Source organism: Microbacterium bovistercoris (assembly GCF_003387575.1).
Classification (GTDB): domain Bacteria; phylum Actinomycetota; class Actinomycetes; order Actinomycetales; family Microbacteriaceae; genus Microbacterium; species Microbacterium bovistercoris.
Window position 1 is genome coordinate 1 of sequence record NZ_QUAB01000043.1, and the last position, 169,831, is coordinate 169,831.

Genomic DNA, 169,831 nt, shown 5'->3' on the forward strand with positions numbered 1-169,831 from the left:
GGTCCGGGGCGCCGCGTCGGCTCGCGGCGCCCCGGCGAGGTCGGTGCGGCCGTCCGGACTCCCCGCTGTCCGGTCTCCCTGTCGGCTGCTCCTCTGCTCCGCCTCTCTCCCCAGATTCGGCGGACCGGCGAGGGCACCTTCCGAAGAACAGGAGCGTCGTGCGCCGGTCCTGATACACGGATCCCGGAAAAGATCTCAGAAGCCGTCGCCGTGGCTGTGCAGCGGCACCCGGATGCCGGTGTCGGCGGCGGCCTCCGACAGTGCGACCGCGGGCGTCCGACCCGCCGCGATCCGCTCGTGCACGGCGGGCAGCAGGTCCGCCGCGGCGGCGTCGGGGATGAGCACCGGCGAGGCGATCACGCAGCGCGCACCGGCGTGCAGCCACACCCGGGTCATGCCGATCGCCTCGTCGCGCCAGCGCACGGCCGACCGTCCCAGCTCGCAGGCGGAGAGCACGACGGTGTCGGGAACCGTGCCGATCAGGTCGACGTCGTAGCCGAACAGCACCCCGTCGGTCAGTTCGAGTCCCGAGAACATCGGGTTGTCGGCGCTGTGCCGGCCGTGCGCGGCGACGTGCAGCAGGTCCACCTGCCCGGCGGCCGTGATCGCGGCGCCGACGGTCGCCTCGGCACCCGTCATCACGAGGGCGTCGCCGTGCGCCTGCGCGACGGCATGCGCCTCGTCACCGGCGCGCGCGACACGGGGGCCGGCGACCACCGCCGCGTGACGCAGCGGGCGCGGCGCCGATGCGAGCCACCGGGTCGCCGAGGTCGCGAGCGTGAACGGCACGTCCGCGAGACTCGGCAGCAGCGCCCACGGGATTCCGGAGAGGATGCCGGGCACGCTGAGCACCAGGCGCCGCGCGCCCGGCACCTGACCCAGCAGCGGCATCAGCAGCTCATCGTCGAGCCGCGACATCCGCCCGGCGAGCGAGCGCTCGACCACCGCGGCCATCCTTGTGCCGTGGGCCAGTGCTGTGGCATCGAGGTCGGCGCGCAGGCCGTCCAGCAGGGGCCGCACCCGCTCCCAGGACAGGTGCACGATCCTCGCGGCGTCACGGGTGGCGACGACCGCGTGCAGCGCCGCACCGGTGTACACCCAGGTGAGCACCGCGACGTCCGGCGCGAGTCCACCCTGCAGCGCGGCGAGCGTCACCTGTTCCCGGGCGCCGGCGCCGGCGGTCGCGCTCCACTGCCGCTCCCGCACGCGGTCGCGCACGGCGCGCACCCGCGCATCGGTCGCCCAATCCGCCCCGAGTTCGGTGCGCAGCATCCGCAGTTCCGCGAGATCGGATGCGGCATCCGCGTCGTGCGGTGGGCGCACCGGAACCACCTGCAGACCGATGTTCCGGGCCCGCTCTCCCCACTCGAAAAGAACACCGGGATCGTCGGAGCGCTCGGCCGCCATGAGGCCGGCGGAGAGCAGCCCGGCGCCGTGCATCGTCATCGACGCCTGCAGGTCGAGGGCGCCGAACGCCCCCTGCCAGCCCGTGAACAGGTCGAGCCCCGCGGCCGCCAGCCGTCGGGCGTCGGCCGGTCGCCCGGCATCCAGCGCGTGCGCGGAACGCGCCTCGAAGGATCGCAGCTGCACCGCCGTCGGCGCGTCGGCGGAGACGCGCATCGTCTTCCGCCGCGGGTCGGCGAGTCGCGCGCTCAGGGCGGTCGCCGCGGCCTCGCCCGCCAGCCCGAGCCCGCGCAGGCGGGAGGCCACCGCGTCGTACTCCGCCGCTGACGGCGCGCGCCCGGCGAGCCGGCGGGCCTCCAACTCGACGGATGCCGCGCGCGCGGCCCAGCCCTCGCTGCCCAGTGCCTCGAACCGGCGGCGCGCCTGCGCCGCCGTCCTCCGGGCCGCGACGGGATCGTGGTGCAGCTGCGACCGGGCCAGCTGGAACTCCGCCTCACCGCGGGTCTGCCGCATCCGCTGGGCGCCGAAGCGCACCGCGACCTCGGCGAGCAGCTCCTCGGCCTCGTCGGTGAGCCCCGCCTCGCGCAGCACCTCGGCGCGGTCCAGATCGGCGATCGCGGTCGCCAGATCGCTGGTCTCGACGAACACCGGCCGTGAACGGGTCATCAGCCCCAGGGCGGTCACCAGGTCGCCGCGGAGCAGCGCGGCGTAGCCGAGGTTGTGCTGCGCCTCGGCGCCGGCTTCGTGGTCGCCGAGCTCGTCGTAGAGCGCGACGGCCTCCTCGAGATCGGCGGCGGCTCCGGACAGGTCGTGGCGCTGCATGCGGACGACCGAGCGGTTCATCAGACAGGAGGCGCGTTCGCCCGGAGCATCGGCCATGCCGTCTATCGCCTCGGTGAGCCAGCGCTCCGCCTCGTCTGCGCCTCCGGAGTGCATCACGAGAGTGCCGAGCTGGCCGGCCAGCACGACACGCGTCGATGCGCTGATGCCCACGGCCTCCAGCGCATCGCGGCACATCCGTTCCGCGGCATCCGGCTCACCGGTCTGTGCGAGCACGTACGACAGGGTGCCCGCGATGCGGGCGCCCAGATCGGGGTCGTCGGTGCGTGCCTGCGCGGCGGTGAGCGCGCGACGGGATGCCGCGAACCGGCGATGGTTCGCGGCATCCTTGCCCCGCTCATGGAGTTCTGCTGCCGTCAGACGCATATCTCAAGGATGCCGGGTCCTGCGGCTCCTGTCGCGCCTGCCCGTCTCGCCCCTGCTGCGGTCTCAACGGATGCGGGTGTCTCGGTTGAAACACCCGCAACGGGTGAGACCGGAGCAGGGGGGAGCTCGACTCGGTCAGCGCACCGGGTTCGGCAGCCCGGCGAGCACCTCGTCGACGGTCCTGCGCAGCGACTTCCGGGTCGGGCTGCCGCCCTTCGCGAGTTCCGGCCCCAGCGCGGCGGCGATCCGGCCGGCCACGAACGGCGCCGCGAAGGAGGTGCCGCTCCAGACCGAGAAGCCGCCGCGGTAGTCGTCGGGATCGACGGTCTCGCGGGGCAGCTCGTCGAAGTCGGACCGCGTGCCGGCCTGCGCCCCGCCCGTGAACGGCGGCGTCGTGCTCACCACCAGCGCCCCAGGGGCGTAGACGCGCACCCACGGGCCCACGTTCGAGAACAGGGCGACCGAGCGGCCGGACGGGTTGAGCGCTCCCACCGACACCAGCGGAGCGAGATCGTCGGGGAGGATGCCGTTGTCGGCACCCTCCCACGCCCACAGCGACGCCGGGAACGAGGGGCGGTCGATCGCATCGTTGCCCGCCGAGCACACCACCACGATGCCCAGCTCCCGCGCCGTGCGCAGCAGCGAGTACAGCGTGAGCGAGAACTGACCGTCGACCGGTGTCTCGTGGTAGTACCCGAGGGACAGGCTGATGACGTCGATCGGCCGGCCGGCCTTCGGATCGCGGACGTTGCGTCGCTTCAGCTCGATCACGTCGGCCAGCGCGCGCAGGAACACACTCTCGTCGACGACGCCCAGCGAGCCCGCCACCCGGATCGCGAGGATGTCGGCGTCGGGAGCGGTCTGCCGGATCAGGCCCGCGATGAAGGTGCCGTGCCCGGCGACCGCGTCGATCTCACCGTCCAACTGTCCGTACAGGTCGGGGAAGCGCTCCGGGTCGTCGTCGCCGGTCAGCCCGATCGGTGCGCCATCGAGCTCTGCGCCCCGGGTGACGATGTCGCCCGGCAGCCAGGGATGCTCACCGCATCCGGTGTCGAGCACGGCGACGACGGGTCGCCGGCCCCGCTTCGGGGCGGTGCTGCGGATCGGCGCGGCTCCGATCCATGCGACCGGCTGCCGCGCGCCGCGGCCGGGCTCGAGATAGTCATCGCTGCCGATCGGACCGGCGCCGCGCACGGGATTCGTGCGCGTGAACGGATTGGTGCGGGTGAACGGGTTCGTGCGAGTGAAGGGATTCAGCCCCACCGGATCCACCGAGAGCACGTGCTCGAGCCCCGCGCGGGGCATCGACGACCGCGAGATGCGCCGTGCACGCTGCAGCACCCGCCACGCGTCCGGCGGAGCCGGCGACTCACCGCGGCCGGCGACGTCGGGTGTGCTCAGCCGCACCCGCAGCAGGCCGGGCACGCCCGGTCCGAGTTCGCGCACCGGCCGGGCGGTGCGCGACGCGGCATCCGCCTGCGCCGTGGCATCCGCAGGCCCGACCTCGATCTGCCAGCCGAACGACTCCGCCGCCTCGGCGATGTACGTCAGGTCGGGATCCACCGCCCTGCGGCGCCGGTCCCCCGACTCGATCAGCAGCAGCCGATCCGGCAGGTACGCGGTCGGATAGGCGCGCACGCCGTCGACCGGGTCGACACTCGGATCCAATGCCGACCCGCGCGGGATCGATCCCTCCGCACGGTCCTGCCAGGTCCATCCTGGGGGTTGCTCCATCGCCCATCCTCCCGTTCGGTGCCGCGAGTGCGGCATCCCTCATCCGGCCACCCCTCCGGCGACCGGGCCCTGCGTCACGACTCAGATCTCGAAACGAGGCGTGGAGAAGACGCGCTCCCCGGCGTCCTCCCGCACGGTCAGGCGCAGCCGGTACAGACCCGGCGGCACCCTGTCGAAGGCGAACCGGCCGTGCTCGGCCGGCTCGGCGGTCCACGACTTCTGGCCCTGCTCCAGCACCACCGCGGGCGATTCCGCATCCACCCAGCCGTCCACTCGGCGTCCGCCGCCCTCGGCGTCGGCGACGTGCAGCATCACCCCGACACGGCCGTCGCTGAACTGCAGGGTCGTGGTGCCGGTGTCGCCGCGCACGGCGGCAGTGGCATCCTCGACGAGGGTCAGCAGCGCGTACTCGCGCGACAGGTCGTCGGATGCCACGGCTGCGACCATACGCTCGGCCAGATCGGCCGGCACCGGATCGTTCTCCTGCCAGAGGGCGCGCAGCGCCGCCATCAGCTCGTCGTCGGTCGTGCTCATGTCGCCGCCTGCGCTCCGCCGACCTCGTCGCCCAGCAGCACCCGCAGCTTCGTCAGGCAGCGGGAGCGGGTCGGCCCGATGCTGCCGACCGGCATGCCGAGGTCGTCCGCGATGCTCTTGTAGTCCGGCCGCTCCTCGAAGGCGACCACGCGGATCAGGCGCCGGCAGCGCTCGTCCAGCCTCTGCACGGCCGCCCACAGCCGGTTCGCGCCGTCGGCGACGGTCGCCTCGTCCTCCGCGGATGCCGCGACGGGCAGCATCGCCTCCAGATCGGCGTCCTCCGTGGCATCCGCCCGGTTCTGAGCCTTGCCGGCCCGCCAGGCCTCGCGCCGGGCGGTGGTGGTGAGCCAGGCCGACACGGCCGCGGCATCCGTGATCTGGTCCTGCCCGCGCACCAGACGCAACCAGGTGGTCTGCACGACGTCCTCGGCGAGCGCGCGGTCCACGCCGTAGGCGCGGACGACGTGCCAGAGCACCGGGGTCATCAGACGCACCAGGTCGTCCATCGCCCGCGCGTCGCCGTCGCGCCAGGCGCGGAAATGCTCCGCCGCACGGCGCCACCGGCTCGTGGCGGGGGGCGGGTCGGCGGTGCCCTCGGGGACGGCATCGCTCATGATGCTCATTGTGGCCATATCCACCAGGAGCGGGCAACCGCCGCGCTGATACATGGCGGCGATGCCGGATGCCGGATGCGTCAGGCCAGTTCGGCCGCCAGCACCTGGGCCGCGGCACCGCGCAGCACGGCATCCTCGGTCTGCCCGCACCGCACCTCGACATGCGCGTTGCGCAGACGTGCGGCGGACAGTGCCGATTCGGCGGCGCTGCACAGCTCGGGGCCCATCAGCGGCGAGGCGCCGCTGAGCACCACCTGGGGCAGATCGAGGGCCGAGACGATCGCCGCGAGCGGTGTGCCGAGCTTCTCGCCCGCCTCGACGCGCACGGCCTCACGGGTCTGCTCGTCCTCTGCGGCATCCATCCGCTCCTCGAGAACCGTGAGCCAGGCGTGCACGCACCCGCTGTTGCCGCAGCGGCACTCGCGGCCCGCATCGCCGCCGACGTCGAGGTGTGCCAGCTCGCGAGCCGTGTCCGATCCCGCCGTGTACCCGGTGACGAGCGCGGTGCTCACGGTTCCGCCGAGGCGCACCAGCAGGAACTCCGCATCACCGAAGCCGGCCTCCGCGCGGGCGGCGAGATCGGCCTCAGCCGCAACGTAGGCGGGCAGCAGGGCGGTGTCGGGCCGAGTCGAGAGGGCGCCGATGAACGCAGCGGCATCCCCCGATGCGGCGTCCATCGGCACCCCGAACCCGACGCCGAGCACCGGGCATCCGGCCTGCGCGGCGAGCCGTGCGACGAGCGCGGCCACAGCGACGGGCAGGTCGGACGTGGAATCCCGTGCGATCTCCTGTCGCACGAGGATGCGACCGTCGGGCGTGCACACGGCGCCGACGATCCAATCCGGAGAGGTGAGGTCGATCGCGATCGTCTGGACCGCGTCGCCGTCCACCTCGAGCAGCACCGAGGGCTTGCCCACGCGCGTCTCCTGGCTCTGGCCGGTCTCGATCACGACGCCGTCGGCGAGCAGGTCCCGCACGACCTCTGTGATCGTGGGCCTGGCGAGGCCGGTGAGGCGGGCGAGGTCGGCACGGCTGGCGGATGATTCGCGCAGCAGCGCCTGCAGCACGACACCTCTGTTGTGTCGGCGCGCTCCCTGCACCGGGATGTGCGTCGCAGTGACCATCGTGCTCCTTTGCCGGGTGGTGGTCCGTCGATTTACTTAGTTCATCGACTAAACTTACGAAAGCGAGCGTAGGCTCGGGCTCGGTCGTTGTCAACAGGCCCGAGGCCGGGATGCGAAAAGGAACGGTGGATGCTGTACGCCGAGGATGAGCTCGATGGTCAGGCATTGGTCCGCCGAGGCAATCTCCGGCGGGCGCTTCAGCTGGTCTTCGACAACTCGGGAAGCGAAACCCGCGCAGGCATCGCCCGGGCCACCGGACTCACCGCCGCGACGGCGTCGTCCCTGGTGGCCGAACTGATCGACCAGCGCCTGGTCGCCGAGGTCGGGCAGGCGGCCAGCACCGGTGGAAAGCGCGCGACGGTGCTCGCGATCGATGCGACGCACCATCTCTTCCTCGTGGTCGTACTGAGGTACGCCGATGCTCACGCCGCGCTGATCGCCCTGGACGGATCCTCGATCTACGAGGAGCGCATCGTGTACACGTCCGAGGATCGTGACCAGGTGATCCGCACGATGCTCGGCAGGATCGCGAACCGGTTCGGAGCGCGCCTGCTGGCCGCCGCCGTGCAACTGCCCGGGGCGACCGACGGCCGCGTGGTGCTCGAGAGCGTGCAGCTCGAGTGGGTGGATCTGCCGCTCGCCGACGAGCTGTCGGAACTGCTCGGCGCACCCGTGCTGCTGGTCAACGACGTCGATGCCGAGGCCGTCGCCGAGACGATCGCGAGCGGTTCGTCGGGCGGGCGCCGACTGTTCCTGCACATGGGTATCGGGGTCGGCGCGACCGTCACGCTCGACGGCGAGCCGGAGGCCGGGCCGCACGCCCGGATGGGAGAGATCGGGCACGTGCGGGTGGTGTTCGGCGACGAGGCGCGCGCGTGTCCGTGCGGACGGCGCGGATGCCTGGAGTCCGCGGCGTCGATGCCGGCGATGCTCGGCCCCGGGTTCGACGAGGGGATGGATGCCGCGCAGGTGCGCGCCCTCATCGAGTCGGCCGATCCTGCACTTCTCGCCGGCGGGGCGATCGCCCTCGGCCGCGTGATCACGATGCTCACCGCGATGCTCGACCCCGGCGAAGTGGTGATCGGCGGCTCGGCTGCCGGGCTGGGCGAGGAGTTCCTCGATCTCGTGCGGGCAGAGACCGAGCTGCCGCCGAGTGGAACGGTGCGGGTGTCGGTGCGCGGCGCGACCGGGGGGATCGTGTCTTTCGCCGGAGCGGCGCAGTTCGCGCTGAGGACTGCGCTGGGCGTGCGCTGGAGTGCTGCGCAGCTTGCGGAGTAGGACTGTCCGATCTCGGTTGGGTGCAGTATCATGAGCGTAACTTGTGAAAAACGATCATAAAACTGCACGCTCTGCGGAAGCGGATCGTTGCTGAGGAGGCAGACATGACCGAGACCCCCGCTGCCGGTGCGCACATGCGCGCCGAGCTGTTCTCCCAGCCCGAGACCTGGGCCCGCGCGGCCGCGATGCGCGACGAGCAGGCCCTGCTGCCGGCATCCGGTGCGCGGGTGGCCGTCGTCGGCTGCGGCACCAGCTGGTTCATGGCGCAGTCCTACGCCGCGCTGCGCGAGGCTGCGGGCCACGGCGAGACGGATGCGTTCACCGCACCCGAGTTCCCGTTCGCGCGCGACTACGACGCGATCGTCGCGCTCACCCGCTCCGGTACGACGACCGAGGTGCTCGGGCTGACCTCGCAGGTGAAGGGCAGGACGCCGGTGATCGCCGTGGTCGGTGACACGACCTCGCCGCTGGTCGACCTCGCCGACACCGTGATCGGGCTGCCCTTCGCGGATGAGAAGTCGGTCGTGCAGACCCGGTTCGCGACGACCGCGCTCGCGCTGTTCCGTGCCTCGTTGGGCGAGTCGCTCGACGGTGCGATCGCCGACGCCGCCGGCGTGCTGTCCGACCCGGCGACGACCGACCCCGCGCTCGGCGAGGCCGAGCAGTACAGCTTCCTCGGCATGGGCTGGACCATCGGCCTGGCACACGAGGCCGGTCTGAAGATGCGCGAGTCGTCGCAGTCCTGGACCGAGTCGTACTCCGCGATGGAGTACCGCCACGGCCCCATCGCGATCGCCGCCCCCGGCCGCATCGCGTGGGCGTTCGGCCAGGTGCCGGACGGTCTCGAGGCGCAGGTCCGAGCCACGGGCGCCCGCTTCGTGCAGCATCCGATCGACCCGATGGCCGACCTGGTGCGCCTGCACAACGTCGCTCTGGAGCGTGCAGTCGCGAAGGGCCTCGACCCCGACCAGCCGCGCAACCTGACCCGCTCCGTCATCCTCGACGACTGATCATGACCGCTGCAGCCGGCGCCGCTGACGCGGGCGCACCTTCGGAGCCGGGCGAGGGCGCCGCAGCTGCGCAGTTCGGCTCCGGCATCCCCGACGTCGTCACCGACGCATCGGGCGAGCGGCTCGCCCGTGCCGCATCGATCGGCGCCGGCACACCCGTGCTCGCCTTCGACGTCGGCGGCACCGACATCAAGTCGGCCCTGTTCGACGCGTCCGGCGCGGCCGTCGGGCTGCGCCGGACACCCACGCCCGAAGCCGGCCCCGACATGCCGGCGCGCCTGGTCGAGCGCATCGGCGAACTCGGCGACGCGCTGCGCGCGCAGCATCCGGAGATCGTGCCGCAGGCCGTCGGTTTCGTCGTCCCGGGTATCGTCGACGCGGATGCCGGGGTCGCGGTGTTCTCCAGCAACCTCGGCCTGCGCAGCGCCCCGCTGCGGATGCTGGCCGAGCAGCGCTTCGGACTCCCGGTGGCCTTCGACCACGACGTGGGCACGGCGAGCTGGGCCGAGTACATGCTGGGCGCCGCGCGCGACTACCCCAACTCGGTGGCGATCATCATCGGCACGGGCATCGCGGGCACGATCCTCGTCGACGGCGTGCCGTACACCGGCGGAGGGTATGCGGGCGAGATCGGACATTCCCCCATCGGCGAATGGCCCTGCCCGTGCGGAGCGCGCGGATGCCTCGAGGCCGTCGCTTCGGCCGGCGCGATCGCCCGGCGGTACGAGGCGGCGACGGGGGTGGAGGTCGACGGGGCCAAGGAGGTCATCGCCCGAGCCGCCGACGGCGACGCGGTCGCGGGACAGATCTGGAACGAGGCGCTCGACGCACTCACCCTGTCGATCGCGCAGCTGACCGCGGTCATCGCGCCCGAGGCCGTGGTGATCGGGGGCGGACTCTCGCGGGCCGGCGGCGCGCTGTTCGACGAGTTGCGCACTCGGCTGGCCGCACGTCTGAGCTTCCACCGCATCCCGGTGCTGATCCCCGCGCAGCTCTCCGGCAACGCCGGGATCCTCGGTTCGGCGCTGCGCGCGCGGCGGGTGGTCGCATGATCGTCACCGTCACTCCGAACCCCGCGCTGGACCTCACCTGGCACGTCGAGAAGATCGTGCCCGGCGGCACGCACCGGGCGGATGCCGGCGCCGTGCGCGCCGGCGGCAAGGGGCTGAACGTCGCCCGGGTGGCGCACACCACCGGGGCTTCCGTCGTCGCCGTTTCCACGGTGGGCGGTGCGACGGGCGAGGAGCTCGAGGCCGAGCTGACCGCTGCCGGTGTGCCCGCCTTGCTGGTGCCGGTCGCCGCCCCGACGCGGCGCAGCATCGCCCTGGTCGACGAGGCGCTCGGCGACACGACGATCGTGAACGAGCGCGGCATCGCCCCGACGGATGCCGAATGGGATGCCCTGCGCGACGCGGTTCGCCGGTCGCTGTCTCCGCGGTCGCTGAGCGAGGAGCGCAGCGACGAGACGAAGGGCGCGGGGCGACCGGGCGAGCGCTCCGTCCTGGTCATCTCCGGCAGCGTGCCGCCGGGCACCCCCGACGACCTGCTGCCGTCGCTGATCGCCCTGGGCCGCGCGGCCGGCGCGATCGTGATCGCCGACACGTCAGGCCCGGCGCTGCTGCGCGCGGCGGATGCCGGTGCCGACGTGCTCAAGCCGAACGCGGCCGAGCTGGCGGAGGCGACCGGCATCGCCGATCCGATCGAGGGCGCACGCGAGCTGCTGCGCCGCGGCGCTTCGCTGATCCTGCTCTCCCGTGGAGCCGAAGGCATGCTCGCCGTGTCAGCGGATGCCGCCGCTGCTGTCGGAAACGACGGACCATCCGGTCTGCCGACGGCGGGTCGCGGGGCGGCGCGCCGTGCTGTGGCCGTCTCGTCTGTTGATTCCGGCAGGTCCGATGACGCAAGCGTCGACGCTGGGGGCGCCGCCCGGGTCGGAGATGACGGACCATCCGGCCCGTCGACGGCGGGTCGGGGGGCGGCGCGCCACGCAGAAGACATCTCGTCTGCGGCATCCGACGGCCTCCAGGTGATCTCCGCACGCCTCCCCGAGGCCCTCGCCGGGAACCCGACCGGGGCCGGTGACGCGGCGGTGTCCGCGGCCGCAGCGCTCCTGGCATCCGGCAACCACGACCCCGAGGCGATCCTGCGCCGCGCGACCGCGTGGTCGGCAGCCGCCGTCCTGATGCCGCTCGCCGGCGACATCCACCCCTCCTGGCCCGAGCTCGAGGCCGCCGTCATCATCACCCGCGAGAAGAGGCTCCCGGCCCGTCTCTCGCCCGAAGCGAAGGATGCCTCATGACCCTCGTCTCCGCCCGCGACCTCGTGACGGATGCCGCCTGGAACGGCAACGGCATCGGGGCCTTCAACGTGATCCACCTCGAGACCGCCGAGGCGCTGGTCGAGGCGTCCGCACGTGCCGGGCTGCCCGTGATCCTGCAGATCTCGCAGAACTGCGCCGACTACCACGGCGGACTCGAGCCGATCGCGCTGGCGACGCTCGCGGTCGCCCGCCGTGCCGAGACCCCCGTCGCCGTGCACCTCGACCACGCCGAGCGCCCCGAGCTCGTGCACGAGGCGATCGACCTCGGCTTCGGCTCGGTGATGTTCGACGGCGGCAAGCTCGAGTACGCCGATAACGTCGCGCTGACCGCCGCCGTCGTCGATCGCGCGCACGCCGCCGGAGTCTACGTCGAGGGCGAGCTGGGCGAGGTCGGAGGCAAGGACGGCGCGCACGCCCCCGGAGTGCGCACCGACCCCGACGAGGCCCGCGCGTTCGTCGCCGAGACCGGCGTCGACGCGCTCGCCGTGGCGGTCGGTTCGTCGCACGCGATGCTCGACCGTTCGGCATCCCTCGACCTCGACCTCATCATGCGCCTGCGCGAGGCGCTGCGCGGATGCGGGCGCGACGCGACCGACGTGCCGCTGGTGCTGCACGGCTCGTCAGGTGTTCCCGATGACGTGATCACCGACGCGGTGCGGGCCGGCATGACGAAGATCAACGTGTCCACGCATCTGAACGGCTTCTTCACCCGCGCGGTGCGCGACCGGCTCGCCGCCGACGAGAAGCTCGTAGACTCGCGCAAGTACATCTCGCCGGCGCGGGATGCCGTGGCTGCGGAAGCGGCGAGGATGCTGCGGCTGTTCGCGCTGGAACCGGACACCGAGGGCACCCCATGAACCGCGCATCCCGTCTCAACGCGATCCTCGAGCTGCTCGGCGAGCAGGGCGAGGTCGGCGTCGACGAGCTCGTGGAGCGGTTCGGCGCATCCGCCGCCACCACAAGACGTGATCTGGACAGCCTCGCCGAGCGGCGGCTTCTCACACGCACCCACGGCGGGGCGGTCGCCCAGTCCGTCGCGTACGAGCTGCCGATCCGCTACAAGAGCCACCTGCGCACCGACGAGAAGGAGCGCATCGCCGCTGCGGCATCCGCCCTTGTGACCCCAGGATCGGTCGTCGGCCTCTCCGGCGGCACGACGACCACAGCGATCGCCGCGGCGCTCGCCGCGCGCGACGACCTGGGCGACCACGGACTCACGGTGGTGACCAACGCGGTGAACATCGGGGCGCAGCTCGCGATGCGGCCCGAGATCAAGGTCGTCGTCACCGGCGGTGTCATCCGCTCGCGCAGCTACGAACTGGTGGGCCCCTTCGTCGAGCAGCTCCTCGAGGGGCTCTGGCTCGACATCTCGTTCATCGGCATCAACGGCCTGTCGCCCGACGGCGTCGCCACCACGCACGACGAGGCCGAGGCCGACGTGAACCGCATCATGGCGGAGCGTTCCCGCCGTGCCGCGATCGTCGCCGACTCGTCGAAGATCGGCGTGCAGACCTTCGCCGCCGTCGGCGACGCAGAGCTGTTCGCCACGATCATCACGGATGCCGGGGTGCCCGAGTCCGCACGCGCAGACCTGGAAGCCCTGGGCTACGAGGTCCGCATCGCGGACTGAGCGTGAGCGCCTGCGCTCAGGTCGCACTTCGTCGCGCTCTGGCGCGGTCTTTCCGGGGCGAACTGCGACCCGACCGGGCGTTCCCCGCGCTACAGCCCGCGCTTGCCGGCGGCCTGCGCGAAGATGAGGGACGTGCTCGTCGACGCCACCTCGGGCTGCAGGCTGAGGGTGTCCGAGACCAGCTCGCGCAGCGCCGGGGCATCCGCCACCGCGACATGCACCATGAAGTCGCGGTCGCCGGCGAGGAAGTACACCCGCTGCGTGGCGGGCAGATCCTCCAGATAGGACTGGAACCGGCGCAGATCACCGCGGGCGTGGGCATGCAGCCGGATAGTGATCAGCGCTTCGAGGTGCAGTCCCATCGCCACCGGTGAGATCTCGGCGTGGAAGCCGACGATCACGCCGCGAGCCTGCAGTGCGCGTACCCGTTTCAGGCACGTCGACTCGGCGATGCCGGCCCGCGCGGCGAGCTCGGTGTTCGAGATGCGGCCGTTACGACTGAGCTCCGAGAGCAGGGTGCGGTCGATGGCATCCAGGGGGCCCGAGGATTCGATCTCCGGCATGGGCAGTTCCTCGCTCCGACGCGCAGTTTCCGACAGCTTCATCAGCATCCTACGAAGAATCTTCGGTCGTGACCCCAGGGCGCCCTCGTAATCCTCATAATCTCTGGTGAGAGAAGGAGCACGCAATGTCGCGGTCGATCGTCATCGGAGCGGGCATGGTGGGTCTCGCCACCGCCTGGCACCTGCAGGAGCGCGGAGTCGAGGTCACGGTCATCGACCGGGTCGGCGTCGCCGCAGGGTCGTCGTGGGGGAACGCCGGCTGGCTCACGCCCGGCAAGACGATCCCGCTCGCCGATCCTTCGCTCTGGACCTACGGGCCGAAGGCTCTGCTCGACCCGGATGCCGCGCTGCACGTGCCGTTCCGGGTGGATGCCGGGCTGTGGAGCTTCCTCGCCCAGTTCGCCGCGCACGGCACGAGCAAGGCCTGGGACAGGACCATGGCCGACCTCACGCCGATCGACAAGATCGCGCTCGCCGGATTCGACGAGCTGCAGGCCGGCGGCGTCGACTCGTGGACCCGAGAGGGTCCGTTCGTGATCGGCTTCAAGGAGGAGGCGCATTCCAAGGGCTTCCTGCACGAGGTCGCGGGCGTCGTGCGGCACGGGCAGGACGTGCCGATGGAGCGCCTGGACACTCCGACCGAGCTCGCTCCGGTGCTGTCGGATGCCGTGAAGGTCGTCTACCGCCTCGCAGGCCAGCGCTTCCTCGAGCCGGCGCCCTACGTCGAGGCGCTCGGCGCGGCCGTGGTCGCCCGCGGTGCGCAGTTGATCACCGGCATCGAGGTCATGGACGTGGCATCCACCCGCAAGCCGGTCGTGCTGCTCTCCAATGGCGAGCGCATGGAGGCCGACTCGGTCGTCATCGCCACCGGCGCATGGATGCCGAAGCTCGCGCGGAAGCTCGGCGTGCGCACCCGCGTGCAGGCCGGCCGCGGATACTCCTTCACCGTCGAGACCGAGAAGCCGCAGGAGCATCCGGTGTACCTGCCGTACCAGCGCATCGCGTGCACGCCGTACCAGGGCCGGTTCCGCATCGCCGGCACCATGGAGTTCCGCCGCCCCGACGAGCCGTTCCAGCACCGCCGCATTCAGGCGATCATCGAGCAGGCGCGCGAGATGTTCACCGGCGTCGACCTCGATGACCGCCAGGACGAGTGGGTCGGTTCGCGCCCCGTAACGCCCGACGGGCTGCCGCTGGTCGGCGCGACCAAGGCTCCGAACGTGTACGTCGGCGGCGGCCACGGCATGTGGGGCATCGTGCTCGGCCCGGTGACCGGCAAGCTGCTCGCCGAGCAGATCGTGACCGGCCGCGTCGACCCCGCGATCAAGCCCTTCGACCCGCTGCGGTAGTCGACCCGGCGGAACCCTCTTCTTCCGGCATCCGCGTCCCTTGCAGGTGGCGGACCGATCTGCGTCCGGCGGACGACCCGCCGGGCTCCGGTCCGCCGTCCGTCAATCCGTCCGCCATCTGCAGATGGTTCGCCTCGGTAGGCGGCCGGAGCGGAGAGAACCGTCAAGTATCGGGGGCGATCGGCGTGCGGATGGCGGATCGATTCGCGGATGGCGGGAGAAACGCCGTGCGTTCCCCCGCCATCCGTCGGATCGTCCGCCGCCTGCAGGAAGTCGAGGGTCAGCCCAGCACGACCCGCTTCGCGTGACCGTGCCCGTCGAGGGCGAACTCCAGAGTCAGCGGAGAGGACGCGACGACGGTGACACCGTCGTCGGCCTCCACCACGTCGCCGGTCACGCCTGCGAGCTCGATCCGGGCGGTCTTCTGGGTGCGGCTCGGGTCGGAGACGGCGACTGTCGTGCGACCGGCATCCGTGCGCACGGCGACCGAGCACGGCCCGCTCGCCGTGACCCCGGCGGCCGAGCCGGCGGCGAAGAAGTTGCCCAGCGTGAGTCCCTGCTCGGCCACGCCGATCACCTGCGCGGTGGCGTTGTTCGCCAGAACGGCCACGGTCGGGGCGTCCGACTCGGTGAACGTGACCGAGTGCTCGACGTTCGGCAGCACCATGTACGCGTACCCGCCTGCCGTCGGGGTCGCGCCGTGACCGTGGGTGATCGTGACGTAGTCACGGGTCCTGGCGACGTCGTCTCCGCCGGTGTCCGAACCCGAGTTGATGGTCTGCCAGTCGCCCGTGCGCCGCACGATCCGCACGTCGATGTCGCCGCTCACGTTCTCGCCCTGCAGGAACACGTATCCGCCGTGACCGGGGATGTGCACGTTGCGTCGCACCTTCACCGCCGGACCGTCGGCGGCCATCTCGCGGTTGCGGTTGTCGGTGCGCAGGGCGGTCACCGCCCCCGGCGCGAACGAGCGGTTCTCGACCGTGGTGAACACGTCGAAGGTGGTGGTGGATGCGATCGCCGCGCCGAGGCAGACCACCTTGTCGTCGAGGAAGAACCACGACTTCCGCGCGCTGAGCGAGCGGTTGTGATTGAGGTGATCCATGCCCTGGACGCCCCAGCGGCCGTCCAGCGCGAGTCCGCCGGCGAACGCCTGGTACGCGCGCGGGATGCCGGTGCCGTCGGCGGCTCCGTTCGCCCGCGGCTCCGCCGTGACCGTCGTGCCGGGCAGGCGGTACGGGTCGACCGTCGGCCAGAAATTGGCACTGTACTGGCCGGGATCGGCCGGCGTGTAGAAGAACGTCAGGCCGTCGCCCTGGTACCAGCCGACGTTGTTCTCCTTGTTGCCCCACTCGTAGCGGCCGATCCGCTTCGACGAGATGTTGACCACCGAGCTGAACCCCGGGCGGTGGTGCACCAGGCGGTCCTGGTCGCCGAACGCCTTCGTGTACACCGGTGCGGGCGCCGGCTCGATCGAGGCATCCGCCAGCGCGGAGGTGACCAGCAGCGACTTCGCGACGGTCTGCGACGGCAGGCCGAACAGCGTCTCGTCGCAGCGCTGCAGCCAGCCCTTCACGAGCGACAGGTAGCGGGTGCGGTATGGCTCGCCCGCGCCGGGCGCCAGCAGCAGGATCGCGGTGAGGGCCGCTGCGCCGTCGACGTAGTCCGGTGCCTTCTGGCGCGACACCGCGCGGCCGCGCACCGTGTCCATCATCCGGCCGTTCCAGATGAACGGGGCGTACGCCGCCTCGACCGCGTCGAGGATGACCGACTTGTTCGGGTCGGTGACGTCCCAGGGGCTGCCGCCGAGCAGGCCGAAGATCTCGGCGATGCCGCCCAGCGTGACCACGCCGTAGGTGCCGACGTAGGGCAGGTAGGTGTGCTGCACGAACGAGCCGTCGGTGTAGAAGCCGTCGCCGCCGGTCACGTAGCCGAACACGCTGCGCCGCCCGCCGCCGACCGTGTCGCTGAGCGCGTCGCGCGCCAGTTCGATCTCGTCGGGACGCCCGTCGAGCGCGCCGCGGAGGATGCAGGAGAGCGCCTTGTCGGTGCGGTTCGCACCCGTCTCGGCGAAGCTCGTGCCGCGACCGCGCCAGTTCGGGTTCGGCGTGAAGTAGCGCGCGGCTGCCATCAACGCCGTGCGCACCTCAGCAGGCACCGCGTCGTACATGAGCACCAGGATGTCGGCGGCCTTGCGCGGCACGCCGATCTCCCAGAACCACCAGTTGCCCACCGGCGACTTGCCCGGTGCGTACACGTTGACGCTCAGCCAGGCGAGGGCGTCGGAGATGTCGGATGCGAGTGCTGCGTCGCGGTACTGGTCGACTCCGGCGGTGGCGTGTGCGAGTGCGAGGCCGAACAGCCGGTCGAAGGTGACGCCCATGTTGCCCGAGCGGGCCGTGCCTGTGACGGTGGTCAGCGGCAGGTCGGCCCAGATGCCGGGTGCGGTCGCGGGCCGAACCATGCTCTGCCAGTTGGCCGCGGCCGCCGTGCTCATGTCCTTCAGCACGCCCGCGAGAGCGGGGATGGATGCCGCGCTGCCGTCGCCGGCGAGCATGATGCGGCGCCGTTCGATGAGCGCGGCGAGCGGGTCGGCGCTCGCCGCAGTGAACAGGCGGCCGTGGCCGGTGCTCGCCGCGGCGGACTGCGTACCGGCCGCGACCAGGGCGCCTGCGCCGAGGAGGGCGAGGAACGAGCGGCGGGGGAGTTCAAGGGGGGACATCATCGGCCTCCTGAGGGGGAATGGGCTTTCCCGCAGTGTAAGCGTGATCGTTAGTGATCTCAACAAATCAATTCACGCACATTCAATCACTTGATCCGGAGGGTCTATCCTGACCTCGGGACAGGAGGCATCGGATGCCGGACTACCGCGTTCTTGCAGAGGGCCAGCGCTGCGAGGTCAAGATCCACGACCTGGATGCTGCGGAGTCGCGCACTGTCGCGACATCCGACAAGGTCCTGTTCGAAGCGCCCAACTGGGGGCGGGACGGCTCGCTGTACCTGAACGGCGAGGGGATGCTGTGGCGGCTGAGGCCCGGTGTTGAAACCGGTGCCGAGCCGCATCCGATCGCCTTCGCCGGGCTTCCTCCGGTCAACAACGACCATGTCCTCGACCCGGCGGGACCGGCCGTGTACCTCTCCGCCGAGGACGGCCACATCTACCGCGGCCTGCTCGGCGGCGGCCAGGTCTCGCGCATCACAGGCGAGGACGGCGTTCGGCACTATCTGCACGGGATCTCGCCCGACGGCGAGCTGCTCGCCTTCGTGCGGATGGACGGTTCAGGACCGGGGCGGCTCGCGCTGATTCCGGCATCCGGCGGCCGCGTAACCGTCGTCGACACCGGGCCGGGGCACGTCGACGGCCCGGAGTGGTCGCCGGACGGGCACTGGCTGTACTTCAACACCGAGCGGTGGGGGCACGCGCAGCTCGCGCGCATCGCGCGCGGCGAAGTCGAGCGCGTGCACCGCAGCGGCACCGTGGACTGGTTCCCGCACCTCTCGCCCGACGGCCGACGCGCGGTCTACCTCGAGTACCCCGCCGGCACGGAGGGGCACCCGGCCGACCTGCCGGTGTCGCTCGTCGTCGTCGACACCGCGCGCTGGAGCGCACCGCTCGCCCGCATTCCGCTGCTCGGCGGGCAGGGGACGATCAACGTGAACAGCTGGGCGCCGGACTCGCGCTCGTTCGCGTATGTCACGTATCCGAAGGGCTGAGTCTGGGCTGCTCCGGTCTCACTGGATGCGGGCGCCGTCGAGCGCACCCGCATCCAGTGAGACCGGAACCCGGGGAGAGCCGTCCCGCGCCTCAGGCGTAGAAGCCGTCGCGCAGGTTGATGCCGTGCTCGATCCACGCCTTCAGCGCCGCGAGCATGCCGGTCCAGCCCTCGCAGTTGCCGAAGGCGCTCTTGGCGCCGGCATCCGTCGCGCTCCACGACTCCTCGGTGATCGTGACGAGCGTGCGCGCGCCGTTGTCGATCGGCGCGAACGCGAACGTGGTGCGGGTGCGCCCACTGGGGTTCGAGCCGGGTGCGGCGGCCCATTCGATGACGATCCGCTCGTGCGGCACCGACTCGACGACCTCGACGGGAAACCGGCCGGGGAAGTCGGCGAAGTCCCACGTGACATCGGCGCCGGCCTCGAGGCGGCCGCGGGCGCCGCCAGTGGTGAAGTACCGCGACAGCTGCGCGGGATCGGCCACCGCCTCGCACACCTCGGCGGCGGGTCTCGCGATGCGGCCCGACACGGTGAACGAGAGAGCGTTCAGGGGTGTTTCGTTCTCAGACATGTTATAAGATTACAACGTGTCATCCGATTCCGACAGTGACGATCTCGTCTTCAAGGCACTCGCCGCTCCGGTCAGGCGGCGGATGCTGGATCGGCTGCGGGAGTCGCCACGGACCACTGGCGAGCTGTGCGCCTGCTTCCCGGAGCTCGACCGCACGACCGTGCTGCAGCACCTGAGGGTGCTCGAGCGCGCGGACCTCGTCATCGGAGAGAAGCGCGGCCGCGAGCGGCGGCTCATCCTCGCCCCGCTGCCGATCAAGCGCATCCACGACCGGTGGATCGGCGAGTACGCGCGCGCGGCGGTGGAACTGCTCGACGAGCTGGGCTGACGTCGGTTGCATCTGCAGGCGGATGCCACGGATGCAGGCGGATCCGCTGCATCCGGGTCCACGGCCGTGAATCGTGCCTGCAGGTGTGACGGACCGGTCAGCGGACGGATGCCGGGGCGCCGGCATTCGTGAACTGCGCGGCGTGCGCGGTCCAGCCGGCCTCGGCCGGCAGGGAGCGCAGCGGGCGGTTCGTCAGCGCCATGGCGGCGGCGATCACGCACAGCACGACGCCGATGGTGATCGTGCCGGCTCGCCCGAGGTAGGACAGTCCGAAGCCGGCGATCAGCGGGGCCAGCGGCATCGCGCCCATGCCGAACACGGCGGAGGCGCTGGCGGCACGACCTATCACCTCCGACGGTGTCGCGACCATGAAGTAGCCCCCGAGACCGGCGTTCAGCGGTGCGAGCAGCAGGCTCGGCAAGGCCATGACCAGCACGATTCCCCACGGGTCACGGATGAGGATGGTCGCCGCGGCGCCGATCGTCAGCAGCACCAGGCCCGCGATCATCAGCTTGCCGGCGCCGATCCGGCTCACCACCGGCGTCGCCATCAGCGCACCGGCGAGCATCATCACTCCCAAACCGGCGCTGAACCAGCCGATCGTCGTGGGCGACTGGCCGTCCTGCTGCAGCGAGTAGACGATCGTCGTCATCACGGTGTTGATGCCGAGGTTGATGACTGTGGTGATCAGCAGCACGCCGCGCAGATCGGGGCGGGAGAACAGCCAGGTGAACCCTTCGCGGATCTCGCGGAGCGCGTTGGGCTTGGGGCCGCCGGCGGATGCTGCAGCAGCAGGCTCCGCGGCCGCGGAACTCTCGACCTCGTCGGTGTCGGTCGCGGTATCCGCCTTCTCTGCCGCGCGCAGCCGCGGGATGAGAGCGGCGGCGATCGTCGAGACCAGTTGGCACACGGCCATGACCGCGCCGACCAGCCAGCCGCCGACGACGAGCAGGGCGCCGCCGATCGGGCCTCCGGCGAGCTGCAGCGCAGCATCCCGGGCCTGGTTCGCGGCCTGCGCGCGGCCCATCGTGTCGGCCGCGACGAGGTCTTTCAATGCCGCTTCGCCGGAGGGGTCGAACAGGCCGGCGCGGGCGGCGAGGAGCACCTGAAGGGCGAGCAGGGTGCCGAACGTCAGCGAGTCGCCGAGCGCGAGCAGCGTGAAGGCGATGGACAGCGCGACGCCGATCGACGCGCCGAGGACCATCAGCGTGATGCGGCGGTGCCGGTCGGCGAGCACGCCGCCGAACATCGTGAGCGAGACGCTCACTGCCACGCCGACGCCGCCGATGATGCCGGCCTGCGCGGGGTCGTCCGTGACGAACAGTGCGATCAGCGGGACGGCGAACCGGAAGAGCGTGGCGGCGAGTCCCTTGCTCGTGTCGCTGACGAGCCACGAGACGTACTGCAGATTGCGCCAGAGGGAGGTCATGTCGATGAATCTAGACCCGCAAACAAACTTGCGCAAGTAGAATCGCGCAATTTTCTCTGAGTAGACTGCGGGCATGACCGAGCAGGAGGAACGCACGTCGCGGACCATGACGACGGCGATGCTCAAGGTGTTCGCCAACCCGCTGCGTCGCGACATGATGCGGGTCTTCGCGAAGAAGGAGTTCCTGCGCGCCGCCGACATCGCCGAGGAACTCGGTCAGCCCGCGAACAAGATCAGCTTCCATCTGCGGGTGATGGCGGATGCCGGACTGATCGTCGAAGCTCCGGAGCAGGCGCGCGACGGTCGCGATCGGGTGTGGACGCCCATCAAGGAGTCCCTCAACATCGGCGCGGCGGTCAGCGACGAGGACATCGCGCTCGGCAACGCCGTCGTCGCCGCTCTCGCTGAGGACCACGCCGCACTGACGCAGCGCGTGGTCGCGCATGCCGTCGCGACCCTTTCCGACGAGGAGCACGGTCAGCACGGCACGCTCATGGTCAACAACCTGCGCCTCACGCAGTCGGAGTTCACCGCGCTCGCCGAGCGGCTGTCGCAGGAGATCCGTGCTGCCGAAGAGGCGCACGACCGCTCCGACCCGGACGGCCGGGCCTGGCAGCTCGATATCGTCGCGGCAGACGAGACGATCTGATCGCCCACCCCGGGACTCGTCGCCCTTCGTCGCGCTTCGCTCGCTCAGGGTCCGCCCCTTCGTCGCGCTTCGCTCGCTCAGGGTCCGGTCCTTCGTCTCGCTTCGCTCGCTCAGGATCCGGGGGTGTGCGTTCCGGCTCCTGAGCGAGGAGCGCCAGCGACGAGACGAAGGACGCCCTTCACCGCGGAGACGGGGTGCGCACCGTCTCACGCATCCGGCGCCATCTCGAAGTCGTAGAGCGCGGGAACCGGTCGTCCCGGGAACGCCTCGCGCCACAGCGCGGACATGCTCAACTCGCCCTCGCGCAGGTCCGGCACTTCGAAGCCGGCCTCGAGGATGCGCCCCGCCTCGGCACGCTCGCCGGATGCCAGCGCGGCCTGCACGGCGAGCACACGGAAGCGCCCGCGTGCAGTGACCTCAGGCGGCAGGTCTGCGAGCAGCGCGCCCAGGCGCTCACTCCGCCCCGCTGCCAGCAGTGCGGCACCGAACTCGAGAGCGAGCGGGATGCTGCCGGGCGCCAGCCCGTACGCCCGCTCGAATGCGTCGAACGGGTCGTCGCCTCGAGCGAGCAGTGCCTGAGCGGCACCGCGCGCGGCCCAGGCCGTCGGATGCTGCGCGTCGGACTCCGCGTACAGGGATAGCGCGCGGTCGAGCTCGCCCGCCGCGTGCGCGATCACCGCGCGATGGTACGAGGTCAGCCATGACGGAGCGGATACCTGAAGCAGCCGGTCCCAGGTGGCACCGGCGACATACGAGGCCGGCGGAGTCGACGGATCATCCGTTCCCACCTCGGCGTGTTCCTCGCCGGCGCGCCGTGTGGCATCCGTTTCGTCTGTGGTGCCCGACGCAGGATCGGCACCGGGCGTCGGTGCGTCGGTCGGCCTCGACGGATCATCGGGGTTGGCGCCGGCATGTTCCTCGCCGGCGCGCCGCGCGACCTCCGTCTCATCCGTGACTTCCGAGGCCGCATCGAGCAGGTCCGCCCAATAGGCGCCTTCCGCACCCTCGCGCGAGAACCGCACCCCGGGCAGCCCGGCGAATGCCTCGCCGGCCCAAGCGGACAGCTCCTGCTCGAGCGCGCCCCACGGCGATCCTGATGAGAGCAGCTCGCCGGGCTCAGCATCGGCCACCGCCGAGAGACGGTCGAGACCGGCCGATCCGAGCGTCCCGTACGCCGAGCGCACAGCCCGGCCGACGGCCGCGGTCGCCTCCGCCCATTCGTCCTGGAACCCGGCGTCGACCTGCAGCGGCAGGAACGTCTCGGTCCACCCCCACGTCGCCCCGCCGGGCATCGGCAGGTGCTCGTACTGCGTGGTCGCGAGGCCGGCCTGGATCTCGAAGTACTCCCCGGACGCGCCGCCCAGCCAGTCGCACCAGCGCCGGCCGCCGGTGGTATCGCCCCACACGAACAGCTTGCGCCCGGTCAGCGGAGCGGTCGAGATGTGCGCGAGCCCGGCGCCACCGGCGTCCAGGGCAGCGATCCACGGCGTCTCGCCCTCGGGGACGTCGAAGAAGTAGTCGGCCGCGGCTGGTGCCGATGCGGGGCGGGAGGCATCCGTCTCTGTGAAATCCACGGCGGTGAGAGACCCGTCGTAGTCGGTCTTGTAGGCGATCGTCGCCGGAGCGAACACCCGGCTGCCCGATGTCTGGGCGACGGCGATGTTGGTCCACCAGTACATTCCGGTCTCGGCATCCTTCGGATTGCGCACCCGAACACGCACGTGCAGCGCCGGTGCATCCGAGTCCAGGGTCGCGTCGATCTGCACGATCAGCCCGCGCACGCGCTCGTACTCCCACATCCGCAGCACGGGCTCGCCGCCCGGCCCCATCACGATTGCGGCATACATCGGGTCGCAGGTCAGCGGCCAATGCCCGCGCATGCCGATGTTCCACTCCGCGCCGCCTGAGAACCAGGCGTTGCGCAGCGCGAGGTTCGCGGGCTGCAGCATCTCGTTGCGGTACACGAGGTCGCGGCCGGTGGCCTTGTCGAGCAGGCCGATCAGCCTGCCGCCGAGGTCGAGCGCGAACTCCGCGCGTAGGTGCTCGTTCTCGAGCACCGCGAGCCGCATCGGCTCGTCGGATCGCTCGCGGCCGTACGAGTCCTGCAGCAGGTACGGGTGGATGCTCGTCACCTGTCCGTACCGGATGCCGCGGGCGATCCGCTCCGGCAGCCCGTCGATGGACGCTTCATACGGCGCCTGCGGCATGGCGGCCACAGCGGGAAGCGGGTTCACCGCCCCGACCGGAGCAGTGGGCAGAGTGTGCTGGGCGATCGTCAGCGAGGCGGCCATGCGCTCAAGTATCCGGCATCCCGGTCGAGCGCTGTTCCCGTGCTCCGGTCTCAGCGGTTGTGGGTGCTCAAGGTGCACACCCGCAACGAGTGGAACCGGAACTGTGGGAGGGATCGGTCGTCCCGAAGCGACGCACCCGGAGCGCTGTTTCCCGTGCTCCGGTCTCGATGGTTGCGGGTGTTCGGGGTGGGGCACCCGCAACGAGTGAGACCGGAGCAAGGGGAAGGTGAGGGAGGGCGCGGCTACGCTGGGCGGGTGCCCGAGTTCGACTTCACCCGGCTGCGCCGCGCGCCCGACGTCGAGGCGCCGAACCTGCAGGCCTGGGACGCCACCGACGAACTGCTCGTGCGCGACGCCCTCGCCTCCGGCATCCCGGGCGACGAGATCGCCGTCATCGGCGACGAGTACGGTGCGATCACTCTCGCCCTCGCGGATGCCGGGATCCGCGGCATCCGGGTGCACCAGGACCTCGTGACCGGACGGCGTGCGCTGGCGCGCAACGCCGCCGCGCTGGGAATGGCAGACGGAACGGATGCCGGGCGGAGCATCGCGCCGCACCGTGGCGGTGACGGCGTGGACGGTCGGCGCAATCCGGCGTTCACGGAGCACGAACTCGACGAAACGCTGCTCACCGGCATCCGGCTCGTGCTGCTGCAGCTGCCGAAGTCGCTCGCCGAGCTGGACGAGATCGCCGATGCGATCGCCCGCTGGGCGGAGCCCGATGCGATGCTGATCGCCGGCGGGAGGGTCAAGCACATGACCCTCGGCCAGAACGACGTGCTCGCACGGCACTTCGCCGACGTGCAGCCGCAGCGCGCCGAACGGAAGTCGCGCCTGCTCGTCGCGCGCACCCTTCGCCGTCCCGACGGCCCGCCGCCGTTCCCGGTCTCGACGCGTCATGCCCTCGGCCGCGAGACCTCGAATTCCGCACGAAACCCTCGTGCTGAACATGGGACTCACGCAGAAGTCGAAGTCTCGCCGGGATCTCGCGCGAAAGTCGGGAGCTCGCCGGCGACGGAGCTCACCCTCTGCGCCTACGGCGGGGCGTTCGCCGGTGACCGCATCGACATCGGCACGAGAGTCCTGCTGGACGTCATGCCGGACATCGCCGAGCGCCCGGTCGTCATCGACCTCGGCTGCGGCACCGGGGCGCTCGCCGCGGCCTATGCGCTGGCTCATCCGGCATCCCGTGTGATCGCGACTGATCGCTCGGCTGCGGCCGTCCGCTCGGCGCGCGCGACCAGGGCCGCGAACGGCATCGCGAACGTCGAGGTCACCCTCGACGACGCCGGCTCCGAGCTGCCCGACAACACCGCGGACCTCGTGCTGCTCAACCCGCCGTTCCACCTCGGGAACGCCGTCGACGAGGCCGCCGGCCGCCGCTTGATCCAGGCTGCCGCTCGCCTCACGAAGCCCGGCGGCGAAGTGTGGACCGTGTTCAATTCGCACCTCGATCACCACCGCGCCCTGCAGCGCGAAGTCGGCCCCACGGAGCAGGTCGAACGCACCCCGAAATTCACGGTCACAGTGTCGAAAAGGCGTTGACCAGGTCACGATCGGGTGACAGAATTTGCCACCCGATCAGCCACTCGTTACGTTGGAATGCGGGCCTGACGGCCCGAAGACCAGTCCGCGACCGCGTCTTTCTTCGAACTTTGTGCTTATTACTGGTGTGAGATGCGGGCGTATGGTCGGTGATCTCTGCCCGGATCCGAAATCCGGTGCCAGTGCCGCCAGCACGACGCAGTCGAACGGCCTTGTGATCACCACCCGGGCGTAACCGAAGTGGGCTCATCCCACCCGAGGTGAGCCACGGGGGAAGCGTGTCTGAAACCGCTCTTGAAGCGCGCCATCTGTACAAGGTGTTCGGAAAGAATCCGAACCAGGCCGTCAAACGGCTGAAGGCCGGGGAGACCCGCGACGATGTGAAGGATGCCGGAACGGCAGCCGTCATCGACGCGAGCTTCACGGTCAACAGAGGCGAGATCTTCGTCATCATGGGACTGTCCGGATCGGGCAAGTCCACACTCATCCGCATGCTCAACGGCCTGCACGACATCACCGACGGCGAGGTGATCATCGGCGACGACGACATCGCCACCGCCTCGCCCGCCCGACTGCGCGAGATCCGGCGCGAGCGCGTCTCGATGGTGTTCCAGCACTTCGCGCTGCTGCCGCACCGCACGGTGGCCGCGAACGTCGCGTACCCGCTCGAGCTGCGCGGCGTCGGGAAGGCCGAGCGCCTGCAGAAGGCCGAAGAGATCCTCGCCCTGGTGGGTCTCGGCGGCTGGGGCGACAAGCTGCCCGGCGAGCTCTCCGGAGGCATGCAGCAGCGCGTCGGCATCGCCCGTGCGCTCGCCGCCGACACCGACATCCTGCTCATGGACGAGGCGTTCAGCGCCCTGGATCCGCTGATCCGCCGTGAGATGCAGGAGCAGCTGGTCGACCTGCAGGCCAAGTTGCAGAAGACCATCGTCTTCATCACGCACGACCTGAACGAGGCGATGTTCCTCGGCGACCGGATCGCGGTCATGCGCGACGGTCGCATCGTGCAGATCGGCACTCCGGAGGACATCCTCACCGACCCGGCGAACGACTACGTCGAGCAGTTCGTGCAGGACGTCGACCGCGCCCGCGTGCTCACCGCCGCGAACGTCATGGAGCGCCCGCGCCCGGTGATCTCCGAGACCGCAGGACCCCGCACCGCGCTGCGCCAGATGCGCGACGCCTACATGTCGGCGACGTACGTCGTCGGTCGCGACCGCACGCTGCTCGGCATCGTCACCGACCGGGATGCCGTGAAGCTGGTGCGCAAGGGGTCGAATGACCTCCGGACGGTGCTGAAGCCCGCGCCGCAGAGCGTGAACGAGGACTCCGTGCTGATGGACCTGTTCGTGCCCGCGGTCGAGTCGGTGCTGCCGCTGGCGGTCACCGATGCCGAGGGGCGCCTGGTCGGCGTGATCCCGCGCATCACGCTGCTCGCCGCCCTGGGCCCCGGCACCACCGCGACCGAGGAGCTCACCCTGCCGCTGCAGCCGATGCCGCAGGCGATCATCAACGAGGTGCTCGGCGAACCCGCCGACACCGTCGGCACTCCGGTCGTGGGCGGCGGTGCCGCCTTCTTCGACGCTTCGACGGGCTCAGCGACCCAGAAGGGGGAGGTGCTCTGATGGACGGTTTCCGCATTCCGATCGGCGACTGGGTCGAGAACGTCATCGACTGGGTCAAGGACAACCTCGAGGGCCTGCTCGATGCGATCGCCTTCGTCGTCCGCTTCCTGGTCGACGGCCTGACCGACATCCTGGTGAACACGCCGGTGCCGATCATGATCCTGATCTTCGCCCTGATCGCTTGGCTGGTGCGCTCGTGGCAGCTCGCCGTGGGCACCATCATCTCGTTCGTGCTGATCGTCGGCATGGGCGCCTGGGAGTCTGCGATGCAGACCCTCGCCCTGGTGCTGGTGTCGACGATCGTCGCAATCGCCATCGCGATCCCGCTCGGCATCTGGTCGGCGCGAAGCTCGGCAGTCCGTGCGGTGCTGAAGCCCGTGCTCGACTTCATGCAGACCATGCCCGCCATGGTGTACCTGATCCCGGCGATCGTGTTCTTCAGCATCGGCGTCGTGCCGGGTCTCGTCGCCACCGTGATCTTCTCGCTTCCGCCGGGAGTTCGGCTCACCGAGCTGGGCATCCGCGGCGTCGACTCCGAGACGGTCGAGGCCGGGCACGCCTTCGGCGCGACGAAGGGGCAGATCCTGCGCGGCATCCAGCTTCCGCTCGCGATGCCGACGATCATGGCCGGCGTCAACCAGGTCATCATGCTGGCCCTGTCGATGGCCGTCATCGCCGGAATGGCCGGGGCCAACGGTCTCGGCAAGGACGTCGTGCAGGCCATCTCGACCGTCGACATCCCGCTGGGTGTCGAGGCCGGCCTGGGCGTCGTGCTGATCGCGGTCTACCTCGACCGCGTCACCGCCGCGCTGGGCACGCCCGGCGAGTACCCCTCCTCCCTGCTCGGAACCCTCGCGCGCCGCCGCGCGGCGCAGCGGGCCCAGCGCGCGGATGCCGCGGCCGAGGCCGCACGCGTCCACGAGGCGGCCGAGCGCGAGAAAGCGCGCCGCACGTCGGCGATCTGATCCACCCGAACCCATACGGAACACAGCAGAAGAAACATACGGAAGGACCCACATCATGAAGTACGGACGCATCACAGCCGTCGCCGCTCTCGGAGTCACCGCAGCACTCGCCCTCGCGGGCTGTGCCGGCAACTCCGGCGACTCGGATGCCGGCGGCTCCGGCGACGGCGCCAAGGGCACCATCACCCTCGGCTACATCCCGTCCTGGACCGACGGCCTCAGCATGGCCTACCTGTTGCAGGACCAGTACGAGAAGCTCGGCTACGACGTCGAGATGACCACGCTCACCGAGGCGGGGCCGCTCTACGCCGGCCTGGCGCAGGGCGACGTCGACATGTACACCTCGGCCTGGCCCGAGGTCACGCACGCCGAGTACATGAAGAAGTACGGCGACGACCTCGAGGACCTCGGCGCCTACTACGAGAACGCCGTGCTGACCATCGCGGTGCCCACGTACACGAAGATCGACTCGATCGACGAGCTCAAGGGCAATGCCGACATGTTCGACGGCAAGATCATCGGCATCGAGCCGGGCGCCGGCCTCACCGGCGTCACGCAGGACAAGATGATCCCGGAGTACGGCCTCGACGGCGAGTACACCCTCGAGACCTCGTCGACGGCGGCCATGCTGACCGTGCTCGGCGAGGCGATCGACAGCAAGAAGGACGTCGTCGTCACGCTGTGGAAGCCGTTCTGGGCGAACACCGCCTACGACGTCAAGACGCTCGAGGACCCGAAGGGCGCCATGGGCACTCCCGAGACCCTGAACTTCATGGGTCACAAGGGCTTCGCCGAGGAGTTCCCCGAGGCGGCCGAGCTGGCCGGCAAGATCAAGCTCGATGACGACCAGTATGGCTCGCTCGAGGACATGGTCGTGAACGAGTACGGCAAGGGCAAGGAGGCCGAGGCAGTGGATGCCTGGCTGAAGGAGAACGGCGACCAGTTCGACTGGGTCGTCAAGGGCTGACCCCCTCCCGCCTCTTCACCGGCGCCCCGGTCCGCTTCGTGCGGGTCGGGGCGCCGGTGCGTCAGTACTCGGCCGTGACGAGAGGATCGGGTTCCCGGCGGGTGATGACGCCGTCCGCCTCGGTCGGGAATCCGTTGCGCGCCCAGTACTCGTACCCGCCGAACAGCTCGCGGGTGTCCAGCCCCGCCGCGAGCAGGACGCGGGCCGTCGCGGTCGCGCCGTTGCATCCGGGACCCCAGCCGTACACGATCAGCGTGCGGTCGCGGGGCAGGCCTTCGATCCCCAGTGCCACCAGGTGCAGCGCCCCCGCGATGTGGCCGTGATCCCACGACTCCTGCCGGCGGGTGTCGACGAGCACGGCCTCGCCCCGCGCCACCGCCCCTGCGGCGGCGACCACGTCGATCTCGTAGGCGAGGCGTGCGTCGACGTGCGCGAGCCGGGCGGCGATGCTGTCATCCATCCCGGTCATGCCCGCGTGCGCGCCTCGTCGAGGTACGCGTAGGCGGTCACCCGCGAGATGCCCAGCCGCTTGGCGATCGACTCGGTGGACTTGCGCATCTGCGTCGCGCCGCGCTGGTCGAGGCGTTCGAGCACGGTGATCTTGTCGTCGCGCGACATCTGCTCGACCGGGCGGCCGATCTCGGCGATCGCCTCGGTGATCATCGCATCCATCACCGACACCAGATCGGTGCCGAAGTGCTCGCGGGGGCCGGCATCGCCGCTGGTCGCCGCGGGCAGCAGCGCCTCGAGCATGTTCCTGGCCTGCTGGATCGGGCTGAGGTCGACGTTGATGCAGAACGAGGCGATGATGTCGCCCGCCGCATTGCGGAAGTACACCGACGAGCAGCGCAGTTCGCGGCCGTCGCTCGTGGTTCCGCGGTACCCGAAGGCGTCGTGGTCCTTCTGCCGGTCCTTCATGACGTCGAGGCCCAGCGAGGTCGACGGACCGCCGACGGAACGCCCGGTCACGTGCCCGTTCTCGATGGCCATGATCGTGTGGCCGAGGTCGACGTCGGCGCCGTCGAGGTTGTGCAGGACGACCTCGACCGAGGGCCCTGCGGCGGTGGCGAGGGCTCGCATCACGGGACGGTAGAGCCGCAGCACCTCCTCGGCGTTCTCGTAGGTCTGGCGCTCGGCAGCATCCGCCAGTGCGCTCGCCGTCGCGTCCATCGTCGCCTGTGTCACCATCGTCCACCTCAGCTTTACAAAAAATCTTCCTACTGGACAGATTGTCTATGTCGGGCTAGTTTAGCCAGCACAGCCCTCCAGGTCGAGGGCAGGATCCGCTTCACCCGAACTCTCTCCCGTGTTCCCGAGCAAGGAGGCTCCCATGTCCACAGTCGCACAGAAGGGCGGGCTGACGCCCCATCAGCGCAAGACGGTCGCCGGTGGTGCCATCGGCACGCTGATCGAGTACTACGACTACTACCTGTACGGTCTGGCGTCGGCTGCGGTGTTCCCCGCCGTGTTCTTCTCGTCGAACGACCCGGTGATCGCGCAGCTGGCGTCGTTCGCGACTTTCGCGGTCGGATTCTTCCTCCGCCCGGTCGGTGGTGTCATCTGGGGCATCGTCGGTGACCGCGTCGGCCGCAAGGTCGTACTGATGACCACTGTGGTCGGCATGGGTATCGCCACGACCGGCATCGGACTCATCCCCTCCGACCAGGTGATCGGCATCGCGGCACCGCTGCTGCTGCTGCTGTGCCGGCTCTTCCAGGGGTTCTTCGTCGGCGGTGAGATGGGCGGTGCCGCGACCATGGTCGTCGAGGCCGCGCCCATCGGCAAGAAGGGCCTGTACGGCGCCTTCCTGATCAGCGGCGCCGGCGTCGCGAACGTCGTCTCCGGCGGTCTGATGGCGGGGCTGGGGCTCGCGCCCGAGTCGTGGTTCCTGCAGTGGGGCTGGCGCATCCCGTTCGTGTTCTCGATCGTGCTCGCCATCGCCGCGGTGCTGCTGCGCCGCCAGCTCGAGGAGTCCGAGGAGTTCACCGCGACCCAGGCGCTGCAGATCGAGGCCGCCGGCAAGAAGGCCAACCCGCTCGTCGAGGCCTTCCGGCACCCGAAGAACGCGATCATGGGCATCCTGATCGGCCTTCCGCAGTCGATCGCCGGCTACGTCGTCCTCACCTACGGCCTGGGTTTCATGGTGTCGAACAAGCACCTGCCCGCTTGGATGGGCTTCGCCGGCACGATGATCGTCGGTCTGCTGCAGATCGTCGTCGCGCCCCTGTGGGGCCACATCTCGGACCGCATCGGCCGCCGCACCGTGTACATCATCGGATGCCTCGGCTTCGCCGCCATGGTCTACCCCGCGTTCGCGCTGTTCAGCACCGGCAACATGTGGCTGATCTGGCTCGGTCAGATCCTCGGCTTCGTGGTGTTCGGCGTCGCGATGCAGGCGACCCTCGCGACGATGCTCGCGGAGATGTTCGACGCCGAGGCGCGCACGACCGGCGTGAACATCGGGTACCAGATCTCGAACACCCTCGGCGGCGGCCTCGCCCCGTTCATCTGCACCGCGCTGGTCGCGTGGGCCGGCGGTTCGTTCTGGCCGGTCGTCGTCTACGCCGCCGTCATCTCGATCGTCGGCGTGATCGCGACCCTGAAGGCCTCGATCATCCCCGACGTCGAGGGCGCAGGCCGCCTGCACGAACTCGCCGCAACGAGCGCGGTGAAGACCACGGTCTGAGCGAGCGGATGCTGCGACAGCGCGGAGCAGCCCCGGATGCGGAATCGCATCCGGGGCTGCTCCCGTGCCCGGCTTCGGACGGTCGCCGCGACACGCGGGTCGTAGTCGCGGATGCGGCGGCGTGTCGTCTCCGGCATCCGAAGTTGAGCACGAAGCCGGGGAATAGTCGGTCGCACCGCGTGTGCCCGACTGCGGACGGGCGCCGCGACATGCCGGCTGTGGCTGTGGATGCGGCGGCGTGTCGTGTGCGGCGTCCGCAGTTGAGTACGCGGGTGGCCGCCGCAGGGTCGGCGCGTGGTCGATCGCGCTCTGTGTGCCGAACTTCGGACGGTCGCCGCGACACGCGGGTCGTGACGCCGGATGCTGCGGCGAGTCGTCTCCGGCATCCGCAGCTGAGCACGCAGCCGGGGCGTATCGCCCGTCAGTCGAGCAGCGCGGCCAGCGCAGGCAGCTGCGACTCGTCCTCCAGCGCAGAGCCGACGGCGACGACCCGCACGCCGGCGTCCAGGTACGCCCGGGCGTTCCCGGAGTCCATGCCGCCCGTGGCGACGAACTTCGCCTGCGGGAACGGTCCGCGCATCGCGGGGAACCAGCCCGTGCCGAGCAGCGATGCCGGGAACGCCTTGAGCCAGGTCAGCCCCTCGCCCAGTGCGTGCTGCACCTCGGTTGCGGTGGAGACGCCGGGCAGTGCGGGCAGCCCGGCCTCGTGCGAGGCGCGCACGACATCGACGTCGAAGCCCGGGCTCACGGTGAACGCGGCGCCCGCCTCGGCGGCCTGGCGCACGTGCTCGCGCGACACCACCGTGCCGGCCCCGACGGTCAGCCCGCGCTCGCGGGCGGCCTCGGCGAGTACCCGCAGGGCCTCGACGTCGGTCGGCGTCTGCACGGGCACCTCGACGGCCGTGATGCCGAGGTCCCAAGCGCGGGTGGCGGTGGCGAGGGTGCGCTCGACGCCCATGCCGCGCAGGATCGCCATCAGCGGGACGTCGCGGAAGATCTCGTCGAATGCGGAGTTGTCGGTCATGGTCTATGGCCTTTCGCTTGGCTCAGTCGGGCAGAAGGTCGCCGGTGGACTGCAGCACGAGGTGCGCACGGCGGTGGCCGGCGGTCAGCCGCTCTGCGGCATCCGCGCCGTTCAGCCGGGCCACCAGGTAGCCCGCGGCGAAGGCGTCGCCGGCGCCGACCGCCTCGACCACCTCGGTCCTGATCGCCGGGACGAAGGTGCGCGCGTCGCCGCCCTCGCCGAGGTGGAACTCGGTCGCGCCGATGTCGCCGTCCTTGACGACGAGCAGCTCCGGCTCGGGGAGCAGTGCGCGCACGGCATCCGCATCGGCGGTGCCCCACAGGCCGTCGGCCTCGTCGAGGCCGACGAAGACGATGTCCGCCCGTCGCGCGAGCGCGAGCAGCGCGGGAGCGGCGGCGCCGGGCTCCCAGAGGGCGGCCCGGTGGTTCACATCGAAGCTCAGGATGCCGGATCCGCTGCCGACGCGGTCGATGACGGCGTCGATGAGAGCGGCGCAGGAAGCGGAGAGCGCCGGGGTGATGCCCGAGACGTGCACGATCTCGGCCTGCTCGAGAGGCACGTCGGCGACGGTCGCCGGGCTCATCTTCGAGGCCGCGGACCCGCGGCGGTAGTAGAGCACGCCGTGCCCGGGGTCTTTGAAGTAGACGCCGGTAGGCGCATTCGGGTCGTCGCTGACCCTGCTCACGTCGACGCCGTGGCGGGCGACCTCGTCGCGCACGCGCACGCCGAGCGCGTCGTCGCCGACAGCGCTGACCCACGCGGTCGGCACGCCGAGCTGCGCGGCGTGGATGGCGACGTTCGACTCGGCGCCGCCGATGAGCAGGCGCACCTCCTGGGCGGTGGACAGCGGCTCCGCATGGGCAGGGGCGACGAGGGCCATGGTCTCGCCGATGGCGATGAGGCGTGGTGCGGATGCGTCGGACATGGTTACCATGATGAGACCGGGTGTGCGCACATTGCAACCACTGTTGCAGCATATGCACACGTAGAGGAAGGTGTGAGATGAGCGATCTGAATGACGAGCTGCTGACGGAGCGCGACAAGGGCATCCCGGAGCGTGCGATCGGCATGACGGCATCCGCCTTCCTCGCGACGAAGCCGCGCCTCGACGAGTTCTGGACCCCGCTGATCGTGCTCGACGATGCGGCCATGCGGGCGAACGTGGCGACCATGGCCGCGTGGTGCGCGGAGCGCGGGCTGGAGATCATGCCGCACGGCAAGACCACGATGGCCCCGGAGCTGTGGCAGCGTCAGCTGGACGCCGGTGCCCTCGGCGTCACTCTCGCGACCATGGGACAGGTGCGCACCGGCCGCGACCTCGGCCTCGACTCGATCATGCTCGCCAACTCGGCGGTCGACGCACGTTCGCTCGGCTGGCTCGCCGGCGAGCTGGCCGACCCCGGGTTCCGGTTCGTGTGCTGGGCCGACTCGGTCGCCACGGTGGATGCGATGGAGCGTGGCCTGCGCGCGGTCGACCTGCCGCGGCCGGTCGACGTGTGCGTCGAGCTCGGCGCAGAGGGTGGCCGCACCGGTGCACGGTCGCACGACGAGGCCGTGGCGGTGGCGGAGCGGATCGCGGCATCCGACGTCCTTCGCCTCGCCGGCGTCGCCGGCTACGAGGGCAGCCTCGCGCACGACCGCTCCGAGGCGGGGATCGCGGCCGTGCGCTCCTACCTCGAGGCGCAGCTCGCGCTGCACCGCGCGATCTCGCCGCTCTACGGCGACGGAGACGTCTACGTCACCGCCGGGGGCAGCGCCTACTTCGAGATCGTCGCCGACGTGTGGGCTGGCGCCGAGCGCGACGGACGTACCCGCTTCGTGCTGCGCTCCGGCGCCTACATCGTGCACGACGACGGGTTCTACCGCGGCATCTCGCCGTTCGACGAGGGCGGCAGCGGCGAGGGCCCGCACTTCGTGAACGCGATGCACGGCATCGCCCGCATCGTCTCGAGTCCCGAGCCGGGTCTCGCACTGGCGGATGCCGGCAAGCGCGACTTCCCCTACGACGAGGGCCTGCCCATCCCGCGCGCTGCGGCCGGCGATCTCGCAGGTCCCTGGCATCCGCTCCACGCGAGCGTCTCCGCCATGAACGATCAGCATTCGTACGTGCGCCCCGCCGAGCCGCTCGAGATCGGGTCCGTGGTGCGGTTCGGCCTCTCGCATCCGTGCACCGCCTTCGACAAGTGGCGCGTGCTGCCCGTGATCGACTCCCACGACTCCGGCGTGGTCACCGGCCTCGTCCGCACGTACTTCTGAGGAGCATGATGTCCGGTCGTACAGTTCTCCGCGGTGGTTCGGTGGTCACGCCATCCGGCCCGGTGCGCGCCGACGTCGCTATCGTCGGTGCGACGATCGCCGAGGTCGGCGACGTCTCCGCGCTGCCCGATGACGTCGTGGTCGACGCGACGGGCAGGCTGATCCTGCCCGGGTTCATCGATGCGCACTCCCACGCCGACGGTCTGCTCCGCGACGCCGACGTGACGACCGCGCTGCTGCGACAGGGCGTCACCACCATCATCGGCGGGCAGGACGGCATCTCGTACGCACCCGGCGACGGCGCCTACGCGAGCGAGTACTTCGCCGCGATCAACGGACCGCACCCGGCCTACCGCGGCGGCGGAGTCGCCGCGCTGCTGGCTTCCGTCGACGGGGCATCCCCGCTGAACGCCGGCTACCTGGTGCCGGCGGGCACCGTGCGCTTCGAGGTCTGCGGTCGTCGCAGCGGCCCGGCATCCGCCGACGAGCGCGCGCAGATGGCCGATCTCGTGGCGCAGGGAATGTCGGAGGGCGCGCTGGGCCTGTCGACCGGCCTCGACTACGTGCCGGGCATCTTCCAGGACGCCGACGAGATCGCCGCGCTCTGCGTGCCCGTCGCCGCAGCCGGCGGCGTGTACGTGAGTCACATGCGCGGCGGGTACGAGAACAACACCGCCGCGGGCATCACCGAGATGGCTGAGATCTCACGGCTCGCCGCAGCGGATGCCGGCGCTCCGCTGCCCGTGCACGTCTCGCACCTGCACGCCGACGCCGACATCGTGCTCACCCAGGTGGACACGCTCGCCGCCGAGGGCGTCGACGCGACCTTCGACGCGTACCCCTACATCCGCGGCTGCACGCTGCTGGGTATGCCGCTGCTGCCGCCCGAGGTGTCGGCTCTGACCGTCGACGAGGCCGTCGCCCGCCTCACCGATGCCGCCGGCCGCGAGGCGCTGCGCGCGATGTGCGTCCAGCGCGCGTCGAACAGCCCCAGCCTCGGCCCCGACTGGCCCGACATGATCACGCTTGCGCACATCGCGGCATCCGAGCACGACTGGGCGCACGGACTGACCCTGCGCGAGGCATCCGCCCGCGCCGGCGCCGACCCGATGGACTTCGCGCTCGACCTGCTCGCGGCGTCGCGCATGGAGAGCAGCGCCGTCATGGCGGTGCACAACCCGCGCCCGGCGACCGAACTGGCGCGCATCTTCGCCCACCCCGGTCACCTCGGCGGGTCGGACGGCATCTTCATCGGCAAGCATCCGCATCCGCGTGCGGCGGGCTCGTTCGCCCGGTACCTGCGCGAGTTCGTGCGCGAACTCGGCACCTGGTCATGGGCGGATGCCGTGGCGCACCTGTCCGCGCGACCGGCGCAGCGCTTCGGCCTCGGCCGGCGCGGCGTGATCGAGGCGGGCGCGGTCGCCGACGTGCTGCTCGTCGATCCCGAGACCGTGGCCGACGGAGCCACCTACGAGAATCCGCGCGAGCTCGCGACCGGCATCGACGACGTGTTCGTCGCCGGCGTCCGCGTGCTCGCCGGCGGCGAGCCGACCGGGGCGGCTCCCGGCAGGGGCCTGCGCCGGGGAGGTGACTGACCGATGTCGCAGAGCGTCACCCGTGCCGCCGCCGTTCTGGCGTCCCTCGCCGCCGAGCCCTCTTCGGCGGCGGAACTGGCCGCCGAGTTCGGCATCCACCGCACCACGATGTTCCGCGAGCTGCAGAGCCTGGAGCAGGTCGGATTCGTGCGCAAGCAGGCCGACGGCCGCTACGCCGTCGGCATGCAGCTCGCCGTGCTGGGCGGCGCCGCGCTCGAGCAGCTCGACCTGCGCGGTGCGGCCTTCGCGCAGGTGCGCCGGCTGCACCGCATCGTCGGCAACACCGTGCACGTGGGCGCGTTGATCGGCGACGAGATCGTCTACGTCGACAAGGTCGAGGATGCCGCGGGTGTGCGGATGTACTCCCGGGTCGGCGCCGCCGTGCTTCCCTACTGCAGCGGCATCGGCAAGGCCGTACTGGCCGAGCTTCCCGTGGATCGCCGTGACGCACTGCTCGCGGACTGCGACTGGCACCCGCACACGGCGAACACCCTGACCAGCCGCGCAGCCCTCGACGCCGACCTCGCGCTCACCGCCCGCCGCGGATATGCATTCGACGACGCGGAGTTCGAGGACTTCGTGGGATGCGTGGCGGTACCCATCGTGACGTCGGCCGGCGTCGTCGGAGCGCTGTCGCTCACGGCGCTGCGCGTCGCCCAGAGCCGTGAGCAGCTCGAGCAGCGCGTGCCCGTGCTGCGCGAGGCCGCCGCAGAGATCTCCCACCAGCTGGGATGAACCGAACCCACCGAACCGAGAAGAAGGAGAACACCATGCCGAACAAGACCGGTTTCTACGCCGAAGGCGCCCCCACCCCCGCAGGCCCCTACAGCCACGGGGTCGTCGCGAACGGATTCCTGTACACCGCAGGCTTCGGCCCGCAGGACGCCGCGAACGACCACGCCATCGCCGACAACGTGGGTGACCAGACCCGCCAGGTGCTGCGCAACATCCAGAAGGTGCTCGCCGTGCACGGCCTGACCATGGACGACGTGGTCAAGTCGACCGTGCACCTGCAGGACCTCGCCGACTTCGCCGAGTTCAACGCCGCGTACGAGGAGTTCTTCACGGCTCCGTACCCCGTGCGCACCACGGTGGGCTCGCAGCTGGCGAACATCCTCGTCGAGATCGACGTGGTCGCGGCGCTGCCCCAGGCCTGACGCTCAGCCGACGGCGCCCCGGACCGCGTGATGCGGGCCGGGGCGCCGTGCGCGGGTCCTGAGCGAGCGGAGCGAGACGAAGGGCGCCCTCCGTCACTTCGACTCGCTGCGCTCGCTCAGTACGGCGCTCGCTCGTACCTCGCTCGCTCAGGACCCGTGGGGTGAACTCCGGCGTAGCCTGAAGGCATGGACGGGTTCGCGGCCCCCGACTTCTGGCTCGCGCGCGAGGTGCTGCAGCGCGGCATCGCGGCGCTGTACCTCGTCGCGTTCATCTCGACGCTGAACCAGTTCCGCCCGCTGCTCGGCGAGCGCGGGCTGCTGCCGGCGCCCGAACTGCTGCGCTGGGCGCGGTCGTCGAAGGGCCGCCGGCGGATGCTGCGCCCCACGCTGTTCCGCTACGTGGAGTACACGGATCGGCGTCTCGTCGCACTGTGCTGGACGGGCATCGTGCTCGCGGTGCTCCTCGTCGCGGGCATTCCGCAGCTCGGCCCGCCGTGGGTGCCCATGATCGCCTTCCTGCTGCTCTGGCTCGGGTACATGTCGATCGTCAGCATCGGGCAGACCTTCTACGGCTTCGGCTGGGAGATGCTGCTGCTCGAGGCCGGATTCCTCGCCGCGTTCCTGGGCTCGGGCGACCAGCCGCCGCCGACGGTGGTGATCGTGCTGTTCTGGTGGCTGGTGTTCCGGCTCGAGTTCGGCGCGGGGATGATCAAGATCCGCGGCGGGCGCGAGTGGCGCGACCTCACCGCGCTCACCTTCCACCACGAGACCCAGCCGATGCCCGGTCCGCTGAGCAGACAGGCGCACCTGCTGCCGCGCTGGTTCCACAAGGGCGAGGTGCTCGGCAACCACTTCGCGCAGCTGGTGGTGCCGTTCTTCCTGTTCGCGCCGATTCTGTCGCTGTGGGTGCCCGGACCCTGGCCGCTCATCGTCGGGACGGTCGCCGCGGCGATCGTCATCGCCACGCAGTGCTGGCTGGTGATCACAGGCAACTTCGCCTGGCTGAACTGGGCGACGATCGTGCTGGCGTTCTCCGCCGTCGGGATCCCTCGCGCGTGGGTCCCTGAGCTTGTCGACGGGTCGCTCCCGCTCTACTGGCTGGTGATCACCTCGGCCGTCGGCATCCTCTACGTCGCCGTCAGCTGGCCGTCGCTGCACAACCTGTTCGCGCGGCGGCAGCTGATGAACGCGAGCTTCAACCGCTGGCAGCTCGCGAACGCCTACGGGGCGTTCGGCACCGTCACGAAGCAGCGCATCGAGATCGTCGTCGAGGGCACGCTCGACGAGGATCCGGATGCCGCGGAGTGGGTCGAGTACCCCTTCAAGGGCAAGCCGGGTGAGCTGGGCCGCGTGCCGCGGCAGTTCGCGCCGTACCACCTGCGGCTGGACTGGCTGATGTGGTTCCTGCCGCTCGGCTACTCGCTGGACGACTGGTTCACGGTATTCCTGGTCCGGCTCCTCGAGGCGGATGCGCCGACGCTGCGCCTGCTCGCCCGCGATCCGTTCAACGGACAGAGGCCACGCTGGGTGCGGGCGGTCTCGTACCGGTACCGCTTCACCACGCGAGCCGAGCACCGCGAGAGCGGTGACGTCTGGATGCGTGATCAGCGCCGCATCGTGGTGCACCCGATCGGGCACTGAGAACCGTCGGTCCGCGCGGCCCTGTTCGGTCGCGCGGTCGTCGATCAGTCCGGTCGGCAGCAGTCGTCGTCGCAGTGGTCGGCCTCGCGCTCGCCGGTGAGCACGGCGACGGGCGCCGCGCAGCAGGCGTCGCCGCGCCACGCCTCGATCCCCTCGCGGATCGCGAAGCCGGCGATGACGAGCGCGGCGAGCGAGTCGGCCCACGCCCATCCGAGCAGGCTGTTGAGGACGAGGCCGACGAGAAGAGCAGCCGACAGGTAGGTGCAGATCAGGGTCTGTTTGGAGTCCGCGACCGCGGACGCCGAACCGAGTTCGCGGCCGGTGCGGCGCTCGAACCAGGACAGGAACGGCATCACCAGCAGGCTCAGTGCGGCGATCGCGATGCCGACCGGGGAGTGCTCCGGTTCGCGCAGCCCGGCGAGCGACAGGATCGCGTCGACCGAGACATAGGCGGCGAGTCCGAAGAACGAGATCGCGATCACGCGCAGGGCGGTCTTCTCGCGCCGCTCGGGATCCGGCGCGGAGAACTGCCAGGCGACCGCCGCGGCGGAGAGCACCTCCACGACGGAGTCCAGCCCGAACCCGATCAGTGCGGCCGAGGAGGCGGCGCCTCCCGCGACGAGGGCGACGATCGCCTCGATGACGTTCCACGAGATCGTGATCGCGACGACGACCCGGATCCGCCGTCGCAGCACCGCGGTCCTCGCCGGGGTCCGCACCGCAGTCGTCATGACGCCTGCTCCGCGTCGCAGCATCCGGGCACCGTGCACGCGGGGTCGATGCACGGGATGCTCTCGTCCACGGCGAGCGTCACCTCGACCAGGGCGGTCAGCGCCGCGGCGAGGTGCGGGTCGGCGATCTCGTAGCGGGTCTGCCGGCCTTCGGTTTCCGCCACCACGATGCCGCACCCGCGCAGGCAGGCTAGGTGGTTCGACACGTTCGTGCGCGTGAGCCCGAGTTCGCGGGCGAGCTTCGCGGGGTATCCCGGTCCGTCGAGCAGGGACAGCAGGACGCGGGAGCGGGTCGGGTCGGACATGGCCCGCCCGAGCCGGTTCATCGCATCCGTTCGCGAAGCAATGGTCAGCATGTAGTGACCATACAGCAGATACTGACCCTTCCTGGGGGTGCCGATCCGGCCGCCGCTGAGTGCCCGGCTGCGTAGCGGTCGGCCGACGCGCCGGGGCGGTCGGCGTTTCTCCGGCGCGCCGCCTGCCGGCATCCGAAGGTGGGGACGGATGCCGGGGAGCCAGCCCCCGACCGGGACGTCGGATCCTGGCGTCCCGGTCGGGTACGCGGGCCGCGAGTCAGGCGGCGACCACCTCCGCGGCATCCGCCTCGGCCAGCGCCTTCTCCTCGGCGAGGTGCGCGCGCACCGCGCGCACGCCGGGCAGCAGCAGGCTCGCGATGGCCGCGATGGCCAGGCCGGTCAGCGCGACCGCGACCGAGGCGCCCAGCGCGTCGACCATGGAGGCGCGGCTCCAGTCGTCGCCGATCCGGGCGAAGAAGATCGTGGTCGAAACCGCGATGCCGGCGGCCGCGCCGATCTGCTGGAACGTGCTGTACGTGCCGGATGCTGCGCCCGCATCCGCCACCGGCACGGTCGCGAGCGCGACGTCGACGAGCGGGATGATGATCAGTGACAGGCCGATGCCGGCCGTGAGCATGCCGCCGACAGCCGCCCAGCCGGTGAAGTCGGCGCCGGCGGCGACGAGCACCGTGTAGGTCCACCAGATGCCGACGCCCATCAGCACGCAGCCCGCGGCGATCAGCGCCTTGCCGAGCTTGGCGGTGAGGGGCACCGCCAGACCGGTGCCGAGCATCGCTCCGACGCTGAAGGCCAGCAGGTTCAGACCGGCGCCCAGGGCGTCGAAGCCCAGCGCGAGCTGCAGGTAGAGCAGGAACGGCAGCGTGAACGCGTTCATCGCGCCCTGGAACATCGCCTGCGTGACGAGTCCGGCGGAGAAGCCGCGGTTGCGGAACAGCGGCAGCGGCAGCAGAGCGGAGCCGTCGTGCGCCATCCGACGGCGGGAGTGTGCGATGAACACGAGCAGCAGCACGACCCCGGCGCCGACGACCGCCCACAGCCACGCCGGCCAGCCGAGCGAGCGTCCCTCGATGAGCGGGATCATCAGGCACAGCAGCGTGCCCGTGAGCAGCGCCACGCCCCAGAAGTCGGTGCGCAGCGGGTGCTCGGATCGCGTCTCGGGCACGAAGCGCGCCGCGAGGACCGCGATGACGATGCCGACGGGCAGGTTGATGAAGAAGATCGAGCGCCAGCCGAGACCGGCGATGTCCGCGTCGACGAGCCAGCCGCCGAGAAGCGGCCCGATGACGGCGGCCAGACCGGTGACCGCGCCGACCAGGCCGTAGATCGGCGCGCGTTCACGCGGCGAGTACAGAGCCTGGATGGTCGCGAGCAGCGGCGGCACCATGAGAGCAGCGAACAGTCCCTGGATGATGCGGGAGGCGACGAGCGCCTCGCCCGACCACGCCGAGGCGGCCAGAGCCGAGGCGGCGGTGAAGCCGATGATGCCGATGAGGAACAGCCTCTTACGGCCGAAGATGTCGCCCAGCCGGCCGCCCGTGATGAGGGCGACGGCGAACGCGAGGATGTAGCCCGAGACGATCCATTCGAGGGCGGTGGGGCCCGCGCTCAGTCCGGCGCCGATCGCCGGGAGCGCGACCTGAACGATCGTCACGTCGAGCAGGTCCATGAATGAGGCGAACAGGAGGATGCCGATGGCAAGCCCTCGTCGCGTGGTGGTGCCCATGAGGTGTCCTTCCTTAGACTGGGGATGTCTCCTTCATGGAATATTTCCGAATCGGGATAATTCCACAACGGAGAGAATAGGCAGGGGAGGACGCGATGTCAAGCAGGTCCGAGGTGATCGGTCGCCTCAACGGTGAGATGCAGGTGCTGATCGCGGACGCCGTGCTGCGGAACGAGCGCATCGCCCGCACTCTGGGCCTGAACGTCGTCGACCTGCAGGCCTTCGGTGTGCTCGCCCGGGCGGGACGCCCTCTCACCGCCGGCGAGCTCGGCCAGCGCACCGAGCTGCCGAGCAGCACGACCACCCGGGTCATCGATCGGCTCGAGAAGCAGGGGCTGGTGAGCCGGATCTCCGATCCCGCGGACCGCCGCCGGGTGGTGGTGCAGGTCGATCATGAGCAGCTCGCCCGGATCAGTTCGCCCGCCGAGGGATCGCCGTACGCGGAAGTGTCGGCGCACATGGATCGGGTGTACGCGGGATTCACTCTCGACGAGCTCGAGGTCGTCGCACGGTACTTCGCCGCGATGAATGCGCCGACCTCGGCCGACGCGTCAGCCGAGGACTGAGGGCGGCCATGTCCAGGCAGCTGTCGACCGCTGAGCAGCAGCAGCGCCGAAAGGCGCGGCAGATCCGCCGCCGCGACCGCGAGGAGCGCGAGCGTGAACAGGCTCGATGGAAGATGTCGGCCGGGACGGCCGCCGTGATCCTGGTCGCCGCGGCGCTTCTCAGCGCCGGCATCGGCTGGGTGATGACGCCGACGCTGATGCCGGATGCCGATCCGGTGACGGCCATCGTGACAGGTGCGCTCACCGGCGGGATCTCCGCGCTGCTCGCCGCCGCCGGGATCGTCGGCATGCTCGGCGTCAAGCCCCGGTGGGTGTTCATCAGTTCATCGCTGGCGGTCGGCGGCGTGATGTACTTCGCCGTTCTCGACGCAGCCGGTGCGGTGCCGTTCACGCGGATCGGATGGATGGTGTGCGCGGTCGTGCTCACCGCCGGATTCCTGGGGATCGGTGTCTTCGGCGTCAGTGTCGAGAAGTCCGGCACGCGGCCGATCGTCACTCTCGCTGTCAGCGCGGTGATCACGGCGACCGGTGCGGTGCTCCTCGGCGGAGGGCTGGGCGCATCGGGCCCGATCTTCGTCGGGCTGTGGACGGTCGGCGGGCGTACCGTCGATGCCAGCCCGGCGGACGGGCTGGCACCCGTCGCGTTCGCGCTCTTCGGCATGATCGTCACGACGCTCGGAGTCTTCGCGCTCGCCGGCTGTGGCTGGGCTTCGATCCAGCGGCGCAGGAAAGGTCGACCCGTCGTCCGCTGACCGGCGCCTCGGCTGGTTCCGGATGCGTGACGCGTCGTTGCCGGTTACGATACCCAGGTGGGGTACTCAATGCGGATAGGACGGCTGATCGCCGTCATCGTCCTGCTCGCGGGTCTGCTCGGCATGCATGTGCTCGGGCTGCACGGCACCGCCGAGCATCACGGCATGTCCGAGACCACGGTCGCCCACGCGCTGACGACGGATGCTGCGCAGCCGACAGTTGCCGCGGAAGCCGGGGTTCTGCACGCAGAGGCCGGTCACAGCGCTGCATCATCCGCCGTCCTGCAGACCCCCACCGGGCACGGCTTCGGAGCCGACGGCATGATGGCCGCGATGTGCGTGCTCGCACTGCTCGCCGGCATCCTGCTGCTGCGTGCACCCTCCCTTCGCGGCGGACTGCCGACGCCCGGCACCCTGCTGCGCGTGCTCGCCGTGGTGCCCGCCTCCCCGCAGCCTCCCTCTCTCGACGTTCTCTGCATCAGTCGCAGATGACCTGTGCCCTGGCGCGCCCGCGCGCCGAAGCACCGTCATCGAACACTGAAGGAGAACCATGAACACCATTCGCCGCGCCCTGATCACGGGCGCAGTCGTCCTGTCGCTCGGCACCCTCGTCGCGTGCACTCCGACGCCGTCGGGACACGAGAACATGCCGGGGATGTCGCAGTCGCCGGCATCCGACGCCGTCGCGAACGACGCCGATGCGATGTTCGCGAGCATGATGATCGTCCACCACGAGCAGGCGATCGAGATGAGCGATCTCGTGCTCGCCAAGGAGGGCCTCGACCCCGACGTCGCGGACCTCGCCACGCGCATCAAGGAGGCGCAGGGCCCCGAGATCGAACAGCTCAACGGCTGGCTCGACGACTGGGACGTGCCGGCCGCCGACGACTCGATGGATCACGACGACGGCATGATGAGCGCCGACGACATGGCCGCGCTGGAGGCGGCGTCCGGAGCGGATGCCGGGAAGCTGTTCCTCGAGCAGATGATCGTGCACCACGAGGGCGCCGTCAACATGGCGGAGGACGAGGTGGAGAACGGGAAGAACCCGGACGCCACTGCCCTCGCGCAGAAGATCATCGACGCGCAGACCGACGAGATCGCCGAGATGAGGGGGCTGCTCGCGGGCTGAGGCTCGGGAGCGCCCGCACGCCACGGGAACGGATGCGCGACGCGTCCGGGCATCCAGTCGTGCGGGCGTTCCCCGGCCCGTGCAGGTGACGGGTCAGAAGAGGCCGAGCTTCAGCAGCAGTGCGCGATCCAACGCCGCGATCTCCGCGCTCTCGAGCCCACCGCGAAACGTGCCGAGCCGGCCGGCGTCGATCGAGTAGATCTGATCCGTCAGGATGCGGGTGCGGACTCCGTCCACGTCTATCTCGGGGCGATAAACGGCACTTCCGGCCGAGGTCGATGTCATGGCGACGGTCACGGTGCTCGAGGCGAACGCGTCGGACTGGATGATGACGGCCAGACGCGCACCCTGCTGTTCCCGACCGCGGGCGCCGGGCAGCGCTTTGATCTCGTAGATCGCGCCGCGGAAGATCACTCCGCGACGCCCATGAACCGTTGGATCGCGAGCATCTCGGCCTGGTCGTCCGCGTCGGTCGCGAGCCGCTCGGCGTCGTCTTGCGCGCGACGCAGCAGCAGTTCGCGGTAGGTGTGCAGTACGGCGAACCGCACTCCGTCGGAGCGGCTGCCGTGTTCGGCTGCCAGCTCGCTGAGGGCGGTCTCGAGTGCGCTGTCCGTCCGGACGTTGAGGGTGGCCATGGTTCCAGTGTAATACGAACCGTATTACACTGGGCGGCTCCTGATGGATCCGGAAGGCGGCCCGGAGTCCACGGTCCTAAGTCCGATCCAAGAGCGGGCGGCTCTCAGGGATTCAGCGAGGCGGCCGCGACCTGCGCCTGCAACAGCGGCAGCGTGCGCGACGGTTCGGGCCGGATGCCGAGCACCTTCGCCAGCTCCAGGGCGAGGAGTGCGTGGCCGGCCGCGTTCGGGTGGAAGGGGTCGTTCATCAGCCCCCATGGCACACCGCCGTGGCCGATCTCGGCGAAGCGGGCGTGCTGGTCGACGAGCAGCACGTCGTCGCGCGCGGCGACATCGCGGATCGCCTGCGCAAACGCGCCGATGCGCGCCCGCTCGGGCGCGGCGGCCACGTCGACCGAGGGCGGCGTCAGCAGCACGGGCACCGCGCCCAGAGCGCGCACACGGGCGACGAACTCGGCGATGGAGGCGCCGAACTTCGCCGGTTCCAGCGTCGCCACCGCGGTGGAGCAGTCGTTGGTGCCGATCATCAGGGTGACGACGTCGGGGTTCCAGGACGCCACACGGCGGTCGAAGTCGGCGAGGATCTGCACGATCTTGTGTCCACTGATCGCCGAGTTGATCAGGATGTCGCGGGTGCGGGCCAGCTCGCCGCGGATCAGCTCGTGCAGGTGCTCGGGGTAGGTGCGCCCGCCCTGCGTGTGCACGAGTCCGTGGGTGATCGAGTCGCCGGTGATCACCCAGTTCAGGGGCTCGTCGGCGGTGAGTGCGGCCTGCAGTCGAGAGTTCTCGGCGGTGGTCATGTGGCTATTCTTCCGGGTCGGTGAGAAACGTCTGTGGTCATGGGAAACGCTGCGTCACGGTGTTTCTCGCGACGGGAGGCGTTTCTCGGAGGCATCCGGCGGAGGTTCAGAGGGGGACGGGCGCGCGTGTGGCCAGCGACCGGTAGGCGGCATCGACGACGGTGACGGCGTCGACTGCGTCCGCGGGCAGGATGCGGGCATCCGTCCCGTCCTCCAGCGCGGTCAGGAAGTCGCGCAGCTGGGTCAGGTACGGACTCTCGCCGGCGTCCGCAGGCGGAAGGTAACCGTCGGGCGGGGCCTCGGCACTGTCGTGCCGGAGCCGACCCGTCGAGCCGATCACCTCGATGGTGGTGCGGAAGGGCGTGCCGGGCCCGAGCCAGCCACCGTGGATGCGGCTGACCGCGCCGCTGCGGTGCGTGAGCACGACGTCGGCGGTGACGACGCGCGGCAGGACGCCCGCAGAGGACGGCGGATCCTGGACTGCTGATACGGATGCCACAGGTCCGGCGAGCCAGATCGCCTGATCGATGTCGTGGATCATCAGGTCTCGGATGAGGCCGCCTCCGGCGTTCTCGTCGAAGAACCAGGCCGCGTCCGGTCCCGCTCCGACGCGGCTCAGCACCAGTTCGGTGACGTCGCCGATCATCCCGTCGCCGACCCACTGCTTGATCCCACGGTAGTCCGGGAAGTAGCGCACCACGTGCGCGGGAAACAGCCGCACGCCGGCATCCGCCGCCGCGCGCACGATCACGGCGGCATCCTCGGCCGTCGCAGCGAGCGGCTTCTCGCAGATCACGTGCCGGCCGCGCGCGATCGCGCGCAGGGCGAGTTCCGGATGCGTGGCCGTGGGACTGATGATGTCGACGACGTCGGATGCGTCGATCAGCGCGTCGAGATCGTCGACGATCTCGACGTCGTACATCTCTGCCAGCGCCGTCGCAGCTGTGCGTCGCAGGATCCGGACCTCGGCGCTCAGCGCCAGCAGCGCCTCGACATGCGGCGCGGCGATGCCGCCCGCACCGATCAGTCCGACCCGCAGCTTCGTCGTCATGGTCTCATCCTGCCCGGCGCCCGCGTTCAGGTCGCAATTCTGGTCGCCTCGGACCCGGGGATGTGCTGAGCAGCTCCCATGCGTGGACGGCGATCTCCCGCGGAGTGGCGCCGGCACAGAGGGTGACGCGACGAGCTGCGATCGCAGCAGCGCCGGCGGCACGTACACGTCTCTCCGACGCCCACGATCTGACGTATTCTGCGACCTGAACGAGGGAGGGCGCGGATGCCGCAGACGGAGACGCTGCTGGTCGGCGCCGCCGTCCGCTCCGTGGCCGTGCCCGCCGGCACCGCGATGTCCGGCTACGCCGCCCGCACCTCGGGCAGTACCGGCACCCACGACCCGCTCACCGTCCGCGCCCTGGTGCTCGGGCGGATCGCACTGGTCGCGGTGGACTGCTGCGTGCTGCACGAGGACACCTGCGCCGTCGCCCGCGCCGCGGCGATCGCCACCGGGACCGCCGACGAGGTCGTGGTGCATGCGACGCACACGCACTCCGGCCCCTGCGTCGGGTGGGGACGTGCGGGCGCCGACCAGCCGGAGGTGCGCGCCGCCGTCACCGCTGCGATCCCGGATGCCGTCGTCGCTGCCGCCGCTCGGAGACTGCCGTGCGCGGCCCGCTTCTCGGAGGCGTTCGGCGCGGATGTCGCCCGCGATCGCCGGCATCCGGAGCGCCGCATCGACCCGCCAGTGCAGACCGTCGGCTTCGACCACGACGGTCGTCGCGTCGCCACACTCGTCACCTACGCGTGCCATCCGGTGGTGCTGGATGCGGCGAACACACTGATCAGCGGTGACTTCGTCGCGTCGCTGCGCGAACAGGTCGAGCAGGCCTTCCCCGGCAGCGTGTGCGTCTACGTCACGGGTGCCGCGGGCGATGTGAACCCCGGCGACTTCAGCCCGGAGTCGTCGTACGTGCCCGGCGGCGAGGGGCACTCTTTCGCCGACGCGGAGCGCATCGGCAGGACCCTGGCTCGGACGGCGCTGGACGCGCCGGTGTGCCGGATCGAAGCGCAGGATGCCGCGTTCGCGACCGCCGCCGTCGCACTCGAGACGGAGTCCGAGGGCGACATCGCAGCAGAGGCCCGCGTCTGGCGCGACGAGCTCGCCCGCGGAACCGACCGGGCGGCATTGCTCGAGGAATGGCTGCGGTGGGCGGAGGACCGCCCGCACGGCACCGGATGGACCGGACGCGTGTCGGTGATCTCGGTCGGCGCCCTGCGGATCGTGGGCCTGCCCGGCGAGCCGTTCCTCGCGGCATCCGATCGTCTGCGCGCCGCGCACGACGGACCGGTCCTCGTGCTCGGCTACTGTGACGGCGTCGCCGGCTATCTGCCCGACGAGGCGGAGTACGTGCACGGCGGCTACGAGGTCGCGGACGCGCACCGCTACTACGGCATGCCGGCGCCCTTCGCGCGCGGGTCGCTGGAACGCGTCATCGCCGCGGCGGGCGAGCTGCTCCAATAGTCCGGGTCGCAGAGACCCACGGGCCGACACGACGTCGCGCTGAGTTCTGCCGCGTCCGGGGTGATCATTGCTCTGCAGACGGTCGTGCACGACGATGGAGTCGGACGTGAGCGACACGAGGGAGAGACCATGCAACTCGGAATGATCGGACTGGGCCGGATGGGCGCCAACATCGTGCGCCGGCTGATGCGCGACGGGCACGACTGCGTCGTCTACGACGTCAGCGCGGATGCGGTCTCCGCGCTCGCCGCGGAGGGCGCGACCGGAGCATCCGATCTCGCCGACTTCGCCGCGAAGCTGCAGACGCCGCGCGTGGTCTGGCTGATGGTTCCCGCCTCGCTCACCGGCAAGGTCGTCGACGACGTCGCGGCCGTGCTCGAACCCGGCGACATCATCATCGACGGCGGCAACTCGAACTACCGCGACGACGTGCGCCGCGCCAAGGCGCTGCGCGAGCGCGGCATCGAGTACGTGGATGCCGGCACCAGCGGCGGCGTGTTCGGACTGGAGCGCGGGTACTGTCTGATGGTCGGCGGCTCGGAGGCCGCGGTGAACCACATCGAGCCGCTGCTGAAGACGATCGCACCGGGCGCGGGCGACATCGAGCGCACGCCGGGACGCACCGGCGAGCTCGCGCCCGAGGAGCAGGGCTACCTGCACTGCGGCCCGTCGGGTGCCGGCCACTTCGTGAAGATGGTGCACAACGGCATCGAGTACGGCATCATGGCCGCGCTCGCCGAGGGCCTCAATCTGCTCGAGAACGCGGATGCCGGAGTGCGCGAGGCCGAGCACTCCGCAGAGGTCGCCCCGCTGGAGGAGCCGGAGTTCTACCAGTTCCCGATCGACACCGCGAAGGTCACCGAGCTGTGGCGCCGCGGATCCGTGGTGTCGTCGTGGCTGCTCGACCTGACCGCCGCCGCGCTGAACGAGAACCCGACGCTGACGGGCCTGGCCGGGCGGGTGTCCGACTCGGGTGAGGGCCGGTGGACGGTGAAGGCCGCGGTCGACGTGGGCGTGCCGGTTCCGGTGCTCGCCGCGTCGCTGTTCGAGCGGTTCGCCTCGCGTGACGAGGACCACTTCGCCAACCAGGTGCTCTCGGCGATGCGCCTGCAGTTCGGCGGTCACAAGGAGCTGCCCGCCGGCGACGTGCTCGAGGCCGGCGGACGGAAGTCGGATTCCCCGCCGGCTCGTTGACCCTTCCGCACCCTGAGCGAGCGGAGCGAGACGAAGGGCGCCCTTCGTCTCGCTTCGCTCGCTCAGGGCCCGGGGGCGGCACGCTCCTCGCTCAGGACCCGGAGGACCCGGTGGTTCCCGGCGTCACCAGACCCGTCTCGTAGGCGAGCACGACGAGCGCTGCCCGGTCGCGGGCGCCCAGACGCGCGAGCAGCCGGCTGGCGTACGTGCGCGCGGTCGCGGGGCTGAGGTACAGCTCGGCCGCGATCTCGTCGTTGGTGTGGCCGCGTCCGATCAGCGTGAGCACCTCGATCTCGCGCTCGGTGAGCCCGTGCAACAGGCTGTCGTCGGTCCGTGTCCCGGAGGTGACGGCACGCATCACTGTCGCGGTCACCGCGGGATCGAGAAGGGAATCCCCCGCGGACACGGTGCGGATCGCGGCGCGCAGGTCCTCGGGTGAGACATCCTTCAACAGATATCCGGCCGCACCCGAACGGATCGCCTCGTAGACGTGCTCGTCCTCGTCGAAGGTCGTGAGCACGAGTACCCGGGTGCCGTCGAGCGCCGGGTCGGCGACGATCTCGCGGGTCGCCTGCAGACCGTCCATCACCGGCATCCGGATGTCCATCAGGACGACATCGGGACGCAGTTCGCGTACGCGGGACAGCCCTGCCCTCCCGTCCTGCGCCTCGCCGGTCACGACGATGTCGCCGTCGCGCTCCGCGAGCGGGCGCAGTCCCGCGCGGACGAGTTCCTGGTCGTCCACGAGGACCACGCTGATCTGCCCGGTCATGCGATCTCCTCCTCGCCGCTCAGCGGCAGCCGCGCGTCCACGACGAACCCGGTCGCGGAGCGTCCCGCGGCCAGAGTGCCTCCGAGCATCTCGGCGCGCTCGCGCATCCCGCGGATGCCTGCACCCCCTTCGCCGGTGGCGCTCGATCCCCGACCGCCGCCGTCGTCCGTGATGCTCAGTTCCAGGACGTCACCGTCCGCCGTGGCCGAGACCGCGATCTGCGTGGCGTCGGCGTGGCGGAGCACGTTCGTCAGCGACTCCTGCACGATGCGGTACGCCGCGGCATCCACCGCCTTCGGCAGGTCCGCGACCGCGATCACGGCGTCCACGCGCAACCCTGCTCCGCGTGCGGCGGCGAACAGCGGCTCCGTCGACGCCAGGCCCAATACGGGTTCCGGCTCTGTCTGCCGGTCATCGCGCAGCACCTTCACCGTGCGGCGCAGCTCGCGCAGCGCCTCGGACGTCGCGGCCCGCACCTCGTCGAGCGCGGCGCGCGTGGCTTCGGGATCGTCGGCTTCCGCCGCCACGCCGGCGTGAAGCGACGCGACCGACAGGGTGTGGCCGATCGTGTCGTGCAGGTCGCGGGCCATGCGCATGCGCTCCTCGTGCAGGCGCGCGTCGGCGGCGTGCGCCTCTTCGGCGGCGGTGAGCCGGGCGATCAGCCGGGTGCGCTCCCGCGCCTCGCGCGTGAGCCGCACCGCCGTGCCGAGCGCGATCGCCGCGGCGGCGAGGGCCACCTCGGTCATGAACGTGTAGCCGTTCAGCGCGGAATCGGGCTCGGTGCCGTCCATGCGATAGACGGATGCCACGGCGATGAGCACTGCGGCCCCGATGGCGGCCCACCACGGACGCCTCATCTCGGCCGTCGAGTACAGCGCGCCCACCGCGGGCAGCACCATGCCGATCGGAGGAAGGTCGATCGTGTAATAGCCGAAGATCCCGAGGATCGACACCGCCAGCACGGCCAGCGGGAACCGGCGCCGCAGCAGCAGGATCGCCCCGAAGCCGGCCGCAGCCAGGTATGCGCCCCACGACGTGCGGCCGTCCGGATCGGCGGCGATCACCACGGCGATCACCAGTGCGACGGCGAGCGCCAGCGCCACGTCGCCGAGACGCGCGTCGACCCCGGTCCTGCCGGCAGCGGTTTCGGTCACGCCCTCAGGATACGAATCGATGCCCCTTCTGCGCAGTCGCCGCCGGGCGATGCGGGATGTCGCCTCAAGGCGACATCCCGGGGAAGACCGCGCGACTGCAGGCGATGCGAGAAGACGACCGCGGGCCGATGTGCCGTCGGTCGCCGTCGGGGAGCGTGGATGTCATGACGAACAACACCACTCGCACAACCCCTGCACTGCCCTGGATGCTCATCCTCGGCCTGGCCTCGCTCTCGCTGTTGTGGCCGCTGACCACCCTGCTCGGAGTGGGCAACGGCGCACCGCGGGCACTGATGATCCTCGGCGTCACCGCGGCCGTGTGGGTCGGCATGGTCGGGTTCGGCCGCGTGCGCCGCCCCGTGCTGACGCTCACGATCACCGGCCTCGTCTACGGCTTCATCGCCCTCGTCCTCGCCGGCATCACTCCCGGCGGCGGCGGGCCGTTCGGCGACACCGCCAGCCTGTGGGGGCTCATCCCGGGCCTGATCATGAATGCCGGCGTGGGTGCACTGGTCGGGCTGCTCGCGCTCGCCGTGCAGAAGATGATCGGTCCCCGGAAGGAGGCGTGATGCGGCGATCATCGAAGGCCGCGGCTGTCGTGGCGCTGCTGCTCGCGGCATCCGGTCTCACCGCCTGCGGCATCTCGACGTCGCCGGTCACCGAGCACGAGTTCGTCAACGAACTGGCCGTGCCGCCGCTGGCGGAATCGACCGTCGAAAGCGGCGTGCGCACCTTTCAGCTCACGGCGCAGAAGGGCATCACCGACTTCCCCGGCATCGGCGAATCGGAGACATGGGGCTTCAACGGCGCGTTCCTCGGGCCCACCCTCCGCGCCACGCGCGGCGAGAAGGTGGCCGTGCAGGTCGACAACGAGCTCGGCCGTCCGACCAGCGTGCACTGGCACGGGATGCATCTGCCGGCCGCGATGGATGGCGGTCCGCACCAGATGGTCGAACCCGGCGCGACCTGGACGCCGTCATGGACGGTCGACCAGCCGGCGTCGACGCTCTGGTACCACCCGCATCCGCACGGCGAGACCGAGGAGCACGTCTACCGGGGCCTGGCGGGGATGTTCATCCTCGACGACGACGCGAGCGCTGCGGCATCCCTGCCGAACGAGTACGGCGTCGACGACCTGCCGCTGATCGTGCAGGACAAGAAGTTCGACGACGGCGAGCTGGAGTACGACCGCAACGGTTCGGAGCCGGGCATCCTCGGCGACACCGTGCTCGTCAACGGCACGGTCGGGCCGTACGCCGACGTCTCCACCGAGCGCGTGCGCCTGCGGCTGCTGAACGGGTCGACCGCGCGCACCTACACGTTCGCCTTCGAGGATCGCCCGATGACCTTGATCGCCACCGACGGAGGGTTCCTGGACGCACCGCTGTCGCAGGAGCGGGTGCGACTCGCGCCGGGCGAACGGGCCGAGGTCGTCGTGACGTTCGAACCGGGCGAGACCGTCCGGCTGCGCTCGCTCAAGACCGACCTCGGCGGGATCGTGGTGCCCCAGACCGCGGGCGGCAACGACGAGTTCGACGTGATCGAATTCCGTGCCGCCGAGAAGCTGACCCCGTCGCCCGAGCCGTCCTGGCCGGCGGCGAAGGATGCTGCGGCCGACGAGGTGCACGAGTCCGAGGCATCCGTCACCCGCGAGTTCGTGCTGAACACGCGCGAGATCAACGGGGAGGAGATGGACATGTCGCGCATCGACGAGGTCGCGTACGTCGGCGACACCGAGGTGTGGAACGTGAAGAGCACCCAGCCGATCCCGCACAGCTTCCACATCCACGACGTGCAGTTCCGCATCCTGTCCATCGACGGCAAGGCCCCGCCGCCCGAGCTCGCGGGGCCGAAGGACACGATCTACCTGCAGCCGAACGTCGACTACCGGCTGCTGATGCGGTTCGAGGACTACGCCGATCCGGCCATCCCGTACATGTACCACTGCCACATGCTGATGCACGAGGACGAGGGCATGATGGGCCAGTTCGTCGTGATCGAGCGAGGGCAGGAGGGCGAGGTGGGCATGCCGGAGATGGAGGGCCATCACCACTGACCTCCGTTGATTTGCCCCGGCCTCGCAGATGGCGGACGGATCTGCATATGGCGGGCGAAACGCCGTCAGGTCGGCAGCCATGCGCGATTTCGTCCGCCATCCGCGGGCCGCATCCGCGTCCGGATGCGCGGATGCCGAGGTCAGGGCGTCTCGGGGTCGCGCAGCGGCATCCGGTCGGCCGGCGGGGCCGGCTTCGGCTGCGACACCGGGATGCGCTCCGGCTCAGGCTCCGGGCCCGACTCCGGCTGCGGCGTCGGGGTAGCCTCCGCCTTCGGCGCCGCCTGCGGAGTGGCATCCGGCTGCGCGGGCAGCTCGCGCGCGACCTGCTTCTCGAGCACGGTGACGGCCTGCTCCGAGAGCACGATCAGCCCGTCGAGCTCCTCGCGCACGCGCTTGTAGGCGACGTTGCGCTCGGCCTGCGTGGCCGACTCGTCGACGGCGACCTTCAGCAGCTGCTGCGCGCGGTCGAGGCGCTTGCGCTCGTCCTCGGTGAAGGTCGAGTTACGCAGGCGCCGGGCCTCCTTCTCGGCGATCTCGAAGGCGACGGAGTAATTGCCGACCGCGTCGAGATACTCGGTGACCTGCTGCTCGCTCACCTTCGCATCGGCGGATGCCGGGCGCAGGGCGTCTGCGGTCTTCTTGGCCCTCAGGAACGCGGCGGTCAGCGGTTGCCGTCCGTCGCTCATGGCGGGGAAGGCGATGAGCTTGGCGACGTCGAGCTCGTAGTCCAGCCAGCGCGCGGTGATCTCGTCGTGCTCGGCGAACAGGCGGGTGAGCAGGTCGGCGTGACTCTCGGCCTGCTTCTTCTCCTGCTGCCTCTTCGTCGGCACCGGACCGGTCTTGCCGCCGCGCGCGGCGATCTGTGCCGCCTTGATCTCGCCCTTCAGCCGCAGGGTCTCCAGGCGGCGCTCATGCCGGCGCTTGGCGCTGCGCTCCCACGCCTTGCTGATGCCGCCGGCCACACCCATGAGCGGGAAGACGAGCCACCAGTAGTTGCCCGCCCAATCCCAGAACCCCTGCCAGAACTCCATGATGCGTTCAGCCTAATGCGGTCGGCATGCCGTGTGTCCGGCCTTGTCGCCTGTTGCTCCGGTCTCACCGGCTGCGGGTGTGGGGCCGTGCGGACCCGCAACGGATGAGACCGGAGCCGATCGAGCAGGGCCTTCAAGCGGCACACGCCACGCACTGGTCCGCGAACGGACGCACCTCGAGCCGCGCGGCGGGGATCGGATTCCCGCATCCGGTGCAGATGCCGTAAGTGCCGGCCTCCAGCCGCGCCAGTGCGTCGTCGACCTGCCGCAGTTCGGCCGCGGCCGCGTCGGCGAGGCCGGACAGTCGCGACCATTCCGACGACAGCGTCACACCCTCGGGGTCGTGTTCGTCGTCGTCGTTCGAGCCCTCGCGATCGTGCACGAGCGCCTGCAGGGCGGATGCCGCGGACGCGGCGCGCGCTGCGGCCTCGGCACGCAGGCGCCGCAGATTCTCGCGCTGATCAGGCATCCCGTCATCCTAGTGCTGGCGGGGTGTCCTGGCGCGGCGGCAACGCTCCGGATCTCTGCAGAATCTCGGAGCGGCTGGTCGAGACCTCTCCGCGATTCCGCAGATCTCCGAGAAGGCGCGGCCGATCCCGGCGCCTACTCCAGCCACTCCGTGATGAAACGGTCGTTCGCGTGGATGTGGGTCGCCTCGTAGATGCCGCCGTCGAGCACCTCGAAGCGGTGCGCGATCAGTGCCGGGACGACGAGGACCTGCCCGCCGACACCGACGAGCTGCTCGTCACCGACGGTGAACAGCGCTCTGCCGCGGTGGATGACGAACGTCTCGGCGTACGGATGACGGTGCAGGCGGGGACCCGCGCCCGCGGACGCGTACTCCCGGATGATGCTGACCGGCGATCCGATCAGGTGGCCCTCGATGTTCGCGTCGCGCGCGACGTCGAACGGCTGGATGGTCATGGCATGCCTCCCGGTGCGCTTTCCGGCCGAGGCTACGCCGAGTCCCGGCCCGGCGCGAGGCCCTCTGCGACTGCGCAAGGATGATCAAGCGCGGCGGCCCGCAGAGGAGCACGATGGGGACATGAGCAGCCCCGCGGACACCTTCGCGACCTTCGTCGACCGGCTCGCCGACGCGCTGCGCGACGACGAGGCCGGCACGATCGACGGTGCGGAGCTGGCCGCTCGGGTCGGGTTCTCGCGCTTCCACCTCGACCGGATCATCCGGTCGGTGGCGGGCGAGAACCCCGGGGCGTTCCGCCGCCGCATCCTGCTGGAGCGCGCCGCGTTCCGCATGCTGACGACGCGGATGCCGCTGCTCGATGTCGCCGTCGATGCCGGCTATTCGTCGCACGAGGCCTTCACCCGCGCGTTCACGCGCGAGTTCGGAGAGCCTCCGGCGCAGTGGCGGCACACCGCGGCGACGTTCCGACTGCCGGCCGGCAACGGAGTGCATTTCCACCCGCCGGGGAGCATCCGGCTTCCCATGAGAGACAAGGAGAGCGAGATGGAACTTCTGGAGCGCATGACCGCGCATCACATCTGGCTGACCGGGGAGATGATCCGGGTGGCCGGCGAGCTCGGCAGCGACGAGCTGAACCGGCCGATCGAGGTCGACGTCGATGACGACGAGCAGAGCGTCAGGTCACTGCTGGCCCGGCTGGTCGGGCAGCTGGCGATGTGGAACGCCGTGATGGCCGGCCGGCCCTACGACCTGCAGATCGAGCAGCACCAATCGCTCGGCGACCTGCGAGACATCCTCGCCGTTGAGGGGCCGGCGTTCCACGAGCACGTCCGCGAGGTCACCGCAGGGGAGCGCCTCGACGAGACGTTCGTCGACGCATCCGGCGAGCCGGTCGAGGTGATCAGCTACGGCGGCAACCTCGCGCACATCCTCACCTTCGCCGCCTACCGCCGGGTGCTCGTGCTGCTGGCGCTGAACGCCGCCGGGCACGGCGAGCTGGGCTGGGGAGACCCGCGGTTCTGGGTCGCAGAGCCCGCCGGCTGATCCCGGATGCAGAGGCGCCCGCCGCCCCTCGTGAGGGCGCCGGGCGCTTCCGTGCCGGGTCAGCCGACGGTGGCGGCGACGTCGGGCTGGTCGCTGAAGATGCCGTCCATGCCCGCGTTCAGGTAGACCTGGATCTCGCCCGCGAGGTCACCGGGCGCGATCGGGTCGGACGAGGAGCGGAACTCCACCGGCAGGTACTGGTTCTCCAGGCGGAAGGTCCAGCCGTGCACGTCGAGACCGGCAGCGTGCGCGTCGGCGATCACCGGTGACGGTGCCGCGAGGCGGCCCTCGGAGGTCCGCGGGATCAGTACCGACTTCTCGGCGCCGATGCCGTCGGCGTACTCCGCGATCCCGGCGAGGCCGGCCGGCTTCACCAGATCGGCGTAGGTGCGCGCGTCACCGGCGAGCGTGAAGTCGTACGGCCGACCGGACGAACTGATCAACTGCGCGAGCTTCACGTTCGTGAGGCCGTTCAGCTCCAGCAGATTCGAGACCTCGAAGCTCTGCACGATCACCGGGGCGTCGGCGGAGTCCACGCCGTTCGCCTTCAGCTGCGCGACCAGCGGCTCCTCGAGCGACAGGCCGATCGAGTCGAAGTAGGACGGATGTTTGGTCTCGGGGTAGACGCCGACCTGGCGGCCGTCGCAGCTGACCGAGTGGCGGGCCAGGTCGATGACCTCGTCCAGCGTCGGGATCACGTAGAGCCCGTCGAAGGCGGTGTTCGCGGGTCGCGTCTGCGGCATCCGCTCCTTGGCACGCAGCGTACGCAGCTCGGCGAAGGTGAAGTCCTCCGTGAACCAGCCGGTGACCTTCGCGCCGTCGATCGTCTTCGTCGCCTTCCGCGAGGCGAACTCGGGGCGAGCCGCGACATCCGTCGTGCCGCTGATCTCGTTCTCGTGGCGGGCGACGAGCACGCCGTCCTTCGTGGAGACGACGTCGGGCTCGATGTAGTCCGCGCACTGCACGATCGCCTGCTCGTAAGCGGCGAGGGTGTGCTCCGGGCGGTAACCGCTCGCACCGCGGTGCCCGATCACGGTCACCAGCTCCTTCGCGACCTTGGTGCGATCGAGGTCGATCACGGCGAACTCGGTGTCGTCGGGAGTGCCGGGCACGCGGGCGTCGTTGCCGGGGTAGTTGTTGTCGTTGGCGATCAGCAGGTCGCCGTTGCGCAGCTGCACGATCGTCTCGAACGACTGCACCGGCAGCGAGAAGACCTCGCCCGTGCCGTAGCCCTCACCGGCGGCGAGGCCGTCGGGGTTGGCGATGCGCAGCGCGTCGAGGACGAGGTTCTTCTCGACGTAGCCCTCGTGGTCCGCCTTCTTCAGGTCGATCTCGTAGACCCGCTTGGTGACCGCCTGCGCACCCTCGAAGTCGTCACGCTCGACGACCAGCAGCACGTCGTTCTTGACCGTGAAGGCATCGCCGATCACGTTCGGCTCCTGATCGGTCTGGTAGTTCCAGGTGCGCCCGGTGTACGCGCCCTTCTTCGTGTCGAACTCGCGGATCTCGCGGCGGCGCTGATCCGGGTCGTCGGCGTAGGCGCCCTCCAGGATCGGGTACAGGTAGCGCCCGTTCTTCGAGCCGGCCAGGGCCTCGAAGCCGCGGCTCGCGCGCACGCGCGGGGTCTCGTCGGTCTTCAGGTACGGGTTCTGCGGCGACTTCGCGCCCTCGAGCGAGAACGGCTTCTCGAGCAGAGTGCCCTCGGCGTCGAAGTGCAGCAGGAACGGCCCGAACTCCTCGCCGACCCAGAACGTGCCGTCCTTCGCGCGCACGACCGACTCGATGTCGAAGTCGGCGCCGGTGAGCAGCCGCTCGTCGGTTCCTTCGTTCACGATCGGGAAGTCGAGCAGCCCGTTTCGGTCGTTGTACGAGAGGAAGCGCTCGACCTTGATCTCCCCCGAGCCGCCGGCGGCGGTCTGCCAGTCGGGGCGCACCAGGTAACTGCGCAGCAGGAAGTCGGCGGAGTTGCCCTTGGCACCGAAGCCGTTGTCGGGCTGCGCCCAGAAGGTGCCGTCACCGTTGTCGATCACGGCCGAGAACCCGGGGATGACCTGGCCGTCCCAGGGTCCCTGGCGTCCGTTGCCCGGGCTCGCCTGAGCGCCCGAGGCAGGGCCCTCGGCGAGGAAGTCGGCCGAGAGCTGCGCCCACGACACCAGCGTCGGCTGGAACGCGTGGTTCGGCGAGGTGGGCGTGGTCTGGTTTCCGGCCGCGTTCGCCGGTGCGGTGAGGAACAGAGTTGCTGCGGTCGCCACCACGGTGGCGGCGGCAAGCGCACGGGGGAGTCGTCTCATGCCCGCGAGTCAATCGGCGCACGTTGGAGCATCCGTGACGCGGCTGTGACCCGCCGATGACGTGACGATGAACGGATGCCGATGAGCCCGGCATCCGCTCACCGGACTCAGTTGAGGATGAGGCCGATCACCGTGGCACCGCCGCCGACCAGGATGAGCGAGACGATGGTCACCCAGGCGACGACGCGGATGCGCTTCTGGCGGCGCTCGCTGTAGACGGAGAGGTCTTCGGCTTCTTCGTGCTGGTTCATGAGGTTCCTCAGGCGGCGGGCTCGGTGACCGTCGGGCCGAAGGCCGCGGGAAGGGTGGCGCGGGAGGTCTCGCGGATCTCGTCGACGGTGAGGGTGAACACGTCCTGCACCTCGAGGGCGGGCTCGCTGTCGGTGACGCCGATGCGCAGCACCGGGTAGTCGCGACCCTCGCAGAGGCCGCGGAACTTCACGTCGTCCTCGCGGGGCACGGTCACGATGACGCGTCCGGTCGACTCCGAGAACAGCGCGGATGCGGCATCCACTCCGTCGCGTTCCATCAGCTCGGTGAGCCAGACGCGCGCGCCGACGCCGAAGCGCGAGACGGCCTCGGCGAGCGAGACGGCCAGGCCACCCTCGGAGAGGTCGTGCGCCGACGAGATCAGCCACTCGTCGCGGGCGGCGGCGAGCAGGCCGGCGAGGCGGCGTTCGGCCTCGAGGTCGACCTGCGGCGGCAGGCCGCCGAGGTGGTCATGCACGACGTCGGCCCAGGCCGAGCCGGACAGCTCGGTCGAGGTGACGCCGAGCAGGTAGATGTTCTGCCCCTCGTCCTGCCAGCCCGACGGGATGCGGCGCGAGACGTCCTCGATGATGCCCATCACGCCCACCAGCGGGGTGGGGTGGATCGGCACGTCGCCGGTCTGGTTGTAGAACGACACGTTGCCGCCGGTGACCGGGGTGCCCAGCGCGTAGCATCCGTCGGCGAGGCCGTCGACGGTCTGGCCGAACTGCCACATGACCTCGGGGTTCTCCGGCGAGCCGAAGTTCAGGCAGTCGGTGATCGCGGTGGGCGTGGCGCCGGTGACGGCGACGTTGCGGTACGCCTCGGCGAGGGCGAGCTGCGCGCCGCGGTACGGGTCGAGCTGGCTGTAGCGGCCGTTCGCGTCGGTGGCGATGGCGAAGCCGAGACCGGACTCCTCATCGACGCGGATCATGCCGGCGTCGTCGGGGAAGGCCAGGGCGGTGTTGCCGCCGACGTAGTAGTCGTACTGGTTGGTGATCCAGCTGACGTCGGCCAGGTTCGGCGATGCGATCAGCTTCAGGAACTGCTCGCGCAGCTCGGCCGGGTCGTTCGAGCGGGGCAGCTGCTCCGCAGCATCCGCCTGCAGCGCGTCGATCCACGTCGGGTAGGCGACCGGACGGTCGTAGACCGGGCCGTCGACGGCGACGGTCGACGGGTCGACGTCGACGATGCGCTCGCCCTGCCAGTCGATGATGAGGCGGCCGTCACCGGTGACCTCGCCGAGCACGGAGGTCTCGACCTCCCACTTGTTCACGACGGCCATGAAGGCGTCGAGCTTCTCAGGAGCGACGATCGCCATCATGCGCTCCTGCGACTCCGACATGAGGATCTCCTCAGCGGTCAGGGTGGGGTCGCGCAGCAGCACGTTGTCGAGCGAGACGTGCATGCCGGAGTTGCCGTTGGCGGCCAGTTCGCTGGTCGCGCACGAGATGCCGGCCGCGCCGAGGTCCTGGATGGCCTCGACGAGCTCGTCGCGGTACAGCTCGAGGCAGCACTCGATGAGCACCTTCTCGGCGAACGGGTCGCCGACCTGCACGGCGGGCCGCTTGGTGGGGCCGCCGTCGTCGAACGAGTCGGATGCCAGGATGCTGGCGCCGCCGATGCCGTCGCCGCCGGTGCGGGCGCCGAACAGGACGACCTTGTTGCCGGTGCCCGTGGCGTTGGCGAGCTTCAGGTCCTCGTGGCGCAGCACGCCGACCGCGAGGGCGTTCACGAGCGGATTGGCCTGGTAGACCGAGTCGAACACGGTCTCGCCGCCGATGTTCGGCAGGCCGAGGCAGTTGCCGTAGAAGCTGATGCCGGCGGTGACGCCGTGCACCACCCGGGCGGTGTCGGGGTGGTCGATGGCGCCGAAGCGCAGCGCGTCCATGACGGCCACCGGGCGGGCGCCCATCGAGATGATGTCGCGCACGATGCCGCCGACGCCGGTCGCGGCACCCTGGAACGGCTCGATGTAGGAGGGGTGGTTGTGCGACTCGGCCTTGAAGGTGACGGCCCAGCCCTCGCCCACGTCGACGACGCCGGCGTTCTGGCCCATGCCGACCATGAGTCGCTGCTTCATCTCGTCGGAGACCTTCTGGCCGAAGCGGCGCAGGTAGTTCTTGGAGCTCTTGTACGAGCAGTGCTCCGACCACATCACGGAGTACATCGCGAGTTCACCGGAGGTGGGGCGGCGGCCCAGGATCTCCTTGATGCGCGCGTACTCGTCGTCCTTGAGGCCGAGCGCCGCGTACGGCTGCTCCTTCTCAGGAGTCGCTTCGGCGTTGGCGACGGAATCGGGGACGTGCTGAGTGGTCACGCGGGCTCCAGGAGAGAAGGGAGAAGCGGGGCGTGTCCAGTCTAGTTCCCCGACGCGCGGTCCATCTCTGCTGCCGGATCACCGGCTGAGCGTGCGGCCCGCCGATACCGGCGGTTCCGGGCGCCCAGCAGCATCGTCGCCGCGAGGGCGGCGATGACGGACGCCGTCAGCACGGCGACCTTCCCGTGATCGGCCTGCCCGCTGCCGGCGGCGAAGCTGAGCTCGGTGACCAGCAGCGAGACGGTGAAGCCGATGCCCGCGAGCACGCCGACGCCGGCGATGTCGATCCAGCGCAGCGCGGGGTCGAGGTCGATGCGCCGGATGCGGGTCACGAGCCAGGTCGCTGCAGTGATGCCCAACGGCTTGCCCAGCACCAGCCCGACGACAATGCCGACGAGCACCGGATCGGCGGCGGCCGAGGCGAGCCCGTCGACGCCGCCGATGGCGACGCCGGCCGAGAAGAACGCGAACACCGGCACCGCGAACCCGGCCGAGAGCGGACGGAACCGGTGCTCGAAGAGTTCGGCCAGTCCGGGGCCGGCGTCATCCGCACGATCCGCCCTCTTGTGCAGCACCGGGATCGTGAAGCCGAGCAGCACCCCGGCGATCGTGGCGTGGATGCCCGAGGCGTGCATGAGCGCCCAGGCGACGAAGCCGATCGGCAGCAGGATCAGCCAGGCGGCGGCGGGCCTGGCGTGGAACAGCCGGCGCGACAGCTGCGCGATCACGCCGTAGACCGCGATCGTCAGCAGCGCGAGCAGCAGCGGCACCAGGTCGATCGAGTCGGTGTAGAACACCGCGATGATGGCGATGGCGATGAGGTCGTCGACGACGGCCAGGGTCAGCAGGAAGATCCGCAGCGCGCCCGGCAGGTGCGACCCGACCAGGGCGAGCACGGCGACGGCGAAGGCGATGTCGGTGGCCGTCGGGATCGCCCAGCCGCTCGCCTCGTCGGCGGAGGCGCCGACGACGGCCAGGTACAGCAGTGCGGGCACCGCCACGCCGCCGATCGCGGCGACGACGGGCACGACGGCCGTGCGCGCGGAGCGCAGGTCGCCGGCGACGAACTCGCGTTTCAGTTCGAGGCCGACGAGGAAGAAGAAGATCGCCAGCAGGCCGTCCGCCGCCCAGTCGCCGAGCGGAAGCTTCAGGTGCCACGGCTCGTAGCCGATCTCGGTGTCACGGAGCGCGAAGTAACTGTCGGCCCAGGGGGAGTTGGCCCACACCAGCGCGACGGCGGCGAAGGTCACCAGCAGGATTCCGCCGATGGTCTCTTTGCGCAGGATCTCACCGATCCTGCGGGCCTCGGCGCGGGAGGCGACGGGGAAGACCGCACGGAGGCGGGGCGGACGGGAGGGGGCAGGCGACATGGCGGCCTTTCGGTCGACGGACAACGACGTCGACCAGGCTTCCCGACTCTCCGTGGACGAGCTTACCGGTGGGGGTTGCGTGGTCGCTGATCGCGAGTCAGGTGCGACCGCTCGACGATCCGCTCCAGCACGCTCACGGCCTCGCCGGTGCCGTCCTCCTGCGACATCCGCTCGGCGATCTCGGGTGCCCGGCGGCGGTGCTCCGCCGAGTCGACGAGCTCGCGCAGCCGGGCGGACAGTCCGTCGGCAGTGATCCGCTTCTGCGGTAGCGGTTCCGGGCCGGCGCCGAGGAGGTGCACGCGCTTGCCCCAGAACGGCTGATCGCCGAGCACGGGGCAGGTCAGCGTGGGGCGGCCGGCGCGCAGTCCTGCGGCGGTGGTGCCCGAGCCGCCGTGGTGCACGACGGCGGCGACCAGCGGGAACAGCTCGGCGTGCGGGGCGTCGTCGATCACGTGCACGTGCTCGTCGTCCGACACATCGATGCCGCCCCAGCCGCGCGAGACGACCAGGCGCACGCCCGCCGCCCGCGCCGCCTGCTGCACGGCGAGGCCGCGCGCCGCGGCATCCGTGCGGAATCCCATGCTCCCGAAGCCGAGGTACACCGGCGGTTCCCCGTCGTCGAGGAACGCGCGCAGCGCGGGCGGCGGGGTCCACGCGACGGGCGGCTCCGGGCGGAACCACGGTCCCGTGATGTGCGCCGAGTCCGGGTAGTCGGCCGGGCGCGGCACGATGTGCCGGCTGAACGGGTAGAGCACCGGCACCTGCTCACCGTCGCGGTGCAGGTAGTCGCTGAGACGGCTCGCGCGACGGATGCCGAGCTCGGTGCGGCGGAACCGGTTGATCATGCCGCCGTAGGCGATCGCCGTGAACCTGTTGAACTGGTAGGTCGCGCGGTTCAGGGGGCCGGGGAGGTCCGCGGTGAGGAACGGGATCGGGAAGGCGCGGGTCGGGGTGAGGAACGGCAGCGGCAGGGATGCCACGAACGGCACTCCGAGGCGTTCCGCGATGTGCGGTCCGGCCAGCGCCTTCGGGTGCGAGATGACCACCTCCGGTTCGGTGCGCTGAGCGGCGCGCCACTGGTCGTCCAGGGACTCGCGCATCGCGTCGGTCATGCGGCGCATGGTGCGCACGGCATCCGTCGGCTTGATCACCGTGGTCATCTGCTCGCGGACAAGTTCGTGCATCCGCGTGGCGCCCGGCTCGAAGCCGACGCCCGCGGCCTCGGCGTCGGCGCGGTAGGGCTCGGGGGCGCACAGCACCGGATCGTGGCCCTCGGCCCGCAGGCGCTCGGCAAGCGCCAGATAGGGCTCGACGTCGCCGCGGGTGCCGAAGGTGGAGATGAGTGCGCGCATGGTCTGCTCCTGGCTCGTTCGAACGAACTGCCGACCAGACTTCCCGGCGCACCATCGGCGAGACTACGCCCTTCATCGGCGGAACGACAGCCCTGGCGTCGAGGTGTCGTCGGTGGCGCGGCGCACCGCCGTGGTCTACCGCAGCGCCGCCCGCGCGAACAGCCGCACGTCATCGCTCGTGCCGCGATCGGACTGCCGCTTCCAGTACTCGTCGGCGACATACATCAGCACCTGGTCCGCGTGGAAGGTGGCGTGACGGATGTCGCGCTCGGTGAACGCGCATCCGGTCGATGACGCCCAGCCGCTCATCTCCATGCCGAACGCCACCGTCTCCCAGCTCCGGGTCTTCGGCGTGCCATCGGCGATGGAGAGGAGTTGCAGCACGGCAGCATCCGTCTCCGCCTCGCCGAGCTTGCGATACAGCCCGCCGGCGACCAGGCGCAACTGCTGGAGAGGGTCGCCGAGCGCCTTCTTCGCCGCGGCGCTCAGCAGCAGCCGACCCTTGGCGACGCGGACCAGTCCGATGCGCTGAGCGGTCTCTCGCAACACGAGGATCGGCGGCGTGACGTCTTCGCGGTTGCCCTTGCCCATCCCTTTCCACTCCTTCATCCAGCCGAGCTGCGTCATGCCGTCGAGCACGGTGGCAGGGGGCATCCACCCGGCTGCGGTCAGCGCGAGCCCGCCTGTGCCGACGGCGTCCATCAGCCACCCGAACGGGCGGATGATGCGCGCGGCATCCTCCGGCGCGATGTCGACGGGGTCGAGGATGCCGGTGGCGTGCAGGTGCCGGCGCAGCTCGGAGCGGATCGGCGGAGGCAGCTGAGACAGGAAGACCGCGAGCGGCGACGCATCATTGAAGTCGCCTGCCCGGCGATGCCGATCGGCCTTGACGATCCCCGACATGTCGTCCGCCGCATAGCCGGACGACTCCGCAGTGAACCGCAGGTTCAGTTCGGACTGCATGCCGACCAGGTCGAACGCTCCGGGTCCGGTTCCGGCCCATGGGCCGACAGTCGCACGCATCCAGCTGACGATCTCATCGTGCTCCGGATGCCGCGGATCGGCGGCGATCTCGAGCTTCTCGGTGTACCCGCGGAGGCCGCCGGAGTCCTCGAAAGGGCCCCGTCGGGCACCGTCGAGTAGCACGACCGGCGCGAACACCGGATCGCTCTGGTGCCGACCGGTCACGTCGGTGCGCACCGTCCAGCCGTCACCGAAGTCGTATTCGTACCAGAGCGCGTCCATCGTTCTGAGGACGTCCTCGACGCGGTATTCGATCTCGGAGAGGGCATCGTCCTCGGCGTCCGGGGCGTAGGGCGACTCCCAGCGGCGTCCCGCGCCGCCGGGGACATCCGGATCGGCATCCGTGAACTGGTGCAGGTGCATCTCGCGCCAGCCGAACAGCAGCTGCAGGGCGTCGTGCAGGTCGGCGAGGCGCAGCGAGCCGTCGATCTCGAGCTCGCGCCAGATCTCGGGGGCGCTGCCGACGAGAGTCGCGCGCAGGCGGTATCGGGTCATCGTTCCTCTTCCGGAAGCCAGGGATTCACCACTCGGGCGCCGGTGCCCTCGAAGTCGCGCACGTTCCGGGTCGCGATGACGGCATCGGCGCGGACGGCGATCGCGGCGATCTGTGCATCGCCGATGCTGATCGGACGTCCGGCTGCGCGTCGTCCGGCGACGATTCGGCCGTACTCGATCGCATCCGGGGTGGCGAAAGGCAGGATGCGTTCGCGGAACCCGTCGAGCACGCGTGCGAAGTTCTCCGTCAGCAGTCTGCGCTTCGCGCCGACGGGCAGGAGAGCGATTCCGAGCGACAGCTCCGCAACGACGGGGGCTGCGGTCCACACCTCCTGGGTTCGAAGCTCATCGAGCCACGCGTGAACTCGGCCGTCCGGGTCGGGTTGCATGAACTCCGACACGACGTTCGTGTCGAGCACGATCACGGCAGATCCATGGGTTCGGGGAACTCGTCCCGTGGCGGAATGGGTGGGGCCCCGACGCCACCGAAGGTCTCGACGAGGAACGTGCCGAAGCCCCGTTCATCGTCGTCCACTGCTACCGCGGAGGTCAGGATGCTCCGTGCTTCTGCTTCCATGGAGCGGCCTTCACGCGCCGCGCGCACCTTCAACGCCGTCACGGTGCCCTCGTCGAGCCCGCGCACTGTGATGGTGGCCATGGCGTCGCCTCCTGACTGCAATGCTGGCATTGCAGTCACACGATACGCCCTGAGGTTCGTCATGTCACCAGGCTGTCGGGACCCACCGACGCCGCAGCGGGCGGATGCCGCGAATGTGGACAGCGCACGCTCTCCGCCGGCTGTGCAGGGTGATTGACGCCCGGGTCGCTGTCCGATACTGTCTCCGAGGTTACCTAATCGAATCGAGACCGGATGACATCGGGCACCCCGCGCACGCTCCGCACCCTCAACGAGGGCGCGGTCCTCGATGCGCTGTTCCGGCACGGCCCGCTGACCAGGCCCGAGATCGAACAGCTCACGGGGCTGTCCAAGCCCGCCGCCGCGCGGCTGCTGCTGCGCGTCGAGGAGGCGGGCGTGGTGGTGCGCGACGGCGAGCGGGCCAGCAGGTCGGGCCCGCCGGCCCAGGTGTGGCGGGCGAACCCGCGGGCGGCGCTGGTCGCGGGCATCACGGTGACCGCCGAGCGGATCGCCGCCGAGGTGTGCGATCTCGACGGCTCACCCCTGGGTGAGGCCTCTGCAGACAACACGGTGACGGATGCCGCGCAGATCGCGCCCGCGCTGCGGGCGCTGCTCGAGGCGGCGCTGACCGACTGCGGTGCGGATGTCGCGCAGGTGCGCGACGTCACGATCGGCGTTCCCGGTGTGATCGACCCGATCCCCGGTGTGCTGCGGCACAGCGGACGACTGCCCGCATGGGTGGGCGTCGACGTGATCGGCCTCGTCGCCGCGGAACTGCCGGGGACCACCGTGTACACCGCGAACGACGTCGGCCTGGTGCTGATCGCCGAGGCCGAGTTCGGCGCCGCGCGCGATGCGGCATCCGTCGTGCTGGTGTGGGTGGGCTCGGGCATCAAGGCCGCGTTCCTGCGCGACGGCGAGCTGATGCTCGGCCCGCACGGCTCGGCCGGCGAGATCGGCAGCGTGATCGTGCCGGCGTTCGACGTCGTGCCCGACCGGTCCAGCGAGCGGAGCAGGGCGGTGCCCGGTGGCGGCGTGCTGCTGGAGCAGCTGCTGCAGCCGTCCGCGCTGCAGGCCCTGGAGCTGCCCGCGATCGCCGACCGGCTCGCGGTCGCGGTCTCCTCGGCGGCGGCGCTGCTCGACCCAGAGCGGGTCGTGATCGCCGGCTCGCTGTCGGACGCGTACGGCACGGCGCTCGCCGACGCGGTTCAGGAGCGTCTGGGCTTCCTGCCGCACGACCGCCCGGATGTGCGGTGCGGCGAGCTGGGCGCGCGGGCGCAGGTCCGCGGCGCAGTGTGCCTGTCGCAGCGCAGCGCCCGGGCCCGGTTGGTGGGCGCCGGCAGCCTTGCCGACGTCGTCCTGCCGGTCTCGGCTCGCTGAGGCATCCCGCTCTCCGCATCCATCATCCGGATGCCGGCATCCGGCATCCCTGTCGAAAGGCACCCATGAAGAAGCATCTGAAGGTTCTGGTCGTCGTCGCGCACCCCGACGAGGCCGAGGAGTACGCGTCGGGCACGCTGGCGCTGCTGGCCGATGCCGGGCACCACGTGAAGGTGCTCTCGACCACCAACGGCGACGCCGGGCACATGGAGCTCGGCCCCGAAGACCTGGTGCGCCGGCGCGTGAGCGAGGCGCACGCCGCCGCCGAGATCATCGGCCTGGCCGACTACGAGGTCTGGGACGAGCACGACGGCGACATGGTCGACACGCAGGCGCTGCGGCAGCGGATGCTGCGGGCGATCCGCCAGTGGCGCACCGACCTGATCATCACGTTCACCGACGAGGGCGACGGGCACAACGACAACCGGCTGGCGGGGCGCCTGGTGCGCAACGTCATGGGGCTGACCACCCTGCCGAACCCGTGCCGCGACATCCCGCCGCTCGAGGAGCAGCCGATCGTGCTCCGGATGATCGACTACGGCTCGATCGAGCAGCACCGTGCGGATGTGGCCGTCGCCGTCGACGCGGTGATCGACCGCAAGCTGCGCGCGTGCGCGGCGCACGCCTCGCAGTTCCTCGAGTTCGCCCCGGCGCAGCGCGACCTGCTGCACCTGGTTCCGGATGCTGCGGACACGGCCGCCGTGGACGAGTTCATCGTGAAGCACTGGAGCGAGTTCCTCGAGACGCAGGACGCCGCGCGGCCGGCACTTGAGCGCGCCTACGGGGATGCCGCGAAGGATGTGCGGTTCGCGGAGACGTTCGAACTGGCCCCGTTCGGACGCCCGACGACCGCGGAGGAGGTGGAGCGGATCCTGCTCTCCCGCGGATGAGGTCCGCCGGCCACGCGGTGTCCGGGCACCCTTCCCGGGGTGTTGAGCTTTCCGGGTGTTGGCATGCCCTGGGTCCTGGGGCTACCCCCGGGCGTCGGCCTGCCCGGGCGTTGACCTGCCCCCGGGCGTTGGCCTACTTGCGGCGTTGGCCTTCCTGGGGCGTTGAGGTTCCGCGGGCGTTGGTCTTCCCGGGGTGTTGAGCTTCCCGGGTCGTTGAGCGAGCGGAGCGAGACGAAATGCGTCAGTGCCCCATCGTCACGCCAGCCCGTGGTGCGTGCGGAACAGGTTCTCCGGGTCGTACGCGTGCTTGATCCGCGCGAGCCGCTCGACGTCGTCCGGCAGGTACCCGCTCGCGAGCTCCTCGGCCGTGACGTCCGGCCCGGAGAGGAAGTTCACGCACACCCCGCCCGTGGCCCACGGCTCGACCGCGGCGAACAGCTCCGCGAACCGCGCCTGCAGCGCAGGAGCCTCGTCGGGCCCGGCGGCGCCGCCGACGTAGAGCACGAACTCGCCGTCGCGACGTCCGAGTGCACTGGGCCGTTCGGCCGGTCGCGCCAGCGCCCCGCCGGCGTGACGGAGTTCCAGCAGGAAAGGTGCTGCGGCATCCGGTCCGGCGTGCCGGAGCACCGCCTGCACCGCGTCGGCGTCGAGCGTCCGCAGCATCCGATTGCGGGCGTGGAAGGCGACCGGGATCGTGGGCTCGGCGTGGATCGAGCCGACGGCGGAGTACGGCATCTCGGTCACGGTGTCGGTGATCGGACCGAGCGCGCGGAACGGGGCGATGAGCCGCTCGCCCTCTGCGGCCGAGCCGGTGAACAGGATGCGGAGGTGCATGACGTACTGGCCGCGCAGCGGCTCGGGGAGCACCGGGATGTCGGGCATCCGGATCAACAGGACGGAGGAGGCCATCGTCTCCGGCGGGGTGCGCGTCCACTCCGCCCAGAGCGTGAGCGCCTCTTCGACGCGGTCGGCCGCGAAGTGCAGGCCGCCGCCGTACAGGCGGGCGATCGGATGCAGGTCGATCTCGATCGCGGTCACGACGCCGAGCGTTCCCTTGCCGCCGCCGCGGAGAGCCCAGAACAGGTCGGGCTCGCTGTCGGGGGTGGTGCGTCGCAACACGCCGTCGGCGGTGACGACCTCGATCGCCCGCACGTGGTCCACGGCCCAGCCGAGGCTGCGACCGAGCAGGCCCAGACCGCCGCCGAGGTGGTACGAGACGACGCCGACCTCGGGCGACGAGCCCGAGAGCGGGGCGAGGTCGTTGATCGCGGCGGCCTGCACGAGCTCGCCGCCGCGCACGCCGGCTTCGACGCGCGCCCAGCGGGCGGCCGGGTCGACCGTGACGCCCTTCATCGCGGAGGTGTTGATGAGCAGCTGCCCGTCGGCCGGGCGCGAGGGGCCGTGGCCGGTGGCGAGCACGGCGACGCCGAGCCCACGGCGGCGGGCCTCCCGCACGGCGTGCACGACGTCGTCCGCGGTCCGGGCGACGGCGATGGCCGCGGGGCGGTGCGGGACGGCGAGGTTGTAGCCGCTGCGCGCGGAGTCGTAGGCGGCATCCGTTTCGGTGAGGTAATCGGTCATGTCTCCATCGTCAGCGGCACAGAAAGACCGAACAAGGACGGATGGCGGATGGATCGTTAATGTAGAGCGCATGGAACGTCGTGAGATCGAGGTCTTCCTCACGCTCGCCGAGGAGCTGCATTTCGGGCGGACGGCCGACCGTCTGCTGATCTCGCCGTCGCGGGTGAGCCAGACGATCGCGAACCTCGAGCGCCGGTTCGGCGTGACCCTGTTCGACCGCACCAGCCGGCGGGTGGAGCTGTCGCCGGTGGGTGCGGCGCTGTACGCCGACGTGCGTGCGGGGCACGATCGCATCCAGCGCGGGATCACGGCGGCGATCGCCGCCGGGCGGGGAGTGGTGGGGACGCTGCGGATCGGACTGGAGGCGCCCGCGATCGCCGAGTTGGCCGCGCCGGTGTTCGATCGGTTCCGGGCGGAGAACCCCGGGGTGGAGCTGGTGTTCCGCGAGGCGGGCTTCGTCGATCCGCTCGACCTGCTGCGTGCGGGCGAGGTCGACGTCACGGTGACGAACGGGCCGGTCGACGAGGAGGGGTTCCAGGAGGGGCCGCTGGTGTACTCCGAACAGGTGGTGCTGGCGGTGGGGCGGGAGCATCCGCTGGCTGCACGCGTGACGGTGTCGGTCGGGGATCTGGCCGGCGAGACCGTGTTCCGGGCCGGGCGCCGTGCGGCGCCCTACCGGCCCGAGCCCGACCGCACGGCGCCGACGTTCCTCGACCTGCTGACGCTGATCGCGGCCGGCGAGGGCGTGGTGCCGCTCGCCGCGCACGCGGCGGACTACTTCGCGCGGCCGAGCCTGGCCATGGTGCCGTTCGAGGAGGGCTCCCCGCCGGTGAGCTGGGTGCTGTGCTGGCGCCGTGGTCACGCGACGGCCCGGGTGGCCGCGCTCGCGGCAGCCGCGCGGGGCGTGGCCGGGCGGCGGTGATCACCGGTGTCGGCCGGCGTCCTCCTCCTCGTACGTGCGGAGGTAGGTCACGGCATCCTGACGCAGCCCGAGCACCAGCCACCACACCGGGTAGCCGACGTACGCGACCGCCCCGGGGACGCCACCGACGATGAAGAACGCGAGCTGCCCGGCGGAGCCGGCCGGAAAGGCGTAGGCGAGGGCGAAGAGCAGCATCGCCGCGATGCCGGCGCCGCCGGTGATCATCGCCCAGCGCGCGGTGCGCCGTCCGATGACGGTCGGATGCCGGCGGTCGCGTAGCACGCGCAGACCCGCGGCGAGCAACGTCGCGAACATCAGCACGATCATGGGGATCGCGAACAGGAACTGGGTGTCGAGGGTGGCCTCGCCCGCCAGCATCCTGCCGGTGACGACCGCGCCCGCGACGAGGGCGACGATCGTGAGCCCGGTGAGCACTGCCACGACCGGCGCCGGGCGGAGGGCGTGCCAGAGCAGCACCATGGCGATCGTCTGTGCCGGCACCATGACCATCGACAGCACGTCGTTCGCGGGGCCGAGCCAAGACCAGGTGCGCAGGTTCGCGCCGAACGGGTCGGCGAGGGCGAAGAACAGCAGCAGGGCGAGTGCCGAGGCCACGCCGACGTAGCCGACCACGAGTGCCCACGCTCGTAGTGGCGCGGTCCCCACGCGCCCCTGCCCCATGGCGCTGATGGTACGCCGCCGTCGCCCCGCGCACCATGGGATCTCGTCAGCCGCGCAGCAGTGCTCGCAGCGTCTGGATCGTGTCGGCCTCGGCGGGGGTCTTGTCGGGGCGATAGCCCTTCACCCGGGCGAAGCGCAGGGCGATGCCGCCGGGGTAGCGCGGCGAGTTCTGCACCCCGTCGATGGCGATCTCGACGACCAGCGCCGGCCGCAGGTGGACGGCGTACGGTGTGCGCTCGGTCTCGTACGCGGGGAAGGTCTCGGTCTGCCAGCGCAGCAGCTCGTCGGTGAGACCCTTGAAGGTCTTGCCGACCATCACGAAGCCGCCCGGCTCGCCGAATTCGCCGGTGGGATCGAGGGCGCCGAGGTGCAGGTTCGAGAGCCAGCCGCGGCGCCGGCCGGAGCCCCACTCCGCGGCGAGTACGACAAGATCGTAGGTGAGCACCGGCTTGACCTTGACCCACGACTTGCCGCGCCGCCCGGCAGCATAGGGCGAGTCGATCGCCTTGACCAGCACACCCTCGTGGCCGGCCGCCAGCGCCTCGCGGGAGAGCTGCTCCGCGGCATCCGCATCGTCGGTGACGATGCCGGGCATCCGCCATTCGCCGGCGACCCGCTCGAGCTCTTCGAGCCGGGTCGACAGCGGCTCGTCGATGAGGTCGCGGCCGTCGACGTGCAGCAGGTCGAAGAACCAGGGCCTGAGGACGAGCGCGCGCGAGACGTCTGCGCCGAACCGCGACATGGTCTGCTGGAACGGGCGCGGCCCGCCGTCCTCATCGAGCGAGAGCGTCTCGCCGTCGAGGATGAGGTCGTGGCCGGGCAGGCCGCGCACGACCTCGACGATCTCGGGCACGCGGTGGGTGATGTCGGCGAGGCTGCGCGTGTAGACGCCGACCTCGTCGCCGTGCCGGTGCACCTGGATGCGGGCGCCGTCGAGCTTGTACTCGACCGAGGCGCGGCCGGTGATCTCGAGCGCCGCGGTGGGCGTCGCCGCGGTGGCGGCGAGCATGGGCAGCACGGGGCGGCCGACCCGCAGGCCGACGGCGTCGAGGTCGTCCTCCGTGCCGGTCAGCGCGATCACGGCCGTCTCGCCGAGATCGCCGGAGAGCATGGCCGCGCGACGGACGGATGCCGCGGCGCGGCCGGACGCCTTCGCGATCGCGTCGAGCAGCACGCCGCCGAGTGCTCCGGTGCGCAACTCGCCCAGCATGGCGCGGGCGAGGAAGTCCCACTCGTCCGGCGTCGCGCGCGAGGCGAGGTCGTGGAGCAGCCCGGTGCGCTGGGCGGCGGATCCGGTGCCGGAGGCGTGCGCGAGCGCGTCGAGGGCGTCGTCGACGTCGGTGATCGTGAGGGTCTGCTCGTCGGCATGTTCGACCTTCAGTGCGGAAAGGCCGCGCCAGCCGACGCCGAGTCGGCCCTGCCTCGGCGAGGCGAGCAGCAACCCTGTGAGCGCCGGAAGTTCTTCGGGTGCGGCGCGCTCGAGCAGGCGGGCGAGGGCGGCGATCTTCGACAGCCGCGACGACGTCGCCGTGACCTCGTCGGCGGTTTCGGTGAGCTCCGCGAGCTTCATCTGCTCAGTCTCGCACCGGGCACCGACATCCGTCTCCCCGGCATCCTTCCGCAGCAGCACCGCGGAGTTCTGCCGAATCCCGGACGCCGAGGCGTGAGCGCCTCCGGGATCGTGCAGATCTCCGCAGCGCTGCGGATGCCGCACGTCATCCGGTGTTCAACCGGGGTTCATATGCGCCCAGAAGGATCGAGCGTCGTCGTTCCACCGATCTGAGGAGTTCCTGTGAAGCATCGCTTGTTCCCCGCCGGCGCAATCGTCGTCGCCGTCGTGCTCGGCGCATCCGCCGCTCACGCGGCGCCGTCTGCGCAGTCGCAAGGCCACGCATCCGCCCGTGCTGCGTCGAAGGGCGTCACGGCGAAGCTGGAGACCCCCGCGCTGTGGGATGCCGACGATGCGGATGCCGATGATCCGGCCATCTGGGTCGATGACGACGACGCCCGCCGCAGCGTCGTGATCACGACGGCCAAGGAGGCGGGGATCAATGTCTACGACCTGCGTGGCCGCCTCGTGCAGCACATCGATCCGAAGCCCGCGCCGGGCGAGGACGACGCCCCCGGTCGCTACAACAACGTCGACCTCATCCACGACTTCGAACTGGATGGCGACGAGGTCGACCTGGCGGTCGTGTCGGACAAGGGTCTCGACAACATCGGCATCTTCGCGGTCGAAGACGGCCGGCTGACCGAGGTGACCGACCCGTCGGCCGGCCGGATCTTCAGCGCGTCGCAGGACGACGTCAACAGCGAGCACACCGCGTACGGGCTCACCACGTGGCAGGACGACGACGGTGCGTACGCGCTGGTGAGCCGCAACTCCGAGACGGATGTGGCGCTGCTCGAGCTGTCCGCGCGCGAGGACGGCACGGTCGGATGGGATCTCGTGCGCACCCTGTCGCTGCCGGCCGAGTTCGCCATGCCGGACGGCACGACCTGGACTACCTGCGATGACCCGGGCGAGTACGCGCAGGTCGAGGGCATGGTGGTCGACGAGGCGACCGGCACGGCGTATCTGGGGCAGGAGCTCGTCGGCATCTGGAAGGTCGACGCCGATCTGACCGGTGAGCCGCAGCTGATCGACAAGGCGATCGAGTACGGCCTGCCCGGCACCTATGACGCAGAGCAGGACGAATGCGTGTACGGCGAGAACCCCGGCTTCGGCGGCGACGTGCTGCACACCGACATCGAGGGCCTGACGATCTACTCGACCGGCGACGGCGAGGGATACCTGCTGGCGTCGAGCCAGGGCGACGACAGCTTCGCCGTGTACGGGCTCGAGGACGGCAACGAGTACGTCGGTTCGTTCACGGTGGACGACGGCCGGGTCGACAGCACCCAGCACAGCGACGGCGCGGATGCCGTGAGCGTGAGCCTGCCCGGATTCCCCGGCGGTCTGCTGGTCGTGCAGGACGGCGACAACACACCGGAGGGATCGGACGAGTCGAGCACGAACTTCAAGTTCGTCGCCTGGAAGGATGTCGCGCGGGGCAGCGGCCTCGATCTCGACGTGGCGCGGGACTGACGGTGACGTCGGCCGCCCCGCCGTCGAGACCCCGCCTGAATGCCGGTCATTCAGGCGGGGTCTCGGCGGAGAAGGATAATGCGCGCTCTAGGGTCTCGTGTCGTCGTGGGTGACGATGCGGCTGAGTTCGATCAGGTCGCCGGGCAGTTCCCAGTAGTGCAGCCGCCGCGCTCCGGGAGTGTTCTGCTCGATCGCGGCGCGCCAGCACTTCGCGCCGTCGGCCCGCACGACGTACGCGTCATCGCCGCCCTCGCCGGTGCGCAGCCGGTGCAGGTCGCGGGCGGGGATCTCGCGGTCGCGCCCGGTGATCGCGTCGACGCAGGCGCGTACGGCCTTGCTCAGCTGGTTCTCGTCGAGCTTCGCCAGCGAGCGGATGAAGTCCGGCCCGAAGCGGAACTCCCGCAGCGGCCAGCGGCCGCGCTCACCGGGGGCGGTGCGGTTGCCCCAGGTGCGCTCGATCTCGAACCGGATGCCGTCCTCGGTCGGATCGACGTGCGCACGTTCGGCGGCACGTCGTGCGTCGCGCAGCGCACGGGCCGAGTCGCGCTGGTCCTGGGAGGTCTCGCTGAGCCGTGCCTCGGCCCGGGCGCGCTCCGCGCGTTCGTCTGCGATCTCGGCGCGCAGGCGCTGGTTCTCCTCCCGCAGCCGCTCCAGCTCGGCAGAAGACGCGGGGCCCGGGTCGCCGCCGCTCCGTCCGACCAGGTTGGTCAGCGCGAGCACGTCACCGCGCAGGGCGGTGATCGCCTGCGCCAGCATCCGCACGTCGGTGCGGGTCGCGTAGTCGTCGGGCAGCAGGGGACCCGCGGATGCCGGTGCTGCGGCATCCGGCTTCGCAGCATCCGTTCGCGTGACGCGGCGGTCCCCGCTCAGCCAGGCCGGCCCGTCGGTGACGAGCGGGAAGGCGGGCGTGAGCGGCGCGCTGTCGTCGCGGGCGGAGTGGCTGAGCAGCAGCTCGCCGTGCGGGCCGCGCGCGACGCGCACGCGGATGACGTCGCCGACGGCGAGCACGTCGCCGACCGGGCGTTCGTCGGCACTGACGTCGCGTCGGCGCAGCACGAACGCATGGTCGGGGTGTAGGTGCACCGTGGCGCGCAGATCGGTGACCTTCACGACGAGCGCGAGCGTGTGCGCGCCGTCTGGCAGGGCGGAGAGGTCGGCGGGGAACGGTTCGGGATGCAGTTCCTGTCCCTCGAGGATGCCGCTGACCGGTGCCCCCGGGACGAGTGCGACGGCGAGCGGAAGCGTGGCGGGCAGCAGGTCGCCGGTCGCGGTGACGGTGGTGCCGTCGTCGAGTTCGACGAGCGCGCGGGTGTCGCCGGCGAGGAATCCCTTCACGACGCCGCTGGCCCGGCGCACGGCGTTCGGCGCCGAGGACTCGACGGTGCGCCGCACCTGCTGCACCGACTGCGCCTTCGCGTCGCCGATGAGATCGTCGGTGTCGGCGTGGCCGGGGAACGGGAGTCGGGAGCGGCTCCAGTCCGGGTCGTCGCCGAAGTCGACCGGGTATGAGCGGGCCGCGCCGCCGAAGGCGTGCGTCTTGGGCGGGAGCAGTTCCTCGAGGGCGTGTGTGGCTTTGCCGGTCGCGATGGTGACGACGTCGGCGATGCCGCCGAGCTCATGCCGCAGCCGGTCGTCGTCGAACGCGAACTCGCCCTCCGCCGTGGCCGAGACGAGCACGAGCGGCCGCTGCCTGACGGTGAGGATGCGGGTTGCGAGAGCTTCAGCCTCGCTCGGAGTCGTGACGTCGGCGTACAGCATGGGGTGAGTTTAGGACGGCCCGGCCGCCTGGCCTCGGAGTCGCCCCGAGGTGTCCGCGGATGCCTCGGATCCGGGACTCGCGTCGCGAAATCAGTCCCGGCGGGACGGATGCGAGGGCTGCGTGAGCCTCAGCGGCGGGCGCCGACGAGTGACCGCAGCGCTCCGCTGAGCAGCGGCAGCACGGCGATCATGCCGAGCAGCAGCACCGGGCCGCCCCAGCCGAAGTCGTCGGTCTCAGTGCGCAGCGAGGCACCGATGATGGCCATGATCGCGACGGCGCCGACCGTGCCGACGGCGGTGAGCACGATGCCGAACACCCGCAGTCCGTCGGACAGGCTCCGGCGGGCCGCGGGGATCAGAGTCAGCGCGAGCAGGAGCACCGTGATGATGATCATCAGGATGAGGAGCGTCATCAGCAGCCAGGCGATGCCGCCCCATGGCGAATCGGCGCCGTTCAGCGGTGCGAGGGTGGTGGTGATCACGCTCCAGTACTGCTGATCCTCACCGCCGGCATGGGTGGTGGCCAGCGGCAGCGTCAGGCCGAGCACCAGCACGACGCCCACGATGAGGGCGTAGGTGCCGACGAGCATGCGCTCCAGCACGTCGACTCGGGCGCGCAACTCGCGGATCTCGATGCTCTGGTCGGTCATGTCTGCCCCTCTCGGTTCGGGGCCAGAGTACCGGCGCGGGGCCGTCGCGTGGGGAGGCAGCGCCCGGCGGGTGAACTCAGATGCGGATGTACGCCGCCCCGTCGAACTGCGCGTCGCTGAGCGCGACCACGGCGGCGGGCACGGTGAGGATGCCGGGCTGCAGCGCGTCTACCGGGATGCCGTGCCCGCGCAGTCCGCCTTCGCAGGCCTCGATCGTGGCGGCATCCGGGGTCGGCAGCGGAGCTGCACCGGCGGCGACGCCCGGGATCGCGGGACCGTTCACGATGATCCGGATGTCGGTCTCGGGCCGCGCCGCGTGCAGTGTGTTCGCGATGCCGACGGCGCGCACGATGTCCTCCGGACGGTCGGAGACGTGCAGGATCACGGTGCGCTGGGTCATGGTGCCATTGTGCCCGTGCCGGTCGTTGAGCGCCCTTCGTCTCGTCGCTTCGCTCCTCGCTCAGGATCCGCGAAGCGAGCGCCGTACCGAGCGTGCGGAGCGAGACGAAGTGACGAAGGACGCCTTCAGCTTCCCGAGGTGCTCAAGATGGTGGGACGCTGTTCCCATGCCCACCCGCCGCGCTCTCGTCACCGGGGCGTCGAGCGGCATCGGGCGCGAGATCGCACGAGCGCTCGCCGCGGACGGCGCGCACGTGCTCCTCCCCGTGCGCGATCGCGCCCGCGGAGAGGCGACGGTGCGCAGCATCCTCGAGTCGGTTCCGGATGCCGCACTCGAGATCTGCGATCTCGATCTGGCGGACTTCGGCACTGTGACCGCGCTCGGCGAGCGCCTGCGGAGCGAGGGAACCCCGATCGACCGCTTCGTGATGAACGCCGGGATCGTGCTGCTCGGCGACCGCGAGCGGCACGTGACGGCCGACGGTCACGAGCTGCATCTGCAGACGAACCTCCTCGGGCACGCGGTGCTGACGCGCGAGCTGATGCCACTGTTGGTCGCTGCTCGCGCCCGCGTCGCGGTGCAGGTGAGCATCGCGGCCACGCGTGGACGGCTCGACGATCTCGAGGGCGAGCGGCGGTACAGCGCGTGGCGCGCGTATGCCGGGTCGAAGCGGGCGCTGGGGCTGTGGGCGCTGGAGCTCGCTCGACGAAGCGGCGGCATCAGCGTGAACCTGTGCCATCCGGGTGTGGCGCCGGCGACGCACATCGCGCCGGCGCTGCGCAGCCGGCTGCCCGGCGGCGAGGAGCGCTGGCTGCGCTGGATTCCGGGGAACAGCCCGGCGCAGGGCGCTCAGCCCGCGCTGATGGCGCTGGAGCGGCATGCAGCACCCGGATGCTTCTTCGCTCCCGGCGGATGGTTCGGGCTGGCCGGTACCCCGCGGGAGCGTCCGCTGTTCCGCGCGCTGCGCGACCCGGCCGCGGGGCGACGGTTGTGGGAGCTCGCCGAGGCCACGCTCCCCGCACCCTGAGCGAGGAGCGCCAGCGACGAGACGAAGGGCGCTCGCTCCGTACGCTCCGCACCCTGAGCGAGGAGCGCCAGCGACGAGACGAAGGGCGTCCTCCGTCACTTCGTCTCGCTTGGCTCGCTCAGTACGGCGCTCGCTCCGCGGATCCTGAGCGAGGAGCGAAGCGACGAGACGAAGGGCGCTCAGGGTCCGGTGGCAGACGAAACGCCCCCGGTTCCCCAGGGGCGTCGCGTCTCGCAGCATCCGATGTCTTACTGCACCGACCATCCACCGTCCGACGCGAGGATCGCGCCGTTGATGTTGACGGCGTCGTCCGAGAGCAGGAACGTGATCGACGCGGCGAGGTGCTCGGCCGTCGCGACGGTCGGGATCGCCTGCTGGAACGGCGCGAGGCGTGCGGATCCGTACTCCGACATGTTCGGCGGCATCGGAATGCCGGTGGCCACGCCGCCCGGTGCGACGGAGTTCACCCGGATGCCCTTGGGCCCGTACATGAACGCGGCCGACTTGGTGACGCCGATGATGCCGTGCTTGCTGGCGGTGTAGGCGTTGCCCGAGGCGTTGCCGCGCAGGCCGGCCTCGCTCGAGACGTTGAGGATGGCTCCGCGACCGGCGGCCTCCATGACGGGGATGACGGCACGCATGAAGTGACCGCGACGGATGCCGAGCTCGGTCTGAAGCTCAACGCGCGCCTGGCGGCGCCGCTCCGGGAGTGGACTGCTCTGCGGCTGGCGCGGGCGGTGGTTGCCGGGGATGTGCGCGCGGACGTGGATGCTGGGGTGGTGGCCGATCAGTTGATCGCGATCGGCACGTACTCGGCGCTGGTGGGCGGGCCGATGGATGCGAGGAGGGTCGACGGGATGGTCGATGGGATCCTGCGGGGATCGGGTCGTGAATCGGCGCCGATAACGATCGCGTCACACCCTGTCGAAGCTCAGGAACCTGAGGTACTTTGGTACTTCAACCTGGGGGAGGATGCGACATGGCTGCGACGCTTGCGCCGATCAAGGTGGACAGCGAGACCGACGAGCTGATCTCCCACGCTGCCCACTTCCTGCGCTCGTCCAAGAAAGACGTCGTCGATGTCGCTGTGCGCGAGTACATCCAGAACCATCGCGACGAGATCCAAAGGGCGGCGCTCGATGCGCTCCGCACACTTGACGGTTCGACCAAGAGCGCCGTTCAGCTCATCACCGGCGCGAGCGCTGAGGAGCTCGACGAGCTGGGCGGCTTCAGCAGCTGATCGCATGTCTGACGTCGTGGCTAGCCTCGATTCATGAGCAGCGTGCGACCGACCAAGCGGAGCCTGGACGATCTCGGTCTCGGCTTTCCACCGCTCGATACTCCGCTTCACGAGATCAAGCATGAGCTGATCGCCAAGGCCCAACGTCTGCCCGATGAACATGCGTCCGGGGGTGCCGAGAGAATCCTCGCGATCAGCGATCGACTGTGGTTCAAGGTGAAGGTCGGCGAGTCCCGAGGGGCAGGCGGCCAGATCGAGGCGGGCGACTGCGATGTTCCTCAACGGTGGTGGCTCGTGGCTGGAGGTCTTCGCCGGGCGGACTCGAAGGAGCAGGACTTCTACGCCCGCCTCGAAGTCGAGTGTCGGCGCGCGGGAGCGGGCACCTCAGCATCAGTCAACAGCGATCACCTGCTCCCGCAGGACATCGACAAACGACGTTTCGAAGCTGAGCAAGCAGCGCTCGGCGTCATTGCGCTGCAGCGGGCAGTGCGCGAGGGTATTTCCAGGTCGGCAAACAGCGGCCATCCAGTAGAAGGGGTCGCCGGCCGCCAGCGTCTGATCATCTGGGTCAAGTCGGGTGACGCTGACACATACCTGGCGATCTCGGCAGAGGGATTCTTCGATCCGAAGGAACTCGCGATCATCCTGGACGCAGTGCCTGGAATGACGGCCGACGACTGGGCGATCGAGCCCAGCGAAGTTCTCGGTATCAAACCTGATGTTGGTCAGCTGGTGTACTCAGCCATGATTCCGCCGGAGTCGTTGGCTGAAGTTCTCGCAGCGGACGACGGTGACGTTCTGTAGGCCGAGTTCAGCGCGGCAGCGGTGAGAAGAGGCTCCGCACCCGCTCCCTCAGACCGCGATCACACACATACACATACGTCCCCCGAATCCCCCGCGTCAGCAGCACCCCGTAGATGTTCCGGATGAACACGAGCAGCTCGTCATCCCCGAATGCACCCTTCAGATGCCCGGTATTCTCCTTGCCCTTCTTGTCGCGGTATGCGTCCCAGTCCGCGACGATCTCGTCTCCTGAGACGCGCAGATCCGGCCCGATGATGACGCCGGCGTAGTTCAGGTCGTAGCCCTGCACCGTGTGGATCGATCCGACCTCTTCGAGCGAGCCGGGAGAGTTGATCCAGTCCTTGTCGGTGCTGTTCCACCGCATCCGCTCGCCGTCGATCTCGATGTCGTGTGCCGATGAGTCGTTCTTCGACACCCAGTCCCAGGCGTACCCCGCGACCATCCGCGACAGTCCGACCTCGGCGTCCCGCGCGCGGATCGCGGCACGCATCTCGCCGACGTCGTCGAACAGCCGCAGGTCGTACTCGCCAAGATCTGGCCGAGACGGGTCCTCGCCCCGCAGCATCCCTCGGACGAACTCGACGTAGTCGGCGCCGGCGCGCACGCGCATCTGCGTGCTGAGTCGGTAGTACCGGCCGGCATCCCGGGCGCCTCGCAATTCGGCATCCAAGGTCGCCGGCGACAAGTCGTGCGGGCGCACGCTCTGCGCGCCGTCGACGAGCAGCAGCTGGTGCCGGCTGCGCGCCTTGATCCAGTCGAGCTGAGTGTGTTTCGCATCATCGTCCCCGAACAGTGCGCGGTTGATCTCGGTGAACTTCTTGTTCTGTACGCCGGATGCCTGGTTTGCGCGCTGCCCGATGCGGTGAGTCTCGTCGACGAGCACCAGGTCGTACTCGACATCCGATTCGCCGAGCTGGAACGGTGTCATGACCATCTTCGGGTCGAGCTTCGGGGTTTTCTTGAACACCTCTTTGACCGACTTCCGCAGTGCCTGCTGCGGGATCACGAGGGCCATGCGCAGGTCGCGCAGCAGCTCGCTGTTCTCGGGCACGAAGAACTCGGTGAACATCGAGTCGGGTTCGAGGTCGTCGTGTGCGCGATGGTCGCGGATGTCGGCGAGCAGCTTCATCAGGAAGATCGCGATGATCGTCTTGCCCGTGCCGGGGTCGCCCTGCACGACGAGCGTCGATCGGATGTCGGGATGCTGCAGATCCTCGAGCAGCCCCTCGACAATGTCGGTGACGGCGATGGCCTGATCGCTGTTGAGCGCCTTGAAGGGCGACAGCTTGAACAGATCGGAGTTCTCGATCTGCGGGATGCTGCGCGAGAAGAGACCCTCGGAGCGGAGCGCTTCGAAGACGTCGCGGAACGACTCCCGGTACAGCTCGCGGTCGTAATACTGCGCGTCGGTGAGCCCGTCATTGCCGTTGAGCAGCTCGTACTGACCGTCGCCGTGGAACCAGCGGATCAGGTGCGACTCGAGATCGAGGCAGACTGACTTGTTGAACTTGTCGTCGACGACGACGCGGATGCTTTCGAGCCCCGCATCCTTCTTGGGTCCGTCAAGGTGCTGCCGGATGCGGTTGTGCGCGCTGACGGTCTCGCCGACGTAGAGCTTGCGCTTGCCATCGAGCAGGTAGACCACGGGCCAGTTCGTGTGCTGCTGATCGGTCTTCGCCCAGTCATCGACGTCGACGCGGTTGAACGCGACATGACGGATGCTGGTCACGAATCGAGCTCCGTGTACTTGGTGGTGCGTCCGCGAGCCTTCTCGACCGGATACTTCGTGCGGGTCTGCTCGAGCTTGCGCAGCACGATCTCGTCGAGATCGACGCCGAGGACCCCGGCGAGGTGGATGCAGTACGTGACGACGTCGGCGAGCTCGTCCTCGACCTTGCGCTGGTTGAACTCCGGGCCCCACTGGAAACACTCGAGCAGTTCGGCAGCCTCGATGACGATGCTCTTCGCGAGGTTCTCTGGGGAGTGGAACTGCGCCCAGTCGCGTTCGGCGGTGAACGCGCGGAGGGTCTCTATGGTCTGCTTCGACGGCATGGGAGGGAGGGTAGCAGGGACGCTCAACTGTCGAGTTCGAGCGCAGTGCGAACGGAAGCAAGTGCTTCGCCGACGGGAACATGTTCCCAGATCCGGATGACGGTCCAGCCAGACTCCTCGAGGAGTCTTGTATTGGTTCGGTCGCGCTCGGCGTTCCGCGCGAGTTTCGGAGACCAGTAGGACTGATTCACGCGAGGCTGCGAGCCGTGTAGAGGACAGCTGTGCCAGAAGCATCCGTCGACGAAGACAGCGAGCTTCCGGCGGGTGAACACAATGTCGGGGCGGACACGACCCCCAGGGAGATCAATGCGGAAGTCGCAGCGGTAACGGTACCCAGCGGCGTGCAGTGCGGAACGCAGAGCGAGTTCAGGGCCGGTATCCCGACGTCGATTTGCCTGCATGTTCCGACGGCGTCCAGCCGTTGGCGGAAGCTGAACTGCGTCACGGACTTCACCGGAAGTCATATGACAACGGTACGTCTGCGAGGCGAACAACAGGATGTCGGTGGGGCCACCGTACGATGGCATCGTGAGTGATCAGGGGCTGAGCGTAGTAGAGGTATGTTCCGGTGCAGGCGGACAATCGTTGGGGCTGCATAAGGCCGGCTTCACGCACAAGCTCGCGGTTGAGATCGATGAGACAGCCGCGGACACCCTCCGTGCCAACCTCGGCGCGCCAGTGCTCGTTGGAGACGTCGCTGATCCCTCTCTGTGGAGCGCTGCGGACTACGCCGATGTAGACCTCTTCGCAGGCGGGGTGCCGTGCCCGCCGTTCTCGGCAGCAGGTAAGCAACTCGGTACATCCGACGAGCGTGACCTCTTCGCATGGGCGATCGAGCAGGCCGCGATTATGCGTCCGCGGGCCATCATGCTTGAGAACGTGCGCGGACTGTCTGCTCCGCGATTCGCGGCATACCGGCAGCGGATCCTTGATCGCCTAGAAGAGATCGGATACGTCGGGGAATGGAAGCTGCTTCATGCGGCTGACTTCGGTGTTCCGCAGCTGAGGCCGCGTTTTGTGCTCGTCGCTATGCCGGCCGAAGAGATGCGCTACTTCCACTGGCCCGAGCCCTCGCCGGGCGCCCGCGTGACAGTGGGAGAGGCCTTGTACGACCTAATGGCTGCCGACGGCTGGAAGTATGCAGATAAGTGGCGTGAGGCGGCCAACGACGTTGGCCCGACGCTGGTCGGCGGAAGCAAGAAGCATGGCGGTGCAGATCTGGGGCCGACCCGAGCGAAAGCTGGGTGGGCCAAGCTGCACGTTGACGGGCGAGGTATTGCCGATCGAGGTCCCGACCGGAAGTCGCTGTCTTTTCGCACTACTCCACCGCGCTTGACGATCGAAATGGCGGCCCGCGTACAGGGGTGGACGGCGGATGACGCCTATGAGTTCTCCGGGCGAAAGACGTCGCAATACCGGCAGATCGGAAACGCATTCCCTCCGCCTGTTGCTGAAGCTGTGGGACGGAGCATCCGGCTCGCGCTGGCACATGAGGGTGTCGAGCGCATCGATCAGCCCGGGACCGTCAGGCTGCAGGATCCGGTCTATCGTGCCCTCGCGCGCAGCACCCGGCCGCTGAGCCTGGAGGAGCTTATCGCTGCATACAACGACGGTAGTGAAGCAGCGGTTCAGCAGAGGCTAGCTGCCATTCGCCGGGACTTTGTGCTTCAGACATTCGAAGCTGACGGGGTTGAACGGTATCTGCTCGGCGAGTTCAAGGGATTCACTGGCCAAACGGATCATTGGCGGCACGAGATGGTCCAACGATTTCGCAATCGCGTGAGCTGATCGTGGGGTCGCGTGGTTACCTGCCCGTACCGGGTGAAATCTGTCAGCCAGATGCGAGGAAGCTTGGGATTCCAGATCCGCACGAGATCCTGGACCCGGTAAATGACACTGAGCTACAGGAAGTGCTCGCATGGTTGAGAGCTCGCCCGATAGATACGCTCCTGAGGGACGCGGTCGATAGCGCGGTCAAGTACGTACTGGACGGTGCGCGAACCTGGCGATTCGACCTCAATGATCCATCCGTGGATTCCGATGAGCGCTCTTCGGTTGGTACGAAGCTGCAGTATCACGTCATTGAAGGCCTTGGCCTCAAGAAGGAGCCACCTCTAGACACCACGATCGCTGATCGGCCGGTGGAGATCAAAGGAACAGTTCGAAAGACCTGGATGATCCCGCGGGAGGGGCAGTGCGAGATAACGCTCATGATCCGAATCGACACAAGGCGCCATGAGTTTGAAGCGCGACTTATGCGAGCCCATCGCGCATGGCTTACCGGGAAGAAGGGTAACCGAGATCTGAAGCGCTCGCCCCGTGTCGATGCCGTCCATCGGTACTCACTAGTTGTGGCTCCGCCGACGCCGCTACCGCCGGAACCTCTTCGGATGCTTGACGACGAGCAAGTCGCCCGAGTTTTTGGGCCCGGCGGTTTGAAGGGCCGGCTGGTCGAGTTGTTCGCTTCTCTTCCGGAGACGGTCATTCCGCGTGGTTCTATCGCTGTAGTCGGCGCCGGGCTCCACGACCCGCTGCGCCGCGCTCGCGAGGCGAAAGTTCCCTTGCGAGAGAAGTACGGACTCGTCGCGCTCGTCGGTACGTGGCCCGCCGAGCGTGAACTGGCGCGGAGGATGGGTTTCGATATCAGTGGCGAAGCATGGGTTGCTGTATATCCAGAGACCTTCCATGCACATGAGCTGGACATCCCGGTTCCTGACTAGTATTCCTTCCGTTCAACAGGTCTGGCGCTGTGGCAACTCGCCGTCCACGTCCCCGCTAGTCTGCGAGCAGACACCTCTTGAGGTGAGTAAGACCGATCACTGACTGTCGCCCTGCACGTCGAAGTGTTGGGCGAGACGGTCGAGCGTGAACTCCTGGCGGAGCTTGCAGGCGCTGTTCTGATTCGCGAACAGCCCCTTCTCCCAGTAGGCGTCCTTCTCAGGAACCTTGCGGAGCCACGTCACGGGCACGACCCATTCGGCGTCATCATCCGTCTCGGCTCCTTGGTGGGTGTACGACCCGGTCAAGGGCTGCGTGGCAAGAGGAACCGACGCGCCGTCGACCGTGACTCGGGCGTTCTCGAAACGGACGGCCGGGCCGGTGACTATCCCGACGCCGACGTAGCCGACCTGCGGGACGTTGACCCACACGCGCGCACCTTCCGGGAGCGCGCGGATGGTCTGCGAGTAGAACTTGCCACCTCCTGCGGAGACGAAGCCCAGTCGGCCGGCATCGTCCCATGAACGGTCACCGCCGAATGACACGTACCAGTCGAGTCCATTCCACGCAGCGCGCTTCGCCGCGGACTTCGCGCTGCCGCTCGCAGAGCGCTCGTCCGAAGTCGCGAGCCACGAACGCGCCAGATAGCGCCGATCATCATCTTCGATGTAGGTGAAGAAGACGGCGTTGATCGGGACGCCGAAGCCACGTAGGTAAGTGACGATTCGCTCAGAACTAGGATCCAGCGCCGAGGCGACTACGGTCAGTTGAAGCTCGCCGTTGAGTTCGTCTGGCGGAGCGACGCCGAACACATCCTCGAAGGACGCTTCGAAAGGTTGCCCGAGATACTTCTCAGCGATGTCGATGACATCGTCACGTGAAAGCGTTGATACCCAAGAGCCGTAGTCGAGTACCTGGGCGACCACCTCTCGCGGTGTGCGGTCTCGCTTGAGTTCCAGCACGTGCAGATTCCCGTCAGCGTCGATCGCCAACAGGTCGAGGCGCTTGCCGTACGGCGTGATGACTTCGCTGCCGATGACCAGCAAAGCCGTGCCGAGGAGCGACGGGTCTTGCCGCAGGAACTGATGCAGCTCGTTCTCGGTCGGAAGCGCCGCCGGCGTGAGCGGCTTCGGGTTCTGGCCGTCGATCCGCCACATTCTCATCTCAACTGGCATGGGTCCGAGTTCCTCTCGCGATCTCATGACCAACCCTAGGGAAGTCTGTAGCCGCCGATAGCATTCCGACATGGTCTCCTACTCGTCCCTGACCGACCCGAACGCGGTCGATGAAGCCATCGCCGAGTTCGATCGGATCGGCCGGTTCGCTTTCCTCGAGAAGTACGGCTTCGGCGAGGCGACCGAGTACTTCCTCGTCACAGACGACGGCCTGTACGACTCCAAAGCGATCTTCGGCGTCGCCTACGGCAACCAACACGGCACCCCGCTCGGCAACGACGAGTTCACCGGCGGGAAGACCGGCGCGGCGGCACGCCTCGCACAGCTCGGGTACTCGATCGAGGGGCTCGACCCGGATGCCCGGCGGCAGACATTCGAGTCGCTGGAAGCGGCACTCAACGAGTTCCGCGTGCCCGTCGAGAACCTCACCATGGTGCGCGAGTTCGTCTCCGGGCGCGACGTCGGTGAGTTCTACATTCCGCCGCGGAAGAGCTACATCGCCCTGGTTCCGCCGGGCGAGACCAGCCCGAATGCGTGGATTCACGTCGGCTACATCCACATCCGTAACGCCGACCGCACGATCGACAGGATCTCTCTGCCGTACAACGGCGGGCGTAGAGGCGGGGCTGGTCGTCGGCGGCAGCGCGAAGAGGCCACGACGCTGTGCCCGACACCCGGATGCGGGATGGTGCTGCCCCCGAGCGGAGTCTGCGACTACTGCTGAAGCCGGTAGGGCCGACCGCGGACTTGCCGGCTCCACGCGCGACGAGATTGCAGAGCTGTACGACCTGACGGCCGCGCAGGTCGACGAGGCCATCCGGTTCGAACTGATCGCGGGCAGCGACCGGGCCGCATGATGTCCGCGGCGTTCTCCCCGGTGTACTTCACCGATGAGAACGCGCTGGGCATGGGCAAACTCCTGCGTCGATCAGGGCGCGAGGACGTTCTGTTTCCCGGGCATCCGGAGCTCGCTGAGGTGCCACTCGGCAGCCTGGACCTCGAATGGATGCCGGTCATCGGACGGCTCGGATTCATCGTCATCACGCGTGACCGGCGCATCCGGACACGGCCTGCAGAGCTCCGTGCGTATCGCGAGCACGGGATTCGTTCGGTGTGGATCGGCGCCAAGCAGGATCTTCGACCACAGGATCAGGTCGAGACGTTCCTCAAGCACGAAGCCCGGCTTCGTCGCGAGATCATCAAGCTCGGGCCGGGACCCTGGGCGCTCGCATGTCGCCGTCTGGGGTGCGGCCACTCGGGTTGTCACAGGCCTGAAGGCGTCCGCGTCTGGCCAGGGACCCACCGAAGGTGAACAGCTTCGCCAGGCCCGTGCGGTCCACACCGAAGAACCCGAGGAATTACGACAGCACCATCCGTCGGACGCCGTCGCCCTTCGACAAGCTCCGGAGCCCAACCCCCGATAGCATCCGACAAGGGAGTGCTGGGGGAAGGGACACAGATGACCGACGCACAGGCGGGCTGGTACGACGACGGATCCGGGGCGATGCGCTGGTGGGACGGCAGGCAGTGGACCGATCAGGTCCAGCCTCCGCCGCCGAAGGAACCCGGCTTCGACGGGTTCGCCAACAGGGCCAAGGCGGATGCCGAGGCCGGCGCGCAGCCGCGGCCCGCGCCGCAGGGCATGAGCTACGTCGTGCTGCAGGTGGTGCTCAAGGAGAAGTTCTGGGGCAGCGGCTCCGGCAACCTCACCGAGCTCGAGAAGGTGATCAACAAGCAGGCGGCGCTGGGCTACCGACTGCACACCATCACGACCGCAGCATCCGGCACCAGCGGATTCGGCGGCGGCGACCGCATCCAGGCGACGATGGTGTTCGAGAAGCTGCCATGACCCGCATGATCCCGCCGCGGCCGCGCACCGGAGCGAACTTCTCCGAGCAGCGCATCTTCGACGCCTTCGCCGGAGCGCACGACGCGGACGACTGGATCGTGCTGCACAGCCTGGAGATCCGCAGGCACGCGGCGCAGTTCCAGGGTGAGGCCGACTTCATCGTGCTCATCCCCGGGCGCGGCATCGTCGTGATCGAGGCGAAGAGTCCCGAGTACGTCGAGTACCGCGACGGCGAGTGGCGGCTCGACCGCGTGCCCAGCCCGGGCAAGAGCCCGTTCGCGCAGCTCGACGGCAGCATCCGCAGCCTGCGCGGCTACCTGAAGCGGCGCGGCATTCTCACCGGCGCCGAGCCGATCGCGCGGCTGGTCTGGTTCACCTCGCTCGACCGCCATCAGTTCAACAACGCGACTCCCGGTGACATGCAGTTCTTCGAGTGGGAGCTGGCCTGGCGCCGCGATCTGCAGCATCCGACATCCGCGATCCGGCACGTGCTCGACGAGCACGACGCCTGGTACTCGGCCGTCGACGACGTCGAGCACGACCCGTCCGTCATGACGCCCGAGCACGTCGAGGAGATCGCCGCCACCCTGCTCGGCGACTTCGTCGGCGGGCGCACCGCGGCCGACCGCAAGCTCGAGCGCCTCGACGAGGAGCACCGCCTGCTCAAGGAGCAGCGCACTGTGCTCGACATGGTCGAGGGCAACGATCACATCTACTTCGACGGCCCGGCCGGCACCGGCAAGAGCTACCTGCTCACCCAGCTCGCGAAGCGCTGGCGGCCCGGCCACCGCACCCTGGTGACCTGCTGGAACCTGCTCATGGCCGACGACCTGCGCGACGCCCTGCGCGCCCAGCGCGAGATCGTCGTCGACGACCTGAACACCCTCATGCTGCGTCTCGCGCGGCTCGACGAGAACCCGGCGGATGCCACGCAGCAGTGGTACACCGAAGAGCTGCCTGCGCTCGCGCTCGCGGCGCTGCGCGAAGACCCGTCGCGCGGACACTACGACGCGATCTGCGTCGACGAGTTCCAGGACATCGCCGGGTTCCCCGCCGTGCTCGACGTCGTCTTCGCCCTCGCCCGCTCGGATGCCGGGCCCGTCAAGCTCGCCTTCGCCGGCGATGCACGCCAGCAGATCCTGCGTCCGTCAGCCGCCCACGTCGACCCGTACGCGGCCGCTCGCGAGCGCGTCCCCGACCTGGTGCACGTCGCCCTGCGCCGCAGCCTGCGGCAGACCGGCATCCTCACCTCGTCCGCGCAGGAGCTGCTCTCACGCCAGTTCGGCTACCGCAGTCACCGCGTCACCTCCACGGTGGACGCCCCGCTGGTCGTCAAGCCGGCGACGCCGGCGGATGCCACGCATGTGCTGTTCACGGCTCTGAAAGAGCTTCTCGAGCATCACGCCGCGCACGACATCGTCATCCTCAGCCCGTTCGGCGCCCGCAACTCGCTGGTCGGGCGGCTGCTCGCCGCCGACAGCTTCACCAAGGAGGAGCGCTGGCTGCGCGAACGCCTGCGGGTTTCGACGCCGGGGACGCTCGGGCCCGTGGACGCGGCGTCGACGGGCACCGTCGTCGAAGTCGACGATCAGCCGCTGCCGAAGGCTCCGCCGAGCCGCGTGCGCTGGGGGTCGATCTTCAAGTACAAGGGGCTGGATGCCGAAGCGGTCATCCTCACCGACATCGGCGACGACGGCCTCGCCTTCGTGCGCGGCGAGGGGCTGGACTGGTTCGACCTGCTCTACGTCGGGCTGACCCGGGCCCGGTACCGGTGCGTGGTCATCCCGAACTGACGGAGGACCTCCACATTTTGATACCTGCATGTTCCACTTTTATGCACTTAAAACTGTAACGTTTTGATACTTCAGCGGTAATCTCGGAGCATGTCAGAGTACATGGCGCGAGTCGTCGATGAAGCAGTCTCCGCTGCGCTCGATCACCCTGTAGCCGTGCTGCTCGAGGGGCCGCGTGCTTGTGGGAAGTCAGCAACGGGGCGTCATCACTCGGGGAGCTCCGTCCAGTTGGATGTCGATCAGAACGCGCTGCGTCTGGTCGGCCTCGATCCGAGTCGAGTCCTGGCAGGTGCGCGTCCGCGGTTCATCGACGAGTGGCAACTTGCGCCCGAACTGTGGAATCACGTGCGAGCGGCAGTGGACGTCGACGACGATGGGCGGTTCATCCTCGCGGGTTCTGCAGTGCCTGCGGACGACACAACTCGTCACTCCGGCGCGGGCAGGATCCTGCGTTTCCGGATGAGGCCGATGTCGCTCGCCGAGACGGGGAGATCCACCAGCGAGGTGAGTCTCGCGGCGATCTTCGCCGAACCCACCACGGTTACAGGGTCCGCATCGCTCTCGGTCCCCGAGCTCGCCGAGACGGTCGTGCGCGGCGGCTGGCCAGGATTGCGTGAGCTTCCGACAGGCCAAGTCATCGACCGGCTGCAGTCATACCTCGAAGACACGGCACGGGTGGACATCCCTCTGCTCGCCGACGAACCGCGGCGTGATCCGGAGGGAGTATCCCGAGTGCTGCGGGCGCTCGCTCGGAGTACGGCGACCGAGGTATCGAACAGCGCCATCGCTCGTGATGCATCCGCTGGTGACACTCCGATGTCCAACGCGACCGTCCAGAACTATCTCTCCGCGCTCGCACGTGTCTTCGTCATCGAGGACCAGCCCAGCTGGGGCCCGCAACTGCGGTCGCGGGACCGCGTCCGCAAAGCACCGCGCCGTCACTTCGCTGATCCCTCGCTCGCCACTGCGGCGATGGGCGCCGATGCCGACCGGCTGCTGAACGACCTCGAGTACTTCGGCCTGGTCTTCGAGTCGATGGTCATCCGCGATCTGAGGGTGTATGCCGAACCGCTCGGCGGTATCGTTCGCCACTACCGCGACAGCGCCGGTCGTGAGGTCGACGCGATCATCGAGCGGCGGGATGGATCGTGGATGGCTGTCGAGATCAAGCTGGCCGAGTCGCGAGAGGAGGAGGCAGCGGCGAGCCTGAAGCGGTTCGCTGCGAACCTGGACACGGCGCGCACGCAGCCACCCGTCGCGATGGTGATCGTCACTGGTGGGCGATACGCCTTCACGCGGCCGGACGGAATCCACCTCGTACCGATCGGCGTGCTCGGACCGTAGCCAACAGGCGGATGTCGGCGGCATCCTCCAGGATTGAATACGTGCAGATCTCCGCCCACGCTCTCGAAGTCGTCCGCCGGAATGCGAGCGACGCCATGATCGGCGCCGCCCTGCGGCTGATCCAGAGCGGTGCGCTGCTGCACGGGTCGGACCGGACCGTGTCCGCAGGGGTCGAGATGCGCTACATCGTCGACGACCCGAAGCGCCCGTCGGTGCCCATGGTGCTGCTGCGCAATGACGGGTGCATCGAGACCGACTGCACGTGCGGCACCCGCGACCTGTGCGTCCATGTCGTCGCGGCGACGCTGCTCGCTCTCACCGCGCATGACGAGCAGGCTCGACCGAACTGGCAGCGCGAGCTCGATGACGCACTCGGTTTCGACAGCACGCTGCCCGATGAGGAGGAGCGCTGCCTGTTCCTCGGCATCCGCCAGCCGAAGCCGTACTCCTACAGCGAGCCCGATGTGCCGCACATCGCCGTGCGCGCCGGCGCCCGCGGCAGCCGCGGCGGGTGGGTCAAGAGCCGTTCCAGCTGGAACCGCATCGACGAGGAGCGCCGACACAGCCGGGCATCCGCCGCGCTGATGCGGCTGGTGCACGCTTACCAGATCGCCGCGGGCACCTCCGGCGGCTACTACTACTCCACGCCCGAGTGGCTACCCCTGCGCGATCTGCCCGGCGAAGAGGTCTGGTTCATCCTCCGCCGGATTCAGGATGCCGGGGTGGCCCTCATCTTCGACGACAAGGCGCAGCATCCGGTCGAGCTGCGTGATGAACCGGTCTCCGCGCGCATAGAGGTGAGCGGGCACGGCAGCGGCGCCGAACTGCGGGCCGTCCTGCAGGTCGCGGATGAGGAGCATCGCATCGAGGACGGCTGGTGGATCGGCGATCCGACGACGATCCTCGCTGACGTCACCGGAACTCCCGATGCTCAGCGTGCCATCCTGTATCGCTCCGACGCTCCGATGCCCCGGGTAGCCCAGCAACTGCTCGCGCGCGGCTCCGCCATGCGCATCCCCTCGGCCTCACGCGACAGCTTCCTGCGCGACTATCTGCCCCGCCTGCAGGCCGACCTCGAAGTGATCTCGCCCGACAGCAGCATCGACATCCCGCCGCCACCCGCGCCGACGCTGGCGCTTCAGATCACCTACGTCGCCAGGCAGGTTCACCTCGCCTGGTCGTGGGATCGGCCCGCCGGCATCCGCGACGGTGCGCGGGAGCAGCAGATCGCGGATGCCGTGATACAGGCCTTCGCCGAGCATCCGGGGCTCCTTGAGCGAGGGCCTTCCGGGCCTCCGGCGGACCGCACCTTCGGGCAGGCGAGCGCCGTCGCCTTCGTATCCGAAGTGCAGCCACTGCTGCGCGCAGTGCCGGGCCTGCGCATCGAGGAGAACGAGCAGACACCCGAGTACCGCGCTGCCGGCGGCCTGCCGTTGGTCGGCGTGCGCAGCGCCGACGACGGGGACTGGCTCGACTTGCACGTCACGGTGAGCGTCGACGGTGAAGACGTCGACTTCGCCGAGCTGTTCACCGCCCTCACGCTCGATGAGCCGATCTTCGTGCTGCCCAGCGGCACGTACTTCCCGCTCGACGGACCCGAGTTCGCGAGCTTGCGAGCGATCATCGAAGAGGCCAGAGCGCTCACCGACAAGCCCGGTTCCGATCTGCGCGTCAGCCGCTACCAGGTCGACCTCTGGGAGGAGCTCACCGAGCTCGGCATCATCACCGCGCAGGAGTCGGCATGGTGGTTGGCGGTGCAGTCGCTGAGATCGGATGCCGCGGTCGAGCGCGTCGATCCGCCCGCGGGCCTGCACGCCGAACTGCGTGATTACCAGGCGGCGGGGTTGAGCTGGCTGCACTTCCTTCGAACCAACGGGCTCGGTGGGCTGCTCGCCGACGACATGGGTCTCGGAAAGACCCTGCAGACGATCGCCATGATGGAGCTCGCACGTGAGGAGCAGCCCGATCGCCCTCCGTTCCTGGTGGTGGCGCCGACCAGCGTCGTGGGCAACTGGGCGAGCGAGGTCGCGCGCTTCGCACCGCAGCTGCGCGTGGCCACCATCACCGCGATGGAGTCACGCCGAGGCGAGGCATTGGCTGACGCTGTGCGCGGCGCGCACGTGGTCGTCACCAGTTACGCGCTGTTCCGGCTCGAGGACGAGGCCTACCGTGACCTGGAGTGGTCCGGGTTGGTCCTCGATGAGGCCCAGCAGATCAAGAACCCGGCATCTGCGGGCTATAAGGCCGCACGCACACTCGGCGCACCGTTCACGCTGGTGATCACCGGCACGCCGATGGAGAACAACCTCGACGAGCTATGGGCACTGGCCTCGCTCGCCGCGCCCGGGCTGCTCGGCTCGCGCAAGCAGTTCGGCGAGACCTACCGCAAGCCGATCGAGAAGGAGCGGGATGCCGAGCGGCTGGCCCGTCTGCAGCGCCGGCTGCGGCCGTTCCTGCTGCGGCGCACGAAGGAGCTGGTGGCAGCGGAGCTGCCGCCCAAGCAAGAGCAGGTGCTCGAGGTCACGTTGCATCCGAAGCACCGCAAGCTGTACGACGTGCGCTTCCAGCGTGAGCGGCAGAAGCTGCTCGGGCTGGTCGACGACGTGAACGCGAACCGCATCCAGATCTTCCGCTCGCTCACGCTGCTGCGCCAGCTCGCGCTGGATCCGGAGCTGGTGGATGCCGGAGCCGCACCGTCGGCGAAGCTCGACGCACTGATCGAACTGCTCACCGAGGCCGCGGAAGAGGGACACCGGGTGCTGGTGCTCAGCCAGTTCACGCGCTTCCTCGGCGCGGCGCGCGATCGGGCAGCGGCAGCCGGTCTCTCGTACGCCTACCTCGACGGCTCGACCACCAACCGTCCCGCGGTGATCGACGGATTCCGCGGCGGAGACACCTCAGTGTTCTTCGTCTCGCTCAAGGCGGGCGGCGTCGGGCTCAACCTGGTCGAAGCCGATTACGTGGTTCTGCTCGATCCGTGGTGGAACCCGGCTGTCGAAGAGCAGGCGATCGACCGGGCGCACCGGATCGGGCAGACCCGCCCGGTGATTGTGTACCGCCTGGTATCGGCCGACACCATCGAGCAGAAGGTGATCGCACTGCGCGAGGCGAAGGCCGAACTGTTCGCCCGCGTCTTCGACGGCGAGGGCGTGATCGGCGCCGGATCGCTCACCGCAGACGACATCAATGCCCTGCTGGAGTAGGGCGGGATCAGGCCATCGCGATCTCGACCGCGGTGTGCTTCTTCGCCGCTTTCGCGAGGCGCTCATCGAGAGTCAGCAGTGGGCATCCGAACAGCTCGGCCAGCGCGACGTAGCTCGCGTCGTAGGCCGAGAAGTTCTGGCGCAGAGCCATGACACGCGGGATCAGCGGGAGCGACGGATGCAGCCCGATCGGCAGCCGAGCGAGATCGCCGGCAGCCGCGTCGAGTCCTGGATCGCTGAGATGGCCGCCCAGATTCAAGCCCCGCAGTGCATGTGCGGTCTCAAGCGGAAGTACGTCCGGCGCGATCAGTGTCTCGCCCAACACGCGAGCGTGGAGCCGAGTGGAGGAGCCAAGTTCGCCAACCAGCTCGACGACTGCGGATGCGTCGATGACGATCATCAGTCGCGTCTACCGGCATGGAGAGCTTTGATGATCTCTTCGCGCGGGATGTGCTGCGGCGGGCGGTGAGAGAACTCCAGAAGGAGCTCCTCCAGCGTCGGCTTCGCCGCCAACTCCGTCAGCTCGGCAGTCAGATACTGCTGGAGCGACTGCCCGCGCGCCTCGGCCCGCGCCGACAGCACGGAGTGCACCGCCGGGTCGAGGTCTCTGATCAGCACGTTAGGCATGCTTACAGTATGCATGCACCTCATCCGATCCGGTAGTGGATGCCGAATCCGGCGAAGTATCTGATTCCCATGCGACAACTGTGGTGGGGTGCCGACAGCCGGCTCCGCGGAGAACCCGGGCATGGGGAGATCTCGGCCGGAGCCGCGACTTGTGGAGGCCGGCTCAGTCCCCGCTCGAGTGCAACCCCCTCCGCGCCGACAGCACCGTCACCTCCGGATGCCTCTCCACCAGCATCCGCTCGGCCTGATCCAGCACGTCGCGGACGTGCGTCGCGTGCGCGGCGACCACCGAGACGCCGATCTCGGTGCGGCGGTGCAGATCCTGCGCGCCGACCTCGGCGCAGGAGGCCTCGGTGCGCCGGCTCAGCTCGGCGATGATCGGGCGGATCACGCTGCGCTTCTCCTTCAGCGACTGCACGTCGCCGAGCAGGATGTCGAACTCGATCCACCCGATCCACACGCCGCCAGTCTGGCACGCACCGAGGCCGCGCGGCTCATCCCTCCGAGATCCGCCGGAACTGCTCCTCGCTGAGCTCCACCTGCAGCGCACCCAGGTTCTCCACGAGGTGCGCGAGCGACCCAGTCCCCGGGATGGGCAGCACGTTCGGCGAGCGCCGCAGCAGCCAAGTCAGCGCGACCTGCGATGGCTCCGCTCCGATCTCACGACCCACTCCGGCGACGGCCCCGTCCGGCGAAGCCAGCGACCCGATCGCGAGTGGGAAGAACGGCAGGAACGCGATGCCTGCGGCATCCGCATGGTCGATCACCGCGTCGTGCCCGCGTGCCGAGAGGTTGTACAGGTTCTGCACCGAGGCGATCGGCGCGGTGCGCCGCGCCTCGTCCAGCTGATCGACGGTCACCTCCGACAGCCCGATGTGCCGGATCTTGCCCTGATCGCGCAGCTCGGCCAGCGCCCCCACCTGATCGGCGATCGGGAAGTTCGGGTCGAGCCGGTGCAGCTGCAGCAGGTCGATCCGCTCCAGCCGCAGGCGCCGCAGGCTCAGCTCGACCTGCTGCTGCAGATACGCCGGATGCCCGAGCGGCACCCACACCGTCGGCGACGGCCGTACGTTGCCGACCTTCGTCGCGATCAGCACATCGTCGGCGTACGGATGCAGCGCTCGCGCCACCAGCTCCTCGCTGTCGCCCAGCGCGTAGGCATCCGCCGTGTCGATGAGCTGCACGCCCGCCTCGACGGCTCCGCGCAGCAGAGCGATCTGCTCGGCCGGATCCGCCGCGCCACGCCAGATGTGCGCGCCGGTGCGGGAGTGGTCGCCGGTGGCATCCGTGAGGCGCATCGTGCCCAGGCCGATCCGCCGCACCGGCAGATCGCCGCCCAACAGGAAGAAGTCATCGGCGGTGCGCGTTGTGATGGTTTCAGTGCTCATGCCCACGACGGTAAGAGCTGACACCAGTGTCAGATGCAAGTCCCGCGGAGGAATTGATGTCATACGACGCGATCACGATCGGCGAGCTGTCCGCACGCACCGGCGTGAGCGTGCGCGCGCTGCGCCACTACGAGCAGAACGGCCTCATCGCCGCCGTGCGCACCACCGCAGGACACCGGCGCTTCGCGCCCACCGCGGTCGAGGACGTGCGCCGCATCCGCCTCTTCCTCGACGCCGGGATGCCGCTGGCCGTCGTCGCCCGGGTCGTGGAGTGCTTCGTGGACGATGGCGTCCACCTGCACGCCTGCGTCGCCGACGCCCTGCGCGAGCACCTCGACGTCGTGCAGCAGCGCATCGACGACCTCGACGACCAGCGCCGCACCCTGAACCGGCTGCAGGAACTCGTCGCGGTCTGAGTGCGCCAGACATCCGGATCTGTACAATAATCTGTACAGGAGGTTGTCATGGACGTTCTGCCCGTCTCTGAGGCTCGTGCGGGGCTGACGCGACTTCTCGTCGACTTCCGTACTGCTCCGGATGCCCCCGTCGTCATCATCGGCGCGCATCGCAAACCTGAGGCCGCGCTGGTGCCGATCCTCAGGTACCGCGAATTGCTCGACGCCCAGCCGCAGAATCTGGTCACGCTCGACCGGCTCCGGAAGTTGAAGCCGGTGATCGATCGCCTGGCCGGCGCGGCCGGCCTTGAGGATGTCCGCGTGTACGGGTCGGTCGCCCGCGGGGAGGCGAGCCCCGACAGCGACGTCGATCTGCTCGTGACGCCGGGTCGCGATGTCACGCTGTTCGATCTCGCTCAGTTCGAGATGGACATGGAGGCGCTGCTGGACGTTCCCGTGTCCGCGATGTCGAGGCGGGCTCTGGACGAGAAGCACGACGCGGCGATCCTCGCAGAAGCGGTTCCGCTGTGAGGGATGCGGATCGGATCGAGAGGTGCCTCGCCGACCTCGCTTCGACGCTGGAGCAGGCGGCATCGCTGGTCGACCGTGGCGAGCGTGCCTATGCGGAAGACCCGGCCCTGCCGCTCGCCTTCGAGGCACTGGTGAATCGGGTCGGCGACCTCTCGAAGCGTCTCGTCGCCGCGGACGCGGGGCGATTCCCGCATCCGATCTGGCGCGCCGCCGCGCGCACGCGCGACTTCGTCGTGCATCACTACGACCGCATCGACGAGGCGGCGCTCTGGAACACGGTGTCGGTGAGTTTTCCGCAGCTCGCGGAGATGGTCCGCGACGAGCAGCTTCGCTGACGCCTCTTCCCGAACCGGTATGAACGATATATCGTTAACCATCGTTCAGCCAGAACCGAGGAGGCCATCATGAACGGTTCGTTCTCTTCCAACGGGTTCGGAACCCCCTTCGACTTCGGATCCGGCGGCCGCGGCCCCGGCTCCTTCTGGGAGGCCATGGACCAGCTGCGCTCCGCCTTCGAGCAGCGCATCCCCACCCCGCGCATGGGGCGCGGCGACGTGCGCACGGCCGTGCTCGCCCTGCTCGCCGAGCAGCCCATGCACGGCTACCAGATCATCAACGAGATCTCCGAGCGCAGCGGCGGCACCTGGAAGCCGAGCGCCGGCTCGGTCTACCCCACACTGCAGCTGCTCGCCGACGAGGGCCTCATCGAGGCCGTCGAAGACAACGGCCGCAAGACCTACTCGCTGACGGATGCCGGTCGCGAGGTGACCGCCGACGACAAGGCGCAGGCACCTTGGGAGACATCCGCCTCCCGCCCCGGCGCGCACCTCACCGCCCTTCCCAAGGCGGGTATGGAGCTCGCCGCCGCTGCCGCGCAGGTCGGCCGCACCGGCTCGCCCGAGCAGGTGCAGCAGGCCGTCGCCGTGCTGGAGGATGCCCGACGTAAGCTGTACGCGATTCTCGCCGCCGACTGATCGGAGCCCGCATGGAGCAGTCGGCGCATCGCCGTCGCTACCGACGCATCCTGGCCTTCGCCTCCCGCGTGCTCGTGCAGGTGTGGTGGTTCGAGCTCGTGCTGCCGCGCATCGGATTCGCAGGTCTCGCGGACCGCACGCGCGATGCCCGGATGCTGCGCGTCGCCCGGCGCTTCCACGACCTCGCCGTCGACCTCGGCGGCCTGATGATCAAGGTCGGGCAGTTCCTGTCGTCGCGCCTCGACGTGCTGCCGCCCGAGATCACGCAGGAGCTCGCCGGGCTGCAGGACGAAGTGCCGGCGGTGCCGTTCGCCGACATCCGCGCGCTCGCCGAGGCCGAACTGGGCACCTCACTCGCCGCGGCCTACGACCGCTTCGACGAGACGCCGGTGGCCGCGGCCTCCCTCGGCCAGGTGCACCGCGCCCGGCTCTCTGCCGCGGCAGCGGCGGATGCCGGATTCGCCGACGTCGTCGTCAAGGTGCAGCGCCCCGGCATCGACGCCATCATCGACACCGATCTCGCGGCGCTGCGTCGCGTCGGCGGCTGGCTGCGCCGCATCCGGATCGTGCGCGAGCGGGTCGATGCGCCGGCGCTCGTGGAGGAGTTCGCGCGCACCAGCCTCGAAGAGGTCGACTACCTGCACGAGGCGGCCAGCGGCGAGCGGTTCGCCGCCGACTTCGAACGGGATGCCCGGGTCGCAGCGCCCGCGGTCGCATGGGAGCGGACCACGCGGCGGGTGCTGACCCTCGCCGACGTCACAGCGATCAAGATCAACGACACGGATGCGCTGCGCGCCGCCGGCATCGACCCCGCCGAGGTCGCGCGGGTGTTCGCCGATGTGATGTTCGAGCAGGTCTTCACACACGGCTTCTTCCACGCCGACCCGCACCCCGGCAACATCTTCGTGACGCCGCTGGGGGAAACGTGGGGCCCTGAGCCTGTCGAAGGGGCGGGGCCTCAGGCGGGCGACGCTTCGACAAGCTCAGCGACCCAGGTCTCGGGATCAGATGCATGGGTCCCTGAGCCTGTCGAAGGGTCGGGGTGGCGGCTCACGTTCGTGGACTTCGGGATGATGGGCGAGGTGCCGGCCGGCATCCGCGACGGTCTGCGCGCACTGCTGATCGCCGTCGCCGCGCGCGACGGCAAGAAGCTCGTCGCCGCGGCGCAGGACATGGGGGTGCTGCTGCCCTCGGCGCAGAACGCCGAGCTCGAGCGCGCCCTCAGCACCCTGTTCGCGCGCTTCGGAGGTATGGGCTTCGCCGAACTGCGCGACGTCGACCCGCACGAGCTGCAGGACTTCGCGATGGAGTTCGGTGAGGTCGTGCGCACCATGCCGTTCCAGCTGCCCGAGGGGCTGCTCATGCTGTTCCGCGCGGTGTCGCTCACCTCGGGCATGTGCAGCGGCCTCGACCCGGCCTTCAACGTCTGGGACGCCGTCGAGCCCTACGCCAAGCGGCTGCTGCGCGAAGAGAGCGGCAACGTCGTGCAGGACTTCGCCAAGCAGACGCTCGAGAACGCGGCCGTGCTGTGGCGGATGCCGGGACGCATCGACTCGGTCATCACGCGCATGGAGCAGGGCAGCCTGTCATTCGACACCGCCCGTCTGGAGCGGCGGATGGCGCGCCTCGAACTGCTCGTGCGTCGCGCCGTCGGGGCCGTGCTGTTCGCAGGCCTGCTGATCGGCGGCATCCTGCTGCTGCCCGCCAGCCCCGCCTGGGGCGGGGTGCTGATGGGCCTCTCGGCGGTGCCGCTGCTCTACGCGCTCGCCGCCGGGCTGTTCGGCCCTCGAGTCTAGACGCGCGTCAGCGGGAAGTGCGGGGTCGGCGGCAGCTCGATGCCGATCGCGTCTCCCGGGGCCACTTCTCCACCGCGGGAGACGATGCCCATGACCCCGGCCAGCCGCACCACGTTGCCCTCGCCATCGGTGCCGACGACCTGCTTCAGCAGTCCGGACTGGAAATCGTTGATCTGCTGGCAAGGATTGCGCAGCCCCGTGATCGTGACCACGGCATCGCCGAAGCGCAGCCGGGCGCCGACGGGGAGCGCGAGCAGATCGACGCCCCGGGTGGTGATGTTCTCGCCGAGGTCGCCGGGGTCGACCGCGTGGCCCTTCTCGCGCAGCGCGTCGAAGAGCTCCGCGTGCATCAGATGCACCTGCCGCACGTTGGGCTGAGACGGGTCGGCGGCGACTCGCGAACGGTGCTGCACCGTCGCGCCGCAGTGCGCGTCTCCTTCGACGCCGAGCCCTTCGAGGAGCGTGATCGACTCGCGCGTCGGCTTGCTGAAGCTGTGCGAGGTGCTGGAATGGACCGCAACGACCGTGGGCGTCATACCTTCATCGTTCCACGTGTCGCGCGATCAGACGGCCGGAGCAATCTGACATGCAAAATCCACAACAATAGAATGTATTGCCAATGAACAGGCACTTTTCGGTTGCCTGATTGATCTGAGATTTTGAGGAGGCCGCACTGCGGCGCGATACTCATCCCGCATGTGCCCCTCATCCTTCTCCACTTTCGCGAGCCCTCCGGCCGTCGCCGTCATCGGCGCCGGCCGCCTCGGTGGCGTGCTCGCCCGCGCGCTGCGCGCGGCGGGGCTGACCGTGCACGGGCCGCTGCGGCGCGGCGAGAAAGTCCCCGCGAGCGACGTCGTGCTGTTGTGCGTTCCGGATTCCGGGATCGCGGATGCCGCGGCGGCAGCGCGAGGTCGCGCGACGCTGATCGGCCACATGTCGGGCGCGACCGGACTCGACGACGTCGACTTCAGCCTGCATCCGCTGCAGACGTTCACGGGAGCCGAGGGGCCCGAGGCCTTCCGCGGGATCGGCGCGGCCGTCGCGGGGCGGACGCCCGAGGTGCTCGCCGTCGCGACGTCACTGGCCGAGCGACTAGGGGCGCATCCGTTCACGGTCGACGATCGCGCGGGCTACCACGCGGCCGCATCCTTCGCGTCGAACTTCGTGCTCACCGTGCTCGACGCCGCGGAGCAGCTCGCCCGCGATGCGGGAGTCGACGACGCCCGCGAGATGCTCGCCCCGCTGGTGCGCCGCACCGTCGACAACTGGGTGTCGCAGGGCGCGGCTTCCGCGCTGACCGGGCCGATCGCCCGCGGCGACGAGCAGACAGTCGCCCGCCAGCGCGCCGCTGTCGACGCTGCCCATCCCCAGCTCGTCGCCCTGTTCGACGAACTCGCCGCCACGACCCGCGTGCTCGCCGCCACCCCGCGTCGCGAGCGGGCGAACCTTACCCCGCACCCTGAGCGAGCGACCCTCACCCCGCGCCCTGAGCGAGCGACCCTTACCCCGCGCCCTGAGCGGGCGACCCTTACCCCGCGCCCTGAGCGAGCGGAGCGAGACGAAGGGCCTGAGAGCCAGCGTCCTTCGTCTCGCTCCGCGGGCCCTGAGCGGGGAGCGCAGCGACGAGACGAAGGACGCTCAGGAGCCGAGCGCGTTTCGTCTCAGTCGCTGCGCTCCCTCGCTCAACGACCGGAAGGCGGAGACACCGCATGAGGATCATCCGCACCATCCCCGAACTGCGCGCGGCCGTCGCCGAGGCGCGCACGACCGGAGCATCCGTCGGTCTCGTGCCGACCATGGGCGCCTTCCACGAGGGACACCTCACGCTCATGCGCGAAGCGCGCAAGAGCAACGGCCTCGTCGTCGTCTCGCTGTTCGTGAACCCGACCCAGTTCGGCGCCAACGAGGACCTCGGCTCCTACCCGCGCGACGAGCAGCGCGATGCTGCGATGGCCGAGGCCGAGGGCGTCGACATCGTCTTCGCCCCGGACGCGTCCGAGATCTACCCCGACGGGTTCGCGACCAGCATCCACGTCGCCGGCGTCACCGACGTGCTCGACGGCGCCAGCCGCGGGGCGCACCACTTCGATGGCGTCGCCACGGTCGTCACGAAACTGTTCGGCATCGTGCAGCCCGACGTCGCGTACTTCGGCCAGAAGGACGCCCAGCAGGTGCTCGTCGTGCGCCGGCTGGTGCGCGACCTGAACCTCGACGTGCGCATCGAGGCGTGCCCGATCGTGCGCGAGGCCGACGGGCTGGCGATGAGCTCGCGCAACGTCTACCTCGACGCGGATGCCCGCGCGCAGGCCACCGCGCTGAACAGGGGTCTCGATGCGGCATCCGCCCTCGCCGAATCGGGGGAGCGCGACGGCGCGACCCTCGTCGCCGCCGCGCGCCGGGTGCTCGACGAGGCCGGCATCCGCCCCGACTATCTGGAACTGCGCGACAACGACGACCTGAGCGAGGTCACCCGGCTCGACGGCGAGGCCCTGCTGGCCGTCGCCGCCCGGGTCGGTGCCGCGCGCCTCATCGACAACCACGTCCTGAAAGGCGGCGCATGATGCGACGCACCATGCTGAAGTCCAAGATCCACCGCGCGACCGTCACCGGCAGCGACCTGAACTACGTCGGATCGATCACGATCGACCCCGACCTGCTCGAAGCCGCCGACATCCTGCCGCACGAGCAGGTGCACGTCGTCGACGTCGACAACGGATCGCGCTTCGTCACGTACACGATCGAGGGGGAGCGCGGATCGGGGGCGATGCAGGTCAACGGCGCCGCCGCGCGGCTGGTGCACGCGGGTGACACGATCATCGTGATCTCCTACGCGGAGTACTCCCGCAAGGACCTCGCCTCGTACGAGCCGACCGTCGTGCACGTCGACCGCGGCAACCGCATCATCCGGGTGGACGACCTGGTCGGCGAGCTGGTGACTGTATGAGCGCCGCTCCCGCTCCGAGCCGCCGCCTGACGCTCGGCGATCTCGCCACGAAGAAGGATGCCGGTGACCCGATCGTCATGGTCACCGCCTACGACCACCCCGGCGCGCAGATCGCCGAGGAGGCCGGCGTCGACATGGTGCTGGTCGGCGACTCCGGCGCGATGACCGTGCTCGGCTACGACAGCACCGTGCCGGTCAGCGTCGACGAGATGCTCATGCTCACCCGCGCGGTCAGGCGCGGGCTCACCCGCCCGCTGCTGGTCGGCGACCTGCCGTTCGGCTCGTATGAGGCATCCGACGCCCTCGCGATCGAGACCGCGCAGCGCTTCGTCAAGGAGGCCGGCTGCGACCTGGTCAAGATCGAGCGCGGCGGCACCACCGTCGATCGCGCGCGGGCGATCGTCGCGGCAGGCATCCCCGTCGTCGGGCACGTCGGACTCACGCCGCAGACCGCGACTGCGCTCGGCGGCTACCGCGCGCAGGGCCGCACCGCCGAGGGCGCGCTCGCCGTGATCGACGACGCGCTCGCGCTGCAGGACGCCGGATGCTCGCTGATCGTGCTCGAGGCGGTGCCGTCCGAGATCACGCGGGTGCTGAAGCCGCTGCTGCGCGTGCCGACGATCGGGATCGGCGCCGGAGCGGATGCTGATGGGCAGGTGCTCGTGTTCCACGATCTGCTCGGACTGCTGGACGGACCGCAGGCGAAGTTCGTGAAGCGCTACGCCGACCTGCGCGGTGCGGCGATCGACGGTGTGCGGGCGTATGCCGACGAGGTGCGCTCGGGGGCGTACCCCGCCGCCGAGCACACGTACGGGATGCCGGCTGACGAGGTCGCGCGACTGCAGGAGATGCTCGCGGAGCGGGCCTGATCGGTCAGCTCACCCGTTGCCGTAGGCGGGGTAGAGGCTTTCGCCGCCGTCGTAGGCGAAAGGGCCGCCACCGTTCCAGTACCAGATGCCGTTGCGCCAGTTGCTGGTGGTATCGGGGTCGGGCACGGGGCCGAAGGTTCCCAGGTCGTTATCCGAAGTGTCGGTGGCCTGGATGAAGATGTCGGTGCGCCAGTAGATCACGCCGTTCGGCAGATACTGGTTGTTCTGCCCGATCCACGGGGCGGGGACTTCTCCGTCGAGCGCGAACCACACCACGCCTCCTGGGGGAAGCGCTACGTTGTTCAAGGTGACAGAGGCGGGGTCCATGCGCAGCCAGACCTCGTCCCATGCAGGAAGAGTGCCGTTTGACTGGACGTTCTGTGTGTATTCCGCGGCGGCGGACGTGACCCAGGGCGAAGCGCTGCCGATCGAGCCGCCGTTCCGTCCGCCGAGATCGACGGTCGTGTATGGGCTGTAGGCATCCGCGTTGGCGCTGATGCCCTGGTTCCACATGCGGGGGAACTCGAACATGACAGTCAGCGAGCCGGCGAAGGTTGCCGTCCCGGTGTTCCGAATCGAGAATGCGCGGCGGAAGTCACGGTTGCTGGGGTCGGTGTTCGTCCCGCTGGTGTAGTCGTTCCCGAAGCGGTACCGGCCCTCTGCGCCGCCGAGCGCCAGCACCTCCAGGTCAGTCGTCGGGTCGAACGGCGGCTCGCTCGCGGCCGCAAGCGGAGCGGCGACCGCCAGTCCCACCACCGGCGCTGACCAGGCGCCGGCGATCAGGGCACTGCGCCGAGTGAGCTTCGCGTCCAGCAACGGCTTCGCGTTGTCTTCTCGCGGTTCTTCCACGATTGTTCCTCCTGGTCGTGCGCGATGGCGATCGGCCGATCTAGCTGCAGATCAGCCGTGTCGCGGCGACGCCCGCTCTGCAAACGCTTCCGCGTATACATTCTGCAAACGCTTCCAATATAGGCGAGACTCGTGTTCGTTGTCATCACATTTCTCTGGGGATTAAGCGGATGAAGCAGAAGCAAACGCTTGCAGATTTGGTGGTGTCGTTGTTACCGTGAGGCGACCAACCAGCGCCCGCCGACGCGCCTGGCCGTGGCGTCGGGACCGGCGGGCCTGGACCATCGCACGGCCACTCGTCAAAGGAGACCCAATGGCGCTCAGTCATGAGTCCGACATCACGTCCGCCCCTCGATCCCGCCTGAAACGCCTCGGCGCGCTCGCGGCATCCGCGACCTTCGCTGCCGGCATGCTGGTCGCAGCACTGGCATCCGCAAGTGTGCCCGCCGAGGCTTCGCCGGGCACACCGTCGCCGGCGGTCGCCTCGCCGAACGGGCGAGGGGACGCCGTTCTCAACCTGTTCCAGTGGACCTGGAACTCGGTGGCGGCGGAGTGCAAGCGCACCATCGGCCCGGCTGGCTTCGGCTACGTGCAGGTGTCTCCGCCGCAGGAGAGCATTCAGGGCACTGCCTGGTGGACCTCGTACCAGCCGGTGAGCTACAAGATCGAGTCGAAGCTGGGCAGCCGGGCCGATTTCCAGAACATGGTGAGCGCGTGCAAGGACGCCGGTGTCGGCGTCATCGCCGACACGGTGATCAATCACATGGCCGGCGCTGACACGGGCTCGGGTGCGGGAACAGGCGGCACGAACTACTCGGTCGACAGCTTCCCCGGCGTTCCGTACGGATACAACGACTTCAATGACTGCCGGGCGAACATCTCGAACTACGGCGACCGGTACAACGTGCAGAACTGCCGCTTGAGCTCTCTGCAGGACCTGCGCACCAGCTCTGACTACGTGCGCGGCAAGATCGCCGGGTACATGAACGATCTGCTGAGCATGGGCGTGGCGGGTTTCCGCATCGATGCCGCCAAGCACATTCCGGCATCCGATCTCGCCGCGATCAAGGCGAAACTCTCGAATCCCGACGTTTATTGGGTGCAAGAGGTCATCGGCGCCGGCGGTGAGCCGATCCAGCCGTCGGAGTATGTCGGCAGCGGCGACGTGCACGAGTTCAACTACGGCCGCGAGCTGAAGTCGCGCTTCGACGGGCAGATCAAGGATCTGCGCTCCATCGGCGACAATAAGCTGCCCTCCGACAAGGCAGGCGTGTTCGTCGACAACCATGACACCGAGCGCAACGGCGAGACCATGAACTACAAGTGGGGAGCCAAGTACAAGCTCGCGAACGCCTTCATGCTCTCCTGGCCGTACGGCTCGCCGAGTGTGTACTCGGGGTACACGTGGGACAACAAGGATGCTGGGGCGCCCGGAGCATCCGCGGCATCCGTTCCCGATGCGAATTGCGCCGACACTGCGTGGGTCTGCACCCAGCGGTGGACCGAGATCACCGGCATGGTGGGCTTCCACAACGCTGTCGCCGGCACCTCGGTGACCAACTGGTGGGACGACGGGAACAACCACATCGCATACGGGCGGGGCGACAGGGGATACGTCACCATCAACAACTCGGCGTCGGCCGTGACGCGTACCTATCAGACCTCACTTCCGGCGGGAACGTATTGCGACGTCGTCGCGTCGAAGGACTGCAGCAAGACCTACACGGTCTCGGCGGCGGGTTCCTTCCAGGCGACAGTGCCGGCGTACGGCGCGCTCGCGCTGGATGTCAAGCACCTCAGTGGTGGCGGCGTGCCCACTGACCCGACCGATCCGGCGGACCCGGACAGCACCACTGTCTTCTATTCGACCGGCAAGCAATGGAACGCGTATAACGTGCACTACCAGGTCGGCTCGGGCGCATGGACGTCGGTGCCCGGCGCTTCGATGATGCCCGCATGCACGGGCTGGGTGTCGAAGAAGATCGACGCGGATGCCACGATCACCGCGGCATTCAACAACGGTGCCGGCACCTGGGACAACAATGGCGGCAAGAACTATGTGCTCACCGGCGCAGCCGTCGCCGTTTCGGACGGCAAGGTCACCGCGGGTGATCCGTGCGACGACGGCAGCACCCCGCCCGCCGAGACGCAGGACGACGCGGCCTTCTCCGTGAACGCCTCAACCGTCTGGGGGCAGTCGGTCTACGTCGTCGGCAGCATCCCCGCGCTCGGCAACTGGGCGCCGGCCAGCGGAGTGAGACTGTCCGCGGCGACATACCCCGTGTGGAAGGCGACCATCGACCTCCCCGCAGGAACGTCGTTCGAGTACAAGTACGTCAAGCGCGACGCGAACGGCAACACCGTCTGGGAGGGCGGCAGTAACCGCACGGCGACCGTCGGGTCGAACGGCGCGGTCACGCTGAACGACTCGTGGCGGTGATGACCGGAGTGCGATGAGGTGTGGCTGCGCCCTCCGGGGCGCGGCCACACCATTGCGCTCCCGCTCCGGGCACTTGGCATAGGTGGTCTTGCCGGCGCCGCCCGGCCCGCACATCATCACGACCCGGGGCCGACGCAGCGCAGCTCATCTCCTGGCGCCCGGCCGAGGCTACACTCCGCCGCCGACATCCCGTCCGTCCGAGTCCGCCCGCGCGAGTACATGTCGCGGCGTTCGTCACCGACCGGAACGGACGGAGCGTCACGGCCTCGCCGCGAGTACGGGCACCTCGAGCGTCACGTCACCAGTATGCGCGACGCATCCCGGGGACGTGGGCACTCTTCGTTTCGCTTCGCGGATCCTGAGCGAGGAGCGCAGCGAGACGAAGTGACCAAGGGCGCTCAGGATCCGGACTGCACAGTCCGGGCATCCGCCTCCGCGATGCCGCGGCGCATCTCCTCGCGCGACTCCGCAGGCCAGGGCCCGGAAGCCGCGAGCGGGATCTCCGTGAGGAATCGGCGCTCCGGTTCGGGAATGCGGGCGACGAGCAGGTCGGGATCCGAACCGGCCGTCGAGTACAGCGCCGGTCCGTCGGCGTAGAACAGGTCGGTGACGACCATCCGACCGTCGGCGCCTCGCATCACGTTCGACGGATTCGTGTCGAGCGGACCGCACCAGGGCAGTTCCCGCAGCGCCCTGGTGTGGATGCCGTCGATGATGTCGACCAGCTCCGCGACGGCCTCGTCGCGGTCGGCGATCAACCCGTGGAACGCCCGGGCATCAGACTCGTCCACGGGGGTGAGCCACTCCATCAGCTGCAGGTCGCCGCCGCCGGTCAGCCGTCGATGCGCGAACAGGTCGGGTACCAGCCGGGTGTGCGCGGCCGCGCGGTACAGCTCGGCGGTGTACGGTCCGGTCGGATCGAACGGGCTGATCCGCACCGCTGCCGAACCGTCCGGTGCGCGCAGCGCGATGGCCCAGTCGCCGGCACCGGCCCGCGTCCATCCGGCATCCGTGAAGGCGCGCTCGGCGGCGCGGTGGTCGGCATCCGCGGGGAGCGCGGCGAGCGTGGCATCCATCCTCAACCTCGAGACGTCGTGTTGTTGCGGCGGACCGCCGCGGAGATCACGGCGATCAGGGTTCCCGCGGCCACGCCGATCACCGTCTCGAGCATCCGATCCCGAAGCAGCACGTCGACAGGACTCGGCGCCGCGAGCTCCACCATCATCAGCGCCAGCGGCGTGATGAAGATCATCGCGATGCCGTAGTTGCGCCCCACGAACATCTCCGCGCAGGCCTGGAAGGCGATCGCGATCAGGATGACGGCGAGCGGCGGCAGGTGCAGGGCGAGGATGCCGGCGGCGACCAGGATCCCCGCCAGCGTGCCGACCAGGCGCTGCAGCCCGCGGATCACCCGTGCGGTGAGGTGTGCGCCGCTGACGGCGGCGGCCGCTCCCACCATCGCCCAGTACCAGTGGGTTCCCACCAGCAGCAGCCCGATCGCGCCGCCGAGCAGTGTGGCGACCCCGACCGTGACCGCCATCTCCCAGGCGACATCGCCGATCGGCTGGCGGACCCTGGTGATCTCGATACCGGGAAGGCGTCGAGCGCCGGCCGCCGCGAGCACGGTGGTCACCAGCAGCGAGAAGATCACGCTCCCGACGCCGACGGCGAGCACGTTCGCGAACGATGCGGTGGATGCCGGGATGCTCGCCGTCGCCCCGATCGCGAACACCGCGAACAGCCCTCCCGGCGGGTGCCACCGCATCGCGTAGGCGAGCAGGGTGACCAGCGATGCGACCACGGCGACCGAGACCACGGACACCAGCGGCGGTGCCCCGACGACCGACAGCCCGGTGCCGGCGAGCATCGCCAGCACCAGGATGCCGCCGGCACCCGCCTGCATGCGCAGGCGATCGCCGAAGCCGTCGGTGCGTCCGTAGAGTGCCGCGAAGGCGCCGAAGCTCGCGTAGATGCTCAGGTCGAGCCGTCCGATCGCCCACAGCATCAGCAGCGGAACGCCGACGCTGACGGCGGCCCGCAGTGCGACGCGGTGGTCACCTCGCGACGGGGCGACCCGGATCACGCCCGTCCACACCCGACCTCGAGAATCCGCCACATCTCAAGGGTAGACACCATGCACCGCGGGATCGGCGTTCACGCCTGCCGTTTCATCCGCACCGCCGACCAGGTGTCCGACAGCGAGATGTTCGCGTTGAGGGTCCAGCCGAAGTCCGCCACCCGCTTCCAGATGCTGTCGCGATTGATGTCGGTCCGGTTGCCCTTCGGATAGCCGATCCACACGGCTCTCGGCGAGACCAGCACGGGCGCCGTGTCGCGCAGCAGGCCGTCGAGTGCGGCGGCGTCGGGGGCGAACATCACGGCGACATCCGCAGTGTCGCGGTCGATCCCGGCCACAGCGGTGACGCCCTGGGGCAGCGGGTCGAGCAGTGCGCTCTGCTCGGGCGTCCCCGCGATGAGCACCTCGGTGCCCGGCTTGATCTGCAGCTTCTCGGCGGTGGTACGCGGCATGACTGCATTCTCCCGCATCCGCAGTCACGGCGATCCGGCGGATGCCGGAGGGGCCGACTCCGCTGTCTCCCGCCCCTCCGCCGCCGCCGTGATGCGCGCCGCCATCCCGGAGAAGATCAGGCCGTGGAACGGCAGCACGGCGAACCAGTAGAGCCGCCCGGTCAGACCACGGGGGAAGAAGACGGCCCGCTGCTCGTACGTCGATCCGATGGCGGACGGACGCGCTCGCAGTTCGAGCCAGGCCGCACCGGGCACCTTCATCTCGGCGCGTAGCCGCAGCAGGCCCTCGCCGCCGACATCCGGGGGCTGTACGGCCTCCACGCGCCAGAAGTCCAGGGCATCGCCCACCGTCAGAGTGCTGCGGCTGCGCCGGCCCCGGGCCAGGCCGACTCCGCCCACGAGACGGTCCATCCAGCCCCGCACCGCCCAGAGGAAGCCCGAGGAGTACCAGCCGTTCTCTCCGCCGATGCCGAGGATCACCGCCCAGAGGTTCGGCACCGGCGCGCTGGTCTCCAGCGATCGCTCGTCGGTGAAGACCGTGCGGCCGGCCCAGTCCGGATCGCTGGGCAGCGGGTCGCTCGGGGCGCCGCTGACCTCGGCATCCTTCCAGCTCGTCTCGACGGAATCGGCGGCCGCGCGGCCGAGCGCGAGGGCGACCGCGCGCCGGTACGGGGTCAGGCCGCCCTCGGGTGGCGGGATGATCTCGTCGACGGCGTGGTCCTTCACGATGCACTCGTTCTGCAAGGAGGCGACCAGCGGGCGGGCGATCGCCCGCGGCACCGGCGTCACCAGGTTCACCCAGTGCGAGGCGAGTCCCGGAGTCAGCACCGGCAGCGCCGCGATCGCACGCTGAGGGAGTCCGGCCTCCACCGCGTAGCCGTTCATCATCTGCCCGTAGCGCAGCACATCGGGGCCGCCGATGTCGACCGCGCGGTTCACCGTCGGCTCCACGCGGGCGGCGCCGAGCAGGTAGTGCAACACGTCGCGGATCGCGATCGGCTGGATGCGATTGCGCACCCATTTCGGGGCGGGCATGTACGGCAGCACGTCGGTGAGGTGGCGGATCATCTCGAACGAGGCCGAGCCTGACCCGATGACCACGCCGGCCTGCAGCACCAGGGTCGGCACGCCCGAGTCGAGGAAGATCTCCCCGACCCGCACGCGCGAGCGCAGATGCGGCGAGAGGCGGATGCCTTCGGGGTGCAGGCCGCCGAGGTAGACGATCCGCCGCACACCGGCGGCCGCCGCGGCGGAGGCCACGGTCTGGGCAGCACTCTCGTCCGCGTCCTCGAAGCCCTTGCCCGCAGTCATCGCGTGCACCAGGTAGTACACGACGTCGACGTCGGTCATCGCCCTGGCGACGGCATCCGCGTCCTCCGCCGAACCTTCGACGATCTCGACGTCCGATCCCCACGGCAGGGAGGCGGCGCGGGCCGCATCTCTGGCCAGCACGCGCACCCGATAGCCGGCGTTCAGTAGCCGCGGCGTGAGGCGCCCGCCGATGTAGCCCGTGGCGCCCAGCACCAGTGCACGCGCGGTGCCTTCGCCCCGCGGGATCGCGCGGAGTGCGGGCTCGCGGCCGGTGGGCTGGGTGAGTTCCGTCATCATCCGAGACTACGGATGCCTGTCGCGGGGGTGAAGGAGATATCGGGACACGGCCGCCGAGCGCTGGCAGGATGGCCCCGTGGCACTGACCCCTGCATCCCGCGACAACGAGGCGACGACTCTGCGCGACATCGCGCGCCGGCGGCTTCGCACGCAGCTGCTCGATGCGCCGGCATCCGATGCCGAGAGCGTGGTCCGGGCGATGCTCGCCGTGCAGGCAGAGAATCCGGCGCAGTCCGCCTGGGCGGTCGCGACCCGCACGGTCTCGCCCGACAGGGCTGACCTCGCCCAGACGCTGGCGGACGGCACGGTCGTGCGCACCCATGTGCTGCGTCCGACCTGGCACTACGTGCACCGGGATGATGCTCGCTGGCTGATCGAGCTCACCGCGCCGCGCGTGCTGCCGGTCTTCGACCAGCAGCTGGGACCCTCGGCGGACCGCATGACGGCGCTCACCGACGCGATCGCGGACGCCGTCGCGGGAGGCCGCGGTCTCACCCGCGCCGAGATCGCGAAGGCGCTCGGGGATGCCGGACTCGACATCCCCTCGTCCCAACTGACGCTGCTGCTCGGGCGGCTCGAGATGCACCTCCTGCTCAGCAGCGGCGCCCCGCGCGACGGACAGCACACCTACGCGCTCATGGACGAACGTGTGCCCGCATCCGAGCCACTCGACCGTGATGAGGCACTCGCCAGGTTGGCGCTGCGCTACCTGGCATCGCACGGCCCGGCCACCGACCGCGACCTCGCCTACTGGGCGACGCTCACGTTGACCGATGCCCGCCGCGGGATCGCCGCCGTGGCCGATCGGCTGGAGTCCCTCGAGCACGACGGGCGCACCTACTGGCACGCTCCGGGGACCGAGCCCTCGCCACCATCGGCATGGTGCTCTGCGACGGCCAGCTCGTCGCAGGGATGAAGCGGAGCGTCGACGCCAGGAGGGTCGTCTTCGACATCGTGCCGCACCGCCTGCTCACCACCCGCGAGAAGCGCGAGATCCAGCAGGCTGCCCGGCGGTACGCCGCGCACCTCGGGGTCGAGCCCGAGGTCGTCTACGCGGAGCCCTGAGCGCCCAGCGCCGTGGCATCCGAGCATCCTGCGTCCCGCGGACGACCTGCCCCCGAATAGACTTCAAGCGACGCGCATGCAGCCCGGCGCAGGGGTGCGAAGGGGGCGCGAGAGGGGACGACGACGTTCATGGGCGAGCAGGCGGCATCCGCAGCACTCGACGAGGCTTTCGAGGCACTGGACCCCGCGTTGCGGGCCGGGATGGAACGCCTCGTCGCCGGACTCGATCCCGAAGACATCGCGGAACGCGACCCGCGCGACATCGTCGGCGCCGCTCTGTCGATGCGCGAGCTCGCCGCTCGGCGTGACCGCGGCCAGACCCACGTCGCCGTGTTCACCCCGACGCTCAGCGAGCACGGCTGGAGCTCACGGCGCACCATCGTGAACATCTGCACCGATGACGCGCCGTTCCTGGTCGACTCCGTGACCGCGGCCGTCGCACGCCAGGGCCTCTCGGTGAACCTGCTCGTGCACCCGATCGTCGAGGTGCGTCGCGAAGACGACGGAACGCTGCTCGAGATCGGCGCCCGCGGCGGCGAACTCGAATCGTGGATCCACCTCGAGGTCGACCGCATCCCCACCGCCGAGGGCCGAGCGGACCTCGAGCAGCGGCTGACGGAGGTCATCGCCGACGTGCACGCGGCGATCGACGACTGGCAGCCGATGCGCCGCGCCTGCCTCGACATCGTCACCGACCTGCGCACCTCGCCCCCGGCCACGGCCGATCCCGCGACGATCCGTCCGGCGATCGACTTCCTCAGCTGGCTCGCCGACGACAACTTCACGTTCCTGGGCTACCGCGAGTACGACCTGAAGACCGAGGAGAACGGCGAGGACGTGCTCGTGCCCGTGCCGCACAGCGGCCTCGGCATCCTGCGCAAGCCCACCACCGCCGTCGCGCATCTGCGCCCCGAGGCGCAGCGCACCGCGCGCGACCCGCGTCTCCTCACGATCACGAAGGCCAACTCGCGGGCCACCGTGCACCGCGACGTGTACCTCGACTACATCGGGGCGCGCATGTTCGACGACGAGGGCAACGTCATCGGCGAGCGCCGGTTCCTCGGCATGTTCACGTCGGCCGCGTACGCCGCGTCGGTGCTGACGCTGCCGATCGTGTCCCCCAAGGTGCGCGCCGTGCTGGAGGCATCCGGATTCTCGCCCGCGTCGCACTCGGGCAAGGATCTGCTGCAGGTTCTGGAGGACTACCCGCGCGACGAGCTCTTCCAGGACACCCCGGAGCACCTGCTGAAGGTCGCCTCGGAGGTCAGCCGTCTGCGCGAGCGTCGCCGCGCCCGCAGCTTCCTGCGCCGTGATGAGTTCGGCCGGTTCGTGTCGGTGCTCGTCTATCTGCCGAAGGACCGGTACAACACCGCGCTGCGCCTGCGCGTCGAGAACCTGCTGCGCACGGAGTTCGCCGCCGAGAGCATCGATCACGCGACGCGCGTCGGCGACGGCCCGCTCGCACAGCTGCACTTCGTCGTGCGCGTGCCCCGCGGCTCGTCCCTGCCCGAGGTGGATGAGGCCGACCTGCAGGCGAAACTGGTCGAGGCCGTCCGCGGCTGGGACGAGGGCCTCGTCGACGCTCTGGACCACACCCACGGCGAGGACGAGACCGCGCGACTGCTCGCCCAGTACGGCGACGCGTTCCCGCTGGCGTACAAGGAGTCGGTCCGCCCGGACGAGGCGCTCGACGACATCGCCCTGCTCGAGATGCTCGACGAGCAGGAGTTCGCCGTGCACCTCAACGTTCCCGAACGGGGCGACGCCGACAAGCGCGTGCTCACCCTGCTGTCGCACCGGGAGTACCCGCTGACGCAGGTGCTGCCGATCCTCACCGACCTCGGCGTCGACGTCGTCGAGGAGCGCCCGTACACGATCACCCTGCCGAACGGCGAGGTGCGCTACATCTCCGACTTCGGCCTCGTCGCACCCGGCCTCGACGACGCCGGTTCCGAGCGCTGGCACGACCCGGCCTGGGGCGCCGACTTCGAGGCGGCGTTCTCGGCTTCCTGGACGGGCGCGGCCGAGAGCGACCGGCTCAACTCGCTCGTGCTGCTCGGCGGACTCGACTGGCGCCGCATCGTCGTGCTGCGCTCCATCGCGATGTACCTGCGGCAGATCGGGTCGGCGTTCTCGGTCGAGTACATCGAGCAGGCGCTCGTCGCCAACGCCGGTCTCAGCCGCGACCTGGTGCGGCTGTTCGAGCTGCGCTTCGATCCCGCGGTGACCGGCGACAGGGACGCGCAGGCGGATGCCGCGGAGGCGGCGCTGCTGGAGGCGCTCGACGGCGTCTCCAGTCTCGACGACGACCGCATCCTGCGCACCTTCATCGGCGTGATCGCGGCGACCTGGCGCACGAACTTCTACCAGCCGGCATCCGACGGCTCGCCGAAGCCGTGGGTGTCGATGAAGCTCGACTGCCGGCGGGTGCCGGGTCTGCCGAAGCCGCATCCGATGGCCGAGATCTGGGTGTACTCGCCCGAGGTCGAGGGCGTGCATCTGCGGTTCGGCAAGGTGGCGCGGGGCGGTCTGCGCTGGAGCGACCGCCGTGAGGACTTCCGCACCGAGGTGCTCGGGCTCGTGAAGGCGCAGATGGTGAAGAACGCCGTCATCGTGCCGACCGGCTCGAAGGGCGGCTTCTTCGCCAAGCGCCTTCCCGCGCCGAGCGATCGCGCCGCGTGGCTGGAGGCCGGCAAGGCCGCGTACCGCACGTTCATCCGTGGTCTGCTCGACCTCACCGACAACCGCGTCGGCACCGACATCGTGCCGCCCGCCGAGGTGGTGCGCCGCGACGGGGACGACTCCTACCTCGTCGTCGCCGCTGACAAGGGCACCGCGACGTTCTCGGACATCGCGAACGGCATCTCGGCGGAGTACGGATTCTGGCTCGACGACGCCTTCGCCTCGGGCGGCTCGGCGGGCTACGACCACAAGGCCATGGGCATCACCGCGCGCGGCGCCTGGGAGTCGGTCAAGCGGCACTTCCGCGAGCTGGGTCTCGACACGCAGACCGAGGACTTCACCGTCGTCGGCGTCGGCGACATGTCCGGCGACGTGTTCGGCAACGGGATGCTGCGCTCCGAGCACATCCGGCTCGTCGCCGCCTTCGATCACCGGCACGTGTTCGTCGACCCCGAACCGGATGCCGCGGCATCCTTCGCCGAGCGTCGCCGCCTGTTCGAACTGCCGGGGTCGTCGTGGGACGACTACGACCGTTCGCTGATCTCCGCCGGCGGCGGCGTGTTCCCGCTGTCGCTGAAGTCGATCGCCGTGACCCCGCAGATGGCCGCGGCACTGGGGATCGACCCGGCGGTCAAGACGGTGACGCCGCTCGAGCTCAAGCGCGCCGTGCTGCTCGCCCCGGTCGACCTGTTCTGGAACGGCGGCATCGGCACCTACATCAAAGCGAGCGATGAGACGGATGCCGAGATCGGTGACCGCGGCAACGACGCGATCCGTGTGAACGGGCGGGACCTGCGCCTGAAGGTGGTCGGCGAGGGCGGCAACCTCGGCGTGAGCCAGCGCGGCCGCATCGAGGCGGCGCTCGCGGGCGTCAGCATCAACACCGACGCCATCGACAACTCGGCGGGCGTGGGCACCTCCGACCGCGAGGTCAACATCAAGATCCTGCTCGGCGCGATCGAGCGCGCCGGTCGTCTCGACCGGGAAGCGCGCAACACGCTGCTGCAGTCGATGACCGACGAGGTCGCCCGCCAGGTGCTGCGCGACAACTACGAGCAGAACGTGCTGCTCGGCAACTCGCGCGCCAACGCCGCCGTCATGCTGCCGGTGCACGAGCGCCTGATGGAATGGCTGGAGCAGCGCGAGGAACTCGACCGCGAACTGGAGTTCCTGCCGACGGCCGCCGAGGTGCAGGTGCGTGCCGGCGAGGGCCGAGGGCTCACCCGGCCGGAGTTCGCGGTGCTCGTCGCCTACGCGAAGCTCGCGCTCAAGGCCGATCTGAGCACGAGCGACCTCGCCGACGACCCGTGGTTCGCCCAGACGCTGGCGGAGTACTTCCCCGAACAGGTGCGGCAGACGTACGGGGCGGACCTCGACGCGCATCCCCTGCGCGCCGAGATCGTCGTGAACACGGTCGTGAACTCGATGGTGAACCGCGGCGGCATCACGTTCGCCTCGCGGGCGGCGGAGGAGACCGGGGCATCCACCGTGCACATCGCGCGGGCCTACGTCGCGGTGCGCGAGATCTTCGACCTGCGCAGCTTCGTCGTCGCCGTGGAGGCCACCGACAACCTCGTGCCCACGGCGGTGCAGACCGACATGTACCTGACGTTCCGCAGGCTGCTCGACCGGGCATCCCGGTGGTTCATGCAGCATCGCCCCGACCCGTTCGACATCGGGCGGCAGATCGACGACTTCCGCGAGCCGGTGACGTCGCTGTGGGCGCAGCTCGGCGAGCTGCAGCGCGGCGCCGACCTGGAGCGCTACGAGGGCCGCGTGCAGGAGCTGGAGGATGCCGGGGTGCCGGCCGAGCTGGCACGGCACGCATCCGGCATCCTGGACGCGTTCCCGCTGCTGGACGTCGCCGAGAGAGCACGCGCGAACGGCTGGGACACCGGTGAGCTGGCGGCGCTGTACTTCGCGCTGTCGGCGCGCCTGGGCTTCGAGCCGATGCTGACCAAGGCGACGGCACTGCCGCAGGGCGACCGCTGGGGCTCGATGGCGCGCGCGACCATGCGCGACGACCTGTATGCCGTGATGATCGAGCTCACCTCGACCATCGCGCAGCAGACCGAGACGGCCGACCCGGATGCCCGGATCGAGGCGTGGCTGGATCAGGGCGGCCCGTCGGCGCGGCGCGTGCTCGACGAGGCGCTCGCCGCGGCAGTGGCGGAGGACGGCGACGGCCTGGCGACGCTGTCGGTCGCGGTGCGCAGGCTGCGGTCGCTGGTGCGCTGAGCGGGGCCGGCCTGCATGCCGGTGTGCGCCTCAGCTCTCGGGCGTCTCAACGTGCACTACGACCTCGTGGTGGATCGGCGTCTTGATCGAGCGTGCGATGAAGCAGTAGTCGCCGACCCGCTCATGCAGTTCTGCGGCTGCTGCAGGGTCGCTGGCCGCGGTGATCGTCACGGTGGGGCGCAGGGTGACGCTCTCGAACTGGCCGGCGCCCGTGGCTTCCTCGACCATGATCCCAGCAGGGTGATCCTCGTAGGCGGTCACGACCACGCCGGCCTGGGCGGCGAGGCCGAGGTACCAGAGCATGTGGCATTGTGCGACCGAGGCGAGGTAGAGCTGTTCGGGGTTCCAGCGGGTGGGATCCCCGCGGAAGGCGGGATCCGAGGAGCCGAGCAGTGCCGGCGGACCGGAAGCCGCCACCTCGTGGTCACGCGAGTACGCGCGAGGGGAGGCCGTGCCCGCGCCGCTGTTGCCGGTCCAGGTCAGCTGGATCTCGTAGTCGTGTGTCGTCATGACGCGCTCCTTGTCGGGATCGGGCGCTGGCGCAGCGCCTCTCGGGTTGCGAACGCATGGTGTTCCACGGCGGCTCGTGCTGCCTCAGTATCGCCGTTGTGGAGCGCCCGCAGGATGATTTCGTGCTCCGCATGCACCGCCTGAGCGCGCTCGGGGGTCCCCAGACTGCGCCTCGTGCTGATCGTGATCTGGTCCCACCAGCCGCTCAGCGTGCTGCTGATGACGGGATTGTCCGCCAGTGCGGCAACCGCCTCATGAAACGCGCGGTTCGCCTCGATCGCACGGGCGAGATCGCCGGAGAGGGTGTGGCCGTTCGTCTCGGCGGCCAGCGACGTCAGCGCCTCCAGACGAACAGGAGCGACTTCTCCGCGAGCCACTCGCTGCGCTGCCTGGAACGCGGCCGAACCCTCGAGGCCGGCGCGCGCCTCGTGCAGTTGGGCGAGTTCGACGTCGCTGAGCAGACGGAGGCGAATGCCACGCCCCTGAGCCCGCACGAGCCCATCGCCTTCGAGGCGCTGAAGCGCCTCGCGCACCGGCGTGCGGCTGACACCCAGGCGCTCGGCCAGCTGGGACTCGGCCACCCGCTCGTCCTCGCGGATGCCACCCGTCATCACCAGCGTGCGCAGCGATTCGTAGACCGTCACCCCGCAAGTATTGCATGCAATATCTAGTTTTGCATGCAATGCCGATACGTGTGGCCCGGAAGTGTCTCATGACCGAACCGGCCGGGAATGTCGGGAACGCGGTCAGATGACACTGAATGTCGCGAGGTTCGCCAAATCTCGCGGGAACGGCGCAACTTTGTCGTGACACTTTCCCGAGGCCTGTCGGACTCTTTGTCCACGTTGCGCTCGAGCGAGCAGGCAGCAGCTATCGCGATCGGGAATCGACGAGCGCTGTTTCTCTAGAGGTACCTTCATCGGGCGTCGGCTCGTGCCGGTCAGCAGTGCCCCTCAACGTGGTGTAGTTCGCGGTGACCGCACCGCCCTCGTCGTAGACGTGGGCGCGGTCACCGTGTAGTCCCTTCGAGGAAACTCTCACATCCCACTCGAAAGGCATCTTCACGATGACCGCACCTCATATTGTCGACCCTGCCGGCCTGCTCAGCGAAGCCCCCGCGGATGCGTCGCCGGATCTGATGCGCAGCCTGCTGCAGACGATGATCAACGCGCTGTTGTCCGCTGACGCGGACGCGGTGGTCGGCGCCGAATGGGGCCAAACGCTCCAGCGACCGTGTCGCCCAGCGCAACGGCTACCGGCACCGCGACCTCGACACCCGGGTCGGCACCATCGATGTCGCGATCCCGAAGCTCCGCCAGGGGACCTACTTCCCGGAATGGCTGCTCGAGCGCCGCAAACGGGCCGAGTCCGCGCTGATCACTGTGGTCGCGGACTGCTACCTCGCCGGCGTCTCAACCCGGCGCATGGACAAGCTCGTCAAGACCCTCGGGATCCATTCGTTGTCCAAGTCCCAGGTGTCGCGGATGGCGGCGGACCTCGACGAGCACGTCGACCAGTTCCGGCACCGTCCGCTCGGTGACGCCGGCCCGTTCACGTTCGTCGCCGCCGACGCCTTGACGATCGGCATGGGTCTGGAACGCGCGCTGATGCTGCGCAAGGGCATCCCCGACATCCGCTACCTCCGCGCCGAGGATCCGCGCATCGCCTCGCAGATGCTCACCCTGGATCCGTGGCAGCACGTCTCTCCTCTGCCGGCCACCCGACGCGACATCTCCGTCGTGCTCGACGCCGCCGAAGACGAGGAGACTCTGGGCGACCGCATCCGCACCGCTCACGAGGACCTTCCCGATGCCGCCAGGGCGAGGCTCGGAACACAGGAGGGCCAGGTCAATCTGCTGCTGCGGATCGTTCTGCGGCCGATCGATCGCACCCTCACGTCCGACCAGGCGAACGGCATCCGCAATGCGATCTACCGCGCGGTTCATGAAGGACCGGTAATGGAGCTGGTCTGAGACCGGCGTCGTGCCCGGTCGCAGGCGCAGCCTGCGTCCGGGCACGACGGCGCGGATCGGAGTATGCAGCATCAGCCGCGTAGCGCGGCGATGGCGTGCTCGATGCGTCGCTGCCGAGTCTCTGGTCTCTTCGCGCTCTCGACGGAGCGCACGACCTCGCGCCTGCGGCTGGACGTGAGAGCGTCGTAGGCCGCGCGGGCATCCTGATCGACATCGAGGGCGGCTGCGAGATCGTCCGGTTCAACGACGATGCGCGGTTCGGTGTCGAGCGTCAGTTCGACCTCGACCTGGTCGCCTATCGCCACGCCGACGGCCCGGCGGTTGGCGTTGCTGAGCCCGATCAGATGGCGGCCGCGCATGATCGCGACCCGGCTCCGCCACGAATGATCGTTGATCCTGATCGTCACGGCGGGGCGAGCTCCCCCGCCGAGCGCTTCGACCACACCGGGCGGCACCTCCAGTCCGCGCATGGGCTCGGGCGGCTCGACCACGGCCAGGAACTTCATGATCTCTCCCTGCTCGCGACCGGCATCCGGGGCGATGCCGCTGGCACGGTCTCGGATGCCGGTGCGCTGTCACTCGGCGTATGGCTGGTCCGGCGCGTGGTCGCTGTAACCCAGGCTCCAGATGTAGCCGTCCGGATCGGCGAATGTGGCGCCGTATCCGCCCCACGGCAGGGCGCCGGCGGGTGTCAGAACGGTCGCGCCTGCCGCCTGCGCCTCTGCCAGGATCTCATCGACGCGGTTCTGGCTGCGGACGACGTAGGTCAGTACGACGCCGCTGAATCCGCTGCCTTCCGGGCTCGTGCCCACCTGTGCGGCGAGTCCGTCGCGTCCGTAGAAGCCGACCGGTGAGGCGCCGTCGGATTCGAAGAACACCGAGATGCCGAAGTCGCTCTGGATCTTCCAGCCGAGTCCTTCGGTGTAGAACTTCTTGGCCCGATCCATGTCCTGGACGCCGAGAAGAATCGAGCTGACGTGTGCTTTCATGCTGTACTCCCTGTTTGTGTGAGGTGATCGATTCCAGCATGCGAGAGCCGCGGCGCCTCATCAACGGGAGATGTCCCGACCGATCCATCAGTCATGCTTATGACAGGAGGGATAGGATCGGACGACCAGCACGGAGGCAACGCAGTGGAGCTTCGAGACATCGAGATCTTCCTCACCCTCGCCGAGGAATTGCACTTCGGCCGCACCGCGGAGCGACTGCACGTCTCGCAGGCGCGGGTCAGTCAGGTGATCGCCCAGCTCGAGATGCAGATCGGCGGAAGCCTGTTCGATCGCTCGAACCGCCGAGATGTCCGCCTCACGCCCGTCGGCGCCCGGCTGCGTGACGACCTCATCCCTGTTCATGACGCGCTGCAGAACAGCCTGGAACGCGCGAAGCTGTCTGCTCGCGGCATCGACGCCCGACTGCGAGTCGGGCTGATGCCGTACAACATTCCCGCCCTGCACGGCTACTGGGACGAGTTCGCCCGGCGCCACCCGCGATACGACCTGCAGGTGCGTCACGCGTCGTTCAACGACCCGTTCGGCAGCCTTCGCAGAGGCGAGATCGACGTGCTGGTCACCTGGCTCCCCGTCGAAGAGGCCGATCTGACGATCGGTCCCGCCCTGTTCACCGACTCCCGGGTTCTCGCGGTGTCCGTCGACCACGAGCTTGCCGGCAGGCCGTCGGTTTCCGTCGAGGAGCTGGCGGACTTCGCCCATATCAAGGTGCCCGGCATGCCGGAGGCGTGGGAGAACGGCTACCTGCCCTTCCACACGCCGAGCGGAAGAGCGATAGAACGCGTCGAGTCCGTCACCAACGCTGACGAGCTGCTGCAACTCGTCAGCACGGGCGAGATCATCCATCCGTTCCCGGCTCACGTCGCCCACTACTGGTCCCTGCCCCAGATCCGATGGGTGCCGATCCCGGACCTGCCCCGGCTCACCTACGCGCTCGTCTGGCGCACAGCCGCCGAGAACAGCCTGATCCGCGCTTTCGCCCGGACTGTCGCAGATCTTGGGCCCACCCTCGAGGGGCGAGAACGACGTTGATTCAGCTCATGAGCTCGAGACGGCGCAACCACCACGCGTCGAGCTCGAGCTCGAGCGAGAGCTGGATGGGGCCGATCTCGCGCGCGATGTCGACGAGCTCGCGGGTCCAGCGGCCAGCCGGTCCGACACGTTGCACCATTCCCCATCTCAGCACGGGGCGCTCTTCGATCGGGATGTAGACGGCCGCGCCGCGGTCGTAGTACTTGAGTCCCTGACCGCAAGCAAAAGCCACGGCGCCGTCGTCCTCGGCGATGGACCAGAGAACCTCCTCACGAGTGCGCACTCGGCGCTTCGTCTGCGACGACGCATGACCGCCCGGAGACACGGCAGCCTCCCAATAGTCCGGCACGGGCAGACCGGAGGGCAGAACGTCGTACGCCGACAGCTCAGCCAGAGACACAGACGCTCGGGCGGCGAGCTCGTGCGCCGGCGCGACCATCGCGACGACGGGTTCGATGAACGCCTCCACGGCGACCTCGAGGTCGGGCTCGTGGACCGGAAGCCACAGGAGTGCGATGTCCACATCGCCGTTCCGTATCGGTGTGAACGGATCGTCGATCCGGATCTCACGGAGGCGTATGTCGACGTGTGGGAAGCGACTTCGGAAGAGGGCGGTGATCGGTGCCAGATCCTGCCACATCGGCCCCATCACCCCGAACGTGAGCGCATCTGGCCCGCCGAGCGCGGAGCTCTTCGCCGCTTCAACACCGTCGAGAATGCGTCGATAGCCGGCTTCGAGGTCGTCCCGCAGCTGCACACCGAGTGGGGTCAGGGCCACCTTGCGGCTGGTGCGTTCGAACAGCGGAGCACCGATCCGCTTCTCCTGCTTCGCGATCGACTGGCTGACCCGCGGCGGCGAGATGAACAGCCTCTCCGCTGTGCGACCGAAATGCAGCTCCTCGGCGAGGGTCAGAAAGATCTCGATGTCGCGCAGCTCCATCCACAGCATCCTTCCGATCGTTAACTCCGGGCGCAAGGGGCGTTTCGCGCCTGGACATTGTTCGCGTTCGGGCGAATCGCGAGGCTAGGCACATGGAGAACAACCCCACCGCAAGGAGAGAAGAAATGACCACGACGACACTCCCGACGAGCCCGCGGATGACCAATCCGGTCGCCCTCCTCGACGGCGCCTCAGGTGCGATCTTCGCGCTCATGAAGGCCTCACGGCAGACGGACCTGGCGCACTCGACGCTCGAGCTGGTACACCTGCGGGTGAGCCAGATCAACGGCTGCAGCCCCTGCGTCGACTCCGGCGTGAAGTCGGCCAAGCAGGCAGGCGAGACCGACGAGCGCCTGCATGCGGTGGTCGCCTGGCGCGAGACACCGTACTTCACCGACGAGGAGCGCGCCGCACTGGCACTGGCCGAGAGCGCCACCCGGTTGGCCGATCGACCGGATGCCGTGTCCGACGAGGTCTGGAACGATGCAGCGAGTTTCTTCGACGAGCGTCAGCTGGCCGCATTGATCCTGTACATCGCGACGACCAACCTCTTCAACCGCCTCAACGCGACCACGCGCCAGCTGGCCGGCCGCTCCTGGAAATGAAAGGCACGACCATGGCAACTGTACGAACTCACCGATACACCGTCGAGACGGGCAGCCTGGCCACGATGCTCGAACACCGCACGAACCTGATCGACGGCATCCGGTCCGCGAATCCCACCTTCGCTGAGGCGACGCTGATCAAGCTGGACGACGGCTCCTACCTCGACATCTGGCGTTGGGAATCGGCGGAAGACATGCAGCGCGCCTCGCAGGTCGCAGCAAGCATCCCTCTGGTCGGAGCAACCCTGAGCCTGACCGCGGATCACTCTGTGCTCGACGGAGAGGTTCTCGACCGGCGGTGACGCGACACACCCGCGCCGGTGCCCCGAGCTGATCGGGGCATCGACGCGTTGTCGCGGATGCGGAAAGTACTTGAATGTTCGTCAAGTACATGCTTTGCTTGCAAGCAACAACATCGTCCGCAGACACCGTTCCCGATTAGGAGGCAACATGTCGACATCCGAAGACAACACCGGGCCCTCGCCATCGGCTGCGGCCGAGGCCCTCAGTTCAGCGGATGCGGCCGCCCGTCGCATCCGCTCGCGTCGCGGGTGGTACATCGCCGGCACGCTCGTGATGGCGGTGGCGCTGGCCGCATTCAGCATCGCCCTGGCTTCGTGGCCAGACCGCCTCGCCGACCTGATCATCCCGGGCCTCCTAGTTGTGGGCGCGATCCTCGCCCTCCTTGCGTGGAGCGGGCGCACCATCCCGACGGCGGCTGTCGCGGTGTCGAACCGCGTGGTGTTCATCAGCGCCGCACTCATGGTCGTGACTCTGTTGCTGAACCGCCTGCTTCCCGCGGGATTCTCTGGCTGGGTCGTGCTCACCGGGCTCCTGCCGGCGCTGCCCTTCCTGTACCTCGCGTGGCGGGTGGCCCGCGCATGACGCATCCGCGTCACCGCCTCGACGACCTGATCCACTCGCCGGTGCGCCTCTCGGTCATGTCGGCGCTGCGCCACGCGGATGCCGTCCACTTCGGGCTGCTGCGCGACACCGTGGAGGTTAGCGATTCCCTCCTGTCCAAACACCTCGCCGCGTTGGAGGCGGCCGGGTATGTGGAGGTGACGAAGGGGTATGCCGGACGTCGCCCCCGCACCTGGTACTCGCTCACGGAGGAGGGACGGGCAGCGTTCGACGCCTACATCGCGGCGCTGCGTGAGATCGTGGACGCGCCCGTGCTCCCGCTGGACTCTGGCGAATAGTCAGCGCTCGACCCGCGAGGCGCGCGACCCCGGCGGAGACCAGGTGCGCAGCGGCCGCCACGACCAGAGGCGCGGTCAGTCCGTCGTGCGAGAGCGGGCCCGCGGCCAGCGCGCCGAGTCCGGATGCGGTGATCTTCAGGCTGGCCCCGGTGGTGAAGATCTGCGTGCGCAGCCCGGCGGGCGCTTCGAGGTGGCGGATGTGCAGCAGAGCCGCGAGCTGCGGTCCGTCCCCCGCTCCGATGACCGCCGCCGCGAGCAGAGCTGCCACCGGGGACGGGATGAGGATCAGGAGGATGCCTGTGCCGACCGTCGCGGTGGCGCGCGTCAGCGCGGTGCCGGGGCGCTCGAGGCCCCGGCCGCGAGCCAGCACCGCGTTCGCGATGAGCGCGAATCCCGCAAGCACCGCGAGGATCGCACCGGCCGCCGCGGGTGTGCCGAACCGGGCGGTGCTGATCGCGGGGACCAGGACGAGGAACATCCCGAAGCCGAAGAAGGCGATGCACGACGACGCGGTGGCCCAGCGCAGGCGGGGTCGCTGCGTGATCGCGCCGAACCCACTCCGAAGGTCAGCCAGCGGACTGACGCGGATGCTTACGCCGCCACGACGCGGGGTGCGTGCCGGTGCCGGGCCGCGAGTCCAGGGTGCGCACGCACTGCCGACCAGAAGCAGGCCGACCGTGACGATCAGGGGGGCGGCCGGCCCGCCTGCAACGTAGGCCAGTCCTGCCAGGAGCGGACCTAGGAGTCCAGCGATGCTGTACGAGCTCGCGTCGAACAGCGCCAGCCTTCGTCGGCGCGTCGGGTCATCCGTGGTCAGCGATGCGGACCATCCGCCCGCCACGGCAGGAGCGAACAAACCGGCGAGCACCGCGATCACCATGGCCAGTGGGCCGCGCCCATGGAGCAGACAGAAGCCGATCGCCACCAGGCCGCCGGTGAATGCGATCAGCGACAGCGTCAGGGGCGCCGGCGAGTGGGCCCGGTCCATCCAGACGCCGAACACGGGACCGCCCACAGCGGCGGCGACGGAAAGCAAGCCGAACACGGTCGCACTGTCGCCCTGGGCCGAGCCGGCGTAAGCGAAGAGCAGGATCGCAGTGCCTGCCATGTCGTCGCCCACGCGCGACACGAGTGCCCCCACGGGAACCAGGATGGCGGAGTAACGGTATAGCATGTCTAATACGTTACTTAGGATGGTGGCTGTGCAGGGATTCAAGGCGGGAGCAGCGCATGCGGTGCGGCGTTGCGCGGCCGTGCTCAATGCGGTCGACGGCGGCCCGTCGGCGATCCGTGCCACGCTCGCCCAGTACGGAGAACGGACCGAGGAACTCTCGGAAGATCAGGTCGCGGCGCTGAGCCAGGCTGCGCAACGGCTGCGCGCCATCGCAGCGGAAGAATCGCTCGACCGGGTGTGCGACGCGCTGAACGACATCCTCGCGACATGCCGCCCTCCACGGCTCACCGCCCACGACGGCAGCCCGTGGCACCTGCACATCGATGCCGACGACGACGCCGACTGGGGTGAATGGTTCCTCGCCTCGTCGGCGATGGCGTTGGCCATCACCGTCTCCGACGCGCAGCAGCCGCCCCTGGGCGTCTGCCGCGCCCCGGGCTGCGCGAACGTGTATCCGGTTAGCAGTCCCGGCCGCCCTCGCAGGTACTGCTCGACGACGTGCTCCACACGAGCCCGCGTGCACGCGCATCGCACTCGCAGCTGATGCCTGTCCAGAGCGCAGATCATCGATGGCACAATGAGGTCGTGATCGCAGGCCTTCCCCCGGCCCTGACCGCCCGCCACCCCGTGCCGGAGGATCACCCGCGGGTGCTGGCAGTTCTGGACAAGTGGTGGGCGAACCTCAAGGGCGACGACGGAGCGCGGGAGCGCGCGCTGCTCCTCCCACGGCTCTACTTCCAGCACTTCACGACCACCAGTTTCGTGGTCGAGGACGGGAAGGGGGAACTCGCCGCCTTCCTCGTGGGATTCCTGTCGCAGACCGATCCGCATGCCGCGTACATCCACTTCGTCGGCGTCGACCCCGTCCGGCAGGGGCAGGGTGTGGGGCGTGCGCTCTACCGTGCATTCCTCGACGTGGCCACGGCGAACGGGCGACACGTCGTGCGCAGCGTGACCAGCCCCGAGAACACCGGGTCGCAGGCGTTCCATCAGCGTCTCGGATTCTCCGCGAGCGAGGTCATTCACGACTACGACGGCCCGGGCCTTGCGCGGGTGGCGTTCAGCGCGACGACGACCGCAGCCCGCGTGCGAGGAGCGCGGCAGTTGCGGGTGCTCGACGGCGCACTGGTGCTGGAGCAGCACGCCGACGCCGACGTTCCCGGCGGGGATTGGGTCGCGCTCGTCCGTGCACCAGATGGACTCACTGCCATTCTCCCGGCACCGGACTCCGGGTCGAAGGAGCGGTGGATCGCACTGTACGACGCAGACCCGGATCACGGCCTGGACGAGCCGGGACTGCTCGTCGCCGCGCTGGCTCCACTGGCGCGAGCGGGCGTACCCGTCTTCGTCGCCTCGACCTACCTCGCCGACCTGGTTCTCGTCCCCGAGGAGCGAGTGCAGACCGCTCTCGCGGCGCTGCAATCGTCGGGGTTCGGGATCTCGCCGTGAACCGACCGCATCGTCGGCCGTCCGCAGAGGATCAGAGCTGAAGCTTCTCCAGGCACTCTGCCCCGACGGGGGTGATCCGTAGCGACCGGTCCTCGGATCGGCGCGTCACCCAGCCTGCGGTCAGCATCGACTCGAGCAGCGCCGCACCCAGGCGACCCGCGACATGCGGTCGGCGGGCCGTCCAGTCCAGGCACCCGCGAACAAGCGGGCGCGACGAATCCGCGACAGCGAGGGGCAGGCCGATGCCCGCCGCGATGTCATCGACCGTGCCGCGTGCCGAGCCGAGGCCCTCATCGAGCAGTCCCTGCTCCACCAGCCGGTCGGCGACGGCGATGCCGAGGTCGCCTGCCAGGTGGTCGTAACAGGAGCGGGCGCGGCGCATCGCCGCGCGGCGATCACTCGCCGCCCACGACGACACCGGCGGTTCGCCGGTCAGACGCAGAATGGCCTCCACCGCCTCTGCCACCGCCGGGTCGGCGATGCGGACCAGGCGCGTGCGCCCCTGCTGCTCGACCGCAAGCAGTTCCGCCTCGAGCAGCCTGGCCACGTGTGCGGTCGTCGTCGACGGGGCGATCCCGAGGCGAGCAGCGAGAGCGCCGACGGGGAGCGGGACGCCGCCGAGCAGCTCCTGCAGGATCTGCAACCGGCGGGGTTCTGCGAGCGCCTGCGCCAGCTGCTCGAGCGACGGGGCGCTCATCGCAGCACAGTCCGCGCCCGCTCGATGTCGTCGACCACGAACACCTTGCGATTGTCGTGATCGCTGTACTGCGCCTCGACGTGGATGCCGGCAGCCTGCAGCGCCGACATCATGCGTCCCATCTCTCCCGGTACGTCCGCGCGCAGCGGCACCACGAGCGCGGGTGCCGTTGTCGCATTGATGCCTGCGGCCTCCAGTGCGGCGACCGCGACGGCGCCCTCGGCGACAAGATAGTGAGCCTGACCGGCCCAGACGCCCCCACCTTCGAGGCCCACGCCGGCCGCTCCCAGAACAGCGCCGATCCGGCTGACGTCGCCGGCGACATCGCTGACGGTGATGGCGAGATCGTTCACGACAGCACCTCCACGGTCGGCGCGATGGTCGCCTCCGCTGTCAGCGAGTTGGCGATGTAGCACCCGGCGTGCGCCTCATGGAGCAGCTTGACCACGCGCGTCGCTTCGGCACCGCGCACCGTGATCTTCGGTGCCAGCTCGACGCGCGTGATGCGCGCGGGCTGCTCGTCCATCGGCATGAACGCGGTTGCGGCGTCGTCGTAGCGAACCACGTCGACGCCGGCCTGGGCTGCGACCGCGAGGAACGAGAGCAGCAGACACGAGCTCGCCGCAGCGAGCAGCAGCTGCTCGGGGTTGGGCAGTGATGCGTCGCCGCGGAACGCTGGGTCGGCGCTGAGCGTCAAGATCTCGTCGGAGACCTGCATGTCGTGCGCTCGCCCATATGCGCGGTACCCCGCGCCTGTGCTGCCCTCCCACGAGAGAGCGGTGCTGTACTGGTGAACGGTCATGCAGCCAGGCTAAAGGCGGAACGTTTCGGTCGGGGACGAAACATGCGGCATGATGCGACAGCTGGTCACGTGGACCCGGCGCCGACCCCAGGGCTTCTGAAGGCTGATGAGTTCAGCGGATGCCGCGCAGTACTGCGTCGACCGCGCAGGCGGGAACGATCGATGTGCTCGTCAACTGCGCCGGCTACGGCGAATTCGGCAGCGTCGAGGAGACGACGCTCGCCGAGGCGCGACAGCAGCTGGAGGTCAACGTGCTGGGCGCCGTCGGGCTCATCCAAGCCGTGCTCCCCGGCATGCGCGAAGCGCGATCCGGGCGCATCGTGAACGTGTCATCCTTGGCTGGCGAGTTCGCGTCGCCGCTGGGTGGCTGGTATCACGCCTCGAAGTTCGCGCTCGAGGCGATCTCGGACTCGCTGCGCGGCGAGGTCGGGCAGTTCGGCATCGACGTGACGCTCGTCCAGCCCACTTACGTGGCTACGGACTGGCACGAGACGGCGGTGGGACACCTGGAGGCGTCGTCGGCCACAGGACCGTACTCGGGGATGGCCGCCGCCATGCGTGCATACTTCGCCAGTCCCGCGCTGGCGCGACAGATGGCGTCTGTGGATGCTGTGGCCGCTCAGATCGTCAAGGCGGCGCTGACGCGTAAGCCCAGGACGCGGTATCGCATCGGCCCCGGTGCGAACGTCGCCGTGGCCCTGGCCACGCTCCTTCCCGATCGCGCTTTCGACGCGCTGACCCGCAAGCAGTTCGGCTATGCTGCGGTGGAGCTTGCGCAGGCTCGATGAGCGACTCCCCTCGCGACCCTTCTGCGCTCGCGCATCCGGCTTCGATTCGGGTGGGTGCCGTGGTGTCGACGCGCGTCGCCAAGTTCCGAATGTGAAGGTGAGGATATGACTGACGAGACCGGCCGTGCAGTGATCGCAGACCTCTGCCGCATCCCCAATCCCGAAGCGATCGATCGCACGGCGTTCGTCGAGTTGGGCGGCGTGGAGCAGTTCGTCTCGATTCGCGGGCGGAACGCGGACAATCCGATCCTCATCGTCTGCCACGGAGGCCCTGCGCTCCCCTCCCTGCCCTCATCGTGGATCTGGCAGCGAGGCGTCGAAGACTATTTCACTGTCGTCAACTACGACCAGCGTGCGAGCGGAAAGTCGGCGCGCACAGCATCCGACGATCTCGACCTCACGATCGACCGCTACGTCGACGACCTCGTCGAGCTGATCGAGTGGCTGCAGAAAGAGCTCGGCGTGGCGAAGGTCGGCGTGCTCGGCCACAGCTGGGGGACGATCATCGGGGTGACGCTGGCGCACCGCCGCCCGGACCTGCTCTGGGCCTATGCCGCCGCGAGTCAGGTGATCTGCGGGCCGGAGAACGAGGTCGAGAGCTTTCAGTTCGCGCTGCGCAGCGCCTTGGCCGACGAGAACGAGGAGGCCATCGCGCAGCTGCGCGCGCTCGGCGACTACCCGGGTCCGAACCCGCTCACCATCGACCGGATCGTGACCTGCCGAAGGTGGGCGCAGTATTACGGCGGGCTGTCTGCGCACCGCTCCGACTTCGCGTACTTCACCGAATCGCAGGAACTCTCTCCCTATTACACGGCTGACGAGCTGCAGCTGATCGCCACGGGGCAGCAGGTGACCATGCCCCAGGTCGTTCCGCAGTTGCTCGGTTTCGACGGGCGCGAGATGACCTCGTTCGACGTGCCCATCGTGCAGTTCCTCGGCCGTCACGACTACACGACGCCCACAGCTCCGGTTGCGCGATGGATCGAGAGCGTGACTGCGCCGTCGAAGGATGTCGTGTGGTTCGAGAACTCCGCTCATCTGTGCATGTTCGAGGAGCAGGGCAAGTTCGTCGTGAGTCTTGCGGCCCTCCTGCTGCCGCACTCCGGGGCGTGAATCTGAGGGCGACCGCATGCTCTTGTGTGCAACGTAAAGAGCGTCGATGCAGCGACTAACCGTTCCCGACAAGAAGTGTCGGGAACGCGGTCGGATGACACTAGATGTCACCTGAAGTCGAGGAACAGTCGGGGGTGTGAGGTGAGGATGTCGTGACACTTTCCCTCCTCCTCCCGGCCGATGGCATTCCTACGTGCGGGAAAGGGGCTGGGAGGTGCGGCGGCGGGATTCGTCCGCCAGCACGATCTTGATGAACTTGCAGTTCGCCTCATCGAGGTCGTCGTGGAATCCACCCATGAGAGCCGCGTATGCGGCATGGACGTGTTCTTTGGTCGCTATCAGAAGGCGGTAGGTCGCGAGTGGGCTGATGTCTGCGCGCCGGCTCATTGACCAGCCGCTCGTCACTTTGCGCTGCATCGTCGAATACGACGAATCCCACCCAAAGAAGTAGACCCCGCCACCGTATCCGAGTCGAGTCTCTCCATCGGTGGCGGGGCCCGCGTCGACGTGACGATGGAGCACCTCTGCGATGCGAGTTCGACGCTGCTCCGTGGCTGGAACTCCGTATCCATGCGCGTATAGATCGCGGAGCGCCCGTATCGCTGCGAACAGCTCGGAATCTGTCCTGTACGGGGTCTTGAGTACCGTCCTGTAGAAGGTCGCCTCCCATTGGCGGGGCCATAGCCCGTTGCGCGGGAAGACCCAGCGTTCGGGCTCGATGAGGTATTGCGCTGGCATCCGTGCGAGCATCACCTCGGCAAGCGACGCCGCCCGCGAGATCGCCATGAGGCCCGAATGGGACGCCACGTCCCATGGCGCGATGCCCACCTGCTCCTCGGCAAGGCTGACGATGTCACCCATGTCGAAAGTCTCGGGGTCGACTCCCTCGGACAACTTTTCGCACGCCGCTTCAAAATCACGTTCGGAGGCCTGGACAACGTATCGGTGCATATTTTCTATCTGCGTGAGCTCTTCGTCAAAGTCGCGCAGCATCCCAGGCAGGTCTGAACGATCGGTCAGAAGACTTATGAATCGCATTGGACAATCTTGCGCTACACGGTACGGATGCGCGAGCGACCAGCATCGTTCCCTGCGGGCGCGACGGCAGTTGTTGACCAGGTCGTAATGTCAGATGCGCGCCCACACCCACAGCCACAGCGCTGCGGTCCCGGGCCTGGTGAGGCGCCGGTACATTCAGTCGTAGGCTTCTGGGCACCCAGATGTGGCGTGCTCGCGATCGCCGTACGAGTCTGGATCGGGTGCAGCAGGAGGATGTCCACGTTCAGGTGGCAACCGAGCCGCCGGGCAGGGTGATGTCGGACGGTCTAGATACTCTTGCTGCATGTCCTCTCCCGGCAAGGCGACGGTCACACGTTTGGGATACCGCGCGTACATTCAGTCGCCGCAGTGGCGTGCAACCCGCGAACGCTACTGGAACAGTAGGCTCCCCCAGGAATGCTGGGTCTGCGATTCCCCGCGAACGAAGGGCATGCATCTGCATCACCGCACGTACAAAAATCTCGGCAATGAGCGACTCATGGATCTGGTTCCAGTCTGTCCGTCGTGCCACGACCTCATCCACGCGATCTCCAACAACGAGTACAACGGAAAGAACCTCTGGAAGTCGACAACAGTCGCCCGGCGCCGCAACAATCCACGCTTCGGCACCAACGCCGTCAAGGCGCGTGCGCGGCGCGGAACGCCCCGATAACCCGGGGATGCCTGAACATCCTCAGGTGACTCCTGCGCAGAAGAATCTGGTCAGCGAGGCAACAGTTTGGCGTCAGCGCTAAGCCCGGGGGCGGATCCCGGCGCTGAGCTGGGATTGCTGGCGACTGCGGCGTTCATTGCGGTCGATGCAATGTCAAAGATGACTCTTCGGAGACCGGCTGGCGCCCTCGAGCGGTCCTTGCCGTGACACGCTCCAGACCGTCGGCTGCGGCCGCCGCCGTTCGCTTCGATGTGATGGCGGCGGGTGCTTACGACAAAGCGAGGCGGAAAGAGCCGGGAACCTCCGTGCCAGCCAGCCACTGCGAACGCATCAGCGCCTCCGAATCGGACATGGTGCAGACGTAGTCGGCCAGGGCGCGGTAGTGCTCCGGGCGGAGTACCTCGTCGTGCGGGAGCTTGTCAGGGTTCGTCGGAAGCTCGACCTGATTCAGAGCGAAGATGACGAGAAGTGTTGGCGGGAGCGAATGCTCCTTCGGGTCTGAGCAGATCCAATCAGCGAGGCCATCCATAAGGATCTCAATGGTGCGCGTCTGAGCGCGTTGCATGGAACCCATCCGCGGGCGAGAGACCAGGTAGTGGCGGGTGATTGACTTCAGCACCTGCATCTGATGCCATGCCTCCGAAGTCAGGAAGACCGACGGACCGTCCTTGTATGGCGGATGCGCGTCGAGCTCGATGGCCTTGAAGAAGTCGCTGACGAACACGCGGAGCAAGAGACGAAGGTTCATCCCGTAGTCCTGTGTGTCGGGGTCCTTCAACCGGTTGAGGAAGTTGTCGACGTCGTGCAGCGCGGCGGCATAGTCCCTGTCGTTGAAGTAAGGCTCGTAGCGGTCACGGTGCTTCGTGGTCGACTTCACAAAGACCGGCGGAGGGGCGAAGGCGTTGCCTTTCGCCGTGAACTTCGCACCGGAGAAGTCTTTGCTGATGCGCTGCTGGGGAGTGATTCCCGCGTGTCCGAGTGAAGCGTTGATGTCCTGCTTCACGAGCCCTACATCGATGAGGCCGGCGGCCAGGAAGTCTTCGAGGTCGTGAATCGCATAGGCGACGTCGTCGGCGAGATCCATGATTGATGCTTCGAGGGTCTGACGACCGGGATCTTCTTCGCCTTCCCGTAGGCCGAGCACACTCGCCCGAACCTGCGCGAGCCGCTCCGCATCATCTAGATAGGCGCCGAACTTCCGATTGTCCTCGTTGTCGTACGGATGCTTCTTCGCATATGGGTACTTCAAAATGGCGGCTAAGGTGACATCGGTGAGATTGAGGCCGAACTCCGTTGTTCCTTTGATGCGATCCAGCCGCGTCACCGTTCGGAACGTCTGAGCATTGCCTTCGAACCCGTCCGGCACTTTGTGGCCGGTCAGGTAATTGTCGAGTGCATCCTCGCCGGCGTGACCGAACGGCGGGTGACCGATGTCGTGCGCGAGACCAGCGGCCTCGCACGCCGCGATGTCGAGGCCGCCGTTCGTGATAACGACGTCGTTCCACTTCTCGTTGTGCGGGAGCGACCGCACGATGTGATCCGCGATCTCGCGCGCGATCATCGCCACCTTGTGCGTGTGCGAGGAACGACTGTGCATTTGCGCCGAGGCGAGTTCCGGAGACACAACTTGCGTGACCCCGGCGAGGCGCCGCAGATACTCCGAGTACCCGAGGCGTCCACGATCGCGTTCCGCCGGAGTACGGTAGTCCATCTCCCCGTGCGGTGACTCTTCGCCCCGATTGTGTCGTTGCTGCTCGCGCGCAGGAACGACCACTGAACCATCAGCGAGCGGTTGCAGGGGCGAGGCGGGACGGACTGCGGTCACCGGCTCAGCGTACTAGTTCAAGAACTCCAGAACGAAGGTCAGCGGTGATTCGGCAGTCGGCGACAGCGGAGTTCACGATGTAGGGAACCTCTGAGAGAGGCAGCCCTGTACGGTTCGCGACAGACGGGACGGCGTCGCTGAGGGGCATCTTTCCGCCATTGTCTCTGACGACCTCAACGAGCTCCTGAATGAGGTTCCGGAGCTGCTGTGCGCGTGATTCTACGGTCGGTGATGCGATGGTCATCAGAATCCCTCCAGACGTGGCGTCGACTATCAGTCTAACGTTTGTGAGCCCCGAACCATACCCTAAGGTGCCCCCCAATGTCAGCCTTCGGGGCGGCGCGGCGCGGCGCGGCGAGGCGAGGCACGACTCGCAGTGTACCGTGAGCGGAGACTGGGTCGAAGGGAGGGCGAACGATGGTCAGCGCGACAGAGCCGATTTCGGTCCACGTGGTTCCTGACGATGCGCACCACCCTACGAGGCCTCCGACGTCGAAGCACTACTCGCGGGCGTACGCAGCGCTTGTGCGCAGGTACATGGGCGAGCCCGTCGACATCAGCTTTCGTGAGCTGGTCGGCCCCCTTCCTGCCAGCGAGTACACGCATGGGTTGTACCCCTACCCCGCGAGGCTGCTGCGGCACATTCCCCGCTTCCTGCTGTCCACGGAGGCCGTCGTTGCCGACGTCGACGCAGTGTTTGACCCGTTCGTTGGTTCCGGAACGGTGCTGCTGGAAGCGCAACTTCGTGGATTCACCTCTATTGGTGTCGAACAGAACCCCGTCGCAGCGCTGGTAAGCCGAGTGAAGGTGGCTCAAGGTGCATATGAGCATGCGGCAGATGTTCTGGAGGGGGCATTGGTCGCTGCCAAACGCAGCCGACGTCCTGTCGACCCGTCGCCTCTGCTTCGTCGCTGGTACTCGGAGGGAGCTATGTCAGCTCTCGGGCGGTTGGCTGCTGTCGCGGCAGAAAGAGACGAGCAGGACCGGGATCTCGTGCAGCTTTGTCTCGCGCTCACAGCAAGGCGCATGGCTACTACGGACCCTCGTATCCCTGTGCCCGTGAAGAGTGCCCGTAACGCGACAGCGTCCTCCACTGACGTCTGGAGCCAGTGGTCCCAGGAGAGCGCGTCTATCGTCGCGAAGCTGGGAACTCTGCCGCCCCGGAGACCTGTTGCCGACGTCCGTGCCGGAGACGCCCGGGACCTGACATTGTGGCCGAGCGCTGAGCAGGCATCTAGAACGCTACTCCTCACGAGCCCTCCGTACGGGGCGGCTCAGAAGTATGTGCGTAGCACCAGCTTGGAGGCGGCATGGTTGGGCCACGCCCCGAAAGGGAGGACGGTCCACCTCGAGCACAACAGCATCGGACGAGAGCATCTCTCGCCCCAGGACCTGGAGTTGAGCGTGTCGAGTGTGTCGAGCTCGCGGCTCAGACAGGCATTGACAAGCATCGCGGAGAGAGATGCGCGGAGAGGCGCCATCTACGTGGCTTACTTTGCGGACATGCAACGGATCTTCATGAACGCGCGGAGCGTGGGTATGAGGAGGATCGCGCTCGTGTCCGGTGACAACCACGTCGCAGGGGGTGCGCTGAGGACAAGTCAGCATCTCGCGGACATCGTTCAGTCCTTGGGATATCGACGTGTTGTGTCCCTGCGTGACCCCATTCGTGGACGGTCGCTTCTGACGTCCCGGAAAAACGGGGCCCCGGCTCCCGCCGAGTACATCGAGATCTTTGAGATGACCCCGCATGATTGAGCTCGGTGGGAAGGACGAGGACGAAGCGTCGATCCGGAAGCGGATCAAATTGCTGTCCGACAGCATCTGGGAGGGGAACGGTGGACAGGAGGATGTGAACCGCTGGCTTGAGAACTTCACGGGGAAGACAGACGGTATTCCCGAAGAGGTTGAGCGTCTGCACGCGGTACACCTGCTCTCACACTTCACGTACTTCGGTCTTCGAGAGTTGCGGGAGCTTCTGAAAGCCCTCTACCGGGACTTGTTCCGCTACGAGGTGATCCAGGAACTCCGGGACAAGGCAGGCGGAAGCGCTGATCCCTCTCTACTGCAAGGCGCCTTCGACGATGCCCTTTCCCGGACGCGATTTCTCGGAGTTGGGAATCCCGCCGAGAGCGGCACCCACCTTCTCTACTATTTCCGACAAGAGAACCGCCTCCGGAAAGAACTCTTCCCGAACCCTTACGAGTTGCTCACCACGTCGCGTGAGGATGGAGGATTCCGCATTGCTGACCCTGATGTACAGCGGCTCGTCTTCATCGACGACGTTGTTGGTACTGGGAGGCAAGCGGCGGAACACAACGTGGCCTTCATCAACCACCTCCGTGATGCTGCCCAACTCAGTGCGCAGGTTATTGAGGTCTGGTACCTCACCCTATTCGCGGATCCCAGAGGGATGGCAAAAGTCCGACAGCTCGGCTTTGACCATGCCGCCGCAGTCCACGAACTCAACGCGTCCCAGGTTGCGTTCAGCGAAGAATCGCACGCATACGCTGCGCCGCCTGAGGGAATCAGCCGCGAAGTCGCTGAAGCCGTCGCAAGACGTTACGGGGGCGATCTCGCCCCCGGCAACTCGATGGGCTACGGCGACGGGGGGCTGATGCTGGGCCTACATCACAACGTCCCTGATCACACCTTGCCGATCTTCTGGGTGCAGGAGGCGTTCGTTCCATGGACCCCGATGTTTCGCCGTTACCCGAAGGAGCCGAACAGCTAGTGCGGAGCCCATTCGACGTCACGAAGGCCGTGGACCTGAACGACCCCCAGATCGAGCGGACCTACGTCACCTTCGGTGGCCGGGACCGATCCATTGTCGACCCTGCCAGCGCGATGCCTCAATTCTTGACGGGGCTTAAGGGCGGCGGGCGCACACACCTCCTGCGTCACTACTCGTACCCGTTGCAGAAGACGCGGCACGAACGTCCTCTAAGTCAGGTGCAGGCCGACGGATACATCGGGATCTACTTCCGGTGCGGGGGACTCAACGGGAGTCGCTTCCGGGGGAAGGGGCAGTCTGAGGAGCGGTGGGCGACGACGTTCGCGTACTACATGGATATCTGGATCACAGAGTTGCTCATTGCGACTATCGCCGACGTGAACGAGTCCGAGCACTGGCACGACGAGGACGTGTCGAAGGTATACATCGCTGTCGCCCAAGCACTGCAGACTCCCGTATCCGGCATCGGTGAGGTCGCCAGGCCGTTGACCGCGATCTTGGAGTACCTCACGCAGCTTCGGCGCGAGATCGATTGGGCCGTAAACAACGCCGCGCACACGGGGCGTCTCGATGTACAGGTGAGATCGAATCCTGGAGAACTCATCTTTTCGGCCGCGAAGTCGGTTTCCACGCTACCCGGGTTCGAGAACGTGACCATCACGTTCCTCGCCGATGAGTACGAGAACCTAACCGAGGACCAGCAGGTCTACTTCAATACCCTCATCCGAGAGAAGGAGGCACCCTCAACGTTCCTCGTGGGCGGTCGGAGCTGGGGAATACGGACGCACAGGACGCTCAGCGCCGGAGAGGTTAACAAGAAGGGAAGCGAGTACGAGCTCTACCCGATTGACTCCGCATACGCCAGCGACCCGAGTGAGTACCAGAATTTCTGTCGAGAGCTCATCATGAGGAGACTCACGGCGTTCGATCTCGACGAACAGGAATCCGCGAGCTGGATCTCCAGGCTGTCGTTTGAAGCCGATGACCGCTTTCACACCAAGCGGCTTCATCAGCTACTGATTCGCTACGCCGCACTTGAGCGGCCGTACCTGGTTAGTCTGCGCAATGCCGTTAGGAGGGCGAAGGACTCTGGTGTGGCGTCCGATGTCGTTAACGCCCTGAGTATTCCCGACTATCCCCTCATTGAGAAGCTTGCTCTCTTGCGTTTCTACCAGCTCTGGGCCGGGGGGCAGGAACCGTCAGCCGAAACCGCGTCGGCAGCGCGCAAGTTCGTAACGCCGTTGCTTGACGGATCTGAGGACCGCGAACTGACCAACTTCTTCAAGCAGCGCAAGAGCGACGCCATCGCCCAGATCTACTCCGAAGCAGGCAGGCAGACAGCGTACGCCGGCTTCACAGAGCTCGTCAGTCTGTCCGGCTTCCTTCCTCGCAACCTTCTCATGACCCTGAAGTACGTCTCTCACTGGGCGCAGTTCCATGGAGAGAATGTGTTTCGCGGCTCGGGACCGATATCCGAGCGTGCGCTCAGCGAGGGCGTTCTTGAAGCCTCCAGTTGGTACCTGTCGGATGCGAAGCCGCTCGGCTCGGAGGGCGAAGAGTGCGAGATCGCCATCCGGCGGCTCGGACAGTACCTGCGCTCAATCCGATACGCGAACAAGCCGAGCGAGATAGACGTCGCAACGTTCTCCACGAGTATGACCAAGGTTTCACCGGGCGCCCTCGCCGTTCTCGAGCGTTGTGTGAGCCACGGGCTGCTTATCGAGGTGCGCGGCGGGCGATCGGCCAGAAATCATGGCGCGCGGCATCGGAAGTTTCAACTCCATCCGATGCTCACACCTATGTGGGGGCTGAGGCCGGGACGCCGCGGTGACGCGACCCTGGATAGGGCGACTTTCGAAGCGATCTTCAACCCGAAGGTCGAGGATCTTGCCTTCCAGCAGGTACGGGAGGCCCTCGAAGTCTCGTTGAATGCTCCCTTCCGGATCATTACGGACACCAAGGACCTGCTGTTCTGATGGACATCGAATACGCAGCTTTCAAGCGAAACCGTCTTGATCACGAAGAGGTCCGCACCCGTCACTACGACCTGTACCTCGCGGCTTTGAACGACTCTGCGCGAGTCCACGCCTTGGCGGATGCGGTGCAGGCATCGAGAAAGGTGTGGCTGGTTCACGACGAGTACGGTTACGTCGCTGATGAACTTCCTGACGGGGAGATCGTTCACGCCTCCCGCAGTTCAAGCCCGGCAGAGTCGTGGGCGCAGGTGCTCCACGAACTGAAAGCGTCTGGTTCGCTCCAGGACAAGTCCATCGCCATTGACATCACCGGCATGATGCGTCTCCACATCGTCATGTTGCCTTTCGCGTTGAAGACGGCGGGGGTCTCGAAGGTCACGGTCTTCTACTCGGACCCTGATTCGTACAAGCTGGGTGAACGGACCACCTTCACGCGAGGCCCGGTGGAAAGGGTGGGTCTGGTCCCCGGCATGGAGGGCGCTCATTCGAACCAGCCGAGCCCTCGCGACGCGCTGATCGTAGGAGCGGGATACGACCATAGCCTTGTCACGGCCGTGCTCGAAGACAAGCCGAATGCCGAGCATGTGATTCTGCTCGGTCTCCCCGGGCTTCAGCCGCACATGTATCAGGAGAGCATGCTCATGCTGGCCAATTCCAGCAACTCCATCCGCTCCTATCGGCCGGGCTCACACATCTTTGCGCCGGCGAACGATCCGTTCGCCACCGCCCACGAGCTCTCCTCCAAAGTGGACTCACTGGGCGAACTCGACCACCTATACCTCAGTGCCGTCGGAGCGAAACCCCACGTGCTGGGCTTCGCTTGGTACTACTGGTGTGAGGGAATTGCGCGCAATGCGAGCTTCCTCGTCCCCTTCGCGGAAAGGTACGATCGCGAGACCACGAAAGGCGTCGCGGCCGTCCATGAGTACATCCTTGAACTCGACTTCGTCCGAGAAGCAGTGCCGCCAGCCCCGGCAGTACTCGGAAGATAGCCACTTCTTTGGGTGGCGTGGTCGACGTTCGTTGCACTCTATGTTCGACACATGGGTATTAGGAACGCTGACCTGAAGAACGTTCATTTCGCTGATCTGGTGGACGCGCTCCGGGACGCCGACGACATGGGGGTGTTGCTCCGGGGGCACTTGTGGGTCGAGGCCGTCCTTGAGTACGCAGCGCGATCCAAACTGGAACGCCCCGACGCAATTGACTGGGCGAACGCGCGGTTCGAACACAAACTCGCGTTGGCCGAGGCGACCGGCGCCGCCGACGTCTCGCTCGCTCGCGCATTGAAGAGCTTCAACCGGCTGCGAAACAAGAGTGCGCACGAACTACTTTTCAGCATCGAGGTGGACCAGGTGAAGACGATGGTGGGCCTCACCGATGACTCCACGCGCACGGCGATCTACAGGATTGCGGATGAACAACTCAAGGTCGCGCGCCAGCTGGAGCAGTACAAGGCGGATGGCGTCGAGGTGGAGATCGACCCGGAGGCGCTGCCGTACCTCAGAGTGCTGACTCCGACCCGATCTCTGCTCTTCGCGTTCGTCGTATGCGCCGTACGGAGTTTGGCGATAGCGGGCGCCCTTGACGTTGCCTTCGAAGCAGGGGCGAGGGACCCGAATTCCATCGTAAAGAAGATCGACGAGGAGATGGATCGGCTTACGGGCGGACTGTTCCGGTTCCCGTCTGGCCGTTGAAGTGACGCAGGGACCTCTTGTTCGAGACTCGTCTGGCCCTGACGGCGATGTCCTGTTCCCGTGGAGTGATGAAGAATCAAGGTGGCTTTTCGGCTGGGGAGCGGATCCGAACCTGTTCGAGTCGTCGACATCGGGGAGCCGCAACTGGCGCACCGGTGTCCTAGGGTCCGACGTTCTGGGCCGCGCCCATCTCGTGATCTCGCCCGTCGAATACTCCTTGTGAAGCCTGGAAAAGCCGCGAAGTCGGATACGCCACGATACGGCGAGACCGCGGGGATGTGCCACGCTTCTCACGCGGACTCAGCGTCTCGATACTTCTCGGTGGTCCTGGCATCGTGATGCCGGTCGCAGAGGGTCGACACCCACAAGTTGATCACGTACTGAGCGCCAGCTGAGCCACACACTTCGCAGGTCTCGATGCTCTCCCATTCGGCAGCGCGGATCGCCTCGTTGAATTCTTCGTTGTACTCGCTGACGTCGTCCGACGGTGCGGCGTAAAACGAAAGCGAACCGAACTTCGACTTGCACTGCTGTAGGACGTACTCCGGTGCGATCGTGCTCAGGTGAGAGTAGTGCCCCGTAACGTGGTGTAGCCCGCGGTGGCCGGCTCGTCGCTCCCGACGTAAGCGCGGTCACCGTGTGATCCTTCGAGAAGTCTCTTACCTCCACTCGAAAGGCATCATCACGATGACCGCACTTCATATTGTCGACCCTGCCGGCCTGCTCGGCGAAGCCCTGACCGACGCGTCGCCGGATCTGATGCGCAGCCTGCTGCAAACTACGATCAACGCGCTCCTGTCCGCCGACGCGGACGCCGTCGCGGGCGCGGAATGGGGCAAGCCGAGCCCTGACCGCATCGCGCAGCGCAACGGCTACCGCCATCGCGACCTCGATACCCGGGTGGGGACCATCGACGTCGCGATCCCGAAGCTGCGTCAGGGAACGTACTTCCCCGATTGGCTGATGGAGCGCCGCAAGCGCGCCGAGACGGCGCTGATCACGGTGATCGCAGACTGCTATCTCGCCGGGGTCTCGACCCGCCGGATGGACAAGCTCGTCAAGCAGCTCGGGATCCACTCGCTGTCCAAATCTCAAGTGTCGCGGATGGCCGCCGAGCTCGACGAGCACGTCGACCAGTTCCGCCACCGCCCGCTGGGCGATGCGGGCCCGTTCACGTTCGTCGCCGCCGACGCTCTCACGATGAAGGTCCGCGAAGGTGGCAGGGTCATCAACGCCGTGGTGCTGGTCGCGACCGGCGTCAACGCCGACGGCCGCCGGGAAGTGCTCGGACTTCGTGTCGCGACGAGTGAGACCGGGGCTGCGTGGAACAGCTTCTTCGCCGACCTCGTCGCCCGCGGGCTTAGCGGCGTCCGCCTGGTCACCTCCGACGCCCACCAGGGGCTGGTCGAGGCGATCACGGCGAACCTGCCCGGCGCGGTCTGGCAGCGTTGCCGCACCCACTACGCCGCGAACCTGATGTCTGTGACACCGAAGAGCATGTGGCCTGCGGTCAAAGCGATGCTGCACTCGGTCTATGACCAGCCCGACGCGAAGGCAGTAAACGCCCAGTTCGACCGGCTCCTGGACTACGTCGACGGAAAGCTCCCCGACGCGCACGACCACCTCGACGCAGCCCGGGCAGACATCCTCGCGTTCACCGGGTTCCCCGAAGGGCTCTGGCAGCAGATCTGGTCCAACAACCCCAACGAGCGATTGAACCGCGAAATCCGACGCCGCACCGACTCCGTCGGCATCTTCCCCAACCGCGACGCGATCATCCGCCTCGTCGGTGCCGTCCTCGCAGAGCAGACCGATGAATGGGCCGAAGGACGCCGCTACCTCGGACTCGACATCCTCGCCAAAAGCCGACTCACCCTCGTCACAGACACCGGATCGGAGGTGAACACCGACACCGTCCTCGAACTCAGCGCCTAACAACCAGAAGGATCACCGACCGCTACACCACGCCCAGGGACTTGACCTGAAGACCGCAGCCAGGTCCAGATTGAGCAAGCGTCGCCACGCCATGTTGTCGACCCATGCGCACGCGAGAGGTGGGCAGTCTGGCGCGATGATTCGGCATAGCTCCCCGCGGGGACGGCCGCCGGCGGCGAGTTCGAGGATCCGGGACTCTGTCGCCGGTGCGGGTCGGCAACGATCATGGCGCGACGCCGACAGACAGTCGAGGTTGGCTGTCGCGCGGTTGTCGTGGCCCGTGAGCACCTTGTATCGCCAGCCGAGTGCGCCGCAGATCGTCGCCGTTTCATCGAACTGGACTCGTGCATGTTCATCAATGCGCTCTGCGGGACGCACATCGAAAAGCCCGAAGCTTCCGTCAGTGAATATGGCCAGGAGGTCAGGGATGTGCGAGTCCCCGGAAAGTCTCGTTCCGTGCCTGAAGGTGAGAGCCAGCGGCTGCGACCACAACCGCTCCACTTGCCCGCTGTAGTCCAGCCATAGGACTTCCCAGCGCTCCAACTGAGACTCGCACCACACGTGGGACCCAGTGCGCTGCCAGTAGTACATGGCAGGGGTGAACCGATGGCGGACGCCCCTCGACTTGCGAACCCTCATTGGGTCGATCTCTGCCCAGTCCCTGTCGCCGAGCGCCCGATCGACGACTGCCCACTCGTGGTGTCCAGCCGTCGTGCGACCGCTGTCCGTGCGAGGGATCCAGTGAACTTCAGTGGATGCCGTGCGCCGTCGGGCGTTGATCGGCTTTGCCTCGTCTACTGGCCGCATCGCAGCCCCTCTCGCACGTGTATCCGCGTTCGGATGATGCGAAGACGAGGGGGCGAACGGAGCCCCATCGCTCCTGTATCTGCCGCTGATGTTCCTCCCGCGAGAGGCGCAACTTCTGCAAGGCAACGGCGTTTCGTGACACACGGTGTCACTCCATCCCAGCCCTGTGTCACCCAAAGGCAGTTTGTGTCACCGCAACGCGTTCTCGACAAGAAGGGTCTTGACACCGGCATCCGCTCGTCATAACGTACAACCAAATGGTTGCACAAACTGAACTGAGCGAGACGGAGATCGACCGTGTGTTCCACGCACTGGCGACGTCGACCCGGCGCGACATCCTGCGCCGGACGATCGATCGCGAGCAGTCCGTCTCCGAGTTGGCCCGCGACTACGACATGTCGTTCGCCGCGGTCCAGAAGCACGTCGCCGTCCTCGAAGAGGCACGGCTGGTCGTCAAGCGCGCCGAGGGACGCGAGCGCCTGGTCCGCGCGAACCCCGACATGATCGCCCGCGCCAAGGCGCTGCTCGCCCGCTACGAGGAACTCTGGCGCTCGCGCATCGCCCGTCTCGACGACCTGCTGGCAGAGCCGGCATCCGACCCCGCACGACCTCAGAACGCACGACCGGAACAAGGAGAAGGACAATGCCCGTCATCGACATCACCAACGACCCCGAGGCCCTCACCCTCACCGTGACCGCGGAGTTCGCGGCATCCGTCGATCGCGTCTGGGACGCGTACTCGAACCCCCGCCAGCTCGAGCGCTTCTGGGGCCCTCCGGGCTGGCCGGCCACGTTCACCAGCTTCGACCACCGGCCGGGCGGCTTCGCGCAGTACCACATGACCAGCCCCCACGGAGAGAAGTCGTCGGGTCGCTGGGAGTTCCTGAAGATCGAGGCGCCGCACCGCTTCGAGGCGCTCGACTCGTTCGTCGATGACTCCGGCGAACCGCTCGAAGGCTTCCCCGCGATGCGCATGACCTACGACTTCAGCGAGACCGACGGCGGCACCCGCATGGTCTGCGTCAGCCACTTCGACTCGGTCGAGGCGCTGCAGCAGGTCGTCGAGATGGGCGTCATCGAGGGCACCCGCCAGGCCATGGGCCAGCTCGACGCCGTGCTGCAGGATCTGCGCGAGTACGCCCAGGGCAAGGGCACCCGCCTGGAGATGCTCGACGACACCCACATCCGCATCACCCGACTGGTGAACGGACCGCGCGAACTCGTCTGGCGCGCGCACATGGAGCCCGAGCTCACCAAGCAGTGGATGCTCGGACCCGACGGGTGGGAGATGACCGAGGCGATCCCCGCCGACACCGTCGGCCAGCGCCACCTCACCTCGTGGGCGCCGGTCGGAGACACCGAGGGCGAGCCGTTCGGCTTCGAGGGGGAGGTGCTGCTCATCGACGCCCCGCGTCGCGCGGTCACCACCGAGCGGATGGTCGGCACCGACGGCCCCGACACCGTCAACGACCTCAACCTCTACGAGGAGGACGGGGCCACGCTCATCACGATGCTGATCGAGTATCCCGACAAGGAGACGCGCGACATGGTGCTCGCGACGGGCATGGTCGACGGCATGGAGTCGTCGTACGAGCGCCTCGAGCGCGCGGTGCTCGTGCCGTAGCATCCGTCCTTCTTCTGCTCCCGTCCTGGTCGATCCGGGACGGGAGCAGAATGATGTCATGGCCCTTCCGCTCTCCCAACTGCAGATGCCCGATCCCCAGCGCGTGTACGCGGCAGACGGCACCAGCCTGGCGACGTACACCTGGGGCGACCTCGACGCACCGGTGGTGGTCATGGTCCACGGGTTCGCATCCAACACGCACGACAACTGGGTGCTCACCGGGCTGGAGCGCCGGCTGGCGGCATCCGGCCTGCGCGTGATCGGCGTCGACCAGCGCGGGCACGGCCGCAGCGAGAAGCCCCATGAGGCGAGCGCGTACAGCCTGAGCACCCTCGCGACCGACGTCGAGACCGTGCTCGACACCTACCTCGTCGACACCGCGTCGTACCTCGGGTACTCGCTGGGCGGCCGCGTCGGATGGCAGGTCATGATCGACCTCGAAGATCGCATCGAACGGGCCGTGCTCGGCGGCGTGCCCGATGGCACCGCCCTCGACCGCATCGTGCTGGAAGAGGTGCAGGCGCACCTCGACGAGGGCGCCCCGATCAGCGACCCGGTCACGCAGAGCTACATCCAGCTGACCGAGCGCGTGCCGGGCAACGACCTGCGCGCCCTGCTCGCCCTGGCCCGCGGCATGCGCAACGACGCGATCATCGCGCACCCCGAGAACGCGCCGCAGGTGCCGGTGCTGTTCGTCACCGGCACCGAGGACACCATCCTGGACGGCTCGCGGCGTCTCGCCGACGTGACGCCGCAGGGCCGGCTGGTCGAGGTTCCGGGGCGGCACCACTTCAACACCCCGGCATCCCGCGGGTTCCGCGATGCCGCCACCGAGTTCCTCACCGCCGGACGCTGACACCGGCGCGGCGCGGGCCGTGCGCTTGGCGCGGGCATGTGCGCTTCCCGCGGGAGGATTCACGACCTCCGTCCGCGGCAGGCGCCCACTTCCGCGGGAACGGTACGCAGGTCCCGCGCTGGTAGCGTCGGCACGTGGGCATCGTCGTCAAGTTTCTGCTGATCGCGCTCGTCGTGGCGCTGGTGATCGGCATGGTCGTGCGGCTGTTCCGCAAGCCCGCACCGCAGCCCACCGGCCCGAAGCAGCAGCGGATGCCGCTGGTCGTGCCCCTCATCGGATGGCTGCTGCTGATCGCAGGGCTGGGCATGGGCCTCGCCGGGTTCTCGGCTCGGCCGGGCACCGACCCGGTGCCGATGCGTATCGGCTCGGTCGTCGCCCTCGTGCTGGGACTGCTCGTGCTGCTCATGCATCGCAACCGGTACGTGCAACCGGATGCCGATCGCGTACGCTTCCGCACCTTCCTGGGCCGCGAGGGGACGATCGCGTACCGCGACATCAGTGCGTACGAGGTGGCGGAGAACGGATGGCGTTCGCGGCTGCTGGTGCGCACCGCCGACGGCACGCGGCTGCGCGTGAACCCCGCGGTGTACGACATGTCGCGGACGCTCGCGGCGATCCGGTTCAAGGAGCGCACCGGGCGGTGGCCCGCACCGGGGGATCCGCGCTGAGCCCGCACCATCCGCTCAGGTCGCAGTCGATCACGCTCTGAGCCGCGGAGAGCGGGACCGACTGCTACCCGAACGCCTGGGTCAGGGAGGTGCGACCCAGCACCGTCCCAGCCAGGCATGACACCTTTGACAGCATGAGTGTCCATGCCCCGGCGCACGCCCCGCAGCAGAGCAACGCGCTCGCGGGCACGGCGCTCGGCGTGGTGGCGGTCGCCGGGGGCATCGCGCCCTGGATCGCCGGGGGCGGCATCCTTCCGGTGCAGAACCTGTGGCGCACCGACGTGCAGCGGTTCCAGATGCCGTTCTCACTGCTGCCGGTGAGTCAGTACTACGCGACGAGCATGTTCGTGCTGATCGTCATGGGCGGCGTCTTCGCGGGAATCGCGCGCCACGTCCTCGCCCGCACCTGGGCCGCCTGGCCGATCGCGCTCGGCGTGCTGATCGGGCACGTCGTCGTCGTGACGCAGAGCTTCATCGCCGACGCGCGCGGTCTCGACCTCGACGACACGCGGGCCTGGTGGTATCTGGGCGGGCTGCTCGCCGGAGCGATCATCGCCGTCGGCTTCGCGCAGGTCGGCTACTGGCTCATCTCCCGTGCGTCGAGCGGACCGGCCGCACTGGGTATCGCGCTCGCCGCGGTGCCGTTCGCGGCATGGATCGGGATGTGGGCACAGCTGCTCTCGGGGCCGATGGGTATTCCGCAGGGCGTGCTGCTGTCGCTGCGCTGGCTGCCCGCCGTCGTCGTCGGTCTCGCCCTCGCCTGGTGCGGAGTGATGCCGGCGACCCGCCTCGTCGTCTGGCTGCTCGGCCTGAGCGCGCTGTGGATCGTGCCCGCCGCGTTCACCGCCGTCCAGTACGCGCTGGGATCACGGGTGCTGGCGGGCGATCTCAGCGAGATGGCCGCCGCCGGCATGCAGGTGTTCCCCGCCGCGCTCGCCATCGGGTGGCTGCCGGTGGTCGTCGCCGCCGCGATCGGCATCGTCGGCGCGGCACCCGCCGCGATCCTGCGGCGGCAGCGCGGTTACGGGACGCGCCACTAAATCCTTCGAGTCGCAGCTGAGCAGGGCAACTGCCGCGCAATTTGCGCTTGTAGGCTGGGCGGATGTCTGACCAGGTGCTGTTGAGCGATGCCGCGGTGCAGTCCGCGCTGGTTCACCTGCGGGCGCCGGGGGATCGTGGCGCAGTGGGCGGCTGTGTGAGCGTCGCGGTGACCGGCTCATCCCCCGTTGATGCGGTGCTCGGGCTACTGGATGGGATGGCGTCGGAGGTGGCGTCGTCGTTGGGGCATGCGTCATCTTCGGTCGCGACCCGTCTGGCGTCGATCGGTTCGAAGATCCGGGGGCAGGAAGCGCGGACGCGATCCGCGACATCGCGAACCTGTTCCGCGTTCGCGCGCAGACGGCACGTGACGACACCGCAGACATGCATGCCGCGTCGAACGCTTTGACGGGCACGATCGCGGTCAGCGTGGATGCCGTGCGTCCAGGGATCGTGTCTCTCCACGGCAAGTTCACCGAGTTGAGTGACGCGGATGACCAGGTCGCGCAGATCGTGGCGGACTACGCGAACGGGGTGGAGGATCTGACGCGGCGGGCAAGGCTCGTGCGCGATGACTGCGATAACGCGTGGGCGGCGATCTGGACTCGGCGTGCGGAGGCTCTCGGCCCGGTGCAGGAGGCGCTGCTGAGCTGGTCGCTGGGCTGGGACGAGGTTCGCGCCGTTGGACTGTCGGTCCCGAGCGGTGGGACCACCGAGCCGACATGGATCGACACCGGCGCGTGGCAGGGCGCGATCGATGAGTTCACGGCGGCCCGTGACGCCTACCGCCGGCTTGCGCAGGAACGGGAGAACCTGGACGCCGCGACCGAGGCCCGGCTGCGCCAGGTGCAACTGTTCGCGACGCTCTCAGACGACTGGCATGTGAGCCCGCGAGGAGTGTCCGCGATGGTCGATGCCTGGGCAGGCGACACGTCATCGGTGACCGCGGAAGCCCTCGCCGCGGTGGATGACCCGAACCTGGTCGCACAGATATGGGCTTCACTGACCCGTGACCAACAGCACGCGCTGATCGTCGCGGGCCCGATGCTACTCGGTGGACTCGCGGGCCTGCCGCCTCGTACACCGACGTCCTCGGCATGGGCCAAGACCTCGGCCTCGTCTGGGGCGGACGCAACCCCGACACCAGTCCCGCGTTCGACTCCACGATCTACAAGCGCGACGGCGACTTCGACCTCCCCCTCTACTCCGGGACAAATCCGTACACGGGAATGCCCACCATGAACCCCGCTCCCACCATCCCCGCGTCAACCACAGCCATGGACAACCACAACCTCATCGCCACCAACAAACCCGAGAACCGTCGCGCCCGCGAAAGTGTTCTGAAGGAGCTTCGATGACAGCGCAAAGTGTCCGTGCAACGTTGCTGGCAACACTCATGGTTTTTGGGCTGGCGGGCTGCACTCAGACACCACCGGAGGATACCTTGACCGTTGAAGAAGCCAAGGCCGTGGCCCAGGCAGGTGAGCTGGAGATCGTCGGGCACATTCCGGTCGAACTCGTCGTGTCGGTAGATCAGCAGGCAACCGGCTCACTGCTCAGCTGCGAGGGCGATCGCAACTATACGTGGGCCGGGGGCACGGTCGTCACTCTGAAGCCGAACGTCGACGTCACGGAAGTCATCGACGGTATCTACAATGCTTACGCCGAGCGGGAGGGCTGGACAGCTCAACGCGAAGAATCAGCGCATGGCGATCCGCAGGCGATCATCGACGGCCCAGGCGGCGACGGATACTTGACCACCGGCGACGCAGAGCGCTCCGCGATCGACCTCGACTCCTACTCGCCCTGCTTCCATCTTCCCGACGGCCAGTCATCACGAGGCGGCTTCTGACCGGCGATCGCCGAAACCAGAGCGTTGGCACCGGACCGCCGCTTATCGGGCCTAATGGCGCGTCCCCTTATTCGTCGCCGTCGCCGTCGCCTTCGCCGTTCCCGTCGCCGTTCGCGGCGACGTCCGCCGCCTCGGGGGCGGGCGGGGCGACGGGGAACACGACCGTCGTGTAGAGGGGGCCGCCGGCGACGCCGAAGAGGTCGGACGCCGTGGGCGGGGTGTCGAGCTGCTCGGCCGCGCTCTGCGTGTCGAGCGGTTCGGACGGCAGCCCTGCCCACTGCTTCTGCTCGTCGTCGGGGCGCTGCTGGAAAAGACCCATGCGGCTATTGTCCCTCGCTCGTCGGGTGGTCGGGCCGGCCCGTCGGATCGTCGTCGCCGGGCGTCTCATGCGGAGCATCCCGCACCGCGTCGACCAGGTCGCGCCAGGCGCCGACAAGCCCCGACTCGGGGATCTCGCGGTGTCGCTCGTCATGCCGGGTCGTCGCCTGGATCAGCCAGGTGAACCGGTCGGCGCCGAGCGGGGACTCCGGCTCGGGCTCGTCCCACGGGCAGCTCTCGATCAGTTCGACCCAGTGCTGCTCCTCCTCGGGGGCGGGGTCGACCCGCCACCGGCGACGGATGCCGGCGATGCCGCCGGTGCGCACGACGAGCACCGCGAGCACGCCGGCTGACGCGTCATCCGGTGGTTCGACTCGTGGCATCCTCGATCACTCCGACGGCGATCCATCCGTTGCGGACCGCCTCTTCCACGTTATCGCCGAGTTCGCGCGCCGCAACCAGTGTCGCGTCGGCGAACTGCGTGAACGTGGCCGTCGTGGACAAGCCGCCGGTGAGCGCGCGGTACCAGACGGTGCCCGCCTCTTCCCACGCGTGGCCGCCGAGCGCGGTCGCCGTGAGGGCGAACGCGCGGTTCGGGATGCCGGAGTTGATGTGCACGCCGCCGTTGTCCTCGACGGTGGTGACGAAGTCGCGCATGTGCGCGGGCTGCGGGTCCTTGCCGAGCTCGTCATCGTCATACGCCGTTCCAGGGTTCAGCATGTCGCGCAGCGCTCGCCCCTGGACCGCGTCGGTGAAGATGCCCTCGCCGACCAGCCAGCTCGCCTGATCAGCGGTCTGTCCGAGCAGGTGCTGCTCGGTGAGAGCGCCGAACACGTCGGCGAGCGATTCATTCAGGGCGCCGGGCTGGCCCTGGTACTCCAAACCGGAGGCGCTCTGGATGACGCCGTGCCCCAGCTCGTGGCCGATCACCGAGATCGAACCGGTGAACCCCCGGAACACCTCGCCGTCGCCGTCGCCGAACACCATGCGGGCGCCGTCCCAGAAGGCGTTGTCATACATCTGGCCGTAGTGCACGGTGGCGTTCAGGCCAGCGCCGGCACCGTCGAGCGAGTTGCGCTCGAATGCCTCGAGCAGCATGTCGAACGTGGCACCGAGGCCGTCGAAGGCCTGGTTCACCGTCTCATCGGCCACGGGCGGGTCGTCTTCGCGCCGCACCACCGTGCCGGGCAGGTTCTCGGTGCCCTGCGCGTCCGAGATCGTGCGATCGGGAGCGGCGGTCACCTCGGCGACCAGTTCGCCTGACTCGTCGACCGAGAACTCCAGCCGCGAGCGGAACGGCGGCCGTCCCGCGATCAGGGTCTGCCGCGCGGCATCCGCCGCCGTGGTGTACCGCTCGGACTGCGCCAGCTTGGCCAGCAGGTAGGCGGGCACGATGCCCTGGTGGACCGGCCCGTGGAACGTCTTCGTCATCTTCATCATCGTCTCATCACCTCGCCTGCCCCCGACGATACGCGCGGGGCCGGACATCCGGTCAGAGCCGGTTCACCGCGGTGACGGTGATGACCGCCTCGCCGGCCTCGTCGGACTCGGCGAGGTCGACGGTGGCGGAGATGCCCCAGTCGTGATCGCCCTCGGGGTCGTCGAGGATCTGACGGATGCTCCACGACGTCGCACCCTCTTCGATCATCAACAGCGCTGAGCTGCGGGCATCCGCGCCGGTGAGGATCTCGTCGTGCTCGGCGAAGTAGCCGTCCAGCGCCGCCTCCCACCCGTCGAACGAGGGGTCGAGCTCGGCGAGGGTCTCGAGATCCTCGCGGGCGGCGAGCTGCACCCGGCGGAACAGCTCGTTGCGCACCAGGATGCGGAACGCCCGCTTGTTGGTGGTGAGACGCTTCGGCGCCGGCGGCACGACCGGCCCGTCCTCGTGGTCGACCGGATGCCCGGAGACGAGCTCCTCCCACTCGTCGAGCAGGCTGGAGTCGACCTGGCGCACCAGTTCGCCGAGCCATTCGATGAGGTCACGCAGCTCTTCGGTCTTGAGGTGCTCGGGAATGGTCTGCGAGGCGGCGCGATACGCGTCGGAGAGGTACCGCAGCACGACGCCCTCGGAGCGCGCGACCTTGTAGAAGGCGACGTATTCCCCGAACGACATGGCCCGCTCGTACATGTCCCGCACGACGGACTTCGGATGCAGCGCGAAGTCCCTGATCCAGGGCTGCGCGGCGCTGAACGTGTCGAACGCGGCGGACAGCAGCTCCTCGAGCGGCTTCGGATACGTGATCTGCTCGAGCAGCTCCATCCGCTCGTCGTACTCGATGCCCTCGGCCTTCATCGCGGCGACCGCCTCGCCGCGGGCGATGAACTCCTGCTGGGACAGGATCGCGCGGGGATCGTCGAGCGTGGATTCCACGATCGAGATCATGTCGAGCGCGAATTGGCCGGTCCCTGAGCCTGCCGCTTGTACTGAGCGAGCGTCAGCGAGACGAAGTGAAGGGTCGGGATCCAGCAGCTCGAACGCGGCCAGGGCGAACGGCGACAGCGGCTGGTTCAGTGCGAAGTTCGGCTGCAGGTCGACGGTCAGGCGCACTTCGTCTCGTCGCTGCGCTCCTCGCTCAGCATCCGTGGACGGCACCCTTTCGACGACCCTCGATTCCAGCAGCGTCCGGTAGATCCCGAGGGCCCGCAGGGCCAGCATCCGCTGCTTCGCCCGCGGCTCGTGATTGTCGTATACCAGCGCGCGCATATTCGCGAAGACGTCGCCGCCGCGGCCGATCACGTTCAGCATCATCGCGCTCGTGATCTGCATGTGCGAGGTCAGCGTCTCGGGCTCGGCCTCGATCAGCTTGTTGAAGGACGGCTCGCCCCACGACACGAAGCCGTCCGGCGCCTTCTTGCGGATGATCTTGCGCTTCTTCTTCGGGTCGTCCCCGGCCTTGCGGATCGCGGCGATGTTCTCGGACTCGTGCTCGGGAGCCTGTGCGACGACCGTGCCGGCGGTGTCGAACCCGGCACGACCCGCGCGCCCCGCGATCTGGTGGAACTCTCGGGCGTTCAGCTGCCGCATCCGGGTGCCGTCGAACTTCGTCAGCGCGGTGAGCAGCACCGTGCGGATCGGCACGTTGATGCCGACGCCCAGGGTGTCGGTGCCGCAGATGACCCGCAGCATCCCGCGCTGTGCGAGCTGCTCGACGAGGCGCCGGTACTTCGGCAGCATCCCGGCGTGGTGCACGCCGATACCCATCCGCAGCAGCCGCGACAGGGTCTTGCCGAACGCGGTCGTGAAACGGAAGTCGCCGATCAGGGCGGCGATCTCGTCGCGCTGCTCGCGACTGGCGACCTTCGCGCTGGCGAGCGCCTGCGCCCGCTCCATGGCCGCAGCCTGCGAGAAGTGCACGATGTAGATCGGCGAGCGGTCGGTGTGCAGCAGGTCGTCGATCGTCTCGTGGATCGGCGTGACCTCGTAGAAGTAGTGCAGCGGCACCGGGCGCTCCACACCGGTGACGACGGCGGTCTCACGACCGGTGCGGCGGGTCAGGTCTGCGGCGAGCGCCGTCACGTCGCCGAGGGTGGCCGACATCAGGATGAACTGGGCCTGCGGCAGCGTGAGCAGCGGCACCTGCCAGGCCCAGCCGCGGTCGGGGTCGCCGTAGAAGTGGAACTCGTCCATCACGACCTGGCCGACGTCGGCATCCGGCCCCTCGCGCAGCGCGAGGTTGGCGAGGATCTCGGCGGTGCAGCACACGATCGGAGCATCCGCGTTCACCGCCGAGTCGCCGGTGACCATGCCGACGTTCTCGGCGCCGAACACGTCGACCAGGGCGAAGAACTTCTCGCTGACCAGGGCCTTGATCGGCGCCGTGTAGTAGGTGCGGCGGCCGTCGGCCATGGCCGCGAAGTGCGCGCCGATCGCGACGAGCGACTTGCCGGTGCCGGTCGGGGTGCTGAGGATCAGGTTGTTGCCCGAGACGATCTCGATGACCGCCTCGTCCTGGGCGGGGTAGAGGCTGATACCGGTGCCTTCGGCCCATTCGACGAAGGCCATGTACACGGCATCCGGGTCGGCGCCGCGCACGGTCTTCGGATCGAGAGTCACCCTTCGATCCTTTCACGCGTCGGTTCCCGTAGTGTGAGCGGCGAGGGGGCGATGATGCGGAAGTGGCAGCGGGCCGCGGGCGCGACGATGCTCGTGGTGGCGATGATCGGCCTGACGGCGTGCTCAGGCGCGCAGCAGGTGACGGTGGATGCGGACGATCCGACCGCGACCGTGCCGGTAGGCGGCGAACTCGTCGTCGATCTCGGCGAGGTGAGGTCGGGCGTCGGCGACGGCTGGCTCCTCGTCGAGGCGCCGGATCCGAAGGTGCTCGGCGAGCCGACCGAGGAGTTCGAGCCGGCGTCGGGGAAGACGTCGCCCGGGTCGAGCTCGATCATGAAGGTCACGTTCCCGGCCGTGGGCAAAGGTGAGACCACGCTGACCTACGAGTACCGCTTCCGCGGCGAGGTCCCCGAGGACCCGGTCGATCAGCAGACTCTGACCTTCGAGGTCGCGGTGCGCTGACGAGGCGCACGCGGATGCCGGCGGGTCAGGCCTTCTTCACGAGGCTCGACTTCAGCAGCATCGCGCCGAAGCCGTCGACCTTGCAGTCGATGTCGTGGCCGTTAACAGGGTCGATCAGGCGGATGCCGCGCACCTTCGTGCCGGCCTTGATGCCCTGAGGCGAGCCCTTCACCTTGATGGTCGTGGTCACCACGACGGTGTCGCCGTCGGCGAGCACGTTGCCGACGGCGTCCTTCACGACGCGCTCGGCGGGCGCCGCATCATCGGATGCCGCCTCGGACGGCGACCACTCGTGGCCGCACATCGGGCACACGAGCAGTGCGCCCATCTCGTAGGCGAGGTCGCTGGAGCACTCGGGGCACAGGGGGAGCTGATCGGCCATCCCTCCAGTGTAGCGATATGATGAATCCATCATTTCGCAGGAAGGAAGCCCGATGCTGAGCGATCCGACTCGCCCGCTCTATGAGGTGAAGGCCGGCCTGTTCAAGGGCCTCGCCCACCCGATCCGCATCCGCATCCTCGAGGTGCTCTCGGCCGCCCCCGAGGTGTCCGTCTCGGAACTGCTCGACGACACCGGCCTCGAGGCCTCGCACGTCTCGCAGCACCTCGCCGTGCTGCGCCGCAACCGCCTCGTCGTCTCGGAGCGCCGCGGCAGCCTGGTGTACTACCGCCTCGCGTATCCGCAGGTCGCCGACCTGCTGCGGGTGGCCCGCGCGCTGCTCGGCGAGATCGTGCAGACCGCGCAGCAGGAGTTCGCCGGCGCCGAGGAGCTGCCCGAGATCCCGGATGCGGCGGTGCAGGCATCCGTGCTCGGAACCCCGCGGGTATGAACGCGAAGAGCCTGCTGCCCTCGAGGGCCGACTACCGCGCGGTTCCGCGCACCTGGCGCGGCGATCTGCTCGCAGGCCTCACTGTCGGCATCGTCGCGCTTCCCCTCGCTCTCGCGTTCGGCGTCAGTTCCGGCGCCGGAGCCGAGAGCGGACTGGTCACGGCGATCATCGCGGGCATCGTCGCCGCGATCTTCGGCGGCTCGAACGTGCAGGTCTCGGGGCCCACCGGTGCGATGGTGGTGGTGCTCGCGCCGATCATGGCGTCGCAGGGAACCGGCGCCCTCGCACTCATCTGCCTGCTCGCGGGGCTCATGGTGCTGCTCGCGGGGGTGCTGCGCCTCGGCCGCACGATCAGCTACATCCCGTGGCCGGTGATCGAGGGGTTCACCCTCGGGATCGCGGTGATCATCTTCCTGCAGCAGGTGCCGACCGCCACCGGCACGAAGCCCGGGGAGAGCACGAACGCCGCCGTCGCGGCGGTGCAGTCGCTGCTGACGGCGAGCTGGCCGAAGGTCGGCTGGTCGCTGCTGCTGGTGGCGATCGTCGTCGTGATCATGCTGATCGGCGTGAGGGTCGCACCGAGGTTCCCCGGCTCGCTGGTGGCGATCGTCGTCACCGGATTCCTCGCCGCCCTGCTCGGGCTGCCCGTCGACACGATCGGCGAGCTGCCGTCGGGGCTTCCGGCGCCGACGCTGCCCGACTTCTCGCACGCGGGATCCCTGCTCGGCCCCGCGCTGGCCGTCGCCGCGCTCGCCGCGATCGAGTCACTCCTCGCCGCACGCGTCGCGGCGAGCATCTCCGACACCGGTGCGTACGACGCCGACCGCGAGCTGGTCGGCCAGGGCCTGGCATCCATCGCTTCCGGGCTCTTCGGCGGCATGCCGGCAACCGGCGCCATCGCTCGCACCGCGGTCAGCATCCGCGCCGGCGCTCGTACCCGCGTGGCCGCCATCGTGCACGGGCTGCTGCTGCTCCTGATCGTGCTCGTCGGAGCATCCGTCGTCTCGCACATCCCGCTCGCGGCGCTCGCCGGCGTGCTGATGGTCACCTCGTGCCGCATGATCGCGCCGTCGACGGTGCGCGCCGTGATGGGCTCGACCCGGTCGGATGCCGTGGTCTTCGTCATCACGGCGATCGTGACCGTGAGCGTCGACCTCATCTACGCCGTGCTGATCGGGCTGCTCGCCGCCGGCTTCTTCGCGCTGCGCCAGCTCGCGAAGGCCAGCGGTGTGCACCGCGAGGAGCTGCCCGGTGCCGCGCAGCCCGGCGACGAGCGCATCGCCGTGTTCCGGCTCGAGGGCGCACTGTTCTTCGGCGCCGCCGAACGGATGCTCGAGAGGGTCAGCACCCTGCGCGACATCGAGGTCGTCGTGATCAGGATGTCGCAATTGCAGATCCTCGACGCCACCGGAGCGCAGGTCATCACCGACATGATCATGTCGCTGGAACGGCGCGGCATCACGGTGCTGGTCAAGGGCATCCAGCCGCAGCACCTGCGGGTGGCGGAGCGGGTCGGCGTGCTGTCATCTCTGCGGCACCAGAACCACCTCTTCGACGATCTCGGCGCAGCCGCCGCGCACGCCCGCAGCCACGTCGCCCGCGCCGGGGCCTGACCGAGCGCCGGACTACGCGCTCGCGCGCACGACGAGCTCGGTGTCGAGGACGACCGACCGCGGCGGTGCGCCGGCGATCACGTCGAGCAGTGCGCTCACCATCCGGGCGCTGATCTGATCCCACGGCTGCCGGATGGTCGTCAGCGGCGGCTCGTGCGTCGCGGCGAGGCCCGAATCGTCGAAGCCGGCGACCGCGACATCCTCGGGTACGCGAACGCCCGCGTGTCGAGCTGCCGCGACGGCTCCGGCGGCCATCCGGTCGTTCGCGGCGAACACGGCGTCGACCCCCCGCTCGAGCAGGCGGGCCATCGCGGTCTGCCCTGATTCGAAGGAGTAGTCGCCCGCCTCGACGAGTGAAGGATCGAACGCGTCGCCGAGCTCCTCGCGGAACCCGACCAGGCGGTAGCGTCCGCCCGGGGTGTCGTCGGGTCCGGTGATCATCCCGATGCGCCGGTGCCCGGCATCCCGCAGATGCGCGGCCATGGTGCGCGCAGAACCCACCTCGTCGACCGAGATCGTTGAGACGTCCTTCTCGTGTCCGAGTGGCAGCCCGCAGCACACGGTCGGGATGCCGATGTCGATGAGCTCGTCCAGCAGCGGCTCCGACTCGTGCGACGAGATGAGCATCACGCCGTCGACATGGCCGGCGCGGATGAAGTGCGCCACGCTCTCGCGCTCGGCGGTGGTTCCTGCCACCAGCAGCACGAGTGTCATCGAGCGCTGCGCCAGGGCCTCCGCAGCGCCGCGCAGCAGCAGCGCGAAGGTCGGGTCGTCGAAGAGCAGCTGCTGCGGCTCGGTGAGCAGGAACGCCATCGAGCCGGCGCGGCCGGTGGCGAGACTGCGGGCGTGGTGATTCGCCGTGTACCCGCTGTCGACGATGGCCTTCTCCACTGCGACCCGGGCGTCCGGGGACACCCAGTGCCCGCCGTTGATCACGCGCGAGACCGTGCTGCGCGATACTCCAGCACGCTCGGCGATGTCACGGATCGTCGGCTTTCGCCGTGCCGTCGGATCGCTCACGGGCCGACTCTACTCACTTCCGCGGGGGTGCACGAAGCGCAGGCTGGGACCGGTCACAGTTCGATAACGGTTCTTCGGATCGATGTGGCGTCCGGGTAACCGATCGGCTACAACTGAGACCGGTCCCAGTGCCGGTTCGAACCGCAGGCTGAGACCGGTCCCAGCAATTGTTCATCCGACCCGACGGAGCGCCCATGACCTCGCCCCACGCCTGGCCCAGACTTCAGGGAATCGCCTACGGAGGCGACTACAACCCCGAACAGTGGCCTCGCGAGGTCTGGCGCGAAGACGCCGCCCTCATGCGCGAGGCGGGCGTGAACCTGGTCAGCGTCGGCATCTTCTCGTGGGGGCTGATCGAGGTCGCCGAGGGCGAGTTCGACTTCTCCTGGCTCGATGAACTCCTCGACCTGATGCACGAGAACGGCATCGCGGTCGACCTCGGCACGCCCACCGCGTCACCCCCGGCCTGGTTCTTCGCGAACCACCCGGAGGCGCGCGTCATCGATCGTGAAGGTCGCGTGATGGGCTTCGGCTCGCGCGGCATGGCCTCGCATTCCTCGCCCGCCTACCGCGAGGCGATCGTGCGCTATGCCGACACCCTCGCGGCGCGCTACGCGACGCATCCGGCGGTCGTGCTCTGGCACGTGCACAACGAATACGGCGTGCCCGTCGGCGAGGACCACTCGCCGGCATCCGTCGCCGCATTCCGGCTCTGGCTGCAGGACAGGTACGGAACGCTCGACGCGCTCAACAGTGCCTGGGGCACCGCCTTCTGGGGTCAGCACTACACCGACTGGGAGCACATCGACTCGCCCGCCATCGCGCCGAGCGTGGTGAACCCCGCGCAGCGCCTCGACTTCGCGCGCTTCACCGACCACCAGCTTCGCGCCTGCTTCGTGTTGGAGCGCGATGCGATCCGCGTGCACGCCGACCAGCCGATCACCACGAACTTCATGGCGAACCAGAGCTGGACCACAGACCTGTGGGCGTGGGCGCGCGAGGTCGATGTCGTATCGGACGACCACTACCTGTGGGCAGCCGACGAGGACGCGCACATCGGACTGGCGATAGCAGCCGACCTGACCCGATCGGTCGGCGGCGGCAAGCCGTGGATCCTCATGGAGCACTCCACCTCGGCCGTCAACTGGCAGCCACGCAACATCGCCAAGCGTCCGGGCGAGATGAAGCGCAACTCACTCACCCATGTGGGACGCGGCGCCGACGGCATCCTGTTCTTCCAGTGGCGCGCCGGCCGCTCGGGCGCCGAGAAGTTCCACTCCGCGATGCTGCCGCACGCGGGACGGGAGTCGCGGGTGTTCCGCGAGGTCGTGGCCCTCGGCGCCGACCTGCAGCGCATCGGCGAGCTGCAGGGCTCGGTCGTGCAGGCGGATGTCGCCGTGCTGTGGGATTTCGAGTCGTTCTGGGCGCAGGACCTGGAGTGGCGTCCGTCCGAGGACGTCGCCCACGCCGCGCAGGTGCGGCACTTCTACGAGCAGCTCTGGCGCGACGGCATCACCGTCGACTTCGCCCTCCCCGGCCAGGACCTCTCGGGCTATCGCCTCGTCGTCGCGCCCGCGCAGTACATGCTGAGCACAGCGGATGCCGAGAACCTCGAGCGCTACGTCGCAGGCGGCGGCACGCTGCTGGTGTCGTTCTTCTCGGGCATCGTCGACGAGAACGACGCGGTCCACGTCGGCGGATTCGCCCCCGGTCTGCGTGATGCACTCGGGCTGTCGGTCGAGGAGTTCCTGCCGCTGCGCGAGGGTGCCCGCCACACCGTGGACTGGCCGGGGCAGGGCACCTTCACCGCCGACATCTGGCAGGAGGACCTGGTGCTGCGCGGCGCCGTCACCGTCGCCAGCCACGGCGGCGGTCCCGGCGAGGGCGAGCCTGCCGTCACCCGCAACACCCACGGCGAAGGCGTCGGCTGGTACGTCAGCACCCGGCTGGACGCCGCAGGCATGGCCGCGTTGTTCAGCGACGTCTACGCGGATGCCGGCATCGTCCCGGCATCCCGCCCCGAGGGTCTGGAACTCATGACCCGTCGCGGCGACGACGCGATCTACCTGATCGCGGTGAACCACGGCGACGACGACGCATCCTTCGTCGCGAACGGAACGGATCTGCTCACCGGGGCGGAGATCGCCGGCACGGCCACTGTGCCGCCCGGCGGCGTCGCCGTCATCCGCAGTACCGACTGACACCCGCACCACCCCACCCCCGGTCGTGACGATGCGGCTCGCGCAGCGAGGCTCATCGCCGGCCACAACCGAGAGGAACACCGCATGCGCAAGTACATGGCCGTCGGCGCGCTCGCGCTGACCGCTGCCTTCGTCCTGACCGGATGCAGCAGCTCGTCCGCACCGCAGCAGGACGAGAAGCCGTCCGGCGAAGGCGCCGAACTCGTCATCTGGACCGACGCCGAGCGCGCGGACGCGATCACGGCAGCCGCGAAGGACTTCGAGGACGAGACCGGCGCCAAGGTCACCCTGGTGCAGAAGAACTTCGAGGACCTCCGCGACGACTTCATCGCGCAGGTGCCGACCGGCGAGGGTCCCGACATCACCGTCGGGGCGCACGACTGGCTCGGGGCACTCGTCGCGGCCGGCGTCGTCGACACCCTGGACCTCGGCGACAAGGCCGAGAGCTTCGAGCAGGTCGCCATCGATGCGATGACCTACGACGGACAGCTGTACGCACTCCCATACTCGCTGGAGTCCATCGCGCTCGTGCAGAACGTCGACCTCGTCGGCGAGGACGCCCCCAAGACCTGGGACGACATGATCGCGAAGGGCAAGGCCGCAGGCTCTGAGCGCCCGTTCGTCATCAACACCGAGGGCGAGACCGGCGACGGTTACACGATGTACCCGTTCCAGACCTCGTTCGGCGCACCCGTCTTCGTGCAGGACGACGCGGGCTCGTACACCAGCGAGGTCGGCATGGGCGGCGACGCCGGTGAGGCGTTCGCGCAGTGGCTCGGTGCGAACGGCAAGAGCGGCACCGGCTACATCTCGACCACGGTCGACTACGACATCAACAACGAGCTGTTCATGTCGGGCAAGGCGCCGTACACGATCCAAGGCCCGTGGGCAATCCCGGTGTACGAGAACATGAATCTGGCCGTGAACCCGGTGCCGACCGCCGGTGGCGAGACCGCCGCGCCTTTCGTGGGCGTGCAGGGGTTCTACCTGTCCAGCAAGAGCAAGAACGCCCTGCTCGCGCAGGAGTTCCTGGTGAACTACCTCGGCACCGAGGGCGCGCAGCGCGCCCTGTACGAGGCCGACCCGCGCATCCCGGCGTGGAAGACATTGGCCGAGGAGGTCTCCTCCGATCCGATCATCGCCGGTTTCGTGGCATCCGCTCAGAACGGCGTCCCGATGCCCTCGATCCCCGAGATGGGCTCGGTGTGGGACCTGTGGAACGCCGCGCAGGTGCAGATCATCAACGGCGCCGACCCGGTGGCGACCTGGAACAAGATGGTCGCCGACGTCGAGGCCGCGACCGCCGGTTGACCGACAGCGGGCCGGAGGGTGATGCGCCCTCCGGCCCGCATCCCGCAGACAGGAGGACAGGATGCCGACGCAGGCACCGCCCACGCAGGCAGCGACACCGCAGGCGCCGCCCAGGCAGGAATCGCATGCCCGCAGCTTTCGCGGGCCGGGCTGGGGATTCCTGACCAAGCTCGTGCTGATGGCGCTCATCAACGCCTTCGGGGTGATGACCGCCATCGCCGCATGGCGGGTGGAGTCGTGGATCGTGCTCGGCGCGATCGTGGTGCTCGTCGGCATCGCCGACTGGGTGTACTTCACCAGGCGGGCGCTGCCTCTGAAGTACATCCTTCCCGGGCTCGTGTTCCTGCTGGTCTTCCAGGTGTTCATCTTCGGATACACCGCCTACATCGCCTTCACCAACTACGGCTCAGGACACATCGGCAGCCAGGAGCAGGCCGTGGAGGCGACGCTGATCCAGGGTGAGCGTCGCGTGGAGGGATCGCCGACGTATCCGCTGGCCGTCGTCGAGAACCCCGCCGGCCTCGGCTTCGCGATCGTCGACGAGGACGGAGAAGTGCAGGTCGGTTCCGAGACCACCCCGCTCTCCGCTGCGCCGGATGCCGAGATCGGCACCTCCGGGGCTCCCACGGCGGTTCCGGGGTGGACCGTCATCCCCCGTGCCACCGTGCTCAGCGACACCGCCCTGCAGGGACAGATCGCCGCACTGCGGGTCCCCGTCTCGGACGACCCGAACGACGGATCCGTGCGCACCCGCGACGGATCATCGGGTGCTGTGTACCAGTCGACCCTGGTGTGGGATGCCGAGGCGCAGACCATCACCGACACCACCACCGGCACGGTGTACACCGCCACCGACCGCGGCTCGTTCGTCTCCGACGACGGCACGGCGCTGCCGACCGGATGGTACGTCAACGTCGGCTTCGACAACTTCATCCGGCTGTTCACCGACCCGGGGCTGGCGAAGGCGCTGGGCTCCGTCACGGTGTGGACGTTCGCGTTCGCGATCCTGTCCGTGGTGCTGAGCTTCGGGCTGGGACTCGGCCTCGCCGTCGTCTACAACGATCCTCGCGTGCGTGGCCGGCGCTGGCTGCGAGCCCTGTTCATCCTGCCCTACGCCTTCCCCGCGTTCATGGCGGCGCTGCTGTTCCGGGGCATGTTCAACGCCGAGTTCGGCGTGATCAACGACATGTTCTTCTTCGGGCAGCAGATCAACTGGCTCGGTGATCCCTGGCTGTCTCGAGCCGCTGTCATCTTCGTGAACGTGTGGCTCAGCTACCCGTACTGGTTCCTGGTGTGCACGGGCGCGCTGCAGTCGCTGCCCGGTGACACGCTCGAGGCAGCCGAGATCGACGGCGCGAACAAGTGGCAGCGCTTCCGCACGATCGTGCTGCCGCTGCTGCTGGTCTCGACCGCGCCGCTGCTGATCGCCTCGTTCGCGGTGGCCTTCAACAACTTCACCGTCATCTACACCTTCAACAACGGCGGACCTGCGATCCCCGGCGCCCCGTACGCGCTCGGCTCGACCGACATCCTGGTGTCGGCCATCTACGACGTGTCCGGAGTCTCGGGCGGCGCCAGTGACTACGGCCTGGCCAGCGCGCTCTCGATCATCGCCTTCATCGTCGTCGGCGTGATCTCGGCGCTGAGCTTCCGCCAGACCCGCAAGCTCGAGGAGTACCAGTGATGTCCACGCAGACCAGAGCAGTCGTCACCGGGTCGGCCGACGCCGCGGCATCCCGAGCCGGCGCCCGCCGGCGCCGCTGGTGGGGCGACGTCGGCTGGAAGTACATCCTCGCCGTCGGCGTACTGTTCTTCGCCGCGTTCCCGCTCGTGTACGTGCTGTCGTCGTCGCTGAACCCGAACGGCAGCCTGGCGGCATCCGGCGCGTTGTTCGGCGTCATCGACGTCGAGAACTATGCGGCGCTGGGCCGGTCGAAGTACTGGCTGTGGTTCGGCAACACGCTCTTCATCGGTATCGCGACGGCGATCGGCTCGGTGCTGATGGGCGCCGCAGCCGCCTATGCGTTCTCGCGATTCCGGTTCTCCGGTCGTCGCGCGAGCCTGACCACTCTGCTCGTGCTGCAGATGTTCCCGCAGGCGCTCGCGTTCATCGCGATCTTCCTGATGCTGCTGACGCTGGGTGAGGTCGTGCCGGCGCTCGGAATCAACTCGAAGATCGCCCTGATCTGCGTCTATCTCGGCGGAGCGCTGGGTGCGAACACCTTCCTGATGTACGGCTTCTTCAACACGATCCCGATCGAGATCGACGAGTCGGCGAAGATCGACGGTGCCACGCACGCGCAGATCTTCTGGCGGCTGATCATGCCCCTGGTCGTGCCGATCCTCGCCGTGGTGGCGCTGCTGTCGTTCCTCACCGCGTTCGGCGACTTCATCCTGTCGAAGATCATCCTGACCAGCGAGGACAACTGGACGCTGGCCGTCGGCATGTACCAGTGGGTGTCGAATCAGCTGACCTCGCGCTGGGGGCTGTTCGCGGCCGGAGTCGTGGTCGCGGCGATCCCCGTGCTGGCGCTGTTCTTCTCGCTGCAGAAGTACATCGTCGGCGGGCTGACGCAGGGATCCGTGAAGGGCTGAGCTCCGTTCACGCCTCCCCGGCGAGTTCGCCGTGGATGCGGCGCAGGTCCTCCATCAGCGACCCGATCAGGATCCAGTGATCGGATGCCGGGGCGCGCAGCACGAGCGGCGTGGTGAGCGCGGGGATGGCGGTGGTCAGCGCCAACGACTCCGGTGCGACCTCGGCGACCTGCGCGGCGAGGCGCACATCGTGCCCCGCGCGGCGCAGCTGCTCCGCGATCGCGGCAGCGGCGGGCTCGGCGGCGATCGTGTCGTCGTAGTGATCGAAATAGGCGCGGGTCATCCCGATCACCTGCGTGACGACGGGTGAGATCCGGTCGAGCATGGTGCGCATCTCCCGCAGCTCCGAGCGATGGGCGGAGCGGCGCGGGTTGAGCGTGAGCGACTCCTCGCCGGCAGAGATGGATGCCTCCGCGGCATCCCTCATCGGGCGGAGCAGGCGCGCCTGCAGGATCAGATCGTGCAGCTGCGCCGGCGTCTGCACGGAAGGCAGCGCAGCGGCGAGCCGATCCAGCGAGGCCGCCAGCTCTGCGCCGAGCAGACCCAGATCGCGTCGGGCCGGGGCCACCAGAGTCGGCGGCACGATCAGGGCGTTCACGATGATGCCGATCGCCGCGCCGATCAGCGTCTCGACGATGCGGGCGAACGCGTACTGCGCACTGATCGATCCGATCGCCATCACCAGCATCGCCGAGATCGCGACCTGGTTCCCGGTGCCGGAGGACGCGCGGAACGCCCAGGCCACGAGCAGCGAGACGAGCACGGCGAGCAGCATGATCCACCCGGACGATCCGAACAGCATGCCGAGCAGCATCGCGATCGTGACTCCGGCCACCACGCCGATGCTGCGTTCGAGTCCTTTGGTCAGCGACTGGTTCACGCTCGGCTGCACGACCAGCAGCGCCGCGATCGCGGCGAACACGGGCAGCTGTCCGGGGACCACCCACCCTGCGAGCAGCCATGCCGCGATCGTCGCGATGGCGGACTTGACCACCTGCAGCAGGGGAGCGCGCTTCGCAGAGCGGATCGCGGCGGTGATGCGCATGCCGACCACGGTACTCGCAGGGCGCCGGCTGCCCGTGCGCCGTTGTGTTAGCGCTTGACATTCCCGGTGCCATGATCATGATCGCCCGGCGGACTGATCATGAAATAGGTCTTGTTTCCGCAAACATCATCTGCGATCATCGTGACCGAACGCCGATTCGAAGGAGAACCAGGGTGAAGACAACGCAGCGACGCTGGGCGGGGGTGGGCCTCACCTGCGTGGTGGTGGCGGCCGGGCTCTCGGCCTTCAGCACGGCCCCCGCATGGGCGGCGGATGACTCGGAGCTGGTGCTGCGCACCGGCGCGCTCGAGGTGCACGCCTCCGGCGCCTTCCCGCAGGTCGTCCAGTACGTCGATCGCGCCAGCGGTGCGGTCATGCGCGGCAACGACACCGCGCTCACCTCGATCGAGATCAACGGCACCGCGCAGCCGGTGACGGTGACCTCGACGCAGATCGACGACAGCACCGTCGAGTACGTCCTGACCCCGACCGCGCTCGACGGCGTGACGCTGACCGCGCGACTGGGCGTGAAGAAGAACGTCGTCACGCTGAAGTTCACCGGCATCCAGGATCCCGGCAAGAAGGTCGCGACCCTGCGCATCCCCGGCCAGAACCTCGTGACGGTGTCGTCGGCCGACGCCGGCTCGGCGGTCTCGGCGGCGAACATCTCGGTCGACCGCGCGAAGTCGGGCGACGTCTTCATCCCGGTGACGGCGCAGACGCCCGTCGATGCCGCACCGGTGTCGTCGAACGCTGTCATCGCGAACACCGGTCAGCTCGCTGCGGCGTTCACCACCAACGCGATGTACGACGGCTCGAGCGGCCCGGCGAACAAGGACTCCGGCAACTTCTGGCGCCAGGCCGTGAAGGACGGCGACGACGTCGAGGTCGGCATCTCCAGCGGCCAGTGGCTGTACCGCGCCGCGGAGGCGCCCGAGCCCGAGGAGCTGCCCTGGGTCAAGGTCGCCATCACCCCCGACGCCAACGCCGACGGCACGGTCGACTGGCAGGACGGCGCGATCGCCCTGCGGGACCTGCGCGTCGCCCCGTTCAAGGGCGACCAGACCCCCGACAACGTCATCACCCACATCCCGTTCAACTTCGCCTCGCAGGCCACGCACCCGTTCCTGCGCACGCTCGACGACGTGAAGCGCATCGCGCTGAACACCGACGGACTCGGCCAGGTCGCCATGCTGAAGGGCTACACCAGCGAGGGCCACGACTCGGCCAACACCGACTACGGCGACAACTTCAACGAGCGCGCCGGCGGACTGGACGAGCTCAACGAGGCACTCGAGGCAGGCAAGAAGTGGAACGCCTCGTTCGGCGTGCACATCAACGCCACCGAGATCTACCCCGAAGCCAACTCGTTCAGCGACGACATCATGGACCCGAAGGCGAAGGGCTGGAACTGGCTCGACCAGTCGTACTACATCGACCAGCGCTTCGACACGAACTCGGGTCGGCTCGACAAGCGCATCGGCCAGCTCGCCGACGCCACGAACGACAACCTCGACTTCGTCTACGTCGACGTCTACTACCAGTACGGATGGCTGGCGAAGAAGATCCAGGAGTCGCTGATCGACCACGGCTTCCGCGTCGGCTCGGAGTGGGCCGACAAGCTGCCGGCGAACAACACCTGGTCGCACTGGGCCAACGACGAGAAGTACGGCGGCTCGACCAACAAGGGCGTGAACTCGCAGATCCTGCGGTTCGTGAACAACACCGAGGCGGATGTCTGGAACCCCGACCCCCGGCTCGGCACCAGCCACATCGTCGAGTTCGAGGGCTGGACCGGCCAGAACGACTTCAACGGCTTTCTGAAGAACGTGTGGACGGCGAACGTCCCCGCCAAGTTCCTGCAGCACCACGAGATCACGCGCTGGACCGACGAGGCGATCGACCTCGAGGGCGACGTGCGGGTCACGGGCACGGATGCCGCGAGCCGGTCGATCACGGTCGGCGGCGCCGAGGTGCTGCACGGCGGCACCTACCTGCTGCCTTGGGCGTCGAAGGACGGCGGCAAGACCGACAAGCTCTACCACTACAACCCCGCAGGCGGCAGCACCACGTGGACGCTCACGAAGGAGTTCGCGGGCAACGCCACCCTGCAGCTGTTCTCGCTCGGCGACGGAGGCCGCACCAAGGTCGCCGACGTGCCGGTCGTGGACGGAAAGGTCACGATCGAAGCGACGGCCGGCCAGCCGTACGTGCTCGCCGCCGGCACGAAGGCGGATGCCGGCAGCAGCCTGCCGAAGAAGACCCGCTTCGGGCAGAGCACACCGGTCGTCGACCCCGGCTTCAACGAGACGACGCCGGATGCCTGGAACCCGGTCGGCGAGGTCACGATCGAGCGTGACGGCCTGGGCCGCCGCGCGGCGCTGATCGGCGCCGGCGAGGCATCCATCCAGCAGCGACTCGGCGAGCTGCCCGCCGGTGAGTACACCGCCAGCGCCTGGGTCGGCATCGACAAGGGCAAGATCCGCGAGGTGAAGCTCGGCGTGCAGGTGCCGGGCGGTGCGGATGCCGCCATCACGATCGACTCGTCGAACGCACAGAACTACGTCGGGGCCGATGAATGGCACGGCACGACGCTGCAGCGACTGAAGGTGCCGTTCACCGTTCCCGCCGACGGCACCCGCCCGACGCTGAAGATCACCGCCGCTGACGGCGATGCGGCTGTGCGCGTCGACAACGTGCGCATCGTGAAGGCCGCAGCGCCCGAGGTCGGCGGCGACGTGATCGCCAGCGAGGACTTCGAGGACGTGGATGCCGGATGGGGTCCGTTCCTGAAGGGCGCCGCGGGAGGCGCCAACGACCCGCGCACCCACATCGCGAAGCGCAACGACTACACGCAGAAGGGGTGGAACGGCCGCAAGATCGACAACATCCTGAACGGCGAGTGGTCGCTGATGGCGCACCAGGAGAACTCCGGCCTGGTGTACCGCACCAGCGAGTACACCGTGCCGTTCCAGGCCGGGCACCGCTACCGCGTCTCGTTCGACCACCAGTCGACCGAGGCCGGGCAGTACGCCTGGGTCACCGGCTACGACTCCGCGACCGGTCCGCGCGTCACCCAGCGCACGCCGTTCGGCGCCGTGCACGAGACCACACGGTTCGAGCAGATCGTCGACGCCAGCACCTGCGGCGACACCTTCGTCGGCCTGGAGCGCATCGCGGGTGGTGACGCCGACCTCATCCTGGACGACTTCCTCGTCGAGGATCTGGGTGAGTCCGACGCCATCCCCGCATGCGCGCAGCTGAGCGGGAAGCTCACCGGCGACGTGATCCAGCAGGGCACGCCGAGCACGTACACGACCACGTTCACGTCCGACGAGTCGGCCGCGATCTCGGATGTCTCGGTGAAGCTGGACGTGCCCGAGGGGTGGACCGCAGAGGCTGTGACCCCGGCGACCGCCGCGACGATCGCGCCCAAGGGCACGCTCGTCACCCAATGGCGCATCACCGCACCGGCATCCGCCGACGGCACGTACGACATCGCCGCGACCGCGACGTACACGACGACCGTCGACCCGATCGGCACCAGGACCGTGCAGAACACCACCCAGGTGAAGACACTGCCCAAGCCGCCCACCAGCACCGTCTACGCGAGCGACCACGACTGGGTCAGCGCGACGAACGGCTGGGGCCCGGTGGAGCGCGACCTCGCCAACGGCCCGCAGGGCGCCGGCGACGGCACGCCGCTGACCCTGAACGGGGTGGTCTTCGAGAAGGGGCTGGGTGCGCACGCGCCGAGCAACGTGAAGTACTTCCTCGGCGGTTACTGCACGTCGTTCACCGCGAAGGTCGGCGTCGACGACGCGCAGCCCACCCGCGGATCGATCGTGTTCTCGGTGAAGGTCGACGGGAAGACCGTCGTCACCTCGCCGCTGATGAAGCCGACCAGTACGACCTTCGACCTGACCGCCGACGTGACCGGAGGCCAGTACGTCGAACTGGTCGTCGGCGACGGCGGAGACGGCAACGGCAACGACCACGCCGACTGGGCCGACGCGACCTTCACCTGTGGCGAGGACACCAACCCCGGTGGCGGCGAAGGCGGCGGCGCGACCGCGCCGAAGGGCACCGTCTACGTCAGCGACCTGCCCTTCCTCAGCGAGGAGAACGGCTGGGGTCCGGTGGAGCGCGACATGTCGAACGGCGAGGACGCGGCCGGCGACGGCTCGCCCCTCACCATCGGCGGAGTGACCTTCGACAAGGGCCTCGGCACGCACGCCGACTCCTCGGTGGAGCTGTTCCTCGGCGGTCAGTGCACGACCTTCACCGCGAAGGTCGGCCTGGATGACTCGAAGGACGAGAAGGGCGAGGGCGACGTGATCTTCCAGGTGATCGGTGACGGAAAGGTGCTGCACGACACCGGCTCCGTCACCTGGGACGACCCGGCCACGCCCATCACTGTGGACGTGACGGGTGTCGAGAAGCTCGAGCTCTCCGTCGGCACCAACGGAGTCAACTACCGCGATCACGCCGACTGGGCGGACGCCAAGCTCACCTGCGCCTCGTAGGTGGCCCCGCGGGGCAGGTGAAACCAGGGGGCGGATGCCGCAGGTGCGGCATCCG

The 169,831-nt window shown here is 68.9% G+C and carries 163 protein-coding genes and 2 pseudogenes; 90 read left to right on the forward strand and 75 right to left on the reverse strand.

The window, feature by feature from the left end; all coding sequences use genetic code 11:
* Window positions 1–195: 195 nt before the first annotated feature.
* From DY023_RS10750 to DY023_RS10770, 5 genes are all read right to left on the reverse strand, one after another.
* Window positions 196–2,610 (reverse strand): CHAT domain-containing protein, encoded by a 2,415-nt coding sequence (locus DY023_RS10750; protein WP_116242345.1) that lies wholly within the window; start codon window positions 2,608–2,610, stop codon window positions 196–198.
* Window positions 2,611–2,745: 135 nt separating this feature from the next.
* Window positions 2,746–4,344 (reverse strand): S8 family peptidase, encoded by a 1,599-nt coding sequence (locus tag DY023_RS10755; protein WP_116242346.1) that lies wholly within the window; start codon window positions 4,342–4,344, stop codon window positions 2,746–2,748.
* Between the two features lie 81 nt (window positions 4,345–4,425).
* Window positions 4,426–4,878, reverse strand: coding sequence for a hypothetical protein (locus DY023_RS10760; RefSeq protein WP_116242347.1), 453 nt, complete (start codon window positions 4,876–4,878; stop codon window positions 4,426–4,428).
* Entirely contained in the window at window positions 4,875–5,492 is a 618-nt protein-coding gene (locus DY023_RS10765; RefSeq protein ID WP_245958667.1) for an RNA polymerase sigma factor, read from the reverse strand. Before DY023_RS10765 ends, DY023_RS10760 begins: the two co-directional genes overlap by 4 nt.
* Before the next feature lie 80 nt (window positions 5,493–5,572).
* Window positions 5,573–6,616: an ROK family transcriptional regulator gene (locus DY023_RS10770; protein ID WP_116242349.1), complete on the reverse strand. Its 1,044-nt coding sequence runs from the start codon at window positions 6,614–6,616 to the stop codon at window positions 5,573–5,575.
* Window positions 6,617–6,745: 129 nt separating this feature from the next.
* Here DY023_RS10770 and DY023_RS10775 point away from each other — a divergent pair, with 129 nt between their 5' ends.
* The 6 genes from DY023_RS10775 to DY023_RS10800 all read left to right on the forward strand — a co-directional run bounded on the left by DY023_RS10775 (window position 6,746) and on the right by DY023_RS10800 (window position 12,854).
* Window positions 6,746–7,894 carry an ROK family protein gene (locus DY023_RS10775; protein WP_116242350.1) on the forward strand — a complete coding sequence of 383 codons (1,149 nt, stop codon included), beginning with the start codon at window positions 6,746–6,748 and terminating at the stop codon, window positions 7,892–7,894.
* Window positions 7,895–7,998: 104 nt separating this feature from the next.
* Window positions 7,999–8,904 carry an SIS domain-containing protein gene (locus DY023_RS10780; protein ID WP_116242351.1) on the forward strand — a complete coding sequence of 302 codons (906 nt, stop codon included), beginning with the start codon at window positions 7,999–8,001 and terminating at the stop codon, window positions 8,902–8,904.
* Between the two features lie 2 nt (window positions 8,905–8,906).
* The gene (locus tag DY023_RS10785; protein ID WP_116242352.1) at window positions 8,907–9,956 is read left to right on the forward strand and encodes an ROK family protein; all 1,050 of its coding nucleotides are present in this window, start codon (window positions 8,907–8,909) and stop codon (window positions 9,954–9,956) included.
* Entirely contained in the window at window positions 9,953–11,203 is a 1,251-nt protein-coding gene (locus DY023_RS18260; RefSeq protein WP_245958668.1) for a 1-phosphofructokinase family hexose kinase, read from the forward strand. Before DY023_RS10785 ends, DY023_RS18260 begins: the two co-directional genes overlap by 4 nt.
* The gene (locus DY023_RS10795) at window positions 11,200–12,081 is read left to right on the forward strand and encodes a class II fructose-bisphosphate aldolase (RefSeq protein ID WP_116242353.1); all 882 of its coding nucleotides are present in this window, start codon (window positions 11,200–11,202) and stop codon (window positions 12,079–12,081) included. The genes DY023_RS18260 and DY023_RS10795 overlap by 4 nt, the downstream gene beginning before the upstream one ends.
* Window positions 12,078–12,854, forward strand: a complete 777-nt coding sequence (locus DY023_RS10800) for a DeoR/GlpR family DNA-binding transcription regulator (protein ID WP_116242354.1) — start codon at window positions 12,078–12,080, stop codon at window positions 12,852–12,854. Before DY023_RS10795 ends, DY023_RS10800 begins: the two co-directional genes overlap by 4 nt.
* Window positions 12,855–12,943: 89 nt before the next feature.
* Here DY023_RS10800 and DY023_RS10805 read toward each other — a convergent pair whose 3' ends face one another.
* Window positions 12,944–13,417, reverse strand: a complete 474-nt coding sequence (locus DY023_RS10805) for an Lrp/AsnC family transcriptional regulator (protein ID WP_116242477.1) — start codon at window positions 13,415–13,417, stop codon at window positions 12,944–12,946.
* 125 nt (window positions 13,418–13,542) lie between these two features.
* Here DY023_RS10805 and DY023_RS10810 point away from each other — a divergent pair, with 125 nt between their 5' ends.
* Window positions 13,543–14,766, forward strand: a complete 1,224-nt coding sequence (locus DY023_RS10810) for an NAD(P)/FAD-dependent oxidoreductase (RefSeq protein ID WP_116242355.1) — start codon at window positions 13,543–13,545, stop codon at window positions 14,764–14,766.
* A 280-nt stretch (window positions 14,767–15,046) separates the two neighbouring features.
* On the opposite strand, the gene DY023_RS10815 is transcribed toward DY023_RS10810, so the two are convergent.
* Window positions 15,047–17,491: a polysaccharide lyase 8 family protein gene (locus DY023_RS10815; protein ID WP_116242356.1), complete on the reverse strand. Its 2,445-nt coding sequence runs from the start codon at window positions 17,489–17,491 to the stop codon at window positions 15,047–15,049.
* Window positions 17,492–17,622: 131 nt separating this feature from the next.
* Between DY023_RS10815 and DY023_RS10820 the strand changes: the two genes are divergently transcribed.
* Window positions 17,623–18,480, forward strand: coding sequence for a TolB-like translocation protein (locus DY023_RS10820; RefSeq protein WP_116242357.1), 858 nt, complete (start codon window positions 17,623–17,625; stop codon window positions 18,478–18,480).
* Between the two features lie 91 nt (window positions 18,481–18,571).
* Here the strand turns inward: DY023_RS10820 and DY023_RS10825 are convergent, their stop codons facing one another.
* Window positions 18,572–19,051, reverse strand: coding sequence for an SRPBCC family protein (locus tag DY023_RS10825; protein ID WP_116242358.1), 480 nt, complete (start codon window positions 19,049–19,051; stop codon window positions 18,572–18,574).
* 16 nt (window positions 19,052–19,067) lie between these two features.
* Here DY023_RS10825 and DY023_RS10830 point away from each other — a divergent pair, with 16 nt between their 5' ends.
* Window positions 19,068–19,379: an ArsR/SmtB family transcription factor gene (locus tag DY023_RS10830; protein ID WP_181905813.1), complete on the forward strand. Its 312-nt coding sequence runs from the start codon at window positions 19,068–19,070 to the stop codon at window positions 19,377–19,379.
* A 97-nt stretch (window positions 19,380–19,476) separates the two neighbouring features.
* On the opposite strand, the gene DY023_RS10835 is transcribed toward DY023_RS10830, so the two are convergent.
* Window positions 19,477–20,808 (reverse strand): MFS transporter, encoded by a 1,332-nt coding sequence (locus tag DY023_RS10835; protein ID WP_116242359.1) that lies wholly within the window; start codon window positions 20,806–20,808, stop codon window positions 19,477–19,479.
* 73 nt (window positions 20,809–20,881) lie between these two features.
* Here DY023_RS10835 and DY023_RS10840 point away from each other — a divergent pair, with 73 nt between their 5' ends.
* Entirely contained in the window at window positions 20,882–21,457 is a 576-nt protein-coding gene (locus DY023_RS10840) for a winged helix-turn-helix domain-containing protein (protein WP_116242360.1), read from the forward strand.
* A 206-nt stretch (window positions 21,458–21,663) separates the two neighbouring features.
* Here DY023_RS10840 and DY023_RS10845 read toward each other — a convergent pair whose 3' ends face one another.
* Entirely contained in the window at window positions 21,664–23,748 is a 2,085-nt protein-coding gene (locus DY023_RS10845) for a DUF5107 domain-containing protein (RefSeq protein ID WP_116242361.1), read from the reverse strand.
* Between the two features lie 255 nt (window positions 23,749–24,003).
* On the opposite strand from DY023_RS10845, the gene DY023_RS10850 reads away from it, so the two are divergent.
* The 4 genes from DY023_RS10850 to DY023_RS10865 all read left to right on the forward strand — a co-directional run bounded on the left by DY023_RS10850 (window position 24,004) and on the right by DY023_RS10865 (window position 28,850).
* The gene (locus DY023_RS10850; protein ID WP_116242362.1) at window positions 24,004–25,293 is read left to right on the forward strand and encodes a class I SAM-dependent methyltransferase; all 1,290 of its coding nucleotides are present in this window, start codon (window positions 24,004–24,006) and stop codon (window positions 25,291–25,293) included.
* Window positions 25,294–25,571: 278 nt separating this feature from the next.
* The gene (locus DY023_RS10855) at window positions 25,572–26,918 is read left to right on the forward strand and encodes a quaternary amine ABC transporter ATP-binding protein (protein WP_116242363.1); all 1,347 of its coding nucleotides are present in this window, start codon (window positions 25,572–25,574) and stop codon (window positions 26,916–26,918) included.
* Complete coding sequence (locus tag DY023_RS10860) at window positions 26,918–27,883, forward strand: ABC transporter permease (RefSeq protein ID WP_116242364.1); 966 nt, start codon at window positions 26,918–26,920, stop codon at window positions 27,881–27,883. The genes DY023_RS10855 and DY023_RS10860 overlap by 1 nt, the downstream gene beginning before the upstream one ends.
* A gap of 55 nt (window positions 27,884–27,938) precedes the next feature.
* The gene (locus DY023_RS10865) at window positions 27,939–28,850 is read left to right on the forward strand and encodes a glycine betaine ABC transporter substrate-binding protein (RefSeq protein WP_116242365.1); all 912 of its coding nucleotides are present in this window, start codon (window positions 27,939–27,941) and stop codon (window positions 28,848–28,850) included.
* A 61-nt stretch (window positions 28,851–28,911) separates the two neighbouring features.
* Here DY023_RS10865 and DY023_RS10870 read toward each other — a convergent pair whose 3' ends face one another.
* Together DY023_RS10870 and DY023_RS10875 are read right to left on the reverse strand one after the other, a co-directional pair.
* A complete protein-coding gene (locus DY023_RS10870; protein ID WP_181905814.1) occupies window positions 28,912–29,310 on the reverse strand; it encodes a rhodanese-like domain-containing protein in 399 nt (132 codons plus the stop codon).
* 5 nt (window positions 29,311–29,315) lie between these two features.
* Complete coding sequence (locus tag DY023_RS10875) at window positions 29,316–30,038, reverse strand: helix-turn-helix transcriptional regulator (protein WP_116242367.1); 723 nt, start codon at window positions 30,036–30,038, stop codon at window positions 29,316–29,318.
* Between the two features lie 142 nt (window positions 30,039–30,180).
* Here DY023_RS10875 and DY023_RS10880 point away from each other — a divergent pair, with 142 nt between their 5' ends.
* Entirely contained in the window at window positions 30,181–31,536 is a 1,356-nt protein-coding gene (locus DY023_RS10880) for an MFS transporter (protein ID WP_116242368.1), read from the forward strand.
* A 421-nt stretch (window positions 31,537–31,957) separates the two neighbouring features.
* Here the strand turns inward: DY023_RS10880 and DY023_RS10885 are convergent, their stop codons facing one another.
* Window positions 31,958–32,560, reverse strand: coding sequence for a bifunctional 4-hydroxy-2-oxoglutarate aldolase/2-dehydro-3-deoxy-phosphogluconate aldolase (locus tag DY023_RS10885; protein WP_116242369.1), 603 nt, complete (start codon window positions 32,558–32,560; stop codon window positions 31,958–31,960).
* Between the two features lie 22 nt (window positions 32,561–32,582).
* Window positions 32,583–33,485, reverse strand: a complete 903-nt coding sequence (locus DY023_RS10890) for a sugar kinase (protein ID WP_116242370.1) — start codon at window positions 33,483–33,485, stop codon at window positions 32,583–32,585.
* A gap of 77 nt (window positions 33,486–33,562) precedes the next feature.
* Here DY023_RS10890 and DY023_RS10895 point away from each other — a divergent pair, with 77 nt between their 5' ends.
* From DY023_RS10895 to DY023_RS10915, 5 genes are all read left to right on the forward strand, one after another.
* Window positions 33,563–34,816 carry an alanine racemase gene (locus tag DY023_RS10895; protein WP_116242371.1) on the forward strand — a complete coding sequence of 418 codons (1,254 nt, stop codon included), beginning with the start codon at window positions 33,563–33,565 and terminating at the stop codon, window positions 34,814–34,816.
* Window positions 34,817–34,824: 8 nt separating this feature from the next.
* Window positions 34,825–36,411 (forward strand): N-acyl-D-amino-acid deacylase family protein, encoded by a 1,587-nt coding sequence (locus tag DY023_RS10900; RefSeq protein ID WP_116242372.1) that lies wholly within the window; start codon window positions 34,825–34,827, stop codon window positions 36,409–36,411.
* Between the two features lie 3 nt (window positions 36,412–36,414).
* A complete protein-coding gene (locus tag DY023_RS10905; RefSeq protein WP_116242373.1) occupies window positions 36,415–37,146 on the forward strand; it encodes an IclR family transcriptional regulator in 732 nt (243 codons plus the stop codon).
* A 35-nt stretch (window positions 37,147–37,181) separates the two neighbouring features.
* Window positions 37,182–37,568, forward strand: a complete 387-nt coding sequence (locus DY023_RS10910; RefSeq protein ID WP_116242478.1) for a RidA family protein — start codon at window positions 37,182–37,184, stop codon at window positions 37,566–37,568.
* Between the two features lie 186 nt (window positions 37,569–37,754).
* Complete coding sequence (locus DY023_RS10915; protein ID WP_116242374.1) at window positions 37,755–39,209, forward strand: lipase maturation factor family protein; 1,455 nt, start codon at window positions 37,755–37,757, stop codon at window positions 39,207–39,209.
* Between the two features lie 44 nt (window positions 39,210–39,253).
* Here DY023_RS10915 and DY023_RS10920 read toward each other — a convergent pair whose 3' ends face one another.
* The 3 genes from DY023_RS10920 to DY023_RS10930 all read right to left on the reverse strand — a co-directional run bounded on the left by DY023_RS10920 (window position 39,254) and on the right by DY023_RS10930 (window position 41,980).
* Entirely contained in the window at window positions 39,254–39,940 is a 687-nt protein-coding gene (locus DY023_RS10920) for a cation diffusion facilitator family transporter (protein ID WP_116242375.1), read from the reverse strand.
* Window positions 39,937–40,296 (reverse strand): Cd(II)/Pb(II)-sensing metalloregulatory transcriptional regulator CmtR, encoded by a 360-nt coding sequence (cmtR, locus tag DY023_RS10925; RefSeq protein ID WP_116242376.1) that lies wholly within the window; start codon window positions 40,294–40,296, stop codon window positions 39,937–39,939. The genes DY023_RS10920 and cmtR overlap by 4 nt, the downstream gene beginning before the upstream one ends.
* Before the next feature lie 217 nt (window positions 40,297–40,513).
* Window positions 40,514–41,980, reverse strand: coding sequence for an MFS transporter (locus DY023_RS10930; RefSeq protein WP_116242377.1), 1,467 nt, complete (start codon window positions 41,978–41,980; stop codon window positions 40,514–40,516).
* A gap of 95 nt (window positions 41,981–42,075) precedes the next feature.
* Between DY023_RS10930 and DY023_RS10935 the strand changes: the two genes are divergently transcribed.
* From DY023_RS10935 to DY023_RS10950, 4 genes are read left to right on the forward strand one after another with little or no spacing between them, the layout of a single operon-like run.
* Window positions 42,076–42,546: a MarR family winged helix-turn-helix transcriptional regulator gene (locus DY023_RS10935; protein WP_116242378.1), complete on the forward strand. Its 471-nt coding sequence runs from the start codon at window positions 42,076–42,078 to the stop codon at window positions 42,544–42,546.
* A gap of 8 nt (window positions 42,547–42,554) precedes the next feature.
* Window positions 42,555–43,298, forward strand: coding sequence for a hypothetical protein (locus DY023_RS10940; RefSeq protein WP_116242379.1), 744 nt, complete (start codon window positions 42,555–42,557; stop codon window positions 43,296–43,298).
* A 57-nt stretch (window positions 43,299–43,355) separates the two neighbouring features.
* Window positions 43,356–43,790: a DUF6153 family protein gene (locus DY023_RS10945; RefSeq protein WP_147303290.1), complete on the forward strand. Its 435-nt coding sequence runs from the start codon at window positions 43,356–43,358 to the stop codon at window positions 43,788–43,790.
* A gap of 58 nt (window positions 43,791–43,848) precedes the next feature.
* The gene (locus DY023_RS10950; RefSeq protein ID WP_245958669.1) at window positions 43,849–44,430 is read left to right on the forward strand and encodes a DUF305 domain-containing protein; all 582 of its coding nucleotides are present in this window, start codon (window positions 43,849–43,851) and stop codon (window positions 44,428–44,430) included.
* A 93-nt stretch (window positions 44,431–44,523) separates the two neighbouring features.
* Here the strand turns inward: DY023_RS10950 and DY023_RS10955 are convergent, their stop codons facing one another.
* The 4 genes from DY023_RS10955 to DY023_RS10970 all read right to left on the reverse strand — a co-directional run bounded on the left by DY023_RS10955 (window position 44,524) and on the right by DY023_RS10970 (window position 46,916).
* On the reverse strand, window positions 44,524–44,844 hold the full coding sequence (locus tag DY023_RS10955) for a type II toxin-antitoxin system PemK/MazF family toxin (protein WP_116242381.1): 321 nt from the start codon (window positions 44,842–44,844) through the stop codon (window positions 44,524–44,526).
* On the reverse strand, window positions 44,841–45,065 hold the full coding sequence (locus DY023_RS10960; RefSeq protein ID WP_116242382.1) for a hypothetical protein: 225 nt from the start codon (window positions 45,063–45,065) through the stop codon (window positions 44,841–44,843). The genes DY023_RS10955 and DY023_RS10960 overlap by 4 nt, the downstream gene beginning before the upstream one ends.
* 104 nt (window positions 45,066–45,169) lie before the next feature.
* A complete protein-coding gene (locus tag DY023_RS10965; protein ID WP_116242383.1) occupies window positions 45,170–45,865 on the reverse strand; it encodes an SGNH/GDSL hydrolase family protein in 696 nt (231 codons plus the stop codon).
* Between the two features lie 106 nt (window positions 45,866–45,971).
* Window positions 45,972–46,916 (reverse strand): Gfo/Idh/MocA family protein, encoded by a 945-nt coding sequence (locus DY023_RS10970; RefSeq protein WP_116242384.1) that lies wholly within the window; start codon window positions 46,914–46,916, stop codon window positions 45,972–45,974.
* A 225-nt stretch (window positions 46,917–47,141) separates the two neighbouring features.
* Between DY023_RS10970 and DY023_RS10975 the strand changes: the two genes are divergently transcribed.
* On the forward strand, window positions 47,142–48,383 hold the full coding sequence (locus DY023_RS10975; RefSeq protein WP_116242385.1) for an alkaline ceramidase: 1,242 nt from the start codon (window positions 47,142–47,144) through the stop codon (window positions 48,381–48,383).
* A gap of 129 nt (window positions 48,384–48,512) precedes the next feature.
* Window positions 48,513–49,577, forward strand: coding sequence for a phosphogluconate dehydrogenase (NAD(+)-dependent, decarboxylating) (gene gnd / locus DY023_RS10980; RefSeq protein WP_116242480.1), 1,065 nt, complete (start codon window positions 48,513–48,515; stop codon window positions 49,575–49,577).
* A gap of 91 nt (window positions 49,578–49,668) precedes the next feature.
* Here the strand turns inward: gnd and DY023_RS10985 are convergent, their stop codons facing one another.
* Together DY023_RS10985 and DY023_RS10990 are read right to left on the reverse strand one after the other, a co-directional pair.
* Window positions 49,669–50,349: a response regulator gene (locus tag DY023_RS10985; protein ID WP_116242386.1), complete on the reverse strand. Its 681-nt coding sequence runs from the start codon at window positions 50,347–50,349 to the stop codon at window positions 49,669–49,671.
* Window positions 50,346–51,503: a sensor histidine kinase gene (locus tag DY023_RS10990; protein WP_116242387.1), complete on the reverse strand. Its 1,158-nt coding sequence runs from the start codon at window positions 51,501–51,503 to the stop codon at window positions 50,346–50,348. Before DY023_RS10990 ends, DY023_RS10985 begins: the two co-directional genes overlap by 4 nt.
* Window positions 51,504–51,667: 164 nt before the next feature.
* On the opposite strand from DY023_RS10990, the gene DY023_RS10995 reads away from it, so the two are divergent.
* Together DY023_RS10995 and DY023_RS11000 are read left to right on the forward strand one after the other, a co-directional pair.
* Window positions 51,668–52,072: a hypothetical protein gene (locus tag DY023_RS10995; RefSeq protein ID WP_116242388.1), complete on the forward strand. Its 405-nt coding sequence runs from the start codon at window positions 51,668–51,670 to the stop codon at window positions 52,070–52,072.
* Window positions 52,072–53,559 (forward strand): multicopper oxidase family protein, encoded by a 1,488-nt coding sequence (locus DY023_RS11000; RefSeq protein WP_116242389.1) that lies wholly within the window; start codon window positions 52,072–52,074, stop codon window positions 53,557–53,559. Before DY023_RS10995 ends, DY023_RS11000 begins: the two co-directional genes overlap by 1 nt.
* Window positions 53,560–53,699: 140 nt before the next feature.
* On the opposite strand, the gene DY023_RS11010 is transcribed toward DY023_RS11000, so the two are convergent.
* From DY023_RS11010 to DY023_RS11020, 3 genes are all read right to left on the reverse strand, one after another.
* A complete protein-coding gene (locus DY023_RS11010; protein ID WP_245958673.1) occupies window positions 53,700–54,593 on the reverse strand; it encodes a hypothetical protein in 894 nt (297 codons plus the stop codon).
* A gap of 130 nt (window positions 54,594–54,723) precedes the next feature.
* Complete coding sequence (locus tag DY023_RS11015; RefSeq protein WP_116242390.1) at window positions 54,724–55,059, reverse strand: TraR/DksA family transcriptional regulator; 336 nt, start codon at window positions 55,057–55,059, stop codon at window positions 54,724–54,726.
* Between the two features lie 134 nt (window positions 55,060–55,193).
* Window positions 55,194–55,514, reverse strand: a complete 321-nt coding sequence (locus DY023_RS11020) for a cupin domain-containing protein (RefSeq protein ID WP_116242391.1) — start codon at window positions 55,512–55,514, stop codon at window positions 55,194–55,196.
* Between the two features lie 121 nt (window positions 55,515–55,635).
* Here DY023_RS11020 and DY023_RS11025 point away from each other — a divergent pair, with 121 nt between their 5' ends.
* On the forward strand, window positions 55,636–56,559 hold the full coding sequence (locus DY023_RS11025; RefSeq protein WP_116242392.1) for a helix-turn-helix domain-containing protein: 924 nt from the start codon (window positions 55,636–55,638) through the stop codon (window positions 56,557–56,559).
* Between the two features lie 59 nt (window positions 56,560–56,618).
* Here DY023_RS11025 and DY023_RS11030 read toward each other — a convergent pair whose 3' ends face one another.
* From DY023_RS11030 to DY023_RS11060, 8 genes are all read right to left on the reverse strand, one after another.
* On the reverse strand, window positions 56,619–58,850 hold the full coding sequence (locus DY023_RS11030; RefSeq protein WP_116242393.1) for an esterase-like activity of phytase family protein: 2,232 nt from the start codon (window positions 58,848–58,850) through the stop codon (window positions 56,619–56,621).
* A gap of 107 nt (window positions 58,851–58,957) precedes the next feature.
* The gene (locus DY023_RS18015) at window positions 58,958–59,101 is read right to left on the reverse strand and encodes a hypothetical protein (RefSeq protein ID WP_181905815.1); all 144 of its coding nucleotides are present in this window, start codon (window positions 59,099–59,101) and stop codon (window positions 58,958–58,960) included.
* An 8-nt stretch (window positions 59,102–59,109) separates the two neighbouring features.
* Window positions 59,110–61,419, reverse strand: coding sequence for a phosphoribosylformylglycinamidine synthase subunit PurL (purL, locus tag DY023_RS11035; protein ID WP_116242394.1), 2,310 nt, complete (start codon window positions 61,417–61,419; stop codon window positions 59,110–59,112).
* 41 nt (window positions 61,420–61,460) lie between these two features.
* Complete coding sequence (gene nhaA, locus DY023_RS11040) at window positions 61,461–62,789, reverse strand: Na+/H+ antiporter NhaA (RefSeq protein WP_116242395.1); 1,329 nt, start codon at window positions 62,787–62,789, stop codon at window positions 61,461–61,463.
* 62 nt (window positions 62,790–62,851) lie between these two features.
* Entirely contained in the window at window positions 62,852–64,141 is a 1,290-nt protein-coding gene (locus DY023_RS11045) for a glycosyltransferase (protein WP_116242396.1), read from the reverse strand.
* 135 nt (window positions 64,142–64,276) lie between these two features.
* Window positions 64,277–65,659 (reverse strand): plasmid pRiA4b ORF-3 family protein, encoded by a 1,383-nt coding sequence (locus tag DY023_RS11050; RefSeq protein ID WP_116242397.1) that lies wholly within the window; start codon window positions 65,657–65,659, stop codon window positions 64,277–64,279.
* Complete coding sequence (locus DY023_RS11055; protein WP_116242398.1) at window positions 65,656–66,084, reverse strand: type II toxin-antitoxin system VapC family toxin; 429 nt, start codon at window positions 66,082–66,084, stop codon at window positions 65,656–65,658. Before DY023_RS11055 ends, DY023_RS11050 begins: the two co-directional genes overlap by 4 nt.
* Window positions 66,081–66,317, reverse strand: a complete 237-nt coding sequence (locus tag DY023_RS11060) for a FitA-like ribbon-helix-helix domain-containing protein (protein WP_116242399.1) — start codon at window positions 66,315–66,317, stop codon at window positions 66,081–66,083. The genes DY023_RS11055 and DY023_RS11060 overlap by 4 nt, the downstream gene beginning before the upstream one ends.
* Window positions 66,318–66,530: 213 nt before the next feature.
* On the opposite strand from DY023_RS11060, the gene DY023_RS18380 reads away from it, so the two are divergent.
* Together DY023_RS18380 and DY023_RS11070 are read left to right on the forward strand one after the other, a co-directional pair.
* The gene (locus DY023_RS18380; RefSeq protein WP_116242400.1) at window positions 66,531–67,676 is read left to right on the forward strand and encodes an ROK family transcriptional regulator; all 1,146 of its coding nucleotides are present in this window, start codon (window positions 66,531–66,533) and stop codon (window positions 67,674–67,676) included.
* 65 nt (window positions 67,677–67,741) lie between these two features.
* Window positions 67,742–68,566 (forward strand): PIG-L deacetylase family protein, encoded by an 825-nt coding sequence (locus DY023_RS11070; protein ID WP_116242401.1) that lies wholly within the window; start codon window positions 67,742–67,744, stop codon window positions 68,564–68,566.
* Window positions 68,567–68,821: 255 nt separating this feature from the next.
* On the opposite strand, the gene DY023_RS11075 is transcribed toward DY023_RS11070, so the two are convergent.
* Complete coding sequence (locus tag DY023_RS11075; RefSeq protein ID WP_181905816.1) at window positions 68,822–70,147, reverse strand: FAD-binding oxidoreductase; 1,326 nt, start codon at window positions 70,145–70,147, stop codon at window positions 68,822–68,824.
* Window positions 70,148–70,217: 70 nt separating this feature from the next.
* On the opposite strand from DY023_RS11075, the gene DY023_RS11080 reads away from it, so the two are divergent.
* Complete coding sequence (locus DY023_RS11080) at window positions 70,218–71,069, forward strand: LysR family transcriptional regulator (protein WP_116242402.1); 852 nt, start codon at window positions 70,218–70,220, stop codon at window positions 71,067–71,069.
* Here DY023_RS11080 and DY023_RS11085 read toward each other — a convergent pair whose 3' ends face one another.
* Entirely contained in the window at window positions 71,070–71,750 is a 681-nt protein-coding gene (locus DY023_RS11085) for a hypothetical protein (RefSeq protein ID WP_147303291.1), read from the reverse strand. It lies immediately after the preceding gene.
* Between the two features lie 46 nt (window positions 71,751–71,796).
* Complete coding sequence (locus DY023_RS11090) at window positions 71,797–73,320, reverse strand: ATP-dependent DNA ligase (RefSeq protein ID WP_116242482.1); 1,524 nt, start codon at window positions 73,318–73,320, stop codon at window positions 71,797–71,799.
* 222 nt (window positions 73,321–73,542) lie between these two features.
* On the opposite strand from DY023_RS11090, the gene DY023_RS11095 reads away from it, so the two are divergent.
* On the forward strand, window positions 73,543–74,838 hold the full coding sequence (locus tag DY023_RS11095) for a phytase (RefSeq protein ID WP_220347286.1): 1,296 nt from the start codon (window positions 73,543–73,545) through the stop codon (window positions 74,836–74,838).
* An 87-nt stretch (window positions 74,839–74,925) separates the two neighbouring features.
* Here DY023_RS11095 and DY023_RS11100 read toward each other — a convergent pair whose 3' ends face one another.
* The 3 genes from DY023_RS11100 to DY023_RS18020 form a co-directional block, all read right to left on the reverse strand.
* Window positions 74,926–76,596, reverse strand: coding sequence for a hypothetical protein (locus DY023_RS11100; RefSeq protein WP_116242404.1), 1,671 nt, complete (start codon window positions 76,594–76,596; stop codon window positions 74,926–74,928).
* 128 nt (window positions 76,597–76,724) lie between these two features.
* Window positions 76,725–77,246: a hypothetical protein gene (locus tag DY023_RS11105; protein ID WP_116242405.1), complete on the reverse strand. Its 522-nt coding sequence runs from the start codon at window positions 77,244–77,246 to the stop codon at window positions 76,725–76,727.
* 76 nt (window positions 77,247–77,322) lie between these two features.
* Window positions 77,323–77,646 carry a DsrE family protein gene (locus tag DY023_RS18020; protein ID WP_181905817.1) on the reverse strand — a complete coding sequence of 108 codons (324 nt, stop codon included), beginning with the start codon at window positions 77,644–77,646 and terminating at the stop codon, window positions 77,323–77,325.
* A gap of 166 nt (window positions 77,647–77,812) precedes the next feature.
* Here DY023_RS18020 and DY023_RS18025 point away from each other — a divergent pair, with 166 nt between their 5' ends.
* Window positions 77,813–78,673: an SDR family NAD(P)-dependent oxidoreductase gene (locus tag DY023_RS18025; protein WP_181905818.1), complete on the forward strand. Its 861-nt coding sequence runs from the start codon at window positions 77,813–77,815 to the stop codon at window positions 78,671–78,673.
* Between the two features lie 248 nt (window positions 78,674–78,921).
* Here the strand turns inward: DY023_RS18025 and DY023_RS11115 are convergent.
* A pseudogene (locus DY023_RS11115) lies at window positions 78,922–79,311 on the reverse strand (SDR family NAD(P)-dependent oxidoreductase); the annotation flags it as partial.
* A gap of 341 nt (window positions 79,312–79,652) precedes the next feature.
* On the opposite strand from DY023_RS11115, the gene DY023_RS11120 reads away from it, so the two are divergent.
* Together DY023_RS11120 and DY023_RS11125 are read left to right on the forward strand one after the other, a co-directional pair.
* On the forward strand, window positions 79,653–79,913 hold the full coding sequence (locus DY023_RS11120) for a hypothetical protein (RefSeq protein ID WP_116242407.1): 261 nt from the start codon (window positions 79,653–79,655) through the stop codon (window positions 79,911–79,913).
* Window positions 79,914–79,946: 33 nt separating this feature from the next.
* Window positions 79,947–80,717: a hypothetical protein gene (locus tag DY023_RS11125; protein WP_116242408.1), complete on the forward strand. Its 771-nt coding sequence runs from the start codon at window positions 79,947–79,949 to the stop codon at window positions 80,715–80,717.
* 7 nt (window positions 80,718–80,724) lie between these two features.
* Here the strand turns inward: DY023_RS11125 and DY023_RS11130 are convergent, their stop codons facing one another.
* The 3 genes from DY023_RS11130 to DY023_RS11140 are packed head-to-tail and all read right to left on the reverse strand — an operon-like array spanning window position 80,725 to window position 83,296.
* Window positions 80,725–82,446, reverse strand: coding sequence for a DUF2075 domain-containing protein (locus tag DY023_RS11130; protein WP_116242409.1), 1,722 nt, complete (start codon window positions 82,444–82,446; stop codon window positions 80,725–80,727).
* Window positions 82,443–82,769 (reverse strand): nucleotide pyrophosphohydrolase, encoded by a 327-nt coding sequence (locus DY023_RS11135; protein WP_116242410.1) that lies wholly within the window; start codon window positions 82,767–82,769, stop codon window positions 82,443–82,445. Before DY023_RS11135 ends, DY023_RS11130 begins: the two co-directional genes overlap by 4 nt.
* 23 nt (window positions 82,770–82,792) lie before the next feature.
* Window positions 82,793–83,296 carry a very short patch repair endonuclease gene (locus DY023_RS11140; protein WP_342770998.1) on the reverse strand — a complete coding sequence of 168 codons (504 nt, stop codon included), beginning with the start codon at window positions 83,294–83,296 and terminating at the stop codon, window positions 82,793–82,795.
* A 1-nt stretch (window position 83,297) separates the two neighbouring features.
* On the opposite strand from DY023_RS11140, the gene DY023_RS11145 reads away from it, so the two are divergent.
* Both DY023_RS11145 and DY023_RS11150 read left to right on the forward strand, forming a co-directional pair.
* Window positions 83,298–84,557 (forward strand): DNA cytosine methyltransferase, encoded by a 1,260-nt coding sequence (locus tag DY023_RS11145; protein WP_245958670.1) that lies wholly within the window; start codon window positions 83,298–83,300, stop codon window positions 84,555–84,557.
* A 122-nt stretch (window positions 84,558–84,679) separates the two neighbouring features.
* Complete coding sequence (locus DY023_RS11150; RefSeq protein WP_245958675.1) at window positions 84,680–85,489, forward strand: NaeI family type II restriction endonuclease; 810 nt, start codon at window positions 84,680–84,682, stop codon at window positions 85,487–85,489.
* A gap of 96 nt (window positions 85,490–85,585) precedes the next feature.
* Here the strand turns inward: DY023_RS11150 and DY023_RS11155 are convergent, their stop codons facing one another.
* Window positions 85,586–86,662 (reverse strand): PDDEXK family nuclease, encoded by a 1,077-nt coding sequence (locus DY023_RS11155; RefSeq protein ID WP_116242412.1) that lies wholly within the window; start codon window positions 86,660–86,662, stop codon window positions 85,586–85,588.
* Between the two features lie 70 nt (window positions 86,663–86,732).
* On the opposite strand from DY023_RS11155, the gene DY023_RS18030 reads away from it, so the two are divergent.
* The 6 genes from DY023_RS18030 (at window position 86,733) to DY023_RS11185 (ending at window position 94,851) form a co-directional block, all read left to right on the forward strand.
* Entirely contained in the window at window positions 86,733–87,386 is a 654-nt protein-coding gene (locus tag DY023_RS18030; RefSeq protein ID WP_181905820.1) for a ScoMcrA-related endonuclease, read from the forward strand.
* 129 nt (window positions 87,387–87,515) lie between these two features.
* Window positions 87,516–87,974 (forward strand): PIN-like domain-containing protein, encoded by a 459-nt coding sequence (locus DY023_RS17815; RefSeq protein WP_147303292.1) that lies wholly within the window; start codon window positions 87,516–87,518, stop codon window positions 87,972–87,974.
* A 147-nt stretch (window positions 87,975–88,121) separates the two neighbouring features.
* The gene (locus tag DY023_RS11170) at window positions 88,122–88,511 is read left to right on the forward strand and encodes a DUF2510 domain-containing protein (protein ID WP_116242414.1); all 390 of its coding nucleotides are present in this window, start codon (window positions 88,122–88,124) and stop codon (window positions 88,509–88,511) included.
* Window positions 88,508–90,304: a nuclease-related domain-containing DEAD/DEAH box helicase gene (locus tag DY023_RS11175; RefSeq protein ID WP_116242415.1), complete on the forward strand. Its 1,797-nt coding sequence runs from the start codon at window positions 88,508–88,510 to the stop codon at window positions 90,302–90,304. The genes DY023_RS11170 and DY023_RS11175 overlap by 4 nt, the downstream gene beginning before the upstream one ends.
* A gap of 90 nt (window positions 90,305–90,394) precedes the next feature.
* Window positions 90,395–91,648, forward strand: coding sequence for an ATP-binding protein (locus tag DY023_RS11180; protein ID WP_116242416.1), 1,254 nt, complete (start codon window positions 90,395–90,397; stop codon window positions 91,646–91,648).
* 41 nt (window positions 91,649–91,689) lie between these two features.
* The gene (locus DY023_RS11185) at window positions 91,690–94,851 is read left to right on the forward strand and encodes a DEAD/DEAH box helicase (RefSeq protein WP_220347288.1); all 3,162 of its coding nucleotides are present in this window, start codon (window positions 91,690–91,692) and stop codon (window positions 94,849–94,851) included.
* Window positions 94,852–94,858: 7 nt separating this feature from the next.
* Here the strand turns inward: DY023_RS11185 and DY023_RS11190 are convergent, their stop codons facing one another.
* The 4 genes from DY023_RS11190 to DY023_RS11205 all read right to left on the reverse strand — a co-directional run bounded on the left by DY023_RS11190 (window position 94,859) and on the right by DY023_RS11205 (window position 96,866).
* A complete protein-coding gene (locus DY023_RS11190; RefSeq protein WP_116242417.1) occupies window positions 94,859–95,251 on the reverse strand; it encodes a type II toxin-antitoxin system VapC family toxin in 393 nt (130 codons plus the stop codon).
* A complete protein-coding gene (locus DY023_RS11195; protein ID WP_147303293.1) occupies window positions 95,251–95,478 on the reverse strand; it encodes a FitA-like ribbon-helix-helix domain-containing protein in 228 nt (75 codons plus the stop codon). Before DY023_RS11195 ends, DY023_RS11190 begins: the two co-directional genes overlap by 1 nt.
* Before the next feature lie 163 nt (window positions 95,479–95,641).
* Window positions 95,642–95,938 carry a DUF503 domain-containing protein gene (locus DY023_RS11200; RefSeq protein WP_116242419.1) on the reverse strand — a complete coding sequence of 99 codons (297 nt, stop codon included), beginning with the start codon at window positions 95,936–95,938 and terminating at the stop codon, window positions 95,642–95,644.
* A 34-nt stretch (window positions 95,939–95,972) separates the two neighbouring features.
* On the reverse strand, window positions 95,973–96,866 hold the full coding sequence (locus DY023_RS11205; protein WP_116242420.1) for an aldo/keto reductase: 894 nt from the start codon (window positions 96,864–96,866) through the stop codon (window positions 95,973–95,975).
* A gap of 56 nt (window positions 96,867–96,922) precedes the next feature.
* On the opposite strand from DY023_RS11205, the gene DY023_RS11210 reads away from it, so the two are divergent.
* The 5 genes from DY023_RS11210 (at window position 96,923) to DY023_RS11230 (ending at window position 100,562) form a co-directional block, all read left to right on the forward strand.
* Window positions 96,923–97,282: a MerR family transcriptional regulator gene (locus DY023_RS11210; protein ID WP_220347289.1), complete on the forward strand. Its 360-nt coding sequence runs from the start codon at window positions 96,923–96,925 to the stop codon at window positions 97,280–97,282.
* Window positions 97,283–97,330: 48 nt separating this feature from the next.
* Window positions 97,331–97,792, forward strand: coding sequence for a nucleotidyltransferase family protein (locus tag DY023_RS11215; protein ID WP_116242421.1), 462 nt, complete (start codon window positions 97,331–97,333; stop codon window positions 97,790–97,792).
* Window positions 97,789–98,127 (forward strand): HepT-like ribonuclease domain-containing protein, encoded by a 339-nt coding sequence (locus tag DY023_RS11220; protein ID WP_116242422.1) that lies wholly within the window; start codon window positions 97,789–97,791, stop codon window positions 98,125–98,127. Before DY023_RS11215 ends, DY023_RS11220 begins: the two co-directional genes overlap by 4 nt.
* 69 nt (window positions 98,128–98,196) lie before the next feature.
* Entirely contained in the window at window positions 98,197–98,766 is a 570-nt protein-coding gene (locus DY023_RS11225) for a PadR family transcriptional regulator (RefSeq protein WP_116242423.1), read from the forward strand.
* A gap of 11 nt (window positions 98,767–98,777) precedes the next feature.
* Window positions 98,778–100,562 carry an ABC1 kinase family protein gene (locus DY023_RS11230; RefSeq protein ID WP_116242424.1) on the forward strand — a complete coding sequence of 595 codons (1,785 nt, stop codon included), beginning with the start codon at window positions 98,778–98,780 and terminating at the stop codon, window positions 100,560–100,562.
* On the opposite strand, the gene DY023_RS11235 is transcribed toward DY023_RS11230, so the two are convergent.
* Complete coding sequence (locus DY023_RS11235; protein WP_116242425.1) at window positions 100,559–101,098, reverse strand: MOSC domain-containing protein; 540 nt, start codon at window positions 101,096–101,098, stop codon at window positions 100,559–100,561. The genes DY023_RS11230 and DY023_RS11235 overlap by 4 nt on opposite strands.
* Before the next feature lie 160 nt (window positions 101,099–101,258).
* On the opposite strand from DY023_RS11235, the gene DY023_RS11240 reads away from it, so the two are divergent.
* From DY023_RS11240 to panB, 4 genes are read left to right on the forward strand one after another with little or no spacing between them, the layout of a single operon-like run.
* Window positions 101,259–102,275: a Rossmann-like and DUF2520 domain-containing protein gene (locus DY023_RS11240; protein WP_220347292.1), complete on the forward strand. Its 1,017-nt coding sequence runs from the start codon at window positions 101,259–101,261 to the stop codon at window positions 102,273–102,275.
* Window positions 102,272–103,123 (forward strand): pantoate--beta-alanine ligase, encoded by an 852-nt coding sequence (gene panC / locus DY023_RS11245; protein WP_116242426.1) that lies wholly within the window; start codon window positions 102,272–102,274, stop codon window positions 103,121–103,123. Before DY023_RS11240 ends, panC begins: the two co-directional genes overlap by 4 nt.
* A complete protein-coding gene (panD, locus tag DY023_RS11250) occupies window positions 103,123–103,506 on the forward strand; it encodes an aspartate 1-decarboxylase (RefSeq protein WP_116242488.1) in 384 nt (127 codons plus the stop codon). The genes panC and panD overlap by 1 nt, the downstream gene beginning before the upstream one ends.
* Window positions 103,503–104,375: a 3-methyl-2-oxobutanoate hydroxymethyltransferase gene (gene panB / locus DY023_RS11255; protein WP_116242427.1), complete on the forward strand. Its 873-nt coding sequence runs from the start codon at window positions 103,503–103,505 to the stop codon at window positions 104,373–104,375. Before panD ends, panB begins: the two co-directional genes overlap by 4 nt.
* Window positions 104,376–104,384: 9 nt before the next feature.
* On the opposite strand, the gene DY023_RS11260 is transcribed toward panB, so the two are convergent.
* On the reverse strand, window positions 104,385–105,224 hold the full coding sequence (locus tag DY023_RS11260; RefSeq protein WP_116242428.1) for a hypothetical protein: 840 nt from the start codon (window positions 105,222–105,224) through the stop codon (window positions 104,385–104,387).
* A 313-nt stretch (window positions 105,225–105,537) separates the two neighbouring features.
* Here DY023_RS11260 and DY023_RS11265 point away from each other — a divergent pair, with 313 nt between their 5' ends.
* The gene (locus DY023_RS11265; RefSeq protein WP_245958671.1) at window positions 105,538–107,664 is read left to right on the forward strand and encodes a carbohydrate-binding module family 20 domain-containing protein; all 2,127 of its coding nucleotides are present in this window, start codon (window positions 105,538–105,540) and stop codon (window positions 107,662–107,664) included.
* Between the two features lie 398 nt (window positions 107,665–108,062).
* On the opposite strand, the gene DY023_RS11270 is transcribed toward DY023_RS11265, so the two are convergent.
* From DY023_RS11270 to DY023_RS11285, 4 genes are read right to left on the reverse strand one after another with little or no spacing between them, the layout of a single operon-like run.
* Window positions 108,063–108,740 carry a hypothetical protein gene (locus DY023_RS11270; RefSeq protein ID WP_116242429.1) on the reverse strand — a complete coding sequence of 226 codons (678 nt, stop codon included), beginning with the start codon at window positions 108,738–108,740 and terminating at the stop codon, window positions 108,063–108,065.
* Between the two features lie 2 nt (window positions 108,741–108,742).
* A complete protein-coding gene (locus tag DY023_RS11275; RefSeq protein WP_116242430.1) occupies window positions 108,743–109,780 on the reverse strand; it encodes an FUSC family protein in 1,038 nt (345 codons plus the stop codon).
* A gap of 38 nt (window positions 109,781–109,818) precedes the next feature.
* Entirely contained in the window at window positions 109,819–110,193 is a 375-nt protein-coding gene (locus tag DY023_RS11280; protein ID WP_116242431.1) for a DUF3052 domain-containing protein, read from the reverse strand.
* A gap of 24 nt (window positions 110,194–110,217) precedes the next feature.
* On the reverse strand, window positions 110,218–111,798 hold the full coding sequence (locus tag DY023_RS11285) for an SDR family oxidoreductase (RefSeq protein ID WP_116242432.1): 1,581 nt from the start codon (window positions 111,796–111,798) through the stop codon (window positions 110,218–110,220).
* 79 nt (window positions 111,799–111,877) lie between these two features.
* Here DY023_RS11285 and DY023_RS11290 point away from each other — a divergent pair, with 79 nt between their 5' ends.
* The 3 genes from DY023_RS11290 (at window position 111,878) to DY023_RS11300 (ending at window position 117,786) form a co-directional block, all read left to right on the forward strand.
* Window positions 111,878–112,717: a winged helix DNA-binding domain-containing protein gene (locus tag DY023_RS11290; RefSeq protein WP_116242433.1), complete on the forward strand. Its 840-nt coding sequence runs from the start codon at window positions 111,878–111,880 to the stop codon at window positions 112,715–112,717.
* On the forward strand, window positions 112,714–112,866 hold the full coding sequence (locus tag DY023_RS18035; protein WP_181905821.1) for a hypothetical protein: 153 nt from the start codon (window positions 112,714–112,716) through the stop codon (window positions 112,864–112,866). Before DY023_RS11290 ends, DY023_RS18035 begins: the two co-directional genes overlap by 4 nt.
* A gap of 129 nt (window positions 112,867–112,995) precedes the next feature.
* Window positions 112,996–117,786, forward strand: coding sequence for an NAD-glutamate dehydrogenase (locus tag DY023_RS11300; RefSeq protein ID WP_116242435.1), 4,791 nt, complete (start codon window positions 112,996–112,998; stop codon window positions 117,784–117,786).
* A 30-nt stretch (window positions 117,787–117,816) separates the two neighbouring features.
* On the opposite strand, the gene DY023_RS11305 is transcribed toward DY023_RS11300, so the two are convergent.
* Window positions 117,817–118,296 (reverse strand): OsmC family protein, encoded by a 480-nt coding sequence (locus DY023_RS11305; protein WP_116242436.1) that lies wholly within the window; start codon window positions 118,294–118,296, stop codon window positions 117,817–117,819.
* Window positions 118,293–118,940 (reverse strand): GntR family transcriptional regulator, encoded by a 648-nt coding sequence (locus DY023_RS11310; protein WP_116242437.1) that lies wholly within the window; start codon window positions 118,938–118,940, stop codon window positions 118,293–118,295. Before DY023_RS11310 ends, DY023_RS11305 begins: the two co-directional genes overlap by 4 nt.
* A gap of 422 nt (window positions 118,941–119,362) precedes the next feature.
* On the opposite strand from DY023_RS11310, the pseudogene DY023_RS18275 reads away from it, so the two are divergent.
* Window positions 119,363–120,269 (forward strand): annotated as a pseudogene (locus DY023_RS18275) (transposase).
* A gap of 71 nt (window positions 120,270–120,340) precedes the next feature.
* Here the strand turns inward: DY023_RS18275 and DY023_RS11320 are convergent.
* A complete protein-coding gene (locus DY023_RS11320) occupies window positions 120,341–120,775 on the reverse strand; it encodes a YdeI/OmpD-associated family protein (protein ID WP_116242438.1) in 435 nt (144 codons plus the stop codon).
* Window positions 120,776–120,844: 69 nt separating this feature from the next.
* Window positions 120,845–121,258 (reverse strand): VOC family protein, encoded by a 414-nt coding sequence (locus DY023_RS11325; RefSeq protein WP_116242439.1) that lies wholly within the window; start codon window positions 121,256–121,258, stop codon window positions 120,845–120,847.
* Window positions 121,259–121,402: 144 nt separating this feature from the next.
* Between DY023_RS11325 and DY023_RS11330 the strand changes: the two genes are divergently transcribed.
* On the forward strand, window positions 121,403–122,308 hold the full coding sequence (locus tag DY023_RS11330; RefSeq protein WP_116242440.1) for a LysR family transcriptional regulator: 906 nt from the start codon (window positions 121,403–121,405) through the stop codon (window positions 122,306–122,308).
* A 1-nt stretch (window position 122,309) separates the two neighbouring features.
* Here the strand turns inward: DY023_RS11330 and DY023_RS11335 are convergent, their stop codons facing one another.
* Entirely contained in the window at window positions 122,310–123,257 is a 948-nt protein-coding gene (locus DY023_RS11335) for a LysR family transcriptional regulator (RefSeq protein ID WP_181905822.1), read from the reverse strand.
* Between the two features lie 116 nt (window positions 123,258–123,373).
* Between DY023_RS11335 and DY023_RS11340 the strand changes: the two genes are divergently transcribed.
* From DY023_RS11340 to DY023_RS11355, 4 genes are all read left to right on the forward strand, one after another.
* Complete coding sequence (locus DY023_RS11340) at window positions 123,374–123,853, forward strand: carboxymuconolactone decarboxylase family protein (RefSeq protein ID WP_220347294.1); 480 nt, start codon at window positions 123,374–123,376, stop codon at window positions 123,851–123,853.
* Between the two features lie 11 nt (window positions 123,854–123,864).
* A complete protein-coding gene (locus tag DY023_RS11345; protein ID WP_141895591.1) occupies window positions 123,865–124,155 on the forward strand; it encodes a hypothetical protein in 291 nt (96 codons plus the stop codon).
* Between the two features lie 148 nt (window positions 124,156–124,303).
* A complete protein-coding gene (locus DY023_RS11350) occupies window positions 124,304–124,738 on the forward strand; it encodes a hypothetical protein (RefSeq protein ID WP_116242443.1) in 435 nt (144 codons plus the stop codon).
* Window positions 124,735–125,055: a winged helix-turn-helix domain-containing protein gene (locus DY023_RS11355; RefSeq protein ID WP_116242444.1), complete on the forward strand. Its 321-nt coding sequence runs from the start codon at window positions 124,735–124,737 to the stop codon at window positions 125,053–125,055. Before DY023_RS11350 ends, DY023_RS11355 begins: the two co-directional genes overlap by 4 nt.
* Here the strand turns inward: DY023_RS11355 and DY023_RS11360 are convergent.
* The gene (locus DY023_RS11360) at window positions 124,961–126,229 is read right to left on the reverse strand and encodes an MFS transporter (RefSeq protein ID WP_116242445.1); all 1,269 of its coding nucleotides are present in this window, start codon (window positions 126,227–126,229) and stop codon (window positions 124,961–124,963) included. The two genes, DY023_RS11355 and DY023_RS11360, sit on opposite strands and share 95 nt — an antisense overlap.
* Before the next feature lie 19 nt (window positions 126,230–126,248).
* On the opposite strand from DY023_RS11360, the gene DY023_RS11365 reads away from it, so the two are divergent.
* A complete protein-coding gene (locus DY023_RS11365; protein ID WP_181905823.1) occupies window positions 126,249–126,773 on the forward strand; it encodes a CGNR zinc finger domain-containing protein in 525 nt (174 codons plus the stop codon).
* Window positions 126,774–126,814: 41 nt separating this feature from the next.
* On the forward strand, window positions 126,815–127,678 hold the full coding sequence (locus DY023_RS18050) for a GNAT family N-acetyltransferase (protein ID WP_220347296.1): 864 nt from the start codon (window positions 126,815–126,817) through the stop codon (window positions 127,676–127,678).
* A gap of 31 nt (window positions 127,679–127,709) precedes the next feature.
* On the opposite strand, the gene DY023_RS11375 is transcribed toward DY023_RS18050, so the two are convergent.
* Genes DY023_RS11375 through DY023_RS11380 form a run of 3 tightly spaced genes read right to left on the reverse strand, consistent with a single transcriptional unit; the run spans window position 127,710 to window position 129,177 of the window.
* Complete coding sequence (locus DY023_RS11375) at window positions 127,710–128,375, reverse strand: ArsR/SmtB family transcription factor (protein ID WP_116242447.1); 666 nt, start codon at window positions 128,373–128,375, stop codon at window positions 127,710–127,712.
* On the reverse strand, window positions 128,372–128,728 hold the full coding sequence (locus tag DY023_RS18055) for an amino acid-binding ACT domain-containing protein (RefSeq protein WP_181905825.1): 357 nt from the start codon (window positions 128,726–128,728) through the stop codon (window positions 128,372–128,374). The genes DY023_RS11375 and DY023_RS18055 overlap by 4 nt, the downstream gene beginning before the upstream one ends.
* A complete protein-coding gene (locus tag DY023_RS11380) occupies window positions 128,725–129,177 on the reverse strand; it encodes an OsmC family protein (protein ID WP_116242448.1) in 453 nt (150 codons plus the stop codon). Before DY023_RS11380 ends, DY023_RS18055 begins: the two co-directional genes overlap by 4 nt.
* Before the next feature lie 119 nt (window positions 129,178–129,296).
* On the opposite strand from DY023_RS11380, the gene DY023_RS11385 reads away from it, so the two are divergent.
* Together DY023_RS11385 and DY023_RS11390 are read left to right on the forward strand one after the other, a co-directional pair.
* The gene (locus DY023_RS11385) at window positions 129,297–129,965 is read left to right on the forward strand and encodes an SDR family NAD(P)-dependent oxidoreductase (RefSeq protein WP_116242449.1); all 669 of its coding nucleotides are present in this window, start codon (window positions 129,297–129,299) and stop codon (window positions 129,963–129,965) included.
* Window positions 129,966–130,070: 105 nt separating this feature from the next.
* Window positions 130,071–131,078 carry an alpha/beta fold hydrolase gene (locus tag DY023_RS11390; RefSeq protein ID WP_116242450.1) on the forward strand — a complete coding sequence of 336 codons (1,008 nt, stop codon included), beginning with the start codon at window positions 130,071–130,073 and terminating at the stop codon, window positions 131,076–131,078.
* Between the two features lie 189 nt (window positions 131,079–131,267).
* Here the strand turns inward: DY023_RS11390 and DY023_RS11395 are convergent, their stop codons facing one another.
* The gene (locus tag DY023_RS11395; protein ID WP_147303294.1) at window positions 131,268–132,116 is read right to left on the reverse strand and encodes a hypothetical protein; all 849 of its coding nucleotides are present in this window, start codon (window positions 132,114–132,116) and stop codon (window positions 131,268–131,270) included.
* Window positions 132,117–132,420: 304 nt separating this feature from the next.
* Here DY023_RS11395 and DY023_RS17820 point away from each other — a divergent pair, with 304 nt between their 5' ends.
* A complete protein-coding gene (locus DY023_RS17820) occupies window positions 132,421–132,789 on the forward strand; it encodes an HNH endonuclease signature motif containing protein (RefSeq protein WP_147303295.1) in 369 nt (122 codons plus the stop codon).
* A 268-nt stretch (window positions 132,790–133,057) separates the two neighbouring features.
* Here DY023_RS17820 and DY023_RS11400 read toward each other — a convergent pair whose 3' ends face one another.
* Together DY023_RS11400 and DY023_RS18060 are read right to left on the reverse strand one after the other, a co-directional pair.
* Window positions 133,058–134,614 carry a deoxyguanosinetriphosphate triphosphohydrolase family protein gene (locus tag DY023_RS11400; protein ID WP_147303296.1) on the reverse strand — a complete coding sequence of 519 codons (1,557 nt, stop codon included), beginning with the start codon at window positions 134,612–134,614 and terminating at the stop codon, window positions 133,058–133,060.
* A 4-nt stretch (window positions 134,615–134,618) separates the two neighbouring features.
* Window positions 134,619–134,858: a hypothetical protein gene (locus DY023_RS18060; protein ID WP_181905826.1), complete on the reverse strand. Its 240-nt coding sequence runs from the start codon at window positions 134,856–134,858 to the stop codon at window positions 134,619–134,621.
* Window positions 134,859–135,031: 173 nt separating this feature from the next.
* Between DY023_RS18060 and DY023_RS11405 the strand changes: the two genes are divergently transcribed.
* The 6 genes from DY023_RS11405 to DY023_RS11430 all read left to right on the forward strand — a co-directional run bounded on the left by DY023_RS11405 (window position 135,032) and on the right by DY023_RS11430 (window position 142,956).
* Window positions 135,032–136,372, forward strand: coding sequence for a TRM11 family methyltransferase (locus DY023_RS11405; protein WP_116242453.1), 1,341 nt, complete (start codon window positions 135,032–135,034; stop codon window positions 136,370–136,372).
* Window positions 136,365–137,348, forward strand: coding sequence for a phosphoribosyltransferase-like protein (locus DY023_RS11410; protein WP_116242454.1), 984 nt, complete (start codon window positions 136,365–136,367; stop codon window positions 137,346–137,348). The genes DY023_RS11405 and DY023_RS11410 overlap by 8 nt, the downstream gene beginning before the upstream one ends.
* Entirely contained in the window at window positions 137,303–139,324 is a 2,022-nt protein-coding gene (locus tag DY023_RS11415; protein ID WP_147303297.1) for an ORC-CDC6 family AAA ATPase, read from the forward strand. The genes DY023_RS11410 and DY023_RS11415 overlap by 46 nt, the downstream gene beginning before the upstream one ends.
* Window positions 139,324–140,316 (forward strand): hypothetical protein, encoded by a 993-nt coding sequence (locus DY023_RS11420; RefSeq protein WP_116242456.1) that lies wholly within the window; start codon window positions 139,324–139,326, stop codon window positions 140,314–140,316. Before DY023_RS11415 ends, DY023_RS11420 begins: the two co-directional genes overlap by 1 nt.
* A 51-nt stretch (window positions 140,317–140,367) precedes the next feature.
* Window positions 140,368–141,021 carry a hypothetical protein gene (locus DY023_RS11425; protein ID WP_147303298.1) on the forward strand — a complete coding sequence of 218 codons (654 nt, stop codon included), beginning with the start codon at window positions 140,368–140,370 and terminating at the stop codon, window positions 141,019–141,021.
* Between the two features lie 687 nt (window positions 141,022–141,708).
* Complete coding sequence (locus tag DY023_RS11430; protein ID WP_116242458.1) at window positions 141,709–142,956, forward strand: IS256 family transposase; 1,248 nt, start codon at window positions 141,709–141,711, stop codon at window positions 142,954–142,956.
* 12 nt (window positions 142,957–142,968) lie between these two features.
* Here DY023_RS11430 and DY023_RS18460 read toward each other — a convergent pair whose 3' ends face one another.
* Window positions 142,969–143,763 (reverse strand): TnsA-like heteromeric transposase endonuclease subunit, encoded by a 795-nt coding sequence (locus DY023_RS18460; RefSeq protein ID WP_116242459.1) that lies wholly within the window; start codon window positions 143,761–143,763, stop codon window positions 142,969–142,971.
* 257 nt (window positions 143,764–144,020) lie between these two features.
* Here DY023_RS18460 and DY023_RS11440 point away from each other — a divergent pair, with 257 nt between their 5' ends.
* The 8 genes from DY023_RS11440 (at window position 144,021) to DY023_RS11470 (ending at window position 149,801) form a co-directional block, all read left to right on the forward strand.
* Window positions 144,021–144,458, forward strand: a complete 438-nt coding sequence (locus tag DY023_RS11440; RefSeq protein WP_116242460.1) for an ArsR/SmtB family transcription factor — start codon at window positions 144,021–144,023, stop codon at window positions 144,456–144,458.
* Window positions 144,407–145,387: an SRPBCC family protein gene (locus DY023_RS11445; protein ID WP_116242461.1), complete on the forward strand. Its 981-nt coding sequence runs from the start codon at window positions 144,407–144,409 to the stop codon at window positions 145,385–145,387. The genes DY023_RS11440 and DY023_RS11445 overlap by 52 nt, the downstream gene beginning before the upstream one ends.
* A 58-nt stretch (window positions 145,388–145,445) precedes the next feature.
* A complete protein-coding gene (locus DY023_RS11450) occupies window positions 145,446–146,243 on the forward strand; it encodes an alpha/beta fold hydrolase (protein WP_116242462.1) in 798 nt (265 codons plus the stop codon).
* A 134-nt stretch (window positions 146,244–146,377) separates the two neighbouring features.
* Entirely contained in the window at window positions 146,378–146,911 is a 534-nt protein-coding gene (locus tag DY023_RS11455) for a hypothetical protein (protein WP_116242463.1), read from the forward strand.
* A gap of 134 nt (window positions 146,912–147,045) precedes the next feature.
* Window positions 147,046–147,951: a hypothetical protein gene (locus DY023_RS11460; protein WP_116242464.1), complete on the forward strand. Its 906-nt coding sequence runs from the start codon at window positions 147,046–147,048 to the stop codon at window positions 147,949–147,951.
* 62 nt (window positions 147,952–148,013) lie between these two features.
* Window positions 148,014–148,358: a hypothetical protein gene (locus tag DY023_RS17825; RefSeq protein WP_147303299.1), complete on the forward strand. Its 345-nt coding sequence runs from the start codon at window positions 148,014–148,016 to the stop codon at window positions 148,356–148,358.
* The gene (locus DY023_RS11465; protein ID WP_116242465.1) at window positions 148,334–149,191 is read left to right on the forward strand and encodes a hypothetical protein; all 858 of its coding nucleotides are present in this window, start codon (window positions 148,334–148,336) and stop codon (window positions 149,189–149,191) included. Before DY023_RS17825 ends, DY023_RS11465 begins: the two co-directional genes overlap by 25 nt.
* 112 nt (window positions 149,192–149,303) lie before the next feature.
* On the forward strand, window positions 149,304–149,801 hold the full coding sequence (locus DY023_RS11470; protein ID WP_147303300.1) for a hypothetical protein: 498 nt from the start codon (window positions 149,304–149,306) through the stop codon (window positions 149,799–149,801).
* A 67-nt stretch (window positions 149,802–149,868) separates the two neighbouring features.
* Here the strand turns inward: DY023_RS11470 and DY023_RS11475 are convergent, their stop codons facing one another.
* From DY023_RS11475 to DY023_RS11490, 4 genes are all read right to left on the reverse strand, one after another.
* The gene (locus tag DY023_RS11475) at window positions 149,869–150,120 is read right to left on the reverse strand and encodes a hypothetical protein (RefSeq protein ID WP_116242467.1); all 252 of its coding nucleotides are present in this window, start codon (window positions 150,118–150,120) and stop codon (window positions 149,869–149,871) included.
* A gap of 4 nt (window positions 150,121–150,124) precedes the next feature.
* The gene (locus DY023_RS11480) at window positions 150,125–150,502 is read right to left on the reverse strand and encodes a protealysin inhibitor emfourin (RefSeq protein WP_181905828.1); all 378 of its coding nucleotides are present in this window, start codon (window positions 150,500–150,502) and stop codon (window positions 150,125–150,127) included.
* Entirely contained in the window at window positions 150,477–151,550 is a 1,074-nt protein-coding gene (locus tag DY023_RS11485) for a M4 family metallopeptidase (protein ID WP_116242491.1), read from the reverse strand. The genes DY023_RS11480 and DY023_RS11485 overlap by 26 nt, the downstream gene beginning before the upstream one ends.
* 61 nt (window positions 151,551–151,611) lie before the next feature.
* Window positions 151,612–154,122, reverse strand: a complete 2,511-nt coding sequence (locus tag DY023_RS11490) for a DEAD/DEAH box helicase (RefSeq protein WP_116242492.1) — start codon at window positions 154,120–154,122, stop codon at window positions 151,612–151,614.
* A 105-nt stretch (window positions 154,123–154,227) separates the two neighbouring features.
* On the opposite strand from DY023_RS11490, the gene DY023_RS11495 reads away from it, so the two are divergent.
* A complete protein-coding gene (locus DY023_RS11495; RefSeq protein ID WP_181905829.1) occupies window positions 154,228–154,635 on the forward strand; it encodes a protease inhibitor I42 family protein in 408 nt (135 codons plus the stop codon).
* 25 nt (window positions 154,636–154,660) lie between these two features.
* Here DY023_RS11495 and DY023_RS11500 read toward each other — a convergent pair whose 3' ends face one another.
* The gene (locus tag DY023_RS11500) at window positions 154,661–155,017 is read right to left on the reverse strand and encodes a zinc ribbon domain-containing protein YjdM (RefSeq protein WP_116242469.1); all 357 of its coding nucleotides are present in this window, start codon (window positions 155,015–155,017) and stop codon (window positions 154,661–154,663) included.
* 52 nt (window positions 155,018–155,069) lie between these two features.
* Between DY023_RS11500 and DY023_RS11505 the strand changes: the two genes are divergently transcribed.
* Both DY023_RS11505 and DY023_RS11510 read left to right on the forward strand, forming a co-directional pair.
* Window positions 155,070–155,465, forward strand: a complete 396-nt coding sequence (locus DY023_RS11505) for an ArsR/SmtB family transcription factor (protein ID WP_116242470.1) — start codon at window positions 155,070–155,072, stop codon at window positions 155,463–155,465.
* Complete coding sequence (locus tag DY023_RS11510; protein ID WP_116242471.1) at window positions 155,462–157,078, forward strand: SulP family inorganic anion transporter; 1,617 nt, start codon at window positions 155,462–155,464, stop codon at window positions 157,076–157,078. The genes DY023_RS11505 and DY023_RS11510 overlap by 4 nt, the downstream gene beginning before the upstream one ends.
* A 12-nt stretch (window positions 157,079–157,090) precedes the next feature.
* On the opposite strand, the gene DY023_RS11515 is transcribed toward DY023_RS11510, so the two are convergent.
* Window positions 157,091–158,098: a LacI family DNA-binding transcriptional regulator gene (locus DY023_RS11515; RefSeq protein WP_116242472.1), complete on the reverse strand. Its 1,008-nt coding sequence runs from the start codon at window positions 158,096–158,098 to the stop codon at window positions 157,091–157,093.
* A gap of 194 nt (window positions 158,099–158,292) precedes the next feature.
* Here DY023_RS11515 and DY023_RS11520 point away from each other — a divergent pair, with 194 nt between their 5' ends.
* The 4 genes from DY023_RS11520 (at window position 158,293) to DY023_RS11535 (ending at window position 164,205) form a co-directional block, all read left to right on the forward strand.
* Entirely contained in the window at window positions 158,293–160,299 is a 2,007-nt protein-coding gene (locus DY023_RS11520) for a beta-galactosidase (protein ID WP_116242473.1), read from the forward strand.
* Window positions 160,300–160,383: 84 nt separating this feature from the next.
* Window positions 160,384–161,610, forward strand: coding sequence for a sugar ABC transporter substrate-binding protein (locus DY023_RS11525; RefSeq protein ID WP_116242474.1), 1,227 nt, complete (start codon window positions 160,384–160,386; stop codon window positions 161,608–161,610).
* Window positions 161,611–161,671: 61 nt separating this feature from the next.
* The gene (locus tag DY023_RS11530) at window positions 161,672–163,294 is read left to right on the forward strand and encodes an ABC transporter permease subunit (RefSeq protein ID WP_116242475.1); all 1,623 of its coding nucleotides are present in this window, start codon (window positions 161,672–161,674) and stop codon (window positions 163,292–163,294) included.
* The gene (locus tag DY023_RS11535; RefSeq protein WP_116242476.1) at window positions 163,294–164,205 is read left to right on the forward strand and encodes a sugar ABC transporter permease; all 912 of its coding nucleotides are present in this window, start codon (window positions 163,294–163,296) and stop codon (window positions 164,203–164,205) included. Before DY023_RS11530 ends, DY023_RS11535 begins: the two co-directional genes overlap by 1 nt.
* Window positions 164,206–164,212: 7 nt before the next feature.
* On the opposite strand, the gene DY023_RS11540 is transcribed toward DY023_RS11535, so the two are convergent.
* A complete protein-coding gene (locus DY023_RS11540) occupies window positions 164,213–165,250 on the reverse strand; it encodes an FUSC family protein (protein WP_116242493.1) in 1,038 nt (345 codons plus the stop codon).
* Window positions 165,251–165,423: 173 nt separating this feature from the next.
* Here DY023_RS11540 and DY023_RS11545 point away from each other — a divergent pair, with 173 nt between their 5' ends.
* A complete protein-coding gene (locus tag DY023_RS11545) occupies window positions 165,424–169,776 on the forward strand; it encodes an endo-alpha-N-acetylgalactosaminidase family protein (protein ID WP_245958672.1) in 4,353 nt (1,450 codons plus the stop codon).
* Window positions 169,777–169,831 lie beyond the last annotated feature (55 nt).

Bases quoted from the DNA above. Each gene is read 5' to 3' on its own strand.
- DY023_RS11445 (WP_116242461.1), top strand. From the start codon at position 144,407: ATGCCCGTCATCGACATCACCAACGACCCCGAGGCCCTCACCCTCACC.
- DY023_RS10820 (WP_116242357.1), top strand. From the start codon at position 17,623: ATGCCGGACTACCGCGTTCTTGCAGAGGGCCAGCGCTGCGAGGTCAAG.
- DY023_RS11085 (WP_147303291.1), bottom strand. From the start codon at position 71,750: ATGGGGCAGGGGCGCGTGGGGACCGCGCCACTACGAGCGTGGGCACTC.
- DY023_RS10900 (WP_116242372.1), top strand. From the start codon at position 34,825: ATGTCCGGTCGTACAGTTCTCCGCGGTGGTTCGGTGGTCACGCCATCC.
- DY023_RS11360 (WP_116242445.1), bottom strand. From the start codon at position 126,229: ATGCTATACCGTTACTCCGCCATCCTGGTTCCCGTGGGGGCACTCGTG.
- DY023_RS11495 (WP_181905829.1), top strand. From the start codon at position 154,228: ATGCGGAAGTGGCAGCGGGCCGCGGGCGCGACGATGCTCGTGGTGGCG.
- DY023_RS10815 (WP_116242356.1), bottom strand. From the start codon at position 17,491: ATGATGTCCCCCCTTGAACTCCCCCGCCGCTCGTTCCTCGCCCTCCTC.
- DY023_RS18030 (WP_181905820.1), top strand. From the start codon at position 86,733: ATGGTCTCCTACTCGTCCCTGACCGACCCGAACGCGGTCGATGAAGCC.
- DY023_RS11325 (WP_116242439.1), bottom strand. From the start codon at position 121,258: ATGAAAGCACACGTCAGCTCGATTCTTCTCGGCGTCCAGGACATGGAT.
- DY023_RS18060 (WP_181905826.1), bottom strand. From the start codon at position 134,858: ATGACCATCGCATCACCGACCGTAGAATCACGCGCACAGCAGCTCCGG.
- DY023_RS11530 (WP_116242475.1), top strand. From the start codon at position 161,672: ATGCCGACGCAGGCACCGCCCACGCAGGCAGCGACACCGCAGGCGCCG.
- DY023_RS17825 (WP_147303299.1), top strand. From the start codon at position 148,014: ATGTCTGACCAGGTGCTGTTGAGCGATGCCGCGGTGCAGTCCGCGCTG.
- DY023_RS11485 (WP_116242491.1), bottom strand. From the start codon at position 151,550: ATGACGAAGACGTTCCACGGGCCGGTCCACCAGGGCATCGTGCCCGCC.
- DY023_RS11480 (WP_181905828.1), bottom strand. From the start codon at position 150,502: ATGCCACGAGTCGAACCACCGGATGACGCGTCAGCCGGCGTGCTCGCG.
- nhaA (WP_116242395.1), bottom strand. From the start codon at position 62,789: ATGTCGCCTGCCCCCTCCCGTCCGCCCCGCCTCCGTGCGGTCTTCCCC.
- DY023_RS11475 (WP_116242467.1), bottom strand. From the start codon at position 150,120: ATGGGTCTTTTCCAGCAGCGCCCCGACGACGAGCAGAAGCAGTGGGCA.
- DY023_RS10840 (WP_116242360.1), top strand. From the start codon at position 20,882: ATGACCGAGCAGGAGGAACGCACGTCGCGGACCATGACGACGGCGATG.
- DY023_RS11340 (WP_220347294.1), top strand. From the start codon at position 123,374: ATGACCACGACGACACTCCCGACGAGCCCGCGGATGACCAATCCGGTC.
- DY023_RS11030 (WP_116242393.1), bottom strand. From the start codon at position 58,850: ATGAGACGACTCCCCCGTGCGCTTGCCGCCGCCACCGTGGTGGCGACC.
- DY023_RS10905 (WP_116242373.1), top strand. From the start codon at position 36,415: ATGTCGCAGAGCGTCACCCGTGCCGCCGCCGTTCTGGCGTCCCTCGCC.
- DY023_RS11390 (WP_116242450.1), top strand. From the start codon at position 130,071: ATGACTGACGAGACCGGCCGTGCAGTGATCGCAGACCTCTGCCGCATC.
- DY023_RS10795 (WP_116242353.1), top strand. From the start codon at position 11,200: ATGACCCTCGTCTCCGCCCGCGACCTCGTGACGGATGCCGCCTGGAAC.
- panD (WP_116242488.1), top strand. From the start codon at position 103,123: ATGCGACGCACCATGCTGAAGTCCAAGATCCACCGCGCGACCGTCACC.
- DY023_RS10750 (WP_116242345.1), bottom strand. From the start codon at position 2,610: ATGCGTCTGACGGCAGCAGAACTCCATGAGCGGGGCAAGGATGCCGCG.
- DY023_RS10780 (WP_116242351.1), top strand. From the start codon at position 7,999: ATGACCGAGACCCCCGCTGCCGGTGCGCACATGCGCGCCGAGCTGTTC.
- DY023_RS10920 (WP_116242375.1), bottom strand. From the start codon at position 39,940: ATGACGACTGCGGTGCGGACCCCGGCGAGGACCGCGGTGCTGCGACGG.
- DY023_RS11420 (WP_116242456.1), top strand. From the start codon at position 139,324: ATGGACATCGAATACGCAGCTTTCAAGCGAAACCGTCTTGATCACGAA.
- DY023_RS11125 (WP_116242408.1), top strand. From the start codon at position 79,947: ATGAGCAGCGTGCGACCGACCAAGCGGAGCCTGGACGATCTCGGTCTC.
- DY023_RS10895 (WP_116242371.1), top strand. From the start codon at position 33,563: ATGAGCGATCTGAATGACGAGCTGCTGACGGAGCGCGACAAGGGCATC.
- DY023_RS10800 (WP_116242354.1), top strand. From the start codon at position 12,078: ATGAACCGCGCATCCCGTCTCAACGCGATCCTCGAGCTGCTCGGCGAG.
- DY023_RS11050 (WP_116242397.1), bottom strand. From the start codon at position 65,659: ATGACCCGATACCGCCTGCGCGCGACTCTCGTCGGCAGCGCCCCCGAG.
- DY023_RS11385 (WP_116242449.1), top strand. From the start codon at position 129,297: ATGCCGCGCAGTACTGCGTCGACCGCGCAGGCGGGAACGATCGATGTG.
- DY023_RS10965 (WP_116242383.1), bottom strand. From the start codon at position 45,865: ATGACCACCGCCGAGAACTCTCGACTGCAGGCCGCACTCACCGCCGAC.
- DY023_RS11140 (WP_342770998.1), bottom strand. From the start codon at position 83,296: ATGCCATCGTACGGTGGCCCCACCGACATCCTGTTGTTCGCCTCGCAG.
- DY023_RS10785 (WP_116242352.1), top strand. From the start codon at position 8,907: ATGACCGCTGCAGCCGGCGCCGCTGACGCGGGCGCACCTTCGGAGCCG.
- DY023_RS11000 (WP_116242389.1), top strand. From the start codon at position 52,072: ATGCGGCGATCATCGAAGGCCGCGGCTGTCGTGGCGCTGCTGCTCGCG.
- DY023_RS11305 (WP_116242436.1), bottom strand. From the start codon at position 118,296: ATGACGACACACGACTACGAGATCCAGCTGACCTGGACCGGCAACAGC.
- DY023_RS10930 (WP_116242377.1), bottom strand. From the start codon at position 41,980: ATGGGCACCACCACGCGACGAGGGCTTGCCATCGGCATCCTCCTGTTC.
- DY023_RS11520 (WP_116242473.1), top strand. From the start codon at position 158,293: ATGACCTCGCCCCACGCCTGGCCCAGACTTCAGGGAATCGCCTACGGA.
- DY023_RS11460 (WP_116242464.1), top strand. From the start codon at position 147,046: ATGAGTGTCCATGCCCCGGCGCACGCCCCGCAGCAGAGCAACGCGCTC.
- DY023_RS18460 (WP_116242459.1), bottom strand. From the start codon at position 143,763: ATGCGGCCAGTAGACGAGGCAAAGCCGATCAACGCCCGACGGCGCACG.
- DY023_RS11195 (WP_147303293.1), bottom strand. From the start codon at position 95,478: ATGCCTAACGTGCTGATCAGAGACCTCGACCCGGCGGTGCACTCCGTG.
- DY023_RS11210 (WP_220347289.1), top strand. From the start codon at position 96,923: ATGTCATACGACGCGATCACGATCGGCGAGCTGTCCGCACGCACCGGC.
- DY023_RS10805 (WP_116242477.1), bottom strand. From the start codon at position 13,417: ATGCCGGAGATCGAATCCTCGGGCCCCCTGGATGCCATCGACCGCACC.
- DY023_RS10835 (WP_116242359.1), bottom strand. From the start codon at position 20,808: ATGACCTCCCTCTGGCGCAATCTGCAGTACGTCTCGTGGCTCGTCAGC.
- DY023_RS10810 (WP_116242355.1), top strand. From the start codon at position 13,543: ATGTCGCGGTCGATCGTCATCGGAGCGGGCATGGTGGGTCTCGCCACC.
- DY023_RS11075 (WP_181905816.1), bottom strand. From the start codon at position 70,147: ATGACCGATTACCTCACCGAAACGGATGCCGCCTACGACTCCGCGCGC.
- DY023_RS10775 (WP_116242350.1), top strand. From the start codon at position 6,746: ATGCTGTACGCCGAGGATGAGCTCGATGGTCAGGCATTGGTCCGCCGA.
- DY023_RS10995 (WP_116242388.1), top strand. From the start codon at position 51,668: ATGACGAACAACACCACTCGCACAACCCCTGCACTGCCCTGGATGCTC.
- DY023_RS11525 (WP_116242474.1), top strand. From the start codon at position 160,384: ATGCGCAAGTACATGGCCGTCGGCGCGCTCGCGCTGACCGCTGCCTTC.
- DY023_RS18260 (WP_245958668.1), top strand. From the start codon at position 9,953: ATGATCGTCACCGTCACTCCGAACCCCGCGCTGGACCTCACCTGGCAC.
- DY023_RS10885 (WP_116242369.1), bottom strand. From the start codon at position 32,560: ATGACCGACAACTCCGCATTCGACGAGATCTTCCGCGACGTCCCGCTG.
- DY023_RS11380 (WP_116242448.1), bottom strand. From the start codon at position 129,177: ATGACCGTTCACCAGTACAGCACCGCTCTCTCGTGGGAGGGCAGCACA.
- DY023_RS11510 (WP_116242471.1), top strand. From the start codon at position 155,462: ATGAACGCGAAGAGCCTGCTGCCCTCGAGGGCCGACTACCGCGCGGTT.
- DY023_RS11105 (WP_116242405.1), bottom strand. From the start codon at position 77,246: ATGACCGACCAGAGCATCGAGATCCGCGAGTTGCGCGCCCGAGTCGAC.
- DY023_RS11440 (WP_116242460.1), top strand. From the start codon at position 144,021: ATGGTTGCACAAACTGAACTGAGCGAGACGGAGATCGACCGTGTGTTC.
- DY023_RS10770 (WP_116242349.1), bottom strand. From the start codon at position 6,616: ATGGTCACTGCGACGCACATCCCGGTGCAGGGAGCGCGCCGACACAAC.
- DY023_RS11280 (WP_116242431.1), bottom strand. From the start codon at position 110,193: ATGCCGCGTACCACCGCCGAGAAGCTGCAGATCAAGCCGGGCACCGAG.
- DY023_RS11240 (WP_220347292.1), top strand. From the start codon at position 101,259: ATGTGCCCCTCATCCTTCTCCACTTTCGCGAGCCCTCCGGCCGTCGCC.
- DY023_RS11175 (WP_116242415.1), top strand. From the start codon at position 88,508: ATGACCCGCATGATCCCGCCGCGGCCGCGCACCGGAGCGAACTTCTCC.
- gnd (WP_116242480.1), top strand. From the start codon at position 48,513: ATGCAACTCGGAATGATCGGACTGGGCCGGATGGGCGCCAACATCGTG.
- DY023_RS11230 (WP_116242424.1), top strand. From the start codon at position 98,778: ATGGAGCAGTCGGCGCATCGCCGTCGCTACCGACGCATCCTGGCCTTC.
- DY023_RS11450 (WP_116242462.1), top strand. From the start codon at position 145,446: ATGGCCCTTCCGCTCTCCCAACTGCAGATGCCCGATCCCCAGCGCGTG.
- DY023_RS11535 (WP_116242476.1), top strand. From the start codon at position 163,294: ATGTCCACGCAGACCAGAGCAGTCGTCACCGGGTCGGCCGACGCCGCG.
- DY023_RS17820 (WP_147303295.1), top strand. From the start codon at position 132,421: ATGTCCTCTCCCGGCAAGGCGACGGTCACACGTTTGGGATACCGCGCG.
- DY023_RS11070 (WP_116242401.1), top strand. From the start codon at position 67,742: ATGAAGAAGCATCTGAAGGTTCTGGTCGTCGTCGCGCACCCCGACGAG.
- DY023_RS11505 (WP_116242470.1), top strand. From the start codon at position 155,070: ATGCTGAGCGATCCGACTCGCCCGCTCTATGAGGTGAAGGCCGGCCTG.
- DY023_RS11025 (WP_116242392.1), top strand. From the start codon at position 55,636: ATGAGCAGCCCCGCGGACACCTTCGCGACCTTCGTCGACCGGCTCGCC.
- DY023_RS11470 (WP_147303300.1), top strand. From the start codon at position 149,304: ATGACAGCGCAAAGTGTCCGTGCAACGTTGCTGGCAACACTCATGGTT.
- DY023_RS11500 (WP_116242469.1), bottom strand. From the start codon at position 155,017: ATGGCCGATCAGCTCCCCCTGTGCCCCGAGTGCTCCAGCGACCTCGCC.
- DY023_RS11135 (WP_116242410.1), bottom strand. From the start codon at position 82,769: ATGCCGTCGAAGCAGACCATAGAGACCCTCCGCGCGTTCACCGCCGAA.
- DY023_RS10935 (WP_116242378.1), top strand. From the start codon at position 42,076: ATGTCAAGCAGGTCCGAGGTGATCGGTCGCCTCAACGGTGAGATGCAG.
- DY023_RS11430 (WP_116242458.1), top strand. From the start codon at position 141,709: ATGACCGCACTTCATATTGTCGACCCTGCCGGCCTGCTCGGCGAAGCC.
- DY023_RS11100 (WP_116242404.1), bottom strand. From the start codon at position 76,596: ATGCTGTACGCCGACGTCACGACTCCGAGCGAGGCTGAAGCTCTCGCA.
- DY023_RS10985 (WP_116242386.1), bottom strand. From the start codon at position 50,349: ATGACCGGGCAGATCAGCGTGGTCCTCGTGGACGACCAGGAACTCGTC.
- DY023_RS11345 (WP_141895591.1), top strand. From the start codon at position 123,865: ATGGCAACTGTACGAACTCACCGATACACCGTCGAGACGGGCAGCCTG.
- DY023_RS11170 (WP_116242414.1), top strand. From the start codon at position 88,122: ATGACCGACGCACAGGCGGGCTGGTACGACGACGGATCCGGGGCGATG.
- DY023_RS18380 (WP_116242400.1), top strand. From the start codon at position 66,531: ATGACATCGGGCACCCCGCGCACGCTCCGCACCCTCAACGAGGGCGCG.
- DY023_RS11265 (WP_245958671.1), top strand. From the start codon at position 105,538: ATGGCGCTCAGTCATGAGTCCGACATCACGTCCGCCCCTCGATCCCGC.
- DY023_RS11015 (WP_116242390.1), bottom strand. From the start codon at position 55,059: ATGCCTGATCAGCGCGAGAATCTGCGGCGCCTGCGTGCCGAGGCCGCA.
- DY023_RS11375 (WP_116242447.1), bottom strand. From the start codon at position 128,375: ATGAGCGCCCCGTCGCTCGAGCAGCTGGCGCAGGCGCTCGCAGAACCC.
- DY023_RS17815 (WP_147303292.1), top strand. From the start codon at position 87,516: ATGATGTCCGCGGCGTTCTCCCCGGTGTACTTCACCGATGAGAACGCG.
- DY023_RS18025 (WP_181905818.1), top strand. From the start codon at position 77,813: ATGCCCACCCGCCGCGCTCTCGTCACCGGGGCGTCGAGCGGCATCGGG.
- DY023_RS10940 (WP_116242379.1), top strand. From the start codon at position 42,555: ATGTCCAGGCAGCTGTCGACCGCTGAGCAGCAGCAGCGCCGAAAGGCG.
- DY023_RS11155 (WP_116242412.1), bottom strand. From the start codon at position 86,662: ATGCCAGTTGAGATGAGAATGTGGCGGATCGACGGCCAGAACCCGAAG.
- DY023_RS10950 (WP_245958669.1), top strand. From the start codon at position 43,849: ATGAACACCATTCGCCGCGCCCTGATCACGGGCGCAGTCGTCCTGTCG.
- DY023_RS11425 (WP_147303298.1), top strand. From the start codon at position 140,368: ATGGGTATTAGGAACGCTGACCTGAAGAACGTTCATTTCGCTGATCTG.
- DY023_RS11190 (WP_116242417.1), bottom strand. From the start codon at position 95,251: ATGATCGTCATCGACGCATCCGCAGTCGTCGAGCTGGTTGGCGAACTT.
- DY023_RS10865 (WP_116242365.1), top strand. From the start codon at position 27,939: ATGAAGTACGGACGCATCACAGCCGTCGCCGCTCTCGGAGTCACCGCA.
- DY023_RS11020 (WP_116242391.1), bottom strand. From the start codon at position 55,514: ATGACCATCCAGCCGTTCGACGTCGCGCGCGACGCGAACATCGAGGGC.
- DY023_RS11080 (WP_116242402.1), top strand. From the start codon at position 70,218: ATGGAACGTCGTGAGATCGAGGTCTTCCTCACGCTCGCCGAGGAGCTG.
- DY023_RS10760 (WP_116242347.1), bottom strand. From the start codon at position 4,878: ATGAGCACGACCGACGACGAGCTGATGGCGGCGCTGCGCGCCCTCTGG.
- panC (WP_116242426.1), top strand. From the start codon at position 102,272: ATGAGGATCATCCGCACCATCCCCGAACTGCGCGCGGCCGTCGCCGAG.
- DY023_RS11465 (WP_116242465.1), top strand. From the start codon at position 148,334: ATGCATGCCGCGTCGAACGCTTTGACGGGCACGATCGCGGTCAGCGTG.
- DY023_RS11045 (WP_116242396.1), bottom strand. From the start codon at position 64,141: ATGCGCGCACTCATCTCCACCTTCGGCACCCGCGGCGACGTCGAGCCC.
- DY023_RS10975 (WP_116242385.1), top strand. From the start codon at position 47,142: ATGCCGCAGACGGAGACGCTGCTGGTCGGCGCCGCCGTCCGCTCCGTG.
- cmtR (WP_116242376.1), bottom strand. From the start codon at position 40,296: ATGCTGACCATTGCTTCGCGAACGGATGCGATGAACCGGCTCGGGCGG.
- DY023_RS18020 (WP_181905817.1), bottom strand. From the start codon at position 77,646: ATGACCCAGCGCACCGTGATCCTGCACGTCTCCGACCGTCCGGAGGAC.
- DY023_RS11490 (WP_116242492.1), bottom strand. From the start codon at position 154,122: ATGGCCTTCGTCGAATGGGCCGAAGGCACCGGTATCAGCCTCTACCCC.
- DY023_RS11335 (WP_181905822.1), bottom strand. From the start codon at position 123,257: ATGCTGTGGATGGAGCTGCGCGACATCGAGATCTTTCTGACCCTCGCC.
- DY023_RS11540 (WP_116242493.1), bottom strand. From the start codon at position 165,250: ATGCGCATCACCGCCGCGATCCGCTCTGCGAAGCGCGCTCCCCTGCTG.
- DY023_RS10890 (WP_116242370.1), bottom strand. From the start codon at position 33,485: ATGTCCGACGCATCCGCACCACGCCTCATCGCCATCGGCGAGACCATG.
- DY023_RS11215 (WP_116242421.1), top strand. From the start codon at position 97,331: ATGGACGTTCTGCCCGTCTCTGAGGCTCGTGCGGGGCTGACGCGACTT.
- DY023_RS11285 (WP_116242432.1), bottom strand. From the start codon at position 111,798: ATGACGGAACTCACCCAGCCCACCGGCCGCGAGCCCGCACTCCGCGCG.
- DY023_RS10970 (WP_116242384.1), bottom strand. From the start codon at position 46,916: ATGACGACGAAGCTGCGGGTCGGACTGATCGGTGCGGGCGGCATCGCC.
- DY023_RS11415 (WP_147303297.1), top strand. From the start codon at position 137,303: ATGGACCCCGATGTTTCGCCGTTACCCGAAGGAGCCGAACAGCTAGTG.
- DY023_RS11090 (WP_116242482.1), bottom strand. From the start codon at position 73,320: ATGAAGCTCGCGGAGCTCACCGAAACCGCCGACGAGGTCACGGCGACG.
- DY023_RS11365 (WP_181905823.1), top strand. From the start codon at position 126,249: ATGGTGGCTGTGCAGGGATTCAAGGCGGGAGCAGCGCATGCGGTGCGG.
- DY023_RS10870 (WP_181905814.1), bottom strand. From the start codon at position 29,310: ATGGATGACAGCATCGCCGCCCGGCTCGCGCACGTCGACGCACGCCTC.
- DY023_RS11120 (WP_116242407.1), top strand. From the start codon at position 79,653: ATGGCTGCGACGCTTGCGCCGATCAAGGTGGACAGCGAGACCGACGAG.
- DY023_RS10755 (WP_116242346.1), bottom strand. From the start codon at position 4,344: ATGGAGCAACCCCCAGGATGGACCTGGCAGGACCGTGCGGAGGGATCG.
- DY023_RS11410 (WP_116242454.1), top strand. From the start codon at position 136,365: ATGATTGAGCTCGGTGGGAAGGACGAGGACGAAGCGTCGATCCGGAAG.
- DY023_RS11355 (WP_116242444.1), top strand. From the start codon at position 124,735: ATGACGCATCCGCGTCACCGCCTCGACGACCTGATCCACTCGCCGGTG.
- DY023_RS11350 (WP_116242443.1), top strand. From the start codon at position 124,304: ATGTCGACATCCGAAGACAACACCGGGCCCTCGCCATCGGCTGCGGCC.
- DY023_RS18035 (WP_181905821.1), top strand. From the start codon at position 112,714: ATGAAGCGGAGCGTCGACGCCAGGAGGGTCGTCTTCGACATCGTGCCG.
- DY023_RS11060 (WP_116242399.1), bottom strand. From the start codon at position 66,317: ATGGCCACCATCACAGTGCGCGGGCTCGACGAGGGCACCGTGACGGCG.
- DY023_RS10915 (WP_116242374.1), top strand. From the start codon at position 37,755: ATGGACGGGTTCGCGGCCCCCGACTTCTGGCTCGCGCGCGAGGTGCTG.
- DY023_RS11300 (WP_116242435.1), top strand. From the start codon at position 112,996: ATGGGCGAGCAGGCGGCATCCGCAGCACTCGACGAGGCTTTCGAGGCA.
- DY023_RS10845 (WP_116242361.1), bottom strand. From the start codon at position 23,748: ATGGCCGCCTCGCTGACGATCGCCCAGCACACTCTGCCCACTGCTCCG.
- DY023_RS10960 (WP_116242382.1), bottom strand. From the start codon at position 45,065: ATGGCCACCCTCAACGTCCGGACGGACAGCGCACTCGAGACCGCCCTC.
- DY023_RS11225 (WP_116242423.1), top strand. From the start codon at position 98,197: ATGAACGGTTCGTTCTCTTCCAACGGGTTCGGAACCCCCTTCGACTTC.
- DY023_RS10880 (WP_116242368.1), top strand. From the start codon at position 30,181: ATGTCCACAGTCGCACAGAAGGGCGGGCTGACGCCCCATCAGCGCAAG.
- DY023_RS10825 (WP_116242358.1), bottom strand. From the start codon at position 19,051: ATGTCTGAGAACGAAACACCCCTGAACGCTCTCTCGTTCACCGTGTCG.
- DY023_RS10875 (WP_116242367.1), bottom strand. From the start codon at position 30,038: ATGGTGACACAGGCGACGATGGACGCGACGGCGAGCGCACTGGCGGAT.
- DY023_RS10860 (WP_116242364.1), top strand. From the start codon at position 26,918: ATGGACGGTTTCCGCATTCCGATCGGCGACTGGGTCGAGAACGTCATC.
- DY023_RS18015 (WP_181905815.1), bottom strand. From the start codon at position 59,101: ATGAACCAGCACGAAGAAGCCGAAGACCTCTCCGTCTACAGCGAGCGC.
- DY023_RS11270 (WP_116242429.1), bottom strand. From the start codon at position 108,740: ATGGATGCCACGCTCGCCGCGCTCCCCGCGGATGCCGACCACCGCGCC.
- DY023_RS10910 (WP_116242478.1), top strand. From the start codon at position 37,182: ATGCCGAACAAGACCGGTTTCTACGCCGAAGGCGCCCCCACCCCCGCA.
- DY023_RS11320 (WP_116242438.1), bottom strand. From the start codon at position 120,775: ATGAAGTTCCTGGCCGTGGTCGAGCCGCCCGAGCCCATGCGCGGACTG.
- panB (WP_116242427.1), top strand. From the start codon at position 103,503: ATGAGCGCCGCTCCCGCTCCGAGCCGCCGCCTGACGCTCGGCGATCTC.
- DY023_RS11395 (WP_147303294.1), bottom strand. From the start codon at position 132,116: ATGCGATTCATAAGTCTTCTGACCGATCGTTCAGACCTGCCTGGGATG.
- DY023_RS10765 (WP_245958667.1), bottom strand. From the start codon at position 5,492: ATGAGCGATGCCGTCCCCGAGGGCACCGCCGACCCGCCCCCCGCCACG.
- DY023_RS11205 (WP_116242420.1), bottom strand. From the start codon at position 96,866: ATGAGCACTGAAACCATCACAACGCGCACCGCCGATGACTTCTTCCTG.
- DY023_RS11405 (WP_116242453.1), top strand. From the start codon at position 135,032: ATGGTCAGCGCGACAGAGCCGATTTCGGTCCACGTGGTTCCTGACGAT.
- DY023_RS11235 (WP_116242425.1), bottom strand. From the start codon at position 101,098: ATGACGCCCACGGTCGTTGCGGTCCATTCCAGCACCTCGCACAGCTTC.
- DY023_RS11180 (WP_116242416.1), top strand. From the start codon at position 90,395: ATGTCAGAGTACATGGCGCGAGTCGTCGATGAAGCAGTCTCCGCTGCG.